This is a genomic window from Parvibaculum sp. MBR-TMA-1.3b-4.2 (assembly GCF_053628815.1).
The window spans coordinates 1,850,940-2,078,836 of sequence record NZ_JBRJHC010000001.1; the positions used below are offsets into that span (position 1 = coordinate 1,850,940).

Below are 227,897 nucleotides of genomic sequence, written 5' to 3' on the forward strand. Positions count from 1 at the left end.
CGTGCTCCGGCAGGGCAAGAACGTCATCCGGGGAACCCGGCTCTTTGTCGACCTGAATAGCGGCGAGAGCCGTGTGACCGGCGGCAAATCGTCCGGAGGGACGGAAAATGGCGGAAACGGGCGGGTCAAAGGCCTTTTCCAGCCTCCGGAGACCGACAAGAAGGAATAAGGGGCTTGGTAATTCACGGCATTTCATACAATTTTAATGCCAAGTGTCTTTTGATGAGCTTTCAACGCTGAGGTGGCAATGACTTCGACCCAGACCGGACATAGCGCGACACAGCGCGCCGCGGACGCGGAGCGGGGGCGAAATCCCTCCGCTTCCCCCGACGACGGTCCGCAGCTGGTGACCCGCAATGCCGGCCTCCAGGTCGAGAAGATCGGCAAGAGCTTCAAGGGGCGTCCCGTGGTGCGCGGGGTCAGCTTCAACCTCCATCGGGGCGAGGCCGTGGGCCTTCTGGGCCCGAACGGGGCGGGCAAGACCACCGTCTTCTACATGATTACCGGCCTGATCCGGCCCGATTACGGCAGCATCGCGCTTGACGGTCTCAACGTGACCGGATTGCCCATGTATCGGCGGGCGCGGATGGGCATCGGCTATCTGCCGCAGGAAGCCTCGATCTTTCGCGGGCTGACGGTGGAGCAGAATATCCGCGCCACGCTGGAAGTGGTGGAACGCGACCGCGACCGGCGCGAGACGGCTCTCGACGATCTGCTGGCGGAATTCTCGATTACCCATTTGCGCCGGACGCCGTCCATCGCGCTGTCGGGCGGCGAAAGGCGGCGCGTGGAAATTGCGCGCGCGCTGGCCACGCAACCCTCCTTCATGCTGCTCGACGAGCCTTTCGCGGGCATCGATCCCATCGCGATCGGCGATATTCGCGATCTCGTGGCGCATCTGAAGGACAGGGGCATCGGCGTGCTGGTCACCGACCACAATGTGCGCGAAACGCTGGAACTGATCGACCACGCGGTCATCATTCACGATGGCCAGGTACTGATGGAGGGCGAGCCTTCCGAAATCGTGGGCAATGAAGATGTGCGCCGTCTCTATCTCGGCGACCGCTTCAGCCTGTGAAAAAGATGATGGGGCTTGAGATCGCAATGCGTAACGGACGGGGGGCATAGGGGCTCATGGCGCTCGCACCGCGGCTGGAGATGCGACAAGGCCAGAGCCTTGTCATGACGCCGCAACTGCAGCAGGCGATCAAGCTGCTGCAGCTTTCCAATCTGGAGCTTGCCGAATATGTCGAACAGGAACTCGAGCGCAATCCGCTGCTCGAGGCGAGTTCCGGCGAGCCCGAGAGCGAGCGCGCCCGCGACGACACCCCTGCCGACAAGCCCGAAGAACCGCGTTCCTCCGAGGAACGGCTCTCACTCAGCGAGGACTCTCCCCTGCCCGGCCGGGAAAGCGACCTCGATACCGATTACGACAATGTCTATGCCGACGAAGCGCGCAGCGACGTGCAGAACGAGGCCGCGGCGGCGGGCTCCTCAAGCTCCGACTGGCAGTCGCTCAGAACTTCCAGCGGCGGCGGACAGGGCAATGACGAGTTCTCCTTCGAGGCCACGCTGACACGCGAGGCGACGCTTTCGGAACATCTCACCGAACAAATGCAGATGTCTCTCAAAGTGCCGCAGGACCGGCTGATCGGCGCCTATCTTATCGACCAGGTGAACGAGGCGGGCTACATCGCGGCCGATATGGACGAGGTCGCGGAGCGGCTCGGCGCCGAAATCGAGGACGTGCTCAGTGTGCTCGAGGTTCTGCAGGGCTTCGAGCCGGCAGGTATCTGCGCCCGCAACCTGAAAGAATGTCTCGCGATCCAGCTTGCCGAGCGCGACCGGCTGGACCCGACCATGAAGAGTTTCCTCGACCATCTGGATCTTTTCGCCAAGCGCGACTTCGACCAGCTCATGAAGGTCACCGGCGCCGACCGCGACGACATCGCCGGCATGATCGAGGACATCCGCGCCTGCAACCCAAAGCCCGGCCTTGCGTTCGGCGGCGAGCCCGTGGTGCCGGTCATTCCGGACGTGTTCGTGCGGCGGGGATCGGATGGCGGCTGGCTCGTCGAGATCAATTCCGAAACGCTGCCGCGCGTTCTCGTGAACCAGCAATATTACGCGGAAGTCTCAAGCCTCGCGGACGCCAAGGCCAAGGCCTATGTGTCGGAGTGCCTCAACAATGCGAACTGGCTGGTGAAGAGCCTCGACCAGCGCGCGCGCACGATCCTGAAAGTGGCGTCCGAAATCATCCGGCAGCAGGATGCGTTCCTGATGTATGGCGTGCAGCATTTGCGGCCGCTGAACCTGAAGACGGTGGCCGACGCGATCTCAATGCATGAATCGACCGTCAGCCGCGTCACCTCGAACAAATACATCGCTACGCCGCGCGGCATTTTCGAGCTGAAATATTTTTTCACCTCGGCCATCGCAGGGACGGAAGGCGGTGCGTCGCATTCGGCGGAGTCCGTGCGGCACCGCATCAGGGAACTGATCGACGCGGAACGGCCCGACGCCGTCCTTTCCGACGACAACATCGTGGAAATCCTGAAAGGCCAGGGGATCGACATCGCCCGGCGCACGGTCGCCAAGTACCGGGAAGCCCTCAGCATTCCATCCTCGGTCCAGCGCCGGCGGGAAAAGAAGGCCTATGCCTGAGCGGGGCTTCGCCACGCAGCCGGGCCACCACACGCCCCATAACACACTGATTTAAAAAGGCTTTAAGGCTCTATAAGGGTGCCGGTTGACACCTTATGAAGGCCCCACTAGTTTCCACGCGCTTGATGACGGCGCGGCAGATAGAATCTCCGCGGCGCGGCAGACAGCAGAAGCCAATCCTGCCTCGGGGCGATGCCCTTCGGACAGGGGGCGCGCTTCGCCACAGGCAGTCCATCGGGACATTGCGACCCGGAAAGGTCTCTCAATGCAGGTTCAGGTTAGCGGCCATCATCTCGACATCGGAGATGCGCTCCGCACCCATGTTACCGACCGGCTCGAAGCCGCTGTCGACAAATATTTCGATCGTTCGGTAGATGCGAACGTCACCATCACCAAAGATGGCTTCAACTATCGCGCGGATTGCGCGGTGCATCTGAGCTCCGGCATGTATGTGAAAGCCGAGGGCCAGGCGACGGAAGCCTATGCCGCCTTCGACGCTGCGCTGGAGCGGCTGGAGAAGAGGCTGCGCCGCTACAAGCGCAAGCTGAAAAACCACAACAACCACAACAAGCCGGAACTCCCCGCCGAGACGGTGCCGTCCTTCGTGATCGAAGCGGTTGCCGAGCACGAGGAAGTCGAAGAAGACGCTCAGCCCGTCATCATCGCCGAGGGTACGACGGATATTCCGAAACTCAGCGTCGGCGACGCCGTGATGCGCATGGATTTGAGCGACGCCCCCTTCGTCATGTTCCGCAATGGCGATGGCGGCCTCTGTCTCGTTTACCGGCGTCAGGACGGCAATATCGGCTGGATCGATACCAGCCGCGATTCACAAAAGGCTTGAGACCGTGAGAAGCTTTACCGCTCTAGCCAGCGCACGCCCCCAGCCCGGCCCCCGGCCGGCGCATCGGGCAGCGATTCGGCCACAGCCTCAGCAGAACAGGGTTCGGATCATGGAGCTTGAAGATCTGGTACGGCCGGAGGGGGTGCTTGCGCATCTCAAGGTCACCAGCAAGAAGCAGGCGCTGCAGGAGCTTGCCGCACGCGCGGCAGGCGTTATTGGCGTATCCGAGCGCTCTATTTTCGAAACGCTGCTCGAGCGAGAGCGTCTGGGCTCCACGGGCGTGGGCCAGGGCATTGCCATTCCTCATGGCAAGCTGGGCGAACTGGACCGGCTGCACGGGCTGTTTGCGCGGCTCGACACGCCGATCGACTTCGAATCGGTGGACGACCAGCCGGTGGACCTGATTTTCCTGCTGCTGGCGCCGGAAAGCGCGGGCGCGGACCATCTGAAAGCGCTGGCGCGCGTATCTCGCCTGCTCCGGAACAGTGCGGTGGTGGAAAAACTCCGCGCGACCGACGATGCCGCGGCGCTTTACGCCATCCTGACGGAACCCGCCGCGACCAACGCCGTCTGAGCGCAGCACGCGCCGCGACACGCAAAAGCCCCGCCGGAGACGGCGGGGCTTCGCATTTTCGGGCGGCGCATTTAGCGGCGCGTCTATGCCGGTCAGTGTACGCTGACCGGCTCCAGGTCGTACTGGCGCGCGCCAGCGAAGGCTGCATCGCGATTGTCCAGCACGGCCATACGCTCGCCATTGGCGGCGTGGACCGAATACAGCATGGTATCGGCGGGTACATTGATCTCGTTGCCGAACTCCGACACCAGCTCGCCTGCCAGTACCTCGCGCACATAGACGATGTTGCCCACGCCCGCATTGGCGAACGCCTCGTCGCTCAGTGAGCGCAGATCCTCCGCGCCCCAGCCGGCATTCGGTATTTCGTTTCCGCTATCGTCGATCCGGTCATTGTCCTTACGCATATCATACTCCTTTAAGACGGTTCGTCGCGGGCCTTGCCTCAGCACCGCACGACGACCTCGACGGCCGTTCTATTGCCACGCGCCTTTTCCGCAACGCGCTCCCATTCAGACCGCATCCTCCTCGATCCGTTTACGCCCGGGGTGCGAGGAAGAGATTGTTGACCCCTTGTTTCTTCCGCCGCCGTCATCGATTTCGATACGGCGGACCGTTCTCGCCGGTTCCGGGCGAAGAAGGTCGATAATCAAAAGACCGTGCTCCAGCCTGGCGCCGACGACCTCCACACCTTCTGCCAGCACGAATTTGCGCTGGAACTGGCGGGCGGCGATGCCGCGATGGAGATAATTCGTGTCGTTCTCCTCGCGCTGGCGGCCCTGAATGACGAGCTGGTTGTCCTCGACCGTGACGGATAGTTCGTCGCGGGAGAAGCCGGCAACCGCCAGCGTGATGCGCAGCAGGTCGGTCGCGGCGCCTTCGCCTTCATGGTCCGGTGCAGGCAGCTGCTCGACATTGTAGGGCGGATATCCGTCGGAGGATTTCGCCACACGGTCCAGAAGTTGCTCGATCTGTTCAAAACCGAGCAGAAACGGGCTGTTGAACTGCGTCATACGGCTCATGGCCTTCAAAGTCCTCTTCCAAGCGACTTTGGCTCCGCCCCGCGGGCACCCCGCAAGGCACGGCCCCGGGATGGGCACCGTTCCATAAGATGTGGTAATTCCGTCGCGCCGTTGCAAGTTCATCGCACCGGCGGGACGCAGGCGACCGGCGGGCGGGCGCGGCCTGAAATTCGTGCCACGGACTCAAGGGTTTAGCGCGTGCGACCCAACCGCCGGGGCATTGGCCCCATTTTTTTAGGGATTATGCGCTGGCCCATAAGTAGCTTTGTTCTCTAATAAATTTTTTTTCTTCCGCCTTGAAAATCCCGTCGTCATCTCCGATTAGTGGAGGCATATAAACAATTCCGTATCCCATGCGGACAACCCGATGCGCGCGGCGTTCAGTTGCGTATGCGTTGGACCGGTCCGGCTCCGGACTCTCGGAGCCGCGTCAAACCAGTAAGGAGAAGCCCATGCTCGAACTCCCCAAACTTCCCTATGAAATGGATGCGCTCGCCCCGCATATTTCCGCCGAGACGCTGTCCTTTCACTACGGCAAGCACCATCAGGCCTATGTGACCAATGGCAACAAGCTCATCGAGGGCACCGAGCTTGCCGATCTGGAACTCGTCGAGCTGATCCGCAAGGTGGCGGGCGATGCCTCCAAGAAGGGCGTGTTCAACAATGCCGCTCAGGTGTGGAACCACACCTTCTACTGGAACTCCATGAAGCCGAATGGCGGCGGCGAGCCCAAGGGCAAGCTGGCCGACAAGATCAAGGAAGATTTCGGCGGCCTCGAACAGTTCAAGGACGAATTCAAAAAGGTTGGCGCCGGCCAGTTCGGCTCGGGCTATGCGTGGCTCGTGCTGACGCCGGAAGGCAAGCTTGCCGTCTATGGCACGGCCAATGCCGAGACGCCGATCACCGGCAAGGATGTGCCGATCCTCACCACCGATGTGTGGGAGCACACCTACTATCTCGACTATCAGAACCGCCGTCCGGACTATCTGACGACCTTCGTCGATCATCTGATCAACTGGGAATTCGCCGAGGCGAATTACGAAGCGGCGCTCTAAACCGCTTCTTCCCTGACGGACAAAAGACAAGCCGCACCCGGATCGTCCGGGTGCGGCTTTTTATGTCGTTTCAGCTGTGCCGGGGCCTGATGGTCAGGCGTGCTGGGATTTCGACGCCGCCACCCTCCGCGACAGGATGCGGGTGGAGCGCCAGAGCAGATAGAGAAGCCCCAGCGTCGACAAGGCGATGGTGAGGCGATAGGCGATCACCACGGCGCCGAACGCCGCCGCTTCCGGGTGGACGCTCAGCGTCGCACCGAAGCTTGCATAGATGTGGAAGATATCGAGAAGCGCGGCCTGTACGAGCTGAGCCGTCACGAAGAGGCCGATCGCGCCCAGGCCGGGGTCCGCCATCGCCTGGCCGCTCGCCACGTCGACAAAGACGGGGGCGCCGCCGATGAGACCGACATAAGCGGCAATGCCGCCGAAGAGCGCAAGGCTCGGCACGCCGAAGCCCCAGATCATCAAGCCGGTGAAGCGATGGGCAAGGCGGCGGCGCACATCATGTTCGGGCGCATTGTCAGCCGTCGCACCGGCAAGGATACGCCAGACAACCATCATCGAAACCAGCAGAAGGGCGGCAATCAGCGCCACCGAATAGAGACGGAACGCCTCTTCCGACCGCATGATCGCAACCCCCGCCTCGATTGCCCGGATGAGCGGGTTTGCGTCCGTTTGCAGATAGCCTAGCGCCGCGTGCTCGTTCATGGTTCCTCCCCTGTTCCGCACATTCCCCTTTGGCGGAACCGTCAGCATACCACTCACTCAGGCAGGCGGAAATCATGCAGCGCACAATGCCCTAGCCATCTGTTTTTACACACTAATTTTCACCTCACGCGGACAGGCCGAGGCGCGTGTCGGAAATTTTCGTGTGGCCGAACCAGCGCAGCCGAACCTGATCGTGGCCCGGCGCATAGCCAGCCAGCAAAAAGCCCGCCGCATCGACGGGAAGCGGTGAGCGGTCCTTGCCGCTGCATATCGTCATGACACCGGCGGGCAATGCCGCGTTGTCGATGTTTGCGGCCTCCGCTTCGGCGAGCCTGAAGTTTTCAGCCGCCAGTGCTTCGCGCAGACCGGTGCCGCGCCAGCGCGGCGCCACGAAACAGCGGAGCATGGCGAAGCTGCGCCGGAGGGCGGGAACCCGGATCATGCGCAGCGAGGACGTCGCAATCATCTCCTCCCCGTCATGCGCCACAACGCTCAATGCCGCGGCGGGATCGGAAAGATCCTGGCCCGGCGCAAAAGCCTTCGCCTCGCGCCAGAACCGGCAAGCCTCCTCGCGCAGGGCGCGATCGCGCGCGTCGCCCACTCCAACCGGCGTCAAACTCCAGTCCGCTCCGCCGTCGGAAGCCGCCTCCTGCGCCTGCTTGTCGTCGGCGACCGGCAAGCGGTAGTGATCGAACCAGAGCACCCGCTTCTGGAGGCCTTTTCCGGTGAAGCCGATCAAGGTCAGCCCCGACGGTTCGACCGGATGGGCGCCGAGATTGGCGTTCTGATAGATCGCGGCGGACCCGGCCAGCTTCTCTTGCGGGTTTGCAGCGGCCCATCGGCCAAGTTCGGCGTGACCGTCGATCATCAAGCGATCCGTCAGCCGCGCGCCCCGCCAGGCCGGGCGGATGAAGCTGCGGGCAAAGGCAAACTTCTCCTCCAGCTCGCGCATGGGATGAAAATCCGCCGTGAGGCATCCCGCCAGCGTCTCGCCGTCATAGATGGCGATGACAAGTTCTCTGGCACGCTGGGCCGGATCGACCCCTTCGGGCAGAGCTCCTTCGGCCTGCCACATCTCCATGGCATCGCGCATGACACGTTCGTCGTTCCTGCGCCAGACCGGCCGATAGACGATATCGGCAGGGTCTGAAAGAGGGACGGCACCCCTTTCGGGGTGCCGTCCTTTTTCTGACGCCGTACCGTCCTCAGAAGGCGAAGCGGAACGATGCGGAGACTGCGTGTTCATCGTAGTCACTCTGGAACTCACCATTGTAATGGACGCGAAGACTGACGCTCTCGTTCATCTCATAGGTCAGGCCGGCACCGACGGCGTAGCTGAGATCGTCCCGGGCGACCGTCTTCACATTGAAGGCGCCGCCGCTGACGATGTTGCCGGTGATGGCCTCGTCCGGATTGCCGAACTCGTTCAGCAGACGGACATATCCTTCCGGAACAATCTTGCCCGCACTCCCGAGGTCAGCCTCATAGCGTACCCCGAAACCCAGCACGCCCCGCACGCTGTTGACGCTTCTGCTATCGATCGAGACGGCCGGCGCGGGTCCGGTTTCCGTGTAGCTGTCGATGTCGAGCAGGTTCACCCGGAGACCGATATGCGGCGTGATGTCGAACGCCCCTTCGGACAGGATGTAGCCAAGCTCGGCGCGGCCCATGATCTGCTTGCCGTCGTAATTGGCTTCATTGGTGCCGAAGCCGGTCACGAAGCGCTTGCTCTTGTAGCTGTTCCAGCCATAGCCCAGCGACGCGTTGAGGTACCAGGGGTTCGGCTGGTAGGTCGCATAGACCACGACACCATTGCCGTCGATGTCGGCGTTGCTGTTTGCGCCGGCGCCGTTCTCGTCGAAATTGGCCTTGGTGTAGAAGTAGGAGACACCCATGCGCAGCTTGTCGGCGACTTCGCCGTCTATGCCGCCGGAGATACCCCAGCTATCGGAATCGAAGCCATTGGCGCCGGACGGCGTGAATGTCGCCCAGTTCTTGCCGGCACGGCCCCACAGAGCCCATTTGCCGTCGCCGCCCAGGGGCATGTCGCCCGCGGAGACGCCGCTCGGGCCGCTCTCGCTGGAGGCGGTCTGGAGACCGCCGCCGCTCAGCCGATCCATGATCAGGTCGAGCACGGCATCGGTGGCGGAAACCACAGTCTGGCCGGAAAGGGCCGCCTCGTCCGGTACCGTATCCTCGACCAGCTTGCGCAGGGCCGCGGACTGGGCCTCCGGATCGTTCGGCCAGTTGCCCGAGAGATAAACGATGATCGGATTGTCGTTCGGCACATTGGACAGATAACCCTCCAGCGCACTGGAGATACTGTCCTTGTTCGGTGTGCCGTCGCCGCCTTCGTCGACGATGTCGTTGATCGACTTCTCGCGACCGACCGTCAGATAGAGATCGGTTTCGTTCGCGCCCGTGGTGAAGTTGAAGAGGATCGAATTGTCGACCACGGTGGGCGCCGCGTCGCCTGTCAGAGAGACCCCGCCTTCGGCATAGCCGATGGTCAGGTCATGCCCCACCGTGAGATCGATACCGGCGATCACATTCGCATAGACGGTGAAGCCGGGCTCCACCACCGTTTCGCCCTCCAGCGTCGGTCCGGCAACATGGATTTCGCCGGAGGTTTCGATGGAGCCGGTGTCATAGTCGCCATTGATGCCGACGATGAGCCGCCCGCCATTGGCGAGGTCGAAATCGGCATTGGAGTGGATGATCGCACCATGGGTGAGTTCGAGATCGGCATAGGTAGCGACCGATTCGCCCGATCCGGTACCGACCGTGAAGCTTCCGGCACCGATCCACATGTCGTCCAGCGCAGAGACCTTGGCCCCCTGATGCACGACGATGTCGCCAGCATATTTGTTGGTCAGGATGTCGGTCTCATCGAAGACGGTGGTGCCGTCCTTGAAGTCGATCTGATCGAAGCCGCTGATTGCAACGCCATTGGCGCCTGCGGGCGACAGGCCGCCCGGACCTTCGAAGATGCTGTTAGCGGCGCCATTGTCGAAGGTCAGCTTGTCGGTCTGCTCGAAAGCAAGCGTCGAATAGCTATAATCCTCGGCACTGGAGTGGATGCCGTATCCGATTTCGTTACCGGTGCCGGAGATGGTGACGTCGTCGTCGCCGCGGCCGGTATAGATACCGCCCGAAACCTTACCGCCCTCGTTCAGCACCGTGTCGTCGCCGGAAGCGAGGATCACATTGCCTTCAATGGTGCCGGTATTGGTGAGGTCCGTGTCGTTGTAGAAAGCGCTGCCGATGTGGAAGCCGAGCGCATATCCCACCGCGACCGTGCCGTAGATCTTGCCGGCATTGTCGATGGTGATGTCGCGAGAGTCGTTCACGAGAATACCGAGGCCGTACTCGTCACCCGGAATAACATCGGCATAGGAGTCCGAGGCATCGATCACGCCCGTCGTGCCGTTCTCGATGGTGACATAATCGCCCGTGGCATAGATGCCCGCCGAATGGTCGCCATTGACCGTGATGGTGCCGGCATTTGCGACCTCGGTGGTGACCGGGCCGGAGGAACGGGCCTCGATGCCGACCGAATAATCGCCGTTCACCGTGATCGTGGCATCCGCCTCATTGACGACCTCGACATGCGGGCCCTGCGCACTCACGCCGTTGCTGTAATCGCCATATGTCGTGATGGAGCCGCTATTGTCGACTTTCACACCGGCGTCCAGATGGACGAACTGATGTTCGACATCGTCGTAATAGCGCACGTCGCCGGCCGCTTCGGCGGCGATGCCGTCGGCCCCATCGCCATGCGTTACGATGCCGCCGGTATTGACCGCACCGGCCACGATGATGGCCCCGTCGGAAACGCCTTCCATCGCATCGCTGCCGGTAATATCGACGCTTTCCTCGAACGCATTGACCCGCATGCCATCAGCTTCGGCGCCCCATGTCGTAACGGTGCCGTCATTCCGGGCATAGGCCGTGGAAAGAACGTCGTCGCCCCCGCTATACGCCCAAAGGCCGTTCGAGGCGACGCCGCCATAACTCGGCGTCAGCGGTTGGATTGCCGACCCCGTCGTCACGGTACCGGTATTGATCGCCCTTGCCGCGCCATTGCTCGTCCAGGCAGCGATACCCGTCGCATAGTAGCCGGTTGTCGAAATCGAACCGCCTTCGTTGACGGCAAGGACATCGCCTTCCATGTCGTAGGGCTCGAGGTCGGGGAACACCGTCTGGAGGTCGTATTCGTCCAGGCCGCTCGCGTCGAGCAACGACCAGACAGGCTGGGCGCCCCCGGACGCCATCAGCCCCGCGGCCTTGTCGCCGGAGGTTTCGATGGTTCCTTCATTATAGGCATAGGCGTCGCCGCCGACGCTGAACGCACCGACGCCAATCGCATATTCGCCAGCCGTCGTGACACTGCCGCGATTGCCGGTGAATGCCTCCCTATCGAAGTTAAGCGCCATCACGCCAAGCGACAAGTCGCCTTGCGTGTCGATAGTGCCGTTCGTGTCATTTATCGCGGCAGCGCCGGGGAATTCGCCGCCTCCGACAGGCCCTTCGATGCCGCCCAGATAACCTCCCAGGCCTTCGAGAATGCCGTTGATCGGCTCGTAGTCGAGTTCGTTCAGGACCGTATAGAGCGAGCCGACCGCGGCCATGCCCACGGAAACGTCGCCACTGGTCGAAATGTCACCGTCATTATAGGCCAGCGCCGAGTAGAGGCTCGCGGCCACCAGGCCGAGACTGTAATCACCCTCCGTCGTGATGTTTCCGTCTTCACCGTTCCGCGCCACGGCATATTTCGCGCCGATCGCGGCTGCGGCGATGCCGCCCGTATCGTAGGTCGCGATGGTGCCGTCATTTTCCACGACACCCATACTAAGGCCACCGGCCAGCATGCCGACCGCGGCAATGCCGTCGCCGTCGGCGGCGCCGGTCGTAATCGTCGCGCCCGCCGCATTATGCGCGCTCGCATAAAGGCCAAGCGCCACGGCGCCCATGGAGGCCAGGCCGTCCGTCTGGATCGTGCCGCGGTTTTCCACACCGGCGATGAAGCCAACAGCGGTGGTACCGATCCCGAAATCACCATGCGTCACGATGCTCGCATCGGCATCGTTGAGCACCAGGGCCGTGCCGTATTCGGCGACGATATCGGGGAGATATTGCGCCAGCTCCCAGAAGGGGCCTTCCCACCCGCCGCCGAGACCATCGGGCGAGCCGCCGGCGATGGCGACGGCGCCAAGTCCCGCAGAACCGAAGGTTTCGATGTCGCCGCTATTCTTTACATAGGCCGTACCGCTGAGCGAGGCCGCAGCAATGCCGAAGCCGCCCAGATCATAGCCGGCGGTTTCGCTGCTGCCGGTGGTGATGGTGCCGGAATTGTAACCGACGGCGTCGCCATCCGCTGCGGCGAGTGCGCCGAAGCCCAGAAGGCCTCCCGTCTGAATGTCACCGGTGTTATTGACGCCCGCGCCTCCTTCGCCACCGATCGCGACCATACCGAAGGCGGCATCGTGATACCCCTCGGTCTGGGCCGTTGTGATGGTGCCGTCATTGCGCGCCAGCGCGGCATATTCCGTCGACGTCGCGACCGCCAGCATGCCCGAAGCGTCCTGGCCCGTGCCGGTGACGGTCGCGCCTTCATGATTCCACACCGTCGCCCGGTCACCGATGGCCACCACGCCGGTTGCAAGATATTTCGCCGCCACTTCTTCGGAGTAGTACGGCTCACCGGCGCCGAGGACGATGTTGACGAGTTCGCCGGCCTCGATGCCGTCGACTTCACCGTTCACCGTGACCTGGCCGTAGTTTCCAGCAATGGCCGTGCCGTGCGGCGCAAGGGCCACGATACCGGAGGAACTGTCGCCTGACGTTTCGATCGAGCCCCCTTCCTGGTTGGTGGCCGTGGCGTCCCTGCTCGCCGAAATAGCGATGAGCCCGGGCGCCTGACGGCCATCCTCTCCGGCGGAATAGGCTTCGCCGTCCACTGTACCGGTGGAGATGTTTCCGGCATTGATCGCGGTTGCGTCGCCGTCCGCCGCCGCCATGGCGCCGACACTGCCGACGCCATAGGTTTCGATGTCGCCGCCATTATAGACGCTCGCACCGCCCTCGCCGCCGATCACCAGCATGCCGAAGGCCGCATCGTGGTAGCCCGCCGTCGCTTCAGGCTCGCTTATGGCCTGGCCGGTGGAAATCGAGCCGTAATTCTTGCCGCTCGCGGCATATGAGCTCGAGGTGGCGACGACAAGCATGCCCGCCGCATCCTGGCCCGTGGCGACGATATCGCCATCGGCATAGTTGATTGCCGAAGCCGTCTCACCGACCGCGATGAGACCGACCGACAGATCGTTCACGACCTCTTCCGGGTTGGCGCCGGTGAGGCCTGCAAAGGCCTCCTCAAAGGAAACGCCTTCCGTCTCGCCATAAATGTTTATCGAGCCGCTATTGGTCGCCTCCGCCTTTCCATGGGCGGCCACGGCGATCAGGCCCGAAGAATTGTCGCCATGAAGAGAGATCTCGCCGGCGTTGGACGCCGTTGCATCTCCGTCGTAGCTCCAGGCCGCTCCGCCATCGACATCGAAACCGTCAGCGGTGGTGATTTCACCATTGGCATAGTTGCGAACCGTTGCATCGCCCTCGCCGGTACCGGCGTAGAGGGCGGTCGCCGCGTATCCGAAGAGTTCGATCACGCCGTCATTCGTCGCTTTCGTATTGCCTCCATGGGAGAGGGCGACCACAGCATAGGAGTACTCGCCATCCGTGCTGATCCGACCGGTATTGACCGCCGTCGCGCCTTCATAGCCCGATGCATAGACCGCATCCGAGTGGTCGCCGTCCGTCGAAACGGTCCCGCTATTGCCCGCATAGGCGGTGCCCGAATAGGAATACGCTACGAGGCCGAAAGCATTTTCACCGTTCGTGCCGACCGTGCCCGCATTTGTGACACTTGAATCGCCGTAATAGGCTTCGGCAACGATACCGTCCGACTGGTAACCATAGGTCGACACAAAGCCCGAAGCACCATTGACGACCGTCGCGTCATACTTGGTTCTGACATCGATACCGTCAGCGCCTTCGCCGATCTCGCCGCCGGTGATGATCAGACCGTAATTCTTGACCGTTCCATTGCCGTATTCTTCATTTTCGGCAAAGACGGTGATGCCCTTCGCGTCCTCGGAAAAGGGCTGCACCGTCGCGCCAGCCTGCAGCACGACCGTCAGGTCTTCGACTTCGGAAAAGGAGAGCGTTTCTTCGAATGTGCCGGCGCAGGTGACCGTATCGCCGTTCTGGGGCGTCAACGGAACGCAAGCCCCGCCGCCTATCGGCGCTGCGCGCGCAGGAGAACCGGAAAGGCTCGCGATCACAACCGCGGATGCTGTCGAAAGAAGTGCCGATGCAAAGATCCGCCGCATCTTGCCGGCGGTACCTTGATCCGTACCCCGCTGATTTTCGACGGTCATGCTGTAGTAATTGTAGGCGCTTCCGGCGATCTTCGACGAAGACAATGCGGTTGCGGGCGTGCGCTTATTGCGGCTCATTCATTTCCCCCAAAGGTAACGGTCGCATCCGTCCGCATCTCCGGAGTGCCCAATTCCATCGATGCATCGGCATGCAGGACTCATAAACGTGGCTCGGAGTATCAAGCCCGGATACGCGCACACTCAACAAGGATGTGCAGTCCCACGACCCCTTTCGTATCCATATTCGATCCAACATGGTGCGTGACCGTTCACGCACGAAAAGCGCGGCCGACAAACGCCGGCAGCGCTGAATTTTCCTAACAATCTGTTTACTGATTAGCTTGTCAGGCGTCTTCCGCGACGGCGTCGGCCTGCATTTCCGGCACCGGCTTCTCAGGCGTTGGCGCCCGGTCAGCGCCGTCCCCGTCCGGAACCCCGTCCGCCGGCAAATCGTCCGGCGCCCAGTTTTCTATGGTCACCAGACTCTGGATCTGGCTGTCCATCAGCCCCGTCGCCATGGGATTGCGCACGCCCGGCAGAACGAAGACATCGAAGAGTTCTCTCACCTCACCGGTCAGCCTGATCCATTGCACGATGTCGCCCGTGCGCGTGTCCACGACCTGCACGCCGCACCAGGGCTCCGCATCGCGCCGGGCCAGTTCGCCGTCCAGCTCCAGGCCGGAGAACGATCCATCGCGCGGCAGGGAAAGCCCGACAAAGGCATAAGGCCCCGCAAAGGCGAGCCCGCGCAGGAAGCCGGGCAGAAAGGCCACCGTTTCCAATTCGCCGGTATCGGGGTCTACCGTGCATAATTCGCCACGGCCGGAATTCAGCACCCAGAGCTTACCGTTGTGCAGGCGCGGCGAATGGGGCATGGAAAGCTTTTCCGTCACGATCCGGTCGGTCGTCACATCGATGATGCAGCCGCCTTCGGCGCGGCGGTCACGCCAGCCCGTGACGATGTCGCTCTTGCAGACGGCCGTCACGTAGCGCGGCTCTCCGTCCTGCATGGCAAGGCCGTTCAAATGGCAGCGGTCCTCCGGCGCGAGGCGGGAGATGAAGGGCGGCTTCCAGATCGGACGAAAACTGTGGGTGAGGCTCGGCGTGGCGAGGCAGGAATATTTCGTGTTCACGAAAATAATCCGGCCGTTCTTGTCGACCCCCAGTTCATGCACGTCGAGATCGCCGGTGGTCTGGGCGTTTCTAGGTACGTAGTTGCGATCGAAGCCGTCCACGCTGGCATTGGCGGGCAATATGTTTTCCATCCGCCATATCTGGAAATGATTTGCCAGATAGAGCCGCTGCGGCGTGGCGGCGACGCCCATGGCCCGCACGAAATGCCTTTCGTGGAAACTGATTCTTCCGCGCGGCAGACGCCCGACAAGATAAAGCCGCCCGGACTGGTAGGAGGTGAAGCCGAAGCTCAGATTGTTCTGGGCCATCCAGTCGGAGAAGCCGCGCGAGCAGGAAATCTGCGTCTTGGGTTTTGCCGGTTGCGCCGCCTGCCCCGGCGCATTCTTATTGTCGGCGGGCTTATTGTCGGCGGGAGCGCCGGCGGCGGCCCCTTCTTTTGCGACCTCTTTTTCCGGCTCCTTGCCGGACTTGGCCTTCTTCACTTCGGATTTCCTGTTGGACACGTTTCTCTCCACCCACAAGATTGCTGACGCATGAACCGCTCGTCTCAGGAAAGGAAGCGCAAGCTCATGGGTTTCACGAATATGCGCGGCGATCTGATACGATTGGCGACCGGCCTCCTGGCCATGGCCCTGGCCGGATGCGCAGGCGCTCCCCCGCTTGCAGAGCGGGAGACCAAGGCTGCAAGCGTGGCGCAGCAGGGGGGGCTTGAGAAGTTCCGCATTGCGACAACAAGGTTCGATCTGGTTGGATTCAGAAAGATCCGCACCCCCGGCGAACCGCTCACCGTCTTCATCGAGGGAGACGGCGCCGCCTGGCAAACACGGAACAAGCCCTCATCCGACCCGACGCCGGTCTCCATGACCATGCTTGCGGTGGCTGCCTCCGATCCCGGACCGAATACCGTCTATCTTGCCCGACCGTGCCAATTCACCGGGGCGGAGAACGGAACCGCACGCAACTGCCGCCCGGAATTATGGACCGTAGCGCGCTATGGCGAAGAGGTGGTGGATGCGGTGAACCAGGCCGTGAATACGCTGAAGAAGCAGGCCCCGGCGCCCGCCATCCGCCTTGTCGGCTATTCGGGCGGCGGCGCCATCGCCACGCTGCTGGCAGCGCGCCGCGACGATGTCGCGAGCCTAGTCACCATCGCCGCGCCGCTCGATAGCGCCGCCTTTACGGCCTATCACCATGTGACGCCGCTTTATGGATCGCTTGATCCTCTAAGCGTGGCGACGACAATCGCCCGGCTTCCTCAAATCCATTATTCCGGCGGCGAGGACGACATCGTGCCACCGATGATCGCTGCCGGCTTCATCCGCCACATGCCCGTGCCGAATTGCGCGCGGCAGATCGTTCTGTCCGATATGGACCATCAGGGCGACTGGGCGGCGCGCTGGCCCGCCCTTTCCGCCCGGCCTCCTTCCTGCCCCGGCGATCTCCCCAAATCGGCGGTATCGACACGCTCCCGCTGAGCAGCACGGTGATAGCTTCCCTGATTGTCAGCTTCAAAACGAGACGGAACGACATGCAGGATACGCTTGAGCGGGATGAACGGCCTTCCACACCGCAAGCCGACAGCGCGGACCCCGCCCCCGCCATGCCCGCCACACGGACGACCGATACGGAGGACGGCTATGCGCCGGAACTCTGGTTCGCAACGCCGATCTGGCCGCGCAAGGTTCTCGACCATGAGCGGATCGACGCGGATATTCTCACCGCAATGGACACATATGAGCGCGAGCTGCCCAATGTGACGCGGTCGAATGTCGGCGGCTGGCACAGCCCCTCCGATCTGCACAAACGGCCGGAGCTTGCGGAGATTCGCGGGATCATCGGGCGGACCTGCGTCGGCTGCGCGAAAAGGCTCGCCTTCGATTTCACCCGCTTCGACCTCGTCTTCCAAGAGATGTGGATCAACAGGAACGGGCCGCGCGACTATAACCGCGCGCATGTGCACCCCAATGCCATTCTGTCCGGCACCTACTACGCAAAAGTGCCGGAGGGCGCCGGCAATATCGAGTTCTACGATCCGATTCGGGAGCGCATCATGAGCGTCTATCCGGTGAAAGAGCGGACAAAGATGAACAGCCAGGCCCTGCAATACCGCGCCGCGGCCGGCCTGCTGATCGTCTTTCCCTCATGGCTGCAGCATGCGGTCGAGCCCAATCTCAGCGAGGAGAGCCGCGTCTCCATCGCCTTCAATATGACCTTCCGGGCCAAGAGCGCGTAGCGGCTCTCACCAGGTGTCAATGAACGGCCGGTGCTTGGGCTTCGCTTCACGGCGCGGCGGCACGGATGCGAGGCCCCGCATCACCCAGCGGCGGGTTTCCATCGGGTCGATCACTTCGTCGATCTCGAGGAAGGACGCCATGTTGATGGCCTTGCCGTTCTCGTAGTATTTCGCGACCATCTTCTGGAAGAAGGCCTCGCGCTCCTCCAGATCCTCGATCGCTTCCATCTCGCGCTTGTAGCCGAGCCGCACCGCGCCTTCGAGCCCCATGCCGCCGAACTCGCCGGTCGGCCATGAGATGTTGAAGAAGGGCGCATGGAAGCTGCCGCCCGCCATGGCCTGCGCGCCGAGGCCATAGCCCTTGCGCAGCACGACGGTGAAGAAGGGAACGGTGAGGCTCGCCGCCGTCACGAACATGCGCGACACGCGGCGTACCTGCGCATCGGCTTCCACATCCGGTCCCACCATGAAGCCCGGCGTGTCGCAAAGCGACAGGACCGGCAAGCCGAAGGCTTCGCACAGCTGCATGAAACGCGCGGCCTTGTCTGCGGCGGGCGCATCGATGGCGCCGGCGAGATATTTCGGGTTGTTGGCGATCAGCCCCATGGGCTTGCCGCCGATACGGACAAGCGCGGTGACGATGCCGATACCGAAATCGCGGCGCAGCTCCAGCACCGAGCCCTTATCCGCCAGAAGGTCGATCACCTTGTAGATGTCATAGACGCGAAGCCGGTTTTCCGGGATCGCCTGGCGGAGAAGGCGTTGATCTTCTTCCTCCCAATCGCCCAGCGGGCCCTGGAAATAGGAAAGATATTTCTTCGCCGCCTCGACGGCCGCCGCCTCGTCCTCGACCGCGATATCCACGACGCCGTTCTTCGTCTGTACGCCGATGGGACCGATCTCCTCAGGCGCATAAACGCCGAGGCCGCCGCCTTCGATCATGGCCGGACCGCCCATGCCGATATTGGAATTGGCTGTGGCAATGATGACGTCGGAGCAGCCGACCAGCGCGGCGTTACCCGCAAAGCACCGGCCTGAAACGATGCTGACAAGCGGCACGAGACCTGAAAGTTCCGCGAATTTCAGGAAGGAGGGCGTGTCGAGCCCTGCCACGCCCGGCGAATCCGTATCGCCGGGCCGACCGCCGCCGCCTTCGGCGAACCAGACGACAGGCAGCTTCCAGTCCTCGGCGATCTTCAGTACACGGTCGGTCTTCTTGTGGTTCATCGCGCCCTGCGTGCCCGCAAAGACGGTGAAGTCGTAGGACAGCACCATGGCGCGCGCCTGTTCCTCGCCGAACTTGTCTGCATTCACCGTGCCGATGCCGGTGATGAGGCCGTCCGCCGGGCTCATCTTGACGAGGTCCTCCATGGAGCGGCGGCGGCGCTGCGCGGCAAGGATGAGCGAGCCATATTCGATGAAGCTGCCTTCATCGCAGAGATCGGCGATGTTCTCGCGCGCCGTGCGCTGATTGCGCTTGCGGCGGCGTTCCACCGCTTCCGGGCGACGCTCGTCGAGACCGATGGCATGGCGCTCGATCACCTCGGCAAGATCGGGCCGGATATGGTCCGGATCGATATCCGCTTCGTCGGCCTGCGAGGCGGCGTCGACCGAGGCAGGTTCGATGAAGATCAGCGGATCGCCTTCAAAAAGCACCTGACCCGGCTCCGCGCCCAGTTCGCGCACGATACCGCTTTCGGCCGCATGGATGAGATGCTCCATCTTCATCGCTTCCAGCACGGCGAGTTGCGTGCCTGCGGGCACTTCATCGCCCGGCTTCACATCGATGCTGATGACCTTGCCCTGCATGGGCGCCCCCACGGGCACGGTGCCCGCCGGGCCTTCGACCTTCGTATGCGCGGCGGTCGACGCTACCGCGCCATCGGTGAAATAGCGCTTGGCCTGGGCGGGCGTGCCGTCCGCCGTCAGTTCGGCGGCCCGGTCGTCGATCAGGCGCGTATAGACATTGTTGGCGGCCACTTCATCGTCGGCGATGAGGTTTTGCAGGAAACCGATATTGGTTGCGCAGCCTTCGATCCGGAATTCGGCCAGCGCGCGGCGCGTGCGCGCCACCACTTCGGCATAATCCGGCGAGGCGTGATGGACGATGAGTTTGGCCAGCAGCGAATCGAAATTCGGATTGGTCGTGTAGCCGGCATAGCCGAAGGTATCGACACGCACGCCGGGGCCGGAGGGCGGCTCGAACGCGGTCAGCGTGCCGCCTGCGGGCTTTGCGGCGCCGCTTGCATCCATGGTTTCCATATTCACGCGAAGCTGGATCGCATATCCGCGCGGCAGCGGCACCTCGCCGACGTCGAGACCGAGGCCATCCAGCGACGCGCCCTGCGCCAGGCGGAGCTGCGTTTCCACAAGGTCGATGCCGGTCACTTCTTCGGTCACCGTATGCTCGACCTGCAAGCGGGCATTCGCCTCGATAAAGGCATAGCCGCCCTCTCGGTCGGCATCGACGAGGAACTCGAAGGTGCCGATATTGTCGTAGCCGATCCGGCGCGCCAAAGTCAGCGCGTCCTCGATCAGCCGTTCACGCATGTCAGGGGAGAGGGAGGGGCTCGGCGCAATTTCCATCAGCTTTTGATGGCGGCGCTGAATGGTGCATTCGCGCTCCCAGAGATGGGTCACTTCCGTGCCGTCACCCAGTATCTGCACTTCGATGTGGCGGGCATTGGGGATGAAGCGTTCCAGATAAACATCGCCGATGCCGAAGGCCGCCTTTGCTTCGGACTGGCAGCGGGCATAGGCTTCATCGAGCTCGTCGAGCGCACGCACGGCGCGCATGCCGCGACCGCCGCCGCCGGCGACCGCCTTCAACATGATGGCGGCGCCATCGCCTTCCCGCGCGATGAGCTTTTTGAACCAGTCGCGCGCTTCCTCCAGGCTGGTCGCACCGGACGTGCCTTCGAGAAGCGGCACATCGCATTCCGCAGCCAGCGCGCGGGCGCTCGCCTTGTCGCCGAAGCGGTCCAGCACTTCCGGGCGCGGCCCGACAAAGGCAAGACCTGCATCGGCGCATTTCGCGGCGAAGGCTGCGTTTTCCGACAGAAAGCCATAGCCGGGATGGATCGCATCGCAGCCGGCGCCCTTCGCCGCGGCGATGATCCCGTCCATGTCGAGATAGGCCGCCGCCCCGGAGCCCTTCAGCGCCACGGCCTCATCCGCCATACGCAAATGGAGCGAACGGGCGTCATCGTCGGAATAGACGGCGACACTTGTGAGCCCCACTTCCGATGCCGCGCGGGCAATACGGATGGCGATTTCGCCACGATTGGCGATCAGCAATTTCCCGAATGTCATGAAGAACCTTCCCGGACTTATTCGAATTTCTTTTCCCGCAGCATAGGCGGCGTGACCCGATCTGCAAATGGGCTGGCCGAGGCCGGACCGGGCGTCTAGGCTCTGGCCAAAAAGGAGGCGAAAGGCATTGAGCGAGGAAATTTCCGCGGAAAAACAGGAAGCGATGCTGGAGGCGATCACAGCCACCGTGCCGCCGCTCCTGCATGCGCTGGATGCGCTCGGCCATATTGCCCGGCATGTCCATCCGCCCAGCTTCGCCTCGCTGATCGACCAGATGGGCGAGCCGGACGAACCCTTGCGTCAGGCCATCGGCCCGTTCCGCGAGGCCGAGTGGCCGGAAGCCATGGCCGGCTTCAAGGCGCAGATCGAAAAGGCCGCGGACGAAGCGCTCATGGCGCATGAGGAAATCCGCAGTGCAAAGGACGATCCGCAGGGCGTGTTCAGCGCCTATCGCGCCTTCCGGCATCAGTCGCGCGCATTGGAAGCGCTTTACCCGCTGACGCAGATGTTGCCGCCGGTGAGCCGCTTCTTTCTCGACGAGGATGCAAGGCAGGACGAGGGGCTGCTGGCGGCCCTTGCCGACGGTACGCAAGGTCCGCACGAGACCGGTCTCATGCATGCCCGAAACGACAAGGGGGAACGGGGCGGCTTTTCACTCTACGTGCCGGAAACCTACACGCCCGACCGGCCTCACCCTTTCATCATGGCGCTGCATGGCGGCAGCGGGCACGGGCGCGATTTCATCTGGAGCTGGCTCCGCACGGCGCGCTCACGCGGCGCCATCCTGCTTTCGCCGACCTCGCGCGACAGCACATGGTCGCTCGCCGGTCCCGATGTCGACAGCGAAAGTCTGAAGCGGATGCTGACTTTCGTGCGGGAGCGCTGGAATGTGGACGAGAGCCGCCTGCTCATGACCGGCATGAGCGATGGCGGCACCTTCTGCTATGTGAGCGGCATGCTGGCCGATGCGCCCTTCACCCATCTCGCGCCGATGTCGGCGAGCTTCCATCCGATGCTGGTGAGCTTTCTGGAGAAAGAACGGATCGAAGGTCTGCCGATCTTCATCACCCATGGCGCGAAGGACTGGATGTTCAATGTGGAGATGGCGCAAACCGCCGCCCGCACGCTGGAAGAAGCCGGCGCCGACGTCACCTATCGCGAGATCGAGAACCTCTCCCACACCTATCCGCGCGAGGTGAACGGCGAAATCGTGGACTGGCTGATGCGTTGAGGCGCTTGACCTTCCCGTCGCTGGAAGGATTATGTAAGCGACATGGTTGCCGCTCTCCGCATAGCGATCTCCGCCCTCCTGCTGCTCTTGCCCCTGGCAATGGCCGGCAACACACATGCGCAGACCGTTCCCTGCCATGGGGACGGAACGCTGGCGGCGGTCATGCAGCCCGGCGACGGGCGCACGATGCACGCGGAGCCGTCGCCCAGGAGAGACACAGGCGAAAAAGAGGCCGAGGCCCACGCCTGCTGCGATCTCGGCAGCTGCTCGGCCGCCCTGCTTTCGACCGTTGAGCCGGTCGGCCAAGGGCAGAGGACGGAGCCCCCCATTTCCACGGCCCATCCCCAGCGCGCAGCGCTTTCCCTGACGGACGGGCCACCGCCCCGCGGCTGAGTTTTCGGCATTTTCTCGAAAACTCGACCAAGGGATATCCATGAACAGATTCATCGCGGGCTTTGCGGCCCTGCTGACCGTGCTGCCTGTCGCGGCCGCGCAGGCCGGCACCTATGACCTCACCATCGGCAAGACGCAAACAAGCGTCACCGGCAAACCTAAAACGGTGCTCACCATCAACGGCACCGTACCGGGCCCCACGCTTCATTTCAGAGAAGGCGAAGAGGTCACCATCAATGTGACCAACACGCTCGATGTCGATACGTCGCTGCACTGGCACGGGCTGGTTCTGCCCTTCCGCCAGGACGGCGTGCCGGACATCAGCTTCGACGGGATCAAGGCGGGGGGAACCTTCACCTACCGCTTCCCGATCCGACAGAGCGGGACCTACTGGTTCCACAGCCATACCGGCTTCCAGGAGCAGGAGGGCATGTACGGCTCCATCATCATCGCGCCGAAGACGCCGGAGAATTTCAGCTATGACCGGGACTATGTGGTCGTGCTGTCGGACATGCACAATGACAGCGGCGCGACGATCCTGCACAAACTGAAGACAAGCTCCGACTATTACAATTACGGTCAGCGGACCGTTGCCGACTTCTTCTCCGACGCCTCGGAGAAGGGTCTCGGCGCCGCACTGCGCGACCGCGCCGCATGGGGTGACATGCGCATGACGCCGACCGACATAGCGGATGTCTCCGGCTATACGCTGCTTCTCAACGGGCGCAATGCCGCCCAGAACTGGACCGGCCTCTTCAAGCCGGGAGAGAAGGTTCGTCTGCGCTTCATCAACGCCTCGGCGATGACCTATTTCGACGTCCGCATTCCGGGTCTCAGGATGAAAGTCGTCCAGGCCGACGGCAACAATGTCGATCCTGTCGGAGTGGACGCGTTCCGCATCGCAGTCGCCGAGACCTATGACGTCATCGTCGAACCGAAGGACGACCGCGCCTATACCGTCTTCGCCGAAGCCATGAGCCGCAGCGGCTATGTCCGCGGTACGCTGGCGCCCCGAAAAGGCATGGAGGCCTCCGTCCCGCCGATGAGCGCCCGACCGCGACTCACCATGGCCGATATGGGCATGGCGCATGACGGTATGAGACATGACGGCATGGATCAGGAGGACATGGGCAATGCAGCGACGGGCGGCAGCGCCATGAGCCATGCCGAGACCGCACCGCACAGCATGTCCGGCGGTCCCATGGATCACCCCGCAGCACAGGCCCGGCGGGAAGGCGATCCCTTCTATGCGCCGGGCAGCGGCCTCGCCCCGACGACACCCGGCGGCGGCAAGGTCCTGTCATATGCCGACCTCAAGGCGGCAAGGCCGCTTTACCGGGACAGGCCCGCGACACGTGAAATCGAGCTGCGGCTCACCGGAAACATGGAGCGCTATTTCTGGTCGATAAACGGCGTCAAATATTCCGACGCCGACCCCATCCGGCTGAAATACGGCGAACGCGTGCGCTTCAAGTTCGTCAATGAAACCATGATGACCCATCCCATGCATCTGCACGGCATGTGGAGCATTCTCGATACGGGAAAGGGCCAGTGGGATCCGGTGAAGCATGTGGTGAGCATCGCGCCAGGGACGACCGTCTATACGGAAACGGAAGTGGATGCCGAGGGCGAGTGGGCCTTCCATTGCCATCTGATGTACCACATGGGCACCGGCATGTTCCGCAAGATCATCGTCGAGGGCGGACCGTCGCAACAGGCGGCCCTGCAGGCAGAGGAGGGCATGGAATGAAAACGCTCTCCCTTGTCGCCGCCGCCATTTTCATCATGGCGGCGCTCCCGGCGCGCGCCGGGATGGCGGATGACGATATTTTCGCCGCGCTGTTCGTCAATCGCCTCGAACACCGTTTCCAGGCGGGAGACGACATGCTTGTCGCGGAGGGACAACTCCGCATCGGCAATGACGAGCACAAACTCGTCGGCAAGGCGGATATCGACTACCTGACCGGCGAGGGCAAATATGAGAAGGCCGAATTCCAGCTGCGTTACCAGCGCATGATTTCGGACTTCTTCGATGCCCATATCGGCATCAGGCAGGACCTCAAACCGAGCCCGAACAGGACTTACGCCGTCTTCGGCGTGAGCGGGCTCGCGCGGCAGTGGTTCGAGATCGATGCGAGCGCGTTCGTCAGTGAAAAGGGCGATGCGTCGCTGCGGCTGGATGCCGACTACGAGATCCTCCTGACGCAGCGGCTCATCCTTGAGCCCGCTCTCACGCTCGACGCCGCCCTGTCGGACGACAAGGCCGTCGGCACCGCTGCCGGTTTCACCTCGCTGGAAACGGGGCTCAGGCTTCGCTACGAAATCGAGCGTGAAATCGCGCCCTATCTCGGCATCAACTGGGAACGCAAGCTCGGCGCGACGGCGGACCTTGCCCGCGCAGCAGGCGAGGACCCGGACGTCCTGTCCGTCGTGACGGGTGTCCGCCTGATGTTCTGACGACCGGAGGGGCGGCCGAGCCGCCCCTCCGGAGGCGCTTTACTTGTCGTGAATACGCAGGATCACCGACTGGCTCGCCGAGGCCATCAACTCGCCGTCCTGTGCAAAGAGATGCATGCGGCCATGGCCGAACCCGCCATGCACGCCATGGATGCGGATGTCGCACAGCACCCAGTCCGTCGGCACGATGTGTCGGAAGCGGATCGTGTTGTCGAGGCTGTTACCCCCCGCATTGCGTCCGATGGCATTGCCGATGGCAGACGGTACGAAGTCGGCAAAAACGGCCAGCATGGCGCTGTCGATCGCCACGTCTTCCAGCGGGCGCACCCAGAGCACGACCTGACCGTCCGGCGACAATTCTCCGCCCTTGCGGTCCTTGCCATATCGGCCTTTCACCACGCGCATATCGATGCGGGTATGGAGGTCGGGATCGCGGTCGTCGCCCCGCCAATGTTCGGCGGGATCGAAGTTTTCCGGTCCCGGCACGTCGGGCGCGACGGCCCATTGATGCGAGAACTCGCTCGGGCGCGCGCCCAGCGCGGCGTTGACGGTGAGGATTTCCTTGTCGCCCACATGGCCGATGACGCGGGCCTGACTGTTGTAATTGCCATGCACCGGCACCAGCACATCCAGATCCACGATGGAGGGCGGGCGCGCATAGGAAAGATATTGCGCCGTCGCCCAAACGGTCGGGCGCTCGCAGGTGCGCTCCATCGCCCGGATGGACGCCGCCATGCCGACACCGCCGAACATGAACAGATTTCCGGGCGGACCGACCGAAAGGCCCGGCTCGACCTGAAGGTGATAGCGGTGCGGATTGTGGGTCGATTTGAGATCGAAAAACACACGATCGCTCATGTCACCCGTCCTGAAAACTGCTTGAAAGGAAACTCGATCCGCGCGTTTTTACCGGCTTTCTCGCCAAGGTCAAACGGTCTTGCGGCTCAGTCCGACGAGCGGGAGAGGCCGGCGCCGATATGTGCCTGTTCCTGAGCGCGGGCGATATCAACGGCGACCATTTCCGCGACAAGCTCGCGGAAACTCGTTTTCGGACGCCATCCCAGCCGGTCATGAGCCTTGCGCGCGTCTCCCAGCGTGGCGCCGAGGTCGATCGGCCGGAAGAACGCAGGATCGACCTCGACGAGCAGATCCCCCGTCTCTTCGTCGTAGCCTTTTTCGTCTACGCCCTCTCCCTGCCAGCGAACGGTCCGGCCGATTTCCGCGAAGGCTATTTCCACAAATTCGCGTACGGAGTGGTTCTCGCCGCTCGCCAGGATGTAGTCGTCCGGGGCATCCTGCTGGAGCATCTTCCACATGCCTTCGACATAGTCGCGGGCATGCCCCCAGTCGCGGCGCACATTGAGATTGCCGAGACGCAGCGTCCCCTCTCCGGCGAGGCAGACGGCGGCCACGGCCTGCGTGATCTTGCGTGTGACGAAGGTCGGCGCGCGCCAGGGGCTTTCGTGATTGAAGAGAATGCCGTTGGAGGCGTGAAGCCCATAGGCCTCGCGAAAATTGATCGTCGCCTCGAAGGCGGCGTGCTTCGATACGGCATAAGGGTTCAACGGGTGAAGCGGGGTTTCCTCGTTCTGCCAGCGGCCGCCCGCGTCGCCGAACATTTCCGAACTCGATGCCTGATAATAACGGATCTGGCCACGGTCGAGGCGCAAGACGGCCGTGAGGAGCTTCATCGCGCCGGTTGCATTCACATCCGTCGTGGCAGCGGGATCGTCGAAACTGGCATGGATATGAGACTGCGCGGCGAGATTATAGACCTCGTCGGGCTCGATCCGCCGGACAAGGCTATCGAGATCGGCTTCCCTGCCGATATCACAACGATGAAGAATGAGATTACGATTGAGATCCGCGCCGGCATCCGCCAGCCGCGCGCGTTCCATCCGCGCGGGGTCGCGCGCCAGCCCATGCACCTCATAGCCGCGCGCAAGCAGGAATGCCGCCAGATAGCCGCCATCCTGCCCGGTAATACCCGTCACCATGGCGACCCTCGGCCGGGACGCCTCTCTCAATGGGGGAGAATTTGTCGGGTTATTGAATGACACGCGCCGCTTCTGCCTTTCGCCTCGGGACAGGATTCGTTTTTAGCACTCCCGAGGCCGAATGGCACCTCGTTGACAGGCCTGAATGAAGCAAGGGCCCGCTTCCGGCCCCCGTTCACTCACACTCCGCGCCTGTCGCCACCGGTTTCCAGATACCAGCGATAGACCTTCGCAATACCCTCATCGAGACCGGTGCGCGGGTGCCAGCCCAGATCGCGCAGGCGCGCGTTGTCCATCAGCTTGCGCGGTGTGCCGTCCGGTTTCGACGTATCGTTCACCAACTCGCCTTCGAAGCCGACGGCCTCTTTCACCTTCTGCGCCAGCTCCTGAATGGTCAGATCTTCGCCAAAGCCCACATTAATGTGCTCTTCGCCGGAATAATGCGTCATCAGGAACACGAGTGCGTCGGCGCAATCGTCGACATAGAGGAATTCGCGCTTCGGCGAGCCCGTACCCCAGATCACGACCTCGGCATCGCCGGCTTCCTTTGCCGCATGCATCTTGGCGATCAGAGCGGGCAGAACATGGCTCGAATCCAGATCGAAATTGTCGCCTATGCCGTAGAGATTGGTCGGCATGGCTGAAATGAAATCGCAGCCATATTGACGACGATAGGCCTGGGCCAGCTTGATTCCGGCGATCTTGGCGACCGCATACCATTGATTGGTCGGCTCCAGCGGGCCGGTCAGCAGCGCATCTTCCCGCATCGGCTGTTCAGCCATCTTCGGATAGATGCAGGACGAGCCCAGAAACAGAAGTTTCTCCACGCCGTTCTGCCAGGCGGCGTTGATGATGTTCGCCTCGATCATCAGATTGTCGTAGAGGAACTCCGCCGGGAAGCTGTCATTGGCGAGAATGCCGCCGACGCGCGCCGCCGGGATGAATACCGCCTCAGGGCGATGCTCCGCCAGCCAGCCCTCGACCTCGGCCTGACGGCGCAGATCGACCATGTCGCGTGTGACTGTCAGCAGTTCGCAGTCCTCGGACGCCAGCCGGCGCATCAGGGCCGCGCCCACCATGCCGCGATGGCCTGCGACCCAGACCTTCTTGCCCTTCAACGAATATATAGCGCTGTCAGTCATGGCGTGCTTTACGGGCCGCTTCCTGCGCGACGGTTTCGAGGTCGGCAGCCACCATTTCAGCCACGAGTTCCGGGAAGGTCGTGGTGTGCTCCCAGCCCAGACACTGTTTCGCCTTGGACGGATCGCCCAGCAGGAGGTCCACTTCGGTCGGACGGAAATAGCGCGGGTCGATCTTCACGCGCGTCTCGCCGGTTTTCTTGTCGACGCCGATTTCCGAGACGCCCTCGCCGTGCCATTCGATGGTACGGCCGACTTCGGCAAAGGCCAGTTCCACGAATTCGCGCACCGAATGCGTTTCGCCGGTGGCCAACACATAATCGTCGGGCTCGTCCTGCTGCAAGATGCGCCACATGCCTTCCACATAGTCGCGGGCATGACCCCAGTCGCGCTTGGCGTCGAGATTGCCGAGATAAAGGAGGTCCTGGAGCCCCAGTTCGATGGCGGCGACGGCGCGGGTGATCTTGCGCGTGACGAAAGTTTCGCCGCGGGTCGGCCCTTCATGATTGAAGAGAATGCCGTTGGAGGCGTGCATGCCATAGGCTTCGCGGTAATTGACCGTGATCCAGTAGGCATAGAGCTTGGCGGCGGCATAGGGGCTGCGCGGATAGAAGGGCGTGGTCTCGCTCTGCGGCGTTTCCTGCACCTTGCCGTACAGCTCCGAGGTCGAGGCCTGGTAGAAGCGCGTCTTCTTTTCCAGCCCCAGAATACGGATGGCCTCCAGAATACGCAGCGCGCCGATGGCGTCGGAATTGGCGGTGTATTCCGGTGTCTCGAAGCTCACCTGCACATGGCTCTGGGCGGCGAGATTGTAGATCTCGTCGGGCTGGGTTTCCTGAATGATGCGGATCAGATTGGTGGCGTCCGTCAGGTCCCCGTAATGCATGAAGAAGGCGACCCCTTCATTATGCGGGTCGTCGTAAAGCGCATCCACCCGTGCGGTATTGAATGACGAGGACCGGCGCTTCACGCCATGGACGATATAGCCTTTGGAGAGGAGGAGGGCTGCCAGATAGGCGCCATCCTGCCCCGTTACCCCGGTAATAAGTGCCGTTTTGCTCATGAATCCGTTTCGCGCTGAATACGTCCAGGCAAGCTGCCGTCACCTTATTGGCACGGAACTTCGCAAGCCTCAATGGCGTTCCGTGCGCAGCCGGTCCTGATCCAGCCTTCGCAGGGGGTCGACCTCGCTTACGGGGCGGAACGTATCGGGATCGGCCGCGGCCCACCATTGCGCGTAATAGGATGCCTCCGGGTCGTCGAGCAGGCTCTTCTCCTCGACAAAGGGATAGATGCGGTCGGTGGCCCGGGCTTCGGCAGCGTTGAGGCGGTGATGCAGGTGATGCGGCCTCAGCTCCCAGGGCGTTTCGAGCCCCACCGCGACCACGATATCGCGGAGCGCCTCCACCGTTGTCTTCTGGAAGCGGTGGACGCGCTCGGCCTTGTCGCTCACCACCAGGCCGCGCTGGCGATAGGGGTCCTGTGTGGTGATGCCGGTGGGGCATCCGCCGGTATGGCATTTCATGGACTGCACGCAGCCCAGCGAGAACATGAAGGCACGGGCCGCATTGCACCAATCGGCCCCCAGGGAGGCGTTGAAGGCGATCGAGGCCCCGCTATGAACCTTGCCGCTGGCGGCGAGTTTGACGGCGCCCTTGAGCCCGGTGCCCACCAGCGCATTGCGCATCATGATCAGGCCTTCCCGCAGCGGGACGCCGACATGGTTCGACAGCTCCAGCGGGGCCGCGCCCGTGCCGCCCTCCGCGCCGTCGATCACGACATAATCCAGGTGAATGCCCGTCGCCAGCATCGCCTTCATGACGGCAAAGACCTCATGCGGCTGGCCGACGCATAGCTTGATCCCCACGGGCTTGCCGCCGGAGAGCTCTCGCAGCCGGGCCACGAACTCAAGCATCTCGCGCGGCGTCGAAAAGGCGCTGTGGCCGGGCGGCGAGATACAATCTGCATAGGCCTCGACGCCCCGCGTGCGGGCAATTTCTTCGCTGACCTTGGGGCCGGGCAGCATGCCGCCATGGCCGGGTTTGGCCCCCTGGCTCAGCTTGATCTCGATCATCTTCACCTGATCGCGCTGCGCATTGTCGCGAAACGCTTCCGGGTCGAACGAACCGTCTTTCGCCCGGCAACCGAAATAGCCCGTCCCAAGTTCCCAGACGAGATCGCCGCCGTGTTTTTCATGATAGGGGCTAATCGCCCCCTCGCCGGTGTCGTGATAGAAGCCGCCCTTCTTCGCGCCGAGATTGAGCGCCTCGATGGCATTGGCGCCGAGCGACCCGAAGCTCATGGCCGAGATGTTCAGAATGGAGGCGGAATAGGGTTTGGTACATTGCGGCCCGCCTACTTCCACACGGAAATCATCCGCGACGTTCTGGGTCGGTGCGATGGAATGGCCGATCCACTCATATTCCTCAGAGTAGACATCGAGCTCCGTGCCGAAGGGGTGGACGGATACCTGCCCCTTAGAGCGCGCATAGATGAGCGCGCGCGTATCGTGATCGAAGGGGCGTCCTTCCAGGTCGCTCTCCACAATATAGGACCGCAGGTACGGCCGCAGATCCTCGAAAAACCAGCGCAACCGCGCGGCAAGCGGATAGTTCCGCATCAATGTGTGAGGGGATTGCCTGTAGTCATAGGCCGCAAGCGCCAATAATGGCAGCGTGACCGCCAGCCCCCAGAGAAGCACCGGCAGAAAGGGGGACAAGAGGAGAATGAGAAGGGTCGCAACGAGGAGTGTGGCGGGCAGGATGAATTGTGCGGAAATTCTCTGCCGGTAAAGCGTCCTCACAAAATCGAACAAGATCAAATCTCCTCTTTCGCGGTCCGTCCTCCCCTACACCTTCTCATCACAATAGTCTTGCCGAAGACGAGGACAACCGGCGCTTTTGTTGCAGTGCAGAGAAACTGGCGCGCAATCCGGTCATGACGCTGCGGAAGGTGAGGCCGGGGCCTTTTCTCCTTCCTCCCGCTTCTTCCCGCGTTAGAATTTAACAAAACAATGAGGGAGGAGACGAGGATGACCAACAAGGAAGGCAAAGGATCGACAAACTACGATGCCGTTATTGTCGGCGCCGGTTTCGCAGGCATGTACATGCTGCATCGCCTGCGCAAGCTGGGGCTCAATGTCCGCGTGTTCGAGGCGGGCGAAGGCGTGGGCGGCACTTGGTACTGGAACCGCTATCCGGGTGCGCGCTGCGACGTGGAAAGCCTCGAATATCAATATGGTTTTTCCGACGACGTACAGCGCGGCTGGACATGGACGGAGCGCTATGCCGCGCAGCCGGAAATTCTGCGCTACCAGAACTATGTCGCAGACAAGCTGGACCTGAAGCGCGACATCCAGTTTTCCACGCGCGTCAACTCGGCGACCTATGACGGGCCGTCGGGCCTGTGGCGGGTCGAAACCGACAAGGGCGACAATGTGCAGGCCCGCTTTTTCATCATGGCGACGGGCTGCCTGTCGGCGGCTCGCGTGCCCGATTTCGACGGACTCGAAGACTTCAAGGGCAAGTGGTACCACACCGGCGGCTGGCCGCATGAAGGCGTGGACTTTACGGGACAGCACGTGGCCGTGATCGGGACAGGCTCCTCCGGCATCCAGAGCATTCCGATCATTGCCGATCAGGCGGATCATGTAACCGTTTTCCAGCGCACGGCGAACTTCACGCTGCCGGCGGGCAACCGTCCGCTCAAGGATGAAGAAATTCAGGAGACGAAAGAGACGCTTCTGGAGAAGCGCAAATTTGCGCGCACCACGCCGGGCGGCATCATCTGCTTTGAATATAATGAAACGCTGCTGGAGGAGATGACGCCGGAAGAAGTGCAGCACGAGCTTGAATCGCGCTGGACGCAAGGCGGCTTTGCCTTCCTCGGCGCCTATGGCGACGAGATGGCGACCGATGAAGCAAACAAGGTCGCGGCGGATTTCGCCCGCGAGCAGATGAGCAAGCGGGTGATGAAGCCCGGCCTTGCAGAGACATTGATGCCGAACGACCATCCCGTCGGCACCAAGCGACTTTGTCTCGATACGGACTATCTCGAAACCCTCAACAAACCGCATGTCGATCTCGTCAATGTCCGCGAGCATCCCATCGAACGGATTACCGAGAAGGGCGTTCTGGCGGACGGCACGGAATACGATGTCGACGCCATCGTCTTTGCGACGGGTTTCGATGCCATGACGGGCGCCATTCTGGGTGTCGATATTACCGGCCGCGACGGGTTAAGCTTGCGCGATAAATGGGCCGCGGGGCCGCGTACCTATCTGGGGCTCGGCTCGGCGGGGTTCCCGAACCTCTTCTTCATCACCGGGCCCGGAAGCCCGTCCGTGCTCAGCAACATGATCGTGTCGATCGAACAGCATGTGGACTGGATCACGGACTGCATTTCTCGGCTGACCAACGGCAATATCGGCATGATCGAGGCCACGCCGGAAGCGGAAGACGAATGGGTGGAGCATGTCAATGAAGTGGCCGGCATGACGCTCTATCCTCAGGCCAATTCCTGGTACATGGGTGCGAATGTGCCGGGCAAGCCACGCCTCTTCATGCCCTATACGGGCGGCGTCGGGATTTATGGCGAAAAGCTCGACGAAGTGGCTGCCGCCGATTATGAGGGCTTCCGCCTCGGGGCCTGAAACCAGCCCGTCGTCATGCCCAAAGACGCAATGTCTGCCAGCGGGGCCTGACGACGGGACCTCCGCATCGACGGATCAGTTCCATCTCGAGCAGACGATCGTTGGAATCGGTATAGAGGGTGGCGGAAATCTCCGCGCCATCCTCGTCGTCGACTTCCATCTCTACCGGCACCGGGCGCTGCTGCCAGGTTTCGGGCCGGTCATATCCATCGATTTCGAACCCCACAATCGACCCGTCGGGCAGTTCGGAGCGCGCCGTGGCGCAATCCATATCCGACAGAAGCCGTCCTGCGCGCTCGCCATCCAGGCACTTGGCCGCGTTAAAGATCAGCAGTTTTTCTTCAGGCCGCAGTAAACGCCTCTTGTGCATGTGCTCTTTCCTCAAGCGTTGTCGGGAACACGCCTGTGGAAGCTCACATATTCGCCTTAATAAATCGCTGCGGATCGCCACCTTTTTGGCAGCGATCCGCGCAAAACTCGTTCACTGCGGCGTTATTTCGCACCGTCGAAAAAATCGGTGAAGCCGGCAGGCGCGTAAGGGCCGATGCAGATCTGTTCCAGCACGCCCATGCCTTCGCGCGTGCCGTCGCTGGCGCGCACCACCTGCTGCACATGCAGGTTCTCAAGGGCCAGCGGGTCGAGCTGTTTGGGATCGAAGGATTCATGCCCCGTGGCCAGCTCGCCTTTCCACATGCCCTGCCCCCATTCCGGATGGGTGTAGCCAAGGCCCTTCATCTGGAATTTCAGGATCGGCTCGAGGCTGATGGTGCGGGTGCCGCCTTCGAGGTCCACGAGATCGATTTCGGCGGATTTCGCCAGGCGCGTGCCCGGCACATAGGAGACGCGATGTTTCGCCGTCGCCATACGCTCGTCCTTGCCGTCTTCGACGCCCGGCACGTCGGCCTCGCTTGTATAGAGCGGCGCGACGAGCCCTTCGCGCACCAGCGCTTCACCCTTCGACCCATCGAAGAAGATGGCATGGGACACATGGTCGTCCCAGATGAGCGGCGCCCAAAGAAAGAAGAAACTTCCCGGCGCGGCCGGCGCGCCGCCGGTTTCCGGCTCGCCCACGCGGCGCACGCCCCAGGAGCGATCCTTGGTGCCGAGGCACATGTCGTCGCTCACCGCGATCTCGCCATCGGGATGACGAACCGTCCCGCTCCAGCGGCCGAACTGGTCGAAGCGCGTCGCGTCCATCACCGCGCGCGGGCCGGAATAAAGCGTCTGACGCGCTTCCTTGATGACCGCCGTGCGGCCCGAAAAAGTGAGGTCGCAGGAAATGCCGCTGTCATTGTCGTCCAGCACGACGCGGGTGCGCAGCATCGGTTCCTGAATCTCGATGCGGAAGGGGCCGACCTGCATCTCGGTACGTTCCGTCGGGGCGCGGCGCGAGCCATAAAAGCAATGCTGGCGTCCATCGCGCGTCACGACGCTGAAGGCACAATCGAGAATGCCGCGATGCGGGTAGATCGCCATGCCGATGCCGAAATAATAGGACCCGTCCTTCGCATAGCCGTTGAACCATGTGCGATCATAGACATTGCGGTCGCTGGTCGCCGGATGGGCAATCGGTTCGGGCGTCTGATGGATGGGGTAATCGTCGAGCTTGTTGAGCATTGCCGGGCCTTTGCGTTTCACAGGACCAACAACACAGTCGGCCCCTCCCTGTTTCGATGCGGTCTTTTTATTCGCCGCTCATCACAGTTTTTCAGAAAGCGTCGGGCTTCGCCATGCCTCCCTTGGCTGACGTAACGGAACGGCGGCTCAGGCGGTGTCGGATGCGCTGAGCGCCAGCTCCTCCATCATCTTTTCCCGGATCTGGAATTTCTGGACCTTGCCCGTCACCGTCAGCGGGAATTCCGTCACGAAGCGGATATAGCGCGGCACCTTGTAATGCGCGATCTGGCCGCGGCAGAACATCTTCACCTCCTCCTCGCTCAGTTCATCGCCCGCGCGCAGAACGATCCAGGCGCATATTTCCTCCCCGAACTTTTCGTCCGGTACACCGACCACGGCCACATCCTCGACCTTGGGATGGCGATAAAGGAATTCCTCGATCTCGCGCGGATAGACGTTTTCGCCGCCGCGAATGACCATGTCCTTCAAGCGCCCGACAATATTGCCGTAGCCTTCCGCGTCGATGGTGGCGAGGTCGCCGGTATGCATCCAGCCCTCGGCGTCTATCGCGTCCGCGGTCTTTTCCTTTTCGTCCCAATAGCCGAGCATCACCGAATATCCGCGCGTGCAAAGCTCGCCGGCTTCCCCGCGCGGCACGGTGTTGCCGTCGAGATCGACCACCTTGCATTCCAGATGCGGCTGCACCCGGCCGATGGTGGAGACGCGGCGTTCCAGCGGATCGGCCTTGCCGGTCTGGAAGCTCACCGGGCTCGTCTCCGTCATGCCATAGGCGATGGTGACGTCATGCATATTCATGCGGGAGACGACCTGTTTCATCACCTCCACCGGACAGGGCGATCCCGCCATGCAGCCGGTGCGGAGCGAGGAAAGGTCGAAGCGCTCGAAATCGGACACCCCGAGTTCGGCGATGAACATGGTCGGCACGCCGTAAAGCCCGGTGCATTTCTCCGCCTCGACGGTTTCGAGCACGGCGACCGGATCGAATGTGTCGGAGGGATAGACCATGGTCGCGCCATGTGTCAGGCAGCCGAGATTGCCCATCACCATGCCGAAGCAATGATAGAGCGGCACGGGGATGCAGAGCCTGTCGCCCGGCACAAGGCCCACTGCCTCGCCGACGAAAAAGCCGTTATTGAGGATATTGCGATGGGACAGCGTCGCGCCCTTGGGCAGGCCCGTCGTGCCGCTCGTGAACTGGATGTTGATCGCATCGCCGCAATCGAGCGTCGCGCCGATCTCCGCGAGGGCTTTTCTCTCCGCATCGCCCGCGAGCCCCGCCACATCGTCGAACTGCCGCCAGCCCGGGCGCGCGGCGCCGCCGATCTGGATGACATGCCTGAGATGCGGGAGTTTCGCTGCTTCGAGCAGACCATCCGACGCCGCGATCTCGGGCGCCAGCATCTCGACCATCGCGACATATTCGCTGCTCTTGAAACGCTCCGGTGTGATGAGGGCGGACACCCCCACCTTGTTCAGCGTGTATTCGAGTTCCGAGAGCCGGTAGGCCGGGTTGATATTGACGAGGACGATGCCCGCCTTTGCCGTCGCAAATTGCGTCAGCGCCCATTCCGCATTGTTGGGCGACCAGATGCCGAGCCGGTCACCCGGCTTCAGGCCCAGCGCCAGCAGGCCCGCCGCGAATGCCTCCGCCTTCTCGTTCAGCTCGGCATAGCTCCAGCGGATGTTCTGGTGAACCGAGACGACGGCTTCGCGCTCGCCCCATTTCCGCGCGGCGGCTTCCAGCGCCGCGCCGATGGTTTCCTCACTCAAGGGCGGCGTTTCCGCACCTTTCACATATGACAGCTGCTCTATCGCCGTGCCCATGACTTTCCTCCTCCCGGACAGCGCATCTCCCGCGCGCTTTCCGTAAAGGAAACCTCATCCCGCACACGAAATCAAAGGAAAGCGGAGCGCTACACCGGCACGAGCGTCACAAGCGTCTGGCCCGCCTGCACCATCTTGCCGGGCGCACAATGAATTTCGTGGACGCGGGCGGCCTCGGGCGCCTTCACCTCGATTTCCATCTTCATGGATTCAAGGATGACGAGCGGCTGTCCTGCCTCCACCTCATCGCCTTCCTTTACTTCCACCGACCAGACATTGCCCGGCACGCCCGCATCGACGAGCTTGCCGCCCTCGGGCACTTCGATGGCGCCTTCTTCCACCGGCGCGTCGGGCTCCATCTCACTCATGGCGAGGCCCTGCTCCTCCCAGCGCTGGCGCTCTTCCTCGAAGGCGCGGCGCTGTTTCGTGCGGAAGGCTTCGATGCTTTCGGCATTCTCTTCGAGGAAGGCCATATTGTCGGCAAGGCGGAATGTGCCTTCCTCCACCTTCACCTCGAACTCGCCATGCAGGAAGGCCTCGCGCGCTTCCAGCAACTCATCCGCCGAAACGGGATAGAATTTCAACCGGTCGAAGAAGCGCAGTAGCCACGGCTTCTCGGGCTCGAAATTCTTTGTGCTGTGCCAGCGGTTCCACATCTGCACGGTACGGCCGACAAGCTGATAGCCGCCGGGGCCTTCCATGCCGTAAACGCAGAGATAGGCGCCGCCGATGCCGACCGCATTTTCCGGCGTCCATGTACGGGCAGGGTTGTATTTCGTCGTCACGAGACGATGGCGCGGGTCGAGCGGCGTCGCCACCGGCGCGCCCAGATAAACGTCGCCCAGCCCCATCACCATATAGTCGGCCTCGAAGAGGATGCGCTTCACATCCTCGATGCCGTCGAGGCCGTTGATCCGGCGGATGAATTCGATATTGGACGGGCACCAGGGCGCATCGGGCCGTACAAGCGTTGCATATTTGCGCACCGCCTCCTGCGCCGCCTCATCGTCCCAGGAGAGCGGCAGATGCACGGTGCGGCTGGGCACCTCCAGATCGGCTGCCGACGGCATGTCCCGTTCCGCCTCTTCCAGAACCGCCATCAGGCGCGGCAGCGGCAGCACGTCCGGATCGTAATGGATCTGCAGCGAGCGGATGCCCGGCGTCATTTCGATAATGCCGGGGAGCTTCTTCTCCTGCAGGGTGACCATCATCGCATGCGCGCGGAAGCGCAGCGCGAAGTCGAGCACGATGGGCCCGTATTCGATCAGCAGGTAATCGTCGCCCGCTCGGCGATAGGTGACTTCCGTTTCGAGGTCGGTGATGCGGCCCAGAACAGCTTTTTCTACCGTGCCGGAGGGGAAGACCGCCGGGGCGTTTGCGCGCGGGCGGACGAGGTTCGCCACCCATTCCTCCTCCGTCTCGCGCAGGCTTTGCGCCTCTTCATCGCCGATGCGACGGAAGCGCACCTTGTCGCCCGGCTTCAACTGACCGAGCTTCCAGAGTTCGGCCTTGGCGAGCGTTGCCGGGCAGACGAAACCGCCAAGGCTCGGCCCGTCCGGCCCCAGAATGATGGGCATGTCGCCGGTGAAGTCGATCGTGCCGACCGCATAGGCGTTGTCGTGAATGTTGGAGGGGTGCAGCCCCGCCTCACCGCCATCCTTGCGCGCCCATTTCGGCTTCGGGCCGATCAGGCGGACGCCCGTGCGCGCAGAATTGTAGTGCACCTCATAGGCGGTCGAGAACAGCGTCTCGATATCCTCATCAAGGAAAAAGTCCGGCGCGCCATGCGGGCCGTATAGCGCGGCGATTTCCCATTCGGTCGCGAGAGCCGGGCGATCCGCTTCCGGCAGCGGTTCGGTGGCGGCAGCCGTGACGGCGCCCTCGCGGCGGATGCGCAGCACGTCGCCGGTTTTCAGCGCGCCGGGCGCGTGGCCGCCGAACTGGCCCAAGGTGAAGGCAGACCGCGAGCCGAGATATTCCGGCACGTCGAAACCGTTGCGGATCGCCAGATAGCCGCGTTGCCCCGCCCCCTTTACCTGAGCGAGGGTGAGCGTCTGGCCGCGCTTCACTTCCACCGCCTGCCAGAACGGCACCGGCTCGCCATCGAGCTTTGCGTCCATATCCGCGCCGGTCAGCGCGATCACCGCATCGTTGCGGAAGGCGAGCGTCGGCCCCATCAGCGTCATTTCGAGCGCGGGGGCGTCTTCCGCATTGCCGACCAGCCGGTTCGCCAGACGATGGGAGAGCGGGTCCATGGGCCCCGACGGCGGCACACCGACATCCCAATAGCCGATGCGGCCCGGATAGTCCTGAATGCTGGAAAGCGCGCCCGGCGAGACGACATCGATGGCCGCGCTCTTGCCCGCAAAGCCCGCCAGCGTGGAGGTCAACATCTCCCCATTCAGAAAGGTTTGGCCCCGCGCGATCTGGCGCAGATAGTCGAGATTGGTTTCGATGCCATAGACCGAAGAGGCATCCAGCGCCTCGGCGAGTTTCGCCGCGGCCTCTTCGCGCGTTGCGCCCTTGACGATGATCTTGGCGAGCATCGGGTCGTAGAAAGGAGACACCTCGGTGCCGGTCGCAATCCAGCCGTCGACGCGAATGTCTTGCGGGAAGCTCACTTCGGTCAGCAGGCCCGAAGAGGGCTGAAAATTCTTGCCCGGATCTTCGGCATAGAGGCGCACCTCGATCGAGTGGCCTTGCGGCGTACGAGTATAATTGTCCAGATCGTCGAGATCGCCCGCCGCCTGCCGGACCATCAGCTCCACGAGGTCGAGGCCCGTCACTTCCTCCGTCACCGGATGTTCCACCTGAAGGCGGGTATTCACTTCCAGGAAATAGAAGCGGTGCTCGGCCGCGTCGAAAATGAACTCGACCGTTCCGGCGCTCGCATAGCCGACACTTTCGCCGAGGCGAACCGCCGCCTCGTGCAATTCCTTTCGCATCGCATCCGTCAGGTTCGGCGCAGGCGTTTCTTCCAGCACTTTCTGGTTGCGGCGCTGCGCAGAGCAGTCGCGTTCGCCCAGCGCGATGACCTTGCCCTTGCCGTCGCCGAAAATCTGCACCTCGATGTGACGCGCCTGCGCCACGAATTTCTCCACGAAGAGGCCCGCATCGGAGAAATTCGCCTGCGCCAGCCGCTTTACCGTTTCATACAGACGCGGCAGATCTTCTTCGGAGTTGCAAAGCTGGAGCCCGATGCCGCCGCCCCCCGCCGTGCTTTTCAGCATGACGGGATAGCCGATGCGGGCGGCATGGGCGCGGGCCTCGTCGAGGTCGTGCACGAGCGGGGAGCCCGGCAGCAAAGGCACACCGCTCTCCTCGCTCAGATCGCGTGCCGTATGCTTCAGCGCAAAGGCACGCATATGTTCCGGGTGAGGCCCGATAAAGGCGACGCCTTCCTTGTAGAGACGCTCCACGAAGTCGGGGTTTTCGCTCAGGAAACCATAGCCGGGATGGACGGCTTCCGCGCCCGTTTGGCGAATGGCTTCGAGGATCGCCTCGACATCGAGATAGCTTTCCGAAACCGGCGCCGGCCCCACACGCACCGCCTCATCGGCAAGCTGCACATGGGGGGCGAAGCGGTCGGCGTCGGAATAGATCGCCACGGAGCCCACGCCCATCCGCTTCAATGTGCGGATGACACGACAGGCGATTTCGCCGCGATTGGCGATCAGTACTTTCTTGAACATGAACGTCTCCGTCAGGCCTCACTCTACCGGGCTTGGAAGGATCAGGCCTTCCATACCAGCGTACGCACGGGCGTCGGCTTGAAGCCGTTGCAGGGGTTGTTCACCTGCGGGCAGTTGGAGATGAAGACGAGAATGTCCATCTCCGCGCGCAGCTCCACATAGTCGCCGGGCTTCGACACGCCATCGACAATGGCGAGCGTTCCGTCCGGCTCCACCGGCACGTTCATGAAGAAATTGATGTTGCTGACAAGATCGCGCTTCGTCATGCCGTGCTTCGACAGTTCCATGACGAAATTGTCGCGGCAGCTATGCATGTATTTCTTGTCATGGCCGAAACGCACCGTGTTCGACTCTGCGCTGCAGGCGCCGGCGGAGGTGTCGTGGCCGCCCGCCGTGTCGGCCAGCATGGTGGCCATCAGATTGCCTTCGCTCGAATAGATTTCGGTGCCTGCCGTGACATAGGGAGAGCCCTGCATGCGGGCGGTGTCCTGCGCGCTGTAGCGCTCTTCCGTGTCATGCGCATTGTAGAAGAGCGTGTCGACGGCCTGCTGGCCTTCAAGGTCGACGATGCGCAGCACCTGCCCCTTGGGCAGCATGTAGGACCAGGGCCGTGTGGCGGGAACGGTGAAGTCGTAGATCGCCTCGGCGGGATCGCGTTCAATGTTTTGCATGGGATTATCCTCGCCTCAACGGAACAGGGGGTCTGTGTTTTCGAAACCGCGAATGGCTTCCTCGGTCGCCGTGCGGCAGAAATCGTCCGCGGCGGGCGGCGGGGATTGCCAGACCGTGAGGTCGACAGGCTGAGGATCGTATTCGCCGGACGCCAGCGGATGCGGGCAGTTGGAAACGAACACCAGAAGGTCCATCTCCGCGCGCAGATCCACATAGTCTCCTTTCGATGCACCGTCGCCTTCCCAGACGAAGCGGCCTTCCGGATCGACGGCGACGGGCGCGAACAGCGTCAGGCAGGGCGGAACATCGGCCTTGCTCAACCCGTGCTTGGCGGCCAGCAGGATGAAATTGCCGCGCGTGGAACGCAGCGTGGCGTCGCCGTATTTCTTCTCGTTGCTGAGGGGCGTAGACCCGCCCGCCAATGCATCGTTGCGGCCGAAAGTGTCGTCGGTGATCGAGGCCAGCACGCGGCCCATATCGGAAAAGAGCACGCGGCCGCGCTGCAGCGCCGCGCTCCACTGGATCTTCACCGTGTCGCCCGCGTTGAAGCGTTCGGTCGGGTCGGCGGCGTTATAAAGCAGCACGGAGACGCCGGCGGTCGGCCCGGTCGCCGAAATGCGCAGGGTCTCACCACGCGGGATGCGGCGCGACCAGCCCCAGCTGCCGGGCAGCGTTTCCTGCCAGAGAACGTCCTTTTCGGGAATGTCGCGGGGATTGCCCGGCGCTTCGCTGATGTCTCGGCGTTTTGCGCGCCCCTGCGCGAAGAGCGCGTCGTAGCGCGCCTTTTCTTCGGCGCGGGCGTCGTCAGCACTTTGTGCCATCTCTCCATCTCCTTACACCATGCCGGTATGTGAACCGGCGCCCGGCCGTCCGGGCAAAAATCCGGCAAGGCCGGAAGAGGTCGCGGGCAGGTCGTCCTGCCGGCGATGGTGCCGCCGCATGAAGTCTGGAGGATCGGCGATACACGGCGGCCTGCAATGCCAATCCTCGCATCGCATCCGTCTCCCGGGCTTTTGTCCCGCCGTGTACCTGACCGCTGTTGACCGGTCAGGGTGTAGCTCTCGGACCAGACACCGCATCGGTCGTAAAACCGATTTGCGGCCGGAACCCTAGCCACTGCCTGTCTTCAGTGTCGCAAACCCCGTGCCATGGATAAAGGGGCATAAACCCTGGCTTGCCGGGTTTTTTAGCGCCCGAGGACGCTCAATATCTGTCCTTTTGCCTAAAGTTTCACCAGTCTGCCGTTTTCATTTCCAATCAGTCGCCACTGAAGGGATGAAGCGGCGGAATGACCGCGGCCATGAGCTGTATCTTGCCGGCGATGACGCCGCGCTTGGTGACCATCTCATCGGCGATCGCCTGGAGCTTTCGCGCCGGGCCCTGTACCAGCACGACTTCCATGGTCTGGTTATGCGCCAGATGGACATGGAGAGAGCTGATGCATTCGTCGATATAGCGGTACTGCAGGTCGGCGAGCTGCTTCTGAAGCCCATTGGCCGTGTTGTCATAGTAGATGGTGATGATGCCGACCATCACCTCGTCGCCGCGCTCGCGCTTATGCTCCACCAGAAACTGGTGGAGCATGTCGTTGATCGCCTGGGACCGGCTCTGAAACCCCCGGTCCTCCACCATCTGGTCGAGTTCGGTCAGCAATTCCTCCGGCAGGGAAATGCTGATGCGGCTTACGGGCCTGCTGTCGATGGTCCGCGCACCATTTGCATTGTTTGGGGCGTCGCCTATGCCGTTCCCGGACATTTTTTATCCTTCAGAAAAGATGGCTGTAGCGTTCCACTTCCCACTCGCTGACCGAGAGATGGTAGGCCTGCCATTCTTCGGTTTTGTACTTCACGAACTCGTCGCGAAGCCCACTTCCCAGCGCCGTTTCGGTGATCGGGTCGGCCTGGAAACAGGCGACCGCCTCCTGCAGGTTCTGCGGCAGGAACTGGATGCCGCGCGCCGCACGCTCCGATTCGGAAATCGTGTAGAGATTATCCTCGTTCGGATCACCCGGGTCGATCCCTTCGCGAATGCCTTCAAGACCGGCGGCAAGCGCCAGCGTGGCGGCAAGGTAAGGGTTCACGGCACCGTCGGCATTGCGCGACTCGCAGCGCCCGCCGCCCGACGGCACGCGCACGGAATTCGTGCGGTTGTTGGAGCCGTATGAGTTGAAAACGGGTGCCCAGGTGAAATAGCTCATCGCCCCCTGACGCACGAGGCGCTTGTAGCTGTTGACCGTCGGCGCGAAGGCGGCGCAGAGCGCGGGCCCGTGTTTCAGGATGCCGCCGATGAACTGATAGCCGGTTTCGGTGAGGCCCAGCCCGCGCGGATCGTCTTTCGGATCGCAGGCAAAGACATTGCCGCCGGTCTTCAGATCGTAGAGCGACATGTTGAAATGCGCGCCATTGCCCGTCTTGTCGGCAAAGGGCTTGGGCATCATGGTCGCAAGCAGGCCTTCCTGCTTGGCGAACTCCTTTGCCATGTAGCGGAAGAAGACCAGCCGGTCGCACATGGTGAGCGCGTCCGCATAGGCAAAGTCGAACTCGTACTGGCCGTTCGCGTCTTCATGGTCGAAGGAATAGAGATCCCAGCCCAGGTCGTTGATGCAGGTCGCGACCTTGTCGAGCCAGTTGAACTGGTCCATGAAGCCCTCGACGCTGTAGCAGGGCTTGGTCAGCTTGTCGTTCGGGTTCGGCACGGAGAGCGAGCCGTCCTCATTTTGTTCGAGGACGAAGATTTCGCATTCGATGCCGAGATTGAAGCCGAAGCCCATTTCGGCTGCCTGCGCCAGCATGTTCTTCAGCGCGACGCGGGTATTCAGCGGATAGGGTTTGCCCTGAAAGCCGTTATCGGCGGGCATCCAGGCGACCGAGGGTTCCCAGGGAAGCTGCACGATATGCGTAAGATCCGGGATCGAGGTGATCTCGTCATCATTCGGCGCCTGACCGAGACCGTCCAGCGCGTAGCCCGTATAGCGCTCGGAACCATGCGCCATGTGATGCAGATGGTCGATCGGCACCACCTTGCCTTTCGGCACGCCGTGAATGTCCACATAGGCGCCAATGCAGTATTTAACGCCCTTTGCGCGCAGGTCCTTCTGGATCGTTGTGATCTCTTCGTCCGTCATCATTGCCGTGCCTTTCTCTATCGCGACAGGTCATGCGTTCCCGCTTTGCGCCGGGCTCTTTCGCCCCAGCACATGAAATTCTTTCTCTTGTGTCGCCTTACTTCGTCAGCCACCCTACCTAAAACAGGTTTGGGGGTGAGGCCGCTTTCCGTTCAATCCGTGCAGACCATCGCATGACGCTCAATCCACACTGTCGCCGACTTCGACGAGACGGGGCATGTCGGGATAGTCAGACTCATCCTCGTCCGCCCCCTCTTCTTTCTCTTCATGCGCGTAGATCAATTCTTCCAGACGCGCCTTGGTGGCGAGGAATTCGTCGGAGATGAACTGTTCCATCTTGCGGGGGTGAGGGACGGGCACTTCGATCAGCTCCTGCACCTCGCCCGGATGCGCCTTCAGCACCAGCACGCGGTCGGCGAGATAGATCGCCTCGTCGAGGTCATGGGTGATGAAGACGATGGTGATGTCGATCTTGCGCCAGATCTCCAGCAGGTGCGCCTGCATCCGGGCGCGGGTCTGCGCGTCCAGCGCGCCGAAGGGTTCGTCCATCAGCAGAATGCGCGGCTGGTTGGCGAGCGCGCGCGCAATCGCAACGCGCTGCTTCATGCCACCCGACAATTGATGCGGATAGGCGTCGGCGAATTTTTCCAGACCGATAAGCGCCAGCCATTGCAACGCCTGGCGTTCGGCTTCCTGAAACCCCATGCCGTTCACCGTGAGGCCGAACATGACGTTGCGCTTCACGCTCAGCCAGGGAAAGAGCGTGTAGCCCTGAAACACCATGCCGCGATCCTTGCCCGGACCCTTCACCGGCTTTCCCTCCAGCAGCACGTCGCCGCCGGTCTGCGCATCGAGCCCGGCCAGAATGCGGATGAGTGTGGACTTGCCGCAGCCCGACGGACCGACCACGCAGAGAAATTCACGGCGGTGCGTTTCGAAGTGAATGTCCTTCAGCGCGACCGTCTGGCCCTTGGGCGTTTCGAAAACCTTGTCGAGCCCCTTCACTTCCAGAATTTTCGGACGGGCCTTCAGCCGCTCGAAGCGCTCGCGTACCGCGTCGGACTGTTCGAGATAGGACGGCAGTGTCTTTTCCGCGTTCATGGTTGCCTCGCTCTATTTTCCGTTGCGGTCCCAGGGGAAGAAGCGTTTCGCCAGCATCCCCAGAACGAGATCGGTCCCGAGACCGATGATGCCGATGATGATGATGGCGGCGTACACATTTTCGAAATGCTGGTAGCGCGCCTGTTGCGTGATGAACCAGGTGATACCGCTGGTCGTGCCGATCAGCTCGGCCACGATCAGATAGGTCCACGCCCAGCCCAGCAGGATGCGCAGGTCGCGATAGAGATCGGGCAATACGCCCGGTACCACGACGCGCGTCAGAAGCTGGAGATTGCCCGCGCCCAGCGTCAGGGCGGCTTCGGTCAGCGCCCCGTCGAGCTTGCGCGTCGTATTGGCGATGATGAGCACCTGCTGGAAGAAGGTGCCGATAAAGATGATCGCGATCTTCGGCCCGTCATAGATACCCAGAATGGCGACGGCGAGCGCACCGAAGGCGGGCGCGGGAAGATAGCGGAAGAATTCTACAAAGGGTTCGGTGAGGCGCGATATGGGCGCATAGGCCCCGCAGAGCACGCCCAGCGGCACACCGATGGCCGAGGAGAGGAAGAAGCCCCAGAAGATCACCTGGATCGAATGCCACAGGCTTTCATGCAGCCAAGGCATATCCCTCGACGGCGGCGGCGTAACGAAGGCGGTATAAAGCGCGGAAGCCACTTCATGCGGCGCGGGCAGATAGACCGGGTTGGCCGGAAAGCCCTGCGGCGGCGCCTGTCCTTCGGCTTCCGCCTCCTTGACGACGTCCTCGAAGGGCCCGCGCGGCATGCGCATGTCGACCTGCAGATAGGAGACGCTGCCGGGATCGGTGATCTGCACCAGGGGGTGCCACACGACGGGCACATAGCTCACGATGCTCCAGACGAGGATCGGCAATACAAAGGAAAGAATGCCGAGAACGGTCTTTGCTTTAGGCGACAGTTCCGTCTGAACCGAGAACCAGTTTGTCCGACTCATGGTACCCCCGGGCGCTACTCGTTACTCACAACTCAATACGCGACTTACTTAAGGGCGTCCGCCTCGAGGGACGGATCGATATAGCTGTCGACGTCCTGGGGATCGGCATAGACCTTGTACTTCACGTTGAAGTCATCGGAGATCTTCGACGATCCGTAGAGGGAGGAAAACCCATCCGCCTTCTTGAGCACCTTGGAGCTTTCCTCGAGCGTGAGGAGCTTCGTGCCGTTCAGAAGCGGCTTGTACTGCGCCGGCGTCAGACCCACGCGGGCAGACATGATCTTCAGCGCGTCGGGCTGGGTTTCGGGATCGTTGATGTATTTGACGACCTTGTCCCAGACCTTGATGAGCTTCACATAGTCGTCGCGGCGGTTGGCCAGGCTCGTCGGCGTCACGGTCAGCGTGTCGTAGATGAGGCCGGGCTCATCCGCCGAGGTGTAGACGGGACGCGATCCCGGAACGAGCTTCATCGCCGTGCCGGAGCTCGGCTGCCAGGCGCCGATCGCGTCGACATCGCCGGAGGCAAGCACCTGAGGCGTGTTGTTGGTGGCGACATTGACCAGGCTGACATCGGATTCCGCCATGCCGTTCTTCTCAAGACCGTTCAGCAGCAGAAGATGGTCCACGAAGCCCATCTCGACGCCGATCTTCTTGCCCTTCAGTTCCTTGAGGCTTTTGATGCCCGGCTTGGCGATGATCATGTCATTGCCGTTGGAATAGTCGTTCACCAGGATCATGACGCTCTTGGTGCCGCTGCCGCCCATGACGAGCGCATCGCCATTGGTCACGCTGACGCCGTCGAGCTTGCCGGCGGCAAAGGCATCCATGGACGCCACATAATCGAACCACTGGAAATCCGCGTCGACACCGGCTTCCTTGAGCCAGCCCTTGTCGATGGCGACCTGCCAGGCCACCCAGCCGGGCCAGTCGCTGTAACCGATTTTAAGCGGGGCTTCGGCGCGGGCGGGCGCGGCCAGCATGATTGCCGACATGGCCAGGCCCAACGCCAATCCAAGACTTCTCTTGAGACCCATCACATTAACTCCCGAGGTTGAGCAGTATTACGAAATGCAAAATGCGTAATACTACGAGCAAGCCCCGTGCCACGGAGGAGAACGGGAGAATGCCGGGCGTTTTGGCCCTCAAACGGGAATTTCGGCGAGTTTCGACCCCTTATGTTGCACAGCACACAAGCGGGTTGCGCCGCAGATCGCTCATTTCCTGTGCATGCACATCAACCGGGCAGCCGGCCGAAGTGAAAGCGGAGGCGGCGGAGGAAATCAGGCGCTCTCTTCCGCCACGAAGCCCTTCCAGCCGCTCATATAAGTCACGAAGGCCTCACCCAGCCCTTCGTCGCGCAGGTGCTGGGCGGTCACCGGCAGCGCCGGCGACACATAAGAAGGGTCCGCCAGCACACGCCGCGGGAAGTCGTGTCGCAGAATCGCGGCCCGGCCGATCACGACGAAGTCGCATCCGTTCTCGATCACCTGAGCGGCATCCACCGCGCTCATGATCTTGCCCGCCGCGCCCAGCCGGACGGATCCGCGCGGCAGCTCGGCGAAATAGCTCAGGAGCGAACGACCCTGGAACTCCTCCTCGACGGGCTCCTTGAAGACATCCCAAAGCGACATGTCGAGATAGTCGATCTTTTCCTGCCGCAGGATTTCCGCCGCCACTTCGCGCACTTCCGCAAGCTTCAGGCCGAAGCGTTCGGGAGACAGCCGCAATCCGACCTGGAAGTCGGGACGGCAGGCGGCGCGGATACCGTCGATCACTTCCATGATGAGGCGCGCCCGGTTTTCCAGCGAGCCGCCATATTCGTCGTCGCGACGGTTGAGTTCCGGAGAGAGGAACTGCGCGAGCAGGTAGCCATGCGCGCCATGCACTTCCACACCGTCGAAGCCCGCCTTCTCGGCGCGCTGCGCTGCCTGAACGAACGCATCGCGCGCTGCCTTCACTTCGGCCGTCGTCATGGCACGGGCGCCGGTATCGGCGTCCTCGGACGGACCGACGATATCCGTGACGATGCCCTTGACGGCGCGAATGCCCGCATGATGAAGCTGGACGGAGGAAACCGAGCCGCAGGATCCGATCTTCTGCGCCAGCCGGGTCAGCCCTTCCAGATGCTCGTCGCCGAAAACGCCGAGCTGGCCCGCAAAGCCCTGTCCTTGCGCCTGCACATGCGCGGCGCATGTCATGGTGAGCCCGAAATCGCCCTCCGCCCGCATGGTCAGCCAGCGATATTCATCATCGGAGAGCTTGCCGTCCGCATGGCTCTGCTGGTTCGTGAGCGGCGCCAGCATGAAGCGGTTCTTCATTTCAGGGCCCCGGGCGAAGGCGAGGGGTTCGGCGAGACGGGCTGCGGTCGTCATGAGATTTCCTGAATGTCGAAAAAGCGCCGGGATATGCGCCTTGTGAATTGCGATGGCCGGGATGGAAGCCGCCCGCCCATTTTATGTCAAGCACACTGACGCGGCCGTGCGCGGCGATGCCGGCGAGATTTTCGGCCAAGCCCGGTCACGCAGGGACAGGCCGCCCCTGCGGCAAGGGAGGAAACCGCATGGCAATGAGCCACCAAAGGCCCCACATAGGATGTAGCAGACGAGAAATCGTCGGTAAGATAACTGGACAGACCGCAGGAGGAGGCGATCATGTCGGAAAACAGCGAGGCGGCACCGCGCGACTATTCCCAGTCCAATGCGGAACTGGCCGCCAGGTGGAAAATCGACGTCAACCAGGACCCCTATTCCATACCGCTGGAAGATCTCGACCCGGCGCATGACGATCTTTTCGCCGCCAACAAGACCCTGCCCTATTTCGAGCGGCTGCGGGAAGAAGACCCGGTGCACCTCTCCGAGAAGGGGCCCTACGGGCGATACTGGTCGATCACCAAGTATGAAGACATCATGTATGTCGACACGCATCACCAGATCTTTTCATCCGACATCCGCAATGGCGGTATCCGGCTCGGCGGCCTTCCCATCGAGGGCGAGCCCGACCCGCTGACCTATCTGCCCATGTTCATCATGGAAGACCCGCCCAAGCATGACGAGCAGCGCAAGATCGTGCAGCCCATGTTCACCAGCGAAAGCCTGTCGTCGCTGGAAGGGCTTATTCGCCAGCGCGCGGGCCATATTCTCGACAACCTGCCGCGCAACGAGGAGTTCAACTGGGTGCGCGAGGTTTCGGTGGAGCTGACCGGACGCACGCTCGCCACGCTGTTCGACGTTCCGCAGGAAGACCGGCACAAGCTCATTCACTGGTCCGATACGGTGGAGAGGCTGGGCGATCCGGAATATTTCGAGACGCCGGAAGAGGGCTTCAAGGAGCTGTGGACCTGCTGGGAATATTTCGACGCGGTGTGGAAAGAACGCGCGGCGCGCAAGGAGCCGGGCTCCGACCTCATCTCCATGCTGGTGCATGGCGAGTCCACGAAGAACATGCCGCCCAACGAATATCTCGGCAACATGCTGCTGCTGATCGTCGGCGGCAATGACACGACGCGCAATTCCATCACCGGCGGCGTTCTCGCGCTCAATCAGTTTCCGGACGAGTACAAGAAACTGACCGACAATCCGGACATCATTCCGAACATGGTGTCGGAGATCATCCGCTGGCAGAGCCCGGTCGCACATATGTGCCGCACGGCGCTCGAAGATACAGAAATTCGCGGCAAGGCGATCAAGAAGGGCGACAAGGTCGCGATGTGGTACGTGTCGGGCAACCGGGACGAGGAGAAGATTTCCCGCGCCAACGAGTTCCTGATCGACCGCGAAGGCGCGCGCCACCACCTCTCCTTCGGCTTCGGCATTCACCGCTGCGTGGGCAACCGGCTCGGCGAGATGCAGCTTCGTATTCTCTGGGAAGAGATCATGAAGCGCTTCAAGAAAGTGGATGTCGTGGGCGACCCGAAATATCTGCGGTCCAACTTCATACGGGGCATCACCCACTTGCCGGTGATCCTGCGCGAGTGACGGCGGGCGGGCTCCGGCCCGCCTCTATCCCTGAAAGATCAGGAAGAGAAAGGCGATGAAAATCAGGACGTGCACCGCGCCCTGAAGCAGGTTCGTGCGGCCGCTTGAAAAGGTGATGACGCTTGCCGCCAGCATGAGCACGAGAATGATCGTGTCGCTCGGCTCCAGCCCTAGAACCAGATCGAAGCCTGCCCAGTAGGCCACCGCCAGCATCGCCGGCACGGTCAGGCCGATCGTGGCCAGCACCGACCCCAGGAAAATATTCACCGCGCGTTGAAGCTGATTGCGAAGCGCCGCCTTCACCCCGCCGATCGCCTCGGGCGTCGCCACCAGCGTCGCCATGACGACGCCGCCTATCGCCACCGGGGCGTGAAGCGTTTCGACCACATAATCGACCGGCACGGCAAGCTGCTCGACCAGAAACACGACGGGCACCATATAGGCGAGCATCAGGAGCGCATGCGGCAGGATGCCGGTCTCCCCCACCTCATCATGCGCCTCTTCCCCGCCAATGTCGGAGAGGGAGAAATAGGCGCGGTGGCGTCCGGTCTGGATCAGCACGAAAATGCCGTAAAGGCCGGTGGCCATCACACCGAGCATGATCATCTGGCCGAGGGAATAGGTTCCGCCCTCCGTCGATTTGGTGAAGTCGGGAAGGATCAGGCTGAAGACCGCCAATGGCACGATGACGCCCAGATAGGCATTGGCGCCTTGAAGGTTGAAGCTCTGCTCGTGATGCCGCAACGCGCCGAGCAACAGCGACAGGCCGACCATGCCTCCCATCACGATCATGACGACCGAAAACAGCGTGTCGCGCACCAGCGTCGGGTTTTCGCCGCCATGCATCATGATCGCGGTGATGCTCATGACCTCGATCAGGGCGATGGAAACCGTCAGCACCAAAGTGCCATAGGGTTCGCCCAGCTTTTCGGACAGCGCTTCGGCATGACGCACGACGCCGACCGCCGCGCCGAGCACGACGGCGAAAATCCAGACGAAGAGAACCCCGAGCCATATCCCGTTTGAAAGCCCCTGAAAGAGCCGGGAGCCGAAAAAGAGGAAAACGAGGCTCGTGGCGATAGCCACGGCCAGCATCCATTCGCGCCGAAGCGCGATCCGGCGCGGGCCCACGGGCGCGGCGTCGACCGTGGCGTCCTGCGCGGAAACCGGCTCTTCCATCATGCCCCCGATCAGGCCGGCTCGCCGGCGGCATCCGCCGCGGCAGCAAAATTATCCGTTCCCAGATAGCTTGTGTAAGAGGGAAATGCGAAGTCGGAGCCGCTATCGTACACAATCCCCATCACGCGCAGGAGAAGCTCTTCCCGGATCTTCAGGAAGTTGCCCCAATCCGCGCTGCGCACCATCCCTCGAACTTCCAGATCCAGGGAATAATCGCCCAATTCCTTCAGACAGACGCGAACCGTGTCTGGATCGATGCGCTCGTCGGTGCGCAGCATCTCCGCGACCTTGTCGATGATGTCGGAAAGCTGTTCGCGCGTGGTTTCATAGCGGAGCCTGAGCTCCGTATTGATCAGGTTCGCATCGCGGCGCGTATAGTTCGTGATCGACATTTGAGAGAACTCCGAGTTCTGCACCGTCACCAGCGTGCGGTCCAGCCCGCGCACCTTGGTGGAGCGCAGGCCGATCTCCTCCACCGTGCCGACCATGCTGCCGAATTTACAGAAATCGCCGACTTTCACCGGACGGTCCGCATAGAGAATGATACCGCCGATAAAGTTCTCCAGCGTCGGGCGGACGGCCAGCGCAAGCGCGAGACCGCCGACACCCAGACTTGCGATGATGCCGTATAGCGGGACGCCCATTCGCGCCACGGCCAGCGCTATCACATAGCTGGCAACCAGAATGCCGAGCACCCGCAATATGAGGCGGATGAGGCTGGCATCGAGACTTTCCTTACGCACGCGCGGCATGGATACGATCATCGCCGCCACGGCATTGAAGCCGAGCACGATGACGACGGCCACGGCAACCGCCTGAAGAGCCAGCACGACGAGTTGCAGGGCGGCCAGGAAATCGCCCGTCAGATTGACGAAGTCGTCATTCAGCCAGAGATATAATTCCAGCAGGCCGGCGATCAGAAGAGGCGCGATCATACGCTCCAGCGAACGGACAACCGGATTGACCGGCTGGACGCGCCGCCCCTCCCAGCGCAACAGCACAAACACGGCAAGAGCGAGGAGTACGGTCATGAATGCAAAGGCCATCCATTGCCAGACCGCCTGCTCATGGAAACTCGACCGCATCCAGTCCGGCAGCTCCAGCACGTAGCGATAGAACTCCACCGGCATGGAAAGGCCCGGCCCCAGAACGAAATCCTGGTAGAAGTCCATCGTTCCGCCGGAGCGCTCGGGCATGTCGCGGACAAGGGCGTAAAACGTCGGCAGGCGCTGCACCGTGTCTTCCGAGAACAGATAATCGGGACTGCCGTCCGCTCCCTCGACGCGGACCATCCTTATTTCGGTGCCGGGAAGAACCCAACCGTGATCGGCCTTGCCTGCGGCCACCTCTGCCCTGCCCGGGATAGCGGCCAGATCCGGTTCGGGGAGGCGATCCAGAATTTCCTTGAGGAGGAGAACCGAGCTGATCCCCACCGAACGGCGGCTGGCGGGCGCCACGGATGACAGGTCGAGCGTGGAGGTCGCCTTTATCAGATCGGCCAGTGCCTGTTTCTTCAGGGCGGAGACTTCCTCGGTATCGAAAATGGCATCGTTCTCCGCCGCCCGTTCGATGGCCGCCAGGAGGGATTTTTCCACATCGTCGGTGAGCCGGGTGAAACTCGAGAAGGTCTGGCGGGGAGAGGCGTTGGGCAGAGGCGAGAGCGGCGAGGCCGCTACCGGATCGCTCTCCACCGCGCCTTGCGGCGGCGTCATAGTTTGCTGCGCCATCGCCGCGGATGCCGAAACACCCGACAGGGAGGCAGCGAACAGGAAAAAGACGGAGAGTAGGCGAGCCGCCGTCGGGCGAAGCAAATGATGCATCGTATTTTCAGCCTATCGCAGCTGTTTCGACTATCGCCAGCCTAGGAGAACCATGGTTAACAGCGCCTTTACCTGATCGGACGCGGCCGGCGCAGCACCCCGATCGCACCCGGACTTGCCTATGAGAAGCCGCCGGATTATAAATGACCGACCAGTCGGTCATAATTGAGTTGCACCCATGGCCCGTATCGTCGATCGCGACGCCAAGCGTCAGAAAATTCTGGAAGCCGCTTCCGCCTGTTTCGCCAGGGAGGGTTATGCCGCCACCTCCATGGAGGCTGTCGCGGGTGCCGCGGGGATCAGCAAGGGCTCGCTCTACGACTATTTCAAGAACAAGGAAGACCTCTTCTTCGGCGTCTTCGAATGGTTTCAACAGCTCGTCATGGCGTCGGCCATGGCGCGTATGGGTGAATATCAAGGTGCGCGCGAACGCATCATGGCCTTCGCCGACGCCTCCATCGGCGCCATGCTGGACCAACTGGAACTCTATCCCGTCTCGCTGGAAGTCTGGGCAGCAGCCGCCAAACCGGGAACGCGCGCGCGCTTTTCCGGCGCGATGAAAGATCTCTACACCTCCTATCGCGCAGAACTTGCCCGCCTCATTCAGGAGGCGCAGGCGGAAGGCGCGATCCGGGACGGCATCGACGTCGAGGCAACCGCCGGCATGCTGATCGGCGCGGTGGACAATCTCGCGCTCCATTACTGGCTGGACAGAAGCTTCGACCCGCAGGCCTGGTGCCGCTCCTTTCTCGGCTCCCTGTTCGATGGCATCGGCACCGAAACGAGGAAAGCACAATGATCCGGAAAGCAGCTCTCATCCTTCTCGCAACCGCCGCCATGACCGGGCTTGCGTCCGCCGATACAACAGCCCCCAATCCCGATGCTCTTCTGCGCGCCGCCTTCGACAATTGGCGCGCCGACAGCTCGCAAGCCGACATGACCATGACCGTGCACCGGCCCGACTGGGAGCGGAGCATGGAAATGAAGACATGGACGCAGGGCGACGACGATGCATTGGTGCGCTTCACGTCGCCCGCCAAGGACGCAGGCAATGCCACGCTCAAAAAGAGCGACGAAACCTGGGTGTTCAACCCCAAGCTCAATCAGGTCATCAAGCTGCCCGCCTCCATGCTGGCGCAATCCTGGATGGGGTCGGATTTCTCCTATAACGACCTGTCCAAAGCCAATGACCTTCTGACCGAATACACCCACAAACTGATGGGCTCCACGAACGACGGTCCGCATACGGTTTACACCATCGACGCTATTCCCAAGCCCGGCGCCCCCGTCGTATGGGGCAAGCGCACGGTCAGGGTGCGCGAAGACGGCATCATGCTGGGCGAAACCTATTTCGACCAGGACATGAAGCCCGTGCGCGTCATGACAACGGAGAAGGTCTCCATGATCGGCGGCCGCAACTACCCGGTCGTGATGACCATGCGTCCGGAGGACGAAGAGGGCAAATGGACGCGCATCGAGACAAAGGATGCGACGTTCAATCAATCCATGCCCGGCTATCTCTTCACGCTTTCCAACCTGCAAAATCCGAGGAACTGATCACATGCTTGTCGGGCTTGCATGGCGGAATATCTGGCGTCAGCCGCATCGCACCGCGTTGAGCCTGAGTTCGATCGCCATTGCGGGCACGATCACCGTGTTCCTGCTGGCATTGCAGCAGGGCGCTTACGGCACGATGAAGGAAAGCGTGTTGAAGCTCATGGACGGCTTCGCACAATTGCAGCCCCCCGGCTATGCCGACGATCCCGATATTCGCAAATCGATTTCCGATAGCGGTCCGCTGATCGCCGATCTGGTCAGCCTGCCGGACGTAACCGCCGCGACGCCGCGGGCGGCAAGCTATGCGATCCTGTCAAACGGTCCGCAAAGCTACGGCGCGGCGATCATCGGCATAGATCCGGCACGCGAAGTGAAGGTTTCCAATCTCGCCTCCACCATCACCAGAGGCCGGTATCTCCAGCCGGGCGATGAAAATGCGGTGGTGATCGGCGCAGGCCTTGCCCGCAATCTGAAGCTCGATCCCGGCGACAGCGTGACCATGCTGGGCTCGGCGCAGGACGGGTCCATCGCCGCCGACATCCTCAAAGTCACAGGCATCTTTTCCACCGGCTCCCCGGCGCTCGACCGGCAGGTGGTGGAAATGCCGCTTGCCCGCTTCCAGCAGGATTTCGCGATGAACGGCAGCATCAACCTGATCGCCGTCAGCGGAGAGCATCTCTCCGCCATCAACGCCGCCATCCCTTCGCTCGAGAAAATCGCGCGCAAGAACGATCTCGTGGCACGCGACTGGACGCAGCTCGAGCCGGCGCTACACGATGTGATCCTTCTCGATGGAAGTTTTTCCGCGCTCCTCTATGTGAGCCTGGTCATCATCGTCGTCTTCATCATTCTCAACACGCTTCTGATGTCGGTACTGGAACGCACGCGCGAGTTCGGCATGCTAATGGCCATCGGCATGAAGCCGCGTCAAATCGGGCGCATGGTCTGGCTGGAGCTTCTCTTTCTCGCCGGCTCCGGCTCGGCCATCGCAATTGCCGCCGGCTCGGCGATCACCGCCTGGACGGCAACGCAAGGCATCCCCTTTCCCGGCGCGGAAGCATTGTTTTCCCAATGGAACATGCCCTCCACGCTTTACCCGCAACTGACCCTGCTAAGCGCGACGGCGGGCCCGCTCGCGATCCTGGTCGCGGTCGCGATTGCAGGCTTCATCCCCTATGCCCGCGTGCAGCGCCTTGAACCCGTAACCGCCATGAGGTCGGCATGATGGACCGGCTCCGCCTTCTCCTTCCCCTCGCATGGCGCAATCTCTGGCGCAATCCGCGCCGCACGATCATCACCGTGCTCGTCGTCAGTGTCGGATTGTGGTCCATCCTCACTTTCTCCGTGCTGCTCAAGGCGTGGTCCGTCTCCAGCCGCGATACGACGCTGAAGCTGATGACCGGCGAAGGACAGATCCACGCCACCGGCTATCTGGACGACCCCACGGTCGCTCATCGCATGACGCAGCCGGACGGCGAACTTGAAAGCATCCTCTCCTCTTCCGCCGTTGCGGCATATACGAAGCGTCTGCGCGTCGCCGCCATCGTGCAGAGCGAATACAAGACCCTACCCATGACGCTGGTCGGCACCGATCCTGCGCAGGAACGCCGCCTTTCCGTACTGCCGGACCGCATCCGCGAGGGACGCTATCTCGATAGCCCAGCGGATACGGGCATCGTGCTGGGGCGAAACCTTGCCCGCCGCCTCAAGACACGGGTCGGCAAGCGCGTGGTGGTGATGGCGCAGGACGAGAAGGGTAAACTCGCCGAACGCGCCTTCAAGGTCATCGGCCTTTATGCCGCGCCCCAGCAGACCGAAGACCAGTTCGCCTTTACCGGCCTCAAAACCGCGCAAGCCTTTACCGGCATCGGCACGGACATCACCGAGATCGCCTTCGTGACGCCGGACAGTCACGACATCGCCGATGTCATCGCACGGATGAAAGCGTCTTCGTCCGGGCTCGACATTCAAAGCTGGAAGACGCTGGCCCCGCTTTCCTATGCGGTCAGCACCTTTTTCAACGAATTCATTTTGATGTGGCTCTGGATCATGTTCGCGCTGATGGCCATTGGCATCGTCAACACGCAACTCATGGCCGTTTTCGAGCGCATCCGCGAATTCGGTCTGTTGCAGGCGCTTGGCATGCGGCCGCGCCTGGTGCTGATGGAAGTGACGCTCGAATCCGCCATGCTGATCGGCGTCGGGGTGGGCCTGGGCATCGTCGTGTCCGTGCTTTCGGTTCAGGCCTTTCCCAACGGGATCGATCTCGGCTTTCTGGGGCGGGGCGCGGAACTGGTCGGCGCGGGGCACATTCTTTACCCGAAAGTCGATGCGGGCGATTTCGCGCTTTACAGCCTGATCGTCTGGACGCTTGGCGTGGTCGCCACGCTCTGGCCCGCGCGCCGCGCCTCGCGGGTGAGTCCCGTCGAAGCCATGGGACGTTTTTAGGAATGAGGGAAAGACCATGACCGCCATCGTCGAATGCAAGGGCATTACCAAGCATTACCGTCAGGGCTCGATCGACGTGCCGGCGCTGCGCGGCGTCGACCTCGTCGTCGAGAAGGGCGACTTCGCCTCGCTGGCCGGTCCGTCCGGATCGGGCAAGACGACATTTCTCAATATCGTCGGCGGGCTCGACCGTCCGACGGAAGGAACGATCAGCATTGACGGCAAGGACCTGACCGCCCTCGACAATGAAGAACTCGCCGACCTTCGCCTGCGCAAAATCGGCTTTGTCTTCCAGGCCTATAATCTCATCCCCGTTCTTTCCGCCGTGGAGAATGTCGAATTCACGCTGCAGCTCATGGATGTTCCGGCAAAGGAGCGGCGCGAACGGGCAAAGGAGATGCTGCATCAGGTCGGGCTCGACGGCATGGAAAACAGGCGTCCGTCGCGTCTGTCCGGCGGCCAGCAACAGCGCGTCGCCGTCGCCCGTGCACTGGCGAGCCGTCCTTCCATCGTACTGGCCGACGAGCCCACCGCCAATCTCGACACCAAGACGGCGGAAGATCTCATCACGCTGATGTCCGACCTCAACGAGCGTTATGGCGTCACCTTCCTGATGGCTACGCATGACGACCGCGTCATCTCGCGTACCCGCCGTCACATCGTCATCGCAGACGGCCGTGTCGCCTCGGACGAGCTTCGGTCGGCCGAAATGGCGGTCTGACACCTATGAAACATCTCACGCGCATTCTGTTAGCCGCTTTCCTCGCACTGCATGCCGCGCCGGGACGCGCCGCGCCGGTGCATGGCCGGCTGGAATTGCAGGATGTGTTTGCGCGTGAAAGCGACCGAAGCGTTTCGTCGATGCTGGGCAAGCGCGAGCGAAACGACGTATTGGGCAATCTTCGGGTGACGTGGGAGCCGCGCCGGGGCCCGTGGCGGTTTGTCTTCCAATATCAGCTCGGCTTCGATGCCGGCGACACGCCGCTGCTCGCCGCGCGGGAAAAGGCGCTCGCCCTGTTTCCCAAAGCGCCGCCGCGGACATTGTGGGACCTGACGGACACCACTATGGACGGGAACGACTTCACGCTCACGCAGCGTATCGACCGCCTGTCCGTCGGCTATACCGGTGCGCATATCGTCGTCCGTGCCGGCCGCCAGGCCCTGACATGGGGGGCCGGTCTCGTTTTCCATCCGATGGATCTTTTCGACCCCTTCTCGCCCGATGCGACGGATACGGAATACAAGCCCGGCGCGGATATGCTCTATACGCAATATCTCTTCGACGATGGATCGGACCTGCAATTCGTCGCCGTGCCCCGCCCGCCGCACAGAGGCGACGATCCGACGCTCGACGCCAGCTCCTTCGCGCTTCTGTTTCACACCAGCCTCGGACCATGGCGCACCAGCTTTCTAGCCGCGCAAGACCATGGCGATACCGTCGCCGCGCTTGGCGTAAGCGGGGCGCTGAGCGGCGCCACATGGAACGCGGAACTGGTGCCGACCTATGTCGATGACGACCGGACCTATGTCTCGGGGCTTGCCAATATCAGCGACGCCTTCACGCTCACCGGACGCGACGCCACCATTTTCGCCGAATATTATCGAAACGGTTTCGGGCTGGAGGCGCGTCGCTATTCGCTGGCCAGTCTCCCGGCACCGCTCACCGACCGTCTGCTGCGCGGGCAGGTTTTCAATACGGGCCGCGACTATCTTTCGCTCGGCGGCACGCTGCAATGGACGCCGCTTCTGGAGATCGCGCCGACGCTGATCGCCAATCTCAACGATGGCAGCTTCTACGCGCTCGGCGAAGCCACATGGTCGCTTGAAGACAATCTCAACCTGATTGCCGGCGTGCGGCTTCCCCTCGGCCCGTCGAATACGGCGTTCGGCGGGTTGCCCGTCATCGGCAGCAGCGCGCCCTATGTCGAGCAACCCACACGGGTCTACCTCCAGCTTCGGCGATATTTCTAATCACCGCTCCGTTTGGATCATGGCCGACACGCGCCCACCGCGTGCCGTCAAATCGAGTGCTTCGCTCCATTTGCGAATTCGCGCTCTTGATTTGTGCTAGATTTCAGCCTGAGGGGGAAAGAATCACATTTCGGCCGAACGTGCGGCAGAGACGCAACCGGTTCACATTCTCCCGTCAATATGGCCGTCGAGCGGCTGCCCGGTCCGCATAGGAGCGGGTGCGCCATCGCCGTTGATCCGGGAGGAAAGAACGAATGTCAGGCTTTACGATTTTTGCGGTGGCAGTGGTCATACTTGGCCTCGCCGTCATCTTCGCCGGCGTCAAAGTGGTGCCGCAAGGCTATATGTGGACCGTCGAGCGCTTCGGCCGATACACCAGGACCCTGCAGCCCGGCCTCAACCTGCTGATCCCGTTTTTCGACCGTGTCGGTCACAAATTGTCGATGATGGAAACCGTGCTCGATATTCCCGAGCAGGAGATCATCACCAAGGACAATGCGATGGCGATGGTCGACGGTGTCGTGTTTTACCAGATCATGGACCCGCGCAAGGCGGCCTATGAGATTTTCGGCCTCGACAATGCGATCGTGAATCTCAGCATGACGAATATGCGTACGGTGATGGGCGGCATGCAGCTTGACGAATTGCTGGGCGAGCGCGAGCGGATCAATGCCGCGCTGCTCGAGGTCATCGACCAGGCGACCGAGCCGTGGGGCGTCAAGATCAAGCGCATCGAAGCCAAGAAGATCGACCCGAACCGTGATCTGGTCGAAGCGATGGCAAGCCAGATGAAGGCCGAACGCGAGAAGCGCGCAGCCATTCTGACCGCGGAAGGTCAGAAGGAAGCCGAAATCCGCGAGGCGGAAGGCCGCAAGCAGGGCCAGATTCTGGATGCCGAAGGCATGCTCGAAGCTGCGCGGAGGGAAGCAGAGGCTAAGGAACGCCTTGCCGAAGCCGAAGCCATGGCGACAAAGGTCGTTTCCGAAGCGATCAAGAATGGCGACAAGGCCGCCATCAACTATTTCCTCGGCCAGCGCTATATCGATGCCGTGAAGGAGATGGCCGCCTCGCCCAATGCTAAGGTCATTTATATGCCGCTCGAAGCGAGCAATGTGATCGGCTCCATCGGCAGCATCAAACAACTCTTCGACGAAAACAAAACGAGCTGAGCGGCCCGGCGCCGCCTCCCAAGCGAGGGTGCAATATGGATTACTGGATCTGGGCTGCTATCGGCATCGTTCTCGTCGCGGCGGAAGCAATCGTTCCGGGTGTCTTCATCATCTGGTTCGGCGTCGCTTCCATCGGACTTGCCGCCGTCACGCTGGTCTTTCCGGACATGAGCGCGGCGATGCAGATTTTTGCATTTGCCGTCCTCGCCATCGCAGGCGTTGCGCTCCAGGTTTTCTGGTTCAAACGCCACCCCATCGCATCCGATGCGCCTCTGCTCAATCAGGGCGCGAGGTCATTGGTAGGGCGCACCGTCGTCGTCTCGCGCGACATCGTGAACGGACGAGGCTCGGTAAAGGTCGGCGATACGGTCTGGTCGGCGGAGGGGCCCGATGTCGTCGCGGGACTTTCGGTAACCATCGTCGATGTGGACGGTTCGCTGCTCAAGGTGGAACCGGTTACAAAGCCGGGCGGACCGTCACCCGCGTGACACCGCCATTGCGGCATGCCGGATGCGAGCGACGTTTTCTGTCCTTACTTCCTGCCTCTTACCGCGGCGGCATACGGATCGCGCCGTCGAGGCGGACCGTCTCGTGACGTAAACATGGCGCGTTTTGCGGCATGCGCCAATCGACCCCGCGACATCCTCGCCCGCCCCTACGGCAGGCTCGCCAGATCACCACTTCATGGGCTACATATCTGTCCATCCGCAATCCACCGACAAGAACCGCCTCTCAGAAAGGCGGTCGGGAGAACAAGAATGTCTGCATTGGAGTCGTCCGCCGAGGACGGGCTGGGACACAGCCTTGGTTTCGTCCGCATCATCGAAATGACGCCGGAAGGGCGGGCCCGTATCGAATATGAGGCGGGACCGCATATGTGCCATTCGGGCGGCGTGGTTCAGGGCGGGTTCGTGACCGGCTGGATCGACGCGGCCATGGCGCATGCCTGTATCGGCATGGTGGGGCCGGACATCGTCCCCATGTCGCTGGAACTCAAGATCAGCTTCTTTGCGCCCGCGCGCCCGGGCCGCGTCATCGCCGAAGGCTGGGTGGAACGCAAGGGCCGACGCACCTGCTTTTTCGAAGGCCGCCTCGTCGACACCGACGGCAATGTCCTGGCCAAAGCCAGTTCAACGCTGATGCTGATGCCCCGCGACAAGGTGGAGGCGGCATCGAAGGCGGCCCTTGGCAAGAACTGAGCGCCCCGGGCGCCGTCGGGCTATATGATCGGACAAAACATTCAAACGAACGATGGCGTTTGCAAGGGTCTCCCCTCGCAGCGCCATGACCGGTGAGGAACCCAAATGCAATATGACGAAGTGGTCACGGGACGGCGCAGCATACGCGGTTTCAAACCCGATCCTGTTTCAAAAGACGTCATCAAGGACATCATCGGCCTCGCCATACGGGCGCCCTCCTCCCTGAATACGCAGCCCTGGAACTTTTACGTCGTCTCCGGCGAGCCGCTCGACCGGATTCGCAAAGGCAACACCGAACGCAATCTTGCAGGCGTTCCCGACAGCCGCGAGTTTCGCAGCCATGGTGCCTATGAAGGGGAGCACAGGGAACGCCAGATCGAGATCGCGAAACAGCTCTTCGCCGCCATGGGCATCGAACGCCACGACAAAGAAGCACGTCAGAACTGGGTTCTGCGCGGCTTCCGGCAGTTCGACGCGCCGGTATCCATCGTCGTGACCTATGACCGCTCGATCCATGGCGGCGACATCGCGCCGTTCGATTGCGGCGCCGTGACCAACGCTCTGGTGAACGCCGCCTGGTCGCGCGGCCTTGGCTGCGTCATCAACAGTCAGGGCATCATGCAGTCGCCGGTGGTTCGCGAACATGCGGGGATCCCGGACGATCAGGTCATCATGATCTGCGTTGCGATGGGATATCCCGACGACAGCTTCCCCGCCAACGCGGTCGTGTCGCGCCGGAAATCCGTGGACGAGGCAGCGGTTTTCGTCGGCTTCGACGACTAGGGCCGCGGAGACCGTCAGACGAAGCCGTTTTCCTTCTCGGCCTGACGCTTGCGCCATCGAGCAGGGCTCATACCGAACTGCTTCTGGAACGACCGGACGAATGCGGCGGACGAGCTGTAACCGGCTTCGAACGCCGCTTCCTCGACGCTCAATCCGGTCGCCATCATCCTTCGCGCGATCATCATCAGGCGGATCCGCGAGATGGTTTCGATGGGCGGCTGGCCGATGAGCTGGCGGAACTCCTCTGCAAAGCGCGTGCGCGACATGCCGGCCTCGCCCGCGAGCTTCTCCACCGTCCACGCCTCGTAAGGCTCGTTCAGGAACGCTCGCAAGGCCCGCATCACGGCCTTGCTCGTCGCAAAACCGATCCCCTGGTTTTCCCGGGAACCACGCCGGGCCAGAACGCTGCGCGTCATGTTGAGCGACACGATTTCGGCGATCCGGCGCACGATCAGCGGATGGTGGAAATCCGTGCGCGGCAGGGTTGCCTCGTCTTCCAGCAACTGCAGGGCATGCCAGATGCGCCGATTGTGTTCCGCTGCCGCGTCGAAGGGCACATAGATCGGGCCCACGATCATATTCGACAGCGCTATCGTTTCCTGCGGTGCGACACCGACGATCAGGCGCACGGGTGCATCGGGGTCGGCTAGTGCCGTCATCTCGCTCAAGTCGAGAAAGCTCGGCTTGGCGCGGGCGTCGCTGTCCGGAGAGTCCAGCAAATGAGGCGAAAGACCGCTCACACCCACCACATCGCCGGGCCTCAGGATAATTTCCTCCGAGAACGGAAATTCCACGCGCAGGCGCAACGTACCGGCCTGCACCATGAGACCGTAGGAGAAATTGCCCGCGGGCAACACATGGCAGAAAGGCAGCGAGGGAGCCGCCCGCATGAAATAGACACCGCCCATATCGACCTCCGGCGTCACTCCCGCGATCGGAGGCGCCAGGTCGTCATAGACGGGTGATCCATCCTCTTGTGCCTTGGTCATCTTACATGGACCGTTTATATGGGCCGTTTCTCGTCCCCTGCCGGGTCATCCTTTCCCGTCCCACCTTTTCGAGCGGCGAGATCGAGTGCGATATCGACGATCATGTCTTCCTGGCCGCCGACCATCCGCCTCCGACCAGTCTCCATCAGAATATCACGAACGTCCAAACCATAGCGTTCCGACGCCGCTTCCGCGTGGCGCAGGAAGCTGGAATAAACGCCAGCGCAACCAAGACTTAGCGTCTCGCGGTCCACCTGCACCGGGCGATCCTGCAGCGGCCGCACGAGGTCTTCCGCCGCATCCATCAGTGCAAAAAGGTCGGTTCCATGCTGCCAGCCATAACGGTCCGCCACGCCGACGAAAACTTCCAGCGGCGCATTGCCCGCGCCCGCACCCATGCCCGCCAGCGAGGCATCCACACGCAGGGCACCGTTTTGCACCGCAACAACGGAATTCGCCACGCCAAGGCTCAGATTGTGGTGCGCATGAATGCCGCGTTGCGTTTCGGGTTTCAGCACCTCGTCATACGCGCGGAAGCATGCCGCCACATCGTCCATCGTCATGGCGCCGCCGCTATCGGTCACATAAACGCAATGCGCCCCATAAGACTCCATCAGCTTCGCCTGAGAAGCCAGTGCAGCTGGCTCGGACATGTGGCTCATCATCAGGAAGCCAGACACATCCATGCCCAGCTCCCGCGCGAAGGCGATGTGCTGGGCGGAGACGTCCGCCTCCGTGCAATGCGTGGCGACCCGCACCGAGCGGACACCCAGTTCATATGCCCTGCGTAGATCTTCGACCGTGCCGATGCCCGGCAGGAGAAGCGTCGTCACCACCGCATTCTCGACTTCATCGCAGACCGCTTCGATCCACGCCCAGTCTGTGCAACGGCCGAAGCCGTAATTCAAACTTGAGCCCGACAGCCCGTCGCCATGCGCGATCTCGATGGCGTCCACGCCCGCCCTGTCGAGCGCCCGGGCGATCTTGCGCACATGGTCGATCCCGTATTGGTGGCGGATGGCATGCATGCCGTCGCGCAGCGTGACGTCCTGAATGTAGAGCTTCTTTTCCGTCATCACGCATGCTCCCGCAATTCGACCAGGCGTTCCGCCGTGCGCAGGGCCGCCGACGTCATGATGTCGAGATTGCCCGCATAAGGCGGCAGGTAGTGCCCGGCGCCTTCCACTTCGAGGAAGACACTCACCTTGAGGCCCGTGAATTCCTCATCCGTCTCGGGCAGATAGATCGGGTTGTTGGACCCGATGCGCTCGATCTGCACATCCTGCTTGAGCCTGTAGCCAGGCACGTAAGCCTGCACCTCGGCGACCTTTGCGGCGACGGCGGCTGCCAGCGCTTTCGGATCGGCATCGGCGCACAGGCAGTGCACCGTGTCGCGCATGATAAGAGGCGGCTCGGCCGGATTGAGGATGATGATGGCCTTGCCGGTCTGCGCCCCGCCGACCGTTTCGATGGCGCGGGACGTCGTCTCGGTGAATTCGTCGATATTGGCACGCGTACCCGGTCCCGCCGATTTCGACGCGATGGAAGCGACGATCTCGCCATAGCGCACTGGCGCCACAGACCCGATGGCCGCCACGACGGGGATGGTCGCCTGACCGCCGCATGTGACCATATTCATGTTCGGCGCATGCATATGCGCATCGATATTGACGCTCGGCACCACGTAAGGACCAATTGCCGCCGGCGTCAGGTCGATGATGCGTTTGCCATGCGCCCGCAGCACATCGTCATGATGCTTGTGTGCGCCCGCGGAGGTCGCATCGAATACGACCTCGATTTCACTAAAGACGGGCAGCGCCACCAGCCCTTCCACGCCTTCCGCCGTGGTGGCAAAGCCGAGCGATGCGGCACGGGCCAGACCGTCCGATGCGGGATCGATCCCGGCCATCGCCGCCAGCTCGAGCGAGGAGGAGAGCGTCACGATCTTCATCATCAGATCCGTGCCGATATTGCCCGATCCGATGATGGCCGTTTTGACGCGCGGTGTGTTCTCTTCCGCCATCTTGCGCCCCCTCACGCGAAAGACAGATGCAGCGGCTTAAAGCCCTGCACATGAACGGTGATTTCATCGCCCGCCGCGACCGTCACCATCGGGCCGAGCGCGCCGGAGAGCACGATATCGCCTCGGCCGAGCGGACGGCCGACCTCGATCATCTTCTTGGCGAGCCAAACGACGGCGTTGAGCGGATTGCCGAGACAGGCCGCCGCCACGCCCAGCGAGGCCTGACGGCCATTGTGGAGAAGTTCCATGCCCGCCAGATGCAGATCGACCTTGTCGAGCGGCAGACGATCCGTCCCGATCAGGAATTTTGCAGCGGAGGCATTGTCGGCCACCGTGTCGGGCAGGGTGATCTTCCAGTCCTCGATGGCGCTGTCCACGATCTCGATCGCTGCGACCGCATAATCGATCGCCGCCGCCGCCCGTTCATTCGTCACCGGTCCGTCGGCCAGATCGTCTTTCAGGATGAACGCGATCTCGGCTTCCACCTTGGGCTGGATCAGCGTGTCCATGGACAAGGCGCCGCCATCGGGCACCCGGTCTACATCGAACAACATTCCGAAATCGGGTTCGGAAACGCCGAGCTGCGCCTGAACGGCGGGGGAGGTCAGGCCGATCTTGTGCCCGACGATCCGTTCACCCGCCGCGAGCCGCCGCTCGGTCGTCACCTCCTGCACCGCATAGGCCTCTTCCACGGTGAAGCCCGGATGCGTTTTCGAGATCGGTGCGATGGGGCGGCGGGTCTTGCGCGCCGTGGCAAGTACCTCCGCCAGCGCCTCGCAATCTGTTCCGGTCGAAACACCCTTATCCATTGCCGCCCTCAAGAAAGGTGATGGTGGTGCGGTTGAATTCGTCGGCATGTTCCCACTGCGCCCAGTGGCCGCATTGCGGCAGCACGAAGAGGCGTGCCTTCGGGATCACCTTGAGAAAGGTGAAGGCCATGTCGAGCGGCATCACACGGTCCTCGCGGCCCCAGACGATCATGGTTTCATGCGGCAGCTTTCCGAGGCGCGGATCGTTCCATACCGGTTCGACCTTGGTGTCGCGCGACTGGCGCATGGGCGGGTTGTCGATAAACTTCTGCTCCATCGCCTTTTCCAGGCGGCCCTGCAGCAGCTCGTCGGTGATTTCCGACTGGTCGTAGGTGAACTGGTCGGCAAAGGCCTTGAGCTTTTCAAAGCTCGGCCCGTCGCCTTCATAGAAACCGAAGATGGATTTGATGGCGGGCGTCGGGAACATGCTGAAGAGCGGAATGCCGCCGCCCGGTCCCATCAGGATCATCCGGTCGACCTTTTCCGGCCGGTCCATCGCCAGCCGCATGGTGACCATGCCGCCCAGAGAATTGCCGACGAAATGGGCCTTCTCGATACCTAGCTCATCGAGGAACTGGCCGATCTTCGTCGACCACCATTCCGGCACGGGGCTGCCCGCCGGCTTCACATCGGACTTGCCCCAGCCGGGCAGATCCGGCACGAGCACGCGGAAGTGCTTCGACAGCGCTTCGACGTTGCGCGCATAGTTGGACCAACCATAGGCACCCGGCCCGGAGCCATGGATCAGCACCAGCACAGGGCCTTCACCGGCCTCGTTGTAGTGGATCTTCACGCCATCGACGGTGACGAAACGGCTGGTCGATTCTTCGGTGATCTTGGTCATGGAACCCTGTTTGTACTTGCTGAGATAAAGAAAGAACTGGTGCGTCTCCGGCGCTCATGCGCCGACCGGCTTATGTCCCCACATGCTGGCCGCTTCGTGATGCGTCACGCGCCAGGTTTCGTCATGAACCGGAACGCCGGCACAGCCGACTTCCACTTCGAATCCCGACGGCGTTTCGGCATAGAAGGAAACCATCTGGTCGTTGGTATGCTTACCGAGCGTCGTCCGCTGCCGGATGCCGCAAGCCGCCATGCGATCCAACGCAAAGCCGACATCGTCGAGCGAAGCCATTTCGACCATGAAATGATGCAGCCGCTTGGGCGCAGGCATGCCCGCCAGCGCGAGCGTGTGATGGCGCGGGTTGCAGTGGTAGAACTCAAGCGTGATCGAAAAATCCGGGGCGAGCTTCATACCGATCGTGTCCGACAGGCGAAAGCCCAGCGCATCGACATAGAAGGCGCGCACGGCGTCGATATCCTCCGACGCCAGCACCACATGCCCTGCGCCCTGCTCGCCAGTGCAGAAGGACGAAACGCCCGCTGGCGAATTGAAGGGACGATTGGTCAACTCGGTCGGCCCATAGTAGATCTCGACGTCGAGACCTGCCGGATCCTTCAGCCTTATGAGGTCCGCCACATGCCGCTTCGCCTTGAGGTCCTCGTCGCCTTGCGTAAAGGAGACGCCCTTGGCGGCGAGCGATGCCTTGAGCGCCTCGAAGCTCGCCGCTGTCGGGGTTTCCAGCCCGACAAGGGCGACGTCATCGCGATTGCCATGGAGCAGGAAAACACGCGCCGCGCGCTCATCCATCCGGTAGCTCACCTGCTCATTGTCTTCCGCGCCGCGCATCAGGCCGAGAAAGTCTTCCATGAAGATCTTCCAGGCGCCTGCGTCGCTCACTTCGAAGCCGACATAGCCGAGCGATGCAATGCTCATCGGGTTCCCTCCCCGTTGGATTCATATTTCTTGGCAAGTCCCGCCCCGCCGTTCACGCCGGAAATGCCGCGCACGGCAATGCCCGTTTCGCAGGCGAGAACGCCGCCCGTGGCCGGAATGTTGTCGCGGCGCGAGGCGTAATAAACATAGGCGCCGGCATATTGCGCCGGGGTCGGCACCAGCCCCAGCGGCATGACCGGGGAGGCCTTGGCCGACAGGTCGAAACTGCTGATCGCCGTGTCGGCCAGGCCCAGCGCGCCGGGGCCACGCAAATCCGTGTCGATGGGTCCCGGCGCAACGCCGTTTACGCGCACAGAAGGTGCGAACTCGAAAGCGAGCTGGCGGATCAATCCGACCACGGCATGTTTCGACGCCGTGTAGAGCGCGCCGCCGCCATCCGGATCGAAGCCGGCATTGGAGACGGTAAAGACCAGAGAGCCGCGCGAACGCACCAGCGCGGGCAAACACGCCTTTGCCAGATGCAGATAGCCTTTGACGTTGACGCCGAAAACTTCATCGAAGGCGTCATCGAGCTGTGCGGCGTCGATCTCGTCCAGCGGGGTCGAGTAATCCCAGATGCCCGCATTGCCGATGGCGCAGTCGAGTTTACCGAAGCGCTCAATCGTCTTGTCGACCGCCGCGGCGATATCCGCAGCCGAGCGCACATCGCCCTCTACCGTGATTGTTTCGTCCGGCCAGGCGTCCGTGATGCTTTCAAGCTTTGCCGCGTCGCGGTCGAACACCGCCACGCGGGCACCTTCCTCCACGAAACGCTCCACGATGCCGCGGCCCAGTCCCGATCCGCCGCCGGTAATGAGAACCGCCTGCCCTTCAAGCGCAGCCATATACTCCTCCCTCTTCTTCCCCCGCATGAGCCGCCTAGAAAAGCGTGCTCATATTCGTTGCCCGGATGAGTGTCTGGTCGAGATAGATGTCTCGCTTGGCAAGCCTCAGCCCTTCCCCTGTCCGACGGACAACGTCGACCCGGCGCCCCACCCAGGAACTGACCTCTGTGTCGAGGCGGCTGCGATAGAGATGGAAGAACACTTCGACGGTGTATTCATCATCCGAGGCGTCGAGGACGCGCACATTGGTAATCATGTGCCGCGTGCGTGAAGGCGGGTCCTCCGACCACGAACTGCCGGATTCCATCTTCTTGACGCGCGTCTCCAGCCCTTCCCGATCATCGTCGAAATAGGCCATGGCGCCACGCCTGGTGAACTCCCGGTCAATGTCGGCAAGCGTCACCGTGCGCCGGATCGGCATCCAGTAGAGAATGTCGTCGGTCAGGAGATCGAGCCATTCTCGGTATTGCCGCGCATCGAGAAGCGCCGCCTCATCATAGAGGAACTGTTCGATTTCGAATTGCAGCGTCATGCGCTCATCGAGCGACAATGCCGCCACACCGCCATTAACGGTTTTCTCGGCCGCCAATCCCATTACACCCTCCCTGTCGGCACGGGCGTATGGTTCGCCTTGAGGTCCGCCCAGCTGTCGGCCGCCATCCAGTCCGCCCATGCCTGATAGGTCCAGCGCTGGCCGTGCTCGTTGATGCGCGTCTCGATCCATTTTTGTCCGGAAGGATCTTCCTTCACCTCGTCATGGCCGAGCGCCATGGTGAGATTGTGCGGATAGCTGCCGCCAACCACGCCGCGCGCGGCGCGCGTGCTCTGGCTCCAGTTCTCGCCGTCATCCTGTTCGAGAAGGCCCGCCGGACCGAAGAGATGCGAGTTGAAGCGGACCGTCATGCGCCGCTCCTCCGGCGTCTGATCCTTGGGCAGGACAGTGAACCACCAAAGCTCCGTCATCTGAGGACCGCGCGGCAGGCGTAGGCAAAGCTGCGAGCCGCCCGTGGCAATCCAGAGATTGGGGAAGATATTGGGATGCCCGATCGAGCGCACACCCGCCGGTCCCATCATCTCCTCGGCCACTTTCATGCGCAGCGCCCGCGTCACGCGGCCATTGGAACGCGCAGCCTCTTCCTTGTTCCACTGCTTGCGTTCGTCGTCGGACATGCCGACGATTTCGTCCTGCATTTCCTGCTTGATCGCGGGACCGCTGATCGCATGTCCGTATTCGCCGAGCATGACCATCTGGTCGTTGGCCTGCGTCACGGCCGCCAGATCGAGCACGCCCGCCTCGCCCGCAGAGGCATGGCTGTAGGCGACGTGATACCAGTCGAACAGATTGTCGACGGCGACCTTCCAGTTGCAGTCGATGGTGTTTTTCTGAATGCCGTCGACGACTTCCACATCGCCGCGCGAGGCGATCATGGCAAGGCCGGTGCGCCCCACATCACCGAGATAGTCCGGCAATGAAGGTGCATCGGGGTCGAGGGTCGCGAAATAGAAACCGTGGAAATTGTCCACCTGCGCGGCCTTGACGAGGCCCCACTGGCTCTTGTCGAAATCCTTGCGGTAGAAGGGCGACATGCCCGGCACGCCGATCAGTTCGCCATCCAGCGCGAAGTGCCAGCCGTGATAGCTGCAGACGAAGGATTTGGCGTTTCCCTGTTCGGCACGGCACAGCGCATTGCCGCGGTGGCGGCAGGAGTTCAGGAGGACCTGCACCTCGCCGCTCTTGTCGCGGACGATGATGACCTGATCCTCGCCGATATAGTTGATGAAATAGTCGCCGATCTCCGGGATCTGGCTTTCGTGGCACATGAAGTTCCATGCGCGCGCGAAAATATTCTTCATCTCAAGATCGTAGAGATCCTGGTCGACAAAGATGCGACGATCGAGAAGCCCCTTCTCGCTGTCGAAACAGGATTTGATCGCCTCTTTGTTGCAGGCGCGAACGCCCTCCTCCCGAGCATCCATGGGATCCGTTCCTCCACCTATCATTCCGCCCTTTCGGGCCCGGCTTATGTTCGCCGTATTGGAATGAAGCTTAGAAGCGGTCTCGGAAGGCGGTCAGATCGCGGCGTACCAAAAAATTGATAGATCGTCCGGGCACCCTCTGACGCCGGAGCGGCATATGGGCGTTATCCGGTCTAGGCCCCTGTCTCCATCGGCAAGTCGGGATCGCGCGTCCATTCCGACATCGAGCCGTCATAGACGGCAACCGACGGATGGCCGAGCCGGGTCAGGGCGAGCGCGTTCATGGTCGCCGAGATGCCGCCGCCGCAATAGCAGATGGCGCGCGGCTTTTCGAACGCACCGACGGCCTCGTAGAAGCTTCGCAATTCCTCGTCATCGCGATAGCTGCCGTCCTCCTTCAGGAGCGACGCATAGGGCACGTTACGGCTGCCCTTGATGTGGCCCTTGCGGCCATAGTTCGTTTTCGAGGTGCCGTCATGGAGGCTCGGCGAAAGCGCATTGATGGTGCAGACCGCGCCGTCGCCGATTGCCGCCAGCACATCGTCCTTGTCGGCCCAGGCGCCCGGCTGCGCAGTGAGAGAAAGCGTCTCCGGCGAATATGAGTGCGTGCCCGCTTCGCTCGGTCGCCCCTCCGCCTGCCATTTGCCGAAGCCGCCATCGAGAACGGCGGCATTGTCGAAACCGCAGGCGCGCAGCATCCACCAGAAGCGCGTGGCCCACATTGGGCTCTGCGCCGAATAGACGACGACGCGCGTTTTTGGACCGATGCCTGCCTTGCCGCATGCCGCGGCGAAATCCTCGACCGCCGGCATGGTGAAACCGAGCGACGATTTGTGATCGGAAAAGTCGTGCGCGAGATCGAGAAAGGCTGCACCCGGTATATGGGCCTTTTCATAGTCGGCGCGACCGCTCTCGACCCTGTAAGGGCCGGGCGTCGCGGGCAGCAAATGCACCGTCGCATCGAAAATCCGCAAATCCGGATCGCCGAGATGCGTCTCAAGCCAGGCCGTCGATACAAGGCCTTTTCCATCCCATTCAGTCATCATGTCCTCCCCTTGCTTTGTTCTCGTTTTTTGTCGAACTCCCTCAGGCTACATAACCGGGCAGAACAATCAATTGGAGGGTGGCGTCCGAAGAGGACGCGGCCGGCGGGGAGTTCTAATGAAACATGATGAGGTTGTGCAGGGACGGCGCCTGAACCTATCGGAAATGTAAACCGGACATGAACGGACGTTTAAGCGTTCGTCCAGATGTCGTGTGCACACTTGCTCCCATGCTGACTGTGGAGGTTTGGCATGCGCATTTGGCTCATGACGGCGACGCCGTCCGATCAGATACCCGAGACTCTTTTGATACGCGGCGTCAACGACCGTGGCGAGCGTATTGCGTCTCATCTCTCCATCGTCCTGTCCGCGGAACTGAGACAGCTGATCGCGCGTTTGTCGCGGGACGCGGATCTGCCCCTCTGGCAGCAGGAAATCGTTATCGCCCTTCGCTACACGGCGGAAGAGTCGCGGCCTCTCTATCGGCGAACCGGCAACGGTTTGCAGCCCGTGCTCGATGCCGGCGGGACTCCCGTCTGTGAGAACGTGCTCAATGTCAGCGCGATCTGGCCGATCTTCGACCTCGACGTTCATCGCGCCTGCGCCCATAGCGCCGTGAACTGCGAAGAGCTCGAGGCGCGCGGCTAACGCCTCTTAAACGGCAAATTCCCGGCGCATAGCGGCGACCATTTCCGCCACGGTGCTCTCGATCAGGGTCCTGCCCTTTTCGGCCGAGGCCGCGCGCGCAGGCGCCAGCACGCCGGATAACGGCACGCCGCGGCCGTCCTGCGGATAGACGTCATGTCCGGGAAACTCTCCCAGCGCATCCTCGGGAATTGCATCGAGATCCACGAGTTGCGGCTGCAAGGCGAGCATCATGGATGTTTCGAGAAGCGCGGCATGCTCCAGATCGACGCCCGGAAAAACGCCCTCAAACATGCTCTCCAGCACGTCCTGCGGCGTGTAATTCCAATATTCGCAGCGCAGGATCTTCATCTGTCCTTGCATCGGCGCGAGGTCTCGCAAGGCGAGATCGATCCCTTCCGTCAGAAACCACTGGTTCTCGACATGGCCGTTGACGACGACAATACGGCGCGCGCCATGCCGCGCCAGCTCGCGCAGAATATCGCGCAGCGTCGCCGTCAGCGTTGCGCCGTCGAGGCTGGTCGTGCCGGGAAAAAGCTGTCCGCCGCCGCTGCGCGCCTGCGACTTGTAGCCATAGCGCAAGGCCGGAAGCTGCAGACCGTCCAGCGCATCGGCCACGCGCGCCGCCATCGCCTCGGAGAGAATGGCATCGCAGCCCATGGGCAGATGCGGCCCATGCTGCTCGAGCGCGCCGACCGGCAGGAAGATGATCGGATTGTCCTTCAGGCGATCCCGATAGGCCGTCCAGGACATGAGGTCGATCCGCCGATGGGCATATTCCGCGTCGAACATTCGAAACCTCGCTTTCAGCGCATCACCGCGCCGCCATTGGGACTGATGACATCGCCGCAGTAATAGCTCGCGCGCGACGACGCCAGAAAGAGAATGCTTTCGGCAATCTCGCAAGGGTCCGCATAGCGCCCAAGAGGGATCTCATCGGCATCCTCCTTATGGCCGGGTGCTTGCGCTTCCTTTTCAAGCAGGGGCGTGCGCGTCGGGCCGGGCGCCACGGCATTGACCCTGATCGACGGCGCGAACTCGCGCGCCAGAGAGCGCGTCAGGCTGATGACGCCGCCCTTTGCCGCCGTATAGGGCGCGAAATGCGCGCGACCGCTCAAGGCAAGTTCCGATGCGATGTTGACGATCGCTCCGCCTTGCGCCCGCATATGCGGGATCGCCGCCCGGCAGCAGAGAAAGACGGATTTGAGATCGGTATCGATGATCGCATCCCAGTCTTCCTCGGTGGTGTCAAGAAAGGGCTTCACCTGTGAAATGCCGGCATTGTTGACCAGCACATCGAGCCTGCCGGTCTCTTTCGTCAATCTGTCGACCATGTGCTGCACGGCATGGGCATCGCGCACATCGGCTTCGCAGTCGACGAGCTTTCCCGGCGCGTCGCGCAACGCGTCCGCCATCTCGGCAAACAGGGGCGATTGATCGAGATGATTGACGCCGACCGTTGCGCCATCCCGAAGGAAGGCTTCCGCCGCCGCCCGGCCGATACCCGTGACGGCGCCCGTCACGAGTACCGTTTTGCCGGCGAATTCCATCGCGGTCTCGCTCACGCTCTTTCCTCTCACACGACGGTCAGGAAGGAGACGCCATGCACGCCCAGAAAGCCGTCGGCGCGATGGGAGCCTTCGCCGATCGAGCCTGCGTCGAACGCTTCGATGCGCCTGGTACGGTTGGCATGAAACGAACGCCACAGCTCGCTATAGGGCAGCACCTGCGGGGCGTCCGCCGGATAGGTCTGGCGATGCACCTCCGGCAGCTTGTACCAGGGGATCGTGGGGCCGTCGTGATGCACCGAGTGATAGCCGAAATTCAGATTGAGCAGGTTGAGCCAGGGATAGCGCACGGAAATGAGGTTCGAGTAAGTGTGGTGCAGGTCGTAATCGTCGCCACCGCGCCCCTCACGAGAGACCTTCTCATTCGCATCGTCGACGAGGAAGAACTCGTAGTCATGCGCATAGGCATCGGCGATGAAAAGCTCCGTGAGGAAAATCATATAGGCGACTGCGTAACCGAGCAGCGCCCAGGGGCTCAGCATGAAAAGGAAGACGAAGAACGCACCGCGGGTGAGCCCCACGAAGAGCACGCGAAGCCGCTCGGAGGCGAATTCCTTCTTGATGAAAGGCCGTGCCACCACCTGATAATGCATGATGAGCTCGACTGCCGGGACGTAGCACCACTCCAGCGCATAGACGAGGCGGCGCAACCAGCCCGGCGCCGTCTTCAGAAAGACGCGCGGATCGAAATGCGCCAGGTCCGCCTTGTCGACATGATGGCGCATATGCATGCGCACGATACGGCTGATGGGCGCATAGGCCCCGCCGCAGAACCATGAAAGCATTTCGGCGACGACGACCGTGAGTTTGCGGCTCCTGAATATCGCCATGTGAGCGAGATCATGGATCAGATAGGCCGCGACGATCAGCGAATGGGCGACAAGCAGCGTGCCCGCGATCCACGCGATCGGATTGGCGAGCGCCAGCAGCGCGATGCCGGAGACATGCGCGACGGCGACATAGGAAAAGGCAAGCGTATTCGGGATCGCGCCATCGCTGTGACGCCAGAAAGTGGACTGTGATGACATGACCGGGCTCCTCATGACGGGAAAGGCAACGCCCGGACGATACGAAACTATCTCTAAAATTACAACTATTTTTACCTGTTTTTTTATTGCTGGTTTTATGTGCATATAGACGAAAATATCGGCAGGGAAAAATATGAAGAAATCTGCGAATTCAGCCGAACGTCATGAACGCCGCCACAAATTCGTCCAGGCACTGAACGCCATGGACGGCACATGGGTCCGCTTCCTGCAGGACAAGGACATCCTGGATATCAATTACTCGGATCTCTATACCGGCCTCTGGGCGGCGGAAGCCCCTTTGCGCAAACAGGAAGCCCTGCTCCTCATGCGCCATCTCAGCCCGCAGACGGCCAAGAAGTATCTCGACAACGCCATTGCCAAGGGGCTCCTCGTCGAACTGCCGGATCCAAGCGACGGGCGTGCCAAGCTGATCGCCCTCTCACCGGACCTCAAGGCCCGGCTCGAGGATTTCTTCGACAATGCGATCGAAATCTTCCGTAAGGCGCTGATGTAAGGTGCTGGCCGAATGAGAGACGTCACACGGGAGTGTCATTCCCCGGCGGGGACACCTCATCGGCGGCCGCACATGTCCTCAACAAAGTGTTGGGGTGCTTAAGGCCGGAACAAAGGGATATGGGCAATCTCAACCGGCGAAATCCGACCTGCCTTGCGCTCCGGAATCCTGGGGACTTCCAAGTGCTGATTCATGTCTCCTCCCTAAGAGATTGAAATCTCGAGCGGCGGCAGAGCGCCAACCGTGACGGATACTTCGTCGCCCGAACACAGGAAGCTGTTTGAGACAAACCCCACACCCCCGGGCGTGCCGCTGCATATGACGTCGCCGGGTTGAAGTTCGATCGTCTCGGAAATCTTCGATACGCATTCGCATACTGAAAACAGCATGTCGCTGGCGGTAGCAGTCTGACGCAACTCGCCATTGACCCTTGTCTCAAGCCGGATGTCCGGGTTGCGCAACTCTTCGTCGGTCAGGAATTGAATCCCCGGACCGAGCGGCTTGAATCCCGGAAAGCTCTTCGACGCGAGAAGCAATTGCGTGGACTTGTCGCCCGTTTCGCGCAGGGCGGCGGCCTGCACGTCTCTGGCGGAAAGGTCGATGACGCCTGTCAGCCCCGCGACATAGGCCGGCGCATCGGTGACAGCTATGCCACCAGCCGGCGTTTTGCGGCCCATAACAATTCCGATTTCTCCCTCATAATCGACCTGGTCGGCGGCGGACGACGGCAAGGCCACTGTCGTACCGGGCGTCGTGGCCGGAAGCCCCTTTTCAAGCGGAGCGAACATCAGCACGCCCGGTGTTCCCATTTTGGCTTCTCTGGCATGTTCCTCGTAATTCACCCCGACAAGGACGAACAAACCGGGCTGAAACGGGAGACCGATATCGAAGTCGTCCCGCTCCAGCGGGATAGCTTTCGACAAGGCGGCCAGACGTTCCAACTCGCCTTCCACTTCTATCTCTGCGATGAGTGTGCGGCCGGGGGCAACCAGATCGTATTCGCCGCCGCATGAGCGGACGATCCCGGCATCGCTCTGGAAGAAAGCAGTATCCGTCATTTCTTGTACTCGATGACAGAGAACGGCTTTAGAGAAACGCTTTGGAACCTGTAGTCCGCTCCGGCCTTGGCAAGGGTCAAACGCCAATCCAGGACAGCTGCGATCTCCTTGACGCTCCCACTCTCATCCGGCTCTAGGCGGGTGACGGTCATAACGGCGGTCGCCTCGATTTTTTCCTCCGTCACTGAAACGAGCCTGACATTGTTAATGCAGTGGCGCGTCGTATAGGTCGCGCTCTGTCGGTCGGTCATATGCCGGCGAAACCCCTCCAGGTCGGCCTTTCCCATATGCGATTCGAAGGCAAGATCCTCTGTGCATAGCTCAACGAGAGAGGCGGCCTGTCCGTTGTCCAGTCGGTATGCAAATTCCGACAGCATCGCGCCGACAGCGCTCTGTGCGAGCGGGTTCACCATCACACTCATTGTGAAGCTCCTTCTGGTTTTCCGTGAACTCTTCGCCGACCGTATGGGCTTGCCCCCACGTCTTCGGCCAACCCACCTAACCTCGCGCCGCGACATGGCCGTCCGGACGCACCAGAATCCATTGGCCTGCTTTCAGCTCGAGCGCTTCCGCCACCCGGGCCTTGTTTGCAGCGAAAGACTCGCTCGAAATGTCTAACACCTTCGTCGGCATACCGAATGTCGGCTGGGTTACGGCGGGAGCACTGCCATCCGTGAACAGGGTGTAGGCGTCATAGGCAATAACATCGAGCGTCGACGCGACACCCGGCATCCCCTCCAGTACGACATGCGGCAGACGGGCGCCGGGCAAGGCGCGCGGCTCGAAGGAGCCCGCATCATTATCCGGCGTTGCTCCTGATGCTGCGGAGAGCGCGCAGCCGCCGTGATAAATGAAGCCCACCTCCATACCGGGCGCATCGAAATGATCGCGCTCATTCTCGACGGCTTCGTTGACGCGCGCCCTGATCGCTTCTCCTTTTTCATCGGGAGCCGATGCGGCTTCAAGGAGTTCGTGGATTGGCTGGTTCAAGCCCTTGGCAGGATCGAGACCGATGGCCGTCAGGATATTTTGAAGACCGTCATTGTTGGAATAGCTCTTGTCGCAATTTCGTTGGGCAACGGGCTTGCGTTCGATCTCGTAGCTGTCGAGAAGCTCGTCTGCGGCACTACCCTGCAGGCGGGCTGCAATCTTCCAAACCAGATTGTGTGCATCGCACACGCCGGAATTGAGACCGAGGCCTCCCGTCGGCGGGAAACGGTGCGCGGCATCCCCAAGCAGAAATACATTTCCCACCCGATAGCGCTCGGCAACCTGCGCCGACATATTCCAGACACCCTTGTACAAGAGCTCGTAGGGAACATCGGGACCGAACAACTTGTCCAGCATACCGGCACAGCGTGCGTCGTCATAGCTCTCAAGCGGGCCGAACAACGGCACCATGAAGACCGTCAGATTTTTTGGATCGTGCACGATACATGTGCCGAATATTTCCGGATCCAGACACCAGTAGAGGAGGACCTCCCGCTCGCCGACAATCTTCGTCAGATCGACCTTGCAGCTCAGATTGAGGAATTGCGCGATCGTCTCGGGACCGTTTTTCTTCACACCAAGCGCTCGCGCGACAGGACTTCCCGCGCCATCGGCTGCAAGCGTATATGCGGCCTCAATACCGACCTCGGTTCCATCGGGCGCCTGAACGAGGCTCGTGCCGTCTTTCCGGAATCCTTTCCATTCCCATCCCATGCGGATATCCGCCCCATCGAACGAGGCGGCTTTTTCCGCCAGGGCCATCTCCAGTTTCGGCTGGGAAATATTTGCAACGCGGTCTTGCGACATATTCATTCGCGCAAGAAGTCGCCCCTCGTCGCCCAGCAAGTCGAACTTGCCAATGGGCGCGCTTTTGAGATCGGTACTCCAGGTGACGTACCGGGCCTGTGGATGGCTGTTGAGCGCGTAAATCTCATCCATCGGCAATCCCGCCTGCCGGAATATCTCCATCGAACGCGTGTTGACGACATGTGCGGCCGGCGCGGGCTGCGGACCGGTACGCCGCTCCACGAGAATATGAGGCACACCCAGCTGCGATAGCAGGATCGAGGCTGTGAGGCCGGTGGGCCCGCCACCGATGATGAATAGCTGCGTGGTTTCGGTGTTGACTACGGTTTGCATGCGAGCACCTGGTTCAAGTGTTTCTCAAGGACAGGGACAACACCATCGGAGTTGAGAGCGAGAAATTCGGGTGTCTTGTTTTCGCGCGCGATCAGGTTCACGCCCCTGCTGCGCCATTCGACACCCTTTTCCGCCAGGGCCAGACGAACCTTCTGCGAGCAGGTCGACATCTCATTGCGATAAATCTCGAGCATGACCGGGGTCCTCATGCTCGCTTTGGAGCGGATCCCAGCTTGATAAGCTCGCTCTCGGGATCCCCCGCTTCATATCGCTCGCACAGCACGTCCGGGTCATAATCGACACCAATGGGGTTTTCCGCGAACTCGCCGGTCTCCATGAACGCCCGAAACTCGTCATCGGTTTTGAAGTTGTCGATCTGAAGCTCGATATGGTTCCTGTCCGGATCCTCGTAGTACATCGACGTGGTCGGCCCATGGTTGATGCACCAGATCGGGAGAATGCCCTCGCCCTTCAGCCGCTTGTAGGTGGACAGCAGGTCACCCATGCCAGCGTAGGTGAAAGCGACATGGTGCATGCCCGTCCGCGGCACCTCTCCCTTCTCCTCGATGACCGGCATCTTCGCGATCGCGATCCTGTGATGCTCGTCGTCATAAGTCAGAAAGCTGATCGCTTCACTTGCGTGAACGACATGCGCCCCAAGAACCTTTTCGTACCAGGACACCATGTCCTCGTAGCGTTTGGCCTGAAAAACGATATGAGCCAGCTTCGCTGGCGACACGATTTTCGTGTCGTTCAGCGACCGGGAATTCTGCTTTGGCATGGAGCCCTCCTCCGTTTTCTTTTATTTATAAGTCTATCAATTTAAGAGAGTCAAGACGCCCCTTTGCGGCCGGCACTCACGCAAGGCGGCCGCGTGCTATACAGTGCCCTCCGGAACGGATGGACAATTCATGACTGAGACAGATTCGCCCAAACGCAGGAGAGGAAGGCCGTCGAAAAATTCGTCCGGGTCGGACAAGGATCAGAAGCAGGAGATTCTCGCGGCGGCTGAAAAGGAGTTCAGCGAAAAGGGCTTTGACGGGGCCTCGGTGTCGTCCATCGCCAAACGCGCCGCCACCGCCCAGCCTTTGATCAACTACTATTTCGAGTCAAAGGCGCAACTGTGGGAAGCCGTCATTGAGAACATATATGAGGCCCTGCAGCTGGCACTTGCCAATCCCCTTGAAGATGAAAAGGACAAGCTCTCCGTCTTCCAGGATCTTATCCGCAATTTCGTCCTGTTCTCGGCATCACGCCCTTCAGTGGCGCTGATCATCGCGTCGGAACTCAGGGCGCCGGGGCCTCGGCTTCAGTTTCTTGGCAAAAACTATATTTCGGGGCTGGAGCGAAGCATCATGCAACTGGTGTCGCAGGCCTTCGGGATCAGCCCCCGGGACAAGCGGCTAAAGCTCTTGTTCCCCATGATCCTAAGCACCTGCGCCGGCCCCTTCCTGCATCAGTCCTATGTGACCGAACAACATAAACTGGACCCCACCGCCCCTCGTCAGGCCAAGCTCTATGCGGATATGGCCGTCGAGTTGCTGACGTCAGGCCTGAAGACGCTCTCCGGCGAGTAGCACCAATCGCAAGTCGTTGAAAATTGGCTTGAGAATGATCAGCGCGCTGCGGAGATGAGGGAGCGTGCTCCGGCTCTTTCGGCCAGTGAGCGCGGTGATTTCTTTCCATCGCTTCTCGTTCAACTCACGGGGCCGCCTCCCCTGCCCCTGTGCACGACCTGAAAGGCGCAGGAACAAAACGCGCCTTCATTCCTCGCCAAGAAGCTCTTCGCCTTCCCCGATCGCCTCCGCCAGGGCCACGAGTTCGGTCTGTAGCGCCGCAAGCCGAGACGGACCGAACCGTTCGGCATACTGGTCCAGGACAACGCGGGTTCGCTTGGCCGTCCGGTCGACGATCGCACGGCCCTGTGGAGATATCTTGATGATAGATCGGCGCCCGTCGGCGGGGTTGGTAAACCGTTCGACCAGGCCGCGCGCCACGAGGTCGCGCAAGATACGCGTCACGGTCGGGGCGTACAGCAGAGCGGCGCGCGCCAGGGTGGAGGCATCGACCGGCCCCTGATCGACCAGGACGCGAAGAACCCGCCACTGTTGGTCGGTCAGTCCGACCTCCCGCAACATCGGACGGATTGGGCCCATGACAGCCTCACGCGCTGCCAGCAGGGTTCCCGCGAGGGATTGTCGATAGGGCGGAAGGGGGCGCTTGTCGTCGGTCATGGCGGATAAGATGCACCGGTGCACCGCGTTTGACAAGTTATCATGATAAGTATATATACGCGCCTGTAGGGAGTGACCAGCATGATCAGCGGCATTGCATATGGCGTGGTTCTCAATGACAGGCGACAGCTCCGGGAGCTGGGCAGCCGGCTGAATGATGCCCCCTACCTTGGTGCGCCCCAGGCTCCTGTGATGTTCATCAAGCCGCGCACCTGCTTTCGCTTCCACGGCGCTGCCATTCCCATGCCGGACGAGCTCGAACGCGTGGAGGCCGCCGCCACCCTGGGCTTGCTCTTCGACCGGGACGTCACGAAGGCCCAGCCGGCCAATGCTCTGTCGGGCGTGGCGGCTGCATGTCTGGCCCTCGAGGTCTGCGAGCCACACGACACGCTCCACAGACCTGCGATCCGTCAGCGATGTCGCGACGGCTTCCTGCCGCTGGGCGCCTTCACAGCGTTCGAACCGGCGTTCGCGACCGCAGATATTCACACAGCAATCGACGGCAGGCGCCGACACACATGGTCCCTCTCCGACCTGGCGCGCCCCGTCCCCGAACTCGTGGCAGCCATCACGGAGTTCATGACGCTGCGCGCCGGCGATCTGCTCATAGTCGGGCTGCCGGGCGACGCGCCAACGGTAGAAGCGGGCGAACAGATCGAGGTGACAGCCCAAGGTCTTCCGGCTTTGGCGACCGTCGTGCAACGCGGCTCCATCCAATGAAGCGCGCGAGGATCGCCTGGCAAGGCCGCGCGGTCTGGGCCGATCTGGTCGACGACGACCAGTGGCTCCGGCTGGCTAATGGAGAACGCGTGGACGCGGCGCATGCCCACTGGCTACCACCGGTGACGCCAGGCGCGACGATCTTCGCGCTGGGGCTGAACTACGCCGACCACAGCGCCGAGCTCGGCTTCGCACCGCCGAGCAGCCCCCTTGTGTTCCTGAAAGGTCACGCGACATTTGTGGGGCATGGCGGAACCGCACGCTGTCCGGTCGACGCTCGCCAAATGCATCCGGAATGCGAACTCGTGGCGGTGATAGGGGCGCCCGCCCGCAAGGTTCGAAGCGAGCATGCGATGGATTACGTGGCCGGCTACACGATCGCCTGCGACTACGCCATTCGCGAGTATCTGGAAAACTACTATCGGCCAAATCTTCGGGTGAAGAACCGCGACGGCTGTACGCCCATCGGGCCATGGATCGTCGATGCCGCCGAGGTGGGCGATCCCCAGGCCCTGGCCTTGTCGACCCACATCAATGGTGCCCTCGTGCAGGCCGGTCGCTCACACGACATGGTGTTCGGCGTCTCGGCGCTCATCGAGTACCTGTCCGACTTCATGACCCTCATGCCGGGAGACATGATCCTCACCGGCACGCCTCACGGCGTGGCCTTTGTAAAACCCGGCGACCGGGTCATCTGTGAGATCGAAGGCATCGGGGCGCTTGCCCACGACGTGGAGGTAGACCGATGAGCCTCTACCAACTGAGCAAATTGCTCTATCAGCTCAACCGCGACGACAACCTGAAGGCGAGGTTCAAGATTGACCGGGCCGGCGCGGTGGAAGGCTACGACCTCACCGCAGAGGAACGCAGCGCCGTGCTCGATTCCGATATCGGACTTCTCTATGTGCTGGGGGTCAACGGCCAAATCCTTATGCACTTCGCCGCGCTCTGCGGCGTGGAGTGGTCCGACTACCTGCAGCAGATGCGGGACGGGGTGAAGCGACACGGCCCCGTCCGGGCCGGTATCTATACGATGACGACATCGCCAGATGAAAAGGTAGTGGAATGAGCCTCGTCTTCGCGGGTGTCTGCAGCCATGCGCCGGGTATTACGGGCCGCGATGAACGCGCCCCGGCCGACCTGCGCGACGGCCTTTACGCGGCGTTCGGGGACATGCAGCAGCGCCTTCACGCCGCGCGTCCGGATGCTGTCATCGTCGTGGCCGCGGAGCATTTCGCAAACTTCTTCATGGACAACATGCCCGCCTACGCCATGGGCATGGCGGAAACCTATACCGGCCCGATTGAAGATCCGGACTGGCTGCGCATTCCCAAACGCGTGGTCCGGGGGGCGCCGGACCTCTCTCGTCGCCTGGTGACCGAAATTCTGGAAACCGTCGACATCGCCTATGCCGAAGAATGGCGCTTCGACCACGGCATTATGGTGCCGCTGCATTTTCTCGATCCCGACAACGCGCTGCGGATCATCCCGGCCAACATCAACTGTCAGGGTCCTCCCCTGACGCCGCTTTCGCGCGTCTGGGCGTTCGGCGAGGCGTTGCGCCGGGCCGCCGACGCCGTACCGGAGCGCATCGCCCTGGTCTGTACCGGCGGAATATCGCACTGGCCGGCTACGCCCGACAGCGGGCGCATCAACGAGGTTTGGGACCGCGAATTTCTGGACCGCTGGACACGCAACGATCGGGCGGGGCTGCTCGGCTATACGGACGCGGAAACTTATGCCGAGGCCGGACAGGGCGGGTTCGAGATCCGTACCTTCATCGCCGCCGCAGCAGCCGCCCGGGGGACCGGAACCGTCCACTACTATCAGCCGATCCCGATTTTCGCCGTGGGCTGCACCGTTGCCACCATGGAGATCGTGTGATGGCCCATGTCGTCGTTGAATGGACGGACAATCTCGAAGGTCAGGCGGACATCCATGGCCTTCTGGCGCTCATCGCCGCCACGATGCGGGAGGGCGAGATGTTCCCCTGGGGCGGAATCCGGGTCCGGGCACTAAAGCTCACCGACTATGTCGTGGCCGACGGGCGTGCCGACGACGCCTTTGTCCATATCACCGTGACCATGGGGGCCGGCCGCGCGGTGGAAGCCAAGCAACGCTTCTTCGACGACCTCTTCGAGCGGGTGAAGAGACACTTCGCGCATCTGTATGAAACCCGCTACCTCGCACTCTCACTCTATGTGGAAGAAGCCGACGAACAGGTCAGCTTCAAACACAACAACATCCATGTCCGTTTCCGGAGCGCGCCCTGATGGCACTCGACCCCGCCCTCATTACAGACCTGGCAAGACGACTGGACGCGGCCGAACGCGCGGGCGTTCAGCTGGATCTGTTCTCCCTTGCCCATCCAGAGATGACGATTGAGGACGGCTATGCCGTGCAGAGCGCCTGGGTGGCAGCCAAACAGGATGCCGGCCGCACGATCATCGGTCACAAGATCGGATTAACGAGCCGCGCGATGCAGCGCAGTTCGAACATCACCGAACCGGACTACGGCGTCCTGCTCGACGACATGCTGTTTGCAAACGGGCAGGACATCCCCTTCGGACGCTTCATCGAGCCCCGCGTCGAGGTAGAACTCGCCTTCATCCTCAAGAGGGTGCTGAAAGGCCCGAACTGCACCATCTTCGATGTCCTCGATGCCACCGATTATGTCACACCGGCGGTTGAGATCATCGACGCGCGAGTCCGCCGGGTGGACCCCGCCAGCGGCGTCACCCGGAAAGTATTCGACACCATTTCGGACAACGCCGCCAACGCCGGTCTGGTGCTGGGTGGACGCCCGATGAGACCGGACGCCGTCGACCTGCGCTGGGTAAGCGCACTCCTGCATCGCAATGGCGTCATCGAGGATTCAGGCGTGGCTGCTGCGGTGCTAGGCCATCCGGCCCATGGCCCCGCCTGGCTCGCCAACAAACTCGCCGCGCATGACACGGCCCTGGAGCCGGGCGAGATCATCCTGGCGGGCAGTTTCACGGCGCCTCTATTCGCCCAGGCCGGCGATACCTTCCACGTGGATTACGGCCCCATGGGGTCCATCTCGGTGCGCTTCACATGAACCCGATGATCGCAGCCCTTTCTCAGGGCCGACCCCTGATCGGCCTGTGGCAGGCTCTGGCGAACGCCTATACGGCCGAGATATGCGCCTCGGCGGGCTATGACTGGTTGCTGTTCGATGGCGAGCACGCGCCCAACACCCTGCAAACTCTCCTCGCGCAATTGCAGGCGGTGTCGGCGGCTCCCGTCGAGGCAGTCGCCCGGCCACCGGTCGGCGAGCCGACGGTCATCAAGCAATATCTCGACCTGGGTTTCCGTACCCTGCTGATCCCCATGATGGAGAGCGCCGAGCAGGCTGCCCGCATGGTGGCGGCAACACGCTACCCGCCGACCGGTATACGCGGGGTGGCCGGTTCGACCAGCCGGGCCTCGCGGTTCGGGGCGGATACGGACTACCTGAGCACCGCGCACGAGCACCTTGGTTTGATCCTGCAGATAGAGAGTCGTGCAGGTCTTGACGCCATCGAAGAGATTGCGGCGGTCGAAGGGGTCGACGCCTTGTTCATTGGGCCTGGGGATCTTGCAGGTGCGCTCGGACATCTGGGAAATCCACGCCATCCCGATGTGCAGACGACGATCGACGCGGCGATCGAGCGAACTCTGGCCGTAGGATGTCCGGTCGGGATATTCGCCCTCGATGCGGAGGATGCGCGTCGGCGTTTCGCGCAAGGCGTAACCTTCGCCTCGGTCGGCACCGACATCGGTCTGCTGGCAGGCGGAGCGCGTGCGCTGCGGCGGGCGATGGACTGAGATCGGACAGCCGGGAGCGAACTTGCGACCGGCGTTTAGCTGCGGCGCTTACACGCCCAGGCGCTGGATCTTATGGTCGCCATAGGCGAGCGCGACATTCTTCGTCTCCATATAGAAGTCGAAGCTCCAGTCACCGCCGTCCCGGCCGATACCGCTGGCCTTCATGCCCCCGAATGGGGTCGCAAGGTGGCGAACGTTTTCGCTGTTGACCCAGACCATGCCGACTTCCAGGGCGTTGGCGACACGCAGGGCGCGCCCAACGTCCCGGGTCCAGACATATCCGGCCAGCCCATAGGCGACGTCGTTGGCCTTGGCGACGGCATCGGCCTCATCGTCGAAGGCCATGGCGGTTAGCACGGGGCCGAATATCTCCTCCTGAGCGATCCGCATGCCGGGGTCAGCATCCACAAAAAGGGTCGGCTGAAGAAAATATCCGTCGCCGGCAATCGCGTCGCCGCCCGCGGCGATGCGAGCGCCACCCTCCCGTCCGATCCGGAGGTAGCTCTGCACCTTGGCGAGGTGACGGGAGTGGATGAGCGGTCCCACTTCGGTCTCGGGGTCAAAGGGATCGCCCACCTTTAGCTTCATCACCCGTTCGGCGACCTTGGCGACGAAGTCATCATAGATCGATCGCTGAACCAGCAGGCGCGAGGAGGAGGTGCAACGCTGGCCGTTCAGCGAGTAGATCATGAAGATCGCCGCGTCGAGCGCGCGGTCCAGATCCGCATCCTCGAACACGACCACGGGGTTCTTCCCGCCCAACTCAAAGTGGACGCGCTTCAGCGTCTCGGCTCCTTGCCGCATGATGGCAGCGCCGGTCGTGGACTCCCCCACGAAGGCGACTGCCTTGATATCGGGGTGTTCGGTGAGGGCCTTGCCCGTCGTCTCCCCCAGCCCATTGACCGCATTGAAGACGCCCGGCGGAACACCGGCTTCGTGCGCGATCTCGATCAGGAGGCGCGCCGAATAGGGTGACCACTCGGCGGGCTTGTGAACCACGGTGCAACCTGCCGCGAGCGCCGGGGCGATCTTCCAGGTGGAGAGCATGAAGGGCGTGTTCCACGGGGTGATCACCGCCACCGGCCCGATAGGCCTGCGATTGGTGTAGTTCAGGTGTTCGGCCGACGGCAGGGCCCGACCGTCGGCAGCGGCGGGCGCCCGGTCGGCGAAGAACCGAAAGTTCTCCGCGCCGCGCAGCGCGGCCTTGGACATGAAGCGCCAGCATTGCCCCGCATCCAGACATTCAACGGCCGCAATCTCGTCCGCCCGCGCCACGATAAGGTCCGCCACCCGATTGAGGATCGCCCTGCGCTGCTCGCCGGGCGTCGCAGCCCAGGCGGGAAATGCAGCCTTGGCCGCAGCAACTGCGGCGTCGAGTTCATCCTGGGTGGCGTCGCAGGCCTGACCCAGGTCGGCCCCCGTCGCCGGTTCGCTCACCGAAAAGACTGGACCGGTGCCGGCGCGCGCCTGGCCGCCGTAGAAGTGCCCCAGCGGCGCACCCAACCTTGCGACGGTTTCCAGGGCGCGGCGGCGATGAGAACTGGACATTCGATATCTCCCGGCGACAAATTTATTTATCATAGTAACTACTTTTTCGGCCGAGTCCAACTTGACGCGATGCCCGATTTCTTTTAAATTTAAGATAAATAGGGAAGCGGAGGATGCCATCATGACGTTCGCGGATGAAAGCGAAGGGCGCGCCCATGGTCGGCCAGCCGCCTCACCCGATGAGGGATTTGCCCTTTGCGGCCCCGGTACGCCCGGTGGGGAGCTGTTGCGGCGCTATTGGCAGCCTGTCGCGATGTCGAAGAACGCGACCAGCCGCCCCCGGCCCGTGAAGCTGCTGGGGGAAGACTTGATCCTGTTCCGCAACGGTGCGGGCGAAGTGGGGCTGCTCTATCCCCGCTGCATGCACCGGGGGACCAATCTGGTCTATGGCAAGGTAGAGCAGACCGGAATCCGCTGCTGCTATCACGGATGGCTGTTCGACCCGCAGGGGCACTGTCTTGAAATGCCCTCGGAGACCGACGAGGGCGCCTGCCGATCGGTCCGGCAGCCCTGGTACCCGGTCGTCGAGAAATTCGGGATCATCTTTGCCTATCTCGGTCCGGCCGCGGCTCAACCCGCCTTCCCGACCTTCTCGATCGAGGAAGACCTCGAACCGGGCGAGGAACTGGTGGGCTACTGCAACGATACGGGTGCCAACGGCCCCACGCCCAAGATCGCCGGGCGCACCGACTACAACTGGTGGCAGATGTTCGACAACTTCATGGATCCGTTCCATGTCGTCGTCCTCCACAACCAGATCAACGGCGTACAGTTCAGCGCCAATCTCGGCCTGCGGCCGGACGTCAGGTTCGAATACACCGCGGACGGGGTCATCAGTATCCAGCGGCGCGAGATGCCCGACGGGACCATCCACCAACGGCTCAGCCAGATCATCATGCCGAACATGAACGGTACCGCCGGCGTGACGGACGAAGATCTTGGTCGCGCCCATCTCGGTTGGACCGTGCCCCTGGATGACCACAGCTTCCTGCAATACGGCCTGGCGCGCCGCTCAGACCTTATCCAGAGCCGTAAAAACTTCGAAGGCATCGGCATGATGCGCGACGACTGGGGCCCCGCCCATGGCCGCCCCTTCAGGGAATGGACCTTCGAGGACCACCAGGATTGGCAAACCGACTATGTGGCCCAGAAGGGACAGGGCGACATCAGCCTCCACAGCGAAGAGCATCTGGTGAGTGCGGACCAGGGCATCGCCATGGCGCGGCGCAAGTTCCGCCAGGAAGCTGCGCGGGTCCTGAAGGGCGAGGCGCCCGTCGGATCAACGGTCGAGACGCCTTACCGAATTGAGGTTCTGGCCGGTAACGCCCTGCTGGATCCCGACACCGGTCGCTGCCTCGCCGGCTTCGCCAGCCGGACATGACGCCTCCCGCCACCACGCTCAGTCCGCCGGAGGGATCCCGATGCACGACCCGATGACCCTCCGCGTAACGGCGATTTTTTGGGAAACCGAGACCGTGAAGCGGTTCGAGCTCCGTCCGCTCGATGGGACGCCGCTACCGCCCTTCACCCCCGGCGCCCATGTGGGGGTCGAGCTAGGGCCCAACCTCTTCCGGAGCTATTCACTCATGAACAGCCCGCGCGAGCGTCACCGTTACGAGATCGGCGTGTCGCTCGACCGGAATAGCCAGGGCGGCTCGCGCTATTGTCACGAGAGGCTGCGTCCCGGGGACCTTCTGAGCGTCTCACCGCCACGCAATACTTTTCCGCTCGCCGCATCGGAGGCGCCGGCGCTGCTGATCGGCGGCGGTATCGGCGTGACGCCCCTGATTTCCATGGCCCATGCGCTCAGCGAGGCGAAGAAGCCGTTCCGCTTGGTACACGCTGTGCGATCACGCGCCGAGGCTCCCTTCAGCGAGATCCTCGCCGGGCTGGGCGAGACGGTGACACTTCATGTGGACGAGGAATGCGGTGGAGTGCTGCCGCTTGCGGACCTTCTGGCAACGGCGGCGTCGGGCAGCCACCTCTATTGTTGCGGGCCTCAGCCTATGCTCGACGCCTTTATCGCGGCCACAGCCGACCGGCCGACGAATATGGTGCACACAGAGAGTTTCGTCCCCCCGGAAACCGCGTCGCCGGGCGCAGGGTTCACCGTCGAACTCGCGCGGAGCGGACGCACGGTGGCGGTCGCCCCGGATCAGTCGATCCTGGCCGCTCTCCAGGCCGCGGGGATCCCGACGACGAGTTCCTGCAAGCAGGGGATTTGCGGCTTGTGCGAGACCGTGATCGTGAGCGGTGAGGCAGAGCATCGCGATTCCCTTCTCACGCCTGAGGAGCAGGCCGCCAACCGGACCATGATGATCTGCTGCTCGCGCAGCCGCTCGGATCTACTTGTCCTCGACCTCTGAGCTAAGGGGATCAACGCGATGATCGGTGAACGCCTCCAGACACTCCGCCAGCCGGGCAAGCCCCTGCTGGATGGCCGCCTGCTCCGTCGCCGCCAGGGGCCGCAACGCCGTATTGAGCAGGCCTGCTGTTTCGGCGACGAGGTCATCGATCAGGGCCAAGCCTGCCGGCGTCAGCCGGACCATCTGACTGCGGCCGTCCTGCGGATCGCTGACCCCTTCGACAAGGGCTTGCCCCTTGAGGAGGTTCACCGTGTAGGTGATCGCCCCGGAGGTGACGCCCATGAGCCGGAAAAGGTCGGTCGGACGTTGGGCATAGGGCGGGCCAACACGTCGCAAGGCGTACAACAAGCGGATCTCGCCCGATCTGAGGCCCAGCCCCCGCGCTGCCTGCACCTCGAACTGGTTGAGCAGGATGCCAAGCCTGGTCAGCAGCGTCCCGATCTCGAAGCCCAAACCTTCGATTTCCGGTTTTTCGGCCCGCCATTGCGACAGGATGAGTTCGGTCATGCCAACTTGAGACCAGGTCACAGCCGGGTCGAGCGCGGCCTTCCCATTGGCGGACGCGTCACCGCGCCGCCCGGCTTGTGTCGACGGCAGAGACGAAGATTTGGAGCGATCCGACATCCGATCCCTTTAATTGTGACAGCGGCATAATTGTGATTGCGGCACCAGCACCCCGGCGGCGGCAGGATAGACCGACAGGTCGAGACCGCCAAGCGCCCCACCATGACAGTGGACGCGGCACGCCCGGCATCGCCCGAGACCGCCACACCTCGACCCCACGCAACCCGGGCGCCCCGCGCCCGTACACTGGAGATGCTTGATGACCCACCCGAGCCCATTCCTCGCCGCCGCCGTCCAAGCGGCGCCGGCTTTCCTGGATGTCGAAGCGGGCGTTGAGAAGACCATCGCCCTCATGGACGAAGCGGGGGCCCGGGAGGTCCGCCTGCTGGCCTTTCCCGAGGCCTGGATCCCGGGCTACCCGTTCTGGATCTGGGTCACCAGCCCCCTGGAAGCGATCGGTCTTGCCCGGCGTTACCAGGAGAATTCCCTGACCGCCGACTCGGAGGCATTCACACGCATTGCCGAGGCGGCCCGCCGAAACAACCTGCACGTCGTTATGGGCGTCAGCGAGCGCGATCATGGATCGCTCTACCTTGGCCAAGCCATCATCGGCGCAGACGGCCGCATCCTCGCGCATCGGCGGAAACTGCGCCCGACCCATGTCGAGCGCTCTGTCTTCGGCGACGGGGATGGTTCCGACCTGACGGTCTACGATACGCCACTCGGACGGCTGGGAGGGCTCAACTGCTGGGAGCACCTGCAACCTCTGGTAAAGGCCGCCATGTTCGCGCAGCACGAGGAAATCCATGTGGCCTCATGGCCAAGTCTTTCGTCCGCCAGCGGAGGACCCGCCTACGCCCTCGGCCGCGAGGTCAATCTGGCCGCCTCGCAGGTCTATGCGGCGGAAGGCGGGTGCTATGTACTGGCCGCGACCCAGCTCGTGACCCTCGACGTCCTGCGCATTCAGTCGGAGCTTCTGGGCCGAGAGGCCCCCTTCCCGCTCGGCGGGGGCTGCAGCATGATCTACGGTCCGGATGGTCAACCTCTGGCCGAGTTCCTCCCCGAAGACGCCGAAGGTCTGGTCGTGGCCGAGATCGATCCGAGCGCCATCGCCTTCGCCAAAGCCCTGGCCGACCCCGTAGGGCATTACGCACGACCTGACGTCCTGTGCCTGACCCATGACCGAACCCGTCGGCGCGCCCCGCTGCCGGGAGTTGACGCGGAGCACCCGGACCCATCCGCGGACCCGATGGCGGCCGACGATGCTGAAGACGCGTGACCATGGATCGCCGTTCGGCGAGTTCCCCAAGACGATAATCGGCACAGAACCTAGTGCGTGTGCTCGGACAAAAAGTCCCCGACGCTTTTTATGGCCCTCGCGGTCTCCGGCGCGTCCGGCACCCACCAATGCCAGAGGTGAACGCAGCCATCGTAGACTTCAAGCCGCACGTCAACGTCAGCCGCGTCGGCCTTGGCAGCGACACGCAAGGAATCGCTCAGAAGGCGCTCGCGGGAGCCAACCTGGACCAAGAGGGGTGGAAAGCCCGTGAAATCCCCAAAGATCGGAGACGCCAACGGATCGGCGGCGTCGTGCCCCTGTAGATACTGATCCCGGCAAGCGTCCAGACCCTCGCGGGTCACGCAGGGGTCCTTCGTAATCCAGTCGATGCTCTCGCCCGCGTTGGTCAGGTCCGCATAGGCGGAAGCGATCACGCCACAGGCAGGGAGCGGGAGACCTTCAGCCTTCAGCGCCAGCAGGACCGACAGGACGAGGCCACCGCCGGCGGAGTCGCCAATCAGCGAAATTGCACCCGGCTTGTAGCCGGAGTTCAGCATCCACTTGTAGAGGCGGACGCCTTCCTCCACCGGGCCTGGAAAGGCGTGTTCCGGGGCCAGGCCGTAGTCCAGGGCCAGGGTATCGATCCGACATTCCGCCGCCACGCGACTAATCACGCCGCAGTGGCCTGCCGCGGAACTCCAGATAAAGGCGCCGCCGTGAATATAGAGGATCGCGCGATCTGGTCTCGCGTCGTGCGGACGGTACCAGATCGCAGAGACCCCATCGCACCGCACCGCCTCCGACGTCACGCCCGCCAGGGTGGGATAGCGCTCAATCGTCCGCTCGTCCCTCGCCTGTCGCTCTGCCGGGAGGCTGGCGACGGGAGGAATGTCGGGCATTGCAGGACATACGGCCCAGAAGTCGCTCATCTGTTTGCTAACCACGATCACCACTCCTGTTGCTGCATGGTCTCAGGCGTCTCCGACTGATCGCCTCGATCAGAAACTTATCATGATTATCTTTTCCTACGTCGGGTCGCTTTGCAACGGTAATGGGCATTCAGCGTCGCGTTTAAACCCGAGGCGGGAGAATTGGTACGGGATCGAGGGATGGCGTTTGCCCAGGCAGCCCATGACCTTGATGTACGCGCGCACCTGCTGCGCAAGGTGTCTGCAAATTCAGGGGCTATTCAGTGCGACGTTTTTCATCTCGCGCCAATAGAGCCGCTATTGGCTTGCGATAGCGCTCTAAATTTTTTGGGCAGCCAACCTTCGCCAAACCAACTCCGGGATCGTCTCGAAGGATGTACGTCGTCAAAGTATTTTGGGGCCGGCAGATCCCGCCCCCGGTCTACACAGGAATAGAAGTAGACTTGATCGCCAAACAGACGCTGCTGGATTTAGGTCAAGTCGCGCGTGGGGAGCGACCGAGCAAAGCGTCCGCCGCTGCACGGGCGGCTCTGGCCAGCTCCTTCCGCGTCTCGCCTGCGCGGGCGCGCAGGGCCAAGCCATGGCGGATACAGTTGACCATGCGCGCGGTGGCCGCCACGTCTGTGTCGGCAGGCAATTCGCCCGCCTTGACCGCCTGCTTCAATCGATTGCGAACCGCCGCATCGGTGGAGGCCATGCAGGCTTTCAGCTTGGATTTGATCCGATCACTCTCCTCGGCTGCCCCCACCAAGCTACAGGCGATAAGGCATCCCGAAGGCGTTGAACGGCTGGTCACCCCCTCAACACCGGCCGTGAAGAAGGCATCGAGGGCATCATCAATTTTCGGTGCGGCGAGTGCGGCGTCGAGCAGTTCAGCGCTGGCTGCATCGTAGAGATCGATGCATGACAAAAACAGCGCCTCCTTGTTACCGAACGTCGCGTAAAGACTGGGCCGATTGATCCCCATGGCATCCGTCAGATCGTCAAGCGACGCGCCCAGATAGCCTTTGCGCCAAAAGACCATTGTGGCAGCGCGCAAAGCAACGTCCGGATCAAACTGGCGCGGACGTCCATTCTGCTTTTCAGTCTTTTGGGCCACCTTGCAAAGAGCCTTACCTTCGGGATTCCAGCTTTCGTATTGTACGATACAAAAAAAGCCAGAGGCAACTATGCGCCTCTGGACCGCATCGCAAACACAAGCGCTGCGAGCCGACTGGACCTCAACACAATGATCAGAACACCGGTGAGCGCCACCGCTGCGCCGGCGATGATAAATTTTTTACTACTCAGTATAATAACCTGTTGACGCGGACCCATCGATGTTTTGTATTGATTGGTATGAAATGTGGAGAAGCCTCCCGTCACTTGAATGGACATCCGCTTATGTGCCCATGAGGTCGACTTGTCGGGAGACGATGTAGCCGAAGGGCGATCACATGAACGACGCACCGGAAGAAGTCACCGATCTTGAGCCACCTCTTGATCAAGGCGAATGGGCCGGTTGGTCAGTGTGGTCCGGGCGGCAACCATTCGTGGAGCATGTCGGGCCGTTCTACACACGCCGCGCGGCGGACGGGAACATGGAATGCGGTTGCGTTGCGCGGCCCGAAATGCTGAACGGCCAGGGCGTCGTTCACGGCGGAGCGCTTATGGCGTTCGCAGATCATGCCATTTTCCAGATCGCTTACGACCAACTGCGCGGGCTGCAGGGCCTCACGGTTTCGTTGAACGGTGAATTTCTCAGCGCCGCTTCGGCCAATGCGCGGCTGATCGGGCGTGGAGAAGTTTTGAAGGCCGGACGCAACCTCATTTTCATCCAAGGGCTCTTGAAAGCGGATGACGTCCCCACGCTTGGTTTCTCGGGTGTCGTCAAGGTCCTTCGACATCACCATTGAAGACGGCGACGACAGCGAAGCCGCACCGACAACAATCTCACCGGACAGGAAATCACGATGCAGAACAAACCCGTTGCCCTTGTCACAGGCGCAAACCAGGGAATTGGCTTCCAGATTGCGAAAGATCTCGTGGCGAACGGCTTCAGCGTCCTGATCGGATCGCGCGACTTTGAACGCGGCGAAATCGCCGCGACAGAAATTGGACCCGACGCCCACGCAATCCAGATCGACGTTACAGATCAGGCGTCGATCGCAGCGGCTGCTGCGCGTGTGCGCAATGAATTTGGTCGTCTCGATGTGCTTGTTCAGAACGCGGCCATTATGACGACCAAAGCTCACCCCGGAACCATAGAAGCATACGTCAAGGCCACGCGCGCAAGCATTGTGTCCCTCGATGAAATGCGCGCGGTATGGGAAACGAATGTCTTCGGCGTCCTTGCCGTCTACCAGGCGATGCTTCCGTTGCTGCGCGAGACGCCGGGGGCGCGCATTGTCAACGTATCGAGCGGCTCAGGATCGCTGACAGTGAGTGCGAACCCGGACTTGCCCTACCGCGACCATTTCAGCCCTCTCTACGCGGCCTCCAAGACAGCCCTCAATGCCTTGACCCTGGCCATGGCAATCGAACTGGAGCCAGAGGGGATCAATGTCAATGCCGTCACGCCGGGCTTCACCAGGACGGCCATGAATGCATACGAGGGCACCGAGACCGTCGAAGAGGGCGCCAGTGAGGCTGTACGGGTTGCGCTGCTTGGCAAGGATGGGCCCACCGGTACGTTCACCCACGCCACATTCGGAACCGTCCCGTGGTGATCTGAGAGGCCATGTTGGCGCCGATCACATTCTCTATAGCGAAAATTTCAGAGTGAGGAGCTGGGCGATCAAATGAGACAAGTTGTTCTTATAACTGGCGGCACATCGGGTATCGGCATGAGCCTGGCTGAAGCCTATTTGAAACAGGGCGCTGCCGTCGCTGTTTGCGGTAGATCGCAAGCGGCCCTCGACCGCTTCTCCGACGCGCACCCCGATGCGCTGGCAATCCAGGCTGACGTGACTATCGACGCGGCGCGGATCGCCATGCTGGATGCTGTCGCCAATCGGTTCGGGCGGCTTGATGTCCTCATCAACAATGCCGGCACCTTCGTCGAACGAAACTTCGCGACAGGCGTGAACACCACGCAAGACCTTGAACAGGAAGTCGCCCTTAATCTGACAGCACCCATTCAGCTGACCAGCGAGGCCCTGAAGCGCTGGCCCACCATGGCAGCCATTGTGTTTGTCACGTCAGGCTTCGCTCTCGTTTCTCCGACCCGTGCCCCGACCTATGGCGCCGTAAAGGCGGGGCTACATGCCTTCGCGGAAGGACTGCGCCGACAACTCGCCCCCAAGGGAACACATGTCCTTGAGCTCCTTCCGCCTGCGGTGGATACGCCCATGAACGCGACCCTGCCGGGAAAGAAGATGGCCCCTGCCAAAGTGGCAGAGATCACCCTCAAGGCATTGGCGAACCGCCAACCCATGGCCATGCCCGGCGCAACCCGACTGCTCCCGATGTTGCTGCGGATCGCACCCAACGCCGCCCAGCGCATGGTCGCCAAGATGTGACGACAGATTTTCTCATATTCGCAACGTTTACAGAGAAGCTTTAAGGAGGCAGCGTGTCTGAAATCTCAAGGAAAAACATTCTTGTCCTCGGCGGCAGCCGCGGGATCGGAGCTGCGATTGTTCGCCGCTTTGCAAGTGAAGGAGGCAAGGTTGCTTTCACCTATTTCGGTTCCGAGGCGGCGGCCCGAACCTTGGGGCATCAGGCCGGTGCAGAGATCGTCAAGGCCGACAGCGCCGACAGGGCGGCGCAAACCGAAGCGATAGCCGCACGCGGCCCGCTGGATATTCTGGTCATCAATGCAGGTGTGGGTATTGCCGGCGATCCGCTATCGCTGGATCCGGACGCCGTTGACCATTTGCTCGACGTAAACCTCCGCACGCCCTATCACGCTGCCGTCGAAGGGGCCCGACACATGAATGCAGACGGTCGCATCATCGTGATCGGCTCAGTGCACGGCGATCGCATTCCCTTCCCCGGCCTTTCGGCTTATTCGCTGACCAAATCGGGTTTGCAAGGAATGGTTCGCGGGCTGGCCCGGGACTTTGGCGACCGCCGCATCACTGTCAACGCGATCCAGCCAGGTCCGACCGATAGCGATATGAACCCGGCCGACGGCCCCATGGCTGAAGCGATGCACAGCTTCATGGCCATCAAGCGTCACGCTCGCCCTGAGGAAATCGCGGAACTTGTCGCCTATGTCGCCAGCCCGCACGCTGCGATGATCACAGGCTCGATGCTGACCATCGACGGCGGCTTCGGTGCCTGAAACGAAACCGGTCAGTCAGGACCACAGCGCGGCACGCGGCGGCAGAGGCCCTCTGCCGCTCACCGCGATGCTCAAATAGGCCACAAGTCCCCGGAATGACGGAGAGTTTGTAGAAAGGCCTGAAGGTCTTCGTTTTGCGGGGGAAGGACTGGTGGTGTCGACAGTCGATAGACCTGTTCCCTCTGCTCAATTCCCTGAATTTCAGGGAAAATACAGGGAATTTCGCCCGAATCTGCATCCCCAAGGCTAAAGACCGCTGAAATAGCCCGGCAACTTCCGTGACTTAGCGTCAATTTCCCTGGAAACCAGAACAGGGAAATTTAATCGGCATATCAGGGAATTTTCGCGAGGGAACAGGGACCATACCGACCGCCTAACGGCGCGGCTCAAGCCGCATCAATTGTCAGAATCAGATGCGATTCTTGGCCCGGAGATTGGAACTTTCCAACGAGGCCAGCCATGAGCGATCGCGTTCTCAAGAGGATGATGGACGACTATTGCCGCGTCCGGATTTCCCCCTTGCTCCCGCAGGATCGCGATGATCTGCTCTTGCGTGAACCTCAATCGTTTCATCGTCCGTCTCCTTCTCCTTGACGGACTCTACTCATTTTTGGAGGAGTTTGCGGGGCTCACGTCACGCCGAATAAAAACATTCAATCCCAAGACGCGCCGACGGAGCTCACAACATGATGGCATGGTCTATCCTCTCAGCAGGCAGTCGTTCTCATCGCATTTGGTCTGATCCGTCAAGGTAGACAGAAAGTGTTTCGTCTCCCCCTCGCGAAACGACTGTCAGAATTGCTTTGGTTGGTCTTTGCGCTTCGGGTATCCATGCAGCTGTTGCGACGCCGTTCCCTCTGTTTTCTGCAATTGCGATGGTTTGCATCAAGCCGATCCGAGCGTTTTGAACTGCCATGCGCATATTCCGATGTCGAGCCCGGAGTGATCTGGAAAGATATCGGCGGTACGATTTATCCAGTACCGCGCCATTCTTACCATCGATAAACACGATTTCCTTTCTTTCGGACGTCAAGAATTCCACGCGATAAGCATGTGCCTCATCTCGCCTATCCGGCTTTATGCTCACTGCCGTTCCCTTCGAATGCATCCTTGCGGAATCGAGAATATCCAAAAGAGACATCCGCGCCTGATCCGAAGACACTGTCTGCAACCTATAGTCATTTCCTGAATAGGCATGACCGACTGGAGCCGTTGATGCGAGTGCAGCCAGCGATATGACGAGAGCGGTTTTCATGAGATAGCCTTTCCTTGAGGCACGCCCTGACGGGCGCCGTTGGAGTACGGAATTTCGGTCTAGGTTTGAACACCGAGAAATTTTGTGACCTTGCATTGTTCTACCGCTCCGCTCCGTGCGCGAGTTTGTAGAGAACAGGCAGGACAACCAAGGTGAGAAGCGTTGACGACAGGATTCCGCCGATAACAACAGTCGCGAGAGGGCGCTGAACTTCAGCACCTGCGCTGGTGGCAAGCGCCATCGGCACAAACCCCAACGACGCAACCAAGGCCGTCATAAGCACAGGACGGAGCCTCCTGCTCGCGCCTTCCCATATCGCTTCGTCGAGGTGCATTCCCTGCGCTCGCAGATTCTTGATGAAGCTGATGATCACCAGGCCGTTCAGGACCGCCACTCCGGACAAAGCGATAAAGCCTACGCCGGCGGATATTGAGAGTGGCAGGCCGCGAATGGCGAGGGCGACCAGACCACCCGTCAAGGCCAGTGGTACGCCGGAAAAGACGAGGAGAGCATCCTTGGCGGTTCCCAGACTTGCAAACAGAAGAGCAAAAATCAGAATCATCGCAAGCGGAACGACGACAGAAAGTGTTCGAACCGCCGAGACCAATTGCTTGAACTGCCCGCCCCATTCCATCCAGTAACCGGCGGGGAGTACTACATTGGCCTTCACCCGTTTCTGTGCTTCCGAGACAAATGAACCAAGGTCGCGCTCACGAATGTTTGCAGACACCACTATTCGACGCTTGCCATTCTCCCGACTGATTTGATTGGGGCCGGTGGTGAGCTTCACATTCGCTACTTCCCGCAAAGGGACGACGCGCGGCATGGTTTCGGGGAAAGGCTCATATGAGGAGATCGATACATCTGTCGTTTCCGGATGAACGGGAGGCAACGGAATCGGCAACTCTCGCAGCCTGTCGACATCCTGCCTGACGTTTTCCGGAAGGCGGACAATGACGGGGCTACGCCAGTCCCCTTCATAGAATGTGCCTGCCCGGCTCCCTCCCATCGCCGATCTTACGGTTTCCTGTATGTCGGCCACGTTGAGCCCCAACCTGGCCGCAGCATCCCTATCGATATCGATCGAAAGAACCGGCAGGCCCGTTACCTGTTCGACATTTATATTGGCCGCACCATCAATCCCGCCAACGACCGTGGCAATTTCACCGGCGGTTTGGCGCAGCTGTTCCATGTCATCGCCGAAGACCTTGATTCCAATATCCGCCCTGACACCGGAGATCAATTCATTGAACCTAAGCTCGATCGGCTGCGAGAGCTCGAACTTGGAGCCCGGCAGGCCCTCCAGTTTCTGCTCGATTTCGGCGAGAAGAACATCCTTGGGCTTGGATGGATCCGGCCAGTCCTCGCGATCCTTCATGATGACGTATGCGTCGGAAATGTTCGGCGGCATTGCGTCTGTCGCTACCTCCGCCGTTCCCGTGCGGGCAAACACATCCCTTACTTCCGGCAGTTTCAGGAGAACCTTCTCCACATCGGTTTGCATTTCGACAGACTGCGTAAGACTTGTTCCCGGAACGCGAAGAGCCTGTACGGCCACATCCCCCTCGTCCAACTGAGGAATGAATTCCGTTCCGAACCTCGTCATACCGAGGCCGGTCAGCACGAGCAGGACGATGGAAACCGACAACACCGTGTAATTGTGCCGCAGCGCCCAGGAAAGGCCAGGTTCATAGGTCCTTTGCGCCCAACGCATGATTGGGCTCTCCTTTTCCTCGACATTGCCACGAATGAATATGGCGATTGCCGCGGGAACGAATGTCAGGGCCAGCACCATCGCTCCTGCCAGAGCAAGGATTACGGTGAGAGCCATCGGCGTGAACATTTTACCCTCCACCCCGGAGAGGGTAAGGATCGGGAGGTAGACCACTGTGATGATGAAGGAGCCGAACAAAGCGGGGGTCATGACCTCCCGCGTCGCATCCGCTACCACAGAAAACCGTTCCGACATATGCAACGTCCGGCCAAATCGTTTTTGCTCTTCGGAAAGCCGGCGGAGGCAGTTTTCGACAATGATCACCGCACCGTCGACTATCAGCCCGAAATCCAGCGCGCCCAAACTCATCAGGTTGGCACTGATCTGATATTCGACCATGCCGGTAATGGTGATGAGCATTGAAAGCGGAATGACCATCGCAGTGATCAATGCAGCTTTGAAATTGCGCAGAAGAATGAACAGGACAGCGATCACCAGCGCCGCGCCTTCAAACAGGTTTTTCTGAACTGTTTCGATCGTCTTCTGAACCAGCGACGTCCGATCATAGAGTGGCTGAATCACAAATCCCGCGGGAAGGCTTTTCTGTATCTCGTCGACCTTGGCTCTGACAGCGGCAGCGACCTCCCGACTGTTTTCGCCAACGAGCATAACTGCCGTTCCGATCAGCGTTTCAGTTCCGTTGTGCGTTCCCGCGCCGGTACGTAACTCCTTTCCGAACGTCACTTCAGCAATGTCGTGTACATAGACCGGGCGGCCTTCATGCGTACCCAGAAGGATTTCCGAAAACTGTTCCGTGGTTTCGACCTGACCGGGAACCCGGATCAGATACTGCTCGCCGTTCTGTTCGATATAGCCCGCACCAACATTTACGTTGTTGTCCTCCAACGCCTCTCTCAGGTCGCTGAATGACATGCCGTAAGATGTCAGCTTGTATGGATCCGGCACGACATGTATCTGCCTCTCGAAGCCACCGATCGCATTCACCTCGGCGACTCCCCTAACCGTACGCAGCTGCGGCTTCACGACCCAGTCATGTAATGCACGGATATCGGACTTGCCGGATGAGATATCCCCGGACGCCAGATCAGGGCGAAACTCCATGCTGTACATGAAGATTTCCCCAAGACCCGTGGAGATCGGGCCCATGCTCGTTTCGGTGTCATTCGGAAGCTCGGCCGCACTGGCCTGTATCCGCTCCCCGACAAGTTGCCGCGCCCGATATATGTCCGTCCCTTCTCGGAAGACGACGGTAATCTGCGACAATCCATATCGAGATATCGAGCGCGTGTAGTCCAACGCGGGCAGACCACTCATTGCCGTTTCCAATGGAAAGGTTACCCTCTGCTCCACCTCGAGCGGGGAATAGCCTTGAGCCACCGTATTAACCTGAACCTGAACATTCGTGATGTCAGGAACAGCCCCAATGGGAAGGCGTGTAAAATTGTAGGCGCCGATCGCAGCGACAAAAGCAGTGGCCATAAGCACCAACCAGCGGTGCTGGACACAGAAAGATACGACTCTTGCAATCATGACCGCTCCTCAGTGCCCGTGAGTAGCGGAACCTTTTTCAGCCTCCGCCTTAAGTAGAAAACTGTTTTCCGAGACATAGACCTCGCCGGCAGACAGGCCGTTGATGATCTCCACATTCGTGCTGTCCTGACGCCCTAGCTGGACGCGACGCATCACAAAATGTCCTTCATCCCGCTGCACGAAGAGCATCGGATCGGTACCCTCAAACTGTATTGCGGATCTACGAACAACGATCTCTGCGCTGGTCGGCTCTCTCTCCACCGATGCACGCATATAGAGCCCCGGCTGGAGGTCCGACCGCTCGTTTGGGACGACCACCCGCGCGAGAAGGCTTTGAGTATCCTGCCGCGCGACCGGCGACATATAGCTGATAGTCGACACCCGCCGGTCCGCGCCTTCACTCGGATGAAAGCTGACGGTCTGGCCAAGCTCAATCTTGTCCGCGTCGTGTCGATGCACCTGAAGATCAAGCCAGACAGACGACAGATCTGCGATCACCATCAAGGGCTCTTCAAGTCCCGCGTAACTGCCCGTCACCACATTCCAGCGGATAATTTGTCCATCAATCGGCGACTTTATTGTGTAGGCTCGCAGACTTTCGTTGCTTTCTATGACGACAAGCTCATCACCTTTTTCAACGCTCTCACCCAATCGTGCCTTTGCTTCGACTACGACACCTTCGAAACGCGGCACGACATGAACCAGTCTTTCCATATTTGGCCTGATGACCCCGAACAGCTCCACCGAAGGGGTGATAAGATCGGAACCGGCGGTAGAAAGTGTGAGGTTCGCTGCCTCAAGCTGCGCGTCCGACAACTCAACAATGTTTTCTTTCTCGTGTTCGGCCTCGGAATTATGCTTGTCTGCGTTGCCTTCCTCATGCACCGACGCTTCCCGCTCGGGATGTTCCTGTTCGGCCGAAAAGGCCGGTGAAGCGACAGAAAAAAGTGCCGCCAGAAAAACCACCATTGCGGCAGAGCTCATCGAATTTGCGGGTTTGCTTTCGAACGCAATCATGACTTTTCTCCCTCTCGCGACATTTCCGAAGCGGCTGATTGATACGTGTCGCCGGTAAGCCCTTCTATTTCGATCAGGGAAAGTCGGCACGAGAGCACGGCCTCAACGGCTTGTTGAGCGCTGTCGATCTCCACCTGCAATGCGCCGAGGAGATCGAGCACACCAAAGCGGCCGAGGCGATAACCTTTGCGAATGGAACGCGCCGAGTCTCGCGCGGCCGGAAGCACGGTGTTGCGAAACCTTTTCGCCTCGAGGCAGCTACTTTGATATTCTTGGTAGGCCTTTCTCAGCCTCTCGGACAAAACAAGTTGCGTTTGCCTGACGGAAAGCCTGGCAGCATTGGTGCGCGCACCGGCCGCACGGATATTTCCCTGGTTTGCATCGGCAACCGGGATGGGAATAGACAACGAAATCAGGAAGGCGCTTTCGTCTATACCATTGAAATGGCGGGCACCGACTCCGATTGTGGGATCTGGAACAGCTCTGGACTTTTCCAGTGCATAGGCAGCGCTTCCTTCTTCCACTTTTGCCTTTTCAACACCGAGAATCGGATGTGCGTCGACTTTCTTTAGCAGCTCCCCAAGCCCGGGAAGATTTGTTGAGGCGAGAGCAAGAGAGCCAGTCGCCTTGAGCTTTCGGTAGCCATCCTCGTTCCAGAGAGTAAGAAGAGCCTGCCGTGCAATGATCAATCCCGATTGTGCGCGTTGAAGCCTGATGCCCGACAGTTCAAGGGCAAGCTCGCCCCGGTTGCTATCCGCTTCCGGCGACGCCCCCTTGCTAACCTTCTCACGAAGCGCACGCGCAGCATTTTTCATTTCCTTAGCGGCCCTGGACGCCAGGTCGACTTCTCGTTGCGCAGCGAGGAGGCGGACAAAAGCTTTCTTGGTTTTCACCTCAAGGTCGCGAACAACCAGATCCCTGTGCAGGCGGGCGCCCTCGTTGGCGGCCCGAGCGCGGCGCATACGGATTTCTCGCTTCCCGCCCAGTTCAATTTTCTGCGAGACCGCCGCCGTCAGATCAGCTTCTTTCAGACCTGTATACGCTCCTGAGCCGAAAGCATTTTCCGCCTCTATCGATAATTCGGGATTGGGTAGCAGACCGGCTTGTTCAAGATCGCCTTTACCGGCTTCTATTGCCGATTGCGCGATCGATAGGTTGAGATTGGCTGCGATTGCACGCTCCACAGCCTTGTTCATTGAAATAGTCTCTGCCGCACGGACAGGCGTCAGCACAAAGATGGAACAGCACACGAGCCATCCCATCCCCCGTGCCCGACATAGGGGAGAAAACATTCGTCACCTGTAGAAGAAGATTGGAAAGCGCCGATCGATGTCGGCACAGCTACAGCTATGACAGGATGTTTTGCGGGGGAGGTGTTTCGAAATCCAAAGGATGATCGCGAAGCTGGGAGTGCTTCGAGGATTTCACGTGGGCTGACGAAAGTCTTAGCGATCTGTTCGGTTCGGACCGCCAACCAAAATGCTCACCGATGTGGCAAACCTCGCACAGTATATCTCCCACGGAGACTGTATGCGTGCCTGAGGATTTCTCGATCGACACCTCATTGCCGGACGAAGCTGGCGCAACGGCAAAGTGCCGAGCACTTTCTGCCGCGCCCAACGTCACGCTCAACAAGAGTACAATCACTAGCCACTTGAACATTGCAGCAATATGCCTTCGTCAAGAGGCGAAGCCAACAGACAATTTGCGGAATTAGGTCAAGAGATCCTGCTTGGACGCGCTGGCGGGGTGCGTCCCAAGGACGCATGCGCAAAAACCCGCTGCTTCAACTCCGTCTTACAAAGAGAGTATCTGCGATTTAAAGGCGCTCGATACTCCCCATGGGGAGATCGTAAATGGCTAAAAACGGACCAGCGCGTCTGAGCACTATGGGGGCTCCACGCCCCGTCCCGTTGCATCACCGAGCTGCTCAGGCTCAAGTGATCAAAGGACACTGCTTCCAGCTGGATGAAACCTGGGGCTCACGTCATCGGCTCGTTCGTCCCGAATATCGGAAGGATAGGCCGAAGTTTGACGAGAAAATCCCAAGCCATGAGTAGAGCTCCAAGCGCGAACACGATATCGCCCGGCATGCGCATCCACTGCCAGAAGAGCGTTGTGTCGTAGAATTCCTGGCTTCGCGCATAGGCCAGACCGTGCTCATAGACGGCATCGAGTTGAGGCCAACCGATTGGGAAGAAGTTCAGGAATATCCACATCACCAGCCCGATATTGTAGAGCCAGAACGCCCAGCGCCCGACGCTCTCACCAAATTCGTGTCTCTCGCCCGCAATGTAGCGCAGGCAGAAATAGATGAGCCCGATACCGAGCAGACCAAATGCGCCGAACAAGGCGGTGTGCGCGTGGTTGAGCGTCAGGAACGTCGCATGCTCGTAGTAGTTCACCAGCGGGGCATTGAGCGTGCCGCCACCGAAAACGCCTGCCCCGACGAAGTTCCAGAATGCAGCACCGATGATATAGGTGTAGGCGAGCCCATATTTGAAATCGCCATGCGCCTGAATAAGACGACGCTGCTGGATTGCCTCGATGATGAGCAGCACCAGTGGTAACACCTCGATGAAGGAGAACATCGAGCCAAGCGGGACCCACATACCCGGCTCGCCGGCCCAATAAAGGTGATGTCCTGTCCCCAGCACGCCGCCAAGGAAGATCAGGATCAACTCGAAATAAACCGCACGTTCAGCAAGCCGGCGAGAGACCAAACCGACGGCCATCAGGAGATAGGCGCTGATGGCGGAGGCAAAGAATTCGAAGGACTGCTCCACCCAGAGATGCACCACCCACCAGCGCCAGAAGTCACTAATGGTGAAGGACTTCTCGATTCCGGTTAGCGGGATCATGCCGAAGACGTAGAGAAGGGCAATATTGACGGTCGAGGCCCAGAGCAGGTGCTCGAGCCGGATCCGCCCAGACCAGAACTGGCGCGTCGCCGCCCACAACGTCTCGCGTGTCGGCCACAAGGCGCGAAATACGAGCACGCTCCATATCGCCAGTCCGCCAAAGAATCCGATCTGCCAGGCACGCCCAAGCTGAATGTAGGACAGGCCCTGATTGCCAAACCAGAACCAGTGCTTGTCGATATACCCCATGATGCCGAGATAATTTCCAAGCAGCGCGCCCGCGACGATGAAAAGCGTCACCCAGAAGAGAATATCGACCAGAACAGCCTGCCCTTTTGCTTCCCGCCCGCTGATAGCGGGAGCCAGGAACAGCGCAGCCGCGATCCAGGATACACCGATCCAGACGATAGGCGCCTGGATATGCACGTCGCGCAGGAAATTGAACGGCAGATACTTGTCGATGGGAATACCATAAAAGGCCGCCCGCTCCGTGTAGTAGTGCGCCATGATGGAGCCGACGAGGATCTGCAGCAGAAGAACCGCCGCGACGACGAGGAAATATTTCCAGACGCGACGCTGGCTCGGCGTCAGTGGCTTGAATTCGCCAAGAACCGGATCCATCGGCGCGTTGTCCGGATCGTTCAGGAAGCGCTCGTAGATGAAGAGCACCACGCCAAAGGCGAAGAAGGTGAAACAGAAGCTGATCCAGGTCCAGCGGAAGGTACTTGTCGTTGGCGTATTACCTACCAACGGCTCGAACGGCCAGTTCTGGGTCCATGATGCATCCGTACCCGGCCGGCGCGCCACTGTGGTCAGCGAGGAATAGAGAAGGAAATCCGCCGTATATCCGGCGCTGGTCTCGTCAAGGCTATAGGCCTGCGTCCAGCCTCGCGCGAAATCGTGATGGAGGAGGGATTGGGTGATCTGCGCACGCCGCGTCGTGATCGCTTCGGCCAGAGCATCAGGCACCACAACTTTCTTTTGCGTGAGGTCGACGCCCTGCAGCACGGACTGCATTTCGGCCTTGACCACAGCGCGCTCAGCTGTCGGCAGCGTATCGAGTGCCTGGCCGTAGCGGGACCGCGCGATATTTGCTTCCGTCAGCTTTCCGAGCCTGACCAGATTGTCAGCCGTGTAGTCTTCGCCGAAATAGGAGCCCATACCATAAAGGCTGCCATAATCCATGAGGTCGGCTTTCTGGAAGCCTTCCTTGCCACGGACGATATCGTCGGCGGACATGAGGACCGTCCCGTCAGAACGCACAAAACTGTCGGGGAAGGGGGGCGCATCTCTATAGGTCAGCACCGTGACCCAGCCGAGTATGCCAAAGCAGATGACAGCAACCGCCAGCAACACCCATTTCAGGACATTGCTGACAGGATCTTCCGGCGCCTGATCGACGCCCGCCGCTTCGATAGCCATTATTCCCCTCCAGAAAAGTTCGGCGCGAGGGGGGAGCCCTCGCCGCCCGGTCGCGAAGAGACTCAACTAGAAGGCAAATTTCACCATTTGATTTGATATAAATCAAATTTTCGTGTGATTTATATCACGCGCATTCTGACCGCTGCGGCAGCGTGCGAAAAGAGAAAGGTACGAATTGAGCGTTTCTGTTTCCGTTGAAGACATCGACCAGCTCCCCCTCTTTGCGCAGATGACGTCGCCGGCGCGGGAGGAGCTGCTGCGCCATGCGGTCGTCCACAGCGCACCGGCGGGAACCGTTCTTTTCGAACAAGGGACGATGCCCACATTTCAGCATGTTCTTCTTGAGGGGGCGGCCCATCTGTTTGGCAGATCAAGCGAGGGAAAGGAGGTGCTGATCGAAGTGGTCGAACCGCCGGACCTCATCATTCCCGCCGCCGTGGTAACGAACTCGCCCTATCTCATGCAGGCACGCGTTCAGGAAGCGTCGCGCTTCCTGTTGATCCAGGCAGACGCCTTTCGACGCACCCTGCAACAGGATCCCGCTCTGTCGCATGCGCTTGTTGCCAGTCTCGCCGGTCAGTTCCGGCGCATGGTCCGTCAGATCAAGAACCTGAAACTGAGATCGGCTTCGCAGCGCGCGGGCTGCTACATCCTTGCGCTCCGGCGGAAACAGGGCGGCGGAAACCGCATCACCCTTCCTTACGAAAAGACTCTGATCGCCTCCGAACTGGGGCTCACGCGTGAAAGCTTTTCCCGGGCCCTTGCGTCCCTTCAACATGACGGTATCGAGGTCCAGGCAAACACCATCCTCATCCACGATGACGAACGTCTTGCGGCCGCCTGCGGACCCGACCCTTTGATCGACCCGGACGAAGAGCTCCACCTGTAAAGCAAACCACTCTACCTGCAAGACAGTCGCAGGCATTTCCCTCGCATGTATCGAAGCGGACAAGCAAAATGACAACAGTGACATTCATCTTTCCCGACGGAACGGAAAAGTCACTCCAGGTTCGCCCGGGCACGAATGTGATGGATGCTGCGGTTTCGAACGATATTGAAGGTATAGAAGCGAATTGCCGAGGGAACTGCGCCTGTTCAACGTGCCACGTATATGTTGATAACGAATGGCTTGAGCTGGTTGGCCCCGCATCGGGTATCGAAGAAGACATTCTCGATTTTGCGCCAAACGCGCGACCAGAAAGCAGATTAGGCTGTCAGATAAATCTGTCCCCCGCTCTGAATGGACTGAGACTGCATATTCCGGACTGGCAAAGATGGAACTGAGAGAGCTACACGGCGGCCTGAGGTACGGGAACGCCTCCAAGATTGAGGAAATACCATTAAAGAAAAGATTCTTGTCTCTTCAGGGCTAGCCGATAGCACCCATTATGGAATTGTCCGCTCACGTCGCACGGCCATTTTTTGCACAAGCCTTCTCGGGTGAGTTTCGAATATCCACAATTGCGCATCGGGACGACATTGTGCTCGCCTAGTTACGAGGCACATGGTTCGGACATTCTTTGTAGTAATCATATGGTCCGACTCTGTAGAAGTATCTAACGCCAACCTGTTTTCCGGGTTTCGGGAACTACCTGGCCTGCGTTTCAGCATATGCAGGACATCGCCCCCGCTCTCTCATTTCACGTCCGGCAGACATGGCGTGCCGCACAGAAATTCCGCATTGCGTCATCAGAGGTTCACGGCTCCTGTCACGCATCCAGATGAGTCCCGTGACACCGCTCAACATCGCAGCGAGCAAGACAATGAGCGGTCCTAGTTGTGAACCAGTTTCCAGAATGAGCCAGCTAGCGAGAACCGGAGTGGTTCCCCCCACGATCCCGAGACCAGTATTGAACACTATGGAGTAGGCGGTCAGGCGATCGTCCTCCGGAAACTGTTCGGTGAACAGCGCGGGAGCCGCCCCGAGCGGTACCGCAAGGAAGAGTCCCATGGCGACTTGACCTACCAATGCGGCGAATCCTCCGTCAGCGAGAATCCATGGCAACAGAAAAACGCCTGCTCCTCCGATTGCGAGGATCGCACCCGCGAGCAAATGCGTTCGCCTCACAAACCGATCTGAAATCCAGCCCGCCAGAGGAATAAACGGGATCAACAATGCCAACGTCAGGGTATTGATACGCATGGCACTATCGAGCGGGATTGTCGTGACCTGCGCTACCCAGGTCGGCAGATAGACGAGCGCAAGGTAGAACAATGCGCCATAGGACGAGGCGAACAGAACTCCCTGCACGGTTTCGCGACGATTGCAGCTAAACGCCTCCACGATAGGTGAGTTTCGGCAGCGGGCACTCTGGTATCGTTTGAAATGAGGCGACTCCGGCAAACCACGTCTTAGAACGATGGCTATCGCACCAAGCACTCCGCCAAAGATAAAGGGTATACGCCACCCCCATGAATGCATGGCGTCGGCGGTCAGCAAACTCGTCACAGCAGTGGCTGCGCCCGATCCCAACAGCATGCCGCACAGACTTCCAATGTTCGCCCAGCTTCCGGCAACACCCCGTCGGCCGGCGGGGGCGGTTTCCACTAGATAGGTCACGGATGTCGAGAACTCGCCGCCCACAGACAGCCCCTGCACCATGCGCACTAAAACGAGGAGAAGCGGAGCATACACTCCAGCCTGCGCGTAGACAGGCAAGAGACCCAGACACAATGTTGGAAAAGCCATCATTGCCACAGACAAAACCAATGTCCGACTCCGGCCAAATGTGTCGCCCATCCACCCAAATACAACAGAGCCCAAAGGCCTCATGATAAAGCCGACGGCAAACACACCGTAGGTCGCTATCAACGAGACCAGATGGTTGCTGTCAGGGAAAAACAACCCCGAGAGCACTGACGCCATAAAACCGTAGAGTGCAAAATCGTACCATTCGAGGATATTGCCGATGACACCTGCGAGCACCGCCGTGAGTCGATGCTCTTCATCGAGATCGAACAGTGCATTTCCATCCGCCATATTCACTCCCTGCCATATCGCTCGCCTACAACCATTTTCGTGCGGCCCAGCCAATTAACCCCTGAGCAAAGCGAAGCAGAGATATTTTCCCTCGCGGTTTCTGTACCACGCGCATCGCATGTTCAAGATCATCGAGGAATACGTCAGCCAGCTCGTGGTTCAGTCGGGATGACCGCGTCACGAGGTTGAGTTCATCATTGATGAACAGGCTTCTGTAATCGAGATTCGAGGTTCCGACACTTGCCCAGTCATCATCTATGACAATCGTCTTGGCGTGGAGCACACGTCCGCCGAACTCAAAAACCTTCACGCCGGCGCCCAGGAGAGATTCGTAGGAAAGCCGGGCAGCCCATTGAACAACAGAAACATCGCTCTTACCGGGAACCAGCAACCTCACATCCACACCTCGTAGCGCTGCGTTGCGAAGCCCCCGCTGCGTAGCCGCGTCCGGCACAAAATAGGGCGTCGTGATCCAGATTCTTTTTGTGGCCTCGCCAAGATGCTGCCGGAGAACACAGTGCCATCTGTATCGGCATCCGACACCGTAGTTTGGCAACAGCAGCGATCCGTCCACCCACTCCTCTTTGCCGCATTCTCTCCTTTCCTCGAAATCGTGGAAAAGCTGTTCCGCACGGGATGCCAGACGCCCGGTGAAACGCAAATGAGTATCTCGCCACCGTGTTCGGCCGATGCTCGTCCTAGAGCTTTCCTCTCCAACATTGAAGCCGCCGAGATAGGCAACCTCTCCATCGACTACGAGAAGCTTGCGGTGATCTCGTCGTCCGTAGCGGAACGGATGACGCCAACTCCAGCGTCCGTACCATTTCAACTGCACACCAGCTCTCCGGAGGGCGTCATGCGCGCTCCCCGGAAATGTGCCCCAGGATCCGAATGCATCCAATCTTGCTCGAACATCGACGCCCCGGCCGGCGGCTCCCGCGAATGCGTCCAGAAACCTTTGCCCAACACGGTCAGACCTGAAGATATAGACCTCGAATAATATCGACTTCGATGCGCTGGATATGTCACGCAGCATGCTTTCGAAGAGCTCATCGCCCTCTGTAAAAAGGCTGAATCTCGTCTGATCTCCGTTCATGGCCCTGTTGCGTTGATTGTACGGCCTACATTCTGTGGGGCTGGTAGACGATTCCGTTAGCTTTCTAGAGGGCGCGGACATACTCGACGATTCGCGCGACCTCACGATGCGACACCTGCGGCTGTGCGGGCATGTTTCCGTAGGGCCAGTGGTGCTGGCGGACGCCGTACTCGGCTGCCCTGAAAAATGCCTCATCGGCATGATGCCCGGGATTGTAGATCTGATGTACGAGCGGCGGCCCTTTACCGGTGCCGCTGGCATTACCGCCATGACACTCGGCGCAATTTCTGTCGAACGCTGCCTTGCCAAGAGCTGCATCGCCGGAAAGAGGCGGAACAACGACATCGCTCTTCGCAGAGTGCCCGCTTTCTTCTCCAAACATCCGCCATGCACCAATAACGACACCGCCTGCAATTACTGCAAGCACAGCATATGTAGGAAAATTTTTCACCATCGCTTGCTCCCTGTTGCCGTCAGCGAAAACGATACGCTGGAGCTGATGAATCCTTCATTGCATCAGTCATCACTACGCGCACTGGCACGGATGAACCGCCTGGTTCTCCATCCCCATTGACGTCTCGCGCGTCAGCCAGAATCCTGCGCCGAGCAGCATGGCGCCACCCAGCACCATCCCCGACGAGGGAATGTCACCAAAGACCAGATAACCAAGGAACGACGCCACGAGCGGCGACACGATGATGTCGATCAGGGCGTATATGTTTGCATCGAGAGTCTTCAGAACCATCGATATGCCGAGATAGGCGAACCCGGTGGAAACGACCCCCAGCCCAAAAACCCAAAGCAGAACCGGAACCGTCATGCCAAGGGGCTCATAGTATATGCCGTGCAGGATATCGCCGCCCCCGAACAGCAATGTCGAAGGGGAAAGCACGATCGCCGCAATCAGCATCGACCATGCGATATCGTTTCCGGCTTCCGACTTACCTTCATACCTCAGATAGGTGACCATGGCGGCGTACACTGCGCCATCTCCCAGCGCGACGAGATTGCCCGCCATCTCCCCGCCTTTCAGCGGGTTGGCAATGGCAACGCCAGCCAAGGCAACTAAAAAGATGAGGACATGACCGGGCCGCGCCTTCTCGCCCAGAAAGACTGCCGAGAAGATGAATGTGAAAAAGGGAGCAATACTCCAGAAGATGACGGCATTGGCAATCGGCACAAGCGTCATCGCGTAGTTGAACACGCTGATCTGCGCGGCGATCAGAACCCCGATCATTAATGTGTCCGTCAGATTGCCCCGGGGAAACCGCAACGGCTTGCCAGTTACGCGCGGCATGAAGCCGAACAGCAGTAAGGCCGCCAGAGAAAGCGCGTAGAAGTTAAGCGTCTGTATGGGTATGAGACCGCCGGTCAGCTTGACGAAAACCCCGATGGTCGCCTCGGAAATGGTGACAAGCGCGAGCAGAGAAACCGTTTGCGCCGTCATGCCGTGCCGGAACTCGTCGAGATGACGTCGATTGCCTCTGCGCCCGCCTCATCAAGACAGATATCCTCGATTTGCAGCGTCGCAAAAAAGAAGCCGTATTCCTGCTTAAGCAGGTGGTGAGCCTTGCGCAAAATGTCTCCACCCGACGCGTCCTTGTCGACCCGCATATGCGCGGAGAACACATATTTTCCGCTGGTCAGAGCCCAGGCATGGACGTGGTGCACATCCTTCACGCCATCAAGCTTCTGAAGCGCCGTGGCGATCTCACGCAGGTTCACGTCCGAAGGCGTTCCTTCCATGAGCAGACGCGTGGCGTCCTTGAGGATCGTCCAACTCGCCCAAAGCAACACGAAGCCGAACGCCATGCCGAGGATCGGATCGATAAGCAGAAAGCCGGTAAAACGAATGACCAGCGCCGCGACAATAATGATCAGACTTCCCACGAAGGTCTGTATGATGTGCCACAGCGCACCCTTGACATTGAGGTCGTTCCGGCTCTGACGCCACATCAGACCGAGAGAAATGATTTCAGTAAAAAGGCCGCCTGCTGCCGCCCAGAGCATCGGGCCGGTCGGCAGCTCGATGGGCGCTGTCAGCCGCATGCCGCCCATGACAATGACGACAAGCGCCATGCCCAGCAGGAAACCGCCATTTACGAATGCGCCGACAAGCTCGGCCCGATACCAGCCGTAACTCTGTTCTTCACTGGCGGGACGGCGCGCCACTCTCGCCGCGACGATTGCCACCACGACCCCGCCGACCGCCGAGAATGTGTGGAAGGCATCGGATATAACAGAGATGGAGCCCGTCCAGAATCCGATTCCCATCTCGATAAAGAAATAAACCCCCGTCAACCAGGCGGAAATCGCAAGTCCCCGGCCGCTTGAAGGCATATGGCCGGCATGCCCACCAGACATGTGAGTCATTCATTTTCCTTTCGGCATCAAGCGGGAGCCTGTCTCTCATCAACCCGTCTCTACCCGAGAGACGCGGTGACCATCACATGCAGCCCATGACAGGAAGGATCCGGTCTGCCGTCTCCCGCTGATCGTCCGACAAGGCGGCATAGAGCTTTTCGGCCGCCGGCTTCATCCCCTCGAGCGCCGAAAGACGCGTTTTCATCATCGAGATCTGCAGGTCCAGCATATTCACGGCGGAACGGTCTTCATTGCCCTTCTGGAACAGGCTGAACATCTGCTGATGCATGCCCGCCATGCTCTGGAAGTTTTCCTTGAGAGCATCCGCATAGGCAGACCAGGCAGCGCTCTGGTCGTCCGTGATCTTGAGTTCCGCCTTCAGGAAGGCGAGGCGTCCGTCCACATAGGTGTCGTAGTCACCGGACGCGCCGTAACCGCCCATGCCGCAGCCGGCGCCCATCATCCCGTAACCGCCGCCCATCATGGCGCCGGGACCATAGCCGCCACCGTAGCCCATCATATGGCCCTGGCCCGAACCCATCATGCCGGGTCCCATGCCGTAGCCGCCCATCATCCATCCGCCATTCTGACCGGAGGGATCATGCGCATAGGCTGTAGACGCCAACAGCGCCGTTACGACGCCCGCAAGGGCCGCTTTCCGAATATTCATCACGCTCTCCATGGATAAGTCTGGTTTCAGTAAACTCGCTCACTCGACCGCTCGCAGCATTGCGCGAGATCAACGAACATCACTCCCGATAAACCGCATACGGAATAACAGCGTTACATTTTCCGCATCGCGCGTGGCGCCATCAGCTCCCGGTGATATCGGCTTTCCTCTTCAGATACTCCTCGCGCGAAATTTCACCCTTCGCGTAGAGCAGGTCCAGGGCGGTCACAGGATCCTGACCTTGAGATTTCCCTCGATTGCCACCGGCAAAAAGGCGAACGAATCCTGCAATCAACGCCGCAAACAGCACAATCAGGAGAATGCCGAAAAGCCAGTGTCCTATCCCGAAAAATCCCATTCCGTATCCGGACATATGACCATAGCCGCTATCCGCTCCCGAACCGCCCATATACGCCGCGACGGGAACCGACCGGAGCAAAACGCCGGAAAAAGCGGCTGCAATTGACAGCGTACCCATTGTGTTCTCCATTTCTGCGTGCGAGGGGAAGCTTTCCGCTTCCCCTGCACGCTTTCACATGTATTGCATGGTGGACTGCAGACCTACCGGTTCAAATTCTGGCATGCCTGAGCCTGGGCACGATTTCCATTCATCATGCCGCCATTCATCATTTGGCCATGCTGCTCGAGCATCCGGGCACACATGTCCTGCATGCCTCCCATATGCTGCTGCATGCCCTGCCCCATCGGCATTCGCCCGTTTGTCTGCATCGGCTGGCCCCTGTGCATTTGCTGACCGGGACCCATTGATTGCTGGCCTGCATCCATTTGCTGTTGTCCCATGGGCATTTGCTGACCATTTTCCATCCCCATGCCTGCGGCGGATGCAATGCCGGGGGCAATAAGGACGGAAGCGAACAACGCGAATGCAGATGCAACTGCTGTAGCCTGCTTTTTCATTTTGATCTCCCTAGTTGGCCGGTTGCTTGCAGACGGAGCACCTGCACCGGCTGAGACGTGCTCCGTGTTCACCAGAACCTCAGAACCAGAGACGCAGGCCGACGACGAAGGTCGTAAGCTCGACGTCCCCACCGCCGGCGCGCGCCATGCTTGCCGTGCTGCCGAATTTTCTTTCCCAGTTGACGCCGATATAGGGCGCCAGTTCGCGCCGGATCTCGTAGCGAAGCCGCACGCCCGCTTCCGCGCTCGAGAGCCCTGCGCCCAGTTCCCTCTTCGGGTCGTCCTTGCTGTAGAACATGGCGTCCACACGGGGCGTCAAGACAAGCCGCTGGGTGAACATAATGTCGTAGCTCACCTCACCGCGCAGGGCGTAGTGCGCGTTATCGCTTGCATAGGCCGTAGCCTGAACTTCGAAGAAATTCGGTGCAAGCCCCTGAACCCCGAATGCCGCCCAGCTTCGCGACGCGGTGTTGCTGGCGAGGTCGGTGCGCACGCCCGCCTGAAGGTCCCAGTAATCGGCGACGGCCCGCGAATAGAGAAGCTCCGCCCGAACGCCGTCATATTTGGCGTCCGTCCGCTCGCCTTCCGTCTTGAACCAGAGCTTGTCGAGATCCGTCCCGCCCCAGCCCTGCACGTCCCATTTGAACGTGTTGAGGTCGCCGGGATTTCGGATTTCGAGCTGCTCCGCCATCAGAGCGTAGGTGACCGGATTGTCGTGAATGGTCGCAGGCCAGTCGGCAGGCGGCGCATCGGCGGTCGCGAGGTCTTTATCCGTGACACCCTCCGGATAGGCGTCCGCATTCGCCATACCGGGAAGCGCAAAGGCCGTCAGGACAAGTGTCGCAGCAAGAGCGACGTGTGATTTCCGGTTTTTCATGTCTGCTCTCCTCACGACACCGAAACCTTGCGGAACATGCCCGCATCCATATGGAAGACGAGATGGCAGTGATAGGCCCAGCCACCCGGCGCATCGGCATTCACGAAATAGTCGATGGCGTGACCGGGATTCACATTCACCGTGTGCTTGAGCGGACGGTGATCGCCCTGCCCGTTGTCGATTTCGCTCCACATGCCGTGAAGGTGGATCGGATGTGCCATCATCGTGTCGTTCACGAGCCGCACGCGAACCCGCTCGCCATAGCGCATGTGGATCGGGTCGGCGTCTGAGAATTTCACGCCGTTGAACGACCACATGTAGCGTTCCATATTGCCCGTCAGATGGAGTTCGATCTCGCGATCCGGATCCCGCGTGACCGGCACCTTGTTGACGCCGCGCAAATCCGCATAGGTAAGTACCCGACGGCCTTTCTTTCGCAGGCCAGGTCCCGGGTCGCTATAGGTGAGTGAAACGGAACTCGGTTGCATCACCGCGCCCGGCCCGTCTTCGGAAGCCGGATGCGTGACCTCGATCATGGCCGCAGCGGGCATGACTTTGCCGCCGGACGCATCCATGCCGTGCATTCCGCCCGCATGCGACATGCCGGCCATACCGGCATTATTGCCGCCCATCGGGGAGGCCTCGGTCACGCCAGACATGTCCTGCATGCCGCTCATCCCGGACATGCCAGCCATGCCACCCATATCCGCCATGGTCAGCATCGGACGCGGATCCATCGCGGGCACCTTGGCGCGCATGCCGGCACGCGGCGCTAGCGTGCCGAAGGCGTAGCCTGAACGGTCCATCGACTGTGCGAACACCGCATAAGGCCGGTCGTCTTCCGGCTCGACAATCACGTCATAGGTTTCCGCAACGCCCATCCGGAATTCGTCGACGGAAACCGGTTCGACATCGTTCCCATCCGCCGCGACGACCTTCATCTTGAGGCCCGGAATGCGGACATCGAAATAGGTCATGGAAGAGGCATTGATGAAGCGAAGGCGAATGCGCTCGCCCGGACGAAAGAGTGCCGACCAGCCTTCCGCAGGCGCCTTGCCGTTCATCAGATAGGTGTAGGTATAGGCCGTCACATCGGCGATGTCGGTCGGCGTCATGTTCATGGCGCCCCACATCAGCCGGTCGTCAAGCGTCGCGCCCAGCCCCTTCTCCGCGACATCCTTCGTGAAATCGAAGAACGTCCGCTGGCTGAAATTATAGTAGTCGGCCTGCTTCTTGAGATTGTCGAAGATCGCCGCGGGCTCCTCGTCGCTCCAGTCCGACAGCACGACCACATAGTCGCGATCGGCACGGATCGTCGGACCTTCTCTCGGCTCCACGATCAATGCGCCATAAACGCCCTTCGGCTCATGGAAGCCCGCATGGCTGTGATACCAATAGGTGCCGTGCTGGCGCAGCTTGAAGGCGTAAGTGTGCGTCTCGCCGGGCTTGATGCCGGCAAAGCTGATGCCCGGCACACCGTCCTGCGTCGCCGGCAACAGAAGCCCGTGCCAATGAATGGCCGCGAGGTCGGGGGTGGCGTTCTTCACGCGCAGACGCACCTCGTCGCCCTCGCGCAAGTGAAGAACCGGCGCGGGCACCTGCCCGTTGACGGCGATGGCGGTGGCGGGCGCGCCGGTGAAATTCACACCGAGCGGCGCGATAGAGAGATCGATATTCGTGCCCTTCAGCACCTCGCCGCCCGTGCCGAATTCGGATGCCCGGGCCGGACGCGTGGGAAGGCCGAGGCCTGCAAGCAACCCGCCCGCGGCCACGCCCTGCACGAAGCGCCGCCTCGAAAGAGCAACCGGCGGCATGCCATTGCGTGAAAACTGTTCGTTGTTGGTCATTATCCTCGCCTCAGTGAAAGGTCACCCGGCGGCGCGAGGCCGCCGGGATCCCGATTACCCGGATGTGAAGGTGAAAGTGCCCGTCATGCCGGCTGCGGCATGTCCGGGGATATTGCAGGAGAAGAGCAGCGGTCCATTTTCCGGCTGCTTTGTCGGAAACTGCCAAACCAGTTCCCGCGTTGTCCCCGGATCGACGAGCTGCGAGTTCGGGTCGTCATGCTTCATCATGCCAGCCCCGGACGCGCCGGGAGACGCCGGCGCCATGCCTGTTGGCGTCAGCATGCCGCTCTGCATCATCTCGAGCATCTCCTTGCGGTGCTCGGCATGCATCGGGCTGGTGCCGATGTTGAACTCGTGCAGGAGGTCGGTCTTGTTGGTCAGAACGAAACGAATCGTTTCGCCGGGCCGGACCTTTATTGAATCTGGCGAGAAGGCATAGGACGACAAATCGACCCTGATAACCTCGTCCACCTTCGATGGGTCGCCCGGCCGGCCTATGACCTTCGAGCCGCCGGCATGATCGTCTTCATGCATGGCTTCGCCACCCATATGGCTGCTTTCGGCTTCCATGTGGCCGGACATGCCGGCCCCTGCTTCACTCGCTCTGGCATTCATGGGCAGCACCGCCATGAATATGGCCACCCCCGCCGCGGTCATGGCGCGCGGCATCGTTCGTTTCGGAAACATCGAGAAAACCTCGTCTTTCGTTGATCGCTGGATAGGGCCCGCACGCGAAAAGTCGCGGCGCTATGCGGGCGCGGTGATCAGACGAAAGAACGCGGAGGTTGCCAGGGCGGCGTTCCCTTCCAGAGGTCCCGGCTGGAATACGAGCGGGGACGGACAGTCAGAAGAAGCGACGCCCTGATGGCCGAGAGGCCGAGAATCGGCTCGAAAACGAAACCGGTGGTGCACACAACACTATGACAGCAATGCACAGGCGCGGAGTCCCGATCCGTTGGTATGCCCGTGGACACCTCGCAATCTTCAGTAGCATCTATTGCAACGGCATCATCCGTATGGACCGGGCCCTCCATGGCATCGTGATGCGGACCGGTGTCGGCATGCGCGGGCTCAATCGCCCCGCCGGAGACCAGCAGAGCGGCGATCAGCACGCATGAGAGCGCTATGTCCCGCAGGAGTTTCATACCAACGCGGCCCGAAGCCATTTTCAACCTGAGCAAATCATAAACCTTCCATCAGCGGGAAGGTCAAGGGAATGCTATAAGCAAACTACGAAACAGCTTATTCCGCGCGAGTTCATCGAGGTCAGCGATCTCGCTTTCATCCGGATATGACGGGGAACTGGATGCTGTATTGGAGCTGGAAACAATGGATCAGCGAACCGAAGCGAGCGGTTCTCATGATCGCCGTTTATGCCGCCGTGCTCTCCCTCGTCCTACTCTTCGAGGGGTTGAGGGTCGGTATCCATGACGATCTTCGGCTGTTTCCTGCGTCACTTCCAGCGGATCTCGTAGCAATCGAAAGCGGGAATTCTTATTTCGCACTGGCTCCATCAAAGCTCCCCCAGCTTTCGAGGCTGAGGGCCGAGAGTGTGAACGGAGTAGCGAGCGTTTCGCCAGTCATGCTTCTGCCTGTCATCCTGAACGAGAGCGGTCGCAGAACGCCGGCCATGTTGCTCGCGTTCGACGATGCTGGCGGTCCCCCCTCTCTGGCATCAGGGCGTATGCCCACCCCCGCCCCCGAAATTGTGCTCGACAAAAACCTTGCCGCGCTTCACGGGATCGTGCTCGGCGACAAGGTCAGGGTACTCGACAACAAACTGACCGTCGTCGGGCTGTCATCCGGCAGCACCTCGCCATTCACACCCTATGTGTTCGTGACATATGACCGGCTTATCGATATGGCGCTGGACGCCGAACTCCCCTTCGCTACGGGAGACATATCACTTGTCTCAGCGCTGCTTGTCGAGGTGATCCCGGGGCAGGATATCGGTTCTGTCCGCGCCGCCCTGGAACGAGCGCTTCCGGATGCTGATATCTTCACGCCGACCGAACTTGGCGAGGCGGACGCAGCATTCGGGGACAGACTGATCGGCCCGGTCCTGTATCTCGTTTCCGGCATTGCCTGGGTCATCGCACTTCTCACCATGAGCATGCTCCGCTATGGCGAGGTGCGCTCTCAGCTTCGCGCGTTCGGCATTCAAAAGGCCCTGGGCGCGCGCCCCTTGTGGCTTGCAGGGACTCTCCTGTGCGGTGGCTTGATTCTTTTCGCATTCAGTCTTCCGCCGGCCGTCCTTCTTGCAACGCTGCTCGCTCGTGCCGTATCGCTTTGGGATCCGCTGTATGGCGCCCGCATTGTCGATATGGCGGTCCTCGCCCAGGGCATCGGTGTGATGTTCATGGCATCGATCGCCGGTAGCCTTTTCCCGATGCGGACGCTGCTGCGCCTCGACCCCGCTGTCGTCTTTCAGAGGTAGGGCAATGTTTTACTGGAGCGTCAAATCACTGCTCGTCGAGAAATGGAGCGTCCTGACCGCGGCCTGCGGTATCGCGCTTGCCCTTCTCCTGGCCCTTTATCTTGATGCGGTGTTTCGAGGTGAAGCCGACCAGATCGTGACCTTCATCGAACGAACACCCGGCGACGTCTGGGTCTTGCAGGACGGCATCAGCGACCTCCACATGGCACGATCGCGGCTCAACGAAAACGCCATCTATGCCGTTCGACAGGTCGAGGGTGTGGCCGGCGTAACCCGTTTTCTCTATCGCGACAGTCTGATCGGTCCCAATGGGCAGGAAAAACTCGCATATGTTGTCGGTATCCCTTCAGCGTCAGAAGCCAGATCCGCATGGGAACGGGCAACCGGGTGGACTGCGCCCACGCCCGGCCATGTTGTCCTGCCAGCGCCGATGGCCAGGGCACAGGACCTGCAACCGGGTGACAGGGTGCGTGTCGGAGATGAGAGCTTTATCCTTTCCGGCGTTTCCCGAGGGACCTATTCAATGGCCAATCCCCTTATCTTTCTGGATGAGACAGATGCACGAAATCTGTTCGATATGGGAGACGGCGCCAATGTGCTGCTTGTGTTTGCCCGACCGGATACATCACCGTCCGACCTTGCAGCGCGGATCAATCACGAAGTCGAGAAGGCCTCCGCCCTTACACCGCAAGCCCTTCGACACAACGACTTCAATCTTGCGATGAGGATGGGCGGCGCGCTTATCGGCGTTCTGGAGGTCATGGGGCTCGCTGTAGCGGGCCTCATCGTCATCTTCACCGCCTTTGTTTTTTCCTCGAACCACCGACGGGAATTCGCAATCGCGAAGGCACTCGGGGCACCGACGAAACAGCTTGCCGGATCCGCACTGGCGCAGACCGCCGTCGTCTCATTCCTCGGAATAGTCATTGGAGCTCTCGTCACCTACCCGCTGGAGGCTGGGCTGCGTCACTGGGTGCCCGGCATCGCGGTGAGCTTCTCTTCCATAACGGTGCTCGTTTTGGGAACGGCAACTCTCTGCCTCGCGCTGCTCTCAGCGTTGTTGCTGCTTCGCTACGTGCTGAGCGTCGATCCTATGCTCGTGTTTCAGGACTAGGAGGAGCGGATGGCCGAAGAGATCCTCGCTGCACAGAACCTCATCAAGCATTTCGGGTCAGGCGACGCGCTGGTTCGTGCCGTCGATGGCGTAAGCCTGAAGGTCAACAAGGGGGACCTGGTACTGATCAAGGGGCCATCCGGTTCGGGTAAGACAACATTGCTGTCCATGCTTGGCGGACTGCTGAAACCCACGTCAGGTACCGTCACTCTACTGGACCGGAAACTCACGGGAAGGAACGAAGGCGAACTGGCCTCCATGCGCTCCAGCGAAATCGGCTTTGTTTTCCAGGCCTACAACCTGCTGTCCGCCATCAGTGTGGCGGAAAACATTGTGTTTCCGGCGCGGCTTTCTGGCCAAAGTATGGAGAAGGCTCGCGAGCGAGCAGATCACCTGATCGACAGACTTGATCTCTCACATCGTCGAGACGCACGGCCCGACAGGCTCTCCGGTGGCGAGAAGCAGCGAGTTGCCGTCGCCAGAGCCCTTATCAACGACCCGCCGATTATTCTGGCGGATGAACCGACAGGCAATCTGGATTCCCAGAGAGGGCTCGAAGTGGCAATGCTACTTCAGGAAATCGCGAAAGAAGATGGACGTGCCGTGGTGATCGTCACGCATGATGAACGGATTGAGGATATCGCCGACCACATCCTGTGGCTGGAAGACGGAAGGTTGCGCGACCGCAAGGCCGAACCACATGAATGGGCTCGCGATCCGGTCTGCGGCATGCGCGTAGATCGCTGGGTGGCAACTTCCTCGGCACGGTACGGTGATAAAGAGTTTGTCTTCTGCTCGGAACGCTGCAGGGAGAAGTTTCTGACCGAACCAAACAAATACCTTCCCGCTACCTAGCTCGCTTCTGTTCGGGGAGGGCTTACTGCCACATGTGGACTTTGACACGCCCCCCGACTTGTACTCGCCCTGTCATGCCTCGTGTGCCGCATACGCTCCTTACGGCAACACCCGCGAAACGAAAGTTATTCGAGGTGCAACCTTGCTTTATTCTGCCCTTCTCACGGTCTCTATCTTTTTTATCACGGCGCTCATTCACCTCGGATGCCTTCGATGGTGCTCCAGCGGTATGGCATCAATTCCGTTAACCCCCTCTGCGCGCGTTCTGGCAGTCGCCGCTGCACTCTTCGCTGCTCATATGGCAGAAATTTCATTCTACGCAGGAGCCTATGCGCTAGCAGAGCACGTGTTTTTCATCGGAGGCTTCATTGGCAAACAATTCATGGCCCCGCTTGACTACTTCTACTTTTCAGCGACTACCTATACATCGCTGGGAATCGGCGACATCTTTCCGACCGGACACATACGTTTTCTGACCGGCGTTGAGGCGCTCAACGGTCTTCTGCTCATCGCATGGTCCGCCTCATTTCTATTCACGCTAATGAACAGGATTTGGGATTGGCAGCCCTGCGCTCGCCCTTAATGCTGAAACAGCTCGATTGAAAATATCCCCCCAGTTGCTCCACGTATCCTTCGATACGGTTAGCGCAAATATCTGGGAGCCATCCGAACCGACTCACATCAATAGTTTTTCTGCATAAGTCCGGAGCGGATCAGCCTCCAAAGGAGTGTGTCCCGGGCTGACGTCAACGCATGAAACTGGAACGGCGGAACCTCAGCGAGAGTCAATTTCCGCTGCTTCGGGGACACAACTGATGTCCGCTTCATACGCCCGACTGGTCATCTACATGCTGAGGCATCAGCCAGTGTGCCAAGTAAAACCGTTCGTAGATGAAGACCGCGACGATACCCGCGCTTGCATAGGCAACGATAGCGGGATCGCTTTGTAGCTTCATCATTGTAAAAGCCGCCAGGACCAAAGTGTCGAAGGCCAGCGCAACCACTAGTACAGGTACCTTGGCGCCGACTTCACGTCGGCGGAATTTTAAGACACCAAAATGCACGACCATGTCCATCACGAGGTAGAAAAATGCTCCGAGCGAGGCGATCCGGCCAAGATCAAACAGGATCGTCAACGTCGACGCGATCACGACCGTGTAAACTAGCGTATGTCGCTGGATGGGCCCCGACATTCCGAAATGGCTATGCGGGATCATCTTCATATCGGTGAGCATCGCGAGCATCCGTGACACTGCGAAAACGCTGGCGAGCACAGCCGTGGCCGTGGCCACCACAGCCAACAGAACCGTGAGCAGAAAGCCAATCTCGCCTAAGGCCGGAGCAGCCGCCTCCGCCAGCGAGTAGTCGCGTGCAGCCTTAATCTGATCAATGGTAAGGCTGGACCCCACACCGAAGGCCACCAGCAGATACACCACGACGCAAAGCCCGATCGATATCAAGATTGCGCGCCCAACATTTCGATGTGGATCAGTGATCTCGGCACCGCTGTTCGTGATCGTTGTGAAGCCTTTGAAAGCCAGGATAGCCAATGCAACTGAAGCGATGAAACCTGTGATGCCAAAGCTATCTCCACTCTGCGAGGTTGCTGAAAATTCAATCCCACTCGACCACAGAGCCGCTACCCCGAATAGTGCAATGCCACCGATCTTGATCGCCGCCATGACCAGGGAAAACAAGCCAATCGATCGGTTGCCCGCGATGTTCACCAGAAATGCGAATATAATCACCGTGACGGCAAGAATCGGTACCAACGGCCCTCCGTTGATATCGAAGGGTCGCAAAAGATAGGTAGCGAATGTTCGCGCGACGAGGCTTTCGGCGATAACCATGCTGAGTGCCATAAGCAAGGCGGCACCCGCCGCGACAGCCCCGGGGCCGTAACATTTTTGCAGGATCATCGCGATCCCGCCTGCAGACGGCCAAGCGTTTGACATCTTTATATAGCTGTACGCGCTGAATCCTGTGACGATCGCGCCCACAATGAAAGCCAAGGGAAAAATTGGTCCGGCAAGCTCAGCAATTTGCCCTGTGAGAGCGAATATACCCGCACCGATCATCACACCAGTGCCCATAGCGACGGCACCACCAAGCGTTATCGAACCCGCTTTGTAACCCTCATCGCCATGGCTATGTTTCATTTCATCCATTTGTTCCAGCTAATATTCACTCTCGCCACTAAGAGGGAGCGGCAAAATGTCGTTGTGGGCTAATACCCCTGCATCGTCCCCTGGTGGAAAGTTCGTTTTGGATGGTGATGCCATCGACATTTGGATCATAGCAACGGATCGATTGTCCCCGGGATGACTATATCTCCGACGACGAGTTACACGAAGTCATGCAGCATTTTGGCGCACCCGTCTCCATCTTTGACAGCTTCTTTGGAAACTCCGGCACCGCCCGCATGAGTCTCGACGGTCCCATATCATCGGAGCAACACAAACAGCCGAAGAAAGACTCAGGGACCTAGCTTTTAAACGAGAGTTCAGAATTGGGGCCGGGCAAGTAGAGTCCATCAAGGAGGAGGAGGAGACGAGTACCCGAAAATTCAAGGGCGCCTGCAACATCTGATATGGGAAAATTTAGCCTTGGTGCGGACGCCAGCAACTTAATGCCCGACTGTCTCGAGTTCTGGCCCTGCCTCTGAAACAACTTCAGTGACTAAATACGCTCGGTCCGGAGACCCGTTAGGCAAAGCGCTGGTGTCGGGCCTGTCCGTCCCAGGAACCGGCGCATCCAGTTTTGTCATTGATGGTGAGAGAAACGGTTCAGCGATCTTGCAGGCGCGCTCGTACAACTGGCCATAGCTCATCGGAAAGATGTTGATTGCATGGTGGGCGTCAGCGCCCCAACGGAGATGGGCGTCATTGAGTTCCTCGGGACAGTCTCCGCCGATCACCAGACAATCCACGCGACTTTTTCTGAGACTCTCGACGTTCTGCATGAGACCAAAAGCATAGGCGTGAACCTGCTCGATCGCGGTCCATGAAAGACTGACGCTTGGTGCCTTCAGTTCAATGAGGATATAGACATCCTGAGAGGTCTGATAAAATCCTGTTTGCGAGGTCGCCCAGCCACACATGTCCGGTTCAAAGTTGTGCGGTACCCGGATTTTATATTTTTGGGCGTTCCAATCGACGTCTACACCGTCGAAGTGATCGCGAAAAACAGAAATCAGCCACTTCGGCGACGTGAAAAAGTTCTCTTTCACGATATACTCCGGCGCCAGCAGCCAGAGATTTCGACCCAGAACTTCCTGACACTCGGCTTCACTTGAGGCAGAAGAAAGCCAGACGGCTTCCATCTGCTCCAGGCGAGCCTCGAGACCATTGCGAATATCCTCGAAATCCCGGAGCCGCCGGACTTCAGTATCGGCCTTCTCTATGTGTTCATCTTGCTCGCTGATTTTGGAGTTAGCCTGATCAATCTCTGATGCCAGGCGAGCATTCTCCAACCGGAGGGGTTTGATGGCCCTGCGTATTGCCGCGTTCAAGGTCGAGCGATGGAGCAAGAGCAGAGTGGCCACCCCGATAACCGCAGGCAGAACAAACACCGCTATTCTGATGGTTTCGTCGCCCATGTTGCCCCTCCCCTCAGTCGCTCCCCTCACGATATTATTTTCAATAATCACGGACAACCGGTTTGGCGGTCATTTGAATTGGGATCAGGAACAGGAAAGAGGATGCACTGATATTACCGTTGCGGGGAAAGAACGACGTGTATTGCAGCACAGCATCCAGGCCCGGCTGCTTCGATTCTGCAATAGCGCCAAGGCCAAGCCCGATCGCTACGAGTTCCGTCCCACCCTCTCCAGCAGCTCTCCCGGCTCCACGTCGAGGGTTTCCGCAAGCTTTGCCAGGATCACGATGGTGGGATTGCGGATGCCACGTTCGATGCCGCTGATATAGGTGCGGTGCAGGCCGCTCTCGAAGGCCAGATCCTCCTGGGACCAGCCCTTTTCGGCGCGTATCCGGCGGACGTTGAGCCCCAGCTGCCTGCGAATGTCCATGCGCCAAAGAGACGGTCCGGCAAAACGAATGTCTGCAGCCGATGAGTCTCATTTTCCTTGACTTCCGGGGCCCCGGAAGCGTTGCTGGAGGCATGGAAACGCAGGCACAGGAACGGTTTCTCAGGCCGACCAGCACCCAGACCGGGCAGATCGCCGAGGCCTCAGTCGCCTCCGGCCTCATCCTCGCCTCCGGCGGGCGGCTTGCGCCGTTCCGGCCCTTCGCGGATGATGACGGGATCGACCTTCTCATCTACGACAAGGCAACCCGGCGGAGCGTGCCCGTGCAGGTGAAGGCCCGGACCGGTCTCGACAATGACAGGACCGGTACGGTGCAGTTCGATGTCAGACTGGCCACTTTCGCGGCCGAGGGTGCGGGGTTCATCGCAGCCGTTCTCATGGACGGTGCCGCTGTTCGGCTTGCATGGCTCATCCCGACGGAAGAGTTCGCGGAGGTCGCCCGCTCGGGGAAGGAGAAGCTCGTCATGGTCGCCTCCGCCAAACCCGGCTCCTCCGACCGCTACCGCGCCTGGCGTCATGACGGCATGACCTCTCTGGCAGGCGCTCTCATCAACCACTTCGAGCACGCGACCGGCTGACCCCGCCTCTTGCGATCTCCATGTCCCTGCGGAATGCTTGGTCCCCGACAGCTACGGGGCGGGGCATCGCAATGCCGAGAAAACACAAACCCGAATGGTACGAATACGGCTTTCCGGAAGAGGTCGAGCCCTTCAGGCTGAAGAGTAGCGAGGCCGACGAACTGGCCGCCATGCTCGACATCAGCGATCCGGAACGCCATGGCGAGCTGATCCGCCAGCTGCAGAAGGCGGGCGATAACTATCGCGATGCCGTGGAACTTTCCCGGATCACACCCTCCGTTCCCAAGCAACGCGCCGCCCTCGACGACCTCCTTTCAACCGCGGACGATCTCCGGCATATCCTCGCCACCATCGACCACGCCTCGCAGGATGCGCTCTGGACGCTGCTCGACGAACACCCGCGCCCTGCCGAGGATCGCGACACCCCCGAGAACGGCTTTACCCAGTACGAGGAACTCCGGATACGTCTGGAGCATCTGACGCCCGTGCTGACGCAGTATCTCGAGGACACGAAGCCGAAAGGCGGGCGTCCGCAGAACACCGAGCTGCAGCAGGCGACCGAAACCCTGATCGACATATATGAAGAGTTCAGCGGCAGCGCCTTCACCCATACCGCCCATGAGGAGGGCAGCTATACGGCCGAGCCCCGGTCCCCGGGCGACCGGTTCGTGCACCGGGTGATGTCGCTCATCGATGGTGATCTGACAGCCAGCACCATCACCTCCGCTATCGGCGCGGTTCTGCGCCGCAGAAAAGACCGGTAGGAAAAACCCCTCCCGCTTACCGACCCGGTTGTTCCTCTCCAGCGTCCGCCCGTCCCGCAGGAAACTGTCGTGGATTTTTTGGGATTGAAGAAAGGACCCTGGATATGACCCGGCAAGACCTTCAAATCGAAAACGTCGCCATTGCTGCGCTCAAGCCTTACGCGCGCAATCCGCGGACTCACTCAAAGAAGCAGCTGAAGCAGATCGAGGACTCGATCCGGCGCTTTGGCTGGACCAACCCTGTGCTGATCGACAGAGAGGGCGGCGTGATCGCCGGCCATGGCCGTCTTGAGGCCGCGAAGGCCATGGGACTCAGGGAAGTCCCTGCGATCCGGTTCGACCACATGAGCGAGGCGGAGAAGCGCGCCTATGTGATCGCGGATAACAGGCTGGCCGAGAATGCAGGCTGGGACCGGGAGCTGCTGGCGATCGAGCTGCAGGATCTCGTCATCGAGGCGCCTGACCTCGACATTACGCTGACGGGCTTCGAGACGGCGGAGATCGATCTGCTGATCGGCGAGCTGGACAAGGCGGAGCCCGACGAGGCGAACGCGCTGCCCGAGATCGACGAAACACTGCCGTCTGTGACGGTGCCGGGCGATCTCTGGCTGCTGGGCCGGCACAGGCTCCTCTGCGCCGATGCGAGGGACGGCCAGGCCTGGGCACGACTCATGGACGGCGAGACGGCGGAGATGGTGTTCACCGATCCGCCCTATAACGTGCCTGTCGAGGGTCATGTGTCGGGGCTGGGGGCACATCACCATGCCGAGTTCGCCATGGCATCGGGCGAGATGTCGCGCGAGGCCTTCCAGGCATTCCTGACCGAGGTGCTTGGCAACATGGCCGCGCAGGCCCGCGAAGGCTCGCTCCACTATGTCTGCATGGACTGGCGGCATCTGGGCGAGTTGCTTCATGCGGGAGACGAGGTCTATCGCGAGATGAAGAATCTTTGCGTCTGGACCAAGTCCAATGGCGGCATGGGCTCGCTCTATCGCTCGCAGCACGAGCTGGTGGGTGTCTTCAAGAAGGGCAAGGCGCCGCATATCAACAACGTCGAACTCGGCAAACATGGCCGCTACCGCAGCAATGTCTGGGCCTATGCGGGCATGAACAGCTTTGGCGGTGATCGGGACGAGGCGCTCGCCATGCATCCCACTGTGAAGCCGGTGGCGCTGGTCGAGGATGCGATCCTCGATGCAACGACGCGCGGCGGCATCGTGATCGATGGCTTTGCGGGCGCCGGCACCACGCTGATGGCGGCCGAGCGCGCGGGCCGCCGCGCCTTCTGCCTCGAGATCGAGCCCCGCTATGTGGATGTGACGCTGAGGCGGTTCCGCAAGACCACGGGCATCGAGCCGATCCATGCGGAGAGCGGCTTCACCTTCGCCGAGATCGAGTAAAGGCCGGCGTCAGCCACCCGGGCGCGGGCCCCGCAAATGCCAGGTTACAGGGAGCTTGACGGCAGGCAGAACACAATGCGCGGGACTTGCAAGGTCCCGCCCCCCCTTTTGCTCCCCGGAACGGGAGCCGGGTGGCAGCGCCACCCAAACAGACAGTGGAGACAGCAAACGCGGACACACCAAACTTAAGGAGAGCTCATATGAGCAACAAACGAAACCGGAAGAAGAGCCCTGAAGACACCGACTACGAGGTCGGCTTCGGTAAACCGCCCAAACGCACGCAGTGGAAAAAAGGCCAGTCGGGAAATCCGAAAGGAAAACCGAAGGGGTCGAAGAACGCTTCCACGGTCTTCGAAGAGATGCTCGCGCAGACCGTGGTCGTGAAGGTAAACGGGCAAGAGCAGCGCATGCCGCTCACCGAGGCCCTGAGGCACAAGCTCACAAAAGGCGCGTTGCAAGGCACGACCAAGGAAACGATGGACGTAATGAAGGAACTGGAGAAGCACTTTCCCGGGACCTTTTCGCCGAAAGATGCCGCGCCGGATACGCTCCGGGTATTGTTCGTCGAGTCCGACGGCGACGGCGCGCCTGAACCGGGTCAGGGCATGCTGCCCTGGGAAGGGCCCGTGCCCGAGAATGTAAGCCGGGCGGAACTCTGGGCCTGGAAATCAGAGTGCTACGCCGAGGCAAGCCGGCGCATAGCTGAATCGGGCGAAGAGGGCTACTTCCAGTGCCTGAACGACGCTGCTGACGAAGCAGAGACAAAGACGGTGAAAGAAGAAGACAATGATGATGACGATTCCTGGCTCGACTGAGCGTCAATCGATCAGATCACCATCGACAAAAAGTGAAGGGGCGTCTGCCCCTTCACCTCTGTCCGTGTCTCGCATGGGCCTGACAACGCCAACTCCCCTGCCCTGAAAGGACTGGACTTCTCCGGCAAAGGAAGCGTCACTGACCATGCTTCCGAAGACGCCAGAGGGGAGACAGTCATGGACGACGATCGCCGCGAAACCGCGCGCAGGCTGTTTGTGGCCTGCGCCGCAACGATCGAGAAGGCACACGACCAGGCCGCTCGGGGCCAGCATCCGCGTCTAGACGCCAAACAGGCCTCGCTCAGTTCCCGGAACATCGTGGAACTGGCGGACCGCATCAGGACGCTGGCCGAGGCGGCGGGTGTGGTTGCGGGCGAGTAGGACCAGCTCCACCGCACCCTTGCCCCCTCGTGCCGATTGCTATAGGTACACCCCATGATCAGGACCGTTCACATCGCTGCTCTATGGCTCCTCGGCATTTCCACCATGCCGGGGCGAGCGCGCTTGATCTGATCACATCACAATCAAACCGCATTGCACCGGCCCTGCCCAGGGCTGTCGACGTGCAGTGTGTGACCAGCCGGGACAGGGCTTCCAAACGACAGGAAAGTCCCGCATGGCTGACCAGAACGATACGCCCCCGGAAGAAGCCTCCATCGATGTCGCCGGCTACGGCCTCGCCATTGCCGGCGCGGCCCTGTTCTCGACCAAGGGCATATTCATCAAGCTCGCCTACACCACCGGTATCGGCACCGAGACCGTGCTGGCGCTGCGCATGCTCGTCGCCTTCCCGTTCTATCTCGCCATCGGTGCCTGGGTGCTGGCGACCTCGCCGGAGTTGCGGGCGCGGCTGAGCCCGGGCGAGATCGCGGCGGCCGCTGGCGTGGGAATCCTCGGCTATTATGTGGCGAGTTCGCTGGACTTTTGGGGCCTGTCCTTCATCACCGCCCAGTATGAGCGTCTGGTGCTCTTCACCTATCCTTTCTTCACGCTGGCACTGGGCGTGCTGTTCTTCGGTGATCGCATGAACTGGGGCGCCGTCCCGGGGCTCGCCATGTCCTATGCGGGGCTCCTGGTCATCATGGCGTGGAACTTCGTCGTGAACCCCGACGGGTTGCTGGCCGGGACGGTGCTAGTCCTCGGCGCGGCAGTGTCCTTCGCCCTCTTCCAGCATCTCGCCAAACGACGCATGGCCGTCATCGGCACGCGGGCCTTCACCTGTATCGCCATGGGGGCCGCCGCGCTGGTGGCACTTGCGCACAATACCGTTCAGCACGGTATCGCGAGCTACGCCGCCTTCTCGGGCGAGATCTGGTTCTACGGGGCCTGTCTCGGGATCGTGGGCACCGTCCTGCCAAGCTTTCTGCTGAACAGCGGTATCCAGCGCATCGGGGCACGAGCCACCTCCTCGACCGCGGCCTTCGGACCGATCGCCACCATCGCGCTCGCCGTCGTCGTGCTGGGCGAGGCGTTCACCGTCTGGCATGCCCTGGGCACGACGCTGGTTGTCCTCGGTGTGGCGTGGTTCAGCCGTGCCGAACACCGCGCCAAGACGCCCGCGCCCATCCCTGCAACACCGGTCGGGGAGCGCGGCGAGGCGTAGCGGCACCATCCCCGTGCCGGAAACGGTTCCCGGTACGTCTTGCGTTTCCCGGTCAGGCGAGAAAGGCGAGGACCTCTTCGCACATCTCGCGACGCCCCTTCTCCGGGCGATCGAGGTGAACATAGTGCGTCGCCTGCGGCAGCTCGAGAACGCGGAGCGAGGCGGCTTTCGTCAGCTCGTCCGCCAGCGCGGTGAGATCGCCCGGCCGACTCCAGAAATCGTTCTCCGAACGGATCAGGAGGACATGGGCGGTGATGTCACCGGCGTCCCACAGCCTGTGCCCACCGGCAAGCGTGAAGGAATCCGCCATCGCACCGTTGGGAGCCCGGAAGGCAGGCGGGTTGCGGGTGTATGACGAAGGATCGGATGCAAGGGCCGCATCCTGGTAGGCCCGCAGAAGAACGGGATCGCGCCATTCCTCCTTGTTCTCCGCGGGAATGGACGCGTCCCAGGACGGCAGCAATGACTCTGCCGTGCTGTATCCGAAGCCGCCCAGCTTGCGGGCATCCAGCCGGTCCGGCTCTTCTGCATCCGCCAGCGGACCGCCCGGCCCGAGCACCGGATGTCCGCGCTCCGCACCGTAGAGAGAATTGTAGAGAATGATCTTCAGATCGGGATCGGCGTGCCTCGCGGCAAACATGCCGACCCAGTGACCGCCGGTTGCCCATCCGAGGAGCCCGAGAACCTGTCGGCCCGTATGCCGCCGGACGGCCTGCGCAACAGCCTCGATATCCTCGACGACTTCATTCGATGGAGAAAGGATCTGCGCCTCGGCCGGATCGCCTTCCTGACCGATGCGGGTCGATCCGCCGTAGCCGCGGGCATCCATGATGAAGACATCATGACCCGCCCGGGCAAGATCAGCCGCCAGCGAACCGTCCGGACAGTCGAGGTCGAATGACGGAATACCCGGTACGCGCGCACCATGGAGCAGAATGACCGGGATCTTTGTCGAAGGGGTATCCGCGGCTGCCACATGCCGGACGGCAAGGCGGATTCCAGGCGCGCTCTCGATCTCGAGGTCTCGTCTAGCAATCGCTTCTGACGACATGAAACGTGTCCTCCCCGGAAGTGCCCGAACGGATACGACTTCTTTTGCAATACCATCGTGGTCTCGCAGGCGCAATTTGAGCGCCCAAGGACCGGATGTCAGTTACTCCCACTGCCACCCACGACAACCTCAACAGCGCTCGCCAGAACACTAATGTCTGAAGCGGTGTCTTTCAGGGTCGCAGCCAGCGCCATGGCATTGTCCGGCGTGATATGTGGCGATTGTCCCTGAACCGACAGTTCGTGACCCTGCTCCAGCAACCTGGTCGCAAGGGCCGAGATTTGTCTGGCGAGATCACGTGTATCGGCGTCCATCGGTTGACGTCTCCTCCCGTGAGAAGTGCAAGCGGTTCGGTACCGCAATGCATGCTTCCTTTGGCAGCGAAGTCCAGTCAGGAAATGATTTCCGAATGACGGGTCAACTTGGGAGGATTGTGTGCCACCCCCAGGGAGTCGAACCCCAGACCCAGACGCTCCAAACCGGCGGAAAATGTAACTTCCACAGCCACTTCGTAATTCGAGGAGGGTAACCAGGCGAGGGGGCTTGTGTCGCAGACCCGCTTGACCGTTGCCAAGTTTCGGCCGGCCGTTGATCAACCTTGCAATTGCGAGAAATTCAACCGATGGCAGCCTTAGGCGCCCGAGATGAACTTAAACACTTGGTCCCATTGCATCGAAACATTACGCCTGCCAAGGCAAGCTTTCGTAGAAAATTCTTACCCTCTCAAAACATTCTTCAAACGGCGGGACCTCACCCAGTTCCAGTTCCAGGGTTTGCCAATTGGCGCCGGATCGCGTTTTGATCTCGGGGTTTTGAAGTGAAGAGGCCGCCGGCTCAATATGACGGGACCGGCACTTTTCATGAAATACCTCCAGAATCTGAGCGCATACCTCGGCTGGAAGTTCATGCTCAGTGATCAATCGATCGAGATCATACACGTCCTGTCGCCTGTTCCGATTGCGCTCAACCTGCTGCAGCATAGCGCGATATTTTTCGGCTATCAGGTCTACAATCCCGTAGGCGAGCAATTCCTGCCCCCCTGTCAGCTCCAATACCTGGATTTGGCGCAACGGCTCATTGAACGAAATATCGAGATCGATAATTCCAGGGGCCCTCCCGGCAAGCATTGCCTGCTCCTGCCTGGTTCCTCGCTGAGCGAAAGCCACTTTGAGTTTGAGGGCAGGAAACTGCGCATCCTCTATTTCAATATGGTTGGGCTGCCTTCTGACCGAGTGCACCTGAAGAATGAGATCGGCGTAACCGAGCTTCGCCGCTGCTCTGGGAAAAGCTGAATCGAGAAGACCCCTTATCACCTCATCAACATTCTCTTTTGCTTCCAGAACAGCCGACAAATCAATATCTGCCGTTTGCCGTGGACTGTTATAGGCAAGCCCCATGAGTATACCCCCCTTCAGAACGAGCTTTTCGTTCAGGGGAGCCGTCATAGCTATCGCGTTCAAAGTAATTTCGGCAGCCTGGCGCTGCCCATATGACGCTGGATCGGCTTTGGCACGCTCGACCCAGCCCGCCACATCAATTTCGATGAAGTCATTGGACATTGAGTGATATCATCCACGTCTCAGAAAAGGTGGGAGCAAAAGCTTTAGACGGATCAAGCTTGCGGCTGCTGCCGCGCTGCCCCAACGCTTTCCATTTTTCTATGCCTGAGTGCCTTAACCCCAAGCGCTCTTCGAGGATGTAGCCTGCGCGACTTTTGACAAGGTCACTTGCAGCAGTATCGACGGCGGAAACGATATCATCCAGATATGTTGCAGCGTGCTCTTCCCAGACATCAAGGATGTGATCCATCCCACCGCAAAGATCGGGTTTTTGCAGCATATCGAGAAACGTTTGTCCTATCGTTGAGAGGCGTGTGTCGCTGCCACGAACTTTCAGGAAAGCACCCGCGGTTTTTGTTTCATAGACATGGACATGCCTTTTTCGAACGCTCTTCGGATGGGTAATGATTTTCAGCGGGAACGGGTTTTCTTCATTTTCGAGGAGAACGCTTTTCATATGATCAGAGATTTGCGACATCGCGCTCTTCCGATCCGGGCGCGTTAGCATCAAAGCCTCGGGGCTTCGGTCTGTGAGCCCCCATCGCTGCATTGCCGAGAGATGTGACACATAACAGGTAGGATCAACGAGGCAGGTGATGTCTTCTGCCGGCAGATCCGAAACCGACAGCACACGGATTATACGTAAGCCGTAGTCACGGTCGGCGCCGACGAATCCTGACTTTTTTAGATTTTGCCGCAGTCGAACAGCATCTTGCTGGGTCGGTGTTTTGTTTCGCAAATAAAGTTTTTCACCTGCTGACGTCAGATACATACGCCAGACAATTCTGAAAAAATCGAAGTGGGTCAGGACCGGCTTGCCATTCGCCTCCAGTAATTCTGCCAGTCGGTGTCCCGCTAGCGTAAGCCTTTCCGGATAAATCGATCGAAGCTTTTCAGCCAATTTTCTCTGCGTCCACGTATATACGTCCTAAGGACGTATATACGTGGACGCATTAACAAGTCAAGTCACCTCTAACGGCTAAGGCTCAGCGAGACCATTTCTTGAAGTGGGGCTTATAAGCGTCCTAAGGACGCTTATAAGCCCCACTTCAACAACAGTCAAGTAATTTCTCCTCCCCACAGCACCCCAATCCAAAAAAGCCACCCTTAAATGACTCCGACAAACACCACGGCACTATGACTATCAAGTTCCGAACATCTCACTCAGGCACCTTCGAGGTCGATCAGGCAGAAGCCGCCCTCGGTTCGACACCTGCCCGCGAATGCAGAAATCTATCTCACGAAATTGCGGGCATCGGCGCGTGTGACACAAAAATCTCTAGGCGGACATAGGCAGCCTGACATCACCATAGGTGTTGCCTCTACAGGAGAAGACGAGTGCTAGATTGAACAAACTTCGACGGCTCACTTGGAAGGAAGCTCGCCATGAATGACGACGACGTGATTGTTCTCAGCTTTGGTCTTGATCGACATCGTGTCGGCAGAGCTTTTTTCGCAGAGGATGATATTGGCGCGATAGTCAGATGCCACTTCGAAACCGAGCGCGCAGTTGACCACGCACTCAAGAAATTCACCGACGGGCGCTTCAAATCTGATGGGAGCCGTGGATTTCGCAACTTCGGCGACAAAATCGAAGTGCTACGGCTACTCGGTGTTGGCGACAATCTACTGAGCCCATTGCGCCGCCACAATGACCACAGAAATCAATTTGCTCATCGCGGACAAGACGAGCTTACCGTCGAACAGGTATCGGACCTTCATCGTATGATCAACGCATTGATACCCGACTACGGGAAAATGAAATTCACCTTCAAAGGTAATCGCAATTTTGAATCCCTCTACAGCGAACTAACGCTCAGGCAAAAGTACGTGGCGAATATGATGGCACTTATAAATCTTGTCGCAGCGCTTCCGGAGGTCGCAAAGCGCAACAAAGACAACCTTAAAGACTCCTGAGATCCGCATCTTATGAAATTGAACTCGAAGCTCCAGCGTTCACAAAAGTAGCCTCGTCACAATTACCTGGTGCGGCAGTGTGTCGAATGGCCCGTCTTCGGTGTCATGAAGCAAAAACGGTAGTTGGGCCGCATCTCTCCTTGGCGAGATATCGAGGAGTGTTCCGTCTCCTGGATCCACAACAGAATGCCTGTCCAGAATACCACCTGAGTTCAGCCACCCACGGACCGGGACGTGACCCGGGTGCAACCGACACCAGCGATCAACGTTCTCGTGGCACCTCGACCGGATCGCCTTGAAGCCGTTCAGTTCTTTTTCCGTCGCGCAGCGCAACGCACGCGTATCCCCCCGGGAAAGCCTCTCCGTTAGCCTCAAACACAATCTATAGCAGGCATCACGATCCATCGCGGAAGCCTACTCGCTAACAGGAAGGCAACCCAACTTGAGGAGCGTCCCCCTACAGGGAACTAGACGACAAGAAGAACAAAACAAATACATTTCCCGCTTGACCCCGTCGACGCGAGGACGCACAAAAGACATCCTGTCCATTTTTGTCCCAGTTTTGATTCGCGAGGGGGTAGCCGGTGGAAGACCTTTCTTTCCGCGCATTGCGGGAGATGAACGGCCTGTCGATCGACGAGACGGCCGAGTTCCTGGAGATGAACCCCAAGACCATTCGACGCTGGGAAGCCGGCGAGACGAAGCCGAAGAAGGCCTATATCGAAATGCTGAAGCACCGGCTGGAAGGCCGGATGGGACACCAGGAGGAGAAGCCCGCCTTCCGCTTCATCGACCTCTTCGCCGGGATCGGCGGCATGCGGCGGGGCTTCGAATCCGCGGGCGGTAAGTGCGTCTTCACCAGCGAGTGGGATGCTTACGCCCAGCGAACCTATCGCGCGAACTTCCCCGACGATCACGACATTGCCGGTGACATCACGAAGGTGAATGCCGACGAGATCCCGGAGCACGACGTGCTGCTCGCAGGCTTCCCCTGCCAGCCCTTCTCGATTGCCGGCGTCTCCAAGCTCGGTTCGCTCGGGCGTCAGCACGGCTTCATGGACAAGACGCAGGGCACGCTCTTCTTCGACGTGCTGCGCATTCTGAAGCACCATCGCCCGGCAGCCTTCCTGCTCGAGAACGTCAAGAACCTGCGCAGCCACAACAAGGGCGACACGTTCCGCACCATCGTCGGCGCGCTGGAGAACGACCTCGGCTACAGGATCAGCTGCCGCATCGTCGATGCGAAGGGCTATGTCCCGCAGCACCGGGAGCGCATCTTCATTGCGGGCTTCCGCGAGGATACGGGCTTCGACTTCGACCGGCTCGAGTTCCGGGATCCCAAGACGGGCCCGACGCTTGAAGAGATCCTCCACTCCTATGACGAGGACCCGGAGGGCCACTACACCACTACGAAAAAGATCGGGCGCCTTGGCAACGTGACAGCCGCTGACGACCGCTACACGCTCTCCGACAAGCTCTGGACCTATCTCCAGGGCTATGCCGCCAAGCACCGCGCGGCCGGCAACGGCTTCGGCTTCGGGCTCAACACCCCGAAAGACAAGGCCCGCACCCTCTCGGCCCGCTACTACAAGGACGGCAGCGAGATTCTGATAGCACAGGCCCGCAAGAACCCGCGCCGCCTGACGCCCCGGGAATGCGCCCGTCTGATGGGCTTCGATCCCGACCGGGAGACCCGGATGGACATTCCGGTCTCCGACACCCGCGCCTACAAGCAGTTCGGCAATGCAGTGGTGGTCCCGGTGGTCGCGGAGATCGCGCGCTACATGAAGCCGCATGTGATGCGGATCCTCGATCCGGGCGAACTCTTCGAGGCTGCCGAACCCTTCACCCCGGAACCATCGGAAGAGCTGCGCCTCGAACTTGGCTGACACCGTCTCACCGGAAACCCGCAGCCGGATGATGTCCGGCATCAGGGGGAAGAACACGAAGCCGGAGCTTCTGATCCGCCGCGGGCTGCATGCCCGCGGCTTCCGCTTCCGGCTTCATGTGAAGGACCTGCCCGGCAAGCCGGATCTGGTCCTCCCCCGCTACCGGGCGGTGGTGTTCGTAAATGGCTGCTTCTGGCACGGCCATGACTGCCATCTCTTCAAATGGCCGAAGTCCCGGGAGGAGTTCTGGCGCACCAAGATCCGGACCAACCGTGCCAATGACAAGAAACACCTCGCCGCCCTCCGGGAGAAAGGCTGGCGCGTGCTGGTCATCTGGGAGTGTGCGCTCAAAGGCCGGACGAGACGCGATCCGGATGAGGTTCTATCATCTGCTGCAGCCTGGCTGCGCAGCGACAGGGATATCGGAGAGATCAGGGGGAGAGTGTGACTGCACAGAAAGAGATGGCGTTCGGGCAATCGGGAACGGATGCAGATCTGCTCGCCCGTTTGTTTGACCGGGCGGATCAGGTCCTCGTCAAGAAGCTCTCCAACAATGACCGCGACTGGGCGCGCCACAAAAACAAGCATCAGGCCGGCGTCTATATCCCGCACGAGCAGAGAGACGGCGGCTTCTTTCCTGCCCTGCAAGCGAAGGAGAGGAAAGAAGAAGGCGCCGAGATCCGGGAGGTCTATTTTCCGACCGTATGGCCGCAGCTGGCTGATGAGGAGAAGCTGACCCGACTGGTCCACTACACCAGCAAAGGCCAGGAAACCCACATGACCGGCCTGCCAAAAGAGGCCTTCGCCGAGCTCCTTCCCGCGTCGTTCCTCGTGATGGGACGCATATCGAAGGACGACGGGTACAGATACGAATGCCTGACGATCGACTCCGACAGCGATGAAGCCATTCTTCTGGCCGAGATGTTCGACATCGACGCCACCTTCATGGTGGCCGTGCTGGATCCTGCCGAGGTCCGAGCCAGAGAGCGCGAACGTATTCTGGACTTTGCCGAACAGGTAATCGCGGCCTGGGAGAAAGGCAGGATCGCGGAATTCGCGAAGACCAATGCTACGATGCCGCCGACCGCAGAACTGGCGCATAAGGCGCGCAACGCCTTTCTGGAGAAAAACGGTCTCGAGAAGCTCGATCCCTTCACCCTTGAAAACCCGGGCGACGTCCTGCGGGAGATCAGTCGCAGTATCGAATGGGAGCTCTTCAAGGAATTCCAGAGAAGGGAGAGAGCTGTCGAACTGGTACGGCTGGTGCTGGGCGACAAGCCACGCAAGATAACCGCGTCAGAGGTGATCCGCAGGCTCGTCGACGAACTCCCGGCAATAGACGCGCTGATGCTTTCTGCCAGCCAGCAGCGCAAGTCGCGGGCGGGTTATTCCTATGAGCATCACATAGAGGCCATGCTTCTCGGCGGAGAGATCCCCCACGAAAAGCAGGTCGTCATTGCCTCGAGGAAACGCCCCGACTTTGTTCTGCCGTCGCTCGCCTTCGTCGACAGCAATACAGAGGATGCAGCGACGGGCCTGATCCTCAGCGCCAAGACCACACTTCGCGAGAGATGGAAACAGGTCGAACGCGAGAAAGGCGGGCGTCAGCTGTTCCTCACAACGGTTGATGAAAACATTGCCGGCAGCACGATCGAGGACATGGACTCCATCGGTGTCTGCCTGGTTATTCCCGAGAGTCTCAGGAAGTCCAAGGAAACGGAATACTGCGGCCACGACAACGTGGTGAGCTTCAGGGAGTTTTGCGATGAGTTCGTGCAACCTCATCTGATCTTGTGGAATGCCGCGATGGCGTGATCCCCCAAAGGACTTGAACTTCGATCCTGCATGATCTTCTTTGATAGGCCTCCCCTTTCAGACTCGCGCCCGGTAATCGAATGCTTCTGCCCAATCGTTGCTACCAACGAACACTTAGAATACTCGCGCTACCGGACTGCCCCAGCCACTCATAGCAACACGCCGTAAGGTTTGGATTCCATCTCATTGTTCACTCAAAAACTCCAGGTGATCCCTTTCAAGTTTTCGAGCTGCCTTGCGACATTCATTCACAACCCGGTCTCGCAAAACAACTAAGCTCTGCATTCTTATTTGTGCTTCCAAATCGCTCAGCTTTCCAAAAACAAGCGATGTTATTTGCATCAATGAATAGGCTGTATTGATAGCAGGAATATCCAATCCCGCATTAACCGCGCCGGCATGGATAAATTGCTCGCCCCCTATGGAGCCAAGTGTTCTGATGGTGCCTGCGGCTCCGGCATGAATCTTGTGGCTAGACCATTTGTAGTCTGGCGGGAGCGCTCCCCAATCCACAGCCTCTTCCAAATCTCGAAAACGCGGGTGATTTTTACACAGATTATGCGCCGCCCATCCATATGGCTTTGCAAAGGATTCCCCAAATTCAGCGAGCACACTCCGAAACTCTTCTTCCAACTCCTTCTGCTCACCCACGAGCTTTTCAGGCTCATAGACTTTGTCATGGTATCGAAACTCATTCACAAGCGCCTCACGCATGCTGACAATATCGTGGGCCAAGTAACGGTCGGCTATCTCGTCACCAAAACGGTCAATGACCAGAGCAAAAACTGATATTTCGTAAAGCGTACGCCATCGAGCGTATGCGCCGTCTGGCAATCCGCTTTCAAGCAAAGTCAGAATTTCCAGCGTCGTTTGGCACGCTCGCATATGCAGCATCGTGATGGCTTGCCGCCTGAGTAATCCAGTTTTAGCCTTTGAACGCGCCAGCTTATCTGCGAACTCCTGCCCTACCTCGCGCGAGGCAATCAGCATCATTCGAAGCGGATCAAGTCCAGCGCTCCAACGCAAATTGAGTCGGTCGCGAAAGAGCTGCATCTGATTTCGTTCGTCTATTCGCTCTTCGGGCCAACGCCCCTCAAGGCTCTTTACTACAAGCTTCGCTCCGTCTTTGACCGTTTTGCGGATTACTTTGGGCAGCGATTTATCCAAAAAAAGCTTCACGTCTTTTTCTAGTTCGTCAGCATCTTGTTTGGAAAGTTTTATGCTTAGATTCGTTATCGGACCTTCCTCTCCATTGTTCCAATAGAAGGTCTCACCGCTCTGCGTCAGGATGTGTTGCGTCAATGAGTCGAGAAAAGCTTTCTCTTCAATTCCCTGTTCTCTAAGCTTTTTTTCCAGTAGGCGGCGAAGGAGTTGACCCGGAACTTTCTGAACCTGCTTTTCTAGCAACGTGTTTAGACTAGGCATTCTCCTCCCCGGATTCCGCTATTCACAAGCTTGCTCTATGTCTTCACAGAATAGGAGACATCTCTCAATATCGACAATTGGTTATTTGAGTTGGAACCATGGCACCAGCTCGAGAAATTGAATGAATTATTTGGCCAACGAGAACATGGCGGACCACGACTTTCTCGGGTATTGCCTAGAGTGATAAGGCCAATAGCGATCCTGGAGATACTGCTTGGTTCAACTCCGTCGACCTCTGACGCCGCTTGATCGCGTGACTCGACACGTGGTGTTTGTTCACGGGCTAAATGGCAGCTTCGACAAGACTTGGATGTCGGCCGGAACACCACCGGAGTGCTGGCCAGACTGGCTGAACCGCTCTGACGGCACGACGGCTATCTGGGGTGTCAGCTACGGCGCAGCAGCTCTCAAGCTGCAAAATGGGGCTTCGATGGCTCTCCCGGATCGCGCCATGAGCCTACTGCCTTTGATGACATCCACGCCTGAGCTAGCCACAGGTGACGTGATCCTGGTTGGATACAGTCTCGGCGGCCTGATGATTAAATACATTCTCAGGCTCGCCAACGAACGAAAAGGACAAAATCCAGCGATCGGAAGCTTTCTACGAAGGGTTCGCCGCGTCGCCTTCATCGCCACACCACATTTGGGTTCCGAACTAGCCCCCAAAGCCCGCGTTCTGAAAGCGTTTTTGCGGGAACCCGTATTTGATCTACCGCGCAACGACCCGAACCTACGGTCTCTCAACGACTGGTATCGTGTCTATTGCGATGGGTCGCCCTTGGAAACGCTAGTTCTATGGGAGAAGGAGAATAGTCGGTATCCGATATCTCTACCATTTCATAAAACGATCACGTTCGACGTCGGACATATTGTAAAACCTGACAGCGCGAATCCGGGCGTTACTCGCCTATCAATCTACCCGATTGATGCCGATCACTTCACTATTGTGAGGCCGGCAGATAGAACCTCCCCCGTCTTCGAGCGTTTGAAGGAATTTATCGAGAAACCATTCCCGCCAGATCAAGTACGAGGACCTGGTGGAAGCTCACCTAGTCGTGGGCCAGGATCGATCGGACTGGACGTCGAAAGTCCGCTCATCACAGCTCAACTTCTTTCCAGAATCGATACTCTACGACAATCTCGCTTCACTATTGAGTTCGATGCGATATCCGAATGTAGCGCGTTTTTTGAGTCTATTGACGAGGAGTTCTCTCTAGCATCACCTGACGCCAAACGGATCGCTGCATCGTGGTGTGCTCGTATAGTCGCTGCAAAGGACGAGTCCCTTGCCGCAACTATGCTGGAGCGGGCAGAGTCCCTAGGGGAAGGCATTGAGACAAGGATTGCGCGATCATATTTGCTCTTCTTTGCCGAAGGAGATCGTCGGCGCGCACTCGCTCTAATAGCCGATATTGATACAGACGCAGGTCGTTCCAGCCGCGCCATTCTTGTAAGTCATGGCGAGCCACCCGATGTTGGACTACAGCATATCGACGAAGAAGGCCTTCGATTTGATCAGCTCGACTCCGACGGAAAATTTGCGGTCCTTCAGAAAACAATCGCAGCCGGACTATGGGACAGAGGCGTTCAGCACGTTGCCGCGCTTACGGAAGAAGATTTCGCAAAGACTCCATCCCTCTTGCTAAGCGCTGCCGCGCTACTCCTAGCCTCTACCGTGAATGATGATTTCCGAGCGGGAATTGTCCGTTACCTGCCGACTGAACTCTCTACACTTCCGATGTTCGAGGACTCTGCCTCCATTGAACGCCGACGACAGGCGCGTGCACTTTACGAGAGGGCAGCTGCCGCTTTTACTTCACTCGCAAGAGCAAAATCAGCAGCTTTGACAGCAGACTATGCGCTCTGGCTGGGCCTTATAGACCCTGCATCACATCCGTCCGCTATTGAAGAACTGCGCAGCAGCATGGCTGACAGAGAAATCGCTCTTCGGCGCCTTCCTTTCGCGATCGAATTTGGTCTTGATCTGGACATCGAAATGGTTGAGGCCGAACTCAATCAAAAAGAAATGGCGGAAGATGCGTTACCTCAGGTCGCTGCTGCCCGGTTCGCCATCGCAAAGCGGAAGGGATCACCTGCAGAAGCTGTTGCGTACATACAAAAATATAGAGATCAGCTCACAAAACTTTACCAATCCGACTGGATACTTTCTGTTGAAATTGAGTTGCTTGCGAAGGCGGGCAAGCTGGAAGAGGCAAGAGAAAAACTATCGAATGTTGACCCGGCATTTCCCGAACAGACACTGAAAAGCCTCCAGCGAATTCTAGAAGAGGCATCCGGCTCTGATCCCATTGAAATCCGAGAAAGGGAATATGCGGAATCGGGATCGGTCGGAGACTTGATTCTTCTGGTCGACGTACTCAAAGCCAAGGAAGCTTGGGCAAAGCTAGTCGACTACGGCAAAGTTCTGTTCGATGCTACCCGCGATATCAGTAGCCTTGAGGCGTACGTCCAAGGGCTTTTTCAAATAGGTCGTGATGTTGCGATCATCGAACTTTCGCAATCTGTGCCGGATATGTTTTCGACACACCAGCTTGTTCAGTCACTCGCTTGGTCTTACTTCCGCACAGGAGACCTTGAGGCCTCCAGACGATCACTGGCGCAGATTGGAATCTCTTCACGAGATGCGAATGATCGAGCCCTTCAGGTGAACCTCTCAATCACTTCCGGTGATTGGTTGTCCTTAGGCAAATTTGTTGAGGAGGAATGGGCCAATCGAAGCGAGCGCACTGCAAGTGAACTGCTACAGACTGGACAGATAGCACAACGTGTGGGCTCTCACCGCTCGCAGGAGCTTATTAGAGCCGCTGCAGCAAAGGCGGATGGCGACGCCGCATTGTTGGCGGCCTGTTACACAGCTGCGGCAAACGAAGGATGGGAGGATAGTCCAGATGTCCATGAATGGCTGGCAACAGCGATCGCAGCATCCGGTGACGACGGCCCAATTCAACGGATAGACATTGGGGAGATGATATCGATGCAGCCCGACTGGGCTGAGCGCGAGAAAAGAACTTGGGACCAATTAGCCGCGGGGCAGTTGCCCGTTTTTGGGGGTGCGCAAGCGCTTCGCCGATCACTGCTCGACATGTCTCTTCTTCCAGCACTGGCAAATCTTGAAGAGCCCGATCCTCGTAAGCGGGGCATGATCTTCGCTTTTAGCGGCGCCAGACCGCCTGGGCATGTAGAAGCTCGAAGGGTAGCCATCGACGCTAGTGCGCTTTTATCCATTGCCTTTCTCGGACTACTTGAGCGCGTGTTGGCGCATTTTGACGAAGTATTCATATCACACGGTCTGCTCGGTTGGCTCTTCGAAGAACGGCAACGCATCCAGTTCCATCAGCCCAGCCGCGTAAGAGCCGCACTAGAAATCAAACGGTTGATAGATTCCGGGCAGCTTTCGAAGTTTGAAGGCACAGTCTTAGTTGATGACCTTCTAGAACGTGAAGTTGGATCAGAACTCGCCTCGCTTATTGCCGATGCGGCTGGTGCAACCGCAGAAAACCAGCATGTAGTAATTAGATCCTACCCGGTCCCTAGGGCAGACACGTTGCTTGAAGAAAGTGCCGACCTTACAGGTTATGAAACTTGGATCGCCGGCTGTGGCGATCTCGTGACCGCGCTTAAACGGCAAGGATACCTTACCCGGGCGGAGGAGGAGCAAGCGAATTCATATCTTAGCCTGCATGAGAAACCGTGGCCTCACACCACTGAAATTCAGCCTAATGCAACGCTATACCTAGATAGCCTAACCGTTGACTATCTACAGCACCTAAACCTACTGAGCCGATTACGAAGTGCGGGTTTCAGTGTCTTCATTGCGACGTCGGAAACCGATGAGGGTGATGCATTGATACGACATCAGGCGTTTTCGGAGCACGCGGGCCGTTTGATTGAAGAGATCCGCGCCGCACTTTCAACAGGTCTCGACGACGGGAAGGTTCGGCTCGGGCACATGAATTCAAAATACGATTCGTTGCACCTAGATCATCCGACCGCGACATTCTTCGAACTTGCCTCGTCTGTTGACGCTCTCATCGTCGATGACCGCTTTCTAAATAGACATCTAAATTTTGATTGTAGCGACGGCACCGAACTTCGACCGATACATTCGAGCCTCGATCTGCTTCAGGGCATGCGTTCGGCGGGGCACTTGGAAGCTGGTGAGCTCTCCGAGGCTCTTACGCTACTTCGCCGTGGCGGCTTCATACTCACCCCAATAGGTGAAAAAGAAATACTTCACTCGATTGGCGACGCAAGAGTGGAAGATGGGCGCTTGGTTGAAACTGCAGAATTGCGAGCTATCCGCGAGTCGTTTGAGCGGGTGCGTATGACTGATATTCTACAATTGCCGCTTGAATCGACATGGCTTGATGACATCCATAAGGCTCTCATCGCTGCCATCCGTGCTCAATGGGCAGACGCGATCGATTTTGGGCAGGCGGAAGCACGATGTGACTGGCTTCTTTCCCTTTTTGACATTAGAGGCTGGGCGCATAGGACCCCCCCTTCAGGAGGAGAGGCCTCAGTTCGCTATCGAGCGCAGCTAATGCTACTCGCAAGCCCGTCGGATCTGAGCGAAGACGTACGACCACATTACTGGCAATGGCTTGAAACCCGACTCCTTGCGCGTTTTCGCGACGAGAACCCGGACGACTACGCCGCTCTTCAGTCCACAATTCTCGAGCTGATCGATAGTACTGCGCGGACCATAGAGGAGGAGGACGAAGATGACTGACAAACAGTTACTTCGGGCCTTGGTGGCTCAACTCGTCGAAAACCTCCCCCCGAGCCTTAAACGAACGATAATTAGCTCTCGGGAATTTCAGAACCGCTACAACATAAGTACAACTGCAAAGATCAGCCTCGGTGATGGCGGTATCACGTTTAGTCGCACCGACTTCTATAATGCGGTTCGTAGGATCTACGACAATCCGGATTCACCGCCACAGCTGACGTCAGACGAAGGAACTTTCTATTCCGTTTCCTTGCAAGAGGATACTGGTGCTCGGCATGTGACGTTAGCGTCGGACCAAAGAACCATAAAGCTTCCCGCTTTCTGGTTCCTTTCGCCGAATGCGGCCGATAGGCTTGGTGGTTTCGATGCAGAAGCGAACAAACGCCATCTCGTTGATCCGGAAATTCTCGAATGGCGCGAGCGACTAGCAAAAGCACCGCTGGAAGACGATGATGTTGACGAACTTCATGAAGAACTACAGCTGAATCCGGGTGAAATCTCGGAAGCAATTTCTAGTGAGATTGCGGCGGGAACAAGCCATATCAGGATTCTCGTACCACCGAAGCCCTCGTACTACGAACGTCTCGTGGGGCCACTAAAGGATAGCCGCGATCTTCCATCCTTTGTCGATCGGACTGCGAAGGAGCGACTGAGAAACCTCCTCGACTGGAACCATTCTGAAGGACTTAAGCTCGCACTTCTAATGTGCCCACAGAGTTTGCTTTCTGCCTCCATCGAGGCCGAGCAAATACCAGAATCAATTGTGATCGAGACTTTCAAATGGCTCGAAGAATATGGCGATCGATTTTCTCAAGTTGCAGGAATTGAGCTGGGCTTGCGATTATTGCCTCGATTTCCAGAAATCGAGCCCATTCTTCACGAGATGGTCGCTAACCTCTTAGAGGATGACCCAAATGACTCCGTTGGCCGACTGACGCTTTCCGCCAATCTCGCTGTCTTTACGGACGGCGAACTAGCGCGTCTTGGGATACTACGTAATGCTCCACCTTATTATCGTCGATTAGCTGCACTTGCCCAAGCCTCACTGATCGAACGCGAGCTAATTGCAGTGGATGTGGATAAAGCCGCAATCGGAGATTGGTCCCGTGACGGTCGAGGACAATGCTTCTTCCTTCAGTCGTTAATTGATCTTCGTACGGAGCCACGCTGGCTACCCGATTTTATGTCATCAGAACAACTTAGATACGAATTTCTCGGGCGTATTTCCGCAGCAGCCGTCGCAAACTGTGAATCGATTCGGTCTAAAGAGTTCCAAGAATTGCTAAACGGAGATACTCCCAACAGCGTTAAAGCACAATTAGTCGTGCCATTCGCATTCCTGCCAGGACCACTGGAAAGTGGCTATGCCCCAAAGGTGCCTGTGCCGCAGGAGTTTGACGATTTGTCGAACTCACTAACGGCAGGGGAAATCGACGAAGGCGTGCTCGCCCCTTTTGTCAACTCGGCGCTCATTTACAGGTTTGAGAAGGAGCACGCGGAGACCATCGCCGCATCTCTAAGAGCAGCAAAGTATCATGTTGCTATCCAAGCAGATAGTGATCGCATCTTCTCGCTGCTTGTAGGATTGGCGACGATAGCTTCGGTAACTAGATCGACAGAGCTCGCGGATGAGGTTCGTATCCTTGCTCGCGTGATGCGAAGACGCCCAGGAGTGACGCTAGAGCCAGATAGCTTGATGCGGATTGGAATGATTGCCGCGGCAGCGAATGCAGATGTTGATCAGTGGGCTCGTAGAGTAGGCGATTGGCTCACGGAGGTATCAGTTGACCCAATGGACAAAGACACTGCCCTACAGATGCGATCGCATGTTCGGCGATTGTGTGAACTGGAGCCGCACCTCTGGAAGACTTGTGCAAAGGCTGACGCTGCCTTTTCTGTATTGATCGGCATGGCTGCGTAGGAGCTATGGCCAAATAGCGAGAATTATATGGCGGACTTCCTGCTCGCCATGAGCCATGCGACCACTCTGACAGCCATCGACCTCATCAATCTGTGTCGACTGGACTTCTCCCGCAAAGGAAGCATCCATGTGCATGCGCCAAGCGGCGCAGGCCCCGCAGGAATCATAGTCCGGGGCCTTTCGGGGTGAGGGCGCCTGAGCGATGGGCGCCTGTAACCGAAAAGAGCCCCGAACATGGCAACTTCTCCAAACACTGCACCCAAATCCTCAGCATCTCCCGGCAGCAAGCTCGGCCAGATCATCCGCCTGTTGCAGCGCACCAAGGGCGCGACCATTGATGACCTGGTCGATGCAACCGGCTGGCAGCCTCATTCCGTACGAGGAGCAATCAGCGGACAGCTGAAGAAGCGACACGGTCTCGACGTGACTGCAACCAACGACGAGACCCGCGGCCGGGTCTACCGCCTGCCGAAGAAGGCCAAGACGGGAGGCGCCAAATGAATCAGGTCGAACCCGACTTGGGCACTCTTGATCTTGGCGAACTGCGGAAGCGGTGGCTCGCCGCTTACGGCAATCCTCCCCCACCCCGCGCCGGCCGTGAGCTGCTTGAGTTCGGTGTCGGCTGGCACCTCCAGACCAAGGCTCATGGCGGCCTTGATCGGACGACACGAGAACAGATCGCTGCTTTGGTCGAGGATGTCCGCGCGGGACGTGAGCCGGGCCTCACGGAGAGTCGTTCCGACCTCACCCCTGGCGCGACACTGGTCCGGGAGTGGAACGGCCGGACCTATCAGGTCCAGGTGCTGGAGACCGGATACCTCTTCGAGAACAGGGTCTGGCGCAGCCTCTCGGAGATCGCAAGAGAGATCACAGGCGCCCGCTGGAACGGACCCAAGTTCTTCGGTCTCAGACAGAAGCAGAAGGAGGTCGCCTGATGGTTGCCCGCAAGCTTCGCTGCGCGATCTATACCCGCAAATCGACCGATGAAGGTCTCGATCAGGACTTCAACTCACTGGAGGCCCAGCGCCAGTCCTGTGCCGCCTATATCATGAGCCAGACCCATGAGGGCTGGGAGGCGCTGACTGCTCACTACGATGATGGCGGTTACTCAGGGGGTACTCTCGAGCGCCCCGCCCTGCAGAGCCTGATGCAGGATATCGGGAAAGGCCTGATCGACATTGTTGTGGTCTACAAGGTCGATCGCCTGACACGGTCGCTTGCCGACTTCGCCAAGCTGGTTGAACTCTTCGATCAACACAGCGTCTCCTTCGTCTCTGTAACCCAGGCCTTCAACACCACCAACTCCATGGGGCGTCTCACCCTCAATGTCCTCCTCTCTTTCGCCCAGTTCGAGCGGGAGGTCACGGCCGAGCGTATCCGCGACAAGTTCCGCGCCTCCAAGGAGAAGGGCATGTGGATGGGTGGCAAGCCACCTCTTGGCTATGACGTGGACAAGCGGAAGCTCATCATCAACGAAGAGGAAGCCGAACAGGTTCGTCATATCTTCGAGCGCTATCTCGAGCTCGGCTCGGCCATGGCCCTGATGAAGGACCTGGAGGCCAGAGGCATCCGCTCAAAACGCTGGATCACCCAAAAGGGGCGGATGATCGGTGGTGCCTGCTTCACCCGTGGCGTTCTCTACCTGCTCCTGCAAAACCCGATCTACATCGGGAAGATCCGGCACAAGGATCAGGTTCACGAGGGGCTGCACGATCCCATCATCGACATGAAGACGTGGGGGAAGGTGCAGGACCTCCTTGCCCGCAACCGGCACGAGAACAGGACAAGGAAAAACGCCAGCGCCCCGAGCCTGCTGGCCGGGTTCCTCTTCCATGAAGACGGCACCCCGTTCCGGCCGCGGCAATCCCATATGGAAGGCAGGCGCCTCCACTACTACAAGCATCCCGACACCACTCTTCCTGCCCGGGAGATCGAGGGTGTCGTCACAAGCGAGCTCGTTGCCCTTCTTGGAAATCAGACAGAGCTCTGCCGGCTCATCGGGGCGGACCATCCCAATCTCATCGAACTGGTCGGGACAATGGCTGCACAGCATGCGGCTCAGCTGAAGGTTCACCCCACGCGTGAGGTCGTCCTGCAGCTCATCGAGAAGGTCACAGTCGAACAATGCAGCATCCACATCACGCTCAACCGGCGGGGTATGGCTGAGCTTCTCGGGTACGCCGACACGTCCGTAGTCAATGAGGATGCATGTTCCGAGCCGGTTGTCCTCACACGCCGGTATCAGCTGAAACGGGTCGGACGCGGCAAGAAGCTGATCATTGGGGCGAACAACCCGAATGAGACCGCTCAGCCTGATGCGTCACTTCTCAAAACCATCGCCCGGGCGCATGCCTGGCTGGACGATCTGAAGGCAGGGCTCAGCTACAAAGAGATCGGCACGCGGGATGCGATCGACGAACGGCTGGTCGCGCGAACTGTACGGCTGGCCTTCCTGGCTCCTGATATTACGAGAGACATCCTCAATGGCCGCGAGCCCGAAGGCCTGACTTCACAGGGACTGATCCGGCTTCCGAAGTTGCCGGCAAGCTGGGGTGAGCAGCGCGAGGCACTTGGCTTCACCTAAATCGGCCAGAGTCGGAGAATGCACTTGCCCGCGCTTCGGCGCGGGCTTTGTCGTTCCGTTGACGTTCCCACGAAACACGGCTGCATCACGGTGCATCATCGTGCATCGAAATACGCTGAAGCGGACCTGTTTGGCCCCTCGCAGAGACATGCCCACGAAATGACGTCGAAATGCCCTCCGCAGAGCACCTCCGCCGCTCACCGCGATGCGCAAATGGGCCGCAAGTCCCCGGAATGACGGAGAATTTGCGGAGAGGTCTGGAGGTCTTGGTTTTGCAAGGGAAGGACTGGTGGTCGGCAATAGAAACGTTGCGCTGACCTCTCCATAGCTCGCGACTTTCGCCTAGGCGATGAGTCACGAACAAAGCAAAGACCTCTCCAGAACGGTCTGCGTTTTGCTCACGACTCTTCGGTAGAGCGAAGAGTCACGAAACAAGCAGAGACCTCTTCCGCTCGCATTCACCGATGCATTCACGATGCACTTTCGATGCACAATTCCGTGGAGCGGACCAAATCGTCCGCCCACAGAGAATTCCGCGAGAATGTCTGAGAATTGAGGCTCTCTGGTCCGCCATACGGCGAACTTCGATCAACAAACATGCGCTAACCCTCGGAAACTTTTGAAGATTTCCGGAAGAAGATATTTAGATCTAGATAAGAGGGTGTAGACTGGTGGAGCCAGACGGAATCGAACCGACGACCTCTTGCATGCCATGCAAGCGCTCTCCCAACTGAGCTATGGCCCCATTTTCAGTCTTGCCGGCGGGGTGGGGCCCGCCGTTGAGGAGCCGGAACTTATTTCGTCGTCCCGGCAAATTCAAGAGGAAGTTGACGTCCTTTTCGGCAAGATCGCCAATCAGTCGGTGTCATCCTTGCCGCCGCGCACGATGCCGCTCACATCGTCGTCATCATCCTCGTCGTCTTCGAGGAAGGTGTCGTCGTCGCTGTCATCGTCGTCGAGGTCGATATCGTCTTCATCGTCGTCGCTGTCTTCATCGAAATCATCTTCGAGTTCTTCCAGCGAGATATCGCCCGCCGAGGTCTCGTCCTCGTCGTCATCCACGCCCGGCGCAGGCTTTTCCGGTTCCTTCTTCTTCGGCTTTTCAGCCGCCGGCTTCGCCCGTTTGGGCGCCTTGGGCACTTCCGGCACGAATTCGTGCTGGCATTTCGGGCAGACCAAGGGGGTCTTGTTCAGATCGTAAAACTTCGCGCCGCAGCTCGGGCACTCGCGTTTCGTTCCCAACTCAGGTTTCGCCAAGTTCGATGCTCCCCGCGCATTACGCTTCAATAAGGCTGACCGCCGCTGGCCCGGCGGGCCCGCCGCCGATTGCCCATGAAAGGATTTTCCCATTGCCACGTCTTCATGCGCCTGTCAAAACCTATTCGCACGACCGTGCCCGCCAGCCCGCGCGGCGGGGATTTCCGCCCTTTCCCGGGCCTCGCGCGGCGGGTCGTTCCGCTCCGTTTTTTCCGCTTTTGCGCCGGTGACACAAAGTGGCCCACGCCTCCGCTTCAAAGACCTCGACAGCCCTGACCGCAGACCCCTCACCGGCCCTTTCCGGCACCATGGCGGTGCCGGGGGACAAGTCGATTTCGCACCGATCTCTCATTTTCGGGGCCCTGGCCGTGGGCGAGACGCGGATTACAGGCCTGCTGGAAGGCGAGGACGTGCTGGCGACGGCTGAAAACATGCGCCGGCTGGGCGCGCTTGTGACGCGCCATGAAGACGGCTCCTGGTCGGTCTTCGGCGTCGGCGTGGGCGGCCTCAAGGAGCCCGCCGAACCGCTCGATTTCGGCAATTCCGGCACCGGGGCCCGGCTCGTCATGGGGCTTGTGGCCGGCCATCCGATTACGGCGACTTTTACGGGCGATGCCTCGCTGTCGCGCCGCCCGATGAAGCGGATTATCGATCCGCTCACGCTGATGGGAGCGGAGTTCCATGCGCGAGAGGGCGGCCGCCTGCCGCTGACGCTGAAGGGCGCACGCGCGCCGCTGCCCATTCGCTACAAGCTGCCCGTCGCCTCCGCCCAGGTAAAATCGGCCGTGCTGCTCGCCGGTCTCAATGCGCCGGGCGAGACGGTGGTGGTGGAACCTGTCCCCACTCGCGACCATACCGAGCGCATGCTCACCGCTTTCGGCGCCAAAGTGGAAATCGGCACCGATGACGACGGATTGCGCGAGGTCCGCCTGACGGGCGAACCCGAACTCACGCCCTGCGACGTCGCCGTCCCCGGCGATCCGTCTTCCGCGGCCTTTCCGGTGGTGGCCGCGCTGGTGACCCCCGGCTCCGACATCGTGGTGGAAGGCATTACGCTCAACCCGCACCGGGCCGGGCTCTACACCACGCTTATCGAAATGGGCGGCGATATCGAGATCATGAACCAGCGCGACGAAAGCGGCGAACCGGTCGCCGATCTGCGCGTGCGGGCAAGCGAGCTCAACGGCATCGACGTGCCGCCGGAACGCGCCGCCTCCATGATCGACGAGTATCCGGTGCTCGCCGTCGCCGCCGCCTTCGCCTCCGGGCCCACCACCATGCGCGGCATCGAGGAATTGCGCGTGAAGGAAAGCGACCGGATCGCAGCCACTGTGGCGGGCCTTCATGCCAATGGCGTCAAGGTGCAGGAATTCGAGGACGGCATGGTGGTCGAAGGCCGCGCCGGCAAGGTCGATGGCGGCGGCCATGTCGCCACCCATCTCGACCATCGCATCGCCATGGCCTTCCTGGTTATGGGACTTGGCGCGAAAAAGCCCGTCACCATCGATGACGGCGCCATGATCGCGACGAGCTTTCCCGATTTTCACCAGCGCATGCGCGAACTTGGCGCGATCTTCACCATTCCCAATTTCGCGGGGCCGCGATGATCCTCGCGATCGACGGTCCGGCCGCCTCCGGCAAGGGCACGCTGGCGCGGCTTCTCGCCCGGCATTACGGCCTTGCCTATCTCGATACGGGCTCGCTCTACCGCGCCGTGGGGCAGACATTGCTCGCCGCCGGGCGCGACCCGCATGACGAAAAGGCGGCACTTGAGGCCGCCCAGACCCTCGACACCGGCCATATCGACGAAAAAGCCATCCGTACCGCGGAAGCGGGCAATGCCGCCTCCATCGTGGCCGCGATGCCGCCGGTGAGGGCTGCGATCCTCGATTTTCAGCGGAATTTCGCCAAAAATCCTCCAAATGGGGAAAATGGCGCAGTTCTGGACGGGCGGGATATCGGCACGGTGGTCTGCCCGGATGCGGATGTGAAACTTTTCATCACCGCCTCGCCCGAGGTCCGGGCCCATCGGCGCTGGCTGGAACTCAACAATTCGGGGTCCGACATCGCCGAGGCACAAGTTCTGGCCGATGTCCGCGAACGGGACAGGCGCGACGCCGAGCGCCCGACCAGCCCCATGCGCCCCGCCGACGACGCGCACTTGCTCGACACGTCCAATTTGAGTATAGAAACGGCGTTTGACGCAGCGGTCGCAATCATAGACGGCTCAATGAGTTAGGTGCGATGCACGGGCGATTTCGGAACCCCCGAAACCGCGCGTTCGCACCTTGTTTGTTTGTGAACTCCAGTCGCTGTCGCCCGCATCGCCGCCTGCGTCAAAAGCAACCCATATGAACTTTACCCATGTTCACCTGCTCCCGGGCACTTCCATACGACCCGGGGGAAGACCGCCGGACCCAACCGTCGGCCAGGAACAAGAAGACGATCAGGAGACTGAATACTTTGGCAGAAGCAATGAGCGCCGCGCTCAACCCCAGCCGCGAAGATTTCGCGGCCATGCTCGAGGAAAGCTTTTCCGAGAGCGACATGCAGGAAGGCAATGTGGTCAAAGGGACCATCGTTGCCATTGAAAACGATCTTGCGATCATCGATGTCGGCCTGAAGACCGAAGGCCGCGTCCCCCTCAAGGAATTCAGCACCGCCGGCAAGCCGGCCGACCTTTCCGTCGGCAGCGAAGTCGAGGTGTATCTGGAGCGCATCGAAAACGCGATGGGCGAAGCCGTGCTCAGCCGCGAAAAGGCGAAGCGCGAAGAAAGCTGGATCCGTCTGGAAGTTGCGTTCGAAAAGAACGAGCGCGTGGAAGGCCAGATCTTCGGCCGCGTGAAGGGCGGCTTCACGGTCGACCTCGACGGCGCCGTGGCGTTCCTTCCCGGTTCGCAGGTGGACATCCGCCCCGTGCGCGACGTCACCCCGCTGATGAACATTCCGCAGCCTTTCCAGATCCTCAAGATGGACAAGCGCCGCGGCAATATCGTTGTCTCGCGCCGTGCCGTTCTTGAAGAGACGCGCGCGGAACAGCGTCAGGAACTGGTCGAGAACCTCAAGGAAGGCCAGGTGCTGGAAGGCGTCGTCAAGAACATCACCGATTACGGCGCGTTCGTCGATCTCGGCGGTGTGGACGGCCTGCTGCACGTCACCGACATTGCGTGGCGCCGCGTCAACCATCCGACCGAGGTTCTCTCCATCGGCCAGACCGTGAAGGTCCAGGTCATCAAGGTGAACCACGACACGCAGCGCATCTCGCTGGGCATGAAGCAGCTCGAGGCGGATCCGTGGGAAGGCGTCGAAGCCAAGTACCCGGTGCAGGCCAAGTTCAAGGGCCGCGTGACCAACATCACCGATTACGGCGCCTTCGTGGAGCTGGAGCCGGGTGTGGAAGGTCTCGTCCATGTCTCCGAAATGAGCTGGACCAAGAAGAACGTCCATCCGGGCAAGATCGTTTCCACCTCTCAGGAAGTGGAAGTGATGGTGCTGGAAGTCGATCCGGTGAAGCGCCGCATCTCGCTTGGTCTCAAGCAGTGCATGGACAATCCGTGGACGACCTTTGCCGATCGCTATCCGCCCGGCACCGAGGTCGAAGGCGAGATCAAGAACATCACCGAATTCGGTCTCTTCATCGGCCTCGAAGCCGATGTGGACGGCATGGTGCACATGTCCGACCTCGACTGGAACAAGTCTGGCGAAGAAGCCATGGCCGAATACCAGAAGGGCCAGGTGGTGAAGGCTGTCGTTCTCGATGTCGACACCGAGAAGGAACGCATCTCGCTCGGCATCAAGCAGCTTGGCGGCGACCCGCTGGAATCGCTCGGCGATCTCCGCAAGGGTTCGGTCGTCACCTGCACCGTGACCGAAGTTCAGGATAACGGTATCGAGGTTTCCGTTGGCGAAGAGGGCGTGACCGCCTTTATCCGCCGCGCGGAACTGGCACGCGATCGTGCCGACCAGCGTCCGGACCGCTTCGCGATGGGCGACAAGCTCGATGCCCGCATCACGCAGTTCGACAAGACTTCCCGCCGCATGCAGCTCTCCGTCAAGGCGCTGGAAATTGCGGAAGAGAAGGAAGCCGTCGAACAGTACGGTTCGTCGGACTCCGGTGCCTCGCTCGGCGATATTCTGGGTGCGGCGCTCAAGGCGCAGGACAAGGACGACTAATAAGGTCTTCCTTTTCCGGACAGGAAACGATTGCCGGGGCGACACCGCGAATTTTGCGGGGTAAGCTCCGGCATATTTCCGAACTGTCCGGAGGCATAACGTGTCTATCGACGCGGACCAAATTACGGACAGGCGGCGCTTGAAGCGCCGCCTTTCTCTTTGGCGGATCGCGGCCATCGTCGCGGTCGCCGTCGCCCTTATCGCGACTTCGCTGCAATCGGGCCTCTTTCCGCCGTCCGAGCAGATTGCCCGCATCCGGCTCGAAGGCGTGATCGCGGACGACCCCGCCCTTATCGACCTGCTGCACAAGGTGCGCGACGACAAGAGCGTGAAAGCCGTCATTCTCTATATCAACTCGCCCGGCGGGACGGCCTCCGGCGCCGAGGCGATCTACGAAAATGTGCGCAGCATTGCCGCCAAAAAGCCCGTCGTGGCGGTGCTCGGCACGGTTGCGGCATCGGGCGGCTATATCGCGGCGCTGTCGGCCGACCACATCGTGGCGCGCGGCAACACGATCACCGGCTCCATCGGCGTCATCTTCCAGTGGACGCAATTGAAAGATCTGATGGGCAAGCTCGGCATCGAGATGCGCGAAGTGAAATCCGCGCCTCTGAAAGCGGAACCCAATCCGTTCACCGAACCGAGCCCGGAGGCGCTGAAGGCGACGGAAGCGCTCATCCAGAGTTCCTATCAATGGTTCCTCGGGCTGGTGCAGGAGCGGCGCGGCTTCGACGAGGCGACCACCCGGAAACTGGGCGACGGGCGCGTCTATACCGGCTTCCAGGCGGTGGAGAACGGGCTCATCGACGAAGTGGGCGGCGAGCAGACGGCGCGCAACTGGCTGCGCAAGGAGCGTCAGGTGAGTGACAGGCTGCCGGTGCGCGACTGGACGCCCGCGGAAGACGAATTCGGCATTACCGATCTGGTGGGCAAGGCCATGGCGCGGGCCGCCCTTTCCACAATGGAGGGTCTGGGCCAAAAAACACTGCACACAAAAAGACTTACACTTGACGGTCTGACCAGCCTTTGGCACCCTGAGGCCCGTTGAGCCATGCATGAGCAGGGCCGATACGGCTTCGGGCGGCTCGCCGCCGGGAAGGAACGGATGCGCAGAGGACGGACGAAGAAGAATGATCAAATCTGAGCTCGTTGCCCGTCTGGCGCAGGCCAACCCCCATCTCTATCAGCGCGACGTGGAGCGCATCGTCAGTACGATCTTCGACGAAATCAGCGCCGCACTTGCCCGGGGCGACCGGGTGGAGCTGCGCGGCTTCGGCGCTTTTTCCGTGAAGGCCCGGCCTGCCCGGACGGGACGCAATCCGCGGACCGGCGAGCCGGTGCATGTGGAAGAGAAGTTCGTACCCTTCTTCAAGACGGGCAAGGAACTGCGCGAACGTCTCAATGACGGCGAAGCGGGCGAAGACGATTCCGACGACGATAGCGAAGACTGATCCCTTCGCTGACGCGTTCTTTTCTCGAACGGGACAATTCCATTGAAACTGCTGCGCTGGATTCTTCTGCCGCCTTTAGCGATCATCGTCATCGCCCTTGCGATTGCGAACCGGCATAGCGTGACGTTCAGCCTCGACCCGTTCGATGCGCAAAATCCCGCCATCTCCTTTGACCTGCCGCTCGCGGCCATCGTCCTGATCTCGATCGCGCTCGGCATCCTGATCGGCGGGCTTGCAGCCTGGTGGCAGGGACGGCGGCGGACCGCCCGCAGACTCGAAACCGAACGCCGCAAACAGGCCAATGCGCCGGCTCCTGCCGCAAAATCGGCGGAAAACGGCGCTTCCGGGTCCGGCGGCCTGCCCGCCATTCAATAAAGGCGGCTGTTCAGCCGGCGGCCAAGCCTGCTATATAGTGGCCGTAACGCTCAACGTTCCAATTACAGCCCGGTCAGCCCCATGCCCCTTTCAGGCAACCCTGTCTTCTGCGCACTCGACACCACGGACGCCGCCCGTGCGGTGGCGCTTGCGCAATCACTGAAGGGCAGCGTCGGGGGCCTGAAGATCGGCATGGAATTCTTCAACGCCAACGGGCCTGAAGGGTTCCGCAAAGTCGCCGAGACGGGACTGCCGGTCTTTCTGGACCTCAAGCTCCACGATATTCCCAACACGGTCGCAGGCGGTATCCGCGCCGTGCTGCCGCTCAAACCCGCCATCGTCAATGTGCATGCCTCGGGCGGCCCCGCCATGATGCGCGCCGCGGCGGACGCGGCGGCGGAAGCAGGCGACACCCGCCCGCTCGTGATCGCCGTCACCGTACTCACCAGCATGGATGAGAGCGACCTTGCCGCGACCGGCGTCTCCGGGTCGCCGCGCGATCAGGTGCTGCGGCTGGCAAACCTTGCGCGCGAGAACGGCCTGGACGGCGTCGTCTGCTCGGCCCATGAAATCGAGCCGCTGCGCGCGGAACTCGGGCCGGACTTCAAACTCATCGTGCCGGGCATCCGCCCCGCCGGGTCCGCCGTCGCCGACCAGAAACGCATCATGACGCCGGAACAGGCTCAGGCGCTCGGTGCGGACATTCTCGTGATCGGCCGTCCCATCACCGGGGCCGACGACCCGCGCCGCGCCGCCGAGGACATTTCGGCGAGCCTCGCGCCGGCCCTGGGGTAGGCCCGCTCATGACCGTGCGCGTCAAAATCTGCGGCATTACCGACGAAGCGGCCCTCAAGGCAGCTGTGTCGGCAGGCGCCTCCTATCTCGGCTTCGTCTTCTTCGAGAAAAGCCCCCGGCACCTGACGCTTGAAAAGGCGGCCATGCTTGCCGCCCAAGTGCCGAGCGAAGTGGTGAAAGTGGCGCTCACCGTCAATGCGGATGACGCAACGCTCGACCCGCTTGTCGAGGCCCTGAAGCCCGACATCCTGCAGCTCCACGGGGCGGAACCGCCCGAGCGCCTCACGGAGATGAGGGAGCGCTATGGACTGACGCTCATGAAGGCCATTCCAATCGGCGGGCCTGAGGATCTGGATGCCGTCGCCGTTTACCAGAATGCGGCGGATTTGTTGCTGTTTGACGCCAAACCACCTAAATCTATGGCCGGTGCGCTACCGGGCGGAAACGGGCTCGTTTTCGACTGGTCGCTGATCGCCGGCCATCGACCCGACACACCCTGGATGCTCTCGGGCGGGTTGGATGCCGACAATGTGGGCGAAGCCATCCGCATGACGGGCGCTCAGGCGGTGGATGTCTCCTCAGGTGTCGAAAGCGCACCGGGCAAAAAGGATCCCGAGCGGATCAAGGCGTTCTGCAAGGCGGCGCTCGGCGTGGCAGCCGGCTGAACCGCCGGAAAGAAAGTTGAGAACAGTGAGCACTGCAAAGCCCAATTCCATGCGCAGCGGTCCCGATGAGAGAGGCCGCTTCGGTATTTTCGGCGGACGCTTCGTCGCCGAAACGCTGATGCCGCTCGTCCTGCATCTCGACCGGGCCTATACGGATGCGAAAAACGATCCGGCCTTTCACGACCAGATCGCGGAAATGCAGCGCGACTATGTGGGCCGTCCGAGCCCGCTCTATTACGCCGAGCGGCTGACGGAGCATTACCGCGAGATCGCGCAGAAGAACGGTGGCACCGGCGGCGCCAAGCTGTATATGAAGCGCGACGAGCTGAACCATACCGGCTCGCACAAGATCAATAACTGCCTCGGCCAGATCCTGCTCGCCATGCGCATGGGCAAGAAGCGCATCATAGCCGAAACCGGCGCGGGCCAGCACGGCGTGGCGACGGCGACGGTCTGCGCGCGCTTCGGCCTGCCTTGCGTCATCTATATGGGCGCGACCGACATCGAGCGTCAGAAACCCAATGTCTTCCGCATGCGTCTTCTCGGCGCCGAAGTCGTGCCGGTCACCTCCGGTACGGGCACGCTGAAAGATGCGATGAACGAGGCGCTGCGCGACTGGGTGACGAATGTGGACTCGACCTATTACCTCATCGGTACGGTCGCCGGTCCCCACCCCTATCCGGCCATGGTGCGCGACTTCCAGTCGATCATCGGCGAGGAAGTGAAAACGCAGATGATGGAACGCGAGGGCCGCCTGCCCGACAGCGTCGTCGCCTGCATCGGCGGCGGGTCCAATGCGATGGGTCTTTTCCATCCCTTCCTCGACGATGAGAGCGTCCAGATTTTCGGCGTCGAGGCCGCGGGCCACGGCATCGAGACGGGCGAACATTGCGCCTCGCTGAAGGGCGGCGCGCCCGGCGTCCTGCACGGCAACCGTACCTATCTGCTGCAGGACGATGACGGGCAGATCCGCGACGGCTATTCGATTTCCGCCGGTCTCGACTATCCGGGCATCGGGCCGGAACACTCATGGCTGCATGAGACAGGCCGCGCCACCTATGTATCGGCGACCGACCAGGAAGCGCTGGAGGCCTTCCAGCTCTGTTCGAGCAAGGAAGGCATCATTCCCGCGCTCGAACCCTCTCATGCGCTGGCCTATGTCAGCCGCGTCGCGCCCGAGCTGCCGCGCGACCACATCATGGTCATGAATATGTGCGGCCGTGGCGACAAGGATGTGTTCTCCGTCGCCGGTTATCTGGGGGTGGAACTGTGACGCGGCTTGAAAAACGTTTCGACGAGCTTGCCGCGCAAGGCCGCGCGGCCTTCATCACCTTCATCACGGCGGGCGATCCGGATACGGAGGGGTCTTCGGCGATCCTCAAGGGCCTGCCCGGCGCAGGCGCCGATGTGATCGAACTCGGCATGCCCTTCACCGACCCGATGGCGGACGGCCCGGCGATCCAGCATTCCTCGCAGCGCGCACTTGCCGCCGGTCAGACCATGACCAAGACGCTCGACATGGTGCGCCGCTTCCGCGAGGGCGACAATGCAACGCCCATCGTGCTGATGGGCTATTACAATCCGATCTATCATATGGGCGTCGAAAAATTCCTCGACGCGGCGACGGAAGCGGGCGTCGACGGCCTGATCGTGGTCGACCTGCCGCCGGAAGAAGACGATGAGCTTTGCGTGCCTGCGATGAAAGCGGGCCTCAACTTCATCCGCCTCGCCACACCGACGACGGACGACAAGCGGCTTCCCGCCGTGCTCGCCAATACCTCGGGCTTTGTCTATTACGTCTCGATCACCGGGATTACCGGCGCGGCGAGCCCGCAGGCGCTCAATGTCGCCGCCTCGGTTCAGCGCATCAAGGGACACACCAAACTGCCGGTCGCGGTCGGCTTCGGCATCAAGACGCCGGACCAGGCCGCCGAGATCGCCCGCGACGCCGACGGCGCAGTCGTGGGCTCGGCGATCGTCGAGGCCATCAAGGCGGAACTCGGCGAAGACGGGAAACTGAAGGACGGGGGCGTCGAGCGCGTGCTCGATTTCGTGCGCGGTCTTGCCGACGGCGTCCATGGCGCCCGCGCGGCGGCGGCCGAATAAGGGAGAGACCCATGAACTGGATCAACAGCGTTGTCCGACCGAAAATCCAGCGCGTCTTCAACAAGCGCCAGGTGCCGGACAATCTCTGGCGCAAATGCCCGTCCTGCGGCGAGATGATCTTTCACCGCGATCTCGTGGCCGCACTCAATGTCTGCCCCAATTGCGATCATCACTTGCGGCTGGAAACGAAAGAGCGCTTCGACTCGCTCTTCGACGATGCCGACTACCAGATCGTGCAGGTCGATCCGGTGCCCGTGGATCCGCTCAAGTTCCGCGACCAGAAGCGTTATCCCGAACGCCTGAAGGAAGCACGCGCCAAGACCGGCCGCGACGACGCCGTGACCGTGGCGCATGGCGCGCTGGACGGCGTGGAAACCGTCATCGCTATCGAGGATTTCTCCTTCATGGGCGGATCGCTCGGCATGGCGGCGGGCGAAGCCCTCATCAAGGGCGCGGAAACCGCCATCGAAAAGCGGGCGCCCTATGTGCTCTTCACCGCGGCGGGCGGCGCGCGCATGCAGGAGGGCATCCTTTCCCTCATGCAGATGCCGCGCGTGACGGTTGCCGTGCAGTTCCTGCGCGAAGCCGGGCTTCCCTTCATCGTCGTGCTGACGGACCCGACCACCGGCGGCGTGCTTGCCTCCTACGCCATGCTGGGCGACGTGCAAATCGCCGAGCCCAAGGCGCTGATCGGTTTTTCCGGCCGCCGCGTGATCGAACAGACGATCCGCGAAAAGCTGCCGGACGATTTCCAGTCCGCCGAGTTCCAGTTCGAGCACGGCATGATCGACATGATCGTTCATCGCCACAAGCTGCGCGAGACGTTGTCGCGCGTGATCCGGCTGATGACGCATCGTCCGCGCGGCAAGGCGCAGCTCACCGCCAATCTGCCTGCCACCACCACGCAGCCTGAAACGGGTGCTGAAAAGGCGTGACCGACACCAGAGATGCCGCGCAGGACAGGCCCACCGAGTCCAGTGACGTCATTCTGGAGCGGCTGACCGCGCTGCATCCCAAGCTGATCGACCTGTCGCTCGACCGGACCTATCGCCTCCTCGAAAAGCTCGGCAATCCGCATCGCTCCCTGCCGCCCGTCTTCCATATCGCGGGCACGAACGGCAAGGGCTCCACGGGCGCTTATCTGCGCGCCATGCTGGAGGCGGCGGGCAAGCGCGTGCACAGCTATACCTCGCCGCATCTGGTGCGCTTTCACGAACGCATCCGGCTTGCCGAAGGCGAAGGCCGCAGCGCCTTCATCGACGAGCCTGCCCTGTCGCGCCTGCTCGATGAATGCGAGCGCGCTAATGACGGCGAGCCCATCACCTTTTTCGAGATCACCACGGTCGCGGCCTTTCTTGCCTTTTCGCGCACCCCCGCCGATGCGCTCATTCTGGAAGTCGGCATGGGCGGGCGGCTCGACACCACCAATGTGGTGGACGATCCGCTGGTGAGCATCATCACGCCGGTGAGCCTCGACCATCAGGGGTTCCTCGGCGACACGCTCACCGAGATCGCGGGCGAGAAGGCCGGCATCCTGAAGCGCGGGCGGCCGGGCATTATCGGTCCGCAGGCGGACGAAGTGCGTATCGCCATCGAAATGGCGGCGGAGCGCGTACAGGCGCCGCTCCTTGTTCACGGGCAGGATTTTTCCGCGCATGAGGAACACGGCCATCTCGTCTATCAGGACGAGCAGGGCCTTCTCGACCTGCCGCTGCCGAAGCTTGCCGGACGGCACCAGATCGACAATGCCGCCCTCGCCATCGCCGCGCTGCGCAAGGCGGCGGGCGAAAACCCCGCCCTTGCCATCGACACCGACGCCATCGCACTCGGGCTCACCCATGCCGAGTGGCCGGGCCGTATGCAGCGCCTCACGCGCGGGCCGCTTGTCGAGCTTCTGCCGTCCCATGCCGAACTCTGGCTCGATGGCGGGCATAATCCGGCGGCGGGCGAGGCGGTTGCGCATGTCATGGCCGATCTCAACCAGCAGCAGGAGCATATCCGTTCCCGCCCGCTCATCCTCATTTGCGGCATGCTGGACACCAAGGATGCAGGCGGTTTCCTGCTGCCCTTCAAGGGGCTCACGGCGCAGGTGGAAACGGTGACGATCCCCGATGCGCCCGCGAGCCTTTCGGCGGAGGTACTGGCGGAGATGGCGGCAAAGGCCGGCCTCCCCGCTTCGCCTGCGGCCTCCATCGAGGCGGCGCTCGAACGTGCGCTGCTGGAAGGCGGACGCGACGCGCCGCGCATTCTCATCTGCGGCTCGCTTTATCTCGCGGGCCATGTGCTGCGCGAGAACGGGTGACCCCGTAAAAAAGGCCGGTCGAAAGACCGGCCTTTTGCTTGTCCTGTCGGGACAACTCAGAGCGAGCTGTCGATCCATTCCTGGATCTTGCCCTTCGGCATCGCGCCCACCTTGGTGGCCGCGACCTGCCCGTCCTTGAAGATCATCAGCGTCGGAATACCGCGCACGCCGAACTTGGTCGGCACATTCGGGTTCTCGTCGATATTGATCTTGGCGATGGTGATCTTGCCGCCATAATCCTTGGCCAGCTCTTCCAGAGCCGGACCGATCTGCTTGCAGGGGCCGCACCATTCGGCCCAAAAATCCACAAGCACCGGACCAGAAGCGTCCAGGACGTCAGTATCGAAGCTGTCGTCAGTCACTTTGGTGGTCGTCATTTGCTACTTCCTTTCCTGTGTCGGCTTAAAAAGCCCGGAATCCGGGCTTTTTTGCCGCAAGGCGCTGCGTTTTCCGCAGCTCGCTTGATTCCGGATTGCATCGAATCTAGGAACGCACCCCTCCAAGGTCAAGGCGACGGCGTGCCGCGCGCCAGCGCCTCGTCGAGCATCTCGGGCGGCAGTTCCATCAGTGCGGGCGTCTCGGTCCAGAGCAGCGCGCAGCGTATGGCGCGGCCGGGATGGATCCGCTGGAGAAGCGCGCGATAGGCCGCCATCTGCGCGACATAGGCGGGGCTTGCCTCCTCCACCTTGCGGGGCGGCGGCCTGTTCGTCTTGTAATCGATCACCAGTACATCGTCGCCGACCACGCAGAGCCGGTCGATCTGGCCGGAGACGAGATGCGGCTTGCCGCCGAACTCGATCCGGCCGACCACGGGCACTTCCGCCCGGCCGCCCGGCGCGAACACATCGGCGAATTTCTCATCACTCAGCACACGCGCCACCGCACCCGCGATTTCCGCCTGCGCTTCCCCGTTCAGGCCATGCGCGGGAGCGGAGAGAAAACGCGCCGCCGCCGCCTCCCGCTCGCCGGGCGGCAGGTCCGGCAATGTCTGCAACAGCCGGTGAATGAGGCGGCCGCGCTGGAAGCGGGCCTGGCTATCGCCTGTCAGCGGCGAGGAGACCGGCGGCTCATCGAGGCCTTCCGGCGGCAGGCGCGAGGGCGACAGCGGCCGCGACGGCGCAGGCTCCCTCGGCGCGGGCTCGAAGGCCCAGTGCCCGAGCGGGGCGATGTCCTCGCGCTCCACGATCTCTTCGGGCTCCGGCGCCTGGCGCTGCTCGCCCTCGATGCGCCAAATGCTGCGGCCCTCTTCTTCCTCGACCTCCACCGCATCGGGCAGCAGCGCGGCGCTGGCCAGATTGTACCAACAGCCTTCGGGCGGTTCGCGCAGGCCCCGATAGCCGCAAATGTAGAGCCGGTCGCGCGCGCGCGTCATCGCGACATAGAGAAGCCGGCGATATTCCTTTTCCTGTTCCTCGCGCCAGCGTTCCCGTGCGCCGCCCGTCACCTCGTCCTCGTCGCCCTTGCGCACCGGCCAGAGCAGGAGCTTGGGTTCGGTCGGCAGTTCGATCAGCGCCGGGTCGTGCTGCCCGCCGGGCATGGAACAGGTATCGGGCATGAAGACGATTTCCGCTTCCAGCCCCTTCGCGCCATGCACCGTCATGACGCGCACCTCGTCGCGGCCTTGGTCCATGTCGCGCTTGATTTCCGAGGCGCCGCGCTCCACCCAGTGCAGGAACCCTTCCAGCGAGGGCGCATGGGTGCGCTCATATTCCAGCGCCAGCGCCAGGAACTCGTCGATCGGGTCGTTGGCGTCCTCGCCCAGCCGCGCGAGCAGGCGTTTGCGTCCCGCCTCGCCCGCCAGCACATGGGCGAAGAACTCGTAAGGCGGCTCATAGTCGGCGCGCGCCAGCAGGCGCATCAGCAGATCATGCGCCTGCGCATAGCACTCGCCTTCATGGGCGGCGGCCTGAAGGGCGGACCAGAGATCGCCCTTTCGCCCCCAGGCCAGCTCGAACAGCTCGTCTTCGCTCAGGCCGATAAAGGGCGATTTCAGAACCGTGGCGAGGTTCAGATCGTCCTGCGGCAGCAGCACGAAACGCGCCAGCGCCACGAGATCCATCACCGCCATCTGCTCCATCAGAACCATGCGGTCGGCGCCCGCGACGGGCACGCCCCGTTCCTTCAGATGACGGATCATCTCGTTGACGAAGGAATTTCGCCGCCGCACAAGAATGAGAATGTCGCCCGCCCTGATCGGCCTTGCCCTTGCGGCGAGCGTTTCCCCCTTGTCGAGCCAGCCTGAAATCGTGTCGGCGATGCGGGCGGCCAGTTTCGCGGGCGGCGCCGTCTCGTTCATATAGTCGAGCGGCGCGTCCCAGACATCGACCTCATCGGTTTCGTCGGGTTCTTCCAGCGGCCAGATTTCCACGCGGCCTGCATCGAGTTGGCGCGCTGCGACATGCTCCACCACCTCCGCTTCATCCGCCGTCAGCCCGACCTTCGCCTCGATACGGGCGAAGACGGCATCGACTGCGGCCAGCACCTGCGGCGCGGAGCGGAAGGAGCGCACGAAAGGCACCGGATACCAGACCATGTCCGCCGCCGTCACCGCGCGCTCGAAATGCCGGCGCATCTCCGCGAAGGCGACAGGGTCCGCGCCCTGGAAGGAAAAGATCGACTGTTTTTCATCGCCGACCGCGAAGACGGTGCGTGTGCCGTCATGCGCGCTTTCGCCGGAGAAGAACTCGTCGGCCAGCGCCTGCACGATCTTCCATTGTTCGGGCGACGTGTCCTGCGCTTCATCGACGAGAATATGGTCGATGCCGCCATCGAGCTTGTAGAGCACCCAGGCGCCCATCCGGCTGCGCGTCAGCAGGTCGCGCGTCTTTTCGATGAGATCGCCATAATCGAGAAGCGCGCGACCACGCTTGGCCGTGTCATAGGCTTTCAGCATTTCGGTCGCGATGACGAAGATCGCTTCCGTCGACTGCGCCACGCCCACCGCGCGCAAATGGTTCATGCCGGCAAGGATGCGTTGCTGTTCCTGCATGAGAAGCTCGGCGGCGGCGGGATATTCGGACGCCACCTTCTTCGTCATCAGCGTCTTGCGCGGCTCACCCTTGGCGGTGAGGAAGACGCCCACATAATCGTCGAGCCGGTCGCCGCGCCGTGCCCGCTCTTCGAGAAACCAGTAAAGCGTTTCGGCGCGTTCCTTGTCGGTCTTGGAGCCGGTATCGAGCGCATCGGCGGCTGCGCGCAATTCCTCTTCCGGCACCATGGAAAGCCCGGCGCGCGCCGCCTCCACCGTTTCTTCCGCCGTCACGCCCAGCGCGAGGCGCACCGTCTGCATGACGCCGTCCACGCTGCCGAAATTTTCAATAAGCGATGCAATACCGTCGCGCCGCCCGGCAATTTCCGTCATCAGGCGGGAGAACATGAACTCGTCCACCCGGCCCACGATATGCGCCAGCGCACGGCCCACCGGGCCTTCTTCGTCGTCCTGCGCGGCGAAAAGAACCTGGTCGCGCACTTCTTCCATCAACTCGGCGGAAGAGCGCTCGTCGAGAATGTCGAAATGCGGCGGCACATCCGCTTCCAGCGGAAACCGGCCCAGCACGCTTTCGCAAAAAGCGTGGATGGTCTGGATCTTCAACCCGCCCGGCGTTTCGATGGCACGGGCGAACAGCTTGCGCGCCGTCGCGATCTTCTCCGCGCCCGGCGCCGCGCCGTCCATGTCCTCGATAATGGCGGCAAGCGCGGCATCGTCTTCCATAGCCCATCCGCCAAGCCGCTTGTAGAGACGGCTCGACATTTCCGCCGCCGCGGCCTTGGTGAAGGTGAGGCAAAGAATACGTTCCGGCGCGGTGCCGGAAAGCAGCAACCGCGCCACGCGTGTCGTCAGGGCATGGGTCTTGCCCGAGCCCGCATTGGCCGACACCCAGACGGAGGCGGTCGGGTCCGTCGCCTTCCGCTGCTGATCGTCCGTGACCAGACGTTTCTTTGCAGGGCCCGCACTCATTCTCCATCCCCCGCCGACCATTCGGGCACACGGGCCAGATGGTCGTAATCGCCGTAACGGCCGATGAACATGGGCCGGGGCCGCGAGAGATAGGGCGTCGCCTCTTTCTCGTACTGGGCAAGAAGATCGACCAGTGCATCATAGGTCGCATTGGCCAGCTCGCTGCCCGCATCGGTGATGGCGCGCACTTCGCCCGCGGTTTCACCGCCGGTCAGCCGCACATAGACGAGACGCGAGGTGTTCGCGGCGGGCAGATGCACTTCCCGTCCCTTGGCGTCGCGATAGCGGAAGCCGCCCCTTGCCGCCATTTCCGCTTCCAGCGGCAGTTGCGGCGCGAGGCCCGCCTCCACCTGATTGCGGCTCGGCAGGGCGCCCGTCTTGTAATCGGTAACGACAAGCGTCCCGTCGTCGCGCTCGTCGATACGGTCGGCCCGGCCCGTCAGCAGGACGGGGGTTTCCAGTTCGTCGAGTTCGATCTCGCCGGACAGTTCGGCGTGGCTGCGGCGGATTTCCTGCCGCTCTGCCTGTTCATACTCGACCATCCAGGCGGCGATGCGCTGGAAACGCGGCCACCAGAAGGCGCGCACGCCGGGCCGGTCCATCAGATGGGCGAAAACCTCCGCCCCGATCCGCAGCATTTCCTCCAGCGGATTGGGCGGCAGGCCTTTCGGCCATTCCCGCGTGAACTGCTCGAGCGCCTTGTGGATCACCATGCCGCGTTCGGCGGCGGCCACATCGGCGTCCAGCGGATCGAGCGGCGAGAGCCTCAGCACCTTCCTTGCGTAGATCGCGTAAGGGTCGCGGATCAGCGTCTCGATTTCGGTGACGGAGAATTTGCGCGGGCGCGCTTTCAGCGGCGGCGCAGGGCGCGGCTTGGGGATGGAGATCTGCTCCGCCGCCTCGTCCAGCTCGTCCGCCCAACGCGCCCAGCGCGCGTCGAGCAATCCGTCCTTCACGCCCAGCGCCTCCACCACGCTTGTCAGCCGCAGCCACCAGCGCGAGGCGACGGTGGGCGCGCCTTCCTGTTTTTCCGCCCGGGTCAGCACCGTTTCGCCCGCGCTTGCCGCTTCCACGAAATCATGCGCGGCAAGACCGATGCGCTGTTCGGGCGGTTCGAGCCCCAGCGCCGCGCGCATCGGACGGTTGAGCCAGGGGTCGATATTCGCCTCGCCCGGCCATGTGCCTTCATTGAGACTGCCCAGGATCATGAGGTCCGCATGCTGGAGCCGCGCTTCCATCGGTCCCCAGATGAAGAGGCGCGGATGACGCCCGAAACGCGGGCGCAGATTGCGCGCATCGGCCAGTTCGGCAAAAAGTCTCGGCCATGAGGCGGGCGGAACGGGTCCGAGCTTCGGCGCGGCTTCCAGAAGGTCTTCAAGGAAGGCGGCCGACGCCTCGCCCGTCTCCTTGATCCAGAGCCGGGCCGCGCCCTTTTCCTTGTCGGTCGCGGCCAGCGCTTCGGCCACGCGGATATGCATTTCGGCGAGATAGGCCGGATCGGTCTCGCCGCGCGACATCGCGTCGACCATCGGCTCCAACGCCAGATCCAGATCGTCGATCAGCCGGTCGAGCCCTTCGAAGTCGGCAACGCTGCGCCCGGTGTCCCGACGCCTGTCGCGTTCCTCGACCAGCGCGGCGCGCAAACCGTCCAGACCGGGGGCGGGGCGCGGGCCGCGCAACAGCATGCGTTCCAGCCGCCTTGTCTCGTCGCGCAGCACATAGGGTGCGCGGGAGAGCGCGGCCATGGGATGTTTCAGCATGGCAAGCAGGGGCACGGGTGCGAGGTCTTCGGCCACGGCTTCCGCGACCAGCCGCATGAAGCCGATGGGCGGCGACTTGCCGAGCGGCGCGCCCGCGCTGTCGTCGATCTCGATCCCCCAGCGCCTCAGCTCCATCGCCACCCGTCGGGCAAGGTTCCGGTCGGGGCTTACCAGCGCCGCCGTCTTGCCCGGCACTTCCAGCGCCTCGCGCATCATCAGCGCGATGGCGGCGGCCTCGTCGCGTTCGGCGGAGGCTTCGACGAGGCGCAGGCCCTTCACCGCTTCCAGGGCGCGCGGCTTCAATCCGGCCAGGCTTTCGCGCCAGCGTTCGGTCGTCTCGGCGGGACGCATGGTCTCCGACAGCAGCGTAATGCGCGCCTCCATCCCGCCCACCGGTTCCGCGCCCGGCCAGAAATCGACATCGGCCCGCGTCGCGCCCAGCCGGTCCATCAGCTTCTTCATGCCATATTGCGGATGCGACGCCGTGCCGGGCTCGCCCAGCGTGGTCCAGCTCGCCTCGTCCAGTGCGAGGTCGAGCCCCGGCAACACCACCGCCCCGTTGGGCAGCCGCGAGACCACCGTCAGAAGATCAGCGGTCGCCGGGATCGAGCCGGTAGAGCCCGCCGCAATGACCGGGCCCTGCGGCGGGTTCTTCTTCCAGTGCGTCGCTTCGGCCTCCAGCAGCGCATTGCGGCGCGCGGCCTGTTCCATGAAGCCGAGGCGCTTCATCTCTTCGGGCCAGTGCGAGGTCAGTACTTTCAGGAAATCGACCGTGATCTGCCAGTTCTCGGCATAGGTATCGGGCACCAGATCGGCGAGGTTCTTCAGCGCCACCCGCTCGGTGATCGCCATATCGAGGAACTGACCGAGTTCGGCGGCCAGCGCCAGCGCGCGCGGCGCATCGGGCGTGACGCCCTCTCGTCCCTTTTCCCGCGCGGCGCCGGCCTCATGCTCGAGGATGAAACGGGCAAGCCGCATCTGGCGTTCCAGCGGCGGCATGGCGGGCGCGAGCGCCAGCATGTCCGCCGAGAGCCCGCCCGGATCGAGAATGATGCCGTCCTCATCCACATCGCCCAGCGGGCGGATGACGGGCAGCAGCAGCGCCTCGCCCTCGCCCGCCCGCAGGAACGCATCGCCCAGCGCTCGCGCCGCGCGGCGGGTCGGCAGGAGAATGGTGAGATCGGGCAAGTCCGGCACGCGCCCGTCCGCCATCGCAAAGCGCCCGCCCAGCGAGGGGTCGGCCCTAAGCGCCTCCGCCAGCCGCGCCAGAAAGGGCTGGCCGGAGGGGATCGTGAAAAGATGGAGGGAATCGCGGCTCATGGGAGGGAGTCTAGTGAGTTTCCCCCTCGCGAGGAATCGCCAAGAAATGCCGGACACACCCTAAGGCCGTCATGCCCCGCTTTATGCGGGGCATCCACGTCTTTCCTGCCATTTCCCGCGCTCACGTCTCCTTCAGGGCCGCCTCGGCGTCCTTCAGGTCGTCCGGCGAGCCGACATGCATCCAGAGGCCCTGCATGCGCTGGCCATAGAGCGTGCCCTTTTCGATGAGCCCGTCCCAGATCCGGTTGGTGGAAAAAGCGCCCGCCGGCCCGTCCTTGAAGAGCGCCGGTTTGATGACCTGCACGCCTGCGAACATATAGGGCGCTGTGGTGCTTTCCTCCCGGCGGGTCAGGCGGCCATCCGGGTCCATGGTGAAATCGCCCCTGCCGCAATAGCCCACCGTGCGCACCGCATCGGCGATCATCAGGAGCGCATCCATGCGGTCGGGATCGAAGGCATCGATCAGGTCGCGCAGATTGCTGCCATAGCCCTCCACCCAGACGCTGTCGGAATTGAAGGTGAGAACGGGATCGTCGCCCAGGAGCGGCAGCGCCTTCTTCACCCCGCCGCCGGTGTCGAGCAGCGCGTCGCGTTCGTCGGAAATCACGGTGACGGGCGTCTTGCGCTTTTTCAGATGCGCTTCCAGCTGGTCGGCGAGATAGTGGACATTCACCACCACCTCTTCGATGCCTGCCTCTTCCAGCCGGTCCAGCGCATGGTCGATCAGCGGCTTGCCGTTGAATTCGACCAGGGGTTTCGGCGTTTTCTCGGTCAGCGGGCGCATGCGCGTGCCGAGACCGGCCGCCATCAGCATTGCCTTGGAAACATTACGGCTCATGGGGGTCGGGGTCCTCAGTCGTCCAGCGGCAGGTTTGCATCGATCCAGCGCTTGAGGTCGCCGAGCGCCGGGTGGGCCAGATTGCGCCGCAGGTAGGATTTGGTGCGCGGCATATGCGCCATATAGTGCGGTTTGCCGTCGCGCTTCAACAGGCGCGGCCAGAGCCCGATCAGCCGCAGGCCGCGTTCGGCGCCAAAAACGGCATAGGCCGCGCGAAACGCCTCTTCATCGAAACCGGGCAGCGTGTCCTTGGCGCAGGCGACATAGAAATCCAGCATTACCTCTTCGCGCTCCGCCGGTACGGTCTTGCGCGCATCCTGCAGGAAGGACACGACGTCATAGGCGCGCGAGCCGAGAAAAGCGTCCTGAAAGTCGATAAGGCCCACCCGCTTCAATCCCTTCTGCCCGGAGAGCCAGAGAATATTGGGCGAATGGAAATCGCGCAGGCAGAGCGCGCGGGGGCCCGCCTGCATCAACGGCCAGAGGCCGGACCAGATCGCATGGAATTCCTCGCGCTGCGCCGCGCTCGCCTCGCGCCCCAGCACCACCGGGAAATACCAGTCGAGCGGCACGTCGAGTTCGGCGCGCAGCAGCCCGTCGTCAAAATGCGGCAGCTCATGTGCGCTACCGTCGCCAACGGGAAGGCTTTCCGGCGCGCCCTCTGCCTGCAGCCTCACGAGAAGCTCGATACTGGCGCGGTAAATATCGTCCAGCGTCTCGCCTTCAGGCCCCATGCCCCGGTCCAGAATGCCGCCCAGCACATTGTCGCCGAGATCTTCCAGCAGCAGGAAGCCGCGGTCGAGATCGCTTGCGATGATGTCGGGCGCGGTCAGGCCGAGGCCGGTCAGATAGTTGTCCACCGCCACGAAGGGGCGAACGTCCTCGGCCAGATGCGCGATCGCCGAATAGGCATGCTTCGCATCGTCGCCCTCGTCAGCGGCAGGAGGGGCATCCGGCCCGGCGGGCCAGTCCATCAGCACGGCGGGCCGGCCATCGAGCGTCAGCCGCTCATAGCGGCGTGTGGAGGCGTCGCCTGCGAGGTCCGCCCGCGCCGCGCCGCGCCAGCCGCATGCCTTCAGAAAGTCGCATATCGCCGCTTCGCGCGCGGGATCGGGATGACGGGTCATTCAATCGCTACCGGCTTTTCGGTCTGGGCCTGGCCCAAAGGCTTCGGTCAGTCTCGCCGCCCAGCTTCCGGTTCCCGTCAGTTCCGCGCGGCGCGTTCCATCTGGCATGAGGGAGAGGCGGATGTCGAGCCTGTCGGGCGAAAGCCGCGCCATTTCGCCTTCCGCGCGCTCGGGCCATTCGACCAGCACCGCGCCCTCATCCAGCGCCTCCGCGAGCCCCAGTTCGCGCAGTTCCTCTTCCTCCTCGATGCGGTAGAGGTCCACATGGGTGAGCAGAAGGTCCGGGCTCTCATAGGTCTGGACAAGGGTGAAGGTCGGCGAAGGCACGTCCTCCATGAGGCCATGAGCGCCGAGATGCGCCTGGATCGCCGCGCGGGCGAGCGTGGTCTTCCCCGCGCCGAGATCGCCCCTGAGCAGGATCAAATCGCCCATGGCAAAAAGCGCCGAAAGCCGCAGCCCCAGATCATGGGTCGCCGCTTCGTCTTTCAGCTCGATTTCGAGAGGGGTCGTGTCCGCCATGGGGCCTTTTTATCGGCGGCAATGCGTCGCGCCAATCAACAAAAAAGTTGACGCAAGCGTCATGTTTGTGGCTTTTTAGCATCAGGGCCGAAACCTGACGCTGCGGCGCGCTTGCATGCGCTTTTCGCCGGGTTTTCGGTCACATTTCGCGGCGTTTCGGGACGTGACCTCGGCACCCCTTCACCCTAAAAAGGAGAGGACAGCCCGGTGATTGCGTAGTAAAACTCCGCGAAAGATGACGCCGGCGCCAAGATCGGCGAAACAGAATTCGGGAGGCGGAAACGCATGGGCAAGGACATCATCATCGTCGGGGGCGGACAGGCCGCCGCGCAAGCCGCGCAGAGCCTGCGCGCGGAAGGCTTTGAAGACCCGATCCGCATTTTCGGCGACGAGCCCCATGCGCCCTATCAGCGTCCGCCGCTGTCCAAGAAGTTCCTCGCCAAGGAAATCGGCTTCGACCGCGTGGAGCTGAAGCCGGAGAGCTTCTACGCCGACAACAACATCACCACCCATTGGGGCACGCGCATCACCGAGATCGACCGCAAGGGCAAGCGCGTGATGACCGCCGACGGCCAGACCTTCGAATATGGCAAGCTGCTCATGGCGACCGGCAGCCGCGTGCGCGAAATCAACGTGCCCGGCTTCGAGATGGACGGCATCTATTACCTGCGCAACATCGCGGACGTCGAAGCCATCCAGAGCCATTTCAAGGACGGGGCGCGCCTCGTCGTGGTGGGCGGCGGATATATCGGCCTGGAAGTCGCCGCCGTCGCCAAGAAACACGGCATGGACGTGACCGTGCTGGAGGCCGCCGAGCGCGTCATGTCGCGCGTGGTCGATCCCATCGTCAGCCATTTCTACGAGCGCGTGCATCGCGAGGAAGGCGTGAAGATCGAGACCGGCGTCTCCGTCGCGGGCTTCGAAGGCGACACCCATGTCACCGCGGTCGATTCAGGCGAAGGCAAGCTCTACCCCGCCGATTTCGTGGTGGTGGGGATCGGCATTATTCCGAACACGGAGCTTGCGGTGGAATGCGGGCTCGACGTGCAGAACGGTATCGTCGTGGACGAGAACTGCCGCACCTCCGACCCGGATATTTTCGCGGCGGGCGACTGCACCAGCCATCCCAACGGCATTTACGGCCATCGCCTCCGGCTCGAAAGCGTTCACAACGCCATCGAACAGGGCAAGACGGCGGCCGCCGCCATGATGGGCAACGACAAGCCCTATAATCAGGTACCGTGGTTCTGGTCCGACCAATACGACCTCAAGCTGCAGATCGTGGGCCTGTCGGCGGGCTATACGAAGGCCGTGGTGCGCGGCGACCCGGAAAACGGGCGCAGCTTCGCCGTCTTCTACCTGAAGGACGACACGGTCATCGCCGTCGACGCGGTCAACCGCGCGCCGGAATTCATGATGTCCAAGCAGCTTGTGCACAACAAGACGAAGCTCGACCCGGCCCGCATCGCCGATGAGAGCATCAAGGTGAAGGAAATCGCGCAGGGCTGACAAAGCACCCGCGCCATAACGAGAAGAACAAACACTGGAGGAGTGAGACCCGATGGCGAAGATTACCTATGTCGAGCATAACGGCACCGAGCACACGGTGGATGTGGCCAACGGCCTGACCGTCATGGAAGGCGCGATCAAGAATTCCATTCCCGGCATCGACGCCGATTGCGGCGGGGCCTGCGCCTGCGCGACATGCATGGTCTATGTGCCGAAGGACTGGCAGGACAAGATGCCGGCCAAGGAAGACATGGAAGAAACCATGCTCGACTTCGCCGAGGCCTCCAATGAGGATTCCCGGCTCGCCTGCCAGCTCCCGGTGACCGACGAGCTGGACGGCCTGCGCATCACCATGCCGGAAAGCCAGCACTAAAGGCGTCTTCGTCATTCCGGCCCCGAGCCGGAATCCATGCTGCATGGACCCCGGGTCGACAGGGCCCGGGGTTTGCGTGTTTTGGGGGCAGGTTACGCCTCTGCCTGATAGGTCATGTCCAGCGTGGCGGGATCGAGCAGCTTGAAAAGCCGGTCCCGCTTCACGCCGTCCGACGACAGCGGCAGGATCAGCCGCACATAGGACCAGCGCCGTCCGTTGATCGCGATATAGGTTTTGCGGGCGAGCGACGGTGTGCCCGTCTCCGCCACGCGCAGCCCCGCTTCCAGCACTTTCTTTCCGTCTTCCGGCTTGAAGAAATCATCCGTGGTGCGGCCGCGCATTTCGCCGCCATGCTCCTCGCAGACGCGCGTGCCCGCAAGGCGCACGCGAAGGCGGTTCTCTTCCACATCGAGCACCATCATATAGGGTAGAAGGGCGACCGGAACCTTGGTTGGATCGAGCTGCGCGGGGAAATGCCCCTTCTTCTCGGTCAGCCCGGACCACACATCGTGTACGCGCTGAAGATCTGCATAGGCGGACAGCTCGTCGAGCGGCAGTTCCTCATGCGTCGAGGACTGAAAACTCGTCAGACCGTGTTTTTGCGCAGCCATGGGCGCTTCTCCGGATGATGAAGCTTTCAGCTAACACCGCCCGGGTAAGCATTCGGTAAACATACGCGCCCGCCCGCCGGGGCGGCGCGCCGCCCCGTTCAGTCCGCGGTCACTTTAGTCCGCGGCTTGGGCGAACTTGCCGCTTGCCGGCGAGAGGTCGTGGATCGACATGGGCAGTTCGCGGATGCGCTTGCCGGTCAGCTTGAAGACCGCATTGGCAAGCGCCGGCGCGACGGGCGGCGTGCCCGGTTCGCCAAGCCCGCCCAAGGCCTCGCCGCTGTCGATGAAATGCGTCTCGATGACCGGCGTTTCGGCCAGCGTCACCATCCGGTAGTCGGGGAAATTGCCCTGGGTCACGGCGCCGCCCTCGATGGTGATCTGCCCGTAGAGCGCCGCCGTCAAGCCGTAGATCACGGCGGACTGCACCTGCGCTTCGGCGGTATCGGGATTGATGACGCGGCCGCAATCCACCGCGCAGGTCACCTTGTGAACGCGGGGACGGTTGTCCTCGTCCAGCGAGACCTCCAGCACTTCGGCAACGATGGTCGAGAAGCTCTGCTGCACGGCGATCCCGTGCACACGGCCTTCCGGCAGGGGCTTGCCGAGCCCCGCCTTCTCCGCGGCGAGTTGCAGCACGGCCCGGTGGCGCGGCTTGTCCTTCAGCAGCGCCATTCGGAACTCGTAGGGGTCCTTGCCCGCTTCATGGGCCAGTTCGTCCATGAAGCTTTCATTGAAGAAAGTGTGCTGGGTGTGCGCGACCGAGCGCCAGGGCCCGCGCGGCACCGGCGTCGGATTGTCCACATAGCGGATCGACTGATTTTCCACCGCATAGGGAATATGCGGCGCTTCCGCCGGTTCGTCCTTGTAGACATAGCGGTTCAGCCAGGCGACCGGATTGCCGTCTGCGTCAAGCCCGGCCTTCATCGTATTCGCCACCGCGATACGGTAGGCGTCATGCTGCATATCGTCTTCGCGCGTATAGACGAGCTTTACCGGCGCATCGACTTCCTTGGCGATCAGCGAGGCATAATCGATCTCGCTGGGGAATTCCGAGAAGCCCGAGCGATAGGGAATGCGCCGCCCGAAGCCGCCGCCCAGCAGCAACGGATGCACTTTCACATTGTCATAGTCGATGCCGGTCATGTCGGCGACGCGGGCGCGCGTGCCCAGCGGGTCCTGCGTCCCGACCCAGACTTCGGCCTTGCCGTCATGCACCCAGACGGTGCAGTTCATCGGTTCCATGGTGGCATGCGCCAGATAAGGCACGCGATAGGCGGCTTCCACCACCTTGGCCGCGTTTTTCAGCGCGCCTTCGGCGTCGCCCTTTTCGACATCCTCGGTGCTATCGCCCTGCAGCGCCTTTTCATGGCCTTCGAAAATCGAGGCGGAGGAAATGCCGCCATTGCCGCCATCGTCGAATTCGATGTCGAGCGCGGCGGCGGCCTGCTTGGCGCGCCAGAAATTGTCGGCGATGACCGCCACGCCGACGGGCAGTTCCACAACCTTCTTCATGCCGCGGCGCTTCAGCACTTCCGTTGCATCATAGCGCTTCAGCTTGCCGCCGAAGACGGGCGACTGGCGCAGCGCCGCATAGAGCATTCCCTCGGGCCGCGCGTCGATGCCATAGGTGCCGCTGCCATCCACCTTGCCCGGCACGTCGAAACGCTTGGTCGGCCTGCCGACGATCCGGTACTGGTCCGGCGTCTTGAAGGTCGGCGTTGCAGACGGCGAATATTCCGCCGCTTCCACGGCCAGCTCGCCGAAGGTCGCGGAGCGGTTCTTGCCTTTCAGATAGACGACGCTGTCGCGCACCTCGCAATCGGAGGCGGCGCAGTTCCAGCGCGCCGCCGCGGCCTTCACCAGCATTTCCTTTGCCGCCGCGCCTGCGATGCGCATGCCGTGCTGGCCGGTATAGCGCACGGCCATGGAGCCGCCGGTAATCTGCATGCTCATGAATTTCGCGACATTGTACCAGAGCGTCTCGGCGGCGCCGGCCAGCATGTCGGGCGCGGTCTGTCCCTTGGTGATGAAGAGGCCGAGCGATTCATTGGCGAATTCGGGTTCGGCGGGGGCCTGTTCGGCGCGCACCAGGTTCCAGTCCGCATCCATCTCGTCCGCCGCCATCATGGCGAGCGCGGTGATCGGGCCCTGCCCCATATCGGAATGCGGCACGTAAACGGTCGTGATGTTGTCCGGCGAAATCTTCAGCCAGGTGGTGACGAATTTCTCGCCGCCTTCGGCCGCGATTGCGTTTTCCCGCTCCCGCCGCGAAGGGCCGGACATGGAAACGCCGATGAGAAGCGCCCCGCCTGCAAGGCCGCCTCCGACAAGCATCTGCCGGCGCGTCGGTTTTTTCAGGTCGAATGCCATGGTCCCGTCCCTCCCCTTAAGCGCGCGTCACATCGCGAATGGCGGCCAGTACGCGCGGATAGGATCCGCAGCGGCAGATATTGGTGATCGCCGCGCCGACCTCTTCATCGCTCGGCTGCGGGTTTTCCTTCAGCAGCGCGTCCACCGCCATCAGCATGCCGGACTGGCAATAGCCGCATTGCGGCACCTGCCGCTCGATCCAGGCCTGCTGGAGCGGCGAGAGCCCGCCCGCTTCCGCTTCGGGATCGGCCAGCCCTTCGATGGTGGTGATTTCCGACCCGTCGGCATAGGAGACCGGTATGGAGCAGCTCCGCATCGCGGTCCCGTCCACCTGCACGGTGCAGGCGCCGCAGGCGGCGATGCCGCAGCCGAATTTGGTGCCGGTCAGGCCCAGTTCGTCACGCAACGCCCAGAGAAGCGGCATGTCCTCTTCCACATCGAGCGTGTGTTCTTTCCCATTGACCTTGAAGCTGATCGGCATGGCGAGATCTCCTCCGGCCAGAATGCGGCCGCCCTCTGGTTCCGATAATCGGTGGCCACGCTAACTTGACCGGCCCCCGGTGTCACTGACTATTTTTACCGTTTCGGTCATTTGGTAGTCCGTACGACCTTGTGCAAGCCGTCCGCTGCCCGATTTTGGTCGCAAACAGGAACTAGCCCTGTCTCACGGAACGACAATGACCCAGACAAAAGGAGTTCCACCGATGAGTATTCTCGTGAAGCGCCCCTTCACCCCGTTGCGGAAAACCATCCTTGCCGCAGGCTTCGCGCTGATGGCGGGCGGGCTCGTCTTCGCCGCGCCGGCCAGCGCCGCCGATGCGGCCAAATCCGCCGAGACCGCCGCCCAGCACGCAGGCTTCGCCGCCGGGGCCAGCGGCCTCAAGGGCGTGCATATGCATCTGCATCACGCGCTGAACTGCCTTGTCGGCGAGAAGGGCGACGGCTTCGATGCCGATGAGCTCAATCCCTGCAAAGCGACCGGCGGGGCCATTCCCAATACGACCGATGCCGCCCGCAAGGCCGAGCTGGAAAAGGCCGCCAAGGCGGCGCGCGCAGGCATCGCCGAAACGGACCTCGGCAAGGCCAAGGCCGATGCGAACGAGGTTCAGAAGACCCTCAAGGGCGAGTAATCGCACTCTCGCCTGTCACCTCGGGCTTGTCCCGGGGTGACAACAGAGAATATCGAACCGCCTAGCCGTCCAGTTCCGGGTAGCGCCGGAACAGGCCGTCGCCGAAGTCCTGCCGCCTGTCGCTTTCGAGATAGGCGGCGATATTCGGCCGGGCGGCCACGGCTTCGGCCAGGGCACGGGTGAGCGGCGCCTTGCGGCTCGCCCGTTTCATCGCCTTGGGGAAGGCGAAGTCGAGCCCGTCGATCAGGAAATAAAGCGAGATGTCCGCATAGGTCACGCTGCGCCCGGCCAGCACGGGGCTTTTGCGTTTCGCATTCGCCGGGTTGCGTTCGAGGATCGTCTCGAACCAGCCGAGAATTTGCGGCAGGCGGCTTTCGCGGAACCATTTCGCGCGGCGCTTGGATTCCTCGATCTGGTCTTCGTAATACATCGCCACCGAAATCGGGTGATGCGTGTCATGCGCCTCCACCGCGAAATCGGCGATGGTGAGTTGGATCTGGTGCAGCCAGAGCCGCATCGCTTCCGCCTCCGGCGCAAGGCCGATGCGCGGTCCCAGCCAGTGCAAGATGACCGGCGTCTGGCCGAGTACCGTTCGCCCGTGCCGCAGGATCGGGCAGGCAAAGGACGGGCGCTCGCTTTCCTCCATCAGCTTTTGCATTTCGGCAAAACCGTCCGGCCGCTCGCGCGTGACATCCACATAAGGCGCGCCCGCATCTTCCAGCGCCAGACGGATGAATTCGCCCCGGCCGGGAATGCCGGGCCAGTAGAAGAGTTCGTAGGGTTTCGCCATGTTGTGTGCCTCTAGAACGGCGTGGGATCGGTGAAGCTTACCCTCGCGCCGCCGGTCGGATGACGCAAGCCGAGCGTTTCGGCATGGAGTTGCAAACGCGGCGCAGCCTCGAAGATCTCGTCCTCGGCGTAAAAGGCATCGCCCAGTATCGGGTGGCCGAGATGCATGAGATGCAGCCGCAGCTGATGCGAGCGCCCGGTGAGCGGCATGAGGCGGAGCCGCGTCACCGGCATCGCGCCCTCTTCGCGCGCCACAACTTCCCAGCGCGTGATGGCGGCGCGCCCGCGCTCATGATCGATCATCTGCATGGGGCGGCGTTCCGGGTCGGTCGCGATCGGCAGGTCGACCTCGCCGCTGTCGCCGTTCACATGGCCGGCGACGCGGGCGATATAGGTCTTCTCCACGCGGCGGCTCTGGAACTGCTTGCCGAGATGGCGCTGCGCCTTGTCGTGCCGGCCCAGCACCATGACGCCGGAGGTATCCTTGTCGAGCCGGTGGACGATCCGCGCCGCACCCCAGCGCTTCACCGCGCGCGCTTCCAGACAATCGCTGAGATGCGCCTCCTTCCCCGGCACGGTGAGAAGCCCGGACGGCTTCGACAGCACGAGAATGTCGTCATCCTCATGCAGCACGGTAAGCCAAGGCTCCGTCGGCGGGTCGTAGGTGAAGGGGCGGGGTCCGGTCATGGGAGAGGTATGGGGAAAAACAGGCTCAGGGGCAATGCGTGCTCCCCAAGCCATGCCGTCATCCCGGGGTGACACCCAGGAAATCCCGCCGAATCCCGTCACTTTACGCGCGTCACGAAACCCCACATAAAACATAGCAGTACACTCGGATATACTCTGATAAAATGTCAGCAAGGTATAAAACCGAGCGAAACGATCAACTACTTCCGGGAGCGGGATATATGGGGACGGAACATTTCGACGTGGTCATTGTGGGGGCCGGCATTTCCGGCATTGGCGCGGGCTACCACCTGCAGGCCAATTGCCCGGACCGCTCCTATGTGATCCTGGAAGGCCGCGAAAGCATGGGCGGCACCTGGGACCTCTTCCGCTATCCCGGCATCCGCTCCGACAGCGACATGTACACGCTCGGCTATTCCTTCCGCCCGTGGAAAGAAGCAAAGGCCATCGCCGACGGGCCGAACATCCTGAAATATCTGAAAGACACGGCGGCCGATTACGGCATCGACAAGCATATCCGCTACAGCCACAAGGTGACGGGCGCGTCCTGGTCGTCGGAGCATGCGCTGTGGACGGTGAAGACGGAGCGCGGCGATACGGGCGAGACCGCCGAGTTCACCTGCAACTTCTTCTTCGTCTGCTCGGGCTATTACGATTACGACGAAGGCTATACGCCGGACTTTCCGGGGGCGGAGGATTTCAAGGGCCGCATCGTCCATCCGCAGAAATGGACCGACGATATCGACTTCAAGGACAAGAAGGTCGTGGTGATCGGCTCGGGCGCGACCGCCGTCACGCTGGTGCCGGAAATGGCGGAGGACGCCGCGCATGTCACCATGCTGCAGCGCTCGCCGACCTATGTCGTCGCGCGGCCCGCGGAAGACAAGATCGCCAACTGGCTGAGGCGCAACCTCCCGGCGAAGACCGCCTATGGCCTCACCCGGTGGAAGAATGTGCTGCTGGGCATGTATTTCTTCCGCATGTGCCGCAAGGCGCCGGAGAAGGTGAAGTCGCTTCTGCTCAAGGGCGTGCGCGCCGAACTCGGCCCGGATTTCGACGTGAAGACGCATTTCACGCCGTCCTATAATCCGTGGGACCAGCGCCTCTGCCTCGTGCCGAACGGCGATCTCTTCGCCTCCATCCGCGAGGGCAAGGCCTCGGTCGAGACCGACCACATCGAGCGCTTCACCGAGAAGGGCATCCTGCTCAAATCGGGCAAGGAACTGGAAGCCGACCTCATCGTCACCGCGACGGGGCTCAAGCTCAAAATGCTGGGCGGCGTCGATCTCAGCGTGGACGGCACGCAGGTCCATCCCAGCGAGACGATGAGCTACAAGGGCATGATGTATTCAGACGTGCCGAACCTTGCTTCCTGCTTCGGCTATACGAATGCGTCCTGGACACTGAAATGCGACCTCACCTGCGAATATGTGTGCCGCCTGCTGAACGAAATGAAAAAGTCCGGCAATCGTCAGTGCACCCCGCGTGTGACCGATCCGAATCTGGGCGAAGAGCCCTGGCTCGACCTTTCGTCGGGTTACATCCAGCGCGCGCAGCATCTCTTCCCGAGGCAGGGCGACCGCAAGCCGTGGAAGCTCTATCAGAACTACGCCAAGGACATGATGATGCTGCGCTTCGGCAAGCTCGACGACGGCGCCATGGCGTTCTCCAACCCAGCCCCGTCCAATGCGCGGCCTCAGGTGGAAGAGCCGGAACGCCTGGCGAGCTGAGTTTCCACGTCATTGCGAGAAGGCGTCAGCCGACGAAGCAATCCAGACCAGTGTTTGCCGCACTGGATTGCTTCGCTTCGCTCGCAATGACGATGAAGGGACAATGAGGGACCCCCTCAGTCCACCACCGCGTCCCGATCGCTCGGCGCAGGCGTGTCGGCGGGCCGGGGCGGGGCGGCGCGGACCGGCAGGTGGCAGGTTACGCAGGTGCCGAGATCGGGCGCGCTTTCCAGCGTCACCCAGCCGCCATGCAGTTCCACGAAGGAGCGCACCAGCGACAGGCCGAGGCCTGCGCCCCGGCGGCGGTCCTGTCCGCCATGCGCCTCGAAACGGTCGAAGACGGTGGACTGGAATTCCGGTTTGATGCCGTCGCCCGTATCGGCCACGTAAAGCTCGACCGAATTTTCGTGCCGCCGCGCGCCGATGGTGATGGTGTCGCCGGGGCTCGTGAAGCTGAGCGCATTCGACAAGAGGTTGATCATGATCTGCTTGATGCGCTTTTCGTCGGCGCGGATCGCGCCGGTATCGGCCGGGCAGTCGACCTTCAGGCCCACCTTGCTCTTCTGGGCCGGACGCTGCGCGAATTCCTCCGCCGCATAGAGCACTTCGGAAATTTCCATGTCCGACAGGTCGAGCGTCATCGCTCCGGCTTCGATCACGGCGAGATCCAGAATGTCGTTCACCGTGTCGAGCAGGGTCTGCGAACTTTCGAGAATGCCTTGCATATATTCGTGCTGGCGCGGTTCCAGCCCGCCGAACATTTCCGATTCCAGGATTTCGCCGAAGCCGATGATATTGGTGAGCGGGGTGCGCAGCTGGTAGGAGACATGGCTGATGAATTCCGACTTCAGCCGGTCCGCCGTTTCCAGCGCGTCATTGCGTTCCCTGAGCGCGATCTCCATGCGCGTCGCATCGGTCACGTCGAGATAGGTGATGAGCGTCGCCCCGTCGGGCAGCGGCACGATGGCGAAATCGACCACTGTCTCGTCGGGCCGGTTGAGGCGCCCGGTCGTGTTGGCACGCATGCCCGACACCATCGTCACCTGCGTGCGCAGCAGCTCGGCTTCTTCCGGTTCCGCATAGAGCGGGCGGCACAGATCGATGACGTCGCTGACATGGGGTTCGTCGGCAAGCTGTTCTTCCGACAGGCCCCAGATGCGGCCATAGGCGGGGTTGGACAGCTTCAGCCGTCCGTCGCTGCCGAACACGGCCACGCCTTCATAGAGGTGGTCGATCGTTTCGCGCTGCACGCGGGCCAGCGTGTTGTAGGAGCTTTCCAGGTTGAGCCGTTCGGTGACGTTCTCATAGAGATAGATGACGCCGCCAAAGGGATGCGCCTGTGCGTTGAGCTTCACCGTGCGCCCGTCCGGCAGATGCCAGAATTCCTCCACCGGCTGGGTGGAGGTGTAAAGCTCCATGCGCGCCTGTTTCCAGGCCTGGAAATTCGCCTGTTCCGGCAGGCGGCGCTGCGCGCGCAGCTCGTCCAGGATCGCGCTGTCGGTCGGCTCTTCGTCGAGCCATTGCGGCTCCAGACCCCAGAGTTCCTCGAAGGCGTGATTGCGGAATTTGAGACGCTTGTCGGGCCCGCAGATCGCAACCGCCGTATTGAGCCGGTTCAGCGTTTCGGCATGGCTGTCGATATGCCGCTTCAGGTCGTCCTGCAGGTTTTCTTCCGCCGTCACGTCGATGGCGATGCCCGCCGTGCCGCCATCGAGATGGCTTTCCACGACATCGAGGGCGCGGCGTTCGCCCGACATGATCGCATGGGTGCGGCTTTGCACGCGGGGCTTGTCGAAGAGCTTGCGGCGCATGGCGCCCAGCGCTTCCTCGCCCAGCAGTTCCAGTTCCCGCGACACCGCATCTTCGGGCGAGGTGGCGTCCACGGCGATCGCATAGGCCTTGTTGACCCAGACGAGACGGCCCTCCCCGTCGCGCCGCCAGGCCGGACAGGGCACTTCCATCAGATGGGTTTCGTAGCGCGCCCGTTCGGTGTCGGCCTGGCGCATGCGCTCGGTCAGGCGCGCCACCTCGGCGCGTTCGCCCGTCACGTCGCGCAGCCAGAGCACGGCAAGCGCGCCCGCGGGCCGGCCTTCCGCCTCGAAAATGCGCCCGTCCAGCGCTTCCACATGGAGGGAAAAGCGCGCGCCGAGCCGCCGCAGGCGTTGCACGGCGGTGTTGAGCCGGCCCGCATTTTCAGGCCGGAGGCGCTCCAGCAGGTAATTATAGTCGAGGTCGCCCGAGGCCGGATCCACCAGCCCCGCGGTGGAGCCGACGATGCGCGGCCGCGCCTGAAAGGTGCCGGGGGAGGCGCGCAGGCTTTCCGGCGTCCAGATAAAGAGGGCGTCGGGCTCGGCGGCCAGGATCGATTCGGCCGTGTCGAGCCGCACCGACAAGGCGGTCAGCTCGTCCTCGCGCGAAATCGCGGTCTTGCGCGCGGCGCGGGCGGCGCGCATCGCCACCACGGTAAACAGGATCGCCGCGAGCGCGATGCCCGCCGCGACGGCATAGGCGATGATGATGTTCTGGTCGGCGGCGACCTCTTCGGGCACGCCCAGCGCCGTCAGCGCGGAGCCGACGAGATTATCGGCCTGCGCGGGCCCCGCCGTCGCGGCAAGCCATAGCGCGCCGCCTGCGCCGACCGCGCATGCGCGCCACACGCCGCGCGTCTTGCTGCCTTTTGCCCCCTGCATACCGCTTTCCTTATGCCTGCCCCCCGCAGGCAGGTTCAATCTGCCCAAATCAGCAGACCGCCGAAAGTTTACACTATGTCCGGAAGCATTTCGAAACTGCCAACAAAAAGACCCGGCTCATGAAGAGCCGGGCCCTGCTTGAAAGCAATCGCGCCGATCGCGGTCTGGTATTCGCGACGGGCGCGATTGCGATCGGCGCAAAATCGCTTAGTAGCGATAATGTTCCGGCTTGAAGGGGCCTTCAGCCGGCACGCCGATATAGTCAGCCTGCTCTTTGCTCATCTTCTCGAGCTTCACGCCGATCTTCTCGAGGTGCAGCATCGCAACCTTCTCGTCGAGCGACTTGGGCAGCGTGTAGACGCCGATCGGGTACTCGTCGGTCTTGGTGAAGAGTTCGATCTGGGCCAGCACCTGGTTGGTGAAGGAGGCGGACATCACGAAGCTCGGATGGCCCGTGGCGCAGCCGAGGTTCACCAGACGGCCTTCGGCCAGCAGGGTGATCTTCTTGCCGTCGGGGAATTCGATCTCATCCACCTGCGGCTTGATGTTCGTCCACTTGAAGTTCTTGAGCGCACCGACCTGAATTTCGCTGTCGAAATGGCCGATGTTGCAGACGATGGCACGGTCCTTCATCGACCGCATGTGATCGACGGTGATGACGTCGATATTGCCCGTCGTGGTGACGAAGATGTCGCCGCGCGTCGCGGCTTCATTCATCGGCACGACTTCATAGCCTTCCATGGCGGCTTGGAGCGCGCAGATCGGGTCGATCTCGGTCACCAGCACGCGGCAGCCGGCCTGACGCAGCGACGCGGCGGAGCCTTTGCCCACATCGCCGAAGCCCGCGACAACGCCGACCTTGCCGGACATCATCACGTCGGTCGCACGGCGGATGCCGTCCACCAGCGATTCGCGGCAGCCATAGAGGTTGTCGAACTTCGACTTCGTCACGCTGTCGTTCACATTGATCGCCGGGAAGAGCAGTTCGCCCTTCTTGAACATTTCATAGAGGCGGTGAACGCCGGTGGTCGTCTCTTCGGAGACGCCCATGATGGCTTCGCCGACCTTCGTGTACCAGCCGTGATTGTCCTTCAGGCGCTTCTTGATCGAAGCGAAGAGCGCCGTCTCTTCCTCATTCTGCGCCTTGTCGAGGAAGGCGGTGTCGCCCTTCTCGGCGCGGATGCCGAGATGGATGAGGAGCGTGGCGTCGCCGCCATCGTCGAGGATCATGTTCGGAACGCCGCCATCGGCCCATTCGAAAATGTTGTGGCAGTATTCCCAGTACTCTTCCAGCGTCTCGCCCTTCACGGCGAAAACCGGCGTGCCGCCCGCGGCGATCGCGGCGGCGGCGTGGTCCTGCGTGGAGTAGATGTTGCACGACGCCCAGCGGATGTCGGCGCCCAGCGCGGCCAGCGTCTCGATCAGCACGGCGGTCTGAATGGTCATGTGCAGCGAGCCGGCGATCCGCGCACCCTTGAGCGGCTGCGACTTGGCATATTCCTCGCGCGTGGCCATCAGGCCCGGCATCTCGGCCTCGGCGATTTCGATCTCCTTGCGGCCGTAATCGGCAAGCGAGATGTCCTTAATGACGTAATCCTGTTTGGCACCCATGGGCGATATAACTCCTTTGGTGTCGTCGGTCTGTGTTTTGCCTTGCGGGCGCAGCACCGAATTCTGCGAAAAATCGCCGATTCCGGCGGTAGCGCACCCCGCGCAAGGCCGTGGGCCCCGCGCCAGCGTCAGCCGGTCGGCCCGGCAAATTCGGCGTGGTTATAGCAAGCCCGACCCGATGGGGCAAGGACGACATAAAGAAATGTTTATATCTTTGTTTCCGATGGGCAATCGGGGCCGGACGGGTCAATCCCGTTCGCCGAAGCCGTCCTCGACAAGCTCGGCCAGGGCCTTGATTGCCATTTCCGCCTGCGAGCCGGTGGCCTCGACCTCGATGGAGGAGCCCTTGCTCGCCGCCAGCATCATCAGGCCCATGATGGAGGTGCCCGGCACGGTATGCCCGTCCCGGCTCACCGAAATATCTGCCTTGAACTGCTCGGCCACCTGCACGAAGCGGGCGGAGGCGCGGGCATGAAGGCCCCGGCTGTTGACGATGGTGAGGGTGCGGCGGCATTCGCCGTTTTCGGAAGAGGAGGCGCCGTTTTCGGAAGGAGAGGCGCCGGATGTTCCGGATGCGCGGTTTTCTTCCTCCCGGGGCATCTGCGAGGTCACGCGCCGTCGCCCGCGAGGACGCGGCTGGCGATGGAAATGTATTTCCGGCCCGATTCCTGCGCCTGATCCACCGCTTCGCGCAGATCCTTGCTCTCGCGGACGCTGGCCAGCTTGATCAGCATGGGCAGGTTCACGCCGGCGATCACCTCCACGCGCGCCTTGTTCATGACGGAAATGGCGAGATTGGAGGGCGTGCCGCCGAACATGTCGGTGAGCAGGATCACGCCATCGCCGGTGTCCGCCTTGGCGACGGCATCGAGTATGTCCCGGCGCCGCTGCTCCATATCGTCATCAGGGCCGATGCAGATCGCTGCCACCTGCTTTTGCGGCCCCACGACATGCTCCATGGCCGCCACAAACTGACTGGCAAGCTGGCCATGCGTAACGAGTACTAATCCGATCATCCACCGCCCTCTTTGCCATCCGTCTTCGCTTTACGCGGCAGGCTGCCTTCTTGTCATGACGAATGGCTCAACTCGCGCCCGCTAAACCCGCATCGTGAACGTATTTTAAGCAAGTTGGCAAGTGTTGCAGCGCAACAATAAGGCAGTTTCGCGACGCCTCGGCCTTCAGGCCCCGCCCAGAATGCCGTCCTCGCCCGGGAAACCGCGATCAGGCAGCACTTCAAGCGCCAGCCGCAGCTTGTCGGCGGCTGTCAGATCGAAGGCGTGCAGCCGGATCAGGGGCAGGCGAACGCCCTGGATTTCCTCGAATTCCGGCGCCGGCAACCGCGGCACCTCGTCCCTCGGCACCAGCTCGGCAATGAGCCGCACCGCCGCCCGGTCGATCACGGGGACGCGCAAGAGGCCGAGGCCGCGCAATTCGATGAGGCCGGTCAGCGCCTGAGGGGCGGTCGCGGCAAGCCCGTCCTGCGACGCGTGAAGATGCACCTGATCGTCGGCGACGAGGCGCGTCTCACCGCTTGCATCCGCCCGGATCATGCGAAAGGCGAGGTCGGATTTGCCCGAGCCGGGGCGACCGCGCAAAAGCGCGGCCCGTCCGCCGCAGGCTATGCAGGTCGCATGGATGGTGATGCCGTTTTCCGTCATCGGGACCGCTTCCTATACCGGCGCAGCGGGCAGGGTGACGATGAAGCGTGCGCCCTGCACCTCGTCATACTGCATCCGGTTTTCGGCCCGGATGGTCCCGCCATGCGCTTCGACGATCTGGCGCGAGATCGCCAGGCCGAGGCCGGAATGCTTGCCGAAACTGTCGGGCCTGTCGGTATGGAAGCGGTCGAAGATCTTTTCCAGACTGTCTTCGGGTATGCCCGGTCCCTGATCTTCCACCATGACGACGATATTGCCGGGCTCGCGCCGCGCGATCACCTTCACCTGCGCCCCTTCCGGGCTGAAGGAGAGCGCATTGTCCACAAGGTTGCGCACGACCTGGCCGAGCCGCATGTCGAAGCCCTTCACCACCATGCGGTCGCGTCCCGGGGCGCCCGGATCGATGTCGAGCATCACCCGCCGTCCTTCGGCGACGCCCGTTTCGGTAAAGAGATCGCACACCGCTTCCAGCAGGGTGGCGATGTTCACATCGTCCGTTTCCTCGCGCGCCAGTTCGGCATCGAGGCGCGAGGCGTTGGAGATGTCGCTGATGAGGCGGTCGATGCGTTTCAGATCGTCCTTGATGATCTCGTTCAGCTTCTGCCGCTGCTCGTCGGTCTTGACGAACTGAATGGTCTCGATCGCGCTCGACAGCGAGGTGAGCGGATTTTTCAGCTCATGCGCCACATCGGCGGCGAAACTTTCGATGGCGTCGATGCGGCTGTAGAGCGCATTCGTCATGTCGCGCAGCGCGCCCGACAGATCGCCGATCTCGTCGCGCCGTTCGGTGAAGTCGGGGATCTGCGCCCGCGCCGTCTTGCTGCGCCGGACGATGTCCGCCGATTCCGCGAGCCTTCGCACCGGCTCGGCGATGGTCGCGGCCAGCACGACCGAAAGCAGAATGGTCACGCCCAGCGTGACGAGAAAGACCTGCAGGATCGCAAAGCGTTCGCCGCGCACGATGGCGTCGATGTCGCCGCCGCGCGTCGACAGCATCAGCGCGCCCAGCACCGCCCGGTAGCGCTGGATCGGCACGGCGACGGAAACGATCAGTTCGCCGCGATCATTGACGCGTTCCATGCTGGCGGCCTGCCCCGTCAGCGCCCGGGTCACTTCCTGATACATCTTGCCGTTCTGGCCGCCCGCCTCCTTGAACAGCTCAAGGTCGCGTCCCGGCAGAAAGCTCACCATCCATTGATAGAGACGGGTGAAGACATTTCGGTCCTCATCCGCGTCCGCCGGCGGCGGCAACTCGAAGGCGACGACCTGGGCGGAGGCCGACAGGCGACGGCTGTCGAGCAGCAGCCAGCCGCTCCGGTCGTAAAGCCGGGCGCGTGTCCGGGTGGGAACCGTCAGTCTGCGGAGGATGGGCGCGGCGGCTTCCGGCACGATGGGGAGAACCTTGTCGGCCTCCCCGCTCGCAGCGGGCCCGTTCCGGCCGCTTTCATCGGCGTTGCCGGAAGCGCCGTCCAGCGGATCGATGACCGTAGCTCTCGGCGCTTCGGTCGCGCCCTGCGCCAGGGCGCCGGCAATGATCTCGGCCTGGGTCAGCAGGCTCTGCCGGCGCGCATCGATCAGTCCTTCGCGAAACTGGTTGATATAGAGGATACCCGCCACCATCACGATGAGGGCGACGACGTTGAAGACGACGATGCGGCGCGTCAGGCTGGAAAAGCGGCCCCGGACGAGAAAACTGCGAAAGCGGCTCCAGGCAAGCCGGATCAGCGCGAGCAGGCGGGTCGGCAAAGACCGAGCCTCTCCCGGGCCCGTCTTTCCGGCCCCGCTCTTTCCCGCCGCATGCGCGGTATCATGCGCATCGGCCGGGAAGTCGTCCGCATGCGATTGGCCCCTATCCGACAGCTCGTCCTCGCTCACACTTGCCATTTGCCATGCGTTCAACGGGCTTCGGCGGTATTGCCGCCCGCGGGGCCTCAGGCCTCCCGGTAGCGGTAGCCGACGCCATAGAGGGTTTCGATCGCATCGAACTCCTTGTCGACTTCCTTGAACTTCTTGCGCAGCCGCTTGATGTGGCTGTCGATGGTGCGGTCGTCCACATAGACCTGATCGTCATATGCGGCGTCCATCAGCGAGTCGCGGCTCTTCACATAGCCGGGGCGCTGCGCCAGCGATTGCAGGATCAGAAATTCCGTCACGGTGAGGACCACCGCCTCGCCGCCCCAGGTGCAGGCATGGCGGTCGGGATCGAGCAACAGCTTGCCGCGCTCCAGCACCGCCGCCGCTTCGGTCTCGCCGCCCGTCGCGGCCTCGCCCTTGGTGTTCTGCGCCCGGCGCAGCACCGCCTTGACGCGCTCCACAAGCAGGCGCTGGGAGAAGGGCTTCTTGATGTAGTCGTCGGCGCCCATCTTGAGACCGAACAGCTCGTCGATCTCATCGTCCTTGGAGGTGAGGAAGATCACCGGCATGTCGGACTTCTGGCGCAGACGCCGCAGCAGTTCCATCCCGTCCATGCGCGGCATCTTGATATCGAAGACGGCGACATCGGGCGGATTCGCGCCAAGTCCGGCCAGCGCCGCGGCGCCGTCGGTATAGGTCTGGACGTGATAGCCCTCGGCCTCGAGCGCCATGCTCACCGAGGTCAGAATATTCCGGTCGTCGTCAACCAGCGCGATGGTTGGCATATTTGCCCGTTCCTTTTGGCTCTGTTCGTCTGGGCCTTCCGGCATTCCAAATTACCCCGCTCTTCGCGTCGCCCCCCGGCAAGCGAGGAGGCTTAGGGTCGCTTTTGGCCCAAAATGTGGCCGCATTATAGGGATGAGGGGGCGTCCTTGCCATGACGAGCTTATCTGTAGCCTTGTGGCGCCCGGGGGACGCATCGCCGCATCTTCTGCAAACTGTTCGCATAGCTGTTGCGCGGGGCAGGGCTGCCCACTATGTTGGCGCCGAAATTCGGGGGTCAGGCGGGCCATAACTGGCTCAGCGGCCCCGTATTGGCTTTGTTTTTGGCAAATTTACGCCAATTTGGCGCTCTGCCCTGCCAACGCCGCGAGACGGTGATAAATTTCCGACCCCGGCCGCATGCTGCGGCGGAAGACGGCGGACAGGCAATCAATAAGGTATCGGCCCGGCCAGGGCCGTATTGGACCACGAGGAGAGAAGCGTGAAACAGACCGGGCCCTATATCAGCAAGTTCGGCGTCGACAAAAGCGGCTTCAAAAATCTCGCCGCCGCTCACTGGAACTACCGTCCCGCCGCCCTTTACGAAGAAGGCGTGCGCCGCGGTGAGGGTCAGATCGCTGCCAACGGTCCCTTCGTCGTCAAGACCGGCGTGCACACCGGCCGTTCGGCGCAGGACAAGTTCATCGTCCGCGACAACGAGACCGAAAACACGGTCTGGTGGGACAACAACAAGTCGATGACGCCGGAAGCGTTCGACGCGCTCCATGCCGACATGCTGAAGCATGCGGAAGGCAAGGAACTCTTCGTCCAGGATCTTTTCGGCGGCGCCGACAAGACCCACCGCCTCGCCACCCGCGTCTACACGGAATATGCCTGGCACTCTCTCTTCATCCAGAACCTGCTCATCGAAGCGCAGCCGGAAGAACTGGACAGCTTCTCTCCCCAGTTCACGATCATCGACCTGCCGAGCTTCGAAGCGGATCCGGAAAAATACGGCTGCCGCACCGGCACGGTGATCGCCTGCAACTTCGACAAGCGGATCGTGCTCATCGGCGGCACCTCCTATGCCGGCGAAATCAAGAAGTCGGTCTTCTCCATGCTCAACTATGAGCTGCCGCCCAAGCGCGTGATGCCGATGCATTGCTCGGCCAATATCGGCCCGGCGGGCGACACGGCGATCTTCTTCGGCCTGTCCGGCACCGGCAAGACGACGCTCTCTGCCGAAGCCAGCCGCACGCTGATCGGCGACGACGAGCATGGCTGGTCGGAAAATGGCGTCTTCAATTTCGAAGGCGGCTGCTATGCCAAGATGATCAAGCTCTCCGCGGAAGCCGAGCCGGAAATCTACGCCACCACTCAGCGTTTCGGCACGGTGCTGGAAAACGTCGTGATGGACGAGGACAGCCGCGAGCTCGACCTCGACAGCGCGGCGCTGGCCGAGAACTCCCGCGGCGCCTATCCGCTCTCCTTCATTCCGAATGCGAGCGACACGGGCACGGGCGGCCATCCGAAGAACATCATCATGCTGACGGCCGACGCCTTCGGCGTTCTGCCGCCCATCGCACGCATGACGCCGAGCCAGGCCATGTATCACTTCCTGTCCGGTTACACCGCGAAGGTCGCGGGCACCGAAAAGGGCGTGACCGAGCCGGAAGCGACTTTCTCCACCTGCTTCGGTGCGCCCTTCATGTCGCGCCACCCCACCGCCTATGGCAACCTGCTGCGCGACCTCATCGCCGAGCATGGCGTGACCTGCTGGCTGGTGAACACGGGCTGGACGGGCGGCGCCTATGGCATCGGCAGCCGCATGCCGATCAAGGCGACGCGCGCGCTTCTCGCCGCGGCGCTGGACGGCTCGCTCAACAATGCCGAGTTCCGCGTCGATCCGAATTTCGGCTTCGAAGTGCCGGTGAGCGTGCCGGGCGTGGACAACTCCATCATGGACCCGCGCAGCACATGGGCCGACAAGGCCGCCTATGACGTGCAGGCCCAGAAGCTTGTCGGCATGTTCGTCTCCAACTTCGCCAAGTTCGAGGATCACGTCGATCCGGATGTGCGCGACGCCGCGCCGAACGCCGCGAAGGCCGCCGAATAACAGAACCGGCATCGCCGAAAAGAAAGCCCGGGCCTCACGGTCCGGGCTTTTTCTTTGCCTGAGCCATGCCCTTCCATTCCTGCGGACGCGCGAGGAAATCCTCTATCGTCTTACCCGGTTCGTCGCGGAAGGTCTCGTCGCCGACCCGAAGGGTGGCGATCCGCTCGATACGGAAGGTACGAAAATCGCGCCGGATTTCGCACCAGCTTGCGAGCATCCAGAAGGGGCCGAAAAAGGCCAGCCCCAGCGGGCGGACGCGGCGCGAAGTCTTCTCATCTGCCAGTGACAGATAGTCGATCTCCAGCTTGCGTCGCTCTCGGATCGCCCGGCGGATCGGCGTCAGATGCTTGTTGAACACGGCCTTGTCATGCGTACGGGTCGCCGAGACCGTGATGCGCGAAGCCTCGACCACCTCGTCGAGCCGGGCGGGCAGCACGGCGCGGATCTTGGCGAGCGCCGCGTCGGCGGCATCGGTGAAGCTCTTGTCGCCCCAGGCGCGCACCATGCGTGCGCCGAAAACCAGCGCCTCGATCTCGTCTTCGCTGAACATGAGCGGCGGCAGCTCATAGCCGGAGCGCAGCATATAGCCGAGCCCCGCCTCGCCCTCGATGGGCACGCGGCTTGCCTGCAAATCGGCGACATCGCGATAGATGGTGCGCACGGAGACTTCCATCGTCTCGGCCAGCTCCGCCGCCGTCACCACGCGCTTGTGGCGGCGCAGAAACTCGATGATGTCGAACAGCCGGTCGGCGCGGCGCATGACGGTGGCCTCCTCTTTTCCTTGAGAATGCGATCAGGCTGCTGACGGCATGTTGTCAGGAGGGTGTCAGTATGAAGGAAAAACATTCTTCAAGGGAGCCTTGCCATGATCCGCCTTTTCATCTTCCCGCCTCTGCTCGCCGGCATACCCAATCCCGGCCCGTTCTGCATCAAGCTGGAAGCCGCGCTGCGGCTGGCCGGCGTTCCGTATGAAACCGTCCACGAGCCCCGCCCCAACAAGGCCCCCAAGCGCCAGATGCCGTTCGTGGAAATCGACGGCGAGCGCATGGGGGATTCCACACTCGTTCTGGAGCACCTGAAAGCAACGCAAGGGATCGATCTCGACGCGCATCTTACCCCTGTCGAGAAAGCGCAGTCCCATGCCCTGCAGCGCATGATCGAGGAACGGCTGATTGTCGTGCTCGCCTATGCGCGCTGGATAGAGCCGGAAAACTGGGCGAAACTCCGCCCCGCCTTTTTCGGCTCCATGCCTTTCCCTTTGCGCCTCTTCGTGCCGGACCTCATCCGCAAGCGCGTGCGCCAGTCATTCATCGCGCAAGGCACAGGGCGGCATACGCGCGATGAAATCTATGCGCTCGGCGCGGCCGATCTCGATGCGATGAGCACCCTGCTGGGCGACAGGCCGTTTTTCTTCGGCGACCGCCCCAGCCTGGCGGATGCAACCGCGTTTGCGTTCGTCATAAGCATCATCGGCCCGGATATGGAAAGCCCGCTCAAAACCCATGCGCGCGGCCTTGCCAATCTGGTGGCGCATAGCGAACGCATGGGCGAACTCTTCGCCTCGACACGCCCCCGGATCGCGCTTGCCGCATGAAGACAAAAGCCCGGACGGTACCATCCGGGCTTTTTCCTTTTCTCCATCGAGCGCGCCGCTCTAGTTCTTGCTATTACCGTGCCCGTCGCCGGTGTGTGTCGGCGTCCAGGATGGCGGGTCGGAGGCCGGGAAGCTTTCTTCCGAGGCTTCGTCCACCATGTCGTCGTCATGCTTGCGGCGGGCTTTTTCCTCCGCCTCTTTGGCAGCCGCTTCGGCGTCCTTGTCGCCCTTCGGCGTCAGCCCCGCCGGATCCGAGGCCGGAAAACTGCCTTCGACGGCCTTGTCGAGATCCTTCTTGTCCTTGTCTCCCATCGGCTGTCCTCCTGATTTTCCCTTGTTCAAGCAAAAGAGTGTTTCCCCTGAATATGGGGAGAACATGGCGGCGATGCCATATGAGCCCGAATGCGCCGTCTGCTGCGCCTCCTGCCCGGTGGCCGCCACCGTCGACGGTCATCGCGTCAGGACGTCGAGCGCCTTTTCGACCAATGCGCCGCCGAACCACGAGCCGAGTGGCAAGGCGAGATAGAGGCCGAAGCGGACAACGGTCGAGACATCCAACGGCCATTCCCGGACGCGTTCAAGGCGCTGCTCAAGCGCGATCTGCGCCGCGAGGCGCGATGCCGTTTCACCGCTTTCCTCCTGCCTGAAGGCATCGGCGGAGCGGGCGATATCGTTGCGCAATCCATTCAGTTCCTTCGACTTCGCGCGGTCGATCGCGACATGCATCCGCCACATGGGCAGGCCGAAGACCAGCGCGGCGCTGAGCATCAGTCCGATGAAAAGCGGCCCGAACAGAACCCATACGGTTTGCGCGAAGGACATCAGAAAGACGATGGCGCTTGCCACCACCCATGGCAGCGCGCGGCGAAGGGCGATACGGCCCAGACCGTTCAGGTTTTGAATATTGAACAGATCGATCCTGATGCGATGATTGAGATCGTGAAGCAGCAAGCTCGTATGGGCGCGCAGATAGGAAAGACTGCTGAAGATCTTGGCGAACAGGAAAAGCGTCATGGCGGCGAACCAGTAATCGGTCAGCGTCGCGCCGGGCAGGCTCAGCTGATGGCCGCCGGGCCGGTACACAAGACAATAGAACACGGCACCGACCGCCAGGCCGATTGCACCGAACCCCCTGCTTCGCCTGTGCGCCTTCGCATCCGGCCCGAACTGCATCGCGCTGATATGCTTTTTGTCGACCATGACGCCGTAGCTTGTGAGCATTTTCAGATCGGCGAGATCGGCCTCGCGCGTATATTCGCTCAGACCGAAAATGGCGCCCCAAAGCAAGGACACGCAGATCGCCGTCCATGCGTCGGATGAAAGCGTGGTCCCGCCCTCATGCGTCACGATGACGGGAAGCGCATTCCACCAGACGCAAAACAGAAAACTCGCAAAAACCAGAAGCGAAATCAGCAGAGCCGTCACGGAGATACCAAGAGGAGACGCCTGCATGAAGCGCGTCCCCCAGGTGAAGCTGCGTCCCGTCTTGTCGCCCTGCACGTCTTCGGCGGCATCGTCCATTCAGACTACCTGTCCTAATGCGCGTCGTTCCAGTTGTCGGCGGCGCGCGCCTCCACATCCAGCGGCACGGAAAGCCTGACCGCCGGTTCCGCCGCGCCGGACATCACCTCGACGACTTTCTTCTCCGTCTTTTCGGCTTCCCCCTCGGGGGCTTCGAAAATCAGTTCATCATGCACCTGCAACAGCATGCGCGCCTTCAGCTTCGCCTGTTTGAGCGCATCGGGCATGCGGATCATCGCCCGGCGGATGATATCGGCGGCGGCGCCCTGAATGGGCGCGTTGATCGCCGCGCGCTCGGTGAAGCTCTTTTCCGCCTGGCTCTTCGACTTGATGCCGGGCAGGTGCACGCGCCGTCCGAATATCGTTTCGACATAGCCGTTCTCGCGCACAGACGCCTTGGTGCTTTCCATGTAATCCCTGATGCCGGGAAAGCGCTTGAAATAGCGGTCGATATATTCGCCCGCCTCGCCGCGCGAAATGCCGAGCTGGTTCGCCAGCCCGAAAGCGGAAATGCCGTAGATGATCCCGAAATTGATCGCCTTGGCGCGGCGGCGCACCGCCGGGTCCATGCCCTCGATCGGCGTGTCGAAAATCTCGCTCGCCGTCATGGCGTGAATGTCGAGGCCTTCGGCAAAGGCTTTCTTCAGCGCCTCGATATCGGCGATATGGGCGAGCAGCCTCAATTCGATCTGGCTGTAGTCCGCGGAAATGAGCTTGTTGCCCTTCTCCGCCACGAAGGCCGTCCGGATCTGCCGCCCGTCTTCCGTCCGTACCGGGATATTTTGCAGGTTCGGCTCGGACGACGCCAGACGTCCCGTGGAGGTCGCAGCCAGCGAATAGCTCGTATGGACGCGGCCCGTTTCCGGATTGATGTATTCGGGCAGCGCATCCGTATAGGTGCTTTTGAGCTTCGACAGCCCGCGCCAGTCCAGCACGCGCTGCGGCAGGTCATGGCCTTGCGCGGCGAGCATGTCCAGCGTGTCGGCATCGGTGGACCAGGCGCCCGTCTTGGTCTTGCGCCCGCCTTCGAGGCTCATCTTGTCGAACAAGATTTCGCCGAGCTGTTTGGGCGAGGCGATATTGAACTTTTCGCCCGCCAGCTCGTACACCTCGTCCTCATATTGCGCCATCTTCTGTGCGAAATTGGCCGAGAGGCGCGCCAGCACCGTCTTGTCCACCTTCACGCCCGCCTGCTCCATGCCCACCACCACGGGCACAAGCGCACGTTCCAGCGTCTCATAGACCGTCATGCGATGTTCGCCGGCAAGCCGCGGCTTCAGGAGCATCCAGAGGCGCAACGTGACGTCCGCGTCCTCCGCCGCATATTCCGTCGCCTTGTCCACCGGCACCTGATCGAAGGTGATCTGCTTCTTGCCCTTGCCAGCCACTTCGGAAAAGGGAATGCACTGGTGGTCGAGATGGATGTTCGCAAGCTCGTCCATGCCATGCCCGTGCAGCCCCGCATCCAGCGCATAGGACATATGCATGGTGTCGTCGATGGGACCGACTTCCACGCCGTGCCGAGCCAGCACCACCATGTCGTATTTGAGGTTCTGCCCGATCTTGAGAACGGAGGCGTCCTCCAGCATCGGTTTCAGCGCCTTCAGTGCATCCTTCTGGTCGAGCTGATCGACCTTCTCGCCGCCGTCGAAGTCGAGCCCGCCATCGCTCGCCTTGCCATGCAGAAGCGGGATGTAGCAGGCCTTGCCCGGCGCGGTCGCCAGCGACACGCCGACGAGGCGCGCCTGCATTTCATCGAGCGAATCGGTTTCCGTATCGACGGCGACGAAGCCCTGATCCATCGCCTTGTCGATCCAGGGTTGCAGCGCATCGAGCGTGGTGACGGTTTCATAGGCCGACACGTCGAATGCCACGTCGATGCCCTTGGGCGTTGCGCCCGGCGCGCCGCCTTCCTGCGTTCGCGAGGATTTCTTTTCTTCGCTTACAGCTTCCTTCTTCTTGTTCTTCTGGGCGGGATGCTCGCCCGCGGGCTCGACCTCTTCCGCATCCACATTGAAGCGCTCACCCACGCGGCGCGTCAGGGTGGAAAACTCCATGTCCTTCAAAAAGGCGATCAGCTTTTCCGGCTCGGGATCATGCGTGCCCATCTCTTCCAGCGACACGTCGATGGGCACATCCTGATCGAGTTCCACCAGCTTGCGCGAGATGCGCGCCTGTTCGGCGAATTCGATCAAATTCTCGCGGCGCTTCTTCTGCTTGATCTCTTCGGCTTTCGACAGAAGCGTTTCGAGATCGCCATATTCCTCGATGAGCTGGGCCGCCGTCTTGACACCGATCCCCGGCACGCCCGGCACATTGTCGACGGAGTCGCCCGCCAGCGCCTGAACGTCGACGACCTTTTCCGGCGGCACGCCGAATTTCTCGACCACCTGATCGTGACTGATCGATTTCAGCTTCATCGTGTCCAGCATGTCGACCTGGTCGGTGACGAGCTGCATCAGATCCTTGTCGGACGATACGATGGTGACCTTCGCGCCCGCTTCCGCGGCAAGCCGCGCATAGGTGGCGATGAGATCGTCGGCCTCATAGCCCATCATTTCCACGCAAGGCACGGAGAAGGCGCGCACCGCATCGCGCACCAGCGCGAATTGCGGTTTCAGGTCTTCGGGCGGCTCGGGCCGGTTCGCCTTGTACTCGGGATAGATGTCGTTCCGGAAGGTCTTGCCGGAGGCATCGAAAATAACCGCAAGATGGCTGGGGTCGAATTCGTCCTTCGTATCCTCCAGCAGCTTGTAGAGCATGTTGCAGAAGCCTGAGACGGCGCCCACCGGCAGCCCGTCGGATTTGCGCGTCAGCGGCGGCAGCGCGTGATAGGCGCGGAAAAGATAGCCCGAGCCGTCCACCAGAAAGAGGTGGCTGCCCTTGCCGATGGCGCGCTTTTCCGGCGCACTCCCCGCCTCTTCCGTCTTCCCGCTCGCCTTCTTGCCGCTTGTCACAGACGCCTGCCTTCCTATCTAAGGGGTACTCATGGCATTATCCGCGCCCCCGACACAGCGATAAAGAGCCCGACATAAGGGCCCGCCATTTCAGGCCGCCAATATAACGCTTTCACCGGGGCGGGCCACCGCCGCTCCCGCCTTTCCGAAAGCACCGGAAACGAGACCAGAAACGAGAAGGGTCCTCCCATGGCCGATACGCTCGCCGAAACCGAAAACACGATCGACCGCCGCATGCCCTCCGAAGAGGTCGCGAGCGAGCCGGTTTCGGCCATTTCGGCGCGGGCCTTGCGCAAGGTCTACAAGGCATCGGGCGGGCAGCCCGCCAAGGAAGCGCTGAAGGGGATCGATCTCGACATTCCGCGCGGTTCCATTTTCGGCCTGCTGGGCCCCAATGGCGCGGGCAAATCGACCTTCATCAATATTCTCGCCGGTCTCGTCATCAAGACGTCCGGCTCGGCCTCCATCTGGGGCTTCGATACCGACGTCAATCCGCGCAGCGCACGCGCCTCCATCGGCGTGGTGCCGCAGGAACTCAATATCGACCCGTTCTTCACGCCGGCCGAGGCGCTGGAAATGCAGGCCGGGCTTTACGGCGTGCCGAAATCGGAACGACGCACCATGGAAATCCTGAAAGCCATGGGCCTCGACGACAAGGCGCATGCCTATGCGCGCACGCTGTCGGGCGGCATGCGGCGGCGGCTGCTCGTCGCCAAGGCGATGGTGCATAATCCGCCCGTGCTCATTCTCGACGAGCCGACGGCGGGCGTCGACATCGAGCTTCGCAAGCAGCTCTGGGACTATGTGCAGGAGCTTCATGCGCAGGGCACGACCATCGTGCTCACCACGCATTACCTGGAAGAGGCCCAGTCGCTTTGCGACCAGATCGCCATCATCAATCATGGCGAGGTGGTGGCCTGCGAGCCGACCAAGACGCTGCTGTCGCGAATCAGCGAAAAACGCCTCATCGTGCGCGCGGCCTCGCCGCTGGACCAGATTCCCGCCTCGCTGGAAGACATGAAGGTGACGCTGCGCCCCGACGGCTCGCTCGACATCCAGTACAATCCCGTCGAGGTGAGCGCCATGTCGATCCTCGCCCAGCTTTCCGCCGAGGGGCTGGAGATCGCGGATATCTCGACCGAGGAATCGGATCTGGAAGATGTGTTCCTGCAGCTCACCTCGGGCGCGCATGGCGCCGGGAGCTGACGGGCGGACCAGATTTTAGTTAGCGCCCCGACGAGGCGCGCTTCACCAGTTCGCCCATGACGAGCCCCACCGTGTCGCCGCCATTCTGCCCGGAGAGCGGCAGCAGCACGCCCTCGACCTCCGTCACCTGCCCGCCCGGCGCGAAACGGGCATGGCCGTAGATGCGGATGGGGCGGCGCAATTGCGCGACGATGCCGAAGAGCTTGCAAAAGGCCGATGACGGCTTGGCCGACAGCACATCGGCAAAGCTTTTCCCCGTAAAATCATGCGCGAATAATTCGTTCAGCGCCGTTCCCATCAGCCGGACCGTGAAATCCTCCGGGTTCAGCATGGGCGGCGCCACATTCACCAGAAAGACGCTCGGCAGATGGGACACGATTTCCGCCGGGCTCACATCGGCCCGCGCCGGCATGGCCCGGCCCTGCCGCTTGCCGTCCCAATAGGCCTGCATCTCGCGCAGACGGCGATCGTGGAAGCCCAGCAAGGGGTCGACAAAGACATCGAAGGGGGCCAGCCGGATCGGCTCGGACATGGGATACTGACTTTCTTCCGACGCATCATGAGGGGAATGTCAGCGCAGCCTTCATCGTTTTGCACGGCCGGAAGCGCCCATCTTCACCCACGCCCCTTTCTACCACACTCGCAAGGCGGCCCAACAAGCGAAAGCGGCTTGCCGCGAGCGGTCCGGGGCGCATGTCCTTCGCGTCTCCCCGGCATTCTCTCAGCATTCCCCGGGCATTCCCTCGGCATTTTCCGGTCATTTCGTTGTGTGCTCGGGGGTTTTGGGCTATCTTCCGCCGCGCATTTCGGGGCATATTGCGCGCCCCCGGGCCTTCAGCCAGGCCCGCCGGTTCACACCGGGCACCCGTAGCTCAGCTGGATAGAGCGCTGCCCTCCGAAGGCAGAGGTCTCAGGTTCGAATCCTGACGGGTGCGCCATCCCTTCCCCCATCGACAATTGGCATGCTGATCGCGCTACATTGCCATGAACGACTATTGTAGATGGGGAGTAGCATTCGGTAGAGGTTTCCCCAAGCATTAGAGAGCGTTGAGTCCATTTAGTTAGCTGGCGAAGATCGACAAAAAGCAGCCATCTGCTCGAACAACAAAGGCTAGGGGGTCAATGTTCTATGAGCGAGATAGCCTATTGGTGGCGTCGCGCAAACCGAACGCGCCGCATGTCTTTCGCGCTCATGAGGAGAGCGGCGGGACACTACACGAGGGTGTTGACACTAACGGCATACCTGATGGCTGCTGGTACAGCGGCCGTCGTGATTGCGATAGTAGGACTCCCTAACTCGCTGATTGTGGCGGGTGCTAAATTTGCAAAATTTGGCTATCACTTAATCGGCCGCTGGGCACGAGTATTTAAGCATTTCCTTATTCGAACACTTCAATTCCTAGTATACATCTGCATTGTTGGACTCGCGCTTCGGTTGCTGTGGTGGGGGGTGGGGCCTCTAAATGCACCTTTCCTCGACGGAGTCGAAGAGGGAGCAATCAAATCTCCGCTTACAATTGAGTATGTAGTTCTTACGGCCCTGTTAATATTGGTAGGGTTAGCAATAATACTATTATTTCGTAATACCCTCCAACTACTAATAAAAATTTTTCGAAATCTCAGAAAGAGGGAGTCACCCCCCTCAGGCTGGAGTTCTCAGCGCCCCACTCATCGCGCATTCCAATTCTTGACAAGCATTGCCATCGCCGGAGTGTGCCTCTGGTTATTTTGGTGGGTTTATGAGTACTCACGAAGCAATTATCCTCTGACCGATAGTATTTTACCGCCGACATTTTCTCGATATTTTGTGCAATACGGTGTATTTACTGCCCTATCGTCGATACTTTTTGCCGGAATCGCTGTTTGGTTTCTTGCAAGGATTTTTGGGGTTGCAGTTTGGTTAGTTTCGAGTTTCTCCGGTGTCGCGGATGACATCCTCCAAAAAATGAACTGGCGGCATGTATGCCTGTTGGCGGCGACTTTGCTAAGCGTATGCGTAGCGGTTTCGTTGCTTTGGATCTGCGAGCCGAGCGAACTATGCAGAGATATAGCGAATTGGTTGCTCATCGCTATTTTTTGCCTCGCAACAATTTCTCTAGTTGAAGTAGAAAAGGTCCGAGATGGGGGATGGAGTCTAAAACTCCTGAATTTGTCGATCGCGTCGTCTGACGACGAAACAACATCGATCTTGAGCGTTTCGCTCGGCTCGAAGAACACCAATACCAAATCAATCGGCAGCGCATCGATTTTATCCGAAAGTCGCCATTCTTCAGAAATACTGAGTGCTTCTGCTCTGTCGAAAAGTAATGATTCAATAGCCGTAGGCGCTGTTGATATTGCAGCAAAAAACGAGAAAACGTATTCTATTTTAAGTTTCTCCGTTTTATCGATCTCAGTTCTTTCAGTTTCTGTTCTTAGTGCCGCAATTGGCTCTTTTGTTATTTTTGGATGTTCAGTCTTTGATGAAGAGTGTTCATTCGACTTTTCAAATACCCCCAGCGATAGACAGTCTTCGGCCGCCCCTGCCAACTCAGATCAAGGTATTCCGGTTCCAGTCAAAGAGCGGGGGAGTGTGACAGTTGACTCATCGATCGTTTCCAATCTCTTGTCGTCACCAATGTATTGGCGCTCGAACAGCGCTTTGGAGTTGAGGGGATCGAGAGGTGAAAAAGTTGATCTCGATTCTATACAGATAGAACACGCTAAATTGTGCAGTTTTAAGTTCGCTGTCGTTATTGGGATGGCCACTCCAGGTGGCACGAAATTGTATAATTTTCGGCTTTCCCAAAAACGAAAAATGTCTATCGCTCGCTTTCTTCAAAATAAAATCAAATCTTGCGGCAGGGATATCCAGATTATCGCTGCGTCGATCGGGGAGGGTGTAATCACAGCGAAACCATTGAAGCGACCAAGAGTGTTGGGGTTCGGTGTTCTACAATCCGAGAAGCAAATTTCAAGCATCGAACTAACAGCGCTTATTGCTGACTTTTTGCGTACCGAGATCGAGGCTGAATTGGACTCCACAAGTCTGTCGCCGGAGTACTGCCTCTACGAAAGAACCCTCAACGATGAACCGAGCGCAAGATTTCACGATTTCGATATCTGCAGGGAAGGCTGGTAAAGTCATGGTGCCTCCATGCAAGCGCAACTCCTCTATAGGCTGGGGGAAAGCGGTCTTTAGCTGCTACGGGGTGAAGGAGTCTCTAACGCGGCTCTAGTCGAAGAGTTCATTAGCACTTCACCTTCGTCTATGTGCGCCATTTCTTCCTAATCAGCCCCGCTTGAAGCGGTCCGGGTTCTTGGCGATCAGGGCTTCGAGATCGGGCATGCCTTTTTTCAGGCCGGAGCGGAGCTGGTGGGTGACGAGCCAGCCGAGCGGGAAGACCGCTTTCGCCTTGCCCCACCATTGCAGTTCGCAGCCTTCGGGTGTCTCGACCACGCGGTAGTCTTCCGCGCCGGCCTTGATGGGCAGCGGGCTGCGCTCGAAGCGGAAGGCCATGCGGCGGCCTTCTTCCCAGGCATAGAAACTTTCCTCGATGGCCGCCTTGCCCGCTTCCACGATGCGCGTGGTGCCGACGCCGAAGGGTTCCGGGCTCGTCCATGTCACGCCGGTGAGCGGCAGCCATTCCGTCCACGCCTTGGCATCGAGAAGGGCGGCCCAGACCATGTCGGCGGGAAAGGGAAAGCGATGCGTCGCATCGGGCGGGGTCGTGTCCGCCGACAGGAATTCCTCGCCCACCTTTTCATGCTGTTTCAGCTTCTGCGCCATCGCCGTCTCTCCTGCCATATCAAAGAATGTATCCGTCTCCCGCGGCGCGCACCGTGATGTCGCCGAGCGAAACGCCCCAGGGCGTGTCGATGGCGGTGATGACGGCATCGGCGATATAGCCGGGATCGAGCACCGCATAGGCCGTGCTGTCGGGGTTCACCCGGTCGTCCTGCACCTGGCCCCCGAGGATCGCCATCATGCTCTCCGTATAGGTCACCGTGTTCTGGCCGAGAATGCCCGCCACGGCTTCCGGGTTCACCACGCCGCCGGAAAGCCCCGTCGCGGGTACGCCTGTCGGCTTGATGATCGTCACCTTGATCTTGCCCGCCGCTTCCACGCGCAACGATTCCGACAGGAAGTTCACTGCCGATTTCGATGCGCCGTAAACGGCCGCGCCAAGTACGGGGAAGTTGCCGTAGATCGACGAGATGTTGATCACATGGCCGCGGCCCTGCGCCATCATCGGATCATAGGCGGCGATGATGCCGTTCATCACGCCCTTGATGTTGATGTCGATGCATTTGCCCCATGCGCCCGCCGCCGCCTCATGATCGGCAAAGAAGGCCAGCGGCATGACGCCCGCATTGTTGATCATCACGTCGATCTCACCATGCGTGTCCACCGCATGGGAGACGAGCGCCTTCATGGCGGCCAGATCGGTCACATCCGTCGTTTTCGCGGATGCCGTGCCGCCCGCATCGGCAATAAGTTTCACCGTCTCGGCGAGCCCTTCCTCGTTCACGTCGCCGCACACGAGATTGGCGCCGCGCGCTGCCGCCTTCTGGGCGACGAGCCTGCCGAAGCCGCCCGCCGCGCCGGTGACGACAATCGTCTTTCCACGGACATGATCCGTCATCGGAATATCTCCTCGATCTGCCGCGCCGTCAGGACGGGTTCTTGGGGAAACGCGCTTCGCTCATCGGCGCGACCCAATCCTGTTTGCTGTCGCACCAGACTTCCGCGCCGGGCTTCACCATGGAGGTATCGTTGAGCGTGCCCGCCTTGATGATCGCAATCGCCTCATTGATCGAGGGCCGGGAAAAGATGGGCGAACCGCATTCCGCGCAAAACTCGCGCATCACAATGTTGCCGCTATCGGCGGTATCGTCGAAACGCTTCAGCTCGCCTTTGGTAGTGAGCGAGTCCGACGGCACGACGACGTTGACGGAAAAGGCCGCGCCGCTCTGGCGCTGGCAATTCTTGCAGTGACAGACCATCGTCGCGACAGGCTCGGCGCTGCTCTCATAGGAGAACTGTCCGCATAGGCATTGTCCTTTGAGTTTCGTCATCTTGGTCCTCCCTCGGTCGCGCTCGCGACATGCTTTTCGTTTTGCGCATTATTCACGGCGGATCGGGCAAGCGTAAAGGAGCGGCGCGCGCAATCTTCCATGATCGCGCACGAACGCTACGGCAAGGGCCTCAAGTTTTTCCGGCGCCCCGGCGCACTTACGGCATTTTCGATTTCAGCGTGATGATGTCGCCATCCACGGCGAAGCGGCCATAGCCTTTATGGTGGATGGTTTTCGCGTTCTTCCGCTTCGGTTCGTGCCAGGCTTTCACCGCTTCCAGCACGAAGAGGCAGTATTTGTTCACGAGCCGCGTATCCACGACGCGGCATTCAAGATTGGCGATGCATCCGGCAATAAGCGGTGCGCCGACCGTTTCCGCCGGCTTCGTCTTCAGACCGAAGGTCTCGAACTTGTCGGTATCCCGGCCAGAGCAGTTCCCGATCCCGACGACCGTCTCCGCCATCTCCACAGGCGGGATGGCGATGATGCATTCGCGCGTGGCCCTCAGCGCTTTGAAGCTGTAATCGCCATCGCTCACCACACAGGCGATAAGCGGTGGCGTGAATTCCATCATCATGTGCCAGGACATGGTCATCACATTGGGTCGCCCGCGCTGCGCCGTGGCAAGAAGTACCACCGGGCCCGGCTCCAGCAACTGATAGACGGAAGAGAGCGGAAACGCCTTCATGCAGGCCTCCTGGATAAGCGGCACATCGGCAAAGCCGGGCCTGATCGCAGCTCCAGCAAGCAGCTTACAGCGTGCGCAGGCTCAATCCAGCGCAGCGGAGATGAGCTTTTCCGCAACGGCCTTGGCGTCGCCCGCGGGATCCGCCTCATGGCCCAGATGCGCCGTCACGATGGCGCCTTCCTTCAAAAGCAGCAGGGCCCGCGCAAGACCCGCGGGATCCTTCGCCCCGGCCTCGGCGGCAATCGTCTGCAACTGCCTGAACAGCATGCGCTTGTGTTCGGCCGACTGCACATGAATGGGGTGGTCGGGGTCGGGATATTCCGACGCCGCCTTGATGAACATGCAGGAGCGGAAATCGGGCTTGGCGAACCATTCCGCCAGCGCGTCGAACATGGCCAGCAGCTGGGCCCGGGGCTCGCCCGCCTCCTCCATCCGGCGAAACAGCCATGTGCGGAAGTCCTGATCGCGCAGCCGAAGGACCGCCAGGATCAGCTCGTCCTTGCTGTGGAAGTGCTTGAACATGGTGGTCTTGGAGATGCCGGTTTCACCCGACAGAAGGTCCATGCCGGTCGCGTGGAATCCTTCCCGGTAGAAGATATTCAGGGCCTTCCGGACCAGTTCGTCTCGCTTACTCGGACGCATTCGACCTCTCATTCTGAACTGATCTGTATATATCTATCAGGTGGCAGAACCTCAAGGCGCAAATTTTTTATCCATATAAAACAACATACTATCTCCCATCTAGACACTTCCCATAATTTTCTTGAGGAAACAGGCTTGCCAAACCTTACCGATCTGTTCATATTCCCGATGAAAGTGTACAGATCAGTTCATCTTGGAGAGCCGCCATGTCCCGCGCCCCCTTCCCGCCCTTCGACCGGGTATCCGCCAATGCGAAGGTCCGAGCCGCCGAGAACGCCTGGAACAGCCGCGACCCGGCCAAGGTCGCAGCCGCCTACACACCGGACAGCGCCTGGCGGAACCGCAGCGAGTTTCTGACGGGCCGCGCGGAGATCGAAGCCTTTCTGACCCGCAAATGGCTCACCGAACTCGACTACCGCCTCATCAAGGAGCTGTGGAGTTTCGACGGCGCGCGCATCGCCGTGCGCTTCGCCTATGAGGCCGTCACGCCCGAGGGCCAGTGGTTCCGGGCCTATGGCAACGAGAACTGGGAGTTCGCCCCCGACGGGCTGATGGCGGTGCGCCGCGCCTCGATCAACGACCGGCCCATTGATGAAGCCGACCGGCTGTTCCGCTGGCCCCTCGGCCCCCGCCCCGAAAACCACCCCGGCCTTTCCGAGCTCGGCCTTTGACCCCCGACCGCCAACCGGCCGTCACCGGAAAGGGCGGCCCCTCACCGCAAGGAGCAGAGAGATGAAAACCCGCTTCCACCACTTCCATGTCGACCGACACGGCAATGTCTTCGACCGCAAGCTCTTCCTGGCCATCAGCTTCGCAGGGCTGGTCGGCGTGCTGGCGCTTACCGCCGCCTTCGTCGCCATGATGGGCACGCCCGCGGAGGCTTCGCAAAACCCCGCCTATGCCGAGCCGTCCAACCCGGCGCTTCCGGCCTCCACGATGGGGCTGGAAAAAGGGCGCACCGCGCTTCTCGTGGTAGACCCGCAGATCGATTTTCTGAGCCCCGACGGCGTGACCTGGAGCGTGGTCGGCGAAAGCGTCACCGAACACAATGTGGTGGAAAATATCGGCCGCCTGCTCACCAGCGCCAAGGCCGCCGACATGCCGGTCGTCGTCTCCCCTCATTTCTACTACCCGCACGACCATCGCTGGAAATTCGAGGGCGCACTGGAAAAGGTGATGCACTCCCTCGGCATGTTCGACCGCCCCGGCCCGCTCGACCTTGAAGGCTTCGAAGGCTCGGGCGCCGACTTCATGCCCCAGTACAAGACCCACATCCTCGACGGCGAAACGGTGATCACCTCGCCACACAAGATCTATGGCCCCGAACAAAATGACGCCGCGCTTCAGCTTCGCAAGCTCGGGGTAGACAAGGTCATTCTCATCGGCATGTCGGCCAATCTGTGCGTCGAAAGCCATATGCGCGAGTTTATCGAGCAGGGCTTCGAAGTCGCCGTCGTCCGTGATGCCACCGCCGGCGCCAAGGTGCCGGAGGGCGACGGCTATCTCGCTGCGCTTATCAACTTCCGCATGATGGCAAACGCCGTCTGGAGCACCGATGAAGCGGTCGGGATGATCGACGCGCTGCACGAATAATTCCCTGTCCGGCGCGGAGCCCTCTTCGGGACGACGCGCCTACCGATTTCCACAGACAAAGGTCGCGCGAGAGCGGGACCCACCAGTTCGGACGCGTAGCCACGCTCCGTCTACGGACGGCTGCGCGCCGAAATCGCCGAACCCGGCAAAGCAAACCCCGCACCCTCGCGGCAAAACCGAAAGGACCAACGACATGAAGACCATCAACACCCTCATCGCCACGGCCACTCTCGCCGGCGCCCTCTTCGCCTCCAGCTCCGCCTTTGCGGTCGACGAATACAATGTCTCCACGGGCACGACGCTCACCAATGCGGGCATCGCGCTGCGCGGCGACGACGCGGTGGCGCTCGCCACCGGCCTCGACGTCATGGCCGGTACCGCCAAGTTCACCGTGGAGCGCGACGGCGTCGCCTATTATTTCTCGTCGAAGGAAACGATGAAGCAGTTCGCGGCGGACCCGGAACGCTACATGCCGCAATATGGCGGCTTCTGCGCCTTCGGTGTCGCCATCGGCAAGAAGCTCGACGCAAACCCCCATTTTGCCGACATCGTCGACGGCAAGCTCTATCTCTTCCTGAATGAAGTGGCGTTCGAGAAGTACAAAGACGACAAGGCCGGCACTCTGGAAAAGGCCGAGAAGAACTGGCCGGGCATGCACCACGTCGCCGTCTCCGAGGTCAATGGCGGCTGACGCCGGCCATCTCGAGCGGCCACGTCTCAATACAGCGGGCGGCACCTTCACGGGCGCCGCCCGTTTTGCTGCCCATGTGCGTTAAAGGAGCTGCCCCTCCGCAAAGGCGGTCACCGCGCCGAAATGGCAGACGGCGGCGGCGAGTACGAAGGCGTGCCAGATCGCATTCTGGAAGGGCAACCTCTCCCAGACATGGAAGATAACGCCGATCGAATAGAGCGCGCCGCCGATCGCGATGAGCGTCAGCACTTGCGCGTTCATCACATCCGACAGCGGCCCCAGAATGAAGGCCCCGCTCCAGCCCATGGCGAGATAGAGCAGGATCGCCAGCCGATCGAAGCGGCGCGGCATGGCGAATTTGATGGCGATGCCCGTCACTGCCGCCGTCAGCAGCAGCGCGTAAACCGTGGCGACCCAGGGATCGCCGATATCGGCCAGCATGAAGGGCGAATAGGTGCCCGCGATGAGCAGGAAGATCGCGGAATGGTCGAAGCGGCGCAAAATCTCCTTCGCTCCCCCATGCGAGATCGTGTTGTAGAGCGCGGAAAAGGTAAGCGCGGCGCAGAGCGACAGCGCATAGATGACGACCCCCGTCACCAGCGTCGTGCTGCCTTGCTCCGCCGTATAGGCGATCAGCCAGACGCCGCCTGCCACGCTCGCACCCACGCCCAGCACATGGATGACGGCATCCGCGCGAAGCTCCGCGCGGGCGGGCGTTCTGACGGGAGGTTTTTCGGCGGCGCTCATGCTTTGCGCAATCCCTTCCCTCAATCCCTTCCCTCGGGCGGTCAAAAGATCGGCCGGGGCCTCAGATAGCTGTCGTCGAAATCGCAATATCGGCTCAGGCTTGAAAAGTCCATGATGTAGAGGCGGCCGTCCGCGATGCCGGCCCACCCCTTGTCTTTCAGCTCTTTCAGCATGCGGTTCACATGCTCGAAGGAAAGCCCCATCGCATCGGCGAGATGGCGCTGGCGAAGCGGAAAGGGGCAATAGTCATTACCCGCCATGCCCAGCATTTTCTGCCGCGTATAGGTTTCGAGCAGGAAATGGGCGAGGCGTTCCATGGCGCTGCGGCGGCCGATATCGGTCATATGCTCGAACAGCAAGGCCTCTTCCGATTGCGCCAGCGTCGCCAGGGCGCGCGCGAGAACGGCGTTCTCGCCGAACCGCTTCTTCAGATCCGCGGTGGAGAAGATGCACAATTCGACATCCGTAATCGCCTCGATGGAGTAGCCGTCGCCATTGGCCAGCTCGAAATCGGCGTCGATGAAGCTCCCCGCCATCAGAAACGAGGTGATCTGTACTTTGCCGCTTTCCAGCGCCCGCTGGCGCATGGCCCATCCGGAGAACAGCGTCATGCTTTCTTCGCCGTTGGTCTCGTGATCGAAGATAGCCTCTCCCGCCCGGACATGGCGGGTACCCGTTCTCACGGACTGGATGGCCTCCAGTTCCGCCTGGTTGAGCGGCATGAAGAGCGCCTGCTGGCGAACCGGACAGGACTGGCAGTTTCGGGGAGGCGGTGACGTCAATTTTTTCTTCTTCATTCCCGGCCTGAAGTATCAGCCGAATTTTTCCTTCGATGCCGCACGCCCGATCGGGCCGGCGCGATTCGTCTGCGGGAGATATACCGCCGCCCCCAGAATTTACACGTTTTCCCCGGACTTCAAGGATGTCTGCTTCCGTCCGCGAAACCAGGCGCGCCACATAGCCGTCACGCCCTGCGATTCCGACGCCCACGCCACGCGTAAAAATCGCTCCTGCACCCGGAACGGCGGGGCGGTTTTCACAAACACTCACAATAGTTGCATTTCCGCCGCACCCTCCGAACCCCCGCCCTTTCCGCGCAAAACGAGAATTTCCGGCAGGGAACCGCCGCCCCGGCGGGGGAGAAGCGGCACGCGGGACATGCGGGAATGCCACACCCTCGCCCTGTCATTCACCCGTCACAAAACCCCAAAGGAACCGTCACAGAGCGCCCTTATTAGCGACGGTCATGGGGGGCGTTGGCGGTAGGACCGCTGCTCGCAATCCTGATCAGAATGACCCATTAAACACGGAGACGTCTCATGACGTTGCGCAATATCCTGCTTGCGGGCACCGCTCTCGGTGCCGCTGCATTCCTCGCCGTCCCGGCCCAGGCCGGTTCGAAGGATTGCTGTGGCGATGTCGATGCCCTGAAGCAGCAGATCAACGATCTGCAGCAGAAGGTCGATGACCTCGCGATCAACTACGGCAACCAGATCAAGGACCTTCAGTCGCGCAAGAGCGACGTGATCGTCAGCATGAAAAACGGCGCGCCGACCTTCTCGACGGCCGACGGCGCCTACACCATGACCATTTCCGGTCGTTTCCACCTCGACGTGGGCACCTATAGCGGTCTGTCCGACGCCGAACGTACGGGCTTCGGCCTCGGCGCCGACGCCGGTCAGGGCAACGCGACGTTCCGCCGTCTCATCCTCGGCGTGAAGGGCAAGTTCGCGAAGGACTGGGGCTACGACCTGTTCTTCAACTTCGCGGATTCCGGCGGCAACCCGTCCGGCTCGATCTACGAAGCCGCGCTGCACTACAAGGGCATCAAGAATGTCGACATCGTCTGGGGTGCCATCCAGCCGATCCTGACGCTGGACGACACGGTGTCTTCGAACGACATCACCTTCATGGAACGTGCGAACGCCAACAACCTGATGACGGGCATCGGCGCGTCTGACGGCCGTATGGCTTTCGGTATCACCGGTCACGGCGACAACTTCTATGCCGGCGCCTACTACACGATGGACTCCAAGGGCTCCAACCAGGACTACACCACCCAGAACGTGGTTGGTCGTGTTGCGGTCGCCTTCCATCCGGATGAAGCCTCCGTGGTTCACCTCGGCGCGTCGGGTACGTACAACTTCGATACGAAGAACTCCTCGTACCGCTTCCGCGAGCGTCCGGAAATGCGCATCGACGGCGGCAGCTTCCGCTCGATCGATACCGGCACCATCACCAATGTCGACAACATCGCCGCTTATGGCCCGGAACTGGCGTTCGCCTACGGCCCGGTCCGCGCTCAGGCCGAATACTACATGTTCGACGTGAACCGCGATGGCGCCAACCCGGACTACAACTTCAACTCCTGGTACGTGTCGGCGTCCTGGGTGATCACGGGCGAAGACTACGTCTATGACATGAAGAAGGCGCGCTTCAAGGGCGTGAAGCCGGCCGATCCGTTCACCATGGGCGGTGGCGCAGGTGCCTGGGAAGTTGCGGCCCGTTACTCGGAAGCCGATCTCAACGACAACGGCATCCTGGGCGGCGACCAGAACATCTGGACCTTCGGTCTGAACTGGTATCCGAACAACAATGTCCGCTTCATGCTCGACTACAACACGGTCGAAGTGAAGGTTCCGGGCGCGTCGGCCGATTTCGACCAGGTCGGCCTGCGTACGCAGTTCAAGTTCTGATCTAATCCTCGCAGGATAAGTCAGACGATGCCCCGGCGGGAAACCGCCGGGGCATTTTTATGTTTGAAGAAGGCAGGAAACAGCAGGTGAAATCCGTCATTGCGAAGCCCTTAGGGCCGAAGCAATCCATAGGGCGCGGTGAAGGACGACTGCATGGCTTGCTTCGTCGCGCGCCCTCCTCGCAATGACGTGGGGCAAACGCGAAAGAATCAGTCCAGCCGTTTCAGGCCGAGCTGTTCGATTTCCTGGCCCGAATAGACGTAAGGCAGCGGATAATAGCCTGCGAGCGCGGCGTCCTTCTGCCCGTCCAGCGAAAAGGCGTAGGTGAAGAACTCTTTGACCGGCGCGGACAGCGGGGCATCGGGCGCCTTGTCCACATACATGTAGAGAAAGCGCGTGATCGGGAAGTCCCGGCGATAGGCGTTCATCTGGTTGGCGAGAATGCATTTGCCGCCATCGGTCGACAGCCGCAGCGATTTCTCGCGGCCCGTCCGGTAGCCGACCGGCGCATAGCCGATAGCGCCTTCGTCCTTTCCGATCCGGTCGACCACTTCCGACGACTTGTCGAAGGTTTTCACACCCGTCGAGAAGGGCGTGCCGTCCATCACCTTGGCGGCGAAGAAACCGGCCTCGCTCGATCCCGGCCGGTAGCCGAGCCGCACAACCGGCTTTGCCTCCCAGTTCCCCGTCGCGCCGAGATCGCCCCATGTCACCGTCGGTGCGCTGAACGCCTCGCGGAGCTTCGATATGGGCAGGCAGTCGAGCGGATTGTCCTTATTGACGAAGACGGTCAGCACATCCACGCCGACACGCACTTCCGTCGGCGCATAGCCATGCGCGTCCCGGAACCTGCCTTCTTCCGCCGAAGTCATTTCGCGCGACATGGCCGCGATATCAATATCGCCATCGGCCAGCGCGGCGGCCGCGGGGGCGTCGCCGTCGAAGCGGCTTGCCGCCCTGACGCCCTTATAGGTCGCCATCAGCGCTTCCGACCAGAGCAGCACATATTTGCGAAGCGCGGGCGAGCCTTCTATGCGCAGATCGCCCGTCACATCGGACACCGCGCGATAGGGCTTGTAGCGGTCGTCGATGATGGTCGCCGAGGCGGGGAAACTCGACACGAGCACCGTTCCGGCAAGCAGGAGCGCAGTCAGGCGGGCGGCGGGGCATCGTCTCATGGGACCGGCAGTCTCTCAGGCAAAAAACAGATGCGGCCATCCTACGACAGTCCGTATGACTGCGGGATGAAGATAAGCCTCAATCCATCGTCAGCACGGCGGCGCCGGTCAGCCGGCCCTCGCGAAGCCGCGCCAGCGCTTCATTCGCCTCTTCGAGCTTCATACGCTCGACCGTCGTCGTCACCGGCACTTGCGGCGCGAGCTTCAGGAATTCCTCGCCATCGGCCCGGGTGAGGTTCGCAACCGAATGGATGGATCGCTCCCGCCACAGAATGTCGTAGGAAAAGGCCGGGATCTCCGACATGTGAATCCCGGCACAGACAACGCGGCCGCCCGGCGCGGTCGCCTTCAGCGCGGCGGGCACGAGCGGGCCCGCCGGTGCATAGATGATCGCCGCATCGAGCAGTTCCGGCGGCGTCTCGTCCGATCCGCCCGCCCATTCCGCGCCCAGCGATCTGGCGAATGCGATGGCGGCCTCGTCGCCCGGCTTCACGAAAGCAAAGAGCCGCCAGCCTTCCGCTTTTGCAACCTGCGCCACGATATGCGCCGCGGCCCCGAAACCGTAAATGCCGAGGATGTCTCCTTTGCCCTCGATGGTCGGGCGCGCCATGCGCAGCGAGCGGTAACCGATGAGCCCGGCACAAAGAAGCGGCGCGGCTTCCGCCGGATCGGGCGTTCCCGACAGCGGGAAGCAGTAGCGCGCATCGGCGACGGTATATTCCGCATAACCGCCGTCGCGCGTATAGCCGGTGAAGAGCGCCCTCTCGCAGAGGTTCTCCTGCCCCTTGCGGCAATAGCGGCAGTCGCCGCAGGTCCAGCCGAGCCAGGGAATGCCGACGAGTTTTCCTTCTTCGAACCCCGTCACGCCCTCTCCCGTCGCGGCGACATGGCCGACGATTTCATGGCCGGGAATGAGCGGCAGCTTCGGCTCGGTAAGTTCGCCGTCCACTACATGCAGGTCGGTCCGGCAGACGCCGCAGGCCGCGATCTTCACCAGCACCTCGCCCGGCCCGGGACGTGGCACGGGCAGCTCGATAAGACGCAGTGGCGCGTTCGGCGCATCCATCACCATGGCACGCATGGTTTGGGGCAGATCGGTCATTGCGCCCTCCTTTCCACGCGATAATCCCACGAAAAGGGAGTTTCCGGGAGAGGTCAGTCGGCCGCGCGGGCCCGGCCTTCCGCCGTCGCGGGATTGAAGAACATGCCGAGCTGCAGGCTGCCCGCGATACGGTGCGCGCGTTCCTTGAAGGCGGGCGCGGCCTCGGCGGCGCAGACTTCATCCACCGTCTGCCCGAACAGTGTCAGCCAGCGGTCGAAATGAGCGGGCGTCACGTCCTTCAGCCGCATATGCGCGGGCATGGGACGGCCATGATAGCGGCCCGTGGTGAGCATGACCGAGGACCAGAAATCCATCATCTTCAGGAGATGCGGTTCCCAATCCTCGCCGATCGCGCGTGCGAACACCGGGCCCAGCATCTCGTCCTCGCGGATGCGCCCGTAAAAGGTGCGGACCAGTGTTTCGATCTCGGCTTCGCTGGTCGCCATCTTGTCGCCCTGCGTCATGTCCGCTCCTCATGCCGGTGTGCCTTGGGGGTAGATAGAGGCGGCCCCCGCGCTCTTGCAAGGCGACAAAGTCCCGCAGCCGGTCATCCCGCCGTTCCGGACAGCAAAAAGGGCGGGCACGCGAGGCACCCGCCCTTCGTCATGCCGAATTGTCAGACCTGGCCGTAGACCCGGGCCCGTTCGATATCCTCTTTCAGCGTGCGGGCGCCGAGCACGAAGTGCAGCGCTCCCCACAGCCCCACGAAAGAGGTGATGAGCAGCGCATAGCGCAGCGACTCTTCGCCGAATTCGGGATGCAGCGCATCGCTCAGGAAACCGACCGTCTGCGGTCCGAGGCCCAGCCCGATAATGTTCAGGATGAACAAGAGGATCGCCGAGGCGACCGAGCGCATGCGCAGCGTCACCAGCGACTGCGTCATGGACAGGATCGGCGCCAGATAGGCCGCGCCCGCAAAGGCCGGCACGATGAAGAGCCCCAGCGCCCAGACCGGATCGCCCGAGAGATAGAGCGCCACATTGAACGGCGCGACGGAGAACCAGATGATCGCAATGATCCAGAGGTTCCAGCGAATGTCCTTCTTGCCGTACCGGTCGCCCAGCCAGCCGCCCATATAGGTGCCGAGCCCGCCCGAGATACCGATGATGAGCGCGAGCGAGGTGCCGATCACGCCCTGATTGAGCTCGAAGGAACGCGCCAGGAAAGCCGGCAGCCAGACCACCGCGCCATAGCCGACAAACGCCGCCAGCGCCGAGCCGAAAGCGATATGGCGGAAGGACCGCTGTCCCCAAAGGAAGCGGAACACCTCGAAGACGCCCGGCGCATTGCCGCTATCGACCATCGCTTCGGAATGCCCGCGAATGGGCTCGCGCACGGTAAACCGAACCAGAAAGGCCATCAGCAGGCCGGGAATGCCGACCACCAGAAAGGCCGCGCGCCAGCCGAACCATTGCGATACCCAGCCGCCGATCAGGAACCCGATCAATATGCCGAAATTCACGCCGAGCGAGAAAACGCCCAGCGCCGCGCCGCGTTTTTCCGGCGGATACATGTCCGAGATCATGGAGTGCGAGGGCGGGCTCGATCCCGCCTCGCCCACCGCCACGCCGACACGCATCGCCGCGAGCTGAAAGAAACTCGTGACGCCCGCGCAGGCCGCCGTAAAGCCGGAGAAAAGCGTCAGCGCAATGGTGATGACGTTCCGCCGGTTCCAGCGGTCGGCCAGCATCGCGATCGGAATGCCGAGCGTCGCGTAGAAGATCGCGAAGGCGATGCCTGAGATGAAGCCGAGCTGCGTATCGGTGAGCAGCAGCTCGTCCTTGATCGGTTGCAGCAGAATGGAAAGGATCTGCCGGTCTACATAATTGACCGTGTAGACCATGGTCAGAATGACGAGAACGTAAGTCCGGTACTGGGGCGTAAACCCCTGCGCCTCGGTCGCGCTGTCCGCGCTCGGCCGAGCTTCCATATTTTCCTCCCGAAGTTCCTCCAGCCCGTGGACCGGGCAATTCCCTGTTGGAACGAGCCTAACAGCGCCTCCCGTTTCGGCAAGATGCCGCCGTCCATCGTGACGCTGGCGTCACCTCCCGCGTTTCACCGGCGTTTCGGTGCCTTGCGCAGCAGGAGCGACCATGTCCGGATTTGGCGAGCCGGGAAAAGCCGTTCGCGCTAGATTGGGGGCATGGAAGAACAGGCGCACATGAATGGCGAGACGACGAGCTTGCCCGACGACGAGCTTTGCTACCGCGCGGTCGCGGCGCGCGATGCCCGTTTCGACGGGCGCTTCTTTACCTGTGTGCGCTCCACCGGCATCTATTGCCGTCCCGTCTGTCCCGCGCCGACGCCGGGGCGAAAGCAATGCGTTTTCGTCCCGAGCGCGGCGGCGGCGGAAGCGGCGGGGTTTCGCTCCTGCCTGCGTTGTCGCCCGGAAGCCGCGCCCGGCGCACCCGCCTGGACAGGCACGCAGGCCACCGTCACCCGGGCGCTGCGCCTCATCGAGGCCGGCGCTCTCGACCGCGAGGACGTCGAGACATTCGCCGCAAGGCTCGGCTTGGGCGGGCGGCATTTGCGGCGTCTCTTCGTGACGCAGCTCGGCGCCACGCCTCAGGCCGTCGCGGCGAACCGGCGTCTGCTGACCGCGAAACAGCTCCTCACCGAAACGCAGCTTCCCATCGCCGAGATCGCCCATGCGGCCGGATATCGAAGCCTCCGGCGCTTCAACGATGCGATCCGCAAAGCCTATGGCAGCGCGCCCGGCGCCTTGCGCAAATCGAACAAGCACTCGGACCATGCGCCCGGACGCCATGGACCCGGACGTCATGAAGAGGGCGGCATCACGCTCCGGCTTGGCTATCGCGCGCCCTATGATTTTCAGCGCATGCTTGGCTATCTCGCGGTCCGCGCCATACCGGGCGTGGAGGCAGTGAGCGAGACAACCTATCTGCGCAGTTTCCGCCTCGGCGAGGCGGCGGGCCTCATCGAAGCGAGGGACGACCCCTCGCGGCATGCCCTTGTCATACGCATCCAGATGCATCGCGGCACGCTGCCTCTGCGCATGGTCGTGGCGCGGCTCAAGCGTCTTTTCGACCTCGATGCCGATCCCGACGCCATCGGCCGGGCGCTGGCAGGCGACGAGCTCACCGGGCCGCGTCTTGCTGCTGCGCCGGGCCTGCGCATCCCCGGCGCGTTCGACGGCTATGAACTCGCCATCCGGGCCATCCTCGGCCAGCAGGTCTCGGTGAAGGGCGCCACCACGCTCGCCGGGCGGCTCGCCGCCACGCATGGCGAAACGCTTGAGGGGGCGGACGGTCCCGTCACGCTTCTTTTTCCCGCCCCCGCCACGCTGGCAGCGGGCGATCTTTCCGGCCTCGGGCTCACCGGCGCGCGGATGAAAACCATCGCGGCGCTTTCCGCCGCCCATGCCGACGGGCGGATCGATCTTTCGGGCGACGGCGCGGCAGGCACCGGCCCGGAAGAAACCATCGCCCGGCTGAAGGAGCTCCCCGGCATCGGCGACTGGACTGCGCAGTACATCGCCCTGCGCGCGCTCGGCGAACCGGACGCCTTTCCGGCGGGCGACCTCGTATTGCGCAAGATCGCCGGAAACGGCACCCTGATCGGCGACACGGCCATGCAGGCGCGCGCGGCGCATTGGCGGCCCTGGCGCGGATATGCCGCCATGGCGCTCTGGCAAATTCCCGACCCCTTCCAGAAGGAGGATGCGGCATGAAACTCCCCGAAGACCCTTCTCTCGCCACGACCGTCATCGACACGCCGATTGGCGAGTTGCGCGCCGCCTCCACGGATCGCGGCTTGTGCGTGCTGCTGTTTCCCAATAAGCAGGCCGCCTGGCCGGAAAAGCAAGGCAGCGCCGGGGCGCAAAAGCATCTCGCCGCGACCCGCACTGCGCTTGCAGAATATTTCACCGGCAAACGGAAAGAATTTTCCGGCGTCGCGCTCGACATGCAGGGCACGGATTTCCAGCGCAGCGTCTGGTCGGCGCTACTCACCATCCCCTTTGGCGAAACGCGCAGCTATGGCGACATCGCCAGACAGATCGGCAATCCCAAAGCGGTACGCGCCGTGGGACTTGCCAACGGGCAGAACCCGGTTCCCGTCATCGTGCCGTGCCATCGCGTCATCGGCGCCAATGGCAAACTCACCGGCTTTGGCGGGGGTATCGAGACGAAACAATGGCTGCTCGTCCATGAAGGCGCAAAAAAATCCTTGAACGGAGAGATGTTACTGCCACTCTGATTCCGCTAGACTTTACCGACCATCGCTCACGAAACACCGGGGGGATTGGAGCAGGGAGATGCATTTGGGTATGGAATATAGCGGTATTATCGGCATCATCATTCTGGTGCTGGACATCTATGCGATCGTCAAGATCGCGCAGAGCGGGGCAGAACCGCTCTGGAAGGCGATCTGGATCGTGCTCGTCATCGTCCTTCCCATTCTCGGCCTTATCCTCTGGTTCCTTTTCGGTCCCAAAGGCTGACAAGACTGGCGGCTGACGAACAGAGACAGCACCACACCGTTGTCATGCCCGGACCTGGTCCGGGCATGATAATGACGAGCATGCGCTCGTCTGCTTTTCAAAGAGGATAGAGCGCTGCGAGATCCGCCTCGCCGCCGCGCGGCAGCGCAATGACCGGCGTCGCCTCGGCAAAACGCGCAATCGTTTCCACCGTCTCGTCGAAATTCACTTCGCTGCCCGGCGTCTCGCTCACCACGATGGCGCGCGGGTCGAGCTTGCGGGCGCGCAGACTTTCGAGCGCCGTCAGCGTGTGCGAAATCGTGCCGAGATAGGAACCGACGACGAGAAGCGGCGAGATGAAGACATGCTTCTCCACCGCCTGCATCCAGTCGAGCACGGTATGCGTATCGTCGAGCGGCACGGCAACGCCCCCCACGCCTTCGATCAGCAGCGGATCGTCTTTTCCCGCCGCCGCGACGCAATGGTCGACCAGTTCGTCGAATGAGATCGTCGCGCCCTCGCGGCGCGCCGCCATGTCGGGCGAGAGCGCGGCCTTGAAGCGCCAATGCGAAACGCTTGCTGCGTTTTCATAGACGACATCCTCGCCCATCGCGGCCAGCAGCGCGGCCGGGTCGCTTTCCGGGAAGGTCGTTTCGTCAAGACCGCTCACCACAGGCTTGATCGCCCGCACGGCCACGCCCTTCTCGCGAAGCTGACGTGTCAGCAAGGCGCTCACATAGGTCTTGCCGATTTCGGTGCCGGAAGAAGTGACGAAGATGACGGTCATGTTCTCTGCTCTTATTCCGCCGCCTTCTTGGGCATGATCCGTTCCCGGATGATGGCGGCAAGGCGGTCGATATCGGCGTCTTCATGTTCCGCCGTAAAGGTGATGCGCAGCCGCGCCGTGCCCTCCGGCACGGTGGGCGGGCGAATGCCGGTCACGAGGAAGCCTTCCGCCTCCAGCATTTTCGACGCATCGAGCGTCGTTCCCGCATCGCCCAGCAGCACCGGCACGATAGGGCTTTCGGGATCTGGCAGGTTCAGCGCGCGCGTGAAGCGCTTCGCCTTTTCCACCGGACGCCGCGTCAGTTCCTTGTCGCTTTCGATGATGTCGATGGAGGCAATCGCGGCGGCGACCGACGTGGGCGGCAGGCCGGTCGTATAGATGAGCGTGCGGGCGCGGGTACGGATGAAATCGCAGACCGCGCGGCTCGCGCAGAGATAGCCGCCATAGCCGCCCACCGCTTTCGACAGAGTGCCCATTTGCAGCGGCACATCGGCTTTCGTCCCGCCGATGAAACTCGATCCCTTGCCGTCGGCCACCACGCCGATGCCATGCGCATCGTCCGTCATCAGCCAGGCATCGTGTTTGCGTGCCAGTTCGCCCATCTCACGCACAGGCGCGAGATCTCCATCCATGGAGAAAACGCCATCGGTCAGGATCATGCAGTGACGCGCATTTCCGCGATGCGCCTCCAGCAATTCGGCGAGATGTTCGAGATCGTTGTGGCGGAAAATATGCGTCTCGGCATAAGAGAGACGCGCGCCCATCATCAGGCAGTTATGGGAAAGCTCGTCGGCCAGCACCAGATCGCCCGGGCCCACCAGCGCGGAGACGATGCCCATATTGGCCAGATAGCCGGACCCGAACACCACGCAATCCTCGGTTTCCTTCAACCGGGCCAGCCGCGTTTCGAGTTCCGTATAAAGAGGATGATTGCCGGTGATATGGCGCGATGCGCCCGAACCTGCGCCATAGGCATCGATGGCGGCCTTCGCGGCCTCTTTCACACGCGCCGACTGGGAAAGGTTCAGATAGTCGTTGCAGCAAAAGGAGACGAGTTTTCTACCGCCCCGCTCCGCCGCTGCCGCGGGCCCACGCGCCGTCTCGACCAGCACGCGGCGCAGCGCGCGCTTTTCCAGCGCGTCGAGCTTGCCTTTTACAAAGGCGTCGAGTGAATTTTCTTTCGCCAAACCGGGTCTCCCGAGGGCCCCTCGCCCTGCCGCCCGGCACCATTATGGGCCGGCCCCGATCTGTCAACACAAAGGCCAAAAACCCCACGCTTTCAGCAGGTTCTTGCATTGCGGGCCAAGCTGCCTATGCTCGGCGAAATTCCGACCGTTTCATTCAGGAAAGATGGCCCGCCCATGAGCCTTCAAAGCGAATTCGACGCCGAAACCAAAGCCGGAAACCCGGCCCCTTCCACCGCCCGGACCGACCCGGGGACGCTGCGTCATGACTGGACGCGCGAGGAAGTCGAGGCGCTTTTCGCCCTGCCCTTCAACGATCTCGTCTTCGAGGCGCAGATCGCCCATCGCCGCTGGTTCAACCCGAACCAGGTGCAGATGTCGACGCTGCTGTCGATCAAGACCGGCGGTTGCCCCGAGGATTGCGGCTATTGCGCCCAGAGCGCGAAATTCGACACCGGCCTCAAGGCCTCCAAGCTGATGGAAGTCGAAAAGGTGCTCGCAGAGGCCCGCAAGGCGAAGGAAGCCGGGTCCTCTCGCTATTGCATGGGCGCGGCCTGGCGCGAGCCCAAGGATCGCGACATGGACACGATCTGCGCCATCGTGCAGGGCGTGAAGGAAATGGGCATGGAAACCTGCATGACGCTCGGCATGCTGTCGGGTCAGCAGGTGCACCGTCTCGCCCAGGCCGGTCTCGACTACTACAACCACAATATCGATACGTCGGAAGAATATTACGACAAGATCATCAGTACCCGGACCTTTCAGGACCGGCTGGATACGCTGGAGCGCGTGCGCCAGGCAGGCATCAATGTCTGCTCGGGCGGCATTGTCGGCATGGGCGAAGAGCAGTCCGACCGCGCCGGCATGCTGATGGCGCTGGCGAACCTCGAAGAGCATCCGCAGTCCGTGCCGATCAACATGCTGATCCCGATGGAAGGCACGCCGCTCGAAGGCGAAGGCCAGATCGACCCGCTCGATTTCGTGCGCACCATCGCGGTCGCGCGCATCATGATGCCGCAGAGCATGGTCCGCATCGCGGCGGGCCGCGAGCATATGAGCGACGAGACGCAGACGCTCTGCTTCCTGGCGGGCGCGAACTCCATCTTCACCGGCGACAAGCTGCTGACGGCGAAGAACCCGGGCGATGCGCATGATGCCAAGCTCATGGGCAAGCTCGGTATCGAGCCCATGCCCGCGCATAGCTGCCCGGCCGAGAAGTAACGTAGCGTCTTGAGCGTTCCGCCCGCCAATCCGCTCATCAACAACCCGCCGGACTGGCTCACGCGGGGCGCGCCGCATTTGTGGCTGCCCTATACCCAGATGCAGACCACGCCCATGGCGCTGCCCGTGGTGAAGACCGACGGCGTGCGCCTCACGCTCGACGATGGCCGCAAGCTTATCGACGGCGTCTCCTCCTGGTGGACCGCCGCGCATGGCTACAACCACCCCCATATCCGCGAGGCCGTGACCGCGCAGCTCGAAAAGATGCCGCATGTCATGCTGGGCGGGCTCGCGCATGAGCAGGCCTGCCGGCTCGCCTCGCGCCTTGCCGACAAGCTGCCGGGCGACCTCGCCCATGTCTTCTTTTCCGAATCCGGTTCCGTCTCGGTCGAGATCGGGATGAAGATCGCGGTCCAGTACTGGATCAATTCCGGGCAGCCGGGCCGCACGCGCTTCGTCAGTTTCAAGGGCGGCTATCACGGCGACACGCTCGCCACCATGTCGGTCTGCGATCCGGAAGAGGGGATGCACTCCCTCTTCAAGGGTGCGATCGCCGAGCAGTTCATCTGCGAGTTACCCACGGATGAGGATAAGGCCGCCGCGCTCGATGCTTTCCTCGCCGAGCATAAGTCGGAGATCGCGGGCATCGTCACCGAGCCTCTGGTGCAGGGGGCGGGCGGCATGCTCATTCATGCCCCAATCACGCTCAAACGCCTGCGCAATCTTGCCGACAAGCATGGCATTCTCTTGCTGGTCGATGAGATCTTCACCGGCTTCGGGCGCACCGGCACGATGTTCGCCTGCGAGGCGGCGGGGATAACGCCCGACATCATGACCCTCTCCAAGGCGCTCACCGGCGGCACGCTGCCGCTCGCCGCGACCATCGCACGGGCCCCGGTTTTCGAGGCTTTTCTGGGCGACGAGGCGGGAAAAGCGCTCATGCACGGCCCCACCTATACCGGCAATGCGCTGGCCTGCGCGGCGGCCAACGCCTCGCTCGACCTCTTCGAGACTGAGCCCCGGCTCGATCAGGTCGCCGCCATCGAGGCGCAGCTCAAATCCGGGCTCGAGCCGGCCCGGGATATCCCCGGTGTGGTCGATGTCCGCGTGCTGGGCGCCATCGGCGTCATTGAACTTGAGTCCATCGCCGAGCCGGATGCCATGAAACGGCATTTCGTCGAGGAAGGCGTCTGGATCCGCCCCTTCCGCAACATCGTCTACACCACCCCGCCCTTCACCATCGGCGAAGACGATCTCGCCCAACTGACGAGCGCAATGCTCAAAGTCTGTGCGGAATTCGCACCGGCTTGATGTTGAATTCCTACAACTAAATCTACCCGGACATACTTTTTGTAGTGGAAGGCGTGTTTTTACACGCCAGATATTGAGCCAATTCGAGACACACATTACGCTCGAATCAGAGGCCGATTCGCGCCTTCACAAAATTACGGACAGATCCGGGTTGTGCGCGTTGCCGAGCGCCGAGACTGGCGCTCTCGCAAGGCGGGCTTTGATTTTTTCCTGCCGGCCCCTTCTTCAGAGGGCCGCGGGATCGAGGGGACAGGACCACACCCATGCATGTCATTGCGTTTGCGTCGCAGAAAGGCGGATCGGGCAAGACCACGCTTGCCGGTCACATTGCCGTTGAAGCCGAGTATCAGGGAGCAGGGCCGGTTGCCCTTATCGACACCGATCCGCAAGGCAGCCTGTCGCAATGGTGGAATGCCCGTGAAGCGGAACGCCCCTTCTTCGTCAGCCCCTCCAGCGAAGGCCTTGCCTCCGACCTGGAAAAGCTGCGGCTTGGCGGGATCGAGCTTGTCGTCATCGACACGCCGCCGGCCATCACCACGACCATTCATCATGTGATCGAGCAGGCCGACCTCGTCGTGATCCCGACCCGGCCGAGCCCTCACGACCTGCGCGCCGCGGGCGCCACCGTCCAGATCTGCGAAGAACTGGGCAAACCGCTCGCCTTCACGCTCAATGGCGCAAGCCCGAGGGCCCGCATCACCACCGAGGCGGTGATCGCGCTTTCCCAGCATGGCGCCGTTGCCCCGTCGATTATCCACCAGCGAATCGATTTCGCTTCTTCTATGATTGATGGTCGAACCGTGCGAGAGATCGGCTCCAATACCAAATCCCCCGACGAAATCGCCGGGCTCTGGACCTTCCTCGCAGACCGGCTGGCCGGCAGAGAGACATCGCCTCTCAAATCCGCCGCGTCGGCCTTTAGCGATGCATTGAGGGGAGCTGCCTGAGATGGCAAAGAAGCCCGCTTCTCTGACCGGCGAACTGCTGGCCCGCAAGGGAGAAGCACGACCCTCCGACCTGAAGCCCGTCAATGACGAGGGGCCTCAAGGCGCGGATATTTCAATCCTGCCCGGACGTCAGCCTCATCTGGAAGGCATTGGCGTCAGGGGCCAGGTTTCCTCTACGCTGTCCCCGGAAGAACCGGAGGAAAGCAGGGGCTCGGACGAGATGACCAATGAGGATGACGGCGCGCGGCCAAGCCCGCCCGAGCCGGAGATCATCTATACCCCGGAAGACAAGGAGACCGGCAGCCGGACGAAGCTTATCGCCGGAGCCTTTATCGGCGTCGCACTTTTGGGCGGTGTCTTGCTCGCGCTGATGTTCAATGGCGGCGACCGCGGGACCGCGCCTGTGCTGCCGCAGGAAACCGACACGGCTTCCGGCTCCCAGCAGGCTGCATCCGAGGCCGCCACCGAGGCCAATGAACCCGCTGTGGCGGTTGAGACCGTGCCTTCCGTCGCCGATGCGACGCCCGAAACGCCGGCGGCACCTGCTGCCAAAAGTTCGGCTGATATCGAGGTCGCGCCGCTGCGCAGTTCGGCGCCGGAAGAGACAACGAGCAGCCCGGCCCTCGACCCGGCGTTGGCCGCCGCGGCGCCCGAAACGCCCGCAGCGCCGAAACCGGCCGCCAAGGCGGAAACGCCGGCCCCGGCTCTCGAACTCGCAAAGCCTGCGCCGGCAAAACAGGCCGAAGCGCCTGCCAAGGCAGCTCAGGCTGCGCCCGCGCTCGCCACCAGCGGCAATTGGGTTGTCCAGCTTCTGGCCTCCCGCAGCGAAGCGGATGCGAAGACCGCCTGGAAGAAGATTTCCGGCAAGCATGCGACGATCCTTGGCGGCCATGGGGTCGACATCCAGAAAGCCGATCTGGGCGACAAGGGCACGTTCTACCGCGTCCGCGCCGCCGGGTTCGACACCAAGGCCGCAGCAAGCAAGGCCTGCGGCGCGCTCAAAGGCGCCGGGCAGGATTGCCTGGTCCGCCAGCGCTGAGACCAGCTTCAGCAAGAGATGTAACGGGGCCTTCGGGCCCCGTTTTCATATCTTCTTTATGCCGCTTCCGCAGATCGCCGGTTCATCACATGGCGGATGCTGAGGCACAACGCGTCTTCAATGTCCGGAAGTACGAGGCCGGTTTCGACGGCAGCTCTTTCCGCCGCGCTGGTGTCGAAACGATAGTCATTGATGAAGGCTAGCGCCTTGGCCGGCAGACCGCTTCGGCGCTCCAGCCCGGCCTTGAGAAGAGGCCTCAAAACCCAGACCGGCACGTAGTTCGAGGGTGCCTTGCGCCCCAACTCCTCGGCAATGATCCCGATCAGGCGTTTCAGGTCCGGCGACCCATTGTGCAGCACGGTGAAATCAGTACCCGCCGCCCAATCGAGCCACGGCCCGCGCGCCAAAAGTGCCGCGAGATAGTCCACCGGCACAAGAGGCAGCCAGTCGCCGGGCTTTCCCGGCACCGCGGGAAGAGTTCCGGCCCCAACGCCGTCGATCAACCCTTCAAGGCCGAACATCTGGTGCGCTTCCCCCGTGCCGGACGCGCCGATCACGGTGGAGGGGTTCACGATAACGGTCGGAACGCCATCGCGGCGCGCACGGCGTACCAGGATATCGGCCTCGATCTTGGAAATTTCATAGGTGGTGGCGTGTTTCGTCATGGCTGCAAATGCCTTGCGCGCCGCACGTTTATCCGTGACGAGCTTCTCCCGATCGAAGCCGATCTGCCGCCAGAAGGCCGCCGCCGTGATGAGGTAACCAGAAATATGCACGAAGCGCTCAAAGCCGGGCATTTCACGCGACATAGCGAGCAGATGTTCCGTTGCCCGCACATTCACGCGGTGGAAGGCTTCAACATCTACCCCCCAATCCATGCGAGCGCCGAGATGATAGATCGCATTGGCTTGCATGAGGCGCTGGCGGTCTTGCAGGGAGAGGCCGAGATCGTCCTCGGCGAGATCCCCTTCCACGAACTCCAGTCTTTCCGGGTCTCCCCCATGTCCTGCTACCCAGGAGGACAGCATTGGCGCACGGGCTTCCCCATTCCTCAAAAGCGCAATGACCTTGTGACCGTCCGCCGTCAGGCGCACCGCCGTCCAACGGCCGATCAGGCCGGACACACCTGTCATGAAGATCGTTTTGCTCACGACATCCTCCCTTATTTAAGTAATAGCGAAAGCTCGTCGACCGCCTCGTAGAGCGGCGCGGTGGAACGACGGGAGCGCGCAAGAATCAACGCTCCCTCAATGGCGGATAGTGCGAATGTGGCAAGGCGCCCAGCCCGGGCGGCCCCCATGCCGGCAGCCTTCAAATGCGCAGTCAGGCGCTCGATCCAGTCGTCATATGTCTGCGCGCAGGCGTCTCTCAAACCGGGCGTGTCGTCCCCTGCTTCCAGCGCGACCGTCGTCACCGGGCAACCGCGGGCAAAGCCCGATGTCTCAAGTTCCGCCGCGAAGCCGTCGGCGATGAGCCTGAGCGCTTCGGTCGGATTTTTCGCCACCTCGAATGCGGTATCGATCCCTGCGCCGATCTCCCCCCTGGCGAGCTGCATGGCGGCAACGCCCAGTTGCTCCTTGCCGTCGGGAAAGTGGAAATAGAGAGAGCCGCGCGGGAATCCGCTTTCGTTCAGCAATTGGGAGAGGCCCGTGCCGCGATATCCCTGGGCCTGAAACGACCCCAGTGCAGCCTCTACCAGCTTCTTGCGGGTGTCTTCTCCCTTGGCATGCCGGGGCGATGGGTTTTCATGGTTTTTGCTCATGAATAATATGTAGACCGATCATCATATTTTTCAAGTCATTTTATTCCGCCCCGTGGCAGGACGGGGTGCAACCGTGTAGTGTCCGGCCACCGACATTCGCCTTTTCATCCGGACATCACATGATCGAAGCTGTTATCTGGGATTTCGGCGGCGTGCTGACCTCCAGCCCGTTCGAAGCCTTCAATCGCTATGAGCGCGAGCGGGGCTTGCCCGCCGATTTCATCCGTTCCATCAATGCGACCAACCCCGACACCAATGCCTGGGCCCTGTTCGAACGGAATGAAATTTCGCTCGACGAGTTCGACAAACTCTTCCTCGAAGAAGCACAGGCCAGGGGGCATGACGTGACGGGCCGCGACGTCGTTTCGCTGCTCTCGGGCGATATTCGCCCCGAAATGGTGACCGCCCTCACGCGCTGCAAAGAGCGCGCGAAAGTCGGCTGCATCACCAATAACGTCTCGGCCGGCGAAGGCGCCGGCATGGCGCGCTCGCATGAAAAGGCCGCCGCCGTGGCGGAGGTCATGTCGCTTTTCGATCATGTGATCGAAAGCTCGAAGGTCGGCATTCGTAAGCCCGACCCGCGCATCTATGAGATGGCCTGCGAGGCTCTCGGCGTCGATCCTGCGAAATCCGTCTATCTGGACGATCTCGGCATCAACCTGAAACCGGCCCGCGCCCTCGGGATGACCACCATCAAGGTGCTCAATGCCGAACAGGCACTGGAAGAACTCGAAGCTGCCGTAGGGTTCTCGCTGCGATAACGCGGCCCGGCAGGCTGTTCTTGAGCGGCAGGCCCCCGCAGGCCTAGTCTTCTCCTAAAAGAAAAGGTCACTGGGAGGAGACCCATCATGCTGCGACCTCAAGCGGAGGCCGTCGATCTCGACGGCAAACCCGACCTCAAGAACCCCGACCTCTATCTGACGGATGATTTTCACGACATCTTTCGCGCCTTGCGGGCGGAAGAGCCGGTCTACTGGAACCCGGAAGCCGACAGCTCGGGCTTCTGGGCCGTCACCCGCTATGACGATATCGAAACGATTTCGAAGAACCCGAAGATCTTTTCATCCGCCAAGGATATGGGCGGACACCGGATCTTCAATGAAAACGAAATCGACGAGAACGATACCGACGCCAGCATGATCTCGATGGACCCGCCGACGCATAATGCCTATCGGCGCATGGTCACACCGGGCTTCGTGCCGCGGCGCATCTCCAATATGGAAGAGCGTATCCGCGCCCGCGTGACGCGCCTTCTCGACCAGATGCCCGCGACAGGCCAGACGGAATTCGTCTCATCCGTGGCTGCGGCGCTTCCCATCGAGGTGCTGGCGGAACTGTTCGGCGTCCCGCCAAGCGACGGGCCCAAACTTTTCGAATGGTCCAATACGACCGTCGGCGAGGACGACCCGGAGCTGCGCGTCTCCGATGAGTATATGCGCCAATGCGTGGGGGAGATGGCCGGCTATGCCGCGGGCCTTTGGGAAGAACGCCTCAAAAACCCCGGCGAAGACCTCATTTCCATGCTCGCGCATTCGAAGGTCGATGGCGAGGCCATGACCTTCCCCACCTATATCGGCACCTTCATCCTTTTGGTGGTGGCGGGCAACGAAACCACGCGCAATTCGATTTCCGGCGGGCTGCAGGCGCTTTCGCAGTTTCCCGAGGAACGCCAAAAGCTCCTCGACGATCCCTCGCTCATTCCGAGCGCGGTTCAGGAAATCGTGCGCTGGGTCAGCCCGGTCCTGCATATGCGGCGGACAGCGACACAGGATGTCGAACTCGGCG

The 227,897-nt window shown here is 61.3% G+C and carries 206 protein-coding genes, 2 tRNA genes and 1 riboswitch (2 of these 209 cut by a window edge); of the genes, 95 read left to right on the top strand and 113 right to left on the bottom strand.

What is annotated here, in order from left to right; all coding sequences use genetic code 11:
- From lptA to ptsN, 5 genes are all read left to right on the top strand, one after another.
- Positions 1-169: the end of a lipopolysaccharide transport periplasmic protein LptA gene (gene lptA / locus ACSSVQ_RS08935; protein WP_454182419.1), read on the top strand. It extends 455 nt beyond the left edge of the window; the window shows 169 of its 624 coding nt (coding positions 456-624); the start codon falls outside the window, past its left edge; its stop codon occupies positions 167-169.
- A 78-nt stretch (positions 170-247) separates the two neighbouring features.
- Positions 248-1,078 (top strand): LPS export ABC transporter ATP-binding protein, encoded by an 831-nt coding sequence (gene lptB, locus ACSSVQ_RS08940; RefSeq protein ID WP_454182421.1) that lies wholly within the window; start codon positions 248-250, stop codon positions 1,076-1,078.
- A gap of 56 nt (positions 1,079-1,134) precedes the next feature.
- Positions 1,135-2,664, top strand: coding sequence for an RNA polymerase factor sigma-54 (gene rpoN / locus ACSSVQ_RS08945; protein ID WP_454182423.1), 1,530 nt, complete (start codon positions 1,135-1,137; stop codon positions 2,662-2,664).
- A gap of 265 nt (positions 2,665-2,929) precedes the next feature.
- Positions 2,930-3,508, top strand: coding sequence for a ribosome hibernation-promoting factor, HPF/YfiA family (gene hpf, locus ACSSVQ_RS08950; protein WP_339614138.1), 579 nt, complete (start codon positions 2,930-2,932; stop codon positions 3,506-3,508).
- Positions 3,509-3,617: 109 nt separating this feature from the next.
- Positions 3,618-4,082, top strand: coding sequence for a PTS IIA-like nitrogen regulatory protein PtsN (gene ptsN, locus ACSSVQ_RS08955; RefSeq protein ID WP_454182425.1), 465 nt, complete (start codon positions 3,618-3,620; stop codon positions 4,080-4,082).
- A gap of 92 nt (positions 4,083-4,174) precedes the next feature.
- Here the strand turns inward: ptsN and ACSSVQ_RS08960 are convergent, their stop codons facing one another.
- Together ACSSVQ_RS08960 and ACSSVQ_RS08965 are read right to left on the bottom strand one after the other, a co-directional pair.
- Positions 4,175-4,486 carry a DUF1150 family protein gene (locus ACSSVQ_RS08960; RefSeq protein WP_454182426.1) on the bottom strand — a complete coding sequence of 104 codons (312 nt, stop codon included), beginning with the start codon at positions 4,484-4,486 and terminating at the stop codon, positions 4,175-4,177.
- A 105-nt stretch (positions 4,487-4,591) separates the two neighbouring features.
- Complete coding sequence (locus ACSSVQ_RS08965) at positions 4,592-5,101, bottom strand: Hsp20 family protein (protein ID WP_454182428.1); 510 nt, start codon at positions 5,099-5,101, stop codon at positions 4,592-4,594.
- A gap of 452 nt (positions 5,102-5,553) precedes the next feature.
- Between ACSSVQ_RS08965 and ACSSVQ_RS08970 the strand changes: the two genes are divergently transcribed.
- On the top strand, positions 5,554-6,156 hold the full coding sequence (locus tag ACSSVQ_RS08970; RefSeq protein WP_454182430.1) for a superoxide dismutase: 603 nt from the start codon (positions 5,554-5,556) through the stop codon (positions 6,154-6,156).
- 93 nt (positions 6,157-6,249) lie between these two features.
- On the opposite strand, the gene ACSSVQ_RS08975 is transcribed toward ACSSVQ_RS08970, so the two are convergent.
- The 4 genes from ACSSVQ_RS08975 to ACSSVQ_RS08990 all read right to left on the bottom strand — a co-directional run bounded on the left by ACSSVQ_RS08975 (position 6,250) and on the right by ACSSVQ_RS08990 (position 15,937).
- The gene (locus ACSSVQ_RS08975; protein WP_454182432.1) at positions 6,250-6,864 is read right to left on the bottom strand and encodes a hypothetical protein; all 615 of its coding nucleotides are present in this window, start codon (positions 6,862-6,864) and stop codon (positions 6,250-6,252) included.
- 124 nt (positions 6,865-6,988) lie between these two features.
- Entirely contained in the window at positions 6,989-7,957 is a 969-nt protein-coding gene (locus tag ACSSVQ_RS08980) for a hypothetical protein (RefSeq protein WP_454182434.1), read from the bottom strand.
- A 112-nt stretch (positions 7,958-8,069) separates the two neighbouring features.
- Positions 8,070-14,378 carry an autotransporter domain-containing protein gene (locus ACSSVQ_RS08985; protein WP_454182436.1) on the bottom strand — a complete coding sequence of 2,103 codons (6,309 nt, stop codon included), beginning with the start codon at positions 14,376-14,378 and terminating at the stop codon, positions 8,070-8,072.
- A 266-nt stretch (positions 14,379-14,644) separates the two neighbouring features.
- A complete protein-coding gene (locus ACSSVQ_RS08990) occupies positions 14,645-15,937 on the bottom strand; it encodes a TIGR03032 family protein (protein ID WP_454182438.1) in 1,293 nt (430 codons plus the stop codon).
- A gap of 66 nt (positions 15,938-16,003) precedes the next feature.
- On the opposite strand from ACSSVQ_RS08990, the gene ACSSVQ_RS08995 reads away from it, so the two are divergent.
- Both ACSSVQ_RS08995 and ACSSVQ_RS09000 read left to right on the top strand, forming a co-directional pair.
- Positions 16,004-16,909, top strand: coding sequence for a hypothetical protein (locus tag ACSSVQ_RS08995; RefSeq protein ID WP_454182440.1), 906 nt, complete (start codon positions 16,004-16,006; stop codon positions 16,907-16,909).
- Positions 16,910-16,962: 53 nt separating this feature from the next.
- On the top strand, positions 16,963-17,667 hold the full coding sequence (locus ACSSVQ_RS09000; RefSeq protein WP_454182442.1) for a TIGR02466 family protein: 705 nt from the start codon (positions 16,963-16,965) through the stop codon (positions 17,665-17,667).
- Between the two features lie 6 nt (positions 17,668-17,673).
- Here ACSSVQ_RS09000 and ACSSVQ_RS09005 read toward each other — a convergent pair whose 3' ends face one another.
- Positions 17,674-20,979 carry a carboxyl transferase domain-containing protein gene (locus ACSSVQ_RS09005; RefSeq protein ID WP_454182444.1) on the bottom strand — a complete coding sequence of 1,102 codons (3,306 nt, stop codon included), beginning with the start codon at positions 20,977-20,979 and terminating at the stop codon, positions 17,674-17,676.
- A gap of 163 nt (positions 20,980-21,142) precedes the next feature.
- Here ACSSVQ_RS09005 and ACSSVQ_RS09010 point away from each other — a divergent pair, with 163 nt between their 5' ends.
- The 3 genes from ACSSVQ_RS09010 (at position 21,143) to ACSSVQ_RS09020 (ending at position 25,060) form a co-directional block, all read left to right on the top strand.
- Entirely contained in the window at positions 21,143-22,210 is a 1,068-nt protein-coding gene (locus ACSSVQ_RS09010) for a carboxylesterase family protein (RefSeq protein ID WP_454184674.1), read from the top strand.
- A gap of 433 nt (positions 22,211-22,643) precedes the next feature.
- On the top strand, positions 22,644-24,353 hold the full coding sequence (locus tag ACSSVQ_RS09015) for a copper resistance system multicopper oxidase (protein ID WP_454182446.1): 1,710 nt from the start codon (positions 22,644-22,646) through the stop codon (positions 24,351-24,353).
- A complete protein-coding gene (locus tag ACSSVQ_RS09020) occupies positions 24,350-25,060 on the top strand; it encodes a copper resistance protein B (protein WP_454182448.1) in 711 nt (236 codons plus the stop codon). Before ACSSVQ_RS09015 ends, ACSSVQ_RS09020 begins: the two co-directional genes overlap by 4 nt.
- Before the next feature lie 39 nt (positions 25,061-25,099).
- On the opposite strand, the gene ACSSVQ_RS09025 is transcribed toward ACSSVQ_RS09020, so the two are convergent.
- The 5 genes from ACSSVQ_RS09025 to ACSSVQ_RS09045 form a co-directional block, all read right to left on the bottom strand.
- Positions 25,100-25,918 (bottom strand): acyl-CoA thioesterase, encoded by an 819-nt coding sequence (locus ACSSVQ_RS09025; protein ID WP_454182450.1) that lies wholly within the window; start codon positions 25,916-25,918, stop codon positions 25,100-25,102.
- 86 nt (positions 25,919-26,004) lie between these two features.
- Positions 26,005-27,057: a GDP-mannose 4,6-dehydratase gene (gene gmd, locus ACSSVQ_RS09030; protein ID WP_454182452.1), complete on the bottom strand. Its 1,053-nt coding sequence runs from the start codon at positions 27,055-27,057 to the stop codon at positions 26,005-26,007.
- 179 nt (positions 27,058-27,236) lie between these two features.
- Positions 27,237-28,199, bottom strand: a complete 963-nt coding sequence (gene fcl / locus ACSSVQ_RS09035) for a GDP-L-fucose synthase (RefSeq protein WP_454182454.1) — start codon at positions 28,197-28,199, stop codon at positions 27,237-27,239.
- The gene (gene gmd, locus ACSSVQ_RS09040; protein ID WP_454182456.1) at positions 28,192-29,259 is read right to left on the bottom strand and encodes a GDP-mannose 4,6-dehydratase; all 1,068 of its coding nucleotides are present in this window, start codon (positions 29,257-29,259) and stop codon (positions 28,192-28,194) included. Before gmd (ACSSVQ_RS09040) ends, fcl begins: the two co-directional genes overlap by 8 nt.
- A 69-nt stretch (positions 29,260-29,328) precedes the next feature.
- The gene (locus tag ACSSVQ_RS09045) at positions 29,329-31,011 is read right to left on the bottom strand and encodes an FMN-binding glutamate synthase family protein (RefSeq protein WP_454182458.1); all 1,683 of its coding nucleotides are present in this window, start codon (positions 31,009-31,011) and stop codon (positions 29,329-29,331) included.
- A 216-nt stretch (positions 31,012-31,227) separates the two neighbouring features.
- Between ACSSVQ_RS09045 and ACSSVQ_RS09050 the strand changes: the two genes are divergently transcribed.
- Complete coding sequence (locus ACSSVQ_RS09050) at positions 31,228-32,847, top strand: flavin-containing monooxygenase (protein ID WP_454182460.1); 1,620 nt, start codon at positions 31,228-31,230, stop codon at positions 32,845-32,847.
- Positions 32,848-32,860: 13 nt separating this feature from the next.
- Here ACSSVQ_RS09050 and ACSSVQ_RS09055 read toward each other — a convergent pair whose 3' ends face one another.
- The 12 genes from ACSSVQ_RS09055 to ACSSVQ_RS09110 all read right to left on the bottom strand — a co-directional run bounded on the left by ACSSVQ_RS09055 (position 32,861) and on the right by ACSSVQ_RS09110 (position 48,242).
- Positions 32,861-33,217 (bottom strand): DUF6984 family protein, encoded by a 357-nt coding sequence (locus ACSSVQ_RS09055; RefSeq protein ID WP_454182462.1) that lies wholly within the window; start codon positions 33,215-33,217, stop codon positions 32,861-32,863.
- A gap of 122 nt (positions 33,218-33,339) precedes the next feature.
- Positions 33,340-34,464, bottom strand: a complete 1,125-nt coding sequence (locus ACSSVQ_RS09060) for a hypothetical protein (protein WP_454182464.1) — start codon at positions 34,462-34,464, stop codon at positions 33,340-33,342.
- A gap of 147 nt (positions 34,465-34,611) precedes the next feature.
- On the bottom strand, positions 34,612-36,309 hold the full coding sequence (locus ACSSVQ_RS09065) for an AMP-binding protein (protein ID WP_454182466.1): 1,698 nt from the start codon (positions 36,307-36,309) through the stop codon (positions 34,612-34,614).
- A gap of 89 nt (positions 36,310-36,398) precedes the next feature.
- The gene (gene uca / locus ACSSVQ_RS09070; RefSeq protein ID WP_454182467.1) at positions 36,399-40,001 is read right to left on the bottom strand and encodes an urea carboxylase; all 3,603 of its coding nucleotides are present in this window, start codon (positions 39,999-40,001) and stop codon (positions 36,399-36,401) included.
- A gap of 41 nt (positions 40,002-40,042) precedes the next feature.
- Positions 40,043-40,672 carry an urea amidolyase associated protein UAAP2 gene (locus ACSSVQ_RS09075; RefSeq protein ID WP_454182469.1) on the bottom strand — a complete coding sequence of 210 codons (630 nt, stop codon included), beginning with the start codon at positions 40,670-40,672 and terminating at the stop codon, positions 40,043-40,045.
- Between the two features lie 15 nt (positions 40,673-40,687).
- Positions 40,688-41,494 carry an urea amidolyase associated protein UAAP1 gene (locus ACSSVQ_RS09080; RefSeq protein WP_454182471.1) on the bottom strand — a complete coding sequence of 269 codons (807 nt, stop codon included), beginning with the start codon at positions 41,492-41,494 and terminating at the stop codon, positions 40,688-40,690.
- Between the two features lie 179 nt (positions 41,495-41,673).
- A riboswitch (guanidine-I (ykkC/yxkD leader) is annotated at positions 41,674-41,797 on the bottom strand.
- Positions 41,798-41,930: 133 nt separating this feature from the next.
- A complete protein-coding gene (gene nikR, locus ACSSVQ_RS09085) occupies positions 41,931-42,428 on the bottom strand; it encodes a nickel-responsive transcriptional regulator NikR (protein ID WP_454182473.1) in 498 nt (165 codons plus the stop codon).
- A gap of 10 nt (positions 42,429-42,438) precedes the next feature.
- Complete coding sequence (glnT, locus tag ACSSVQ_RS09090) at positions 42,439-43,800, bottom strand: type III glutamate--ammonia ligase (RefSeq protein WP_454182475.1); 1,362 nt, start codon at positions 43,798-43,800, stop codon at positions 42,439-42,441.
- Between the two features lie 177 nt (positions 43,801-43,977).
- Positions 43,978-44,898 carry an ABC transporter ATP-binding protein gene (locus ACSSVQ_RS09095; protein ID WP_454182476.1) on the bottom strand — a complete coding sequence of 307 codons (921 nt, stop codon included), beginning with the start codon at positions 44,896-44,898 and terminating at the stop codon, positions 43,978-43,980.
- A gap of 12 nt (positions 44,899-44,910) precedes the next feature.
- Complete coding sequence (locus tag ACSSVQ_RS09100; protein WP_454182478.1) at positions 44,911-45,870, bottom strand: ABC transporter permease; 960 nt, start codon at positions 45,868-45,870, stop codon at positions 44,911-44,913.
- A 44-nt stretch (positions 45,871-45,914) separates the two neighbouring features.
- Positions 45,915-46,904: an ABC transporter substrate-binding protein gene (locus ACSSVQ_RS09105; protein WP_454182480.1), complete on the bottom strand. Its 990-nt coding sequence runs from the start codon at positions 46,902-46,904 to the stop codon at positions 45,915-45,917.
- Positions 46,905-47,150: 246 nt separating this feature from the next.
- Positions 47,151-48,242 carry an NADH:flavin oxidoreductase gene (locus ACSSVQ_RS09110; RefSeq protein ID WP_454182482.1) on the bottom strand — a complete coding sequence of 364 codons (1,092 nt, stop codon included), beginning with the start codon at positions 48,240-48,242 and terminating at the stop codon, positions 47,151-47,153.
- 279 nt (positions 48,243-48,521) lie between these two features.
- Between ACSSVQ_RS09110 and ACSSVQ_RS09115 the strand changes: the two genes are divergently transcribed.
- Positions 48,522-49,844, top strand: coding sequence for a cytochrome P450 (locus ACSSVQ_RS09115; protein WP_454182484.1), 1,323 nt, complete (start codon positions 48,522-48,524; stop codon positions 49,842-49,844).
- 24 nt (positions 49,845-49,868) lie between these two features.
- Here the strand turns inward: ACSSVQ_RS09115 and ACSSVQ_RS09120 are convergent, their stop codons facing one another.
- Positions 49,869-50,939: a calcium:proton antiporter gene (locus ACSSVQ_RS09120; protein WP_454184675.1), complete on the bottom strand. Its 1,071-nt coding sequence runs from the start codon at positions 50,937-50,939 to the stop codon at positions 49,869-49,871.
- Between the two features lie 95 nt (positions 50,940-51,034).
- Positions 51,035-52,750 carry a mechanosensitive ion channel family protein gene (locus tag ACSSVQ_RS09125; protein ID WP_454182486.1) on the bottom strand — a complete coding sequence of 572 codons (1,716 nt, stop codon included), beginning with the start codon at positions 52,748-52,750 and terminating at the stop codon, positions 51,035-51,037.
- 271 nt (positions 52,751-53,021) lie between these two features.
- On the opposite strand from ACSSVQ_RS09125, the gene ACSSVQ_RS09130 reads away from it, so the two are divergent.
- The 10 genes from ACSSVQ_RS09130 (at position 53,022) to ACSSVQ_RS09175 (ending at position 61,970) form a co-directional block, all read left to right on the top strand.
- On the top strand, positions 53,022-53,642 hold the full coding sequence (locus ACSSVQ_RS09130; protein WP_454182488.1) for a TetR/AcrR family transcriptional regulator: 621 nt from the start codon (positions 53,022-53,024) through the stop codon (positions 53,640-53,642).
- Entirely contained in the window at positions 53,639-54,400 is a 762-nt protein-coding gene (locus ACSSVQ_RS09135) for an outer membrane lipoprotein-sorting protein (RefSeq protein WP_454182490.1), read from the top strand. Before ACSSVQ_RS09130 ends, ACSSVQ_RS09135 begins: the two co-directional genes overlap by 4 nt.
- Before the next feature lie 4 nt (positions 54,401-54,404).
- Positions 54,405-55,625, top strand: coding sequence for an ABC transporter permease (locus tag ACSSVQ_RS09140; protein ID WP_454182491.1), 1,221 nt, complete (start codon positions 54,405-54,407; stop codon positions 55,623-55,625).
- On the top strand, positions 55,622-56,848 hold the full coding sequence (locus ACSSVQ_RS09145; protein ID WP_454182493.1) for an ABC transporter permease: 1,227 nt from the start codon (positions 55,622-55,624) through the stop codon (positions 56,846-56,848). The genes ACSSVQ_RS09140 and ACSSVQ_RS09145 overlap by 4 nt, the downstream gene beginning before the upstream one ends.
- A gap of 16 nt (positions 56,849-56,864) precedes the next feature.
- Positions 56,865-57,569, top strand: a complete 705-nt coding sequence (locus tag ACSSVQ_RS09150) for an ABC transporter ATP-binding protein (RefSeq protein WP_454182495.1) — start codon at positions 56,865-56,867, stop codon at positions 57,567-57,569.
- A gap of 5 nt (positions 57,570-57,574) precedes the next feature.
- Positions 57,575-58,819 carry a hypothetical protein gene (locus ACSSVQ_RS09155; RefSeq protein ID WP_454182497.1) on the top strand — a complete coding sequence of 415 codons (1,245 nt, stop codon included), beginning with the start codon at positions 57,575-57,577 and terminating at the stop codon, positions 58,817-58,819.
- A 254-nt stretch (positions 58,820-59,073) separates the two neighbouring features.
- Positions 59,074-59,988 (top strand): SPFH domain-containing protein, encoded by a 915-nt coding sequence (locus ACSSVQ_RS09160; protein ID WP_454182499.1) that lies wholly within the window; start codon positions 59,074-59,076, stop codon positions 59,986-59,988.
- Positions 59,989-60,023: 35 nt separating this feature from the next.
- On the top strand, positions 60,024-60,476 hold the full coding sequence (locus tag ACSSVQ_RS09165; protein WP_454182501.1) for an NfeD family protein: 453 nt from the start codon (positions 60,024-60,026) through the stop codon (positions 60,474-60,476).
- 270 nt (positions 60,477-60,746) lie between these two features.
- Positions 60,747-61,187: a PaaI family thioesterase gene (locus ACSSVQ_RS09170; RefSeq protein WP_454182503.1), complete on the top strand. Its 441-nt coding sequence runs from the start codon at positions 60,747-60,749 to the stop codon at positions 61,185-61,187.
- A gap of 105 nt (positions 61,188-61,292) precedes the next feature.
- Positions 61,293-61,970, top strand: coding sequence for a nitroreductase (locus ACSSVQ_RS09175; RefSeq protein ID WP_454182505.1), 678 nt, complete (start codon positions 61,293-61,295; stop codon positions 61,968-61,970).
- A 14-nt stretch (positions 61,971-61,984) separates the two neighbouring features.
- On the opposite strand, the gene ACSSVQ_RS09180 is transcribed toward ACSSVQ_RS09175, so the two are convergent.
- The 10 genes from ACSSVQ_RS09180 to ACSSVQ_RS09225 form a co-directional block, all read right to left on the bottom strand.
- On the bottom strand, positions 61,985-62,959 hold the full coding sequence (locus ACSSVQ_RS09180; RefSeq protein WP_454182507.1) for a helix-turn-helix domain-containing protein: 975 nt from the start codon (positions 62,957-62,959) through the stop codon (positions 61,985-61,987).
- Positions 62,960-62,973: 14 nt separating this feature from the next.
- A complete protein-coding gene (dmpG, locus tag ACSSVQ_RS09185; protein ID WP_454182509.1) occupies positions 62,974-64,035 on the bottom strand; it encodes a 4-hydroxy-2-oxovalerate aldolase in 1,062 nt (353 codons plus the stop codon).
- On the bottom strand, positions 64,035-64,982 hold the full coding sequence (locus ACSSVQ_RS09190) for an acetaldehyde dehydrogenase (acetylating) (protein WP_454182511.1): 948 nt from the start codon (positions 64,980-64,982) through the stop codon (positions 64,035-64,037). The genes dmpG and ACSSVQ_RS09190 overlap by 1 nt, the downstream gene beginning before the upstream one ends.
- Before the next feature lie 11 nt (positions 64,983-64,993).
- Entirely contained in the window at positions 64,994-65,791 is a 798-nt protein-coding gene (locus ACSSVQ_RS09195; protein WP_454182513.1) for a 2-keto-4-pentenoate hydratase, read from the bottom strand.
- Positions 65,784-66,635 carry an alpha/beta fold hydrolase gene (locus ACSSVQ_RS09200; protein ID WP_454182515.1) on the bottom strand — a complete coding sequence of 284 codons (852 nt, stop codon included), beginning with the start codon at positions 66,633-66,635 and terminating at the stop codon, positions 65,784-65,786. Before ACSSVQ_RS09200 ends, ACSSVQ_RS09195 begins: the two co-directional genes overlap by 8 nt.
- Positions 66,636-66,689: 54 nt before the next feature.
- A complete protein-coding gene (locus ACSSVQ_RS09205; protein WP_454182517.1) occupies positions 66,690-67,568 on the bottom strand; it encodes a VOC family protein in 879 nt (292 codons plus the stop codon).
- Positions 67,565-68,413, bottom strand: a complete 849-nt coding sequence (gene hcaB / locus ACSSVQ_RS09210; protein ID WP_454182519.1) for a 3-(cis-5,6-dihydroxycyclohexa-1,3-dien-1-yl)propanoate dehydrogenase — start codon at positions 68,411-68,413, stop codon at positions 67,565-67,567. Before hcaB ends, ACSSVQ_RS09205 begins: the two co-directional genes overlap by 4 nt.
- Before the next feature lie 34 nt (positions 68,414-68,447).
- Positions 68,448-69,008 carry an aromatic-ring-hydroxylating dioxygenase subunit beta gene (locus ACSSVQ_RS09215; protein ID WP_454182521.1) on the bottom strand — a complete coding sequence of 187 codons (561 nt, stop codon included), beginning with the start codon at positions 69,006-69,008 and terminating at the stop codon, positions 68,448-68,450.
- Positions 69,008-70,390, bottom strand: coding sequence for an aromatic ring-hydroxylating oxygenase subunit alpha (locus tag ACSSVQ_RS09220; RefSeq protein ID WP_454182523.1), 1,383 nt, complete (start codon positions 70,388-70,390; stop codon positions 69,008-69,010). Before ACSSVQ_RS09220 ends, ACSSVQ_RS09215 begins: the two co-directional genes overlap by 1 nt.
- A 173-nt stretch (positions 70,391-70,563) precedes the next feature.
- The gene (locus ACSSVQ_RS09225; protein ID WP_454182525.1) at positions 70,564-71,433 is read right to left on the bottom strand and encodes a sulfurtransferase; all 870 of its coding nucleotides are present in this window, start codon (positions 71,431-71,433) and stop codon (positions 70,564-70,566) included.
- Positions 71,434-71,685: 252 nt separating this feature from the next.
- Between ACSSVQ_RS09225 and ACSSVQ_RS09230 the strand changes: the two genes are divergently transcribed.
- Positions 71,686-72,081 carry a hypothetical protein gene (locus ACSSVQ_RS09230; protein WP_454182527.1) on the top strand — a complete coding sequence of 132 codons (396 nt, stop codon included), beginning with the start codon at positions 71,686-71,688 and terminating at the stop codon, positions 72,079-72,081.
- 6 nt (positions 72,082-72,087) lie between these two features.
- Here ACSSVQ_RS09230 and ACSSVQ_RS09235 read toward each other — a convergent pair whose 3' ends face one another.
- From ACSSVQ_RS09235 to ACSSVQ_RS09245, 3 genes are read right to left on the bottom strand one after another with little or no spacing between them, the layout of a single operon-like run.
- The gene (locus ACSSVQ_RS09235) at positions 72,088-72,870 is read right to left on the bottom strand and encodes a creatininase (RefSeq protein ID WP_454182529.1); all 783 of its coding nucleotides are present in this window, start codon (positions 72,868-72,870) and stop codon (positions 72,088-72,090) included.
- A 14-nt stretch (positions 72,871-72,884) separates the two neighbouring features.
- Positions 72,885-73,643 carry an SDR family NAD(P)-dependent oxidoreductase gene (locus tag ACSSVQ_RS09240; RefSeq protein ID WP_454182531.1) on the bottom strand — a complete coding sequence of 253 codons (759 nt, stop codon included), beginning with the start codon at positions 73,641-73,643 and terminating at the stop codon, positions 72,885-72,887.
- An 11-nt stretch (positions 73,644-73,654) separates the two neighbouring features.
- Positions 73,655-74,674, bottom strand: a complete 1,020-nt coding sequence (locus ACSSVQ_RS09245) for a fatty acid desaturase family protein (protein ID WP_454182533.1) — start codon at positions 74,672-74,674, stop codon at positions 73,655-73,657.
- Positions 74,675-74,807: 133 nt separating this feature from the next.
- On the opposite strand from ACSSVQ_RS09245, the gene ACSSVQ_RS09250 reads away from it, so the two are divergent.
- Positions 74,808-75,188, top strand: a complete 381-nt coding sequence (locus ACSSVQ_RS09250) for a hypothetical protein (RefSeq protein ID WP_454182534.1) — start codon at positions 74,808-74,810, stop codon at positions 75,186-75,188.
- A gap of 203 nt (positions 75,189-75,391) precedes the next feature.
- On the opposite strand, the gene ACSSVQ_RS09255 is transcribed toward ACSSVQ_RS09250, so the two are convergent.
- From ACSSVQ_RS09255 to ACSSVQ_RS09275, 5 genes are all read right to left on the bottom strand, one after another.
- Entirely contained in the window at positions 75,392-76,246 is an 855-nt protein-coding gene (locus tag ACSSVQ_RS09255; protein WP_454182536.1) for a fumarylacetoacetate hydrolase family protein, read from the bottom strand.
- The gene (locus ACSSVQ_RS09260) at positions 76,243-76,668 is read right to left on the bottom strand and encodes a nuclear transport factor 2 family protein (protein ID WP_454182538.1); all 426 of its coding nucleotides are present in this window, start codon (positions 76,666-76,668) and stop codon (positions 76,243-76,245) included. The genes ACSSVQ_RS09255 and ACSSVQ_RS09260 overlap by 4 nt, the downstream gene beginning before the upstream one ends.
- A 76-nt stretch (positions 76,669-76,744) precedes the next feature.
- Positions 76,745-78,376 (bottom strand): FAD-dependent monooxygenase, encoded by a 1,632-nt coding sequence (locus ACSSVQ_RS09265; protein ID WP_454182540.1) that lies wholly within the window; start codon positions 78,374-78,376, stop codon positions 76,745-76,747.
- A complete protein-coding gene (locus ACSSVQ_RS09270; protein WP_454182542.1) occupies positions 78,364-78,570 on the bottom strand; it encodes a glutathione S-transferase family protein in 207 nt (68 codons plus the stop codon). Before ACSSVQ_RS09270 ends, ACSSVQ_RS09265 begins: the two co-directional genes overlap by 13 nt.
- 11 nt (positions 78,571-78,581) lie before the next feature.
- The gene (locus ACSSVQ_RS09275) at positions 78,582-79,157 is read right to left on the bottom strand and encodes a VOC family protein (RefSeq protein WP_454182544.1); all 576 of its coding nucleotides are present in this window, start codon (positions 79,155-79,157) and stop codon (positions 78,582-78,584) included.
- 130 nt (positions 79,158-79,287) lie between these two features.
- On the opposite strand from ACSSVQ_RS09275, the gene ACSSVQ_RS09280 reads away from it, so the two are divergent.
- Positions 79,288-79,953 carry a TetR/AcrR family transcriptional regulator gene (locus ACSSVQ_RS09280; protein WP_454182546.1) on the top strand — a complete coding sequence of 222 codons (666 nt, stop codon included), beginning with the start codon at positions 79,288-79,290 and terminating at the stop codon, positions 79,951-79,953.
- 186 nt (positions 79,954-80,139) lie between these two features.
- Here ACSSVQ_RS09280 and ACSSVQ_RS09285 read toward each other — a convergent pair whose 3' ends face one another.
- On the bottom strand, positions 80,140-80,610 hold the full coding sequence (locus ACSSVQ_RS09285; protein ID WP_454182548.1) for a MarR family transcriptional regulator: 471 nt from the start codon (positions 80,608-80,610) through the stop codon (positions 80,140-80,142).
- Positions 80,611-80,691: 81 nt separating this feature from the next.
- Here ACSSVQ_RS09285 and ACSSVQ_RS09290 point away from each other — a divergent pair, with 81 nt between their 5' ends.
- Genes ACSSVQ_RS09290 through ACSSVQ_RS09320 form a run of 7 tightly spaced genes read left to right on the top strand, consistent with a single transcriptional unit; the run spans position 80,692 to position 85,158 of the window.
- Positions 80,692-81,330: a fumarylacetoacetate hydrolase family protein gene (locus tag ACSSVQ_RS09290; protein WP_454182550.1), complete on the top strand. Its 639-nt coding sequence runs from the start codon at positions 80,692-80,694 to the stop codon at positions 81,328-81,330.
- Positions 81,327-82,079 carry a fumarylacetoacetate hydrolase family protein gene (locus tag ACSSVQ_RS09295; protein WP_454182552.1) on the top strand — a complete coding sequence of 251 codons (753 nt, stop codon included), beginning with the start codon at positions 81,327-81,329 and terminating at the stop codon, positions 82,077-82,079. Before ACSSVQ_RS09290 ends, ACSSVQ_RS09295 begins: the two co-directional genes overlap by 4 nt.
- Complete coding sequence (locus ACSSVQ_RS09300) at positions 82,076-82,399, top strand: hypothetical protein (protein WP_454182554.1); 324 nt, start codon at positions 82,076-82,078, stop codon at positions 82,397-82,399. Before ACSSVQ_RS09295 ends, ACSSVQ_RS09300 begins: the two co-directional genes overlap by 4 nt.
- Positions 82,396-83,214, top strand: a complete 819-nt coding sequence (locus ACSSVQ_RS09305) for a DODA-type extradiol aromatic ring-opening family dioxygenase (RefSeq protein WP_454182556.1) — start codon at positions 82,396-82,398, stop codon at positions 83,212-83,214. The genes ACSSVQ_RS09300 and ACSSVQ_RS09305 overlap by 4 nt, the downstream gene beginning before the upstream one ends.
- The gene (locus ACSSVQ_RS09310) at positions 83,214-83,603 is read left to right on the top strand and encodes a hypothetical protein (protein ID WP_454182558.1); all 390 of its coding nucleotides are present in this window, start codon (positions 83,214-83,216) and stop codon (positions 83,601-83,603) included. The genes ACSSVQ_RS09305 and ACSSVQ_RS09310 overlap by 1 nt, the downstream gene beginning before the upstream one ends.
- On the top strand, positions 83,603-84,409 hold the full coding sequence (gene hpaH, locus ACSSVQ_RS09315) for a 2-oxo-hept-4-ene-1,7-dioate hydratase (RefSeq protein ID WP_454182560.1): 807 nt from the start codon (positions 83,603-83,605) through the stop codon (positions 84,407-84,409). The genes ACSSVQ_RS09310 and hpaH overlap by 1 nt, the downstream gene beginning before the upstream one ends.
- Entirely contained in the window at positions 84,406-85,158 is a 753-nt protein-coding gene (locus ACSSVQ_RS09320) for an HpcH/HpaI aldolase family protein (RefSeq protein ID WP_454182562.1), read from the top strand. The genes hpaH and ACSSVQ_RS09320 overlap by 4 nt, the downstream gene beginning before the upstream one ends.
- A 48-nt stretch (positions 85,159-85,206) precedes the next feature.
- Here ACSSVQ_RS09320 and hpaE read toward each other — a convergent pair whose 3' ends face one another.
- Positions 85,207-86,706, bottom strand: coding sequence for a 5-carboxymethyl-2-hydroxymuconate semialdehyde dehydrogenase (gene hpaE, locus ACSSVQ_RS09325; RefSeq protein ID WP_454182564.1), 1,500 nt, complete (start codon positions 86,704-86,706; stop codon positions 85,207-85,209).
- A gap of 121 nt (positions 86,707-86,827) precedes the next feature.
- Between hpaE and ACSSVQ_RS09330 the strand changes: the two genes are divergently transcribed.
- Complete coding sequence (locus tag ACSSVQ_RS09330) at positions 86,828-88,087, top strand: Rieske 2Fe-2S domain-containing protein (protein ID WP_454182566.1); 1,260 nt, start codon at positions 86,828-86,830, stop codon at positions 88,085-88,087.
- A gap of 94 nt (positions 88,088-88,181) precedes the next feature.
- Positions 88,182-89,072 (top strand): PDR/VanB family oxidoreductase, encoded by an 891-nt coding sequence (locus tag ACSSVQ_RS09335; RefSeq protein WP_454182568.1) that lies wholly within the window; start codon positions 88,182-88,184, stop codon positions 89,070-89,072.
- Here the strand turns inward: ACSSVQ_RS09335 and ACSSVQ_RS09340 are convergent.
- On the bottom strand, positions 89,052-89,579 hold the full coding sequence (locus tag ACSSVQ_RS09340) for a MarR family winged helix-turn-helix transcriptional regulator (RefSeq protein ID WP_454182570.1): 528 nt from the start codon (positions 89,577-89,579) through the stop codon (positions 89,052-89,054). The genes ACSSVQ_RS09335 and ACSSVQ_RS09340 overlap by 21 nt on opposite strands.
- A 316-nt stretch (positions 89,580-89,895) precedes the next feature.
- On the opposite strand from ACSSVQ_RS09340, the gene ACSSVQ_RS09345 reads away from it, so the two are divergent.
- Positions 89,896-90,915 carry a carbon-nitrogen hydrolase family protein gene (locus ACSSVQ_RS09345; RefSeq protein WP_454182572.1) on the top strand — a complete coding sequence of 340 codons (1,020 nt, stop codon included), beginning with the start codon at positions 89,896-89,898 and terminating at the stop codon, positions 90,913-90,915.
- 50 nt (positions 90,916-90,965) lie between these two features.
- Here the strand turns inward: ACSSVQ_RS09345 and ACSSVQ_RS09350 are convergent, their stop codons facing one another.
- Both ACSSVQ_RS09350 and ACSSVQ_RS09355 read right to left on the bottom strand, forming a co-directional pair.
- Positions 90,966-91,859: an alpha/beta hydrolase fold domain-containing protein gene (locus ACSSVQ_RS09350; RefSeq protein ID WP_454182574.1), complete on the bottom strand. Its 894-nt coding sequence runs from the start codon at positions 91,857-91,859 to the stop codon at positions 90,966-90,968.
- Positions 91,860-92,319: 460 nt separating this feature from the next.
- Positions 92,320-92,943 (bottom strand): TetR/AcrR family transcriptional regulator, encoded by a 624-nt coding sequence (locus ACSSVQ_RS09355; RefSeq protein ID WP_454182576.1) that lies wholly within the window; start codon positions 92,941-92,943, stop codon positions 92,320-92,322.
- 337 nt (positions 92,944-93,280) lie between these two features.
- Between ACSSVQ_RS09355 and ACSSVQ_RS09360 the strand changes: the two genes are divergently transcribed.
- From ACSSVQ_RS09360 to bdcA, 4 genes are all read left to right on the top strand, one after another.
- Positions 93,281-93,739: a PaaI family thioesterase gene (locus tag ACSSVQ_RS09360; protein ID WP_454182578.1), complete on the top strand. Its 459-nt coding sequence runs from the start codon at positions 93,281-93,283 to the stop codon at positions 93,737-93,739.
- Positions 93,740-93,796: 57 nt separating this feature from the next.
- Positions 93,797-94,552, top strand: a complete 756-nt coding sequence (locus tag ACSSVQ_RS09365) for an SDR family NAD(P)-dependent oxidoreductase (protein ID WP_454182580.1) — start codon at positions 93,797-93,799, stop codon at positions 94,550-94,552.
- Between the two features lie 72 nt (positions 94,553-94,624).
- Positions 94,625-95,344, top strand: coding sequence for an SDR family NAD(P)-dependent oxidoreductase (locus ACSSVQ_RS09370; RefSeq protein ID WP_454182582.1), 720 nt, complete (start codon positions 94,625-94,627; stop codon positions 95,342-95,344).
- 53 nt (positions 95,345-95,397) lie between these two features.
- A complete protein-coding gene (gene bdcA, locus ACSSVQ_RS09375; protein WP_454182584.1) occupies positions 95,398-96,111 on the top strand; it encodes an SDR family oxidoreductase in 714 nt (237 codons plus the stop codon).
- Between the two features lie 724 nt (positions 96,112-96,835).
- Here bdcA and ACSSVQ_RS09380 read toward each other — a convergent pair.
- From ACSSVQ_RS09380 to ACSSVQ_RS09400, 5 genes are all read right to left on the bottom strand, one after another.
- Positions 96,836-97,366 (bottom strand): PepSY domain-containing protein, encoded by a 531-nt coding sequence (locus tag ACSSVQ_RS09380; RefSeq protein WP_167095857.1) that lies wholly within the window; start codon positions 97,364-97,366, stop codon positions 96,836-96,838.
- A gap of 100 nt (positions 97,367-97,466) precedes the next feature.
- Positions 97,467-100,631: an efflux RND transporter permease subunit gene (locus tag ACSSVQ_RS09385; protein ID WP_167095859.1), complete on the bottom strand. Its 3,165-nt coding sequence runs from the start codon at positions 100,629-100,631 to the stop codon at positions 97,467-97,469.
- A 9-nt stretch (positions 100,632-100,640) separates the two neighbouring features.
- Positions 100,641-101,648: an efflux RND transporter periplasmic adaptor subunit gene (locus tag ACSSVQ_RS09390; RefSeq protein WP_167095861.1), complete on the bottom strand. Its 1,008-nt coding sequence runs from the start codon at positions 101,646-101,648 to the stop codon at positions 100,641-100,643.
- Positions 101,645-102,844 (bottom strand): TolC family protein, encoded by a 1,200-nt coding sequence (locus tag ACSSVQ_RS09395; RefSeq protein ID WP_167095863.1) that lies wholly within the window; start codon positions 102,842-102,844, stop codon positions 101,645-101,647. Before ACSSVQ_RS09395 ends, ACSSVQ_RS09390 begins: the two co-directional genes overlap by 4 nt.
- Before the next feature lie 786 nt (positions 102,845-103,630).
- Complete coding sequence (locus ACSSVQ_RS09400) at positions 103,631-105,931, bottom strand: nitric-oxide reductase large subunit (RefSeq protein ID WP_167095865.1); 2,301 nt, start codon at positions 105,929-105,931, stop codon at positions 103,631-103,633.
- A 175-nt stretch (positions 105,932-106,106) separates the two neighbouring features.
- On the opposite strand from ACSSVQ_RS09400, the gene ACSSVQ_RS09405 reads away from it, so the two are divergent.
- On the top strand, positions 106,107-106,820 hold the full coding sequence (locus ACSSVQ_RS09405; protein WP_246220593.1) for a cyclic nucleotide-binding domain-containing protein: 714 nt from the start codon (positions 106,107-106,109) through the stop codon (positions 106,818-106,820).
- Between the two features lie 68 nt (positions 106,821-106,888).
- A complete protein-coding gene (locus ACSSVQ_RS09410; RefSeq protein WP_167095866.1) occupies positions 106,889-107,215 on the top strand; it encodes a 2Fe-2S iron-sulfur cluster-binding protein in 327 nt (108 codons plus the stop codon).
- Positions 107,216-107,519: 304 nt separating this feature from the next.
- Here ACSSVQ_RS09410 and ACSSVQ_RS09415 read toward each other — a convergent pair whose 3' ends face one another.
- From ACSSVQ_RS09415 to ACSSVQ_RS09465, 11 genes are all read right to left on the bottom strand, one after another.
- A complete protein-coding gene (locus tag ACSSVQ_RS09415) occupies positions 107,520-108,911 on the bottom strand; it encodes an MFS transporter (RefSeq protein WP_167095868.1) in 1,392 nt (463 codons plus the stop codon).
- Positions 108,912-108,936: 25 nt separating this feature from the next.
- Entirely contained in the window at positions 108,937-110,007 is a 1,071-nt protein-coding gene (locus ACSSVQ_RS09420; protein WP_167095870.1) for a phospholipase D-like domain-containing protein, read from the bottom strand.
- Positions 110,008-110,071: 64 nt separating this feature from the next.
- Entirely contained in the window at positions 110,072-110,461 is a 390-nt protein-coding gene (locus ACSSVQ_RS09425) for a c-type cytochrome (protein WP_454182588.1), read from the bottom strand.
- 72 nt (positions 110,462-110,533) lie between these two features.
- Complete coding sequence (locus ACSSVQ_RS09430) at positions 110,534-111,454, bottom strand: DMT family transporter (RefSeq protein WP_167095874.1); 921 nt, start codon at positions 111,452-111,454, stop codon at positions 110,534-110,536.
- Entirely contained in the window at positions 111,451-112,380 is a 930-nt protein-coding gene (locus ACSSVQ_RS09435) for a cation diffusion facilitator family transporter (protein ID WP_167095876.1), read from the bottom strand. The genes ACSSVQ_RS09430 and ACSSVQ_RS09435 overlap by 4 nt, the downstream gene beginning before the upstream one ends.
- Positions 112,381-112,453: 73 nt before the next feature.
- Positions 112,454-113,041 carry a Spy/CpxP family protein refolding chaperone gene (locus ACSSVQ_RS09440; RefSeq protein WP_167095878.1) on the bottom strand — a complete coding sequence of 196 codons (588 nt, stop codon included), beginning with the start codon at positions 113,039-113,041 and terminating at the stop codon, positions 112,454-112,456.
- A 142-nt stretch (positions 113,042-113,183) separates the two neighbouring features.
- Positions 113,184-113,519: an SHOCT domain-containing protein gene (locus tag ACSSVQ_RS09445; protein ID WP_205305383.1), complete on the bottom strand. Its 336-nt coding sequence runs from the start codon at positions 113,517-113,519 to the stop codon at positions 113,184-113,186.
- Positions 113,520-113,602: 83 nt separating this feature from the next.
- A complete protein-coding gene (locus ACSSVQ_RS09450) occupies positions 113,603-113,959 on the bottom strand; it encodes a hypothetical protein (protein WP_167095880.1) in 357 nt (118 codons plus the stop codon).
- A 79-nt stretch (positions 113,960-114,038) separates the two neighbouring features.
- The gene (locus ACSSVQ_RS09455) at positions 114,039-114,836 is read right to left on the bottom strand and encodes a copper resistance protein B (RefSeq protein WP_167095882.1); all 798 of its coding nucleotides are present in this window, start codon (positions 114,834-114,836) and stop codon (positions 114,039-114,041) included.
- An 11-nt stretch (positions 114,837-114,847) separates the two neighbouring features.
- Positions 114,848-116,683 carry a copper resistance system multicopper oxidase gene (locus ACSSVQ_RS09460; protein ID WP_281356711.1) on the bottom strand — a complete coding sequence of 612 codons (1,836 nt, stop codon included), beginning with the start codon at positions 116,681-116,683 and terminating at the stop codon, positions 114,848-114,850.
- A 54-nt stretch (positions 116,684-116,737) separates the two neighbouring features.
- Positions 116,738-117,370: a cupredoxin domain-containing protein gene (locus tag ACSSVQ_RS09465; RefSeq protein ID WP_205305384.1), complete on the bottom strand. Its 633-nt coding sequence runs from the start codon at positions 117,368-117,370 to the stop codon at positions 116,738-116,740.
- A 619-nt stretch (positions 117,371-117,989) separates the two neighbouring features.
- Between ACSSVQ_RS09465 and ACSSVQ_RS09470 the strand changes: the two genes are divergently transcribed.
- The 4 genes from ACSSVQ_RS09470 (at position 117,990) to ACSSVQ_RS09485 (ending at position 121,672) form a co-directional block, all read left to right on the top strand.
- Positions 117,990-119,120: an ABC transporter permease gene (locus tag ACSSVQ_RS09470; RefSeq protein WP_167095884.1), complete on the top strand. Its 1,131-nt coding sequence runs from the start codon at positions 117,990-117,992 to the stop codon at positions 119,118-119,120.
- Between the two features lie 4 nt (positions 119,121-119,124).
- Entirely contained in the window at positions 119,125-120,234 is a 1,110-nt protein-coding gene (locus tag ACSSVQ_RS09475; RefSeq protein ID WP_454182593.1) for an ABC transporter permease, read from the top strand.
- 9 nt (positions 120,235-120,243) lie between these two features.
- On the top strand, positions 120,244-121,089 hold the full coding sequence (locus ACSSVQ_RS09480) for an ATP-binding cassette domain-containing protein (protein WP_454182595.1): 846 nt from the start codon (positions 120,244-120,246) through the stop codon (positions 121,087-121,089).
- A 229-nt stretch (positions 121,090-121,318) separates the two neighbouring features.
- Entirely contained in the window at positions 121,319-121,672 is a 354-nt protein-coding gene (locus ACSSVQ_RS09485; RefSeq protein ID WP_167095902.1) for a potassium channel family protein, read from the top strand.
- 241 nt (positions 121,673-121,913) lie between these two features.
- Here the strand turns inward: ACSSVQ_RS09485 and ACSSVQ_RS09490 are convergent, their stop codons facing one another.
- From ACSSVQ_RS09490 to ACSSVQ_RS09500, 3 genes are all read right to left on the bottom strand, one after another.
- Entirely contained in the window at positions 121,914-123,257 is a 1,344-nt protein-coding gene (locus ACSSVQ_RS09490; protein WP_205305385.1) for an APC family permease, read from the bottom strand.
- Positions 123,258-123,715: 458 nt separating this feature from the next.
- The gene (locus ACSSVQ_RS09495) at positions 123,716-124,687 is read right to left on the bottom strand and encodes a hypothetical protein (protein WP_167096049.1); all 972 of its coding nucleotides are present in this window, start codon (positions 124,685-124,687) and stop codon (positions 123,716-123,718) included.
- A 207-nt stretch (positions 124,688-124,894) separates the two neighbouring features.
- On the bottom strand, positions 124,895-125,116 hold the full coding sequence (locus tag ACSSVQ_RS09500) for a helix-turn-helix domain-containing protein (RefSeq protein WP_167096051.1): 222 nt from the start codon (positions 125,114-125,116) through the stop codon (positions 124,895-124,897).
- 92 nt (positions 125,117-125,208) lie between these two features.
- On the opposite strand from ACSSVQ_RS09500, the gene ACSSVQ_RS09505 reads away from it, so the two are divergent.
- The 6 genes from ACSSVQ_RS09505 to ACSSVQ_RS09530 all read left to right on the top strand — a co-directional run bounded on the left by ACSSVQ_RS09505 (position 125,209) and on the right by ACSSVQ_RS09530 (position 130,294).
- Complete coding sequence (locus ACSSVQ_RS09505) at positions 125,209-125,712, top strand: DUF4365 domain-containing protein (protein WP_167096052.1); 504 nt, start codon at positions 125,209-125,211, stop codon at positions 125,710-125,712.
- Between the two features lie 71 nt (positions 125,713-125,783).
- On the top strand, positions 125,784-126,476 hold the full coding sequence (locus ACSSVQ_RS09510; RefSeq protein ID WP_167096054.1) for a hypothetical protein: 693 nt from the start codon (positions 125,784-125,786) through the stop codon (positions 126,474-126,476).
- A gap of 104 nt (positions 126,477-126,580) precedes the next feature.
- Positions 126,581-127,876, top strand: coding sequence for a site-specific DNA-methyltransferase (locus ACSSVQ_RS09515; protein ID WP_167096056.1), 1,296 nt, complete (start codon positions 126,581-126,583; stop codon positions 127,874-127,876).
- A gap of 200 nt (positions 127,877-128,076) precedes the next feature.
- On the top strand, positions 128,077-128,691 hold the full coding sequence (locus ACSSVQ_RS09520; protein WP_167096058.1) for a DUF5681 domain-containing protein: 615 nt from the start codon (positions 128,077-128,079) through the stop codon (positions 128,689-128,691).
- Positions 128,692-128,868: 177 nt separating this feature from the next.
- Positions 128,869-129,072 carry a hypothetical protein gene (locus ACSSVQ_RS09525; protein ID WP_167096060.1) on the top strand — a complete coding sequence of 68 codons (204 nt, stop codon included), beginning with the start codon at positions 128,869-128,871 and terminating at the stop codon, positions 129,070-129,072.
- 235 nt (positions 129,073-129,307) lie between these two features.
- Positions 129,308-130,294, top strand: a complete 987-nt coding sequence (locus ACSSVQ_RS09530) for a DMT family transporter (RefSeq protein WP_167096062.1) — start codon at positions 129,308-129,310, stop codon at positions 130,292-130,294.
- 52 nt (positions 130,295-130,346) lie between these two features.
- Here the strand turns inward: ACSSVQ_RS09530 and ACSSVQ_RS09535 are convergent, their stop codons facing one another.
- The 4 genes from ACSSVQ_RS09535 to ACSSVQ_RS09550 all read right to left on the bottom strand — a co-directional run bounded on the left by ACSSVQ_RS09535 (position 130,347) and on the right by ACSSVQ_RS09550 (position 133,805).
- On the bottom strand, positions 130,347-131,345 hold the full coding sequence (locus ACSSVQ_RS09535) for an alpha/beta hydrolase (RefSeq protein ID WP_167096064.1): 999 nt from the start codon (positions 131,343-131,345) through the stop codon (positions 130,347-130,349).
- A 98-nt stretch (positions 131,346-131,443) separates the two neighbouring features.
- A complete protein-coding gene (locus tag ACSSVQ_RS09540) occupies positions 131,444-131,659 on the bottom strand; it encodes a hypothetical protein (protein WP_167096066.1) in 216 nt (71 codons plus the stop codon).
- A gap of 366 nt (positions 131,660-132,025) precedes the next feature.
- Positions 132,026-132,904: a nucleotidyl transferase AbiEii/AbiGii toxin family protein gene (locus ACSSVQ_RS09545; RefSeq protein WP_167096068.1), complete on the bottom strand. Its 879-nt coding sequence runs from the start codon at positions 132,902-132,904 to the stop codon at positions 132,026-132,028.
- Positions 132,894-133,805 carry a type IV toxin-antitoxin system AbiEi family antitoxin domain-containing protein gene (locus tag ACSSVQ_RS09550; protein WP_293328604.1) on the bottom strand — a complete coding sequence of 304 codons (912 nt, stop codon included), beginning with the start codon at positions 133,803-133,805 and terminating at the stop codon, positions 132,894-132,896. Before ACSSVQ_RS09550 ends, ACSSVQ_RS09545 begins: the two co-directional genes overlap by 11 nt.
- A gap of 485 nt (positions 133,806-134,290) precedes the next feature.
- On the opposite strand from ACSSVQ_RS09550, the gene ACSSVQ_RS09555 reads away from it, so the two are divergent.
- The 4 genes from ACSSVQ_RS09555 to ACSSVQ_RS09570 all read left to right on the top strand — a co-directional run bounded on the left by ACSSVQ_RS09555 (position 134,291) and on the right by ACSSVQ_RS09570 (position 138,525).
- Positions 134,291-134,821 carry a hypothetical protein gene (locus tag ACSSVQ_RS09555; RefSeq protein ID WP_167095835.1) on the top strand — a complete coding sequence of 177 codons (531 nt, stop codon included), beginning with the start codon at positions 134,291-134,293 and terminating at the stop codon, positions 134,819-134,821.
- Between the two features lie 584 nt (positions 134,822-135,405).
- On the top strand, positions 135,406-136,710 hold the full coding sequence (dcm, locus tag ACSSVQ_RS09560; protein WP_293328605.1) for a DNA (cytosine-5-)-methyltransferase: 1,305 nt from the start codon (positions 135,406-135,408) through the stop codon (positions 136,708-136,710).
- Positions 136,703-137,158: a very short patch repair endonuclease gene (locus ACSSVQ_RS09565; RefSeq protein WP_167096105.1), complete on the top strand. Its 456-nt coding sequence runs from the start codon at positions 136,703-136,705 to the stop codon at positions 137,156-137,158. The genes dcm and ACSSVQ_RS09565 overlap by 8 nt, the downstream gene beginning before the upstream one ends.
- Positions 137,155-138,525 (top strand): type II restriction endonuclease, encoded by a 1,371-nt coding sequence (locus tag ACSSVQ_RS09570; RefSeq protein ID WP_167096103.1) that lies wholly within the window; start codon positions 137,155-137,157, stop codon positions 138,523-138,525. The genes ACSSVQ_RS09565 and ACSSVQ_RS09570 overlap by 4 nt, the downstream gene beginning before the upstream one ends.
- 183 nt (positions 138,526-138,708) lie before the next feature.
- On the opposite strand, the gene ACSSVQ_RS09575 is transcribed toward ACSSVQ_RS09570, so the two are convergent.
- Entirely contained in the window at positions 138,709-139,950 is a 1,242-nt protein-coding gene (locus ACSSVQ_RS09575; protein WP_454182602.1) for a DUF5677 domain-containing protein, read from the bottom strand.
- 214 nt (positions 139,951-140,164) lie between these two features.
- On the opposite strand from ACSSVQ_RS09575, the gene ACSSVQ_RS09580 reads away from it, so the two are divergent.
- From ACSSVQ_RS09580 to ACSSVQ_RS09600, 5 genes are all read left to right on the top strand, one after another.
- Positions 140,165-144,703 (top strand): esterase/lipase family protein, encoded by a 4,539-nt coding sequence (locus ACSSVQ_RS09580; protein WP_167095606.1) that lies wholly within the window; start codon positions 140,165-140,167, stop codon positions 144,701-144,703.
- A complete protein-coding gene (locus ACSSVQ_RS09585; RefSeq protein WP_167095605.1) occupies positions 144,696-146,624 on the top strand; it encodes a hypothetical protein in 1,929 nt (642 codons plus the stop codon). Before ACSSVQ_RS09580 ends, ACSSVQ_RS09585 begins: the two co-directional genes overlap by 8 nt.
- Positions 146,625-146,858: 234 nt before the next feature.
- The gene (locus tag ACSSVQ_RS09590; RefSeq protein WP_167095604.1) at positions 146,859-147,125 is read left to right on the top strand and encodes a DUF3489 domain-containing protein; all 267 of its coding nucleotides are present in this window, start codon (positions 146,859-146,861) and stop codon (positions 147,123-147,125) included.
- Positions 147,122-147,559, top strand: coding sequence for a DUF2924 domain-containing protein (locus ACSSVQ_RS09595; RefSeq protein ID WP_167095603.1), 438 nt, complete (start codon positions 147,122-147,124; stop codon positions 147,557-147,559). The genes ACSSVQ_RS09590 and ACSSVQ_RS09595 overlap by 4 nt, the downstream gene beginning before the upstream one ends.
- A complete protein-coding gene (locus tag ACSSVQ_RS09600; protein ID WP_167095602.1) occupies positions 147,559-149,208 on the top strand; it encodes a recombinase family protein in 1,650 nt (549 codons plus the stop codon). The genes ACSSVQ_RS09595 and ACSSVQ_RS09600 overlap by 1 nt, the downstream gene beginning before the upstream one ends.
- Before the next feature lie 669 nt (positions 149,209-149,877).
- On the opposite strand, the gene ACSSVQ_RS09605 is transcribed toward ACSSVQ_RS09600, so the two are convergent.
- Both ACSSVQ_RS09605 and ACSSVQ_RS09610 read right to left on the bottom strand, forming a co-directional pair.
- Positions 149,878-149,953 (bottom strand) — tRNA-Ala (locus ACSSVQ_RS09605).
- Positions 149,954-150,063: 110 nt separating this feature from the next.
- Positions 150,064-150,465 carry a TIGR02300 family protein gene (locus tag ACSSVQ_RS09610; protein ID WP_454182605.1) on the bottom strand — a complete coding sequence of 134 codons (402 nt, stop codon included), beginning with the start codon at positions 150,463-150,465 and terminating at the stop codon, positions 150,064-150,066.
- Between the two features lie 236 nt (positions 150,466-150,701).
- On the opposite strand from ACSSVQ_RS09610, the gene aroA reads away from it, so the two are divergent.
- From aroA to ACSSVQ_RS09670, 12 genes are all read left to right on the top strand, one after another.
- A complete protein-coding gene (gene aroA / locus ACSSVQ_RS09615; RefSeq protein WP_454182607.1) occupies positions 150,702-152,072 on the top strand; it encodes a 3-phosphoshikimate 1-carboxyvinyltransferase in 1,371 nt (456 codons plus the stop codon).
- Positions 152,069-152,704 carry a (d)CMP kinase gene (gene cmk / locus ACSSVQ_RS09620; protein ID WP_454182609.1) on the top strand — a complete coding sequence of 212 codons (636 nt, stop codon included), beginning with the start codon at positions 152,069-152,071 and terminating at the stop codon, positions 152,702-152,704. The genes aroA and cmk overlap by 4 nt, the downstream gene beginning before the upstream one ends.
- Before the next feature lie 224 nt (positions 152,705-152,928).
- Positions 152,929-154,638 (top strand): 30S ribosomal protein S1, encoded by a 1,710-nt coding sequence (rpsA, locus tag ACSSVQ_RS09625; protein WP_454182611.1) that lies wholly within the window; start codon positions 152,929-152,931, stop codon positions 154,636-154,638.
- Between the two features lie 100 nt (positions 154,639-154,738).
- The gene (sppA, locus tag ACSSVQ_RS09630) at positions 154,739-155,686 is read left to right on the top strand and encodes a signal peptide peptidase SppA (RefSeq protein WP_454182613.1); all 948 of its coding nucleotides are present in this window, start codon (positions 154,739-154,741) and stop codon (positions 155,684-155,686) included.
- A gap of 82 nt (positions 155,687-155,768) precedes the next feature.
- Positions 155,769-156,089 carry an integration host factor subunit beta gene (gene ihfB / locus ACSSVQ_RS09635; RefSeq protein ID WP_167095597.1) on the top strand — a complete coding sequence of 107 codons (321 nt, stop codon included), beginning with the start codon at positions 155,769-155,771 and terminating at the stop codon, positions 156,087-156,089.
- Between the two features lie 42 nt (positions 156,090-156,131).
- Positions 156,132-156,464, top strand: coding sequence for a LapA family protein (locus ACSSVQ_RS09640; protein ID WP_454182615.1), 333 nt, complete (start codon positions 156,132-156,134; stop codon positions 156,462-156,464).
- Positions 156,465-156,545: 81 nt separating this feature from the next.
- Positions 156,546-157,259, top strand: a complete 714-nt coding sequence (gene pyrF / locus ACSSVQ_RS09645) for an orotidine-5'-phosphate decarboxylase (protein ID WP_454182617.1) — start codon at positions 156,546-156,548, stop codon at positions 157,257-157,259.
- A gap of 8 nt (positions 157,260-157,267) precedes the next feature.
- Positions 157,268-157,924 (top strand): phosphoribosylanthranilate isomerase, encoded by a 657-nt coding sequence (locus ACSSVQ_RS09650; protein ID WP_454182619.1) that lies wholly within the window; start codon positions 157,268-157,270, stop codon positions 157,922-157,924.
- 49 nt (positions 157,925-157,973) lie between these two features.
- Positions 157,974-159,197: a tryptophan synthase subunit beta gene (gene trpB, locus ACSSVQ_RS09655; protein WP_454184676.1), complete on the top strand. Its 1,224-nt coding sequence runs from the start codon at positions 157,974-157,976 to the stop codon at positions 159,195-159,197.
- The gene (gene trpA / locus ACSSVQ_RS09660; protein WP_454182621.1) at positions 159,194-160,030 is read left to right on the top strand and encodes a tryptophan synthase subunit alpha; all 837 of its coding nucleotides are present in this window, start codon (positions 159,194-159,196) and stop codon (positions 160,028-160,030) included. Before trpB ends, trpA begins: the two co-directional genes overlap by 4 nt.
- Before the next feature lie 11 nt (positions 160,031-160,041).
- Positions 160,042-160,965 carry an acetyl-CoA carboxylase, carboxyltransferase subunit beta gene (gene accD / locus ACSSVQ_RS09665; protein WP_454182623.1) on the top strand — a complete coding sequence of 308 codons (924 nt, stop codon included), beginning with the start codon at positions 160,042-160,044 and terminating at the stop codon, positions 160,963-160,965.
- Positions 160,962-162,332: a bifunctional folylpolyglutamate synthase/dihydrofolate synthase gene (locus ACSSVQ_RS09670; RefSeq protein WP_454182625.1), complete on the top strand. Its 1,371-nt coding sequence runs from the start codon at positions 160,962-160,964 to the stop codon at positions 162,330-162,332. The genes accD and ACSSVQ_RS09670 overlap by 4 nt, the downstream gene beginning before the upstream one ends.
- 56 nt (positions 162,333-162,388) lie before the next feature.
- Here ACSSVQ_RS09670 and trxA read toward each other — a convergent pair whose 3' ends face one another.
- The 6 genes from trxA to tsaE form a co-directional block, all read right to left on the bottom strand.
- Positions 162,389-162,709, bottom strand: a complete 321-nt coding sequence (trxA, locus tag ACSSVQ_RS09675) for a thioredoxin TrxA (protein ID WP_293329358.1) — start codon at positions 162,707-162,709, stop codon at positions 162,389-162,391.
- Between the two features lie 128 nt (positions 162,710-162,837).
- A complete protein-coding gene (gene addA, locus ACSSVQ_RS09680) occupies positions 162,838-166,290 on the bottom strand; it encodes a double-strand break repair helicase AddA (RefSeq protein ID WP_454182627.1) in 3,453 nt (1,150 codons plus the stop codon).
- Positions 166,287-169,370, bottom strand: coding sequence for a double-strand break repair protein AddB (gene addB, locus ACSSVQ_RS09685; protein ID WP_454182629.1), 3,084 nt, complete (start codon positions 169,368-169,370; stop codon positions 166,287-166,289). Before addB ends, addA begins: the two co-directional genes overlap by 4 nt.
- 121 nt (positions 169,371-169,491) lie before the next feature.
- Complete coding sequence (locus ACSSVQ_RS09690; protein ID WP_454182631.1) at positions 169,492-170,208, bottom strand: nucleotidyltransferase family protein; 717 nt, start codon at positions 170,206-170,208, stop codon at positions 169,492-169,494.
- Positions 170,209-170,222: 14 nt separating this feature from the next.
- Positions 170,223-171,335, bottom strand: a complete 1,113-nt coding sequence (locus ACSSVQ_RS09695) for an aminoglycoside phosphotransferase family protein (protein ID WP_454182633.1) — start codon at positions 171,333-171,335, stop codon at positions 170,223-170,225.
- Complete coding sequence (gene tsaE, locus ACSSVQ_RS09700) at positions 171,336-171,854, bottom strand: tRNA (adenosine(37)-N6)-threonylcarbamoyltransferase complex ATPase subunit type 1 TsaE (RefSeq protein WP_454182635.1); 519 nt, start codon at positions 171,852-171,854, stop codon at positions 171,336-171,338.
- Positions 171,855-172,139: 285 nt separating this feature from the next.
- On the opposite strand from tsaE, the gene ACSSVQ_RS09705 reads away from it, so the two are divergent.
- The gene (locus ACSSVQ_RS09705) at positions 172,140-173,363 is read left to right on the top strand and encodes an NAD(P)/FAD-dependent oxidoreductase (RefSeq protein WP_454182637.1); all 1,224 of its coding nucleotides are present in this window, start codon (positions 172,140-172,142) and stop codon (positions 173,361-173,363) included.
- 52 nt (positions 173,364-173,415) lie between these two features.
- Complete coding sequence (locus tag ACSSVQ_RS09710) at positions 173,416-173,736, top strand: 2Fe-2S iron-sulfur cluster-binding protein (RefSeq protein WP_454182639.1); 321 nt, start codon at positions 173,416-173,418, stop codon at positions 173,734-173,736.
- Positions 173,737-173,828: 92 nt separating this feature from the next.
- Here ACSSVQ_RS09710 and ACSSVQ_RS09715 read toward each other — a convergent pair whose 3' ends face one another.
- From ACSSVQ_RS09715 to ACSSVQ_RS09725, 3 genes are all read right to left on the bottom strand, one after another.
- Entirely contained in the window at positions 173,829-174,347 is a 519-nt protein-coding gene (locus ACSSVQ_RS09715) for a PAS domain-containing protein (protein WP_454182641.1), read from the bottom strand.
- Positions 174,348-174,461: 114 nt separating this feature from the next.
- A complete protein-coding gene (locus ACSSVQ_RS09720; protein ID WP_454182643.1) occupies positions 174,462-176,717 on the bottom strand; it encodes a molybdopterin cofactor-binding domain-containing protein in 2,256 nt (751 codons plus the stop codon).
- 16 nt (positions 176,718-176,733) lie between these two features.
- Positions 176,734-177,198, bottom strand: a complete 465-nt coding sequence (locus ACSSVQ_RS09725; protein ID WP_454182645.1) for a (2Fe-2S)-binding protein — start codon at positions 177,196-177,198, stop codon at positions 176,734-176,736.
- A 223-nt stretch (positions 177,199-177,421) separates the two neighbouring features.
- Between ACSSVQ_RS09725 and ACSSVQ_RS09730 the strand changes: the two genes are divergently transcribed.
- Complete coding sequence (locus tag ACSSVQ_RS09730) at positions 177,422-177,847, top strand: hypothetical protein (protein WP_454182646.1); 426 nt, start codon at positions 177,422-177,424, stop codon at positions 177,845-177,847.
- 61 nt (positions 177,848-177,908) lie between these two features.
- Here ACSSVQ_RS09730 and ACSSVQ_RS09735 read toward each other — a convergent pair whose 3' ends face one another.
- The gene (locus ACSSVQ_RS09735; RefSeq protein WP_454182648.1) at positions 177,909-178,637 is read right to left on the bottom strand and encodes a glutathione S-transferase; all 729 of its coding nucleotides are present in this window, start codon (positions 178,635-178,637) and stop codon (positions 177,909-177,911) included.
- A gap of 11 nt (positions 178,638-178,648) precedes the next feature.
- Positions 178,649-179,323 (bottom strand): RluA family pseudouridine synthase, encoded by a 675-nt coding sequence (locus ACSSVQ_RS09740; RefSeq protein ID WP_454182650.1) that lies wholly within the window; start codon positions 179,321-179,323, stop codon positions 178,649-178,651.
- A 221-nt stretch (positions 179,324-179,544) separates the two neighbouring features.
- Between ACSSVQ_RS09740 and ACSSVQ_RS09745 the strand changes: the two genes are divergently transcribed.
- On the top strand, positions 179,545-181,053 hold the full coding sequence (locus ACSSVQ_RS09745; RefSeq protein WP_454182652.1) for a flavin-containing monooxygenase: 1,509 nt from the start codon (positions 179,545-179,547) through the stop codon (positions 181,051-181,053).
- A 116-nt stretch (positions 181,054-181,169) separates the two neighbouring features.
- Here the strand turns inward: ACSSVQ_RS09745 and ACSSVQ_RS09750 are convergent, their stop codons facing one another.
- The 7 genes from ACSSVQ_RS09750 to ACSSVQ_RS09780 all read right to left on the bottom strand — a co-directional run bounded on the left by ACSSVQ_RS09750 (position 181,170) and on the right by ACSSVQ_RS09780 (position 189,654).
- On the bottom strand, positions 181,170-183,743 hold the full coding sequence (locus ACSSVQ_RS09750; protein WP_454182654.1) for an ATP-binding protein: 2,574 nt from the start codon (positions 183,741-183,743) through the stop codon (positions 181,170-181,172).
- 207 nt (positions 183,744-183,950) lie between these two features.
- Entirely contained in the window at positions 183,951-185,354 is a 1,404-nt protein-coding gene (gene ahcY, locus ACSSVQ_RS09755; RefSeq protein ID WP_454182656.1) for an adenosylhomocysteinase, read from the bottom strand.
- 246 nt (positions 185,355-185,600) lie between these two features.
- Positions 185,601-185,954: an HPr family phosphocarrier protein gene (locus tag ACSSVQ_RS09760; RefSeq protein WP_454184677.1), complete on the bottom strand. Its 354-nt coding sequence runs from the start codon at positions 185,952-185,954 to the stop codon at positions 185,601-185,603.
- A gap of 8 nt (positions 185,955-185,962) precedes the next feature.
- Positions 185,963-186,370 carry a PTS sugar transporter subunit IIA gene (locus tag ACSSVQ_RS09765; RefSeq protein WP_454182658.1) on the bottom strand — a complete coding sequence of 136 codons (408 nt, stop codon included), beginning with the start codon at positions 186,368-186,370 and terminating at the stop codon, positions 185,963-185,965.
- Positions 186,371-186,535: 165 nt separating this feature from the next.
- Positions 186,536-187,015 (bottom strand): HPr kinase/phosphorylase, encoded by a 480-nt coding sequence (locus ACSSVQ_RS09770; RefSeq protein WP_454182660.1) that lies wholly within the window; start codon positions 187,013-187,015, stop codon positions 186,536-186,538.
- 12 nt (positions 187,016-187,027) lie between these two features.
- The gene (locus tag ACSSVQ_RS09775) at positions 187,028-188,899 is read right to left on the bottom strand and encodes a sensor histidine kinase (protein ID WP_454182662.1); all 1,872 of its coding nucleotides are present in this window, start codon (positions 188,897-188,899) and stop codon (positions 187,028-187,030) included.
- A gap of 47 nt (positions 188,900-188,946) precedes the next feature.
- Positions 188,947-189,654, bottom strand: a complete 708-nt coding sequence (locus ACSSVQ_RS09780; protein ID WP_454182664.1) for a response regulator transcription factor — start codon at positions 189,652-189,654, stop codon at positions 188,947-188,949.
- A gap of 479 nt (positions 189,655-190,133) precedes the next feature.
- On the opposite strand from ACSSVQ_RS09780, the gene ACSSVQ_RS09785 reads away from it, so the two are divergent.
- Positions 190,134-191,747 carry a phosphoenolpyruvate carboxykinase gene (locus ACSSVQ_RS09785; protein ID WP_454182666.1) on the top strand — a complete coding sequence of 538 codons (1,614 nt, stop codon included), beginning with the start codon at positions 190,134-190,136 and terminating at the stop codon, positions 191,745-191,747.
- Positions 191,748-191,781: 34 nt separating this feature from the next.
- Here ACSSVQ_RS09785 and ACSSVQ_RS09790 read toward each other — a convergent pair whose 3' ends face one another.
- Positions 191,782-192,507 (bottom strand): helix-turn-helix transcriptional regulator, encoded by a 726-nt coding sequence (locus tag ACSSVQ_RS09790; protein ID WP_454182668.1) that lies wholly within the window; start codon positions 192,505-192,507, stop codon positions 191,782-191,784.
- Between the two features lie 105 nt (positions 192,508-192,612).
- Here ACSSVQ_RS09790 and ACSSVQ_RS09795 point away from each other — a divergent pair, with 105 nt between their 5' ends.
- Complete coding sequence (locus tag ACSSVQ_RS09795) at positions 192,613-193,341, top strand: glutathione S-transferase family protein (RefSeq protein WP_454182670.1); 729 nt, start codon at positions 192,613-192,615, stop codon at positions 193,339-193,341.
- 60 nt (positions 193,342-193,401) lie between these two features.
- Here the strand turns inward: ACSSVQ_RS09795 and ACSSVQ_RS09800 are convergent, their stop codons facing one another.
- The 3 genes from ACSSVQ_RS09800 to polA all read right to left on the bottom strand — a co-directional run bounded on the left by ACSSVQ_RS09800 (position 193,402) and on the right by polA (position 197,753).
- Positions 193,402-193,653, bottom strand: coding sequence for a hypothetical protein (locus ACSSVQ_RS09800; RefSeq protein WP_454182672.1), 252 nt, complete (start codon positions 193,651-193,653; stop codon positions 193,402-193,404).
- A gap of 138 nt (positions 193,654-193,791) precedes the next feature.
- Positions 193,792-194,862: a hypothetical protein gene (locus ACSSVQ_RS09805; RefSeq protein WP_454182674.1), complete on the bottom strand. Its 1,071-nt coding sequence runs from the start codon at positions 194,860-194,862 to the stop codon at positions 193,792-193,794.
- A gap of 14 nt (positions 194,863-194,876) precedes the next feature.
- The gene (gene polA / locus ACSSVQ_RS09810) at positions 194,877-197,753 is read right to left on the bottom strand and encodes a DNA polymerase I (protein ID WP_454184678.1); all 2,877 of its coding nucleotides are present in this window, start codon (positions 197,751-197,753) and stop codon (positions 194,877-194,879) included.
- A 255-nt stretch (positions 197,754-198,008) separates the two neighbouring features.
- On the opposite strand from polA, the gene ACSSVQ_RS09815 reads away from it, so the two are divergent.
- A complete protein-coding gene (locus tag ACSSVQ_RS09815; RefSeq protein WP_454182676.1) occupies positions 198,009-199,025 on the top strand; it encodes an ABC transporter ATP-binding protein in 1,017 nt (338 codons plus the stop codon).
- Positions 199,026-199,044: 19 nt separating this feature from the next.
- Here ACSSVQ_RS09815 and ACSSVQ_RS09820 read toward each other — a convergent pair whose 3' ends face one another.
- The gene (locus ACSSVQ_RS09820) at positions 199,045-199,557 is read right to left on the bottom strand and encodes a PAS domain-containing protein (RefSeq protein WP_454182678.1); all 513 of its coding nucleotides are present in this window, start codon (positions 199,555-199,557) and stop codon (positions 199,045-199,047) included.
- Between the two features lie 329 nt (positions 199,558-199,886).
- Between ACSSVQ_RS09820 and ACSSVQ_RS09825 the strand changes: the two genes are divergently transcribed.
- Both ACSSVQ_RS09825 and ACSSVQ_RS09830 read left to right on the top strand, forming a co-directional pair.
- Positions 199,887-199,963: transfer RNA gene (locus tag ACSSVQ_RS09825), tRNA-Arg, on the top strand.
- Between the two features lie 308 nt (positions 199,964-200,271).
- Complete coding sequence (locus ACSSVQ_RS09830) at positions 200,272-202,146, top strand: hypothetical protein (protein WP_454182680.1); 1,875 nt, start codon at positions 200,272-200,274, stop codon at positions 202,144-202,146.
- A 150-nt stretch (positions 202,147-202,296) separates the two neighbouring features.
- On the opposite strand, the gene ACSSVQ_RS09835 is transcribed toward ACSSVQ_RS09830, so the two are convergent.
- From ACSSVQ_RS09835 to ACSSVQ_RS09855, 5 genes are all read right to left on the bottom strand, one after another.
- The gene (locus ACSSVQ_RS09835; protein WP_454182682.1) at positions 202,297-202,812 is read right to left on the bottom strand and encodes an SRPBCC family protein; all 516 of its coding nucleotides are present in this window, start codon (positions 202,810-202,812) and stop codon (positions 202,297-202,299) included.
- Position 202,813: 1 nt separating this feature from the next.
- Positions 202,814-203,650, bottom strand: coding sequence for an SDR family oxidoreductase (locus tag ACSSVQ_RS09840; RefSeq protein WP_454182684.1), 837 nt, complete (start codon positions 203,648-203,650; stop codon positions 202,814-202,816).
- A 28-nt stretch (positions 203,651-203,678) separates the two neighbouring features.
- Positions 203,679-204,083 (bottom strand): GFA family protein, encoded by a 405-nt coding sequence (locus ACSSVQ_RS09845; protein ID WP_454182686.1) that lies wholly within the window; start codon positions 204,081-204,083, stop codon positions 203,679-203,681.
- 157 nt (positions 204,084-204,240) lie between these two features.
- The gene (locus ACSSVQ_RS09850; RefSeq protein WP_454182688.1) at positions 204,241-204,771 is read right to left on the bottom strand and encodes a flavin reductase family protein; all 531 of its coding nucleotides are present in this window, start codon (positions 204,769-204,771) and stop codon (positions 204,241-204,243) included.
- A gap of 81 nt (positions 204,772-204,852) precedes the next feature.
- Positions 204,853-205,413: a TetR/AcrR family transcriptional regulator gene (locus ACSSVQ_RS09855; RefSeq protein WP_454182690.1), complete on the bottom strand. Its 561-nt coding sequence runs from the start codon at positions 205,411-205,413 to the stop codon at positions 204,853-204,855.
- Positions 205,414-205,619: 206 nt separating this feature from the next.
- Here ACSSVQ_RS09855 and ACSSVQ_RS09860 point away from each other — a divergent pair, with 206 nt between their 5' ends.
- The 3 genes from ACSSVQ_RS09860 (at position 205,620) to ACSSVQ_RS09870 (ending at position 207,697) form a co-directional block, all read left to right on the top strand.
- Positions 205,620-206,084, top strand: a complete 465-nt coding sequence (locus ACSSVQ_RS09860; protein WP_454182692.1) for a nuclear transport factor 2 family protein — start codon at positions 205,620-205,622, stop codon at positions 206,082-206,084.
- 61 nt (positions 206,085-206,145) lie between these two features.
- Positions 206,146-207,006 (top strand): cysteine hydrolase, encoded by an 861-nt coding sequence (locus ACSSVQ_RS09865; protein ID WP_454182695.1) that lies wholly within the window; start codon positions 206,146-206,148, stop codon positions 207,004-207,006.
- 193 nt (positions 207,007-207,199) lie between these two features.
- A complete protein-coding gene (locus ACSSVQ_RS09870) occupies positions 207,200-207,697 on the top strand; it encodes a YHS domain-containing (seleno)protein (RefSeq protein ID WP_454182697.1) in 498 nt (165 codons plus the stop codon).
- A gap of 81 nt (positions 207,698-207,778) precedes the next feature.
- On the opposite strand, the gene trhA is transcribed toward ACSSVQ_RS09870, so the two are convergent.
- Complete coding sequence (gene trhA / locus ACSSVQ_RS09875; RefSeq protein WP_454182699.1) at positions 207,779-208,444, bottom strand: PAQR family membrane homeostasis protein TrhA; 666 nt, start codon at positions 208,442-208,444, stop codon at positions 207,779-207,781.
- 41 nt (positions 208,445-208,485) lie between these two features.
- Positions 208,486-209,226 (bottom strand): Crp/Fnr family transcriptional regulator, encoded by a 741-nt coding sequence (locus ACSSVQ_RS09880; protein ID WP_454182700.1) that lies wholly within the window; start codon positions 209,224-209,226, stop codon positions 208,486-208,488.
- Between the two features lie 537 nt (positions 209,227-209,763).
- Between ACSSVQ_RS09880 and ACSSVQ_RS09885 the strand changes: the two genes are divergently transcribed.
- Positions 209,764-211,140, top strand: coding sequence for an OprO/OprP family phosphate-selective porin (locus ACSSVQ_RS09885; RefSeq protein ID WP_454182702.1), 1,377 nt, complete (start codon positions 209,764-209,766; stop codon positions 211,138-211,140).
- A gap of 209 nt (positions 211,141-211,349) precedes the next feature.
- Here the strand turns inward: ACSSVQ_RS09885 and ACSSVQ_RS09890 are convergent, their stop codons facing one another.
- The 4 genes from ACSSVQ_RS09890 to ACSSVQ_RS09905 form a co-directional block, all read right to left on the bottom strand.
- Positions 211,350-212,318, bottom strand: coding sequence for a PstS family phosphate ABC transporter substrate-binding protein (locus ACSSVQ_RS09890; protein WP_454182703.1), 969 nt, complete (start codon positions 212,316-212,318; stop codon positions 211,350-211,352).
- A gap of 79 nt (positions 212,319-212,397) precedes the next feature.
- Positions 212,398-213,399 (bottom strand): zinc-dependent alcohol dehydrogenase family protein, encoded by a 1,002-nt coding sequence (locus tag ACSSVQ_RS09895; RefSeq protein ID WP_454184679.1) that lies wholly within the window; start codon positions 213,397-213,399, stop codon positions 212,398-212,400.
- Between the two features lie 74 nt (positions 213,400-213,473).
- The gene (locus tag ACSSVQ_RS09900) at positions 213,474-213,884 is read right to left on the bottom strand and encodes a group III truncated hemoglobin (protein ID WP_454182705.1); all 411 of its coding nucleotides are present in this window, start codon (positions 213,882-213,884) and stop codon (positions 213,474-213,476) included.
- Between the two features lie 152 nt (positions 213,885-214,036).
- Positions 214,037-215,350 carry a spinster family MFS transporter gene (locus ACSSVQ_RS09905; RefSeq protein ID WP_454182707.1) on the bottom strand — a complete coding sequence of 438 codons (1,314 nt, stop codon included), beginning with the start codon at positions 215,348-215,350 and terminating at the stop codon, positions 214,037-214,039.
- A gap of 213 nt (positions 215,351-215,563) precedes the next feature.
- On the opposite strand from ACSSVQ_RS09905, the gene ACSSVQ_RS09910 reads away from it, so the two are divergent.
- From ACSSVQ_RS09910 to ACSSVQ_RS09920, 3 genes are read left to right on the top strand one after another with little or no spacing between them, the layout of a single operon-like run.
- Positions 215,564-217,111: an AlkA N-terminal domain-containing protein gene (locus ACSSVQ_RS09910; RefSeq protein WP_454182709.1), complete on the top strand. Its 1,548-nt coding sequence runs from the start codon at positions 215,564-215,566 to the stop codon at positions 217,109-217,111.
- A complete protein-coding gene (locus ACSSVQ_RS09915; RefSeq protein ID WP_454182711.1) occupies positions 217,108-217,638 on the top strand; it encodes a methylated-DNA--[protein]-cysteine S-methyltransferase in 531 nt (176 codons plus the stop codon). Before ACSSVQ_RS09910 ends, ACSSVQ_RS09915 begins: the two co-directional genes overlap by 4 nt.
- Before the next feature lie 58 nt (positions 217,639-217,696).
- On the top strand, positions 217,697-217,882 hold the full coding sequence (locus ACSSVQ_RS09920; protein ID WP_454182713.1) for a PLD nuclease N-terminal domain-containing protein: 186 nt from the start codon (positions 217,697-217,699) through the stop codon (positions 217,880-217,882).
- A 97-nt stretch (positions 217,883-217,979) separates the two neighbouring features.
- On the opposite strand, the gene bioD is transcribed toward ACSSVQ_RS09920, so the two are convergent.
- Both bioD and bioF read right to left on the bottom strand, forming a co-directional pair.
- Positions 217,980-218,648 carry a dethiobiotin synthase gene (bioD, locus tag ACSSVQ_RS09925; RefSeq protein WP_454182715.1) on the bottom strand — a complete coding sequence of 223 codons (669 nt, stop codon included), beginning with the start codon at positions 218,646-218,648 and terminating at the stop codon, positions 217,980-217,982.
- Between the two features lie 11 nt (positions 218,649-218,659).
- Positions 218,660-219,835, bottom strand: coding sequence for an 8-amino-7-oxononanoate synthase (gene bioF / locus ACSSVQ_RS09930; protein ID WP_454182717.1), 1,176 nt, complete (start codon positions 219,833-219,835; stop codon positions 218,660-218,662).
- Between the two features lie 174 nt (positions 219,836-220,009).
- Between bioF and bioB the strand changes: the two genes are divergently transcribed.
- The 4 genes from bioB (at position 220,010) to ACSSVQ_RS09950 (ending at position 224,350) form a co-directional block, all read left to right on the top strand.
- Complete coding sequence (gene bioB / locus ACSSVQ_RS09935) at positions 220,010-221,053, top strand: biotin synthase BioB (protein ID WP_454182719.1); 1,044 nt, start codon at positions 220,010-220,012, stop codon at positions 221,051-221,053.
- 9 nt (positions 221,054-221,062) lie between these two features.
- Positions 221,063-222,364 carry an adenosylmethionine--8-amino-7-oxononanoate transaminase gene (locus ACSSVQ_RS09940; protein WP_454182721.1) on the top strand — a complete coding sequence of 434 codons (1,302 nt, stop codon included), beginning with the start codon at positions 221,063-221,065 and terminating at the stop codon, positions 222,362-222,364.
- Between the two features lie 263 nt (positions 222,365-222,627).
- Positions 222,628-223,311, top strand: a complete 684-nt coding sequence (locus ACSSVQ_RS09945; RefSeq protein ID WP_454182723.1) for an AAA family ATPase — start codon at positions 222,628-222,630, stop codon at positions 223,309-223,311.
- 1 nt (position 223,312) lies between these two features.
- Positions 223,313-224,350 carry an SPOR domain-containing protein gene (locus tag ACSSVQ_RS09950; RefSeq protein ID WP_454182725.1) on the top strand — a complete coding sequence of 346 codons (1,038 nt, stop codon included), beginning with the start codon at positions 223,313-223,315 and terminating at the stop codon, positions 224,348-224,350.
- Between the two features lie 56 nt (positions 224,351-224,406).
- Here ACSSVQ_RS09950 and ACSSVQ_RS09955 read toward each other — a convergent pair whose 3' ends face one another.
- Entirely contained in the window at positions 224,407-225,501 is a 1,095-nt protein-coding gene (locus ACSSVQ_RS09955) for an SDR family oxidoreductase (RefSeq protein ID WP_454182727.1), read from the bottom strand.
- 11 nt (positions 225,502-225,512) lie between these two features.
- Positions 225,513-226,112: a TetR/AcrR family transcriptional regulator gene (locus tag ACSSVQ_RS09960; RefSeq protein WP_454182729.1), complete on the bottom strand. Its 600-nt coding sequence runs from the start codon at positions 226,110-226,112 to the stop codon at positions 225,513-225,515.
- Positions 226,113-226,231: 119 nt separating this feature from the next.
- Between ACSSVQ_RS09960 and ACSSVQ_RS09965 the strand changes: the two genes are divergently transcribed.
- Together ACSSVQ_RS09965 and ACSSVQ_RS09970 are read left to right on the top strand one after the other, a co-directional pair.
- On the top strand, positions 226,232-226,873 hold the full coding sequence (locus ACSSVQ_RS09965; protein WP_454182731.1) for an HAD-IA family hydrolase: 642 nt from the start codon (positions 226,232-226,234) through the stop codon (positions 226,871-226,873).
- Positions 226,874-226,960: 87 nt separating this feature from the next.
- Positions 226,961-227,897, top strand: the 5' portion of a protein-coding gene (locus tag ACSSVQ_RS09970; RefSeq protein WP_454182733.1) for a cytochrome P450. It continues 317 nt past the right edge of the window; the window shows 937 of its 1,254 coding nt (coding positions 1-937); its start codon is at positions 226,961-226,963; its stop codon lies off the right edge, out of view.

Bases quoted from the DNA above. Each gene is read 5' to 3' on its own strand.
- lptB (WP_454182421.1), top strand. From the start codon at position 248: ATGACTTCGACCCAGACCGGACATAGCGCGACACAGCGCGCCGCGGAC.
- rpoN (WP_454182423.1), top strand. From the start codon at position 1,135: ATGGCGCTCGCACCGCGGCTGGAGATGCGACAAGGCCAGAGCCTTGTC.
- hpf (WP_339614138.1), top strand. From the start codon at position 2,930: ATGCAGGTTCAGGTTAGCGGCCATCATCTCGACATCGGAGATGCGCTC.
- ptsN (WP_454182425.1), top strand. From the start codon at position 3,618: ATGGAGCTTGAAGATCTGGTACGGCCGGAGGGGGTGCTTGCGCATCTC.
- ACSSVQ_RS08960 (WP_454182426.1), bottom strand. From the start codon at position 4,486: ATGCGTAAGGACAATGACCGGATCGACGATAGCGGAAACGAAATACCG.
- ACSSVQ_RS08965 (WP_454182428.1), bottom strand. From the start codon at position 5,101: ATGAGCCGTATGACGCAGTTCAACAGCCCGTTTCTGCTCGGTTTTGAA.
- ACSSVQ_RS08970 (WP_454182430.1), top strand. From the start codon at position 5,554: ATGCTCGAACTCCCCAAACTTCCCTATGAAATGGATGCGCTCGCCCCG.
- ACSSVQ_RS08975 (WP_454182432.1), bottom strand. From the start codon at position 6,864: ATGAACGAGCACGCGGCGCTAGGCTATCTGCAAACGGACGCAAACCCG.
- ACSSVQ_RS08980 (WP_454182434.1), bottom strand. From the start codon at position 7,957: ATGCGCGATGCCATGGAGATGTGGCAGGCCGAAGGAGCTCTGCCCGAA.
- ACSSVQ_RS08985 (WP_454182436.1), bottom strand. From the start codon at position 14,378: ATGAGCCGCAATAAGCGCACGCCCGCAACCGCATTGTCTTCGTCGAAG.
- ACSSVQ_RS08995 (WP_454182440.1), top strand. From the start codon at position 16,004: ATGGGTTTCACGAATATGCGCGGCGATCTGATACGATTGGCGACCGGC.
- ACSSVQ_RS09000 (WP_454182442.1), top strand. From the start codon at position 16,963: ATGCAGGATACGCTTGAGCGGGATGAACGGCCTTCCACACCGCAAGCC.
- ACSSVQ_RS09005 (WP_454182444.1), bottom strand. From the start codon at position 20,979: ATGACATTCGGGAAATTGCTGATCGCCAATCGTGGCGAAATCGCCATC.
- ACSSVQ_RS09010 (WP_454184674.1), top strand. From the start codon at position 21,143: ATGCTGGAGGCGATCACAGCCACCGTGCCGCCGCTCCTGCATGCGCTG.
- ACSSVQ_RS09015 (WP_454182446.1), top strand. From the start codon at position 22,644: ATGAACAGATTCATCGCGGGCTTTGCGGCCCTGCTGACCGTGCTGCCT.
- ACSSVQ_RS09020 (WP_454182448.1), top strand. From the start codon at position 24,350: ATGAAAACGCTCTCCCTTGTCGCCGCCGCCATTTTCATCATGGCGGCG.
- ACSSVQ_RS09025 (WP_454182450.1), bottom strand. From the start codon at position 25,918: ATGAGCGATCGTGTGTTTTTCGATCTCAAATCGACCCACAATCCGCAC.
- gmd (WP_454182452.1), bottom strand. From the start codon at position 27,057: ATGGTGACGGGTATTACCGGGCAGGATGGCGGCTATCTGGCGGCATTC.
- fcl (WP_454182454.1), bottom strand. From the start codon at position 28,199: ATGACTGACAGCGCTATATATTCGTTGAAGGGCAAGAAGGTCTGGGTC.
- gmd (WP_454182456.1), bottom strand. From the start codon at position 29,259: ATGAGCAAAACGGCACTTATTACCGGGGTAACGGGGCAGGATGGCGCC.
- ACSSVQ_RS09050 (WP_454182460.1), top strand. From the start codon at position 31,228: ATGACCAACAAGGAAGGCAAAGGATCGACAAACTACGATGCCGTTATT.
- ACSSVQ_RS09055 (WP_454182462.1), bottom strand. From the start codon at position 33,217: ATGCACAAGAGGCGTTTACTGCGGCCTGAAGAAAAACTGCTGATCTTT.
- ACSSVQ_RS09060 (WP_454182464.1), bottom strand. From the start codon at position 34,464: ATGCTCAACAAGCTCGACGATTACCCCATCCATCAGACGCCCGAACCG.
- ACSSVQ_RS09065 (WP_454182466.1), bottom strand. From the start codon at position 36,309: ATGGGCACGGCGATAGAGCAGCTGTCATATGTGAAAGGTGCGGAAACG.
- uca (WP_454182467.1), bottom strand. From the start codon at position 40,001: ATGTTCAAGAAAGTACTGATCGCCAATCGCGGCGAAATCGCCTGTCGT.
- ACSSVQ_RS09075 (WP_454182469.1), bottom strand. From the start codon at position 40,672: ATGCAAAACATTGAACGCGATCCCGCCGAGGCGATCTACGACTTCACC.
- ACSSVQ_RS09080 (WP_454182471.1), bottom strand. From the start codon at position 41,494: ATGGCACAAAGTGCTGACGACGCCCGCGCCGAAGAAAAGGCGCGCTAC.
- nikR (WP_454182473.1), bottom strand. From the start codon at position 42,428: ATGTCCGGGAACGGCATAGGCGACGCCCCAAACAATGCAAATGGTGCG.
- glnT (WP_454182475.1), bottom strand. From the start codon at position 43,800: ATGATGACGGACGAAGAGATCACAACGATCCAGAAGGACCTGCGCGCA.
- ACSSVQ_RS09095 (WP_454182476.1), bottom strand. From the start codon at position 44,898: ATGAACGCGGAAAAGACACTGCCGTCCTATCTCGAACAGTCCGACGCG.
- ACSSVQ_RS09100 (WP_454182478.1), bottom strand. From the start codon at position 45,870: ATGAGTCGGACAAACTGGTTCTCGGTTCAGACGGAACTGTCGCCTAAA.
- ACSSVQ_RS09105 (WP_454182480.1), bottom strand. From the start codon at position 46,904: ATGGGTCTCAAGAGAAGTCTTGGATTGGCGTTGGGCCTGGCCATGTCG.
- ACSSVQ_RS09110 (WP_454182482.1), bottom strand. From the start codon at position 48,242: ATGACGACCGCAGCCCGTCTCGCCGAACCCCTCGCCTTCGCCCGGGGC.
- ACSSVQ_RS09115 (WP_454182484.1), top strand. From the start codon at position 48,522: ATGTCGGAAAACAGCGAGGCGGCACCGCGCGACTATTCCCAGTCCAAT.
- ACSSVQ_RS09120 (WP_454184675.1), bottom strand. From the start codon at position 50,939: ATGCTGGCCGTGGCTATCGCCACGAGCCTCGTTTTCCTCTTTTTCGGC.
- ACSSVQ_RS09125 (WP_454182486.1), bottom strand. From the start codon at position 52,750: ATGGCGCAGCAAACTATGACGCCGCCGCAAGGCGCGGTGGAGAGCGAT.
- ACSSVQ_RS09130 (WP_454182488.1), top strand. From the start codon at position 53,022: ATGGCCCGTATCGTCGATCGCGACGCCAAGCGTCAGAAAATTCTGGAA.
- ACSSVQ_RS09135 (WP_454182490.1), top strand. From the start codon at position 53,639: ATGATCCGGAAAGCAGCTCTCATCCTTCTCGCAACCGCCGCCATGACC.
- ACSSVQ_RS09140 (WP_454182491.1), top strand. From the start codon at position 54,405: ATGCTTGTCGGGCTTGCATGGCGGAATATCTGGCGTCAGCCGCATCGC.
- ACSSVQ_RS09145 (WP_454182493.1), top strand. From the start codon at position 55,622: ATGATGGACCGGCTCCGCCTTCTCCTTCCCCTCGCATGGCGCAATCTC.
- ACSSVQ_RS09150 (WP_454182495.1), top strand. From the start codon at position 56,865: ATGACCGCCATCGTCGAATGCAAGGGCATTACCAAGCATTACCGTCAG.
- ACSSVQ_RS09155 (WP_454182497.1), top strand. From the start codon at position 57,575: ATGAAACATCTCACGCGCATTCTGTTAGCCGCTTTCCTCGCACTGCAT.
- ACSSVQ_RS09160 (WP_454182499.1), top strand. From the start codon at position 59,074: ATGTCAGGCTTTACGATTTTTGCGGTGGCAGTGGTCATACTTGGCCTC.
- ACSSVQ_RS09165 (WP_454182501.1), top strand. From the start codon at position 60,024: ATGGATTACTGGATCTGGGCTGCTATCGGCATCGTTCTCGTCGCGGCG.
- ACSSVQ_RS09170 (WP_454182503.1), top strand. From the start codon at position 60,747: ATGTCTGCATTGGAGTCGTCCGCCGAGGACGGGCTGGGACACAGCCTT.
- ACSSVQ_RS09175 (WP_454182505.1), top strand. From the start codon at position 61,293: ATGCAATATGACGAAGTGGTCACGGGACGGCGCAGCATACGCGGTTTC.
- ACSSVQ_RS09180 (WP_454182507.1), bottom strand. From the start codon at position 62,959: ATGACCAAGGCACAAGAGGATGGATCACCCGTCTATGACGACCTGGCG.
- dmpG (WP_454182509.1), bottom strand. From the start codon at position 64,035: ATGACGGAAAAGAAGCTCTACATTCAGGACGTCACGCTGCGCGACGGC.
- ACSSVQ_RS09190 (WP_454182511.1), bottom strand. From the start codon at position 64,982: ATGGCGGAAGAGAACACACCGCGCGTCAAAACGGCCATCATCGGATCG.
- ACSSVQ_RS09195 (WP_454182513.1), bottom strand. From the start codon at position 65,791: ATGGATAAGGGTGTTTCGACCGGAACAGATTGCGAGGCGCTGGCGGAG.
- ACSSVQ_RS09200 (WP_454182515.1), bottom strand. From the start codon at position 66,635: ATGACCAAGATCACCGAAGAATCGACCAGCCGTTTCGTCACCGTCGAT.
- ACSSVQ_RS09205 (WP_454182517.1), bottom strand. From the start codon at position 67,568: ATGAGCATTGCATCGCTCGGCTATGTCGGCTTCGAAGTGAGCGACGCA.
- hcaB (WP_454182519.1), bottom strand. From the start codon at position 68,413: ATGGCTGCGCTTGAAGGGCAGGCGGTTCTCATTACCGGCGGCGGATCG.
- ACSSVQ_RS09215 (WP_454182521.1), bottom strand. From the start codon at position 69,008: ATGGGATTGGCGGCCGAGAAAACCGTTAATGGCGGTGTGGCGGCATTG.
- ACSSVQ_RS09220 (WP_454182523.1), bottom strand. From the start codon at position 70,390: ATGGATGCTCGGGAGGAGGGCGTTCGCGCCTGCAACAAAGAGGCGATC.
- ACSSVQ_RS09225 (WP_454182525.1), bottom strand. From the start codon at position 71,433: ATGACTGAATGGGATGGAAAAGGCCTTGTATCGACGGCCTGGCTTGAG.
- ACSSVQ_RS09230 (WP_454182527.1), top strand. From the start codon at position 71,686: ATGCGCATTTGGCTCATGACGGCGACGCCGTCCGATCAGATACCCGAG.
- ACSSVQ_RS09235 (WP_454182529.1), bottom strand. From the start codon at position 72,870: ATGTTCGACGCGGAATATGCCCATCGGCGGATCGACCTCATGTCCTGG.
- ACSSVQ_RS09245 (WP_454182533.1), bottom strand. From the start codon at position 74,674: ATGTCATCACAGTCCACTTTCTGGCGTCACAGCGATGGCGCGATCCCG.
- ACSSVQ_RS09250 (WP_454182534.1), top strand. From the start codon at position 74,808: ATGAAGAAATCTGCGAATTCAGCCGAACGTCATGAACGCCGCCACAAA.
- ACSSVQ_RS09255 (WP_454182536.1), bottom strand. From the start codon at position 76,246: ATGACGGATACTGCTTTCTTCCAGAGCGATGCCGGGATCGTCCGCTCA.
- ACSSVQ_RS09260 (WP_454182538.1), bottom strand. From the start codon at position 76,668: ATGAGTGTGATGGTGAACCCGCTCGCACAGAGCGCTGTCGGCGCGATG.
- ACSSVQ_RS09265 (WP_454182540.1), bottom strand. From the start codon at position 78,376: ATGCAAACCGTAGTCAACACCGAAACCACGCAGCTATTCATCATCGGT.
- ACSSVQ_RS09270 (WP_454182542.1), bottom strand. From the start codon at position 78,570: ATGCTCGAGATTTATCGCAATGAGATGTCGACCTGCTCGCAGAAGGTT.
- ACSSVQ_RS09275 (WP_454182544.1), bottom strand. From the start codon at position 79,157: ATGCCAAAGCAGAATTCCCGGTCGCTGAACGACACGAAAATCGTGTCG.
- ACSSVQ_RS09280 (WP_454182546.1), top strand. From the start codon at position 79,288: ATGACTGAGACAGATTCGCCCAAACGCAGGAGAGGAAGGCCGTCGAAA.
- ACSSVQ_RS09285 (WP_454182548.1), bottom strand. From the start codon at position 80,610: ATGACCGACGACAAGCGCCCCCTTCCGCCCTATCGACAATCCCTCGCG.
- ACSSVQ_RS09290 (WP_454182550.1), top strand. From the start codon at position 80,692: ATGATCAGCGGCATTGCATATGGCGTGGTTCTCAATGACAGGCGACAG.
- ACSSVQ_RS09295 (WP_454182552.1), top strand. From the start codon at position 81,327: ATGAAGCGCGCGAGGATCGCCTGGCAAGGCCGCGCGGTCTGGGCCGAT.
- ACSSVQ_RS09300 (WP_454182554.1), top strand. From the start codon at position 82,076: ATGAGCCTCTACCAACTGAGCAAATTGCTCTATCAGCTCAACCGCGAC.
- ACSSVQ_RS09305 (WP_454182556.1), top strand. From the start codon at position 82,396: ATGAGCCTCGTCTTCGCGGGTGTCTGCAGCCATGCGCCGGGTATTACG.
- ACSSVQ_RS09310 (WP_454182558.1), top strand. From the start codon at position 83,214: ATGGCCCATGTCGTCGTTGAATGGACGGACAATCTCGAAGGTCAGGCG.
- hpaH (WP_454182560.1), top strand. From the start codon at position 83,603: ATGGCACTCGACCCCGCCCTCATTACAGACCTGGCAAGACGACTGGAC.
- ACSSVQ_RS09320 (WP_454182562.1), top strand. From the start codon at position 84,406: ATGAACCCGATGATCGCAGCCCTTTCTCAGGGCCGACCCCTGATCGGC.
- hpaE (WP_454182564.1), bottom strand. From the start codon at position 86,706: ATGTCCAGTTCTCATCGCCGCCGCGCCCTGGAAACCGTCGCAAGGTTG.
- ACSSVQ_RS09330 (WP_454182566.1), top strand. From the start codon at position 86,828: ATGACGTTCGCGGATGAAAGCGAAGGGCGCGCCCATGGTCGGCCAGCC.
- ACSSVQ_RS09340 (WP_454182570.1), bottom strand. From the start codon at position 89,579: ATGACCGAACTCATCCTGTCGCAATGGCGGGCCGAAAAACCGGAAATC.
- ACSSVQ_RS09345 (WP_454182572.1), top strand. From the start codon at position 89,896: ATGACCCACCCGAGCCCATTCCTCGCCGCCGCCGTCCAAGCGGCGCCG.
- ACSSVQ_RS09360 (WP_454182578.1), top strand. From the start codon at position 93,281: ATGAACGACGCACCGGAAGAAGTCACCGATCTTGAGCCACCTCTTGAT.
- ACSSVQ_RS09365 (WP_454182580.1), top strand. From the start codon at position 93,797: ATGCAGAACAAACCCGTTGCCCTTGTCACAGGCGCAAACCAGGGAATT.
- ACSSVQ_RS09370 (WP_454182582.1), top strand. From the start codon at position 94,625: ATGAGACAAGTTGTTCTTATAACTGGCGGCACATCGGGTATCGGCATG.
- ACSSVQ_RS09380 (WP_167095857.1), bottom strand. From the start codon at position 97,366: ATGAAAACCGCTCTCGTCATATCGCTGGCTGCACTCGCATCAACGGCT.
- ACSSVQ_RS09385 (WP_167095859.1), bottom strand. From the start codon at position 100,631: ATGATTGCAAGAGTCGTATCTTTCTGTGTCCAGCACCGCTGGTTGGTG.
- ACSSVQ_RS09390 (WP_167095861.1), bottom strand. From the start codon at position 101,648: ATGATTGCGTTCGAAAGCAAACCCGCAAATTCGATGAGCTCTGCCGCA.
- ACSSVQ_RS09395 (WP_167095863.1), bottom strand. From the start codon at position 102,844: ATGAACAAGGCTGTGGAGCGTGCAATCGCAGCCAATCTCAACCTATCG.
- ACSSVQ_RS09400 (WP_167095865.1), bottom strand. From the start codon at position 105,931: ATGGCTATCGAAGCGGCGGGCGTCGATCAGGCGCCGGAAGATCCTGTC.
- ACSSVQ_RS09410 (WP_167095866.1), top strand. From the start codon at position 106,889: ATGACAACAGTGACATTCATCTTTCCCGACGGAACGGAAAAGTCACTC.
- ACSSVQ_RS09415 (WP_167095868.1), bottom strand. From the start codon at position 108,911: ATGGCGGATGGAAATGCACTGTTCGATCTCGATGAAGAGCATCGACTC.
- ACSSVQ_RS09420 (WP_167095870.1), bottom strand. From the start codon at position 110,007: ATGAACGGAGATCAGACGAGATTCAGCCTTTTTACAGAGGGCGATGAG.
- ACSSVQ_RS09425 (WP_454182588.1), bottom strand. From the start codon at position 110,461: ATGGTGAAAAATTTTCCTACATATGCTGTGCTTGCAGTAATTGCAGGC.
- ACSSVQ_RS09430 (WP_167095874.1), bottom strand. From the start codon at position 111,454: ATGACGGCGCAAACGGTTTCTCTGCTCGCGCTTGTCACCATTTCCGAG.
- ACSSVQ_RS09435 (WP_167095876.1), bottom strand. From the start codon at position 112,380: ATGACTCACATGTCTGGTGGGCATGCCGGCCATATGCCTTCAAGCGGC.
- ACSSVQ_RS09440 (WP_167095878.1), bottom strand. From the start codon at position 113,041: ATGAATATTCGGAAAGCGGCCCTTGCGGGCGTCGTAACGGCGCTGTTG.
- ACSSVQ_RS09445 (WP_205305383.1), bottom strand. From the start codon at position 113,519: ATGGGTACGCTGTCAATTGCAGCCGCTTTTTCCGGCGTTTTGCTCCGG.
- ACSSVQ_RS09450 (WP_167095880.1), bottom strand. From the start codon at position 113,959: ATGAAAAAGCAGGCTACAGCAGTTGCATCTGCATTCGCGTTGTTCGCT.
- ACSSVQ_RS09455 (WP_167095882.1), bottom strand. From the start codon at position 114,836: ATGAAAAACCGGAAATCACACGTCGCTCTTGCTGCGACACTTGTCCTG.
- ACSSVQ_RS09460 (WP_281356711.1), bottom strand. From the start codon at position 116,683: ATGACCAACAACGAACAGTTTTCACGCAATGGCATGCCGCCGGTTGCT.
- ACSSVQ_RS09465 (WP_205305384.1), bottom strand. From the start codon at position 117,370: ATGTTTCCGAAACGAACGATGCCGCGCGCCATGACCGCGGCGGGGGTG.
- ACSSVQ_RS09470 (WP_167095884.1), top strand. From the start codon at position 117,990: ATGCTGTATTGGAGCTGGAAACAATGGATCAGCGAACCGAAGCGAGCG.
- ACSSVQ_RS09475 (WP_454182593.1), top strand. From the start codon at position 119,125: ATGTTTTACTGGAGCGTCAAATCACTGCTCGTCGAGAAATGGAGCGTC.
- ACSSVQ_RS09480 (WP_454182595.1), top strand. From the start codon at position 120,244: ATGGCCGAAGAGATCCTCGCTGCACAGAACCTCATCAAGCATTTCGGG.
- ACSSVQ_RS09485 (WP_167095902.1), top strand. From the start codon at position 121,319: ATGGCATCAATTCCGTTAACCCCCTCTGCGCGCGTTCTGGCAGTCGCC.
- ACSSVQ_RS09490 (WP_205305385.1), bottom strand. From the start codon at position 123,257: ATGGATGAAATGAAACATAGCCATGGCGATGAGGGTTACAAAGCGGGT.
- ACSSVQ_RS09495 (WP_167096049.1), bottom strand. From the start codon at position 124,687: ATGGGCGACGAAACCATCAGAATAGCGGTGTTTGTTCTGCCTGCGGTT.
- ACSSVQ_RS09500 (WP_167096051.1), bottom strand. From the start codon at position 125,116: ATGGACATTCGCAGGCAGCTGGGGCTCAACGTCCGCCGGATACGCGCC.
- ACSSVQ_RS09505 (WP_167096052.1), top strand. From the start codon at position 125,209: ATGGAAACGCAGGCACAGGAACGGTTTCTCAGGCCGACCAGCACCCAG.
- ACSSVQ_RS09510 (WP_167096054.1), top strand. From the start codon at position 125,784: ATGCCGAGAAAACACAAACCCGAATGGTACGAATACGGCTTTCCGGAA.
- ACSSVQ_RS09515 (WP_167096056.1), top strand. From the start codon at position 126,581: ATGACCCGGCAAGACCTTCAAATCGAAAACGTCGCCATTGCTGCGCTC.
- ACSSVQ_RS09520 (WP_167096058.1), top strand. From the start codon at position 128,077: ATGAGCAACAAACGAAACCGGAAGAAGAGCCCTGAAGACACCGACTAC.
- ACSSVQ_RS09525 (WP_167096060.1), top strand. From the start codon at position 128,869: ATGGACGACGATCGCCGCGAAACCGCGCGCAGGCTGTTTGTGGCCTGC.
- ACSSVQ_RS09530 (WP_167096062.1), top strand. From the start codon at position 129,308: ATGGCTGACCAGAACGATACGCCCCCGGAAGAAGCCTCCATCGATGTC.
- ACSSVQ_RS09535 (WP_167096064.1), bottom strand. From the start codon at position 131,345: ATGTCGTCAGAAGCGATTGCTAGACGAGACCTCGAGATCGAGAGCGCG.
- ACSSVQ_RS09540 (WP_167096066.1), bottom strand. From the start codon at position 131,659: ATGGACGCCGATACACGTGATCTCGCCAGACAAATCTCGGCCCTTGCG.
- ACSSVQ_RS09545 (WP_167096068.1), bottom strand. From the start codon at position 132,904: ATGTCCAATGACTTCATCGAAATTGATGTGGCGGGCTGGGTCGAGCGT.
- ACSSVQ_RS09555 (WP_167095835.1), top strand. From the start codon at position 134,291: ATGAATGACGACGACGTGATTGTTCTCAGCTTTGGTCTTGATCGACAT.
- ACSSVQ_RS09575 (WP_454182602.1), bottom strand. From the start codon at position 139,950: ATGCCTAGTCTAAACACGTTGCTAGAAAAGCAGGTTCAGAAAGTTCCG.
- ACSSVQ_RS09585 (WP_167095605.1), top strand. From the start codon at position 144,696: ATGACTGACAAACAGTTACTTCGGGCCTTGGTGGCTCAACTCGTCGAA.
- ACSSVQ_RS09590 (WP_167095604.1), top strand. From the start codon at position 146,859: ATGGCAACTTCTCCAAACACTGCACCCAAATCCTCAGCATCTCCCGGC.
- ACSSVQ_RS09595 (WP_167095603.1), top strand. From the start codon at position 147,122: ATGAATCAGGTCGAACCCGACTTGGGCACTCTTGATCTTGGCGAACTG.
- ACSSVQ_RS09600 (WP_167095602.1), top strand. From the start codon at position 147,559: ATGGTTGCCCGCAAGCTTCGCTGCGCGATCTATACCCGCAAATCGACC.
- cmk (WP_454182609.1), top strand. From the start codon at position 152,069: ATGATCCTCGCGATCGACGGTCCGGCCGCCTCCGGCAAGGGCACGCTG.
- ihfB (WP_167095597.1), top strand. From the start codon at position 155,769: ATGATCAAATCTGAGCTCGTTGCCCGTCTGGCGCAGGCCAACCCCCAT.
- pyrF (WP_454182617.1), top strand. From the start codon at position 156,546: ATGCCCCTTTCAGGCAACCCTGTCTTCTGCGCACTCGACACCACGGAC.
- ACSSVQ_RS09650 (WP_454182619.1), top strand. From the start codon at position 157,268: ATGACCGTGCGCGTCAAAATCTGCGGCATTACCGACGAAGCGGCCCTC.
- trpB (WP_454184676.1), top strand. From the start codon at position 157,974: ATGCGCAGCGGTCCCGATGAGAGAGGCCGCTTCGGTATTTTCGGCGGA.
- accD (WP_454182623.1), top strand. From the start codon at position 160,042: ATGAACTGGATCAACAGCGTTGTCCGACCGAAAATCCAGCGCGTCTTC.
- trxA (WP_293329358.1), bottom strand. From the start codon at position 162,709: ATGACGACCACCAAAGTGACTGACGACAGCTTCGATACTGACGTCCTG.
- addA (WP_454182627.1), bottom strand. From the start codon at position 166,290: ATGAGTGCGGGCCCTGCAAAGAAACGTCTGGTCACGGACGATCAGCAG.
- addB (WP_454182629.1), bottom strand. From the start codon at position 169,370: ATGAGCCGCGATTCCCTCCATCTTTTCACGATCCCCTCCGGCCAGCCC.
- ACSSVQ_RS09690 (WP_454182631.1), bottom strand. From the start codon at position 170,208: ATGAGCCGTAATGTTTCCAAGGCAATGCTGATGGCGGCCGGTCTCGGC.
- ACSSVQ_RS09695 (WP_454182633.1), bottom strand. From the start codon at position 171,335: ATGACCCGTCATCCCGATCCCGCGCGCGAAGCGGCGATATGCGACTTT.
- tsaE (WP_454182635.1), bottom strand. From the start codon at position 171,854: ATGGCGGACACGACCCCTCTCGAAATCGAGCTGAAAGACGAAGCGGCG.
- ACSSVQ_RS09705 (WP_454182637.1), top strand. From the start codon at position 172,140: ATGGGCAAGGACATCATCATCGTCGGGGGCGGACAGGCCGCCGCGCAA.
- ACSSVQ_RS09710 (WP_454182639.1), top strand. From the start codon at position 173,416: ATGGCGAAGATTACCTATGTCGAGCATAACGGCACCGAGCACACGGTG.
- ACSSVQ_RS09715 (WP_454182641.1), bottom strand. From the start codon at position 174,347: ATGGCTGCGCAAAAACACGGTCTGACGAGTTTTCAGTCCTCGACGCAT.
- ACSSVQ_RS09720 (WP_454182643.1), bottom strand. From the start codon at position 176,717: ATGGCATTCGACCTGAAAAAACCGACGCGCCGGCAGATGCTTGTCGGA.
- ACSSVQ_RS09725 (WP_454182645.1), bottom strand. From the start codon at position 177,198: ATGCCGATCAGCTTCAAGGTCAATGGGAAAGAACACACGCTCGATGTG.
- ACSSVQ_RS09730 (WP_454182646.1), top strand. From the start codon at position 177,422: ATGAGTATTCTCGTGAAGCGCCCCTTCACCCCGTTGCGGAAAACCATC.
- ACSSVQ_RS09735 (WP_454182648.1), bottom strand. From the start codon at position 178,637: ATGGCGAAACCCTACGAACTCTTCTACTGGCCCGGCATTCCCGGCCGG.
- ACSSVQ_RS09740 (WP_454182650.1), bottom strand. From the start codon at position 179,323: ATGACCGGACCCCGCCCCTTCACCTACGACCCGCCGACGGAGCCTTGG.
- ACSSVQ_RS09745 (WP_454182652.1), top strand. From the start codon at position 179,545: ATGGGGACGGAACATTTCGACGTGGTCATTGTGGGGGCCGGCATTTCC.
- ACSSVQ_RS09750 (WP_454182654.1), bottom strand. From the start codon at position 183,743: ATGCAGGGGGCAAAAGGCAGCAAGACGCGCGGCGTGTGGCGCGCATGC.
- ahcY (WP_454182656.1), bottom strand. From the start codon at position 185,354: ATGGGTGCCAAACAGGATTACGTCATTAAGGACATCTCGCTTGCCGAT.
- ACSSVQ_RS09760 (WP_454184677.1), bottom strand. From the start codon at position 185,954: ATGCCCCGGGAGGAAGAAAACCGCGCATCCGGAACATCCGGCGCCTCT.
- ACSSVQ_RS09765 (WP_454182658.1), bottom strand. From the start codon at position 186,370: ATGATCGGATTAGTACTCGTTACGCATGGCCAGCTTGCCAGTCAGTTT.
- ACSSVQ_RS09770 (WP_454182660.1), bottom strand. From the start codon at position 187,015: ATGACGGAAAACGGCATCACCATCCATGCGACCTGCATAGCCTGCGGC.
- ACSSVQ_RS09775 (WP_454182662.1), bottom strand. From the start codon at position 188,899: ATGGCAAGTGTGAGCGAGGACGAGCTGTCGGATAGGGGCCAATCGCAT.
- ACSSVQ_RS09780 (WP_454182664.1), bottom strand. From the start codon at position 189,654: ATGCCAACCATCGCGCTGGTTGACGACGACCGGAATATTCTGACCTCG.
- ACSSVQ_RS09790 (WP_454182668.1), bottom strand. From the start codon at position 192,507: ATGCGCCGCGCCGACCGGCTGTTCGACATCATCGAGTTTCTGCGCCGC.
- ACSSVQ_RS09795 (WP_454182670.1), top strand. From the start codon at position 192,613: ATGATCCGCCTTTTCATCTTCCCGCCTCTGCTCGCCGGCATACCCAAT.
- ACSSVQ_RS09800 (WP_454182672.1), bottom strand. From the start codon at position 193,653: ATGGGAGACAAGGACAAGAAGGATCTCGACAAGGCCGTCGAAGGCAGT.
- ACSSVQ_RS09805 (WP_454182674.1), bottom strand. From the start codon at position 194,862: ATGGACGATGCCGCCGAAGACGTGCAGGGCGACAAGACGGGACGCAGC.
- ACSSVQ_RS09815 (WP_454182676.1), top strand. From the start codon at position 198,009: ATGGCCGATACGCTCGCCGAAACCGAAAACACGATCGACCGCCGCATG.
- ACSSVQ_RS09820 (WP_454182678.1), bottom strand. From the start codon at position 199,557: ATGTCCGAGCCGATCCGGCTGGCCCCCTTCGATGTCTTTGTCGACCCC.
- ACSSVQ_RS09830 (WP_454182680.1), top strand. From the start codon at position 200,272: ATGGCTGCTGGTACAGCGGCCGTCGTGATTGCGATAGTAGGACTCCCT.
- ACSSVQ_RS09835 (WP_454182682.1), bottom strand. From the start codon at position 202,812: ATGGCAGGAGAGACGGCGATGGCGCAGAAGCTGAAACAGCATGAAAAG.
- ACSSVQ_RS09840 (WP_454182684.1), bottom strand. From the start codon at position 203,650: ATGACGGATCATGTCCGTGGAAAGACGATTGTCGTCACCGGCGCGGCG.
- ACSSVQ_RS09845 (WP_454182686.1), bottom strand. From the start codon at position 204,083: ATGACGAAACTCAAAGGACAATGCCTATGCGGACAGTTCTCCTATGAG.
- ACSSVQ_RS09850 (WP_454182688.1), bottom strand. From the start codon at position 204,771: ATGAAGGCGTTTCCGCTCTCTTCCGTCTATCAGTTGCTGGAGCCGGGC.
- ACSSVQ_RS09855 (WP_454182690.1), bottom strand. From the start codon at position 205,413: ATGCGTCCGAGTAAGCGAGACGAACTGGTCCGGAAGGCCCTGAATATC.
- ACSSVQ_RS09860 (WP_454182692.1), top strand. From the start codon at position 205,620: ATGTCCCGCGCCCCCTTCCCGCCCTTCGACCGGGTATCCGCCAATGCG.
- ACSSVQ_RS09865 (WP_454182695.1), top strand. From the start codon at position 206,146: ATGAAAACCCGCTTCCACCACTTCCATGTCGACCGACACGGCAATGTC.
- ACSSVQ_RS09870 (WP_454182697.1), top strand. From the start codon at position 207,200: ATGAAGACCATCAACACCCTCATCGCCACGGCCACTCTCGCCGGCGCC.
- trhA (WP_454182699.1), bottom strand. From the start codon at position 208,444: ATGAGCGCCGCCGAAAAACCTCCCGTCAGAACGCCCGCCCGCGCGGAG.
- ACSSVQ_RS09885 (WP_454182702.1), top strand. From the start codon at position 209,764: ATGACGTTGCGCAATATCCTGCTTGCGGGCACCGCTCTCGGTGCCGCT.
- ACSSVQ_RS09890 (WP_454182703.1), bottom strand. From the start codon at position 212,318: ATGAGACGATGCCCCGCCGCCCGCCTGACTGCGCTCCTGCTTGCCGGA.
- ACSSVQ_RS09895 (WP_454184679.1), bottom strand. From the start codon at position 213,399: ATGCGTGCCATGGTGATGGATGCGCCGAACGCGCCACTGCGTCTTATC.
- ACSSVQ_RS09900 (WP_454182705.1), bottom strand. From the start codon at position 213,884: ATGACGCAGGGCGACAAGATGGCGACCAGCGAAGCCGAGATCGAAACA.
- ACSSVQ_RS09905 (WP_454182707.1), bottom strand. From the start codon at position 215,350: ATGGAAGCTCGGCCGAGCGCGGACAGCGCGACCGAGGCGCAGGGGTTT.
- ACSSVQ_RS09910 (WP_454182709.1), top strand. From the start codon at position 215,564: ATGGAAGAACAGGCGCACATGAATGGCGAGACGACGAGCTTGCCCGAC.
- ACSSVQ_RS09915 (WP_454182711.1), top strand. From the start codon at position 217,108: ATGAAACTCCCCGAAGACCCTTCTCTCGCCACGACCGTCATCGACACG.
- ACSSVQ_RS09920 (WP_454182713.1), top strand. From the start codon at position 217,697: ATGCATTTGGGTATGGAATATAGCGGTATTATCGGCATCATCATTCTG.
- bioD (WP_454182715.1), bottom strand. From the start codon at position 218,648: ATGACCGTCATCTTCGTCACTTCTTCCGGCACCGAAATCGGCAAGACC.
- bioB (WP_454182719.1), top strand. From the start codon at position 220,010: ATGAGCCTTCAAAGCGAATTCGACGCCGAAACCAAAGCCGGAAACCCG.
- ACSSVQ_RS09945 (WP_454182723.1), top strand. From the start codon at position 222,628: ATGCATGTCATTGCGTTTGCGTCGCAGAAAGGCGGATCGGGCAAGACC.
- ACSSVQ_RS09950 (WP_454182725.1), top strand. From the start codon at position 223,313: ATGGCAAAGAAGCCCGCTTCTCTGACCGGCGAACTGCTGGCCCGCAAG.
- ACSSVQ_RS09960 (WP_454182729.1), bottom strand. From the start codon at position 226,112: ATGAGCAAAAACCATGAAAACCCATCGCCCCGGCATGCCAAGGGAGAA.
- ACSSVQ_RS09965 (WP_454182731.1), top strand. From the start codon at position 226,232: ATGATCGAAGCTGTTATCTGGGATTTCGGCGGCGTGCTGACCTCCAGC.